Origin of the sequence: Tsukamurella sp. NPDC003166 (genome assembly GCF_040611135.1) — a bacterium.
GTDB lineage: Bacteria > Actinomycetota > Actinomycetes > Mycobacteriales > Mycobacteriaceae > Tsukamurella.
Map to the genome: position 1 here is coordinate 58,496 of NZ_JBEXNL010000003.1, position 228,087 is coordinate 286,582.

209 protein-coding genes, 4 tRNA genes and 2 pseudogenes (1 of these 215 running past the window's edge) are annotated in these 228,087 nt (G+C 69.9%); 97 read left to right on the plus strand and 118 right to left on the minus strand.

What is annotated here, in order from left to right; translation table 11 throughout:
• The 7 genes from ABZX10_RS04505 to pknB all read left to right on the plus strand — a co-directional run.
• The coding region (locus tag ABZX10_RS04505; protein ID WP_355534978.1) for an FHA domain-containing protein at positions 1–702 on the plus strand (702 nt) is incomplete at its 5' end.
• 95 nt (positions 703–797) lie between these two features.
• Positions 798–1,262, plus strand: coding sequence for an FHA domain-containing protein (locus ABZX10_RS04510; protein WP_355534980.1), 465 nt, complete (start codon positions 798–800; stop codon positions 1,260–1,262).
• Positions 1,259–2,716, plus strand: a complete 1,458-nt coding sequence (locus tag ABZX10_RS04515; protein ID WP_355534982.1) for a protein phosphatase 2C domain-containing protein — start codon at positions 1,259–1,261, stop codon at positions 2,714–2,716. Before ABZX10_RS04510 ends, ABZX10_RS04515 begins: the two co-directional genes overlap by 4 nt.
• 68 nt (positions 2,717–2,784) lie before the next feature.
• Positions 2,785–4,134 carry an FtsW/RodA/SpoVE family cell cycle protein gene (locus ABZX10_RS04520; RefSeq protein WP_355535672.1) on the plus strand — a complete coding sequence of 450 codons (1,350 nt, stop codon included), beginning with the start codon at positions 2,785–2,787 and terminating at the stop codon, positions 4,132–4,134.
• Positions 4,131–5,645 carry a penicillin-binding protein 2 gene (locus ABZX10_RS04525; RefSeq protein ID WP_355534984.1) on the plus strand — a complete coding sequence of 505 codons (1,515 nt, stop codon included), beginning with the start codon at positions 4,131–4,133 and terminating at the stop codon, positions 5,643–5,645. The genes ABZX10_RS04520 and ABZX10_RS04525 overlap by 4 nt, the downstream gene beginning before the upstream one ends.
• Positions 5,645–7,096, plus strand: a complete 1,452-nt coding sequence (locus ABZX10_RS04530; RefSeq protein ID WP_355534986.1) for a serine/threonine-protein kinase — start codon at positions 5,645–5,647, stop codon at positions 7,094–7,096. Before ABZX10_RS04525 ends, ABZX10_RS04530 begins: the two co-directional genes overlap by 1 nt.
• The gene (gene pknB / locus ABZX10_RS04535; RefSeq protein ID WP_355534988.1) at positions 7,093–9,084 is read left to right on the plus strand and encodes a Stk1 family PASTA domain-containing Ser/Thr kinase; all 1,992 of its coding nucleotides are present in this window, start codon (positions 7,093–7,095) and stop codon (positions 9,082–9,084) included. The genes ABZX10_RS04530 and pknB overlap by 4 nt, the downstream gene beginning before the upstream one ends.
• 63 nt (positions 9,085–9,147) lie before the next feature.
• On the opposite strand, the gene ABZX10_RS04540 is transcribed toward pknB, so the two are convergent.
• Positions 9,148–9,789 carry an aminodeoxychorismate/anthranilate synthase component II gene (locus ABZX10_RS04540; protein WP_355534990.1) on the minus strand — a complete coding sequence of 214 codons (642 nt, stop codon included), beginning with the start codon at positions 9,787–9,789 and terminating at the stop codon, positions 9,148–9,150.
• A gap of 81 nt (positions 9,790–9,870) precedes the next feature.
• Between ABZX10_RS04540 and crgA the strand changes: the two genes are divergently transcribed.
• Positions 9,871–10,164, plus strand: coding sequence for a cell division protein CrgA (gene crgA / locus ABZX10_RS04545; protein WP_355534992.1), 294 nt, complete (start codon positions 9,871–9,873; stop codon positions 10,162–10,164).
• Between the two features lie 54 nt (positions 10,165–10,218).
• Positions 10,219–10,623 carry a PH domain-containing protein gene (locus ABZX10_RS04550; protein ID WP_355534995.1) on the plus strand — a complete coding sequence of 135 codons (405 nt, stop codon included), beginning with the start codon at positions 10,219–10,221 and terminating at the stop codon, positions 10,621–10,623.
• A gap of 4 nt (positions 10,624–10,627) precedes the next feature.
• On the opposite strand, the gene ABZX10_RS04555 is transcribed toward ABZX10_RS04550, so the two are convergent.
• Both ABZX10_RS04555 and ABZX10_RS04560 read right to left on the minus strand, forming a co-directional pair.
• Positions 10,628–11,179 carry a C40 family peptidase gene (locus ABZX10_RS04555; protein ID WP_355534997.1) on the minus strand — a complete coding sequence of 184 codons (552 nt, stop codon included), beginning with the start codon at positions 11,177–11,179 and terminating at the stop codon, positions 10,628–10,630.
• 364 nt (positions 11,180–11,543) lie between these two features.
• Complete coding sequence (locus tag ABZX10_RS04560) at positions 11,544–12,077, minus strand: peptidylprolyl isomerase (RefSeq protein ID WP_355534999.1); 534 nt, start codon at positions 12,075–12,077, stop codon at positions 11,544–11,546.
• 101 nt (positions 12,078–12,178) lie between these two features.
• Here ABZX10_RS04560 and ABZX10_RS04565 point away from each other — a divergent pair, with 101 nt between their 5' ends.
• Positions 12,179–12,694, plus strand: coding sequence for a hypothetical protein (locus tag ABZX10_RS04565; RefSeq protein WP_355535001.1), 516 nt, complete (start codon positions 12,179–12,181; stop codon positions 12,692–12,694).
• Between the two features lie 54 nt (positions 12,695–12,748).
• Here the strand turns inward: ABZX10_RS04565 and ABZX10_RS04570 are convergent, their stop codons facing one another.
• From ABZX10_RS04570 to ABZX10_RS04580, 3 genes are read right to left on the minus strand one after another with little or no spacing between them, the layout of a single operon-like run.
• The gene (locus ABZX10_RS04570) at positions 12,749–12,922 is read right to left on the minus strand and encodes a hypothetical protein (RefSeq protein WP_355535003.1); all 174 of its coding nucleotides are present in this window, start codon (positions 12,920–12,922) and stop codon (positions 12,749–12,751) included.
• A 43-nt stretch (positions 12,923–12,965) separates the two neighbouring features.
• Positions 12,966–13,724 (minus strand): CbtA family protein, encoded by a 759-nt coding sequence (locus ABZX10_RS04575; protein ID WP_355535005.1) that lies wholly within the window; start codon positions 13,722–13,724, stop codon positions 12,966–12,968.
• Positions 13,725–13,737: 13 nt separating this feature from the next.
• On the minus strand, positions 13,738–13,950 hold the full coding sequence (locus tag ABZX10_RS04580; RefSeq protein WP_355535007.1) for a CbtB-domain containing protein: 213 nt from the start codon (positions 13,948–13,950) through the stop codon (positions 13,738–13,740).
• A gap of 479 nt (positions 13,951–14,429) precedes the next feature.
• On the opposite strand from ABZX10_RS04580, the gene ABZX10_RS04585 reads away from it, so the two are divergent.
• On the plus strand, positions 14,430–14,747 hold the full coding sequence (locus tag ABZX10_RS04585) for a hypothetical protein (RefSeq protein ID WP_355535009.1): 318 nt from the start codon (positions 14,430–14,432) through the stop codon (positions 14,745–14,747).
• Positions 14,748–15,009: 262 nt separating this feature from the next.
• Here ABZX10_RS04585 and ABZX10_RS04590 read toward each other — a convergent pair.
• A tRNA-Ala gene (locus ABZX10_RS04590) sits at positions 15,010–15,095 on the minus strand.
• Positions 15,096–15,186: 91 nt separating this feature from the next.
• Here ABZX10_RS04590 and ABZX10_RS04595 point away from each other — a divergent pair.
• Positions 15,187–15,432 carry a hypothetical protein gene (locus tag ABZX10_RS04595; protein ID WP_355535011.1) on the plus strand — a complete coding sequence of 82 codons (246 nt, stop codon included), beginning with the start codon at positions 15,187–15,189 and terminating at the stop codon, positions 15,430–15,432.
• A 36-nt stretch (positions 15,433–15,468) separates the two neighbouring features.
• Here ABZX10_RS04595 and ABZX10_RS04600 read toward each other — a convergent pair whose 3' ends face one another.
• From ABZX10_RS04600 to ABZX10_RS04645, 10 genes are all read right to left on the minus strand, one after another.
• Entirely contained in the window at positions 15,469–15,696 is a 228-nt protein-coding gene (locus tag ABZX10_RS04600) for a hypothetical protein (RefSeq protein WP_355535013.1), read from the minus strand.
• Positions 15,697–15,980: 284 nt separating this feature from the next.
• A complete protein-coding gene (locus ABZX10_RS04605) occupies positions 15,981–16,829 on the minus strand; it encodes a phage major capsid protein (RefSeq protein ID WP_355535015.1) in 849 nt (282 codons plus the stop codon).
• Positions 16,830–16,988: 159 nt separating this feature from the next.
• Positions 16,989–17,471, minus strand: a complete 483-nt coding sequence (locus ABZX10_RS04610) for a hypothetical protein (protein ID WP_355535017.1) — start codon at positions 17,469–17,471, stop codon at positions 16,989–16,991.
• On the minus strand, positions 17,468–17,788 hold the full coding sequence (locus ABZX10_RS04615) for a hypothetical protein (protein WP_355535019.1): 321 nt from the start codon (positions 17,786–17,788) through the stop codon (positions 17,468–17,470). The genes ABZX10_RS04610 and ABZX10_RS04615 overlap by 4 nt, the downstream gene beginning before the upstream one ends.
• A complete protein-coding gene (locus tag ABZX10_RS04620) occupies positions 17,785–19,788 on the minus strand; it encodes an AAA family ATPase (RefSeq protein ID WP_355535021.1) in 2,004 nt (667 codons plus the stop codon). Before ABZX10_RS04620 ends, ABZX10_RS04615 begins: the two co-directional genes overlap by 4 nt.
• Positions 19,785–20,132, minus strand: a complete 348-nt coding sequence (locus ABZX10_RS04625) for a DUF6011 domain-containing protein (protein WP_355535023.1) — start codon at positions 20,130–20,132, stop codon at positions 19,785–19,787. The genes ABZX10_RS04620 and ABZX10_RS04625 overlap by 4 nt, the downstream gene beginning before the upstream one ends.
• Complete coding sequence (locus tag ABZX10_RS04630; RefSeq protein ID WP_355535025.1) at positions 20,024–20,551, minus strand: hypothetical protein; 528 nt, start codon at positions 20,549–20,551, stop codon at positions 20,024–20,026. Before ABZX10_RS04630 ends, ABZX10_RS04625 begins: the two co-directional genes overlap by 109 nt.
• Positions 20,548–20,850, minus strand: coding sequence for a hypothetical protein (locus ABZX10_RS04635; RefSeq protein ID WP_355535027.1), 303 nt, complete (start codon positions 20,848–20,850; stop codon positions 20,548–20,550). Before ABZX10_RS04635 ends, ABZX10_RS04630 begins: the two co-directional genes overlap by 4 nt.
• A gap of 9 nt (positions 20,851–20,859) precedes the next feature.
• Entirely contained in the window at positions 20,860–21,129 is a 270-nt protein-coding gene (locus tag ABZX10_RS04640) for a hypothetical protein (protein ID WP_355535029.1), read from the minus strand.
• 19 nt (positions 21,130–21,148) lie between these two features.
• On the minus strand, positions 21,149–21,295 hold the full coding sequence (locus ABZX10_RS04645; protein WP_355535031.1) for a DNA-binding protein: 147 nt from the start codon (positions 21,293–21,295) through the stop codon (positions 21,149–21,151).
• 157 nt (positions 21,296–21,452) lie between these two features.
• Between ABZX10_RS04645 and ABZX10_RS04650 the strand changes: the two genes are divergently transcribed.
• Positions 21,453–22,136, plus strand: a complete 684-nt coding sequence (locus ABZX10_RS04650; protein WP_355535033.1) for a helix-turn-helix transcriptional regulator — start codon at positions 21,453–21,455, stop codon at positions 22,134–22,136.
• Positions 22,123–23,298, plus strand: a complete 1,176-nt coding sequence (locus tag ABZX10_RS04655; RefSeq protein ID WP_355535035.1) for a tyrosine-type recombinase/integrase — start codon at positions 22,123–22,125, stop codon at positions 23,296–23,298. The genes ABZX10_RS04650 and ABZX10_RS04655 overlap by 14 nt, the downstream gene beginning before the upstream one ends.
• Positions 23,299–23,331: 33 nt before the next feature.
• Here the strand turns inward: ABZX10_RS04655 and ABZX10_RS04660 are convergent.
• The 11 genes from ABZX10_RS04660 to dnaN all read right to left on the minus strand — a co-directional run bounded on the left by ABZX10_RS04660 (position 23,332) and on the right by dnaN (position 34,192).
• Positions 23,332–23,404: transfer RNA gene (locus tag ABZX10_RS04660), tRNA-Ala, on the minus strand.
• An 11-nt stretch (positions 23,405–23,415) separates the two neighbouring features.
• Positions 23,416–23,492: transfer RNA gene (locus ABZX10_RS04665), tRNA-Ile, on the minus strand.
• Between the two features lie 53 nt (positions 23,493–23,545).
• Positions 23,546–24,250, minus strand: coding sequence for a DUF3566 domain-containing protein (locus tag ABZX10_RS04670; protein WP_355535037.1), 705 nt, complete (start codon positions 24,248–24,250; stop codon positions 23,546–23,548).
• 25 nt (positions 24,251–24,275) lie between these two features.
• Positions 24,276–26,777: a DNA gyrase subunit A gene (gyrA, locus tag ABZX10_RS04675; RefSeq protein WP_355535039.1), complete on the minus strand. Its 2,502-nt coding sequence runs from the start codon at positions 26,775–26,777 to the stop codon at positions 24,276–24,278.
• Positions 26,778–26,843: 66 nt separating this feature from the next.
• Positions 26,844–28,907 (minus strand): DNA topoisomerase (ATP-hydrolyzing) subunit B, encoded by a 2,064-nt coding sequence (gyrB, locus tag ABZX10_RS04680; protein WP_355535041.1) that lies wholly within the window; start codon positions 28,905–28,907, stop codon positions 26,844–26,846.
• A 266-nt stretch (positions 28,908–29,173) separates the two neighbouring features.
• On the minus strand, positions 29,174–29,716 hold the full coding sequence (locus tag ABZX10_RS04685) for a DUF721 family protein (protein WP_068570129.1): 543 nt from the start codon (positions 29,714–29,716) through the stop codon (positions 29,174–29,176).
• 243 nt (positions 29,717–29,959) lie between these two features.
• Positions 29,960–30,445, minus strand: coding sequence for a hypothetical protein (locus ABZX10_RS04690; RefSeq protein ID WP_355535044.1), 486 nt, complete (start codon positions 30,443–30,445; stop codon positions 29,960–29,962).
• On the minus strand, positions 30,445–30,822 hold the full coding sequence (locus tag ABZX10_RS04695) for a hypothetical protein (protein ID WP_355535046.1): 378 nt from the start codon (positions 30,820–30,822) through the stop codon (positions 30,445–30,447). Before ABZX10_RS04695 ends, ABZX10_RS04690 begins: the two co-directional genes overlap by 1 nt.
• 47 nt (positions 30,823–30,869) lie before the next feature.
• Positions 30,870–32,090: a DNA replication/repair protein RecF gene (gene recF, locus ABZX10_RS04700; RefSeq protein WP_355535048.1), complete on the minus strand. Its 1,221-nt coding sequence runs from the start codon at positions 32,088–32,090 to the stop codon at positions 30,870–30,872.
• 16 nt (positions 32,091–32,106) lie between these two features.
• Positions 32,107–32,991, minus strand: coding sequence for a phosphogluconate dehydrogenase (NAD(+)-dependent, decarboxylating) (gnd, locus tag ABZX10_RS04705; protein ID WP_355535675.1), 885 nt, complete (start codon positions 32,989–32,991; stop codon positions 32,107–32,109).
• Between the two features lie 37 nt (positions 32,992–33,028).
• Positions 33,029–34,192, minus strand: a complete 1,164-nt coding sequence (gene dnaN / locus ABZX10_RS04710) for a DNA polymerase III subunit beta (protein ID WP_355535050.1) — start codon at positions 34,190–34,192, stop codon at positions 33,029–33,031.
• 456 nt (positions 34,193–34,648) lie between these two features.
• On the opposite strand from dnaN, the gene ABZX10_RS04715 reads away from it, so the two are divergent.
• Positions 34,649–35,530 (plus strand): hypothetical protein, encoded by an 882-nt coding sequence (locus ABZX10_RS04715; RefSeq protein WP_355535052.1) that lies wholly within the window; start codon positions 34,649–34,651, stop codon positions 35,528–35,530.
• 71 nt (positions 35,531–35,601) lie between these two features.
• Here ABZX10_RS04715 and dnaA read toward each other — a convergent pair whose 3' ends face one another.
• Positions 35,602–37,095, minus strand: a complete 1,494-nt coding sequence (gene dnaA, locus ABZX10_RS04720; RefSeq protein ID WP_355535054.1) for a chromosomal replication initiator protein DnaA — start codon at positions 37,093–37,095, stop codon at positions 35,602–35,604.
• Positions 37,096–37,727: 632 nt separating this feature from the next.
• On the opposite strand from dnaA, the gene rpmH reads away from it, so the two are divergent.
• From rpmH to ABZX10_RS04765, 9 genes are all read left to right on the plus strand, one after another.
• On the plus strand, positions 37,728–37,871 hold the full coding sequence (rpmH, locus tag ABZX10_RS04725) for a 50S ribosomal protein L34 (RefSeq protein WP_068526256.1): 144 nt from the start codon (positions 37,728–37,730) through the stop codon (positions 37,869–37,871).
• A gap of 108 nt (positions 37,872–37,979) precedes the next feature.
• Positions 37,980–38,360 carry a ribonuclease P protein component gene (gene rnpA / locus ABZX10_RS04730; RefSeq protein WP_355535057.1) on the plus strand — a complete coding sequence of 127 codons (381 nt, stop codon included), beginning with the start codon at positions 37,980–37,982 and terminating at the stop codon, positions 38,358–38,360.
• A complete protein-coding gene (gene yidD, locus ABZX10_RS04735) occupies positions 38,357–38,617 on the plus strand; it encodes a membrane protein insertion efficiency factor YidD (RefSeq protein WP_355535059.1) in 261 nt (86 codons plus the stop codon). The genes rnpA and yidD overlap by 4 nt, the downstream gene beginning before the upstream one ends.
• Positions 38,618–38,707: 90 nt before the next feature.
• Positions 38,708–39,895 carry a membrane protein insertase YidC gene (yidC, locus tag ABZX10_RS04740; protein ID WP_355535061.1) on the plus strand — a complete coding sequence of 396 codons (1,188 nt, stop codon included), beginning with the start codon at positions 38,708–38,710 and terminating at the stop codon, positions 39,893–39,895.
• 53 nt (positions 39,896–39,948) lie between these two features.
• On the plus strand, positions 39,949–40,494 hold the full coding sequence (locus tag ABZX10_RS04745) for a R3H domain-containing nucleic acid-binding protein (protein WP_355535063.1): 546 nt from the start codon (positions 39,949–39,951) through the stop codon (positions 40,492–40,494).
• 190 nt (positions 40,495–40,684) lie between these two features.
• Positions 40,685–41,347, plus strand: coding sequence for a 16S rRNA (guanine(527)-N(7))-methyltransferase RsmG (gene rsmG, locus ABZX10_RS04750; RefSeq protein WP_355535065.1), 663 nt, complete (start codon positions 40,685–40,687; stop codon positions 41,345–41,347).
• 2,713 nt (positions 41,348–44,060) lie between these two features.
• Entirely contained in the window at positions 44,061–44,975 is a 915-nt protein-coding gene (locus ABZX10_RS04755; protein WP_355535067.1) for a ParA family protein, read from the plus strand.
• 2 nt (positions 44,976–44,977) lie between these two features.
• Positions 44,978–46,006 (plus strand): ParB/RepB/Spo0J family partition protein, encoded by a 1,029-nt coding sequence (locus ABZX10_RS04760; RefSeq protein WP_355535069.1) that lies wholly within the window; start codon positions 44,978–44,980, stop codon positions 46,004–46,006.
• Between the two features lie 6 nt (positions 46,007–46,012).
• Positions 46,013–46,735, plus strand: a complete 723-nt coding sequence (locus ABZX10_RS04765; RefSeq protein WP_355535071.1) for a GNAT family N-acetyltransferase — start codon at positions 46,013–46,015, stop codon at positions 46,733–46,735.
• Positions 46,736–46,832: 97 nt separating this feature from the next.
• Here ABZX10_RS04765 and ABZX10_RS04770 read toward each other — a convergent pair whose 3' ends face one another.
• The 5 genes from ABZX10_RS04770 to sigM all read right to left on the minus strand — a co-directional run bounded on the left by ABZX10_RS04770 (position 46,833) and on the right by sigM (position 50,924).
• Positions 46,833–48,026: an N-acetylmuramoyl-L-alanine amidase gene (locus tag ABZX10_RS04770; protein ID WP_355535073.1), complete on the minus strand. Its 1,194-nt coding sequence runs from the start codon at positions 48,024–48,026 to the stop codon at positions 46,833–46,835.
• Positions 48,027–48,127: 101 nt separating this feature from the next.
• Entirely contained in the window at positions 48,128–48,451 is a 324-nt protein-coding gene (trxA, locus tag ABZX10_RS04775; RefSeq protein ID WP_355535075.1) for a thioredoxin, read from the minus strand.
• 35 nt (positions 48,452–48,486) lie between these two features.
• Complete coding sequence (gene trxB / locus ABZX10_RS04780; RefSeq protein ID WP_355535077.1) at positions 48,487–49,443, minus strand: thioredoxin-disulfide reductase; 957 nt, start codon at positions 49,441–49,443, stop codon at positions 48,487–48,489.
• A 100-nt stretch (positions 49,444–49,543) separates the two neighbouring features.
• The gene (locus ABZX10_RS04785) at positions 49,544–50,155 is read right to left on the minus strand and encodes a hypothetical protein (RefSeq protein WP_355535079.1); all 612 of its coding nucleotides are present in this window, start codon (positions 50,153–50,155) and stop codon (positions 49,544–49,546) included.
• A 136-nt stretch (positions 50,156–50,291) separates the two neighbouring features.
• On the minus strand, positions 50,292–50,924 hold the full coding sequence (gene sigM / locus ABZX10_RS04790) for an RNA polymerase sigma factor SigM (protein ID WP_355535081.1): 633 nt from the start codon (positions 50,922–50,924) through the stop codon (positions 50,292–50,294).
• A gap of 266 nt (positions 50,925–51,190) precedes the next feature.
• Between sigM and ABZX10_RS04795 the strand changes: the two genes are divergently transcribed.
• Complete coding sequence (locus tag ABZX10_RS04795) at positions 51,191–54,619, plus strand: proline dehydrogenase family protein (protein ID WP_355535678.1); 3,429 nt, start codon at positions 51,191–51,193, stop codon at positions 54,617–54,619.
• Positions 54,620–54,666: 47 nt separating this feature from the next.
• Here the strand turns inward: ABZX10_RS04795 and ABZX10_RS04800 are convergent, their stop codons facing one another.
• Positions 54,667–55,299 carry a DNA-3-methyladenine glycosylase I gene (locus tag ABZX10_RS04800; RefSeq protein WP_355535083.1) on the minus strand — a complete coding sequence of 211 codons (633 nt, stop codon included), beginning with the start codon at positions 55,297–55,299 and terminating at the stop codon, positions 54,667–54,669.
• Positions 55,300–55,424: 125 nt separating this feature from the next.
• On the opposite strand from ABZX10_RS04800, the gene ABZX10_RS04805 reads away from it, so the two are divergent.
• The gene (locus ABZX10_RS04805) at positions 55,425–56,306 is read left to right on the plus strand and encodes a hypothetical protein (RefSeq protein WP_355535085.1); all 882 of its coding nucleotides are present in this window, start codon (positions 55,425–55,427) and stop codon (positions 56,304–56,306) included.
• On the opposite strand, the gene ABZX10_RS04810 is transcribed toward ABZX10_RS04805, so the two are convergent.
• Genes ABZX10_RS04810 through ABZX10_RS04820 form a run of 3 tightly spaced genes read right to left on the minus strand, consistent with a single transcriptional unit; the run spans position 56,278 to position 63,304 of the window.
• Complete coding sequence (locus ABZX10_RS04810) at positions 56,278–59,919, minus strand: murein biosynthesis integral membrane protein MurJ (protein WP_355535087.1); 3,642 nt, start codon at positions 59,917–59,919, stop codon at positions 56,278–56,280. The two genes, ABZX10_RS04805 and ABZX10_RS04810, sit on opposite strands and share 29 nt — an antisense overlap.
• The gene (locus tag ABZX10_RS04815) at positions 59,916–62,399 is read right to left on the minus strand and encodes a glycoprotein (RefSeq protein ID WP_355535089.1); all 2,484 of its coding nucleotides are present in this window, start codon (positions 62,397–62,399) and stop codon (positions 59,916–59,918) included. The genes ABZX10_RS04810 and ABZX10_RS04815 overlap by 4 nt, the downstream gene beginning before the upstream one ends.
• Positions 62,396–63,304: an NUDIX hydrolase gene (locus ABZX10_RS04820; RefSeq protein ID WP_355535091.1), complete on the minus strand. Its 909-nt coding sequence runs from the start codon at positions 63,302–63,304 to the stop codon at positions 62,396–62,398. The genes ABZX10_RS04815 and ABZX10_RS04820 overlap by 4 nt, the downstream gene beginning before the upstream one ends.
• A 75-nt stretch (positions 63,305–63,379) precedes the next feature.
• Between ABZX10_RS04820 and ABZX10_RS04825 the strand changes: the two genes are divergently transcribed.
• Positions 63,380–64,840 (plus strand): CCA tRNA nucleotidyltransferase, encoded by a 1,461-nt coding sequence (locus ABZX10_RS04825; RefSeq protein ID WP_355535093.1) that lies wholly within the window; start codon positions 63,380–63,382, stop codon positions 64,838–64,840.
• Positions 64,841–64,913: 73 nt separating this feature from the next.
• Here ABZX10_RS04825 and ABZX10_RS04830 read toward each other — a convergent pair whose 3' ends face one another.
• Positions 64,914–65,459: a hypothetical protein gene (locus ABZX10_RS04830; protein WP_355535095.1), complete on the minus strand. Its 546-nt coding sequence runs from the start codon at positions 65,457–65,459 to the stop codon at positions 64,914–64,916.
• 1 nt (position 65,460) lies between these two features.
• Positions 65,461–66,786, minus strand: a complete 1,326-nt coding sequence (locus ABZX10_RS04835; RefSeq protein ID WP_355535097.1) for an MFS transporter — start codon at positions 66,784–66,786, stop codon at positions 65,461–65,463.
• A 74-nt stretch (positions 66,787–66,860) separates the two neighbouring features.
• Between ABZX10_RS04835 and ABZX10_RS04840 the strand changes: the two genes are divergently transcribed.
• Genes ABZX10_RS04840 through ABZX10_RS04850 form a run of 3 tightly spaced genes read left to right on the plus strand, consistent with a single transcriptional unit; the run spans position 66,861 to position 69,505 of the window.
• Entirely contained in the window at positions 66,861–67,490 is a 630-nt protein-coding gene (locus ABZX10_RS04840) for a YqgE/AlgH family protein (RefSeq protein ID WP_355535099.1), read from the plus strand.
• A gap of 45 nt (positions 67,491–67,535) precedes the next feature.
• Entirely contained in the window at positions 67,536–68,534 is a 999-nt protein-coding gene (locus ABZX10_RS04845) for an ABC transporter substrate-binding protein (protein WP_355535101.1), read from the plus strand.
• The gene (locus ABZX10_RS04850; RefSeq protein ID WP_355535103.1) at positions 68,534–69,505 is read left to right on the plus strand and encodes an ABC transporter substrate-binding protein; all 972 of its coding nucleotides are present in this window, start codon (positions 68,534–68,536) and stop codon (positions 69,503–69,505) included. The genes ABZX10_RS04845 and ABZX10_RS04850 overlap by 1 nt, the downstream gene beginning before the upstream one ends.
• An 82-nt stretch (positions 69,506–69,587) precedes the next feature.
• Here ABZX10_RS04850 and ABZX10_RS04855 read toward each other — a convergent pair whose 3' ends face one another.
• Together ABZX10_RS04855 and ABZX10_RS04860 are read right to left on the minus strand one after the other, a co-directional pair.
• Positions 69,588–70,577: a bile acid:sodium symporter family protein gene (locus ABZX10_RS04855; protein WP_355535105.1), complete on the minus strand. Its 990-nt coding sequence runs from the start codon at positions 70,575–70,577 to the stop codon at positions 69,588–69,590.
• A gap of 3 nt (positions 70,578–70,580) precedes the next feature.
• Positions 70,581–71,051 carry an SdpI family protein gene (locus tag ABZX10_RS04860; RefSeq protein ID WP_068745862.1) on the minus strand — a complete coding sequence of 157 codons (471 nt, stop codon included), beginning with the start codon at positions 71,049–71,051 and terminating at the stop codon, positions 70,581–70,583.
• A gap of 125 nt (positions 71,052–71,176) precedes the next feature.
• On the opposite strand from ABZX10_RS04860, the gene leuS reads away from it, so the two are divergent.
• The gene (leuS, locus tag ABZX10_RS04865) at positions 71,177–74,026 is read left to right on the plus strand and encodes a leucine--tRNA ligase (protein WP_355535108.1); all 2,850 of its coding nucleotides are present in this window, start codon (positions 71,177–71,179) and stop codon (positions 74,024–74,026) included.
• A gap of 209 nt (positions 74,027–74,235) precedes the next feature.
• A complete protein-coding gene (locus ABZX10_RS04870) occupies positions 74,236–75,411 on the plus strand; it encodes a winged helix DNA-binding domain-containing protein (protein ID WP_355535110.1) in 1,176 nt (391 codons plus the stop codon).
• Here ABZX10_RS04870 and ABZX10_RS04875 read toward each other — a convergent pair whose 3' ends face one another.
• The 5 genes from ABZX10_RS04875 to ABZX10_RS04895 form a co-directional block, all read right to left on the minus strand.
• Positions 75,412–76,050, minus strand: a complete 639-nt coding sequence (locus tag ABZX10_RS04875) for an O-methyltransferase (RefSeq protein WP_355535112.1) — start codon at positions 76,048–76,050, stop codon at positions 75,412–75,414.
• Between the two features lie 38 nt (positions 76,051–76,088).
• Positions 76,089–76,772 (minus strand): SDR family oxidoreductase, encoded by a 684-nt coding sequence (locus ABZX10_RS04880; protein WP_355535114.1) that lies wholly within the window; start codon positions 76,770–76,772, stop codon positions 76,089–76,091.
• A gap of 82 nt (positions 76,773–76,854) precedes the next feature.
• Positions 76,855–78,126 (minus strand): MFS transporter, encoded by a 1,272-nt coding sequence (locus ABZX10_RS04885; protein WP_355535116.1) that lies wholly within the window; start codon positions 78,124–78,126, stop codon positions 76,855–76,857.
• A 97-nt stretch (positions 78,127–78,223) separates the two neighbouring features.
• Complete coding sequence (locus ABZX10_RS04890; RefSeq protein ID WP_355535118.1) at positions 78,224–78,709, minus strand: MarR family transcriptional regulator; 486 nt, start codon at positions 78,707–78,709, stop codon at positions 78,224–78,226.
• A gap of 105 nt (positions 78,710–78,814) precedes the next feature.
• Positions 78,815–79,693, minus strand: a complete 879-nt coding sequence (locus ABZX10_RS04895; protein WP_355535120.1) for an LLM class flavin-dependent oxidoreductase — start codon at positions 79,691–79,693, stop codon at positions 78,815–78,817.
• Positions 79,694–79,820: 127 nt separating this feature from the next.
• Here ABZX10_RS04895 and ABZX10_RS04900 point away from each other — a divergent pair, with 127 nt between their 5' ends.
• The gene (locus ABZX10_RS04900; RefSeq protein WP_355535122.1) at positions 79,821–81,818 is read left to right on the plus strand and encodes an oligopeptide transporter, OPT family; all 1,998 of its coding nucleotides are present in this window, start codon (positions 79,821–79,823) and stop codon (positions 81,816–81,818) included.
• Between the two features lie 57 nt (positions 81,819–81,875).
• Here ABZX10_RS04900 and ABZX10_RS04905 read toward each other — a convergent pair whose 3' ends face one another.
• The 9 genes from ABZX10_RS04905 to ABZX10_RS04945 all read right to left on the minus strand — a co-directional run bounded on the left by ABZX10_RS04905 (position 81,876) and on the right by ABZX10_RS04945 (position 91,337).
• Positions 81,876–83,273 (minus strand): TerD family protein, encoded by a 1,398-nt coding sequence (locus ABZX10_RS04905; RefSeq protein WP_355535125.1) that lies wholly within the window; start codon positions 83,271–83,273, stop codon positions 81,876–81,878.
• Complete coding sequence (locus ABZX10_RS04910; protein ID WP_355535128.1) at positions 83,270–84,127, minus strand: HAD family hydrolase; 858 nt, start codon at positions 84,125–84,127, stop codon at positions 83,270–83,272. Before ABZX10_RS04910 ends, ABZX10_RS04905 begins: the two co-directional genes overlap by 4 nt.
• Positions 84,124–85,239 carry a cysteine protease StiP family protein gene (locus tag ABZX10_RS04915; protein WP_355535681.1) on the minus strand — a complete coding sequence of 372 codons (1,116 nt, stop codon included), beginning with the start codon at positions 85,237–85,239 and terminating at the stop codon, positions 84,124–84,126. The genes ABZX10_RS04910 and ABZX10_RS04915 overlap by 4 nt, the downstream gene beginning before the upstream one ends.
• A 5-nt stretch (positions 85,240–85,244) precedes the next feature.
• Positions 85,245–86,486, minus strand: coding sequence for a phosphoribosyltransferase family protein (locus ABZX10_RS04920; protein ID WP_355535131.1), 1,242 nt, complete (start codon positions 86,484–86,486; stop codon positions 85,245–85,247).
• Positions 86,487–87,647, minus strand: coding sequence for an HpcH/HpaI aldolase/citrate lyase family protein (locus ABZX10_RS04925; RefSeq protein WP_355535134.1), 1,161 nt, complete (start codon positions 87,645–87,647; stop codon positions 86,487–86,489). It lies immediately after the preceding gene.
• Positions 87,644–88,846, minus strand: coding sequence for a hypothetical protein (locus ABZX10_RS04930; RefSeq protein ID WP_355535137.1), 1,203 nt, complete (start codon positions 88,844–88,846; stop codon positions 87,644–87,646). Before ABZX10_RS04930 ends, ABZX10_RS04925 begins: the two co-directional genes overlap by 4 nt.
• 12 nt (positions 88,847–88,858) lie before the next feature.
• Positions 88,859–89,989, minus strand: coding sequence for a DUF475 domain-containing protein (locus tag ABZX10_RS04935; protein WP_355535140.1), 1,131 nt, complete (start codon positions 89,987–89,989; stop codon positions 88,859–88,861).
• Between the two features lie 90 nt (positions 89,990–90,079).
• Positions 90,080–90,655, minus strand: coding sequence for a TerD family protein (locus tag ABZX10_RS04940; protein WP_355535143.1), 576 nt, complete (start codon positions 90,653–90,655; stop codon positions 90,080–90,082).
• A 106-nt stretch (positions 90,656–90,761) separates the two neighbouring features.
• Positions 90,762–91,337, minus strand: a complete 576-nt coding sequence (locus ABZX10_RS04945) for a TerD family protein (RefSeq protein ID WP_355535146.1) — start codon at positions 91,335–91,337, stop codon at positions 90,762–90,764.
• 185 nt (positions 91,338–91,522) lie between these two features.
• Here ABZX10_RS04945 and ABZX10_RS04950 point away from each other — a divergent pair, with 185 nt between their 5' ends.
• The 5 genes from ABZX10_RS04950 (at position 91,523) to ABZX10_RS04970 (ending at position 99,512) form a co-directional block, all read left to right on the plus strand.
• Positions 91,523–92,848: a TerD family protein gene (locus tag ABZX10_RS04950; protein ID WP_355535149.1), complete on the plus strand. Its 1,326-nt coding sequence runs from the start codon at positions 91,523–91,525 to the stop codon at positions 92,846–92,848.
• Between the two features lie 1,666 nt (positions 92,849–94,514).
• Complete coding sequence (locus tag ABZX10_RS04955; protein ID WP_355535152.1) at positions 94,515–97,607, plus strand: FtsK/SpoIIIE domain-containing protein; 3,093 nt, start codon at positions 94,515–94,517, stop codon at positions 97,605–97,607.
• A 232-nt stretch (positions 97,608–97,839) separates the two neighbouring features.
• The gene (locus ABZX10_RS04960) at positions 97,840–98,604 is read left to right on the plus strand and encodes a hypothetical protein (protein ID WP_355535155.1); all 765 of its coding nucleotides are present in this window, start codon (positions 97,840–97,842) and stop codon (positions 98,602–98,604) included.
• Between the two features lie 235 nt (positions 98,605–98,839).
• Positions 98,840–99,103 carry a hypothetical protein gene (locus ABZX10_RS04965; protein WP_355535158.1) on the plus strand — a complete coding sequence of 88 codons (264 nt, stop codon included), beginning with the start codon at positions 98,840–98,842 and terminating at the stop codon, positions 99,101–99,103.
• A 7-nt stretch (positions 99,104–99,110) separates the two neighbouring features.
• A complete protein-coding gene (locus ABZX10_RS04970; RefSeq protein ID WP_355535161.1) occupies positions 99,111–99,512 on the plus strand; it encodes a hypothetical protein in 402 nt (133 codons plus the stop codon).
• Between the two features lie 18 nt (positions 99,513–99,530).
• Here the strand turns inward: ABZX10_RS04970 and ABZX10_RS04975 are convergent, their stop codons facing one another.
• The 3 genes from ABZX10_RS04975 to ABZX10_RS04985 form a co-directional block, all read right to left on the minus strand.
• Positions 99,531–100,280, minus strand: a complete 750-nt coding sequence (locus tag ABZX10_RS04975) for a DUF1542 domain-containing protein (protein WP_355535164.1) — start codon at positions 100,278–100,280, stop codon at positions 99,531–99,533.
• Between the two features lie 149 nt (positions 100,281–100,429).
• A complete protein-coding gene (locus tag ABZX10_RS04980; protein ID WP_355535167.1) occupies positions 100,430–101,527 on the minus strand; it encodes an inositol-3-phosphate synthase in 1,098 nt (365 codons plus the stop codon).
• Positions 101,520–102,074, minus strand: coding sequence for a PadR family transcriptional regulator (locus ABZX10_RS04985; protein ID WP_355535170.1), 555 nt, complete (start codon positions 102,072–102,074; stop codon positions 101,520–101,522). The genes ABZX10_RS04980 and ABZX10_RS04985 overlap by 8 nt, the downstream gene beginning before the upstream one ends.
• A gap of 237 nt (positions 102,075–102,311) precedes the next feature.
• On the opposite strand from ABZX10_RS04985, the gene ABZX10_RS04990 reads away from it, so the two are divergent.
• The 3 genes from ABZX10_RS04990 to ABZX10_RS05000 all read left to right on the plus strand — a co-directional run bounded on the left by ABZX10_RS04990 (position 102,312) and on the right by ABZX10_RS05000 (position 107,233).
• Complete coding sequence (locus tag ABZX10_RS04990) at positions 102,312–102,710, plus strand: DUF5318 domain-containing protein (RefSeq protein ID WP_355535173.1); 399 nt, start codon at positions 102,312–102,314, stop codon at positions 102,708–102,710.
• An 81-nt stretch (positions 102,711–102,791) separates the two neighbouring features.
• The gene (locus tag ABZX10_RS04995; RefSeq protein WP_355535176.1) at positions 102,792–105,539 is read left to right on the plus strand and encodes a transglycosylase domain-containing protein; all 2,748 of its coding nucleotides are present in this window, start codon (positions 102,792–102,794) and stop codon (positions 105,537–105,539) included.
• A gap of 95 nt (positions 105,540–105,634) precedes the next feature.
• Positions 105,635–107,233: a glycosyltransferase 87 family protein gene (locus tag ABZX10_RS05000; protein WP_355535684.1), complete on the plus strand. Its 1,599-nt coding sequence runs from the start codon at positions 105,635–105,637 to the stop codon at positions 107,231–107,233.
• Between the two features lie 101 nt (positions 107,234–107,334).
• Here ABZX10_RS05000 and ABZX10_RS05005 read toward each other — a convergent pair.
• A pseudogene (locus ABZX10_RS05005) lies at positions 107,335–108,468 on the minus strand (hypothetical protein); the annotation flags it as partial.
• A gap of 210 nt (positions 108,469–108,678) precedes the next feature.
• Here ABZX10_RS05005 and ABZX10_RS05010 point away from each other — a divergent pair.
• The 8 genes from ABZX10_RS05010 to ABZX10_RS05045 all read left to right on the plus strand — a co-directional run bounded on the left by ABZX10_RS05010 (position 108,679) and on the right by ABZX10_RS05045 (position 122,002).
• Positions 108,679–109,221: a hypothetical protein gene (locus ABZX10_RS05010; RefSeq protein WP_355535179.1), complete on the plus strand. Its 543-nt coding sequence runs from the start codon at positions 108,679–108,681 to the stop codon at positions 109,219–109,221.
• A gap of 232 nt (positions 109,222–109,453) precedes the next feature.
• A complete protein-coding gene (locus ABZX10_RS05015; protein WP_355535182.1) occupies positions 109,454–111,376 on the plus strand; it encodes a hydantoinase/oxoprolinase family protein in 1,923 nt (640 codons plus the stop codon).
• 51 nt (positions 111,377–111,427) lie between these two features.
• The gene (locus tag ABZX10_RS05020) at positions 111,428–111,811 is read left to right on the plus strand and encodes an acetone carboxylase subunit gamma (protein WP_355535185.1); all 384 of its coding nucleotides are present in this window, start codon (positions 111,428–111,430) and stop codon (positions 111,809–111,811) included.
• Between the two features lies 1 nt (position 111,812).
• Positions 111,813–113,945 (plus strand): hydantoinase/oxoprolinase family protein, encoded by a 2,133-nt coding sequence (locus ABZX10_RS05025; protein ID WP_355535188.1) that lies wholly within the window; start codon positions 111,813–111,815, stop codon positions 113,943–113,945.
• A 36-nt stretch (positions 113,946–113,981) separates the two neighbouring features.
• Positions 113,982–116,240 carry a hydantoinase B/oxoprolinase family protein gene (locus ABZX10_RS05030; protein WP_355535191.1) on the plus strand — a complete coding sequence of 753 codons (2,259 nt, stop codon included), beginning with the start codon at positions 113,982–113,984 and terminating at the stop codon, positions 116,238–116,240.
• Between the two features lie 4 nt (positions 116,241–116,244).
• Complete coding sequence (locus tag ABZX10_RS05035; protein WP_355535194.1) at positions 116,245–117,081, plus strand: hypothetical protein; 837 nt, start codon at positions 116,245–116,247, stop codon at positions 117,079–117,081.
• A gap of 153 nt (positions 117,082–117,234) precedes the next feature.
• Positions 117,235–119,919, plus strand: a complete 2,685-nt coding sequence (locus ABZX10_RS05040) for a LuxR C-terminal-related transcriptional regulator (protein WP_355535197.1) — start codon at positions 117,235–117,237, stop codon at positions 119,917–119,919.
• An 88-nt stretch (positions 119,920–120,007) separates the two neighbouring features.
• Positions 120,008–122,002, plus strand: coding sequence for an acetoacetate--CoA ligase (locus ABZX10_RS05045; protein WP_355535200.1), 1,995 nt, complete (start codon positions 120,008–120,010; stop codon positions 122,000–122,002).
• A gap of 69 nt (positions 122,003–122,071) precedes the next feature.
• On the opposite strand, the gene ABZX10_RS05050 is transcribed toward ABZX10_RS05045, so the two are convergent.
• Positions 122,072–123,562, minus strand: coding sequence for an aldehyde dehydrogenase family protein (locus ABZX10_RS05050; RefSeq protein ID WP_355535203.1), 1,491 nt, complete (start codon positions 123,560–123,562; stop codon positions 122,072–122,074).
• Between the two features lie 75 nt (positions 123,563–123,637).
• Here ABZX10_RS05050 and ABZX10_RS05055 point away from each other — a divergent pair, with 75 nt between their 5' ends.
• Both ABZX10_RS05055 and ABZX10_RS05060 read left to right on the plus strand, forming a co-directional pair.
• The gene (locus ABZX10_RS05055) at positions 123,638–124,627 is read left to right on the plus strand and encodes a nitronate monooxygenase (RefSeq protein WP_355535206.1); all 990 of its coding nucleotides are present in this window, start codon (positions 123,638–123,640) and stop codon (positions 124,625–124,627) included.
• The gene (locus ABZX10_RS05060) at positions 124,624–125,385 is read left to right on the plus strand and encodes an enoyl-CoA hydratase-related protein (RefSeq protein ID WP_355535209.1); all 762 of its coding nucleotides are present in this window, start codon (positions 124,624–124,626) and stop codon (positions 125,383–125,385) included. Before ABZX10_RS05055 ends, ABZX10_RS05060 begins: the two co-directional genes overlap by 4 nt.
• 50 nt (positions 125,386–125,435) lie before the next feature.
• Here ABZX10_RS05060 and ABZX10_RS05065 read toward each other — a convergent pair whose 3' ends face one another.
• From ABZX10_RS05065 to ABZX10_RS05075, 3 genes are all read right to left on the minus strand, one after another.
• Complete coding sequence (locus tag ABZX10_RS05065) at positions 125,436–126,596, minus strand: hypothetical protein (protein ID WP_355535212.1); 1,161 nt, start codon at positions 126,594–126,596, stop codon at positions 125,436–125,438.
• Between the two features lie 153 nt (positions 126,597–126,749).
• Positions 126,750–128,921: a 3-hydroxyacyl-CoA dehydrogenase NAD-binding domain-containing protein gene (locus tag ABZX10_RS05070; RefSeq protein ID WP_355535215.1), complete on the minus strand. Its 2,172-nt coding sequence runs from the start codon at positions 128,919–128,921 to the stop codon at positions 126,750–126,752.
• Between the two features lie 33 nt (positions 128,922–128,954).
• On the minus strand, positions 128,955–130,166 hold the full coding sequence (locus ABZX10_RS05075) for an acetyl-CoA C-acetyltransferase (protein WP_355535218.1): 1,212 nt from the start codon (positions 130,164–130,166) through the stop codon (positions 128,955–128,957).
• 112 nt (positions 130,167–130,278) lie between these two features.
• Between ABZX10_RS05075 and ABZX10_RS05080 the strand changes: the two genes are divergently transcribed.
• Positions 130,279–131,862 carry a long-chain-fatty-acid--CoA ligase gene (locus ABZX10_RS05080; protein ID WP_355535221.1) on the plus strand — a complete coding sequence of 528 codons (1,584 nt, stop codon included), beginning with the start codon at positions 130,279–130,281 and terminating at the stop codon, positions 131,860–131,862.
• A gap of 84 nt (positions 131,863–131,946) precedes the next feature.
• Here the strand turns inward: ABZX10_RS05080 and ABZX10_RS05085 are convergent, their stop codons facing one another.
• Positions 131,947–132,870, minus strand: a complete 924-nt coding sequence (locus tag ABZX10_RS05085) for an oxygenase MpaB family protein (RefSeq protein WP_355535224.1) — start codon at positions 132,868–132,870, stop codon at positions 131,947–131,949.
• A 131-nt stretch (positions 132,871–133,001) separates the two neighbouring features.
• Between ABZX10_RS05085 and ABZX10_RS05090 the strand changes: the two genes are divergently transcribed.
• Positions 133,002–134,186: a TetR/AcrR family transcriptional regulator gene (locus ABZX10_RS05090; RefSeq protein WP_355535227.1), complete on the plus strand. Its 1,185-nt coding sequence runs from the start codon at positions 133,002–133,004 to the stop codon at positions 134,184–134,186.
• Positions 134,187–134,225: 39 nt separating this feature from the next.
• Here ABZX10_RS05090 and ABZX10_RS05095 read toward each other — a convergent pair whose 3' ends face one another.
• The 12 genes from ABZX10_RS05095 to ABZX10_RS05150 all read right to left on the minus strand — a co-directional run bounded on the left by ABZX10_RS05095 (position 134,226) and on the right by ABZX10_RS05150 (position 144,436).
• Positions 134,226–135,095 (minus strand): oxygenase MpaB family protein, encoded by an 870-nt coding sequence (locus tag ABZX10_RS05095; protein ID WP_355535230.1) that lies wholly within the window; start codon positions 135,093–135,095, stop codon positions 134,226–134,228.
• Between the two features lie 9 nt (positions 135,096–135,104).
• The gene (locus tag ABZX10_RS05100) at positions 135,105–135,299 is read right to left on the minus strand and encodes a hypothetical protein (RefSeq protein WP_355535233.1); all 195 of its coding nucleotides are present in this window, start codon (positions 135,297–135,299) and stop codon (positions 135,105–135,107) included.
• The gene (locus ABZX10_RS05105; protein ID WP_355535236.1) at positions 135,299–135,514 is read right to left on the minus strand and encodes a hypothetical protein; all 216 of its coding nucleotides are present in this window, start codon (positions 135,512–135,514) and stop codon (positions 135,299–135,301) included. The genes ABZX10_RS05100 and ABZX10_RS05105 overlap by 1 nt, the downstream gene beginning before the upstream one ends.
• Before the next feature lie 15 nt (positions 135,515–135,529).
• Positions 135,530–136,294 carry a hypothetical protein gene (locus tag ABZX10_RS05110; protein WP_355535239.1) on the minus strand — a complete coding sequence of 255 codons (765 nt, stop codon included), beginning with the start codon at positions 136,292–136,294 and terminating at the stop codon, positions 135,530–135,532.
• 22 nt (positions 136,295–136,316) lie between these two features.
• Positions 136,317–137,276, minus strand: a complete 960-nt coding sequence (locus ABZX10_RS05115; RefSeq protein ID WP_355535242.1) for an MlaD family protein — start codon at positions 137,274–137,276, stop codon at positions 136,317–136,319.
• The gene (locus ABZX10_RS05120) at positions 137,273–138,313 is read right to left on the minus strand and encodes an MlaD family protein (RefSeq protein ID WP_355535245.1); all 1,041 of its coding nucleotides are present in this window, start codon (positions 138,311–138,313) and stop codon (positions 137,273–137,275) included. The genes ABZX10_RS05115 and ABZX10_RS05120 overlap by 4 nt, the downstream gene beginning before the upstream one ends.
• Positions 138,310–139,419 (minus strand): MlaD family protein, encoded by a 1,110-nt coding sequence (locus ABZX10_RS05125; RefSeq protein WP_355535248.1) that lies wholly within the window; start codon positions 139,417–139,419, stop codon positions 138,310–138,312. The genes ABZX10_RS05120 and ABZX10_RS05125 overlap by 4 nt, the downstream gene beginning before the upstream one ends.
• A complete protein-coding gene (locus ABZX10_RS05130) occupies positions 139,419–140,483 on the minus strand; it encodes an MlaD family protein (RefSeq protein ID WP_355535251.1) in 1,065 nt (354 codons plus the stop codon). Before ABZX10_RS05130 ends, ABZX10_RS05125 begins: the two co-directional genes overlap by 1 nt.
• The gene (locus tag ABZX10_RS05135; protein ID WP_355535254.1) at positions 140,471–141,490 is read right to left on the minus strand and encodes an MlaD family protein; all 1,020 of its coding nucleotides are present in this window, start codon (positions 141,488–141,490) and stop codon (positions 140,471–140,473) included. The genes ABZX10_RS05130 and ABZX10_RS05135 overlap by 13 nt, the downstream gene beginning before the upstream one ends.
• Position 141,491: 1 nt before the next feature.
• A complete protein-coding gene (locus tag ABZX10_RS05140) occupies positions 141,492–142,658 on the minus strand; it encodes an MlaD family protein (protein ID WP_355535257.1) in 1,167 nt (388 codons plus the stop codon).
• Positions 142,659–142,662: 4 nt separating this feature from the next.
• Positions 142,663–143,520, minus strand: a complete 858-nt coding sequence (locus ABZX10_RS05145) for an ABC transporter permease (RefSeq protein WP_355535260.1) — start codon at positions 143,518–143,520, stop codon at positions 142,663–142,665.
• Between the two features lie 61 nt (positions 143,521–143,581).
• A complete protein-coding gene (locus ABZX10_RS05150; RefSeq protein ID WP_355535263.1) occupies positions 143,582–144,436 on the minus strand; it encodes an ABC transporter permease in 855 nt (284 codons plus the stop codon).
• A 202-nt stretch (positions 144,437–144,638) separates the two neighbouring features.
• On the opposite strand from ABZX10_RS05150, the gene rpsF reads away from it, so the two are divergent.
• The 4 genes from rpsF (at position 144,639) to rplI (ending at position 146,289) form a co-directional block, all read left to right on the plus strand.
• Positions 144,639–144,923, plus strand: coding sequence for a 30S ribosomal protein S6 (rpsF, locus tag ABZX10_RS05155; RefSeq protein WP_068570214.1), 285 nt, complete (start codon positions 144,639–144,641; stop codon positions 144,921–144,923).
• A gap of 26 nt (positions 144,924–144,949) precedes the next feature.
• On the plus strand, positions 144,950–145,486 hold the full coding sequence (locus tag ABZX10_RS05160; RefSeq protein ID WP_355535267.1) for a single-stranded DNA-binding protein: 537 nt from the start codon (positions 144,950–144,952) through the stop codon (positions 145,484–145,486).
• Positions 145,487–145,564: 78 nt separating this feature from the next.
• On the plus strand, positions 145,565–145,822 hold the full coding sequence (rpsR, locus tag ABZX10_RS05165) for a 30S ribosomal protein S18 (RefSeq protein WP_068526176.1): 258 nt from the start codon (positions 145,565–145,567) through the stop codon (positions 145,820–145,822).
• A gap of 14 nt (positions 145,823–145,836) precedes the next feature.
• Entirely contained in the window at positions 145,837–146,289 is a 453-nt protein-coding gene (rplI, locus tag ABZX10_RS05170) for a 50S ribosomal protein L9 (protein WP_355535271.1), read from the plus strand.
• Between the two features lie 63 nt (positions 146,290–146,352).
• Here the strand turns inward: rplI and ABZX10_RS05175 are convergent, their stop codons facing one another.
• Positions 146,353–146,847: a hypothetical protein gene (locus tag ABZX10_RS05175; protein WP_355535274.1), complete on the minus strand. Its 495-nt coding sequence runs from the start codon at positions 146,845–146,847 to the stop codon at positions 146,353–146,355.
• A gap of 541 nt (positions 146,848–147,388) precedes the next feature.
• Between ABZX10_RS05175 and dnaB the strand changes: the two genes are divergently transcribed.
• Positions 147,389–148,795 carry a replicative DNA helicase gene (gene dnaB, locus ABZX10_RS05180; protein ID WP_355535277.1) on the plus strand — a complete coding sequence of 469 codons (1,407 nt, stop codon included), beginning with the start codon at positions 147,389–147,391 and terminating at the stop codon, positions 148,793–148,795.
• A gap of 216 nt (positions 148,796–149,011) precedes the next feature.
• Here the strand turns inward: dnaB and ABZX10_RS05185 are convergent, their stop codons facing one another.
• Entirely contained in the window at positions 149,012–149,929 is a 918-nt protein-coding gene (locus tag ABZX10_RS05185; RefSeq protein ID WP_355535687.1) for a zinc-binding dehydrogenase, read from the minus strand.
• Between the two features lie 138 nt (positions 149,930–150,067).
• On the opposite strand from ABZX10_RS05185, the gene ABZX10_RS05190 reads away from it, so the two are divergent.
• On the plus strand, positions 150,068–150,664 hold the full coding sequence (locus tag ABZX10_RS05190) for a TetR/AcrR family transcriptional regulator (protein ID WP_355535280.1): 597 nt from the start codon (positions 150,068–150,070) through the stop codon (positions 150,662–150,664).
• 82 nt (positions 150,665–150,746) lie between these two features.
• Here ABZX10_RS05190 and ABZX10_RS05195 read toward each other — a convergent pair whose 3' ends face one another.
• The 6 genes from ABZX10_RS05195 to ABZX10_RS05220 form a co-directional block, all read right to left on the minus strand.
• The gene (locus ABZX10_RS05195) at positions 150,747–151,265 is read right to left on the minus strand and encodes a VOC family protein (RefSeq protein ID WP_355535283.1); all 519 of its coding nucleotides are present in this window, start codon (positions 151,263–151,265) and stop codon (positions 150,747–150,749) included.
• A 46-nt stretch (positions 151,266–151,311) separates the two neighbouring features.
• Positions 151,312–151,674, minus strand: coding sequence for an antibiotic biosynthesis monooxygenase (locus ABZX10_RS05200; protein ID WP_355535286.1), 363 nt, complete (start codon positions 151,672–151,674; stop codon positions 151,312–151,314).
• On the minus strand, positions 151,671–152,318 hold the full coding sequence (locus ABZX10_RS05205) for a flavin reductase family protein (protein WP_355535289.1): 648 nt from the start codon (positions 152,316–152,318) through the stop codon (positions 151,671–151,673). The genes ABZX10_RS05200 and ABZX10_RS05205 overlap by 4 nt, the downstream gene beginning before the upstream one ends.
• 190 nt (positions 152,319–152,508) lie before the next feature.
• Positions 152,509–153,987, minus strand: a complete 1,479-nt coding sequence (locus ABZX10_RS05210; RefSeq protein ID WP_355535292.1) for an AMP-binding protein — start codon at positions 153,985–153,987, stop codon at positions 152,509–152,511.
• On the minus strand, positions 153,984–155,114 hold the full coding sequence (locus ABZX10_RS05215) for a DUF5938 domain-containing protein (protein WP_355535690.1): 1,131 nt from the start codon (positions 155,112–155,114) through the stop codon (positions 153,984–153,986). The genes ABZX10_RS05210 and ABZX10_RS05215 overlap by 4 nt, the downstream gene beginning before the upstream one ends.
• A 37-nt stretch (positions 155,115–155,151) precedes the next feature.
• On the minus strand, positions 155,152–155,946 hold the full coding sequence (locus tag ABZX10_RS05220; protein ID WP_355535295.1) for an SDR family oxidoreductase: 795 nt from the start codon (positions 155,944–155,946) through the stop codon (positions 155,152–155,154).
• A 194-nt stretch (positions 155,947–156,140) separates the two neighbouring features.
• On the opposite strand from ABZX10_RS05220, the gene ABZX10_RS05225 reads away from it, so the two are divergent.
• Positions 156,141–156,809: a TetR/AcrR family transcriptional regulator gene (locus tag ABZX10_RS05225; RefSeq protein WP_355535298.1), complete on the plus strand. Its 669-nt coding sequence runs from the start codon at positions 156,141–156,143 to the stop codon at positions 156,807–156,809.
• A gap of 281 nt (positions 156,810–157,090) precedes the next feature.
• Here the strand turns inward: ABZX10_RS05225 and ABZX10_RS05230 are convergent, their stop codons facing one another.
• The gene (locus ABZX10_RS05230; protein ID WP_355535301.1) at positions 157,091–157,666 is read right to left on the minus strand and encodes a TetR/AcrR family transcriptional regulator; all 576 of its coding nucleotides are present in this window, start codon (positions 157,664–157,666) and stop codon (positions 157,091–157,093) included.
• Positions 157,667–157,774: 108 nt separating this feature from the next.
• Between ABZX10_RS05230 and ABZX10_RS05235 the strand changes: the two genes are divergently transcribed.
• Both ABZX10_RS05235 and ABZX10_RS05240 read left to right on the plus strand, forming a co-directional pair.
• Positions 157,775–158,692, plus strand: a complete 918-nt coding sequence (locus ABZX10_RS05235; protein ID WP_355535304.1) for an oxygenase MpaB family protein — start codon at positions 157,775–157,777, stop codon at positions 158,690–158,692.
• 67 nt (positions 158,693–158,759) lie between these two features.
• Entirely contained in the window at positions 158,760–159,377 is a 618-nt protein-coding gene (locus ABZX10_RS05240; protein ID WP_355535307.1) for a DUF1345 domain-containing protein, read from the plus strand.
• Between the two features lie 16 nt (positions 159,378–159,393).
• On the opposite strand, the gene helR is transcribed toward ABZX10_RS05240, so the two are convergent.
• The gene (gene helR, locus ABZX10_RS05245) at positions 159,394–161,583 is read right to left on the minus strand and encodes an RNA polymerase recycling motor ATPase HelR (RefSeq protein WP_355535310.1); all 2,190 of its coding nucleotides are present in this window, start codon (positions 161,581–161,583) and stop codon (positions 159,394–159,396) included.
• A gap of 206 nt (positions 161,584–161,789) precedes the next feature.
• Between helR and ABZX10_RS05250 the strand changes: the two genes are divergently transcribed.
• From ABZX10_RS05250 to ABZX10_RS05275, 6 genes and pseudogenes are all read left to right on the plus strand, one after another.
• Positions 161,790–162,434, plus strand: a complete 645-nt coding sequence (locus ABZX10_RS05250) for an ABC transporter permease (protein WP_355535313.1) — start codon at positions 161,790–161,792, stop codon at positions 162,432–162,434.
• A complete protein-coding gene (locus ABZX10_RS05255) occupies positions 162,431–163,603 on the plus strand; it encodes an ATP-binding cassette domain-containing protein (protein ID WP_355535316.1) in 1,173 nt (390 codons plus the stop codon). Before ABZX10_RS05250 ends, ABZX10_RS05255 begins: the two co-directional genes overlap by 4 nt.
• Complete coding sequence (locus tag ABZX10_RS05260; protein ID WP_355535319.1) at positions 163,600–164,433, plus strand: ABC transporter permease; 834 nt, start codon at positions 163,600–163,602, stop codon at positions 164,431–164,433. The genes ABZX10_RS05255 and ABZX10_RS05260 overlap by 4 nt, the downstream gene beginning before the upstream one ends.
• Positions 164,430–165,428, plus strand: a complete 999-nt coding sequence (locus ABZX10_RS05265; RefSeq protein ID WP_355535322.1) for a glycine betaine ABC transporter substrate-binding protein — start codon at positions 164,430–164,432, stop codon at positions 165,426–165,428. Before ABZX10_RS05260 ends, ABZX10_RS05265 begins: the two co-directional genes overlap by 4 nt.
• 66 nt (positions 165,429–165,494) lie before the next feature.
• Positions 165,495–165,992, plus strand: a pseudogene (locus ABZX10_RS05270) (cysteine dioxygenase); the annotation flags it as partial.
• Positions 165,993–166,067: 75 nt separating this feature from the next.
• A complete protein-coding gene (locus ABZX10_RS05275; RefSeq protein ID WP_355535693.1) occupies positions 166,068–166,370 on the plus strand; it encodes a rhodanese-like domain-containing protein in 303 nt (100 codons plus the stop codon).
• A 7-nt stretch (positions 166,371–166,377) separates the two neighbouring features.
• On the opposite strand, the gene ABZX10_RS05280 is transcribed toward ABZX10_RS05275, so the two are convergent.
• On the minus strand, positions 166,378–167,544 hold the full coding sequence (locus ABZX10_RS05280) for a GAF domain-containing protein (RefSeq protein ID WP_355535325.1): 1,167 nt from the start codon (positions 167,542–167,544) through the stop codon (positions 166,378–166,380).
• Positions 167,545–167,606: 62 nt separating this feature from the next.
• On the opposite strand from ABZX10_RS05280, the gene ABZX10_RS05285 reads away from it, so the two are divergent.
• The gene (locus tag ABZX10_RS05285) at positions 167,607–167,876 is read left to right on the plus strand and encodes a hypothetical protein (RefSeq protein WP_355535328.1); all 270 of its coding nucleotides are present in this window, start codon (positions 167,607–167,609) and stop codon (positions 167,874–167,876) included.
• Between the two features lie 5 nt (positions 167,877–167,881).
• Here ABZX10_RS05285 and ABZX10_RS05290 read toward each other — a convergent pair whose 3' ends face one another.
• The gene (locus ABZX10_RS05290; RefSeq protein ID WP_355535331.1) at positions 167,882–168,532 is read right to left on the minus strand and encodes a response regulator transcription factor; all 651 of its coding nucleotides are present in this window, start codon (positions 168,530–168,532) and stop codon (positions 167,882–167,884) included.
• A 195-nt stretch (positions 168,533–168,727) separates the two neighbouring features.
• Here ABZX10_RS05290 and ABZX10_RS05295 point away from each other — a divergent pair, with 195 nt between their 5' ends.
• The 4 genes from ABZX10_RS05295 to ABZX10_RS05310 all read left to right on the plus strand — a co-directional run bounded on the left by ABZX10_RS05295 (position 168,728) and on the right by ABZX10_RS05310 (position 173,771).
• Positions 168,728–169,672: an acyl-ACP desaturase gene (locus ABZX10_RS05295; protein WP_355535334.1), complete on the plus strand. Its 945-nt coding sequence runs from the start codon at positions 168,728–168,730 to the stop codon at positions 169,670–169,672.
• A 23-nt stretch (positions 169,673–169,695) separates the two neighbouring features.
• Positions 169,696–170,376 carry a TIGR00266 family protein gene (locus ABZX10_RS05300; protein WP_355535337.1) on the plus strand — a complete coding sequence of 227 codons (681 nt, stop codon included), beginning with the start codon at positions 169,696–169,698 and terminating at the stop codon, positions 170,374–170,376.
• Positions 170,377–170,483: 107 nt separating this feature from the next.
• Entirely contained in the window at positions 170,484–172,271 is a 1,788-nt protein-coding gene (locus ABZX10_RS05305) for a BCCT family transporter (protein ID WP_355535340.1), read from the plus strand.
• Between the two features lie 9 nt (positions 172,272–172,280).
• Positions 172,281–173,771 carry a carboxylesterase family protein gene (locus ABZX10_RS05310; protein ID WP_355535343.1) on the plus strand — a complete coding sequence of 497 codons (1,491 nt, stop codon included), beginning with the start codon at positions 172,281–172,283 and terminating at the stop codon, positions 173,769–173,771.
• Between the two features lie 18 nt (positions 173,772–173,789).
• Here the strand turns inward: ABZX10_RS05310 and ABZX10_RS05315 are convergent, their stop codons facing one another.
• From ABZX10_RS05315 to ABZX10_RS05330, 4 genes are all read right to left on the minus strand, one after another.
• Positions 173,790–174,374: a GNAT family N-acetyltransferase gene (locus ABZX10_RS05315; protein ID WP_355535346.1), complete on the minus strand. Its 585-nt coding sequence runs from the start codon at positions 174,372–174,374 to the stop codon at positions 173,790–173,792.
• A 28-nt stretch (positions 174,375–174,402) separates the two neighbouring features.
• Positions 174,403–177,627: an arabinosyltransferase domain-containing protein gene (locus tag ABZX10_RS05320; protein WP_355535349.1), complete on the minus strand. Its 3,225-nt coding sequence runs from the start codon at positions 177,625–177,627 to the stop codon at positions 174,403–174,405.
• A gap of 9 nt (positions 177,628–177,636) precedes the next feature.
• Complete coding sequence (locus ABZX10_RS05325; RefSeq protein WP_355535352.1) at positions 177,637–181,038, minus strand: arabinosyltransferase domain-containing protein; 3,402 nt, start codon at positions 181,036–181,038, stop codon at positions 177,637–177,639.
• A 110-nt stretch (positions 181,039–181,148) separates the two neighbouring features.
• Complete coding sequence (locus tag ABZX10_RS05330) at positions 181,149–184,400, minus strand: arabinosyltransferase domain-containing protein (protein WP_355535355.1); 3,252 nt, start codon at positions 184,398–184,400, stop codon at positions 181,149–181,151.
• Positions 184,401–184,502: 102 nt separating this feature from the next.
• Here ABZX10_RS05330 and ABZX10_RS05335 point away from each other — a divergent pair, with 102 nt between their 5' ends.
• Both ABZX10_RS05335 and ABZX10_RS05340 read left to right on the plus strand, forming a co-directional pair.
• Positions 184,503–184,928, plus strand: coding sequence for an ImmA/IrrE family metallo-endopeptidase (locus tag ABZX10_RS05335; RefSeq protein ID WP_355535358.1), 426 nt, complete (start codon positions 184,503–184,505; stop codon positions 184,926–184,928).
• Positions 184,925–185,977, plus strand: coding sequence for a hypothetical protein (locus tag ABZX10_RS05340; RefSeq protein WP_355535361.1), 1,053 nt, complete (start codon positions 184,925–184,927; stop codon positions 185,975–185,977). Before ABZX10_RS05335 ends, ABZX10_RS05340 begins: the two co-directional genes overlap by 4 nt.
• 21 nt (positions 185,978–185,998) lie before the next feature.
• Here the strand turns inward: ABZX10_RS05340 and ABZX10_RS05345 are convergent, their stop codons facing one another.
• Positions 185,999–186,313 (minus strand): hypothetical protein, encoded by a 315-nt coding sequence (locus tag ABZX10_RS05345; RefSeq protein ID WP_355535364.1) that lies wholly within the window; start codon positions 186,311–186,313, stop codon positions 185,999–186,001.
• Between the two features lie 210 nt (positions 186,314–186,523).
• Here ABZX10_RS05345 and aroQ point away from each other — a divergent pair, with 210 nt between their 5' ends.
• Positions 186,524–186,967 (plus strand): type II 3-dehydroquinate dehydratase, encoded by a 444-nt coding sequence (gene aroQ / locus ABZX10_RS05350; RefSeq protein WP_355535367.1) that lies wholly within the window; start codon positions 186,524–186,526, stop codon positions 186,965–186,967.
• 43 nt (positions 186,968–187,010) lie between these two features.
• On the opposite strand, the gene ABZX10_RS05355 is transcribed toward aroQ, so the two are convergent.
• Positions 187,011–187,592 (minus strand): TetR/AcrR family transcriptional regulator C-terminal domain-containing protein, encoded by a 582-nt coding sequence (locus tag ABZX10_RS05355; RefSeq protein ID WP_355535370.1) that lies wholly within the window; start codon positions 187,590–187,592, stop codon positions 187,011–187,013.
• A 40-nt stretch (positions 187,593–187,632) separates the two neighbouring features.
• Between ABZX10_RS05355 and ABZX10_RS05360 the strand changes: the two genes are divergently transcribed.
• Genes ABZX10_RS05360 through ABZX10_RS05370 form a run of 3 tightly spaced genes read left to right on the plus strand, consistent with a single transcriptional unit; the run spans position 187,633 to position 189,475 of the window.
• The gene (locus ABZX10_RS05360; RefSeq protein ID WP_355535373.1) at positions 187,633–188,208 is read left to right on the plus strand and encodes a biotin transporter BioY; all 576 of its coding nucleotides are present in this window, start codon (positions 187,633–187,635) and stop codon (positions 188,206–188,208) included.
• Entirely contained in the window at positions 188,205–188,900 is a 696-nt protein-coding gene (locus tag ABZX10_RS05365; protein ID WP_355535376.1) for an ABC transporter ATP-binding protein, read from the plus strand. The genes ABZX10_RS05360 and ABZX10_RS05365 overlap by 4 nt, the downstream gene beginning before the upstream one ends.
• The gene (locus tag ABZX10_RS05370) at positions 188,900–189,475 is read left to right on the plus strand and encodes an energy-coupling factor transporter transmembrane protein EcfT (RefSeq protein ID WP_355535379.1); all 576 of its coding nucleotides are present in this window, start codon (positions 188,900–188,902) and stop codon (positions 189,473–189,475) included. The genes ABZX10_RS05365 and ABZX10_RS05370 overlap by 1 nt, the downstream gene beginning before the upstream one ends.
• Here the strand turns inward: ABZX10_RS05370 and ABZX10_RS05375 are convergent.
• The 8 genes from ABZX10_RS05375 to ABZX10_RS05410 all read right to left on the minus strand — a co-directional run bounded on the left by ABZX10_RS05375 (position 189,472) and on the right by ABZX10_RS05410 (position 198,594).
• Entirely contained in the window at positions 189,472–189,831 is a 360-nt protein-coding gene (locus ABZX10_RS05375) for a hypothetical protein (protein WP_355535382.1), read from the minus strand. The two genes, ABZX10_RS05370 and ABZX10_RS05375, sit on opposite strands and share 4 nt — an antisense overlap.
• A gap of 98 nt (positions 189,832–189,929) precedes the next feature.
• Positions 189,930–191,594: a TIGR03767 family metallophosphoesterase gene (locus ABZX10_RS05380; protein WP_355535385.1), complete on the minus strand. Its 1,665-nt coding sequence runs from the start codon at positions 191,592–191,594 to the stop codon at positions 189,930–189,932.
• Between the two features lie 98 nt (positions 191,595–191,692).
• Entirely contained in the window at positions 191,693–192,715 is a 1,023-nt protein-coding gene (locus tag ABZX10_RS05385) for an iron-siderophore ABC transporter substrate-binding protein (protein WP_355535696.1), read from the minus strand.
• A 75-nt stretch (positions 192,716–192,790) separates the two neighbouring features.
• Positions 192,791–193,612, minus strand: a complete 822-nt coding sequence (locus ABZX10_RS05390) for an SDR family NAD(P)-dependent oxidoreductase (RefSeq protein ID WP_355535388.1) — start codon at positions 193,610–193,612, stop codon at positions 192,791–192,793.
• Between the two features lie 3 nt (positions 193,613–193,615).
• Entirely contained in the window at positions 193,616–195,499 is a 1,884-nt protein-coding gene (locus ABZX10_RS05395) for an arabinofuranosyltransferase (protein WP_355535391.1), read from the minus strand.
• 44 nt (positions 195,500–195,543) lie between these two features.
• Positions 195,544–196,305, minus strand: a complete 762-nt coding sequence (locus ABZX10_RS05400) for a decaprenylphospho-beta-D-erythro-pentofuranosid-2-ulose 2-reductase (RefSeq protein ID WP_355535394.1) — start codon at positions 196,303–196,305, stop codon at positions 195,544–195,546.
• 28 nt (positions 196,306–196,333) lie between these two features.
• On the minus strand, positions 196,334–197,758 hold the full coding sequence (locus ABZX10_RS05405) for an FAD-binding oxidoreductase (RefSeq protein WP_355535397.1): 1,425 nt from the start codon (positions 197,756–197,758) through the stop codon (positions 196,334–196,336).
• A 224-nt stretch (positions 197,759–197,982) separates the two neighbouring features.
• Entirely contained in the window at positions 197,983–198,594 is a 612-nt protein-coding gene (locus ABZX10_RS05410) for a helix-turn-helix domain-containing protein (protein WP_355535400.1), read from the minus strand.
• Between the two features lie 97 nt (positions 198,595–198,691).
• On the opposite strand from ABZX10_RS05410, the gene ABZX10_RS05415 reads away from it, so the two are divergent.
• Positions 198,692–199,852, plus strand: a complete 1,161-nt coding sequence (locus tag ABZX10_RS05415; protein ID WP_355535403.1) for an acyl-CoA dehydrogenase family protein — start codon at positions 198,692–198,694, stop codon at positions 199,850–199,852.
• On the opposite strand, the gene ABZX10_RS05420 is transcribed toward ABZX10_RS05415, so the two are convergent.
• Positions 199,821–200,183, minus strand: coding sequence for a sigma factor-like helix-turn-helix DNA-binding protein (locus tag ABZX10_RS05420; protein ID WP_355535406.1), 363 nt, complete (start codon positions 200,181–200,183; stop codon positions 199,821–199,823). The genes ABZX10_RS05415 and ABZX10_RS05420 overlap by 32 nt on opposite strands.
• A gap of 13 nt (positions 200,184–200,196) precedes the next feature.
• Here ABZX10_RS05420 and doeB2 point away from each other — a divergent pair, with 13 nt between their 5' ends.
• The 4 genes from doeB2 to ABZX10_RS05440 are packed head-to-tail and all read left to right on the plus strand — an operon-like array spanning position 200,197 to position 205,253.
• Complete coding sequence (doeB2, locus tag ABZX10_RS05425; protein ID WP_355535410.1) at positions 200,197–201,345, plus strand: N(2)-acetyl-L-2,4-diaminobutanoate deacetylase DoeB2; 1,149 nt, start codon at positions 200,197–200,199, stop codon at positions 201,343–201,345.
• 34 nt (positions 201,346–201,379) lie between these two features.
• Positions 201,380–202,633, plus strand: a complete 1,254-nt coding sequence (locus tag ABZX10_RS05430) for an aspartate aminotransferase family protein (protein ID WP_355535413.1) — start codon at positions 201,380–201,382, stop codon at positions 202,631–202,633.
• Positions 202,630–203,877 (plus strand): ectoine hydrolase, encoded by a 1,248-nt coding sequence (gene doeA, locus ABZX10_RS05435; protein WP_355535416.1) that lies wholly within the window; start codon positions 202,630–202,632, stop codon positions 203,875–203,877. Before ABZX10_RS05430 ends, doeA begins: the two co-directional genes overlap by 4 nt.
• Positions 203,874–205,253 (plus strand): aldehyde dehydrogenase family protein, encoded by a 1,380-nt coding sequence (locus ABZX10_RS05440; protein ID WP_355535419.1) that lies wholly within the window; start codon positions 203,874–203,876, stop codon positions 205,251–205,253. Before doeA ends, ABZX10_RS05440 begins: the two co-directional genes overlap by 4 nt.
• 12 nt (positions 205,254–205,265) lie before the next feature.
• On the opposite strand, the gene glmS is transcribed toward ABZX10_RS05440, so the two are convergent.
• Both glmS and ABZX10_RS05450 read right to left on the minus strand, forming a co-directional pair.
• On the minus strand, positions 205,266–207,086 hold the full coding sequence (gene glmS / locus ABZX10_RS05445) for a glutamine--fructose-6-phosphate transaminase (isomerizing) (protein ID WP_355535422.1): 1,821 nt from the start codon (positions 207,084–207,086) through the stop codon (positions 205,266–205,268).
• A 15-nt stretch (positions 207,087–207,101) separates the two neighbouring features.
• Positions 207,102–207,362, minus strand: coding sequence for a hypothetical protein (locus tag ABZX10_RS05450; protein WP_168544760.1), 261 nt, complete (start codon positions 207,360–207,362; stop codon positions 207,102–207,104).
• A 148-nt stretch (positions 207,363–207,510) separates the two neighbouring features.
• On the opposite strand from ABZX10_RS05450, the gene ABZX10_RS05455 reads away from it, so the two are divergent.
• The 4 genes from ABZX10_RS05455 to ABZX10_RS05470 are packed head-to-tail and all read left to right on the plus strand — an operon-like array spanning position 207,511 to position 210,343.
• Positions 207,511–207,735, plus strand: coding sequence for a helix-turn-helix transcriptional regulator (locus ABZX10_RS05455; RefSeq protein ID WP_355535426.1), 225 nt, complete (start codon positions 207,511–207,513; stop codon positions 207,733–207,735).
• Positions 207,722–208,234, plus strand: coding sequence for a hypothetical protein (locus ABZX10_RS05460; RefSeq protein WP_355535429.1), 513 nt, complete (start codon positions 207,722–207,724; stop codon positions 208,232–208,234). The genes ABZX10_RS05455 and ABZX10_RS05460 overlap by 14 nt, the downstream gene beginning before the upstream one ends.
• Before the next feature lie 19 nt (positions 208,235–208,253).
• The gene (locus ABZX10_RS05465) at positions 208,254–208,703 is read left to right on the plus strand and encodes a GtrA family protein (RefSeq protein ID WP_355535432.1); all 450 of its coding nucleotides are present in this window, start codon (positions 208,254–208,256) and stop codon (positions 208,701–208,703) included.
• On the plus strand, positions 208,700–210,343 hold the full coding sequence (locus ABZX10_RS05470) for a hypothetical protein (protein ID WP_355535435.1): 1,644 nt from the start codon (positions 208,700–208,702) through the stop codon (positions 210,341–210,343). Before ABZX10_RS05465 ends, ABZX10_RS05470 begins: the two co-directional genes overlap by 4 nt.
• A 109-nt stretch (positions 210,344–210,452) precedes the next feature.
• Here ABZX10_RS05470 and ABZX10_RS05475 read toward each other — a convergent pair whose 3' ends face one another.
• The 6 genes from ABZX10_RS05475 to ABZX10_RS05500 all read right to left on the minus strand — a co-directional run bounded on the left by ABZX10_RS05475 (position 210,453) and on the right by ABZX10_RS05500 (position 216,411).
• Positions 210,453–211,310 carry a DUF559 domain-containing protein gene (locus tag ABZX10_RS05475; RefSeq protein ID WP_355535438.1) on the minus strand — a complete coding sequence of 286 codons (858 nt, stop codon included), beginning with the start codon at positions 211,308–211,310 and terminating at the stop codon, positions 210,453–210,455.
• 125 nt (positions 211,311–211,435) lie between these two features.
• The gene (locus ABZX10_RS05480) at positions 211,436–213,079 is read right to left on the minus strand and encodes an acyl-CoA synthetase (RefSeq protein WP_355535441.1); all 1,644 of its coding nucleotides are present in this window, start codon (positions 213,077–213,079) and stop codon (positions 211,436–211,438) included.
• Positions 213,080–213,169: 90 nt separating this feature from the next.
• Complete coding sequence (locus tag ABZX10_RS05485) at positions 213,170–214,174, minus strand: glycosyltransferase family 2 protein (RefSeq protein WP_355535444.1); 1,005 nt, start codon at positions 214,172–214,174, stop codon at positions 213,170–213,172.
• Positions 214,167–214,961: an ABC transporter ATP-binding protein gene (locus ABZX10_RS05490; RefSeq protein ID WP_355535447.1), complete on the minus strand. Its 795-nt coding sequence runs from the start codon at positions 214,959–214,961 to the stop codon at positions 214,167–214,169. Before ABZX10_RS05490 ends, ABZX10_RS05485 begins: the two co-directional genes overlap by 8 nt.
• 1 nt (position 214,962) lies before the next feature.
• Complete coding sequence (locus ABZX10_RS05495) at positions 214,963–215,820, minus strand: ABC transporter permease (protein ID WP_355535450.1); 858 nt, start codon at positions 215,818–215,820, stop codon at positions 214,963–214,965.
• Between the two features lie 81 nt (positions 215,821–215,901).
• Positions 215,902–216,411 (minus strand): bacterial proteasome activator family protein, encoded by a 510-nt coding sequence (locus tag ABZX10_RS05500; RefSeq protein WP_355535453.1) that lies wholly within the window; start codon positions 216,409–216,411, stop codon positions 215,902–215,904.
• Between the two features lie 70 nt (positions 216,412–216,481).
• Here ABZX10_RS05500 and ABZX10_RS05505 point away from each other — a divergent pair, with 70 nt between their 5' ends.
• A complete protein-coding gene (locus tag ABZX10_RS05505) occupies positions 216,482–217,738 on the plus strand; it encodes a cysteine desulfurase-like protein (RefSeq protein ID WP_355535456.1) in 1,257 nt (418 codons plus the stop codon).
• A gap of 3 nt (positions 217,739–217,741) precedes the next feature.
• Positions 217,742–218,383: a LysE family transporter gene (locus tag ABZX10_RS05510; protein ID WP_355535459.1), complete on the plus strand. Its 642-nt coding sequence runs from the start codon at positions 217,742–217,744 to the stop codon at positions 218,381–218,383.
• A gap of 3 nt (positions 218,384–218,386) precedes the next feature.
• Here the strand turns inward: ABZX10_RS05510 and ABZX10_RS05515 are convergent, their stop codons facing one another.
• Positions 218,387–219,373: a hypothetical protein gene (locus ABZX10_RS05515; RefSeq protein WP_355535462.1), complete on the minus strand. Its 987-nt coding sequence runs from the start codon at positions 219,371–219,373 to the stop codon at positions 218,387–218,389.
• Positions 219,370–220,335, minus strand: a complete 966-nt coding sequence (locus ABZX10_RS05520; protein WP_355535465.1) for an NAD(P)H-quinone oxidoreductase — start codon at positions 220,333–220,335, stop codon at positions 219,370–219,372. Before ABZX10_RS05520 ends, ABZX10_RS05515 begins: the two co-directional genes overlap by 4 nt.
• Positions 220,336–220,486: 151 nt before the next feature.
• On the opposite strand from ABZX10_RS05520, the gene ABZX10_RS05525 reads away from it, so the two are divergent.
• The 3 genes from ABZX10_RS05525 to ABZX10_RS05535 all read left to right on the plus strand — a co-directional run bounded on the left by ABZX10_RS05525 (position 220,487) and on the right by ABZX10_RS05535 (position 222,575).
• Complete coding sequence (locus tag ABZX10_RS05525) at positions 220,487–221,245, plus strand: 3-hydroxyacyl-CoA dehydrogenase (RefSeq protein WP_355535468.1); 759 nt, start codon at positions 220,487–220,489, stop codon at positions 221,243–221,245.
• Positions 221,246–221,275: 30 nt separating this feature from the next.
• On the plus strand, positions 221,276–222,451 hold the full coding sequence (locus tag ABZX10_RS05530) for a thiolase family protein (RefSeq protein WP_355535471.1): 1,176 nt from the start codon (positions 221,276–221,278) through the stop codon (positions 222,449–222,451).
• Positions 222,452–222,490: 39 nt separating this feature from the next.
• A tRNA-Ser gene (locus tag ABZX10_RS05535) sits at positions 222,491–222,575 on the plus strand.
• 323 nt (positions 222,576–222,898) lie between these two features.
• Here ABZX10_RS05535 and ABZX10_RS05540 read toward each other — a convergent pair.
• Positions 222,899–223,756 (minus strand): sensor domain-containing protein, encoded by an 858-nt coding sequence (locus ABZX10_RS05540; RefSeq protein WP_355535474.1) that lies wholly within the window; start codon positions 223,754–223,756, stop codon positions 222,899–222,901.
• 203 nt (positions 223,757–223,959) lie between these two features.
• Here ABZX10_RS05540 and ABZX10_RS05545 point away from each other — a divergent pair, with 203 nt between their 5' ends.
• Both ABZX10_RS05545 and ABZX10_RS05550 read left to right on the plus strand, forming a co-directional pair.
• The gene (locus ABZX10_RS05545; protein WP_355535477.1) at positions 223,960–224,280 is read left to right on the plus strand and encodes a TetR-like C-terminal domain-containing protein; all 321 of its coding nucleotides are present in this window, start codon (positions 223,960–223,962) and stop codon (positions 224,278–224,280) included.
• On the plus strand, positions 224,253–224,447 hold the full coding sequence (locus ABZX10_RS05550; protein WP_355535480.1) for a hypothetical protein: 195 nt from the start codon (positions 224,253–224,255) through the stop codon (positions 224,445–224,447). The genes ABZX10_RS05545 and ABZX10_RS05550 overlap by 28 nt, the downstream gene beginning before the upstream one ends.
• Positions 224,448–224,481: 34 nt before the next feature.
• Here ABZX10_RS05550 and ABZX10_RS05555 read toward each other — a convergent pair whose 3' ends face one another.
• A complete protein-coding gene (locus ABZX10_RS05555) occupies positions 224,482–225,126 on the minus strand; it encodes a dihydrofolate reductase family protein (RefSeq protein WP_355535483.1) in 645 nt (214 codons plus the stop codon).
• 128 nt (positions 225,127–225,254) lie between these two features.
• On the opposite strand from ABZX10_RS05555, the gene ABZX10_RS05560 reads away from it, so the two are divergent.
• Positions 225,255–226,229: a bile acid:sodium symporter family protein gene (locus tag ABZX10_RS05560; RefSeq protein ID WP_355535486.1), complete on the plus strand. Its 975-nt coding sequence runs from the start codon at positions 225,255–225,257 to the stop codon at positions 226,227–226,229.
• Positions 226,230–226,260: 31 nt separating this feature from the next.
• On the opposite strand, the gene ABZX10_RS05565 is transcribed toward ABZX10_RS05560, so the two are convergent.
• Both ABZX10_RS05565 and ABZX10_RS05570 read right to left on the minus strand, forming a co-directional pair.
• Positions 226,261–226,812, minus strand: coding sequence for a MaoC family dehydratase N-terminal domain-containing protein (locus ABZX10_RS05565; RefSeq protein ID WP_355535489.1), 552 nt, complete (start codon positions 226,810–226,812; stop codon positions 226,261–226,263).
• An 80-nt stretch (positions 226,813–226,892) separates the two neighbouring features.
• Positions 226,893–227,402, minus strand: a complete 510-nt coding sequence (locus ABZX10_RS05570; RefSeq protein ID WP_355535492.1) for a CGNR zinc finger domain-containing protein — start codon at positions 227,400–227,402, stop codon at positions 226,893–226,895.
• Between the two features lie 25 nt (positions 227,403–227,427).
• Here ABZX10_RS05570 and ABZX10_RS05575 point away from each other — a divergent pair, with 25 nt between their 5' ends.
• Positions 227,428–228,087 carry the 5' portion of a TSUP family transporter gene (locus ABZX10_RS05575; RefSeq protein WP_355535495.1) on the plus strand. The gene runs 129 nt beyond the window's last position, so only the first 660 of its 789 coding nucleotides appear in the window; its start codon is at positions 227,428–227,430; its stop codon lies off the right edge, out of view.

Below are 228,087 nucleotides of genomic sequence, written 5' to 3' on the forward strand. Positions count from 1 at the left end.
TACGGTCAGCAGAACTACCAGCAGCCCGCCTACGACCAGGGCTACCAGCAGCACGGCCAGCAGGGCTACGACCAGGGCGGCTACCAGCAGCAGGGCGGCTACGACCAGAACTACGGTCAGCAGAACTACCAGCAGCCCGCCTACGACCAGGGCTACCAGCAGCACGGCCAGCAGGGCTACGACCAGGGCGGCTACCAGCAGCAGGGCGGTTACGACCAGAACTACGCCCAGCAGCCCGGGTACGACCAGAACTACGGTCAGCAGAACTACCAGCAGCCCGCCTACGACCAGGGCTACCAGCAGCAGGGCTACGACCAGGGATACGCCCAGCCGGCCCAGCAGGGGTACGACCAGGGCTACGGCCAGCAGCCCGCCTACGACCAGGGCTACGCTCAGCCCCAGGGCGGCTACCAGGCGCAGGCCGTGACGTTGTACCTCGAGGACGGCTCCAACCGCACCTTCGCGCTCCGCGAGGGCACGAACGTCATCGGCCGCGGCCAGGACGCCCAGTTCCGTCTCCCCGACACGGGCGTCTCGCGGCGGCACGTCGAGATCCGCTGGGACGGCTACGCCGCCGTCCTCAACGACCTCGGCTCCACCAACGGGACCTCGGTCAACGACGTGCCCGTCTCCAACTGGGAGCTCGCCGACGGTGACCGCATCCGCGTCGGCCACTCCGACATCGTGGTCCGCTTCCAGTAGATTTCACGTGGGGGCGGCGCAAGCACGCCCGTGACAAGCGCCCGGCCGCCGGGCGCCGAGCGCGTGTGCGTCGACAGGACCAGGAGGGAGACACCGTGCAGGGACTCGTGCTGCAGCTGACCCGGGCGGGTTTCCTCCTGCTGCTCTGGCTCTGTGTCTGGCTGGTCATCAGCGCGCTCCGCACGGACGCCCGCCTCGCCTCGGGCCTGCGCCCGCGGCAGAAGGAGGCCAAGGCGCCCCGTCGGGCCCTGTTCTCCCGCACCAGCAAGGTCGCGAAGTACCTCGTGGTCACCCACGGCCCTCTCGCGAACACGCGGATCACCCTCGGCCAACAGCCCGTGCTCATCGGCCGCGCCGACGACTCCACCCTCGTCCTCAACGACGACTACGCCTCGACCAGGCACGCACGCCTCTCCCGCGACGGTGACGACTGGTACGTCGAGGACCTCGGGTCCACGAACGGCACCTATCTGGCCCGCAACAAGGTCACCACTCCCACCCGCGTCCCATTGGGCACCCCGGTGCGCGTGGGCAAGACAGTGATCGAGTTGCGCCCGTGAGCCTCGTCCTTCGATATGCAGCGCGCTCCGACCGGGGCCTCGTCCGTAGCAACAACGAGGACTCCGTGTACGCCGGCGCACGGCTGCTCGCCCTGGCCGACGGCATGGGCGGCCACGCCGCCGGCGAGGTCGCCTCGCAGCTGATGATCGCCGCGCTCGAACCGCTCGACGACGACGAGCCCGGCGGCGACCTCCTCGGCACGCTCGAGGACGCCATGATCGCCGGCAACGAGACCATCGCCGACCAGGTCGCCGAGGACCCCGAACTCGACGGCATGGGCACCACGTTGACCGCGATCCTGTTCGCCGGGTCCAAGCTGGGCCTGATCCACGTCGGCGATTCCCGCGGCTACCTGCGACGCGACGGCCAGCTCACCCGCATCACCAAGGACGACACCTTCGTCCAGACCCTCGTCGACGAGGGCCGGATCACCGCCGAGCAGGCACACACCCACCCGCAGCGCTCACTGATCATGAAGGCCCTCACCGGCCACGAGGTCGAGCCCACCCTCACGCTGCGCGAGGCCAAGGACGGCGACGTCTACATGCTGTGCTCCGACGGCCTCTCGGACGTCGTCAGTGACGAGACCATCGGCGAGACCCTCGCCCTGGCCAGCGAAGACGTCGGGGCCGCCGCGGACCGTCTGATCGAGCTCGCGCTCCGCTCCGGCGGCCCGGACAACGTCACCGTCGTCGTGGCGCGGGTCGAGGACAGCAGCTTCGGCCAGAGCCGCCCCATCGTCGGCGGCGCCGCGAACGACGACGACGAGGACTACGTCCCCCCGGCCAACACCGCAGCCGGCCGTGCCGCCGCGCTCCGGCCCCCGCGCAAGGCGCCCCGTCGGGTCGTGGCGACGGAGGTCGACGAGGCGGACGAGCCCGCCCGCCGCTCCCGCCGCAAGTGGATCGCGCTCGCCGCGGTCCTCGTGCTGCTCGTCGCCGGCGGTATCGGGCTGCTCGTGACCCGGTCCGTCGTGAACTCGAGCTACTTCGTGGCCTCGACCGACAAGGGCACCATCGCGATCTCGCACGGCGTGAAGGTCTCCCTGTTCGGTCGTGCGCTGAACACCCAGCAGGAGGTCGTCTGCATCGCCGACGCCCCCGCCGACGGGCGCGCGCCGCAGGGCTGCACACCGCTCACCGTCGACGATCTGACCCCGCGCGGACGGGCCAGCCTGGCCGGCCTGCCCTACGCGAGCTCGCTCGACGATGCCCGCGAGCAGGCCAAGAACCTCATCGAACGGGTCAACCTCGTCGAACGCTGCGCGATCACCACCGAGGTGGACCCCTCACCCGCCCCGCACCCGACGGACCCGAGCGCCCCGTCGCCGACGGTGACCCCGACGGTCGCACCCCCCGCGGGCGAGACCCTCGCGCCGCCGCCCGCACCCGTCACCCGGGTCGTCACCCAGACCTCGACGCCCGAGCGGCCGTGCCGCGGAGGGCCCTCGTGACGTCCGGCGTCAGCACCCCCGGCACGGGCATCGCGCTCGACCCGAACCGCCGTTCCCGGACCCAGGAGCTGGTCCTGCTCGGCGCCGCCACGGTGGTGACGGGCACCTCGCTCGCGCTCGTCGAATGGGCGCAGGAACAGCGCCTCACGCTCGACCTCGCGAAGTACGTCGTCGCGTTCGTCGTGCTCTACGGCGCGGCGCACTACGCGGTGCGCCGGTTCGCGCCCCACGCAGACCCGGTCATCCTGCCGGTCGTGGCCATGCTCAACGGCCTGGGCCTCGTGCTGATCCACCGCCTCGACCTGGGCAACGCCCACGCCGAGAACGGGCGCGTCAGCCAGACGCAGGAGGCCAACCAGCAGGTCCTGTGGACCCTGCTGGGCCTCGCGGTCATGGTCGGTGTGCTCGCGCTGTTGCGCGATCACCGGACGCTGTCGAAGTACGCGTACACGATCGGCCTGGGCGGGGTCGTGTTCCTCGCGCTGCCGGCCCTGCTGCCGGCGAGCCTGTCGGAGATCAACGGCTCCAAGAACTGGATCAAGACGCCGCTGTTCAACATCCAGCCCAACGAGGTCAGCAAGATCCTGCTGATCATCTTCACCGCGGCGTTCCTGGTGTCCAAGCGCGACCTGTTCACCTCGGCGGGCCGGCGCGTGCTGGGCGTCGACCTCCCGCGCGCGCGGGACCTCGCGCCGCTGCTGCTCGTCTGGCTGCTCGCGATCGCCGTCCTCGGCATCGAGAACGACCTCGGCACGCCGATGCTCATCTTCTTCACCGTCCTGGCCATGGTCTACATCGCCACCGAGCGCATCGGCTGGATCGTGGTGGGCCTGAGCCTCGCGGTCGTCGGCGCCGTCGCGGCGTACCAACTCTTCCCGCACCTGCGGGTGCGGGTCGAGGTGTGGCAGGACCCGTTCGCCACGTACGAGACCATCGGCTATCAGCCCGCGCAGGCGCTGTTCTCCCTGGCCACGGGCGGTCTCGCCGGGACCGGCCTCGGCTCCGGCCGGCCCACGATGGTGCCCTTCGCGTCCACCGACTTCATCATCGCCGCGATCGGTGAGGAACTGGGCCTCATCGGCCTGGCCGCCGTGCTGATGCTGTTCCTGGTGCTGATCTTCCGCGGCTTCCGCGCGAGCCTGACGGTGCGCGACAGCTTCGGCAAGCTGCTCGCCGCGGGCCTGGCCTCGACGATGGCGATCCAGCTGTTCGTCGTCGTCGGCGGCGTCACCAAGCTGATCCCGCTGACCGGCCTCACCACGCCCTTCATGAGCTACGGCGGGTCGTCGCTGCTCACCAACTACGCGCTCATCGCGATCCTGCTCCGCATCTCCAACGCGGCGCGGGAGCCCAAGGTCGCGCGCAAGCCCGGCGCGCCGGTCCCCGACCGGCCGACCGAGATCGTGAAGCGCGTATGAACGCACCGATCCGCCGCATCTCCTTCGTCGTGATCCTGCTGGTGGCGGCGCTCCTCGCGAACGCCACCTGGGTGCAGGTCTTCCGCGCGTCCGAACTGCGGTCCGACACCCGCAACGAGCGCGTCCTCCTCGACGAGTACGCGCGGCAGCGCGGCTCGATCCTCGCGGGCGGCCAGGTGATGGCCCAGTCGGTCAAGACCGACGACCGGTACAAGTACCTGCGCACCTACCCCGAGCAGATGGCGCGCGCGTACGCGCCGCTGACCGGCTACTACTCGATGATCTTCAGTTCGAGCGGACTGGAGCACGCCGAGGAGTCGATACTCAACGGCAGCGACGACCGGCTCTTCGGTCGGCGCGTCGTCGACCTGCTCTCCGGTCGCGACCCGAGCGGCGGCAACGTGATCACCACGATCAACCCGACGATGCAGCGGATCGCCTACGAGAAGCTGTCGACGGCCTGCGGATCGAACGGCCCGTGCCACGGCGCGGCCGTCGCGATCGAACCGTCCACCGGCAAGATCCTGGCGATGGTCTCGACCCCCAGCTACGACCCGAACCCCCTGTCCTCGCACGACACGGACGCGGTGAACAAGACCTGGAACGAACTCAAGGACGATCCCGATAAGCCCATGGACAACCGGGCCACCGGCTGGACCTACCCCCCGGGATCGACGTTCAAGGTGATCACCACCGCGGCGGCGCTCTCGGAGAACAAGGGAATCGATCTGAACACCCGGCTCACCGCCGACAAGCAGATCACCCTGCCGGGCGGCGGCGGGACGACGCTGCAGAACTATGCGGGGATGACGTGTCCGGAATCGTCGGGCGGTACCGTCAGCCTGTTGCAGGCGTTCCAGTACTCGTGCAACACCGCGTTCGTGGACCTGGCCACGGCGAAGATGCAGGACGGAGGAGAGGCGATCAAGGCGATGGCGAACAACTTCGGCGTCAATTCGACGCCCGACCCCATCCCGCTGCGCGTCGCGCAGTCCGTCACCGGCCCCCTGTCCGACGGTGCCCAGACGGGCCAGTCGGCGATCGGGCAGCTCGACGTCGCGTTGACGCCGCTGCAGAACGCGGTGATCGCGGCGACGCTCGCCAACGGCGGCGTCCGCATGCAGCCCTATCTGGTCGACTCCTTCCAGGCACCCGACCTCACGACCTTCGGCAGCACCTCGCCCAAGCGCGTGGGCCAGGCGATCTCCCCGCAGGTCGCGGCGCAGCTGCGCGAACTGATGGTCGCGTCGGAACAGCACACGAAGGGTGCCGGCGGCAGGGTGGCGATCGCCTCCAAGACCGGCACGGCGGAACACTCACAGGGCCAGCGCGGCGGCGAAGCGCCGCACGCCTGGTACATCGGGTACGGCCCGGTGAACGACCCGAAGGTAGCGGTGGCGGTCATCATTGAAAACGGTGGAAACCAGGGCGAGGCGGCGACCGGTGGGTCGCTCGCAGCGCCGATCGGACGAGCGGTGATAGGCGCCGCGGTGAACGGGCAGGGGAACTGATGAGTCTGCAGACCGGCTCGGTGATCGCCGACCGCTACGAACTCCTCCGGCTGATCGCCACCGGCGGCATGGGCCAGGTGTGGGAGGCGATGGACACCCGCCTCGACCGGCGCGTGGCCGTCAAGGTGCTCAAGGCCGAGTTCTCGGAGGACCAGGAGTTCCTGGCCCGCTTCCGCAACGAGGCGCGGACCACCGCGGCGCTGAACCACCCGGGCATCGCCGGCGTGTACGACTACGGCGAGACCGAGGACCAGGCCGGCGGCGCGCCCCTCGCGTACCTGGTGATGGAGCTCGTCAACGGCGAGCCGCTCAACGCCGTCCTGAGCCGCCTCGGCCACCTCAGCCAGGCGCAGGCGCTGGACCTGTTGGAACAGACCGGCCGCGCCCTGCAGGTCGCGCACACCGCGGGTCTGGTGCACCGCGATGTCAAGCCCGGCAACATCCTCATCACGCCCACCGGCCAGGTGAAGATCACCGACTTCGGCATCGCCAAGGCCGTCGACGCGGCGCCCGTCACCAAGACCGGCATGGTGATGGGCACGGCGCAGTACATCTCACCGGAGCAGGCCTCGGGCGAGGACGCGACGGCCGCCTCGGACGTGTACTCCCTCGGCGTGGTCGGGTACGAATGCCTCGCCGGCAAACGGCCCTTCTCCGGCGACGGTGCCATCACCGTCGCGATGAAGCACATCCGGGACCAGCCCGAGCCGCTGCCCACCGACCTGCCGGCGCCCGTCCGCGAGCTGATCACGCTGACCCTCGGCAAGGATCCCCGGCAGCGGTACGCCAACGGCGGCGAGTTCGCCGACGCCGTCGCCGCGGTGAAGGCGGGGCAGCGCCCGCCGATGCCGCGGGGGTGGACCGGTGGCTCCGCCGGGGCCTCGCGCGCGCCGGAGACCGCCGCCACGACGATCGTGCCGCCGCCCGCACGCCCGGGCCCGCAGCCCGTGGTCCGCAACTCGACCCCCACGCCGCGGGCCGCGGCATCGTCGACCTACCCCGACGAGGGCGGCTGGACCAGGACCCAGAAGACGATCCTCGGCGCCTCCGTCGCCCTACTGCTGCTTGCAGCGGCGATCGTCGGCGGCTACCTGCTCTTGGGCGACACCGGGAACGGCACCACCACGACGCCGAGCACGACGACCGACGCGGGCACCGTCGCGCCCCCGCCGACCGGTGCCGGCACCACCGCCCGGACCGTGCCCACGACGCCCCCGCCGGCGACCCGGACGGTGACGGAGACCTCGACGGCGCAGCTGACGACCACGCCGCCCCCGCCGCCGCCGAAGCCGACCACCACGACCCCGGCACCCACGACGACCACGCCGCCGGTCACGACCACCACGGAGGCGCCGCCCACCGGACCTGAGCCGACGACGACGCCGCCCCCGCGCGGCATCTTCGGCCTGCCCATTCCCGGTGCGATCCTGCACGGAAGCGACGATCGATGACGACCCCGCCACGGCGCATCAACGACCGCTACGACCTGGGCGAGACGCTCGGGTTCGGTGGCATGTCCGAGGTGCATCTGGCCCGGGACACCCGGCTCTCCCGGGACGTCGCGATCAAGATCCTGCGCGCCGACCTGGCGCGGGATCCGAGCTTCTACGAACGTTTCCGCCGCGAGGCGCAGAACGCGGCGTCACTGAACCACCCGACGATCGTGCAGGTGTACGACACGGGTGAGGCCCAGACCTCGTCCGGGCCGCTGCCCTACATCGTCATGGAGTACGTCGACGGGGAGACCCTGCGCGACGTGCTGCGCCGCGACGGGACGATCGCCCCGCAGGCCGCGATGACCTGGATGGCCGATGTCTGTGCGGCGCTGGACTTCAGCCACCGCAACGGCATCGTGCACCGCGACATGAAGCCCGCCAACGTGATGCTCACCCGCGCGGGCGAGATCAAGGTGATGGACTTCGGCATCGCGCGCGCGATGAGCGACCCGTCGGCCGGCATGACCCAGACGGCCGCCGTGATCGGCACCGCGCAGTACCTCTCGCCGGAACAGGCCCGCGGCGACTCCGTTGACGCCCGCTCCGATGTCTACGCCGCCGGCTGCGTGATCTTCGAGCTGCTCACCGGACAGCCGCCGTTCACGGGTGATTCGCCCGTGTCCGTGGCCTATCAGCACGTCCGCGAGGACCCGCCGACGCCGTCGGCCATCCTCGACACCATCCCGCCGGAGCTGGACTCGATCACGCTCAAGGCGCTGTCGAAGAACCCGGCCAATCGCTATCAGACCGCCGGTGAGATGCGGCAGGACCTCATCCGGGTGCTCGCGGGACGCAAGCCCGAGGCACCCATGGTGCTCTCCGACGAGGAACGCGACGCGCTGCTCACCGAGCCCGCGAAGCCCCGGCGCCGGGACGCCGCCAAGACCGCACCCGTGGCGGCCGCGGCGGCCGCCGGGGCCACCACCGGGGAGGCGGACGCACCGTCGGACGACGATCCGCCGACCGAGGTCGTCAGCGCGACGCCGGCCGCGCCGCGGCGCAGGCACACCGCCCCGGCACCGTCGGGCAGCCGCTCCCGCCTCGTCATGCTGCTCTCGGCGGCGGTCATCGCGCTGGTGCTCATCGGCGGCACCACCTGGTACCTCCTCAGCAGCAGCGGCGGCGACCAGACGGCGACGGTCACCTCGCAGATCGGCGAGCCCGCGGCCGACGCCCAGGTCGCGCTGCAGAAGCTGGGCTTCACCGTCGAGGTGCAGCGCATCCCGGACAACGCCGTGCCCGCGGAGCACGTCATCTCGACCCTGCCGGGGCCCAACGCGAGCGTCGCGAAGGGCTCGACGGTGGTCATGCAGGTCTCGACGGGGCCGAAGATCGCTGCGGTCCCGGACGTCGCGAACAAGCCCGAGAAGGACGCCCGCGACATCCTGACCAAGGCCGGTTTCACCGTGGCCAAGGACGTCAAGAACGACCCGTCGCCGACCGTGGCCAAGGGCAATGTCATCTCGACGAACCCGGCGATCGGCACGAACACGCAGCAGAGCACGCCCATCCAGCTCACGATCAGCTCCGGCAAGGAGCAGGTCCGGGTGCCGGACGTCACGAACACCCAGATCGCGCAGGCGACGGCCAACCTCAAGGGCCTCGGCTTCGATGTCGACGTCCAGCAGGTGGACGACTCCGCCGCGGCCGGCACCGTCGTCGGGCAGAGCCCGAACGGCGGCCAGAACGCCGACAAGGGCAGCAAGGTCACCGTGCAGGTGTCGAAGGCCAAGCCGATCGTCATGCCGAACGTGATCAACCAGGATCAGAACGCCGCGCGCGCGGCCCTCATCCAGGCGGGCTTCTCGTCGAGCAACATCACGGTCACGGTGGACGCCGCGTCGGGCCTGTTCGACCGCGGGCAGGTCTGGAACACCGACCCCAAGCCGGGCACGCCGGTGGACTCGTCGGCCACCATCACGCTGCACGTGCGGCGCGGGTAGACCGCGCCGCACGGGCGGCGGTCCCTCCGCCCGGCGGTGCCGCCAGTGCGGTCGGCGCGGCGCTCAGGCGAGCGCCGCGGCGACCTCCTGCTCGAGCTCGGCGACGCGCGCCTCGGCGACCTGAAAGCCGCACACGGCCAGCCAGTTCGCGAGCATGCGGTGACCGCCCTGCGTGAGCACGGATTCGGGGTGGAACTGCACGCCGTGGATGGGCAGCTCGCGGTGCTGGAAGCCCATGACCACGCCGGAGTCGGTGCGCCCGGTGATCTCCAGCTCGTCGGGGATCGTGGGCTCGAGCACGGTCAGCGAGTGGTAGCGGGTCGCGGTGAAGGGGTCGGGCAGGCCGGCGAGCACGCCGTGACCGTTGTGATGCACCAGCGAGGTCTTGCCGTGCAGCAGCTCGGGCGCGCGGTCCACCGTCGCGCCGAAGACCGCGCCGATCGCCTGGTGCCCCAGGCACACGCCGAGCAGGGGGGAGGCGGCGGCGCGCGCGGCCTCGACCATGGGCATCGTCTGTCCCGCGCGCTGCGGCGTGCCGGGCCCGGGGCTCAGCAGCACACCGTCGTACTGCGCGGCCGCCGCGGCCGGATCGTCCAGTCGCGGATCGTCGTTGCGCCACACGTCCGCTTCCACGCCCAGCTGGCCGAGGTACTGGACCAGGTTGAACACGAAGCTGTCATAGTTGTCGACGACGAGGATCCGCACGTGCTCCAGCCTAGCCGGGTGGGGTCGCGGTGGTACATCCGATAACCTGGCAGGTGAAAAGCACCCAGGTAGAAGGAAGCCATGCCGAAGTCGAAGGTCCGGAAGAAGACCGATTACACGATCAACACCGCCACCGACACGCGGACGCCGGTCAAGGTGGGCGCCCCCTCGGGCCGCTGGTTCGTGGTGCTGTTCCTCGGCCTCATGCTGGCGGGTCTGGCCTGGCTGCTCGTCTACTACGTCGGCGCCGACCCGCAGGGCCTGGGCGCGCCGGGCAAGCCGCTGGAGTGGATGGCCAAGCTCGAGGCGTGGAACTTCGCCATCGGTTTCGGCCTGATGATCACCGGCCTGTTGATGACCATGTGGTGGAAGTAGCTCTGACCAGCGAAATCACATTGATGTCATTCATCCCCAGCTGTGGATAAACCTGTGGATAACTGGAGCCCGCCGCGCAGTGTCGGCGTGGTGATGCTGGTGGCGGCCGTCGCCCTGATCATCATCGCGACGCTGACGGACGCCATCGCCGACCCCGTCGGGCTCGTGCTCATCGGCGCCGGAGCCCTCGCGCTCGTGTTCCTCGGGGTGTCGGTCCTGGTGCTCCGCCCCCGCCTGCAGGCCGACGGTGCGGGCGTCACCTACCGCGGCGTGTTCGGCCGTAGGACGTTTCCGTGGGACGGCCTCGAGGTCGAGCGCACGACCACACGGCACTGGGGCCGCGAGTCGGTCCTGCTCGAGCTCACCCGTGGCGACGACCTGCTGTTCCTGGGCCGCTGGGAGCTGGGCGAAGCGCCCACACTCGTGATCCAGCAGCTCGAGGCCCTGCGCCCCGCGTGAGGCCTCAGTAGCGGCGCGCGGTGACGAAGCCGCGGATGCCCGCCACCCGTACCGGCACGCCGGACGTGACGGCCTCCACGACCTGGCCGTTGCCCACGTAGAGCGCGGCGTGGCCGCCGCCGTTGGTGATCACGACATCGCCGGGGCGCAGTTCGGCCTGCGAGACCGGGGTGCCGGCGCTCATCAGTGAGTAGCTGCTGCGGGGCACGCTCACGCCCGCCTGGTTCATCGCCCAGGTGACGAGGCCGGAACAGTCGAACGAGCTGGGGCCCGCGGCGCCGTAGGAGTAGGGCATACCGAGGCGCGTGAGCGCAGCTTGGACGACCGCGGACCGGTCGGGGCCGGCGGACTGGACCTGCGCAGCGCGGGCGGCCGGAGCCTGCGGAGCCGGGGCCTGCGGCGCGGGCACGCGGGCCGCGGGGGCCTGGGGTGCGGGCACCTGGGGCGCCGGGAGGGGTGCGGCCTGGGCCACGGCGGGTGCTGCGACGATTCCGATCACTGCGGCTGCCGCCCCGAGGGCTGCGCGCATCGTGCCGCCGGTGGTGCGGCCGGTCATGGTCTTCGTACTGTCGCTGGACACTTTCGTCGAACTCCCGACTCCGGTGGAGCGGCGTGTCGATCACGCCTCGGTCTCCACAAGATCACGGCAACGTTACGAAGCACGGACATCGGGTGTCCATCTCAGACCGCCCGTTGTGGGGTGAACATGCTCACCGAGCTGCGCCGATCGAGACCGGAGTCACATGATTCGTTGCCCGTCCGTCAATTTCTTACCGAAGAGACTCCGACATCATGAATATCCTGCGCTAAGTAATGAATCCGATGAGCTCTCCACCGGCCGCCCGACACCGTCGACCTGAGGGCATGAGAAACGCCCGGCCTCCCTGTGGGAGGCCGGGCGTTCCGGACGGTGGAGCGGACTACTGCTCGACGGTGATCGAGTTGATCGTGATGTCCTTGAGCGGACGATCGGCGCGATCGGTCTGCGCGCTGCCGATGGCGTCCACGACCTTCCGGCTGGCCTCGTCCTCGACCTCGCCGAAGATGGTGTGCCGGTTGTTGAGGTGCGGGGTCTTGCCGACGGTGATGAAGAACTGCGAGCCGTTCGTCGCCGGGCGGCCGATGTTGGCCATCGCCAGGATGTACGGGTGATCGAAGCGCAGCTCCGGGTGGAATTCGTCCACGAAGTCGTAACCCGGGCCGCCCGTGCCGGTACCGGTGGGATCACCGCCCTGGATCATGAAGCCGTCGATGATGCGGTGGAAGATCGACCCGTCGTAGAACGGACCCGTGGCCTCACCGGCCGCGTTCGTCGTGGTGTATTCCTTGGTGCCCTGCGCGAGTCCGAGGAAGTTCGCCACGGTCACGGGAGCGTGATTGCCGAACAGCGCGATACGGATGTCGCCTTCAGAGGTGTGCAGGGTCGCGTGGGCGGTAGCGTTGGAGTTGGTCACACCGCCATTCTGCCATTCTCCGCAGGTGCGAACCGGTAGAGATCGTAAGAATCCGGCGGTGGATGCACACACTCCCGTCCGCTGAAAGGATCACGCCTCCGATGGTCTCCACCCCCGTGCTCGACGATGCACCCATCGCCGCCGCCCCGTCGGCCGCTGCGAACCGCCCCACGAACACCCAACGCCTGGTCTCCGGTCTGGGCCAGAGTATCGTCGGCCCGGCGAACATCGCGCGCGCCCTGACCGGCCTCGGGCTCTCGCTCACCGGGCGCACTCTGACCGCGCTCTACCGCCTGGTGCGCTCCTGGCTCGCCCCGGCGGAGGTCGATCCCGAGCAGGCGATCACGTTGTCCGACGGTGCGCCGGACCGCCCGGCCCTGCGCAAGCCACTGGTCATCGCCGCGGCCGTCGCCCTCGTGCTCGCCCTCGGCGGCGTCGCGTTCAAGGTCCTGCGCACCCCGAAGGTCCCGCCCATCGCGCCGGAGCCGCCCCGCGTGCGGCCCGCCACCGGCGCCACCGCGGACAGCGCACCCGCACCGGTCGAGGAACTCGAGGAGGAGGTCGCAGTCGCGGTCGAGTCGGCGTCCGACGAGGACCCGCGCAAGAAGGGCGAGTAGGTCCCGGGCTCGGCGGTCGGCGCACCGTCGGGCCGCCGGACGGGCGGGCGCAGCCTAGCCGCGCCAGCCGGCGGGCTGATGCGCCTGAATGGCGACCAGCGCCCAGGCCAGCGCGATGACGAAGAAGAGGCCGTCGAGACCGCCCCAGCCCCCGCGGTAGTGGGCGGTGGCGGCCACGATGACCGAGATCAGCGCGGCCACCCAGCACAGAGCGCAGCGGCGGTTCATACCCCCAGGGTATGCCGCCGCTGCGTCGTTCGTGCGACCGACCTCAGGCCGGGACGGCGACGCGCGTCGCGTCACCCTTGCGCACGGTGAGCCGGTGCAGGAGCTCCCCGCCGACCAGCCCGATCGCGGACCACAGGATGGCCTGCGCCAGGAACGAGTAGGTCCGGAACCAGTACAGGTCGTCGGGGTCGAAACCCTTCGTCGTCGGGGCGTTCGCCGGTAGGAGCAGGCAGGCCAGGATCAGCCCCACGATCACGACGGCCCCGCCGGCCAGCGCCGCGCCGGAGGTTCCGAGGCGCGGCACCGCGGCCAGGCCGATCACCCAGGCGGCGGCGACGAGCGCGACGCAGATGGCGACCATCAGCAGGTACGCGCCGGTCCGCTCGCGGATCGTGTCCGGATCGCCCACGACCGGCGGGTTCGGCGGGTACTTCAGGTAGGGCAGGGCGTAGACCCCGGCGAACAGCGAACCGGCCACCGCCAGCGCCACCGACCGCGGCGTCCACTGCGCGAGCTTCGGCGCCGCGACGCAGTAGGCGACGGCGAAGAGGGCACCCATCGCGAGGCCGAACAGGATCAGACCCGCTCCCAGCCCCACGTTCTGCTGCATCGCGCGGGTGAACAGCTCCGGCTCGTCCATCGCCATGCCCGGGTGGGCCGCATGCTCAGCGGCGTTGCGGGCGTCTTCGAAATCGATGGCCCGGCCGATGATCGGCTCCACCATGATCCGCCCGAAGACGAACGCGAGCAGGCCTCCGATCGCCCCGGCGAGTGCGCCGCGGGCGATGACGTGCTTCTCCACGTGTGCTCCCCGATCAGTGGCAGGGGAAGCCCAGGAAATGCCGGGCGTCGTGGAAGAACTCGTGCAAGTGCATGTCGCTCCCGAACACCGAGACGGCGCCCTGGTCGATGCCGATGAAGTAGTACGCGAGCACGGCCAGGATGAGCGTGGCGCTCAGCCAGATCGCGCGACGCGAGATGTGCAGCGAGAGGTCGCCGGCGTGCGCCGTGGTGGATACGTTCGCCATGGAGGGCGCTCCTTCGTCCGGGGCTTCGCGCCCGGTCAAGCGGTTCGACGGTGCCCGGTGATCCGGGTCCGTCACCGGCGCGGGTCTGGCTTCACAGTGGCGCGACCGCTCCCGACGGGGATTCCGCATCCGGCTTCGGAAGTGTAACCCCTCGAAGGACGTCGAAACACGAAGGCGGCTCCCGGATGGACCGGAAACCGCCTGCGAGCCGAGGAACGTGATGTGTGGAGCCTAGGAGATTCGATATCTCTCGGAGTCTCCTGACTGTCCACGACGTGACTGACGGGGGTCATCGTGGCTGTTGTGGCCCTGTGGCGGTCGGTCTATCTGCAGGTTCTCCTCGACGGATTTCTTGCGCGGCCGGTGGCCGCGTTCCCAGCTCGAGGAGTCGGCAGCGGAGCGCCTCGTTCTCGGTGCGTAGTTGCTCGCCCGTATTCGCCCGTCGCGCATCCGCGACGCTGGCGTGCCACGATCAAGCTGTGGGATCAGCCATCGAAGTGACGGTGAGCGCACACTGGATCAACTCGTGGTTCCTCCGCGCCCTCACAATCCCGATTCTCACCGTGGACGGCACCGAACGCGCTTTGTCCTGGCGACAGCCTTTCCGTCTCTCGGTGGAGCCTGGTCAACACCGCGTCGCCGTCGGCGTTCGCTACCGAGGTTTCGCCGCCGTCCTCGGGCAGGAGCCGATCACGGCGCAAGTTGCCGCCGAAACGACAGTGCGCCTCCGCGCGAAGAACGGTCCGCTGAACAGCGACCCGTTCCGCATCACCGCTGTGGGGATCGACACGGAGTAGAGCCCGCCCTCTATACGGCTGCGCCGCACGCTCATTCGGTGGGTGCCGTACACGGGCGGGGCACCCACGCGGGCGGTGCTCAGGGGAGGTCAGAACCGCCGCCGCTCTGAGACCAGGGGGAAATTCATCTAGCGGAACCGCTCAGCGTTGGGGTGTTCCCAAACGTTCCAGCGAGGTGGCGATGTTCCCACCGTGTGCCCATCACAGAGCAGATAGATTGTTCTCGTGTGCAGCTCAGGTCTCTGACCTGGTGTTTCTCTTGTGGAGCCTAGGAGATTCGAACTCCTGACATCCGCCTTGCAAAGGCGAAAATGCCCGCAGGCTCGAGGCTCAAATTGCCTCTGAGCTGCAGAATAACGTCACTATAAGTCGCTCCAGATCTACCCGATTGGACACAATTGTGGGCACGATGTGGGCACACAGCGACGTAGAATCGGGCATGGCGATCAAGAGCGGGCCGATCGGGGTCGGGAAGTACGGTGACCAGCACTGCTGGTCCTGCGACGGCATGAAGTTCGCGCCCTACACCGACAACGGAGCGGATGACCTCATCTGCTTGAAGTGCCACGCGGTGAACACCACAGCGGCACCGACTTCGTGGCCGGCGCCGGTAGAGCTGCCGCTGCCGCCTCGGCGCCGCGGGATCCTCGGGGCGATCGGCAACCTGGGCGGGCTGATTCCGTAGACGGAACGCCCCCTGCTCCTCCCCCCCTGGCGGGGTCTACGCGGACCCCATCTTCTGGAAGCGGGCACCGTCGAACGGGACCACCTTCCCGTCGCCCGTGGTGCTGGGGACCGGTTTCGCGGCCGCACGCAGGCGCAGGATCTCCGCCTTCGTTCGTTCCAACGCCGGGGCGAGATTCGCCCGCAACTGCGGACTGTCCGTGAACACCTCTGCGAGCATCTGGTACCGGATCTCGGCCTCAGCGAGGTCGTCACCGGCTTCCATCGCTTCGTTCAACGTGCGGTAGATCACCTGGGGGTCTCCCTTCGATCCAGGGGGGGTGGGTGGGGGGTAGGGGGTGCCACACACACGGAGGCCTATGCCCCGAGGAGCAGGCCCAGGGGGTGGATGGGGTGCCTCCCCCTGGGGCTCAGGTGTGGCTGGTGTTGGGGTGCGCGGTCCTGGGCGCAGGTGCATCCTTGGGGCTGAAGCTGCCCTGTCGTGGGGTGTCCTTGCACGTTCCCATCGGGCGTGTTTGACGCCCAGGCCGCGCTGCTGGTGGCCGCTGGTTAGGCGGCGGGCGGGGTGACGGTGAACTTGGCGATGCGGTTGGGCTTGACGACCGCGGCTCCGAAGCGCCAGGTGCAGCGGACGGCGACCGAGTCGCTGCCGAAGTACACCTGGTCCGAGGTTGCCACCATGACGTTGCCGACGGCGCTGACGATCGCGGTTTGGTCGACGATGACGCCTGCGTTGGCCGGTACTGCCGAGCTGACGACTACGGGCACGTCGAGGAGGTAGGGCACAGCGTCGGTGGCGCCGGTGCCGAGCAGGGTGGAGTTGAAGTCCGTGCCGATCTTGAACTTGCGGAGGCTGGCCCATGCGGTCGGTGAGAGAAGAATGTGGCTGGGGCTGCCGCCGTTGCTTGCCACTGTTGCGAGGGTGTCGACGAGGACATCGAGGTCGCCGGCTACTGCGCCGCCGTTGACGATGCCGGTGGTGTTGAGCAGGCCGGCGGGCGGGGTCACGGCGGGGCTGGTCGGCTTGGCCTGCTGGAGGTAGGCGAGGTCCCCGGCCTTCGTTACGGCTCGGGCGACGGAGGTGGCGAGGAGCTCGGAGGCGTTGGGCTGGTTGAACTGTTCGCGGGAGAGTCGGAGCAGTTGGGCGATCTTCCCGGTGAACACGACGGCCTCGGATAGGGAGGGCGCGGCCTCGTCGATGGCTGCGCCTTCTGCGACGAATCCGGCGGTGGCGTCGTCGACGTACTGGCAGTGGACGGCTACAGCGTCGCCTTCGACCGCTCCGGCGACGGTGCTGGTTCGGAGGACGAGGCTGTCGGGGATCGCGTCCTGGGGTGCGACGGAGTTGACGACGGGCGACCAGGCGCCGGCGCTGTTGAGGGTGGTGATTGCGACCATGTCGGTTTTCCTTTGCGGGGTGGTCGGATACGCGTGAGCCGCGCACCGGAAGATTGGTGATTCGGTGCGCGGCTCGCGCTGTTGCCGTTGCCCGCTCGGGCGATCTTGCTGTGCCGGTTCCGGGGGTGACTCACTCTCGGTTCGGCTCTGGTGTGGATTCTACTCCTGTTTGAAGGCGTCCTTCCAGGGGTCGGCGCGGTGGGTGTGGGTGGTGCCGGTGCCTTCGCGGGGGACGATGGGGCCGCGCTTCTTACGTTCGTCGGCGCCGAGCTCGAGTCCGAGTTCCTCGCGTGCGGTGTGGGCGGCGGTGTTCACCTTGTCGGGGTCGACGAGGCCGTCCTCGCCGAGAAGGTCCGCCAGGTTCACCCCTGACGCCCATAGGGATTCGGGTTTGGCGATGACAGCGCCGGCGAGGCGTTCAACCTCGGTGCGTTGCATCGCCTCGACGGTGGCGGCGAGCTTGTCTCGTTCGGCTTCGGTGTCGCGGAGCTGAGTACGGTAGCGGGCCTCACGCTTGGACTGCGGCTCCGGGCCGTCGTCGGCGGCATCGGGTTCGATGACAGTCTGCTCGGGCGACTGCTCGGTATCGGTTGTTTCGCTGATGGTTTCGTTCTCCATGGGGGTGTCTTCCTGGTCGGTCATGCGGCGGTGTTCTCCTTCTTCTTCGGGCGGCCGGGGCCGCGGGTTCGTGGTGCGCGGCGGCCAGCGATCGTGCCGGCGGGCCGTCGGGCGGCGGGGAGGCTGTCGACCCACTGGGCGCAGTCGACGAGGGCGGGGCAGGTGCGGCACAGCCGGGCGGCTGCGGTGGTGCGGTACTCGGCGTCGTCCGGGGCCTCGTCGGGCTCGATCGGGTCGAACAGATCCCCGCGGCCGGCGCACGCCGCACCGTCGAGGCGGGGTGTGTCGGCGAGGACCCGCGCGAGCAGCTGGAAGGTGCCGTCGGCGTCGAGGCGGCTCACGATGCCGCCTTCTCGGGTGCGAGACGCCACTCGGTGAGGATCGACTCGCCGCGCTTCTCGATGCTCTCGCGTTGGGCGGCGGACTTGACTGCGGTGCGGCCGTAACCGGCAGCTTCACCCGCGGTGTAGGCGTCGCCCGCGGGTACCCATCCTCCGCGCTCGGACAGATATCCGGTGAGCCACTGCTCGCACGAGACGACGGTGTCGACGACGCCCTCGCCGATGTGCCAGAGGTAGCCGTCGGTGCGCCGTTCGGCGATCGCGACGAGATCGGACCTGCTGGCCGCCTTGCGGAGATTCGAGATCGACCAACCTGCGCGCTCGCCCGCGGCGTACACGGTGGCGCTGTGCGCGGTCCGGGCGCCAGCGTCGAGGAGCTCGCACACGTGAGCGTCGAACCACTGCCGGCACGTCTGCGGCGCCTGCGGCGCATCGGCGTCGGGGACGGCGTGCAGGGTGATTGGCACTTGCTTGCAGGGAGATTCTGCCACGCTGCCATCCATGCCATCCACCACCTGATTGGCATCAGATATCTGCAGGTCAGAGGCTGGATGGCAGGATGGCAAGCTCTCAGCGTGTGACGAGTCCTGCGCGGCGTCGTTGCCATCCACTTCGGGCGAGTCATCCGGTACCGCGGCGAGGTGGTCACGCTCCCCGACAAAGGGCAGCAGTTGCCAGTAGTACGGGCCCAGCTTCTCTTTACGGAACGGCGCCTTGATCCGGCCGGCGCGCGCGAGCTCCTCACGGGCGCGACGCGTCATGTCCGGCGACAGACCTGCCGCTCCCATCTCCTTGACAACGTCCTCCTTGGTCAGCTGCAGCCGCTCCCCCTGCGGGCCGGTGAGGATCCGCTCGAGCGTGGCCGCCTTGTCCGACGCGGACTTCACCTTCGGGCCACCGGTGCCGCCGCTGGAGGCCTCGCGCATGGCGTCGGAGACCGTGCGATCGGTCTCCTCCCCCAGGACGAACCTCGTCATCTGGGCGGTCTTCCCGGCGTCGGTGGTGACCTCCACGGGCTCGAGCGTGTAGGTGAACGACAAGCCTTCGGGGCCCAGGCTGTTCTTCGCGTGGGACATGAGCCGCGCATCGTCCTCGGCACCTTCGTCCTTGGAGAATCCCCAGATCGACCGGGCGACCTCACCGAACGCGGAGCTGCCGTTGATCGCTGCCGTCACGTCACCGGAGAAGCTCTTAGTCAGGTGCGCGACGCCGAGCACGACACCCTCGATCTCCTCGGCGACCTTGATCCACGGCTCGAGGCGAGCACGTACCTCGTTGCTGCGGTTCACGTCCGCCTTGGCGCCGATGACGCTCATGATCGGATCCAGGACCAACACCTTGACGCCGGCCCGGCGCAGTTCCGCCGCGAGGGCGGCGTGATCGGCGTGCCTGAGGAACGGGACGGTGACGATGCCGTCGGTGTCGTGCTCGATCGCGACCTCGGGGATGACGACCTTCTCGATGTCCGCGCCCGCGGCGCGCAGGCCAGGCTTGATGACGTACTGCTCGGACTCCTCCCCGCCGATCCACCCCGCGGCCACCGGGGCGCCGTACCAGGATCCCGGGAGCATGCCGCGGGTGGCCTGGGCGACGAAATGTCGGGCGAAGGTGGTCTTGCCCGCGGCGGGGCGTCCCGCGAGGAGCGCGACGGTGCCGACAGCGATCGCGTTGTAGTCGGGCTTGGGCTGCCACACCCAGTCGGGAACGTCGTCCTTGACGTCCGTCATAGGGCGGAGGCGGACCTGCGGGCCGCCCGTGGGTTTGTTCAGCGGATCCGCCCGGCCGAGGATGTCCAGGAACGCGCGCCGGGTCGCCGCGGCACGCATCGCTGGCGAAGCGTCCGCAGGAAGCTCTTCGTCGGCCTTGATCTCCGCGGCGGTCCAAGTGGCATCGAGGATGTCGTCGTCGTACGTAGCGGCGTGCGCGGCGTCGAGGCGGGCCCTCTCTGCGTGCTCCTCCCGGATCTGCTTCTTCCGCCGCGCGTCCCTCGATGCGGTCACGCTGGCCTCCTCTCGCCCATCACGGTCTTCTGTGCCTTGGTGGCGCAAGCCGGGCCCATGCCTCGGGCCCGGGACGCGCGAGCGGTCAGCGGCGCGCCACAGATGCTGCAGCGAGGGCACAGGACCCACCCGTGGCCAAGAGCCTCGAAGATCTGCGCATCGGTCGCGGCGATCTGGCCGGCGGGCAGGTCCTCGTCGTCGGAACGTTCCACCCTCGCGGTGCGCGCGCCGCCGCTCACAGCTCGACGTCCGGGTCGCTCGGGTGCCACGCTCGATACCGGCCGTTGACGAACCAGGACAGCCACCGCTTCGGGTAGTACTGGTGAGAATCGGGCCGCACCCACCAGCGTGACTTCTCCGCGAAGGCGATGTAGTCCTGCGCCTGGGCCATCGCCTCCAAGATCTGATGCGGATCGAGTCGGCTGTCGATCTGGATCTTCCACTGGCCCGTATCGAGGCGCTGCGCGACGCATCCGTCGCGCTCCACCTCGAAGCGGACGCGCTCGACCTTGATTCCCGCGGACTCCGCAGCGACCATCGACTTGATCGCGGCGTAGCGCGCCTGGAAGTACGCGCTGCTGGAATGGTCGCGGACGACGGCATGCCGGCGGATCCCACCGCACCCGTCGCACTTCAGGTTCCCCGACTGCGTCTCGTAGTTCCACCCGGGCGGGAAGTAGTTGCGGGGGCCGCCCATCTTGACGGTGCGCTCGCTCCCGCACGTCGCGCAGAGCGCCCGCTCGACCGTGGTCGCTGTGCTCACCGTGCTACCTCCTGCGCCTCGAGCTCGGCGAGCGCGTCCGCGAGGGCCCGCAGGTCGTCCACGTCGAACAAGGCGTGCGTCGGCCGCTCCGGGTTGGCGCCGGCGATCGTCGCGGTGACCGTCTTCCACGTGTGGTTCACCGCGACCGCGTACACGCTGCCGTCGAGGCAGTCGAGCGGCGAGGCCGGCGTGAACAGGGCGACGACTTCGGCGCGGATCGCCGGGTCGGTGACGCCGAAGTCGTCGAGGACCGTGTCGAGCTCACGCCCGGCGGGCGCGGGGTGTTCGGTAGAATTCATGGTGATCTCCTAGTGCTGCTGGCTGGCGGTATTGCGGATCCGGGCCTCGCTGGGTGCAACCGGCGGGGCCTTCCGCGTTGTGGGGGTGCGGCGCGGCCGGTCGTAGTCGTAGACCGGCTCGCCGAAGTTCTCGCCGAGGTCCGCGTGGGATTCCTGCGGCCGGTGCTGGTCGCGGAGCTTCGCGTCGATGTCGGCGGCGACCGCCACGATGAACATCACGCCGAGCAGTGCCGCGAGGCCGAAGAAGCCCGCGGACAGAGACGTGGCGGGCGCGATCACGGTGCTGTTGAAGTCCGTCTTAGGCGACCCCCGGAGTGACGACGCTGCCCTCGATGTAGGCGTGCACGTCCTCCCATCGGTAGGTGACACGACGGCCGCCCGGGTCCTTGATGTACGCGGGCCCGCGTCCGAGGTAGCGCTCCTGGGCGAGCTGGGCCGGGGTCATGCGCCGGTACTCGGCGACTTCGATGCTGGTAGCGATTCCAGTACGAGGGGGCATGGACATTTGAGTGGAACCTCCCGTGATCATGTGTGCAGTGCGTGAGTGCACTGCATGCAGTACACGCTAGACGATCACAGCATGCAGTGCAACACTGCACATCATGGGAGAGTCGAAATCGCTTGCTGAATCGCTTGGTCGAGGGATCGCCTACGCGCGGGAGCGCAGTGGGGTCAGCCAGGCAGTACTTGCTGAACGTTCTGGCGTGCACCGAAATCAGGTGTCGCAGCTCGAGAGAGGAAAGTCCGGCGGTCGGAACGGTGCTGCCGCGGACCCTCACCTATCTACGGTGCTTAAACTGGCTGCGGCACTACATGTTCCACCGGCATCACTGCTTTTCTCGCCCGACGATCCGCTGGCAGTGATCGAGGTCATGCCGGGTGTGGAAGTGGAGGCGTACAAGGCGTTCGGGTGGTTCATCGGAGCCGGCAGTCCCGTGGGGATGACCCACGATCGGGCGTACGTACCTGACGGTCTCGAAACGGATAGCTCGATGCGGGGGATGCTGCAGCTGCTAGACCTTGATCGGCAGATTGCGGATGCCGAGCATTCTCTACTACAGGTCGAGGGCGGCGCGAAGATGGTTGACGCGGGGCTGATGAGTTCGGACGTGGCCGACATGCTGGAGCAGTCTGCGCCGAGCGCTGAAGATCTTCGTACCCGAATAGGCGCGCTCCATCGTGCGCGCGCGAATGTGATCGAGGGGCACCGCAGGAAAGCGTCACTGCGCGCGACGGTTGCCCGAGGTCTGGGCGTACACCCGGAGACCGACCGTGGCGACGATTGAGCCGTACACATTGGCGTCCGGTGCTATCCGGTACCGAGTCCGCTACCGCAAGCCGGACCACAAGCCCACGGACAAGCGCGGGTTCACGACGAAGCGGGACGCGAAGGCCTTCGCTGCCACCGTCGAGGTCGACAAGATGCGCGGCGCGTACGTCTCGCCGGCCGCCGGTAAGCACCTCGTCGCGGACGCCGCGGCGACGTGGATCGCAGACCAACACCACCTGAGCCCGTCGACAGCCAGCCGGTACCGCGGCATCGTCGACGGCGCGATCGCCGCGAAGTTCGGGCACCTCACCCTCGGCAAGATCACCCGCCCGCTGGTGCGGAGCTGGATCGCCGAACAGGTCGACGCGGACACGCCCGCCGAGACGGTGCACAAGCAGGTCGGCGTCCTGCGGCGGATCCTCGCCCAGGCCGTCGAGGACGGGCGTCTCGCGGTGAACCCGGCCGACAAGGTGAGGCTGCCCGCGATCGTGCCGGCCGAGATGAAGTTTCTGACGCTCGAGCAGCTGCACGCCCTCGCTGCGGCGGCCGGCGACGCGGCGCCCGCGATCTGGACGCTGGGCGCCTGCGGGCTGCGCCTCGGCGAGCTGGTAGGGCTGCGGCACGCGGATGTCGACCTCGAGGCGGGCGTCCTGCACATCGTCCGCTCGGTGACGCTCGTCGACGGGAAGCACGTGGACGGGCCGCCCAAGGGTGGGAAGCGCCGGACGGTCCCGCTCCCCCAGTTCGTCGCCGAGCAGCTCCCACAGGGTCGGGACGAGGCTCTGGTGTTTCCCGCGCCCGGCGGCGGATACCTGCGGCACGGCAACTGGCGCACCCGCGTGTTCGATCCGGCCGTGACGAAGGCCGGCCTGTTCCCCACCGAGGTCGAGAAGGTCGTCGACGGGAAGAAGACCACCGTCGTGGAGTACGACCTGCACCCGCACGAGCTCCGACACACTGCGGCCTCGCTCGCCATCAGCTCCGGCGCGAACATCAAGGCGGTACAGGCGATGCTGGGGCACGCCCGCGCGTCGATCAGCTTGGATCGGTACGGGCACCTGTACCCGGCGGATGTCGAGGGGATCACGGGCGCCCTACAGGCGATGCTCACCCGCCCGACTGCGGCAGATTGTGGGCACGCGGTGGGCACGGAACGGAAAGAGCCGGTATCCGAGTGAACGGATACCGGCTCTGACCTGGTGCTTTGTTTGTGGAGCCTAGGAGATTCGAACTCCTGACATCCGCCTTGCAAAGGCGGCGCTCTACCAACTGAGCTAAGGCCCCGGGACGGGGTGTGGTGGGCCTAGGAGGACTTGAACCTCCGACCTCTTCGTTATCAGCGAAGCGCTCTAACCGCCTGAGCTATAGGCCCCTGAACCGAGGTGGAACATTACCAGTGCACCTCGAGTTCTACAAAACCGCTGGTCAATCCCTATCTGCGAGGGTCACCTCGATGCCGCCCACGAGGTCGGCGCAGAGGTTGTAGATGAACGCGCCCACGGTGGCGAGCGCGGTCAGCAGGATCACGTTCGCGAGGCCGACGAGGCCCGCGTAGGTGAACACGTCACCGGCGGTCAGGAGGCTCGCGCCGGCCTGCTCGTTGGTCAGCGTCTGGAAGCTGTCGTTGATCTTGCTCCACACGCCCATGCCGCTGAGCACGATGTACAGCGCGCCGACCGCGATCATCCACACGAAGAACATGACCACCGAGATGACGCCGGTGACCTTGAAGGTGGTCCACGGATCGATGCTGCGCAGCTGCATCCCGGCCCGTACGGGGCCGTTCGCGGCCTGCGTCTTCACGCCCGCGGCGCGGGCCGGCGCGCTGCCCACGGTGTGCAGGTTCGACGGTGCCTCCTCCGCCGCCGGGGCAGCTGGGGCGTCCGACGAGGCCGCGGGGGCCGCGTCCGCGGCGGCAGCCTTCGCCAGGGGCGCCGTCGGCGCGACCTGGTGGATCTTGTCGAGATCCGGCAGATCCTTGGGCAGCTCTTCACGTTCGACGCCCTCGGTGGGCGCGTCGATGACCCGCCCGACGTCGGTGTCGCGTCGCGGGATTCGGACGGGCTGACGACCCGCCTCCGGCCCTGTCTCCGGCGGTCGGCCGCCGGGACCGGTTCCAGGGGTACTCACATGCGCTCCTTCGAAGTCGCGGCGACTACGCGTCGCCGTCCGCCTGCTCGGGCTCGTCGCTCTCGTCGGCATTGCGGGCGATGGCCAAAAGACTAGTGCCTTCGGCCAGGTTCATCAGCCGGACACCCTTCGTCTGACGGCCCGCCTTCCGGACCTGCCGCGCGGCGGTGCGGATCACACCGCCGCCCGTCGTGATGGCGTACAGCTCGGTCTCGTCATCGACGATGAGCGCACCCACCAGGTCGCCGCGCTTCGGGTCGAACTGGATCGTCAGCACGCCCTTGCCGCCACGCCCCTGGACAGGGTAGTCGTCCATGGCCGTGCGCTTGGCGTAACCGCCCGAGGTCGCGACCAGGAGGTAGGTGTCCTCCTGAACCACGTTGAGCGCCAGGAGCTGGTCGTCGCCGTTGAACCGCATCCCCTGCACACCGGAGGTTGCCCGGCCCATGGGTCGCAACGCCTCGTCGGTGGCCTTGAACCGGATCGACTGCGCGTTCTTGCTCACCAGCAGCAGGTCGTCCTCCTGCGAGGTCAGCACCGCACCCACCAGCTCGTCCTCGTCACGCAGGTTGATGGCGACGATGCCGCCGCTGCGGTTCGAATCGAAGTCCTCGAGCTTGGACTTCTTGACCAGGCCGTTCTTGGTGGCGAGCACCAGGTACGGCGCGTCCTGGTAGCCCTTGATCTGGATGACCTGGGCGATCCGCTCCTCCGGCTGGAAGGCCAGCAGGTTCGCGACGTGCTGGCCGCGCGCGGTGCGGCTCTGCTCGGGCAGCTCGTAGGCCTTCGCGCGGTACACGCGACCCTTGGTGGTGAAGAACAGAATCCAGTCGTGGGTGGAGCACACGAAGAAGTGCGCCACGATGTCGTCCTGCTTGAGGTCGGCGCCCTTGACGCCCTTGCCGCCGCGCTTCTGGCTGCGGTAGAGGTCGGTCTTGGTGCGCTTGGCGTAGCCGGTCTCCGTGATGGTGACGACCACGTCCTCGCGGGCGATGAGGTCCTCGTCGGTGACGTCACCGTCGGCCGCGATGATCTTGGTGCGCCGGTCGTCGCCGAACTTCTCGACGATCTCGGCGAGCTCGTCGCGGACGATGGCGCGCTGCCGCTCCGGCTTGTCGAGGATGTCCTTGAGGTCGGCGATCTCGAGCTCGATCTCGGCCAACTGGTCGATGATCTTCTGCCGCTCCAGGGCCGCCAGACGCCGCAGCTGCATGTCGAGGATGGCGTTGGCCTGGAGCTCGTCGACGTCGAGGAGCTGGATCAGGCCGGCGCGGGCGATCTCGGTGGTCTCGGACCGCCGGATGAGCGCGATGACCTCGTCGAGCGCGTCGAGCGCCTTGACCAGGCCGCGCAGGATGTGGGCCCGCTCCTCCGCCTTGCGCAGCCGGAACCGGGTGCGCCGCACGATGACGTCCAACTGGTGCGCCACGTAGTAGCGGATCATCTGGTCCAGGCGCAGGGTGCGCGGCACCCCGTCGACGATGGACAGCATGTTCGCGCCGAAGCTGGTCTGCAGCTGGCTGTGCTTGTAGAGATTGTTGAGCACCACCTTGGCGACGGCATCACGCTTGAGCCGCACCACGATCCGCATACCCACACGATCGGAGGACTGGTCCTCGATCTTGCTGATGCCGGCGATCTTGCCGTCACGCACCTGCTCGGCGATCGACAGCACGAGGTTGTCGGGGTTCACCTGGTAGGGCAACTCGGTGATGACGAGTTCCGTTGCGCCCTTGGAGTCCTCCTCCACGGAGACCACGCCGCGCATGCGGATGGAACCGCGCCCCGTGGAGTAGGCGTCCTTGATGCCCTGACTGCCCACGATGAGGCCGTACGTGGGGAAGTCCGGACCCTTGATGCGGTCCATGCACGCCTCGAGCGTGGCCTCGGAGTCCGCCTCGAAATTGTCCAGGCACCAGAAGATCGCGTCGGCGAGCTCGCGCAGGTTGTGCGGCGGGATGTTGGTCGCCATGCCCACGGCGATGCCGCCCGCGCCGTTCATCAGCAGGCTGGGCACACGCGCGGGGAGCACGGTGGGCTCCTGCGTCTTACCGTCGTAGTTCGGCGTGAAATCGACTGTCTCCTCGTCGATGTCACGCAGCATCTCCATGGCGAGCGGCGTCAGCCGGGCCTCGGTGTAACGCATCGCGGCCGCGGGATCGTTGCCCGGCGAGCCGAAGTTGCCCTGCCCGTCGATGAGCGGGTAGCGCAGCGACCACGGCTGTGCGAGGCGTACGAGCGCGTCGTAGATCGCGCTGTCGCCGTGCGGGTGGTAGTTGCCCATGGTCTCGGCGACCGGCTTCGCCGACTTCACGTATCCGCGGTCGGGGCGGTAGCCGGCGTCGTAGGACGCGTACAGGATTCGACGCTGCACGGGCTTCATGCCGTCGCGCACCTCGGGCAGCGCGCGGCCCACGATCACGCTCATGGCGTAATCGATGTAGCTGCGCTGCATCTCCTGCTGGATGTCGACCGGTTCGATCCGGTCGTGCCCGCCGGTCTCGGTGGGCGGAGTGGTGTCAGTCATGTCAAGTCCTTGTCGGTCAAGCGGTTCGACGGTGCGCGGTGGTCGCCCCGGAGGGGCACCTTCCGGCTACACGTCGAGGAACCGCACGTCCTTGGCGTTGCGTGCGATGAACGAGCGGCGGGCCACCACGTCCTCACCCATCAGGATCGAGAACAGCTCGTCGGCAGCGGCGGCATCGTCGAGCGTGACCTGCTTGAGCACGCGCACCGTCGGATCCATCGTGGTCTCCCACAGCTCCTTGGCGTTCATCTCGCCGAGGCCCTTGTAGCGCTGGATGCCGTCGTCCTTGTTGATCTTCTTGCCGTGCTGCAGGCCGTCGGCCAGCATCACGTCGCGCTCGGCGTCGCTGTACGCGAACTCGGCATCGGCGCCCTTCTGCCACTTGAGCTTGTAGAGCGGCGGCTGCGCCAGGTACACGTGGCCGTGCTCGACCAGCGGGCGCATGAAGCGGAACAGCAGGGTCAGGAGCAGCGTCGAGATGTGCTGGCCGTCCACGTCGGCGTCGGCCATGAGGACGATCTTCTTGTACCGCAGTTTGGCGATGTCGAACTCGTCATGGATGCCCGTGCCGAAGGCGGTGATGATCGACTGGACCTCGGTGTTCTTGAGCACCTTGTCGATCCGGGCCTTCTCGACGTTGATGATCTTGCCGCGGATCGGGAGGATCGCCTGGTACATCGAGTCGCGGCCGCTCTTCGCGGAGCCGCCGGCGGAGTCGCCCTCCACGATGTAGACCTCGCACTTGTCGGGGTCGTTGCTGCGGCAGTCGGCGAGCTTGCCGGGGAGGCCGCCGATGTCGGTGGCGCTCTTGCGGCGCACCAGTTCTCGCGCCTTGCGGGCGGCGAGGCGGGCCTGTGCGGAGGCGGCCGCCTTCTGCACGATGGTCTTGGCGTCGGCCGGGTTCGAGTCGAACCAGAACTGCAGCTGCTCGCGGCACACCTTCTGCACGAAGCCCTTGACCTCGGAGTTGCCGAGCTTGGTCTTGGTCTGGCCCTCGAACTGCGGCTCGGCCACCTTCACCGAGATGACGGCCGCGAGGCCCTCACGGATGTCGTCGCCCGAGAGCTCGCCGTCCTTCTCCTTGACCAGCTTCTTGTCCTTGGCGTAGGCCTTGACGACGCCGGTCAGCGCGGTGCGGAAGCCCTCCTCGTGGGTGCCGCCCTCGTGCGTGTTGATGGTGTTGGCGAAGGTGTGCACGGACTCGGAGTAGCCGGAGTTCCACTGCATCGCGATCTCGATCTCGTGGCCCTTCTCCTTGCCCTCGAAGGAGATGATCGAGCCGTGGATCGGCGACTTCGACGTACGCGCGTTGATGTGCTTGACGTAGTCGACCAGGCCGTCGGGGTAGTGGAAGATGCGCTCGCGCTTCTTCGGCGCGACCTCGGCCAGCGCGGCCGCGACGTCGTCCTCGTGCGCGGACGGCGCGGCCTCAGTGGTGTCCTCATCGGGGACCTCCACGGCGACCGGGCGCTCGTCGGTGAGCGTGATGGTCAGGCCCTTGTTGAGGAAGGCCATCTCCTGTAGGCGGCGCGAGACCGTCTCGAAGTCGTAGTGGGTGGTCTCGGTGAACACCTTCGGGTCGGCCCAGAAACGCACCGTGGTGCCGGTGCGGGTGGTGGGCTCGCCCTTGATCAGGTCCTCGGCGACGGAATCGCGCTTCTTCTCGTCCCAGTGGAAGTTGTTCTGCCAGTGGTAGCCGTCCACATCGATCTCGACCTCCACGCGGCTCGAGAGCGCGTTGACCACCGAGATGCCGACACCGTGCAGACCGCCGGAGACGGCGTAGGCGTCCGAGTCGAACTTGCCGCCGGCGTGCAGCGAGGTGAGCACCAGCTGCACGGTCGGCATGCCCTTGGCGTGCATCGCGACGGGGATGCCGCGGCCGTCGTCGATGACCTCGACGCCGCCGTCGGCGAGCAGCTTCACGTCGACCCGGGTCGCGTGACCCGCCATCGCCTCGTCGACCGAGTTGTCGACGACCTCCCAGATCATGTGGTGCAGGCCGCGGGGTCCCGTGGTGCCGATGTACATGCCGGGGCGCTTGCGCACCGCCTCGAGGCCCTCGAGCTGCTTGATGGAATCTGCGCCGTACGAGCCCGCGGGCTTCCCAGCGTTGTTGTCAGCCGCCACGATGTGTTGGCGCTCCTTCGTCGGAACCACCGGGGCGAACGGCCCTGAACTTCCTCGGCCGCGGGCACCGCGATGGTGATCGGACAGCGACCCGAGGAGACGGGGCGCTCTTGCCCTTCCAGTCTACTCCTCTTCACGACGATGAACGCGCGTGGCGCGCCCTAATCGCCTCCCAGACGAATCCGACCTCGTTTCGGCGCGATCACCCCGGATTGCAATCGGATGCGTTCACGGCGACGCTGGGCCGTGAACCCGCAACCGCCCGCCTACCCGTACGTGTCGCGTGGACCACGCCCGGGGACGTGCAGCGGGCCCTTGCGCCAACTCGGCGCACTGGGGCCCGTGATGTTCAGCGAGGTCACCACACCCTGACCGACTGCGGCGTTGATCTTGGCCAGCAGCTGGGACTGCATGAGCCGCAGCTGTGTCGCCCATGCGGTCGACTCCGCCCGGACGTAGAGAACCTTGTCCCGGAGGTTCACGGGCTGTGCGTGCGCGGCCACGTCGGCACCCACGACGGCGTCCCAGCAACCGAGAACCGTTCCCTCGCTAACCTTCTTGTCCCAACCCCGCGCCTTGGCGATACCCCCGATGAGGGCACCGAACGCCTGCGGGTCACGGTTGTCCGGCGACGGCCCGCTCCACCGCTTGGATCCCCGGCGCAGCCGGCGCACCCCGCCGGTCATCGGCTCGGAACGGCCCTGGCCGACGGACTTGCCGGCCGCCTTCGCGGCCGCGCGCGCCTCCTCGAGCGCGCGCCGAGCGATGTCGGAGCCGTGCAGCTCCGCGTCACCGTTCGACCCGGTCATGCCGCCTCCCCGCGCTCGCGAATTCGTGCCCCTCAGGTTACTCGCCGCCACTGACGGATCCGGCGACGACGACGTCCGGGGCATCGACTTCGTCCAGCAGTCCCCGACAGCGCGCCTCGTCCCACTCCCCCGGATCCGACGGTGCCGCGGCCCCGTCGATGACGAGGGTGTGGGCCCGTCCGGAACACTCCTGGGACGGGCCCGTGTGCGCGCAGATGACGCCGGGGGCGCCCGGGAAGGACGTCAGTGGCGCTGCCGGAGCGCGGCATCCACCGCGGGATCGCCCAGTCCGGACAGGAACTGCAGTGTGTGCGGGGGCGTCGACGGGTTCGCCGCGACGGCGACGCGCAGGGCCGGCAGGTTGTGCGCGATCTCGTCCAGGTGCTGCTGCGGCGTCGCGGGATTCGAGGCCGCCACCTCCGCCGGTGGTAGGGCTCCGCCGGCGGAGGGCGGGAACGGCGCCGGTCCCGGACCCATCGCGGGCGCAGGCCCGGTGCCCGCCGACACCCTCGCCATGACGTCGTGGAACAGGCCCGACACGTACGCGCCGCCGATGAGCACCACGACCGCGCACAGCAGGATCAGCAGCCCCGGCAGCACGGTGTACGCACTGTTGAACGCGATGACGGCCAGCACCAGCAGCACCGCCGCCACCGCTGGACCCGCGACCTTGTTCACGAACACCCGTCCCGCACCGACGGCGAGGCCTCCGAGCAACCGTTCCAGCATCAGTACGCCCCCGAACATTCCGACGCGATCGGCGCCGCGTTCCGGTAGTAGGTGGAGACCGAGAACGTGCCGGACATCTTGTCCAGCGCCTTTCCCGCGTCCTGCACAGCGCTCTTCGGGTAGTGCGAGGCCGCGGAGACGAGCCCGTCGAGATCGACGACGTAGGTCCGGTCGTCGCTCACCTTCGCCGAGGCCTTCGTGTAGGCCGAGCACAGATCGGACTTGGAGGTCTCCGCCCAGAAGGTCAGGGAGCCGATGAACACGACCAACGCCACGAGCGCGGCCCCGCCCACGATCGGTGCCACGACCTCGCGGTTCGGGCCCGACGGTGCCGGGCCGGGCCCGGGCGGCACGCCCGGTCCAGGATTCATCGCCATCCCCGGCCTCCCCTTCGAAAGATCATTGCTACGAAGGAGAACGGTAGTCAGAGCGGACCGTCGCCGTCCATCGTCCGATCGGATGACACGGCCCGCGCGACGGCGCCCGCCAGACGGGAGACGCGGGCGTCCGCCGGTCCCTCGACGGACACCTCGAAGGTGCGGGCCCGCAGCTCCGCGGGGAGATCCTCGGGAACGGCCGCGGTGACGATCACCTGCTCGGTGTCCGCGGCCACCGCGGCGAGCGCGGTCCGGCGCTTGGCATCGAGTTCGGCGAAGACGTCGTCGAGCAGCAGCACCGGCTCGCTACCGCCGGCGCGCAGCAGCTCCAGGGATGCGAGCCGCAGAGCCAGTGCGTACGACCAGGATTCGCCGTGCGAGGCGAAGCCCTTCGCCGGCTCGTTCCCCAGACGGAGGTCGAGGTCGTCCCGGTGCGGGCCGATCAGGCACACGCCCCGGTCGATCTCCCGCTGGCGTGCGGCGGCCAGGCCGTCGAGCATCGCCCGCTCCAGCTCGGCGACGGACGCGGATGCCGGGTCACCGTCGAACGCCTCGAACAGCGAGCTCGTGTACGTGACGGTCGCAGCGCGGGAGTGCGGGGCGAGGGCCGCGTAGGCGACGGTCAGGTGCGGCGCCAGGGAGGCCACCACCTCGAGCCGGGCTGCCAGCACCTCCGCGCCGAACCGCGCGAGCTGCGCGTCCCAGACGTCGAGTGTGGAGAGCATGGACTCCGCCTCCGCTCCCCCACGGCGGGCGGCGGCGTAGGCCGTCTTCAGCAGGGCGTTGCGCTGCTTGAGAACCCGCTCGTAGTCCGCCTTCTCCGCGGCGATCCGGGGCGTGCGCAGGATCGCGAGGTCGTCGAGGAAGCGGCGCCGACCGCCCGGCTCGCCGCGCACGAGGGCCAGGTCCTCGGGGGCGAACAGCACCGACTGCAGGATGCCCAGGAGGTCGCGAGGCCGGCGGCACGGCGCGGTGTTGATGCGCGCCTTGTTCGCCCGACCGGCCACGATGTCGATCTCCGCGGTGAGCTCCCGGCCCGCGTTGTGCACCGTCGCCGACACGGACGCGCTCTCCGCACCGACCCGGATGAGGGGCTGATCGGTGGCGACGCGGTGCGAGCCGAGCGTCGCGAGGTAGTTCAACGCCTCGACGAGGTTCGTCTTCCCGAATCCGTTGCGGCCCACGAACACGCTGACGCCCGGTGCCAGGTCGACGGAGACGTCGTCCCAGGACCGGTAGTCGTGCAGGGCGAGCCGGCGGACGTACAACGAGCGATCGGCCCCGCTAGTCCGCGCGGCGCACGGCGTGCCCGCCGAACTGGTTGCGCAGCGCGGAAACCGCCTTCATCGTGTCCGAATCGTCCTCCCGGGACTGGAACCGGGCGAACAGCGCGGCCGCGATCACCGGAGCCGGCACCGAGTGCCGGATGGCCTCCTCGACCGTCCACCGCCCCTCGCCGGAATCCTCGGTGTAGCCCGTGATCTCGTTCAGGCCGGGATCCTCCTCGAGCGCCTTCACGAGCAGGTCCAGCAGCCAGGACCGCACGACGGTGCCCTTGCTCCACGCACGCAGCGTGCCGGCCACGTTCTCGATGAGCGGCTCCGCCTGGAGCAGGTCGTAGCCCTCGCCGTAGGCCTGCATCAGGCCGTACTCGATGCCGTTGTGGATCATCTTGGCGTAGTGCCCGGCGCCGACGGGGCCGCTGTGCGCGAACCCGTCCTCGCGATCGCCCTCCGGGCGCAGGGCGTCGAAGATCGGCATGGCGCGCTCGACGTCGGCGTCCGAGCCGCCGACCATCAGGCCGTACCCGTTCTCCAGGCCCCACACGCCTCCGGACACGCCGCAGTCGAGATAGCCGATCTCCTTGGTCGCGAGCAGCTCCGCGTTGATCTGGTCGTCGGTGTACCGCGAGTTGCCGCCGTCGATCACCACGTCACCCGGCTCGAGGATCTCGGCGAGCTTGCGCACCGTGTCGCGCGTCGGCTCGCCGGCCGGGACCATGACCCAGACGGTGCGGGGCGCCGTGAGCGCCTCCGCCAGGGCTTCGAGCGAGGGCACGTCGGTGACCTCCGGCCGCGGGTCGTACCCGACGACCTCGTGGCCCGCGTTACGGATCCGCTGGCGCATGTTCGCGCCCATCTTGCCCAGACCGATCAGACCCAACTGCATGCTCACAGCACCTCTCCTCGCTGACGGACGACGTGACTCAGCCGGGCAGGCGTACCGGCATCAGCAGGTACGTGTACGCGCTCTGCGGCGCCGGGAAGGCACCCGAGTCGTCCGGCTCGTAGCCATTGTCCACCGCGGGCCGCAGCACCGCAGGCCGACTGGGAGTCGTGAAGCCGAAGGTCACCGATTCGGTATGGATCGCCGCCAGGCCGTCCTGCAGGTACCCGGGGTTGAACGCGATCGTCAGGGCCTCGCCCTGGAAGTCGGCGGGCAGCTCCTCCTCGGCCCGGCCGGCGTCGTCGCCGCCGGCGGAGAGGCGCAGCGCACCGTCGGAGAACTCCATCCGCACCTGCGCACCACGGTCCGCGACCAGGGCGACGCGCTTGATCGCCTCGAGCAGCGGCGCGATCTCCATCGTCGCGAGCGCGGTGTGCGAGGCCGGCAGCAGCTGCCGGAACTTCGGGAAGTCCGCATCGAGCAGGCGGGTGGTGGTCCGACGGTCCGCGCCGACGACGCCGAGCAGGCCGTCGGCGCCCACGGCAGAGCCCGCGCCGAGCGCGATACCGACCTCGGGATCGACGGCGAAGGTCTTGGCGGCCTCCGACAGCGTCTTCGCGGGGACCAGGACCGCGGCCTTGACATCGCTCGATCCCGGCTGCCAATCGAACTCACGCACGGCGAGACGGAATCGGTCGGTCGCGGCGAGAACGACCTTCTCGCCCTCGATCTCCACGCGGATGCCGGTGAGCATCGGCAGCGTGTCGTCCTTGCCTGCGGCGATGGCGACCTGCGCGATGGCCTCGGCGAAGGTTCCCCGCTCGATCGCGCCGGTCTGCTGCGGCAGTTCCGGCAGCTGCGGATAGTCCTCGACGGGCATCGTCGGCAGCGAGAACTTCGCGCTGCCGCAGGTGATCGCCACGCGCGTGGTATCGAGCTGCACGTCGACCGGCTTGTTCGGCAGGGCCTTGGTGATATCGGCGAGCAGCCGGCCGGAGACCAGCGCCTGGCCCTCATCGGCGACCTCGGCGGCGACGCGGACCTGTGCCGAGACCTCGTAGTCGAATCCCGAGACCGTCAGACCGTCGTCACCCGCAGTGAGCAGCACGCCGCCGAGCACCGGCACCGGAGGGCGCGACGGCAGGCTGCGCGCCACCCACGCGACGGATTCGGCGAACTCCTCGTGCGGGACGCGAAACTTCATGCCGACGGGGCCTTTCGGTGGGGAGCGTTCGGGTACGGCGTGGCGGGCACGACCGTGAGGTCTTCGATGCTATAGGAGCGGGCGCGTTCCCGTGACCATCAGGTCACGGCTCGATCGAACTCCACGTCCAGACGCGTGAAGCGTGCCGGACGTTCACACACCCTCTTTTCAAAAGAAGTATCTAGACAAGAAATATGTCATCGTCATAGGCCCTGTGGAGGATGTGGAAACTCCGGGTCGGCCCAGTTCTCCGGGCGTGTCGGGGTGTTGACGACGCGCCGCACCGATTGTGGAACTACATCGGTGTGATTGTTGACGGAGGCTGCCTGTGGAAACCTGTGGATGAACTCTCCCCAGGTCACTCCTGCGATTTCGCCGATTCATCCACAGGCTGTGGGAAATACTCATCGGTAACTCACAGGCCGTCGGGCGGCATCGTGCGCGTACGGTGTGACCATGGGATATCCGGATCCACAGCACCCGGGACAGCACCCCGGCGACCAGAACTACCCCGCGACGCCCTCGGCACCGCGCCCGACCCGTCAGTACGAGCGGAGCGAATACGGCGCGGACCTCGCCGGCGAGCCGCAGGGGCCGCCGCCGCTCCCGCAGGGCCCCGCGCTACAGCCCGGTCCCGGCCCCGTGGGGCCGCAGGGTCCCGGACACGGTGCGGGCTACGGCGCGCAGCAGGAGCCGCCGACGCAGGCCTACGACGGTGGCTATCAGCTCGGTTACGCACCCGGCGGCCCCGGTGTGCAGTACGGCGGCGGCGTGCCGCCGACGGGCCCGCCCCAGGGGCCCGGTGGCCCCGGTGGCGGCTCGGGCGGCGGTGACGGTTCGGGCGGCGGCAACAAGAAGCTGCTGTGGATCGCCGTTGCGGCGGTGGTCCTCGTCCTCGTGCTCGCGGTCATCGTCGTGCTCGTCGCGACCGGCGGGACCAAGAGCACCTCGGCGTCGTCGACCGGCACGACGCAGACCACGACCGTGCCCACCACGACCCGCAGTGGGATCGCGCTGCCGACGGGCCTGCCGTCGGGCATCTCGATCCCGCCGATCTACGGCGGCTCGACGACCGGCGCCAACGCGAAGAAGTGGGTCGTGGAGGTCACGGGGAGCGGATCGGCGCAAGTGATCGCCGTGGGTATCCCGGACACGAACACCCTGGGCTCGCAGACGCTGCCGTGGACGAAGTCGTTCACGGCCGACACCTTCCTGGTGACGGTCACGGTGTTCAGCCCGAAGCCCGACATGGCGTGCAGGATCACCCGCGACGGTGCGGTGGTCGCGGAGGAGAAGGCCTCGTCCGGGCCGCTCATCTGCACCGCGACCGGCTCGTAGGAGCTCGACGACAGAACCCGCCCGGGCGCTGGGGTGCATCTCCTACGCCCGGGCGGTCCTGGGCGACAGTGCTATTGGCTGCGTCGTTTGATCCGGGTGGTGAGCTCCTGCACCTGGTCGTACACGCGGCGCCGCTCGGGCATCTCCTTGCGGATCTTCCGTTCCGCGTACATCACCGTGGTGTGGTCGCGGTCGAAGATCTGCCCGATCTTCGGCAGGGACAGTTCCGTCAGCTCTCGGCACAGGTACATCGCGATCTGGCGCGCGTGGGTCACGGCTCGGGCCCGCTCAGTGCCCTTGAGGTCGGCCACCGAGATCTCGAAGTACTCCGCGACCACCGAAAGGATGGTGCTGGAGGAGATCTCGAGCGTCGTCGTGTCCGGCACCAGGTCGCGCAGGACCATCTCGGCCAACTCGTAGGTCACATCGGTCTGCGTCAGCGAGGCGAAGGCCGTCACGCGGATCAGTGCACCCTCGAGCTCGCGAATGTTGCGGTCGATACGAGTAGCGATGAGCTCCAACACATCCGGCGGCACGTGGATCCGTTCCATCTGCGCCTTCTTGAGCAGGATGGCCATGCGGATCTCGAGTTCTGGCGGTTGCACATCGGTGATCAGGCCCCACTCGAATCGCGTACGCAGCCGATCCTCCAGTGTCGCCAGCTGTTTCGGCGGACGATCGGAGGAGATCACGATCTGCTTGTTCGCGTTGTGCAGCGTGTTGAACGTGTGGAAGAACTCCTCTTGGATACCCAGCTTCCCCTCGAGGAACTGGATGTCGTCCACGAGCAGGATGTCCACGTCACGGTAGCGCTGCTTGAACTGGACCTGGCGGTCGTCCTTGAGCGAGTTGATGAAGTCGTTCGTGAACTCCTCCGTGGACACGTACTTGACGCGCATCCCGGGGAACAGCCGGCGCGCGTAATGCCCGGCGGCGTGCAGCAGGTGGGTCTTACCGAGGCCGGATTCGCCCCAGATGAAGAGCGGGTTGTAGGCGCGGGCCGGCGCCTCCGCCACGGCGAAGGCCGCGGCATGTGCGAATCGGTTCGACGCTCCGATGACGAAGGTCTCGAAGGTGTACTTCTGGTTGAGGCTCGAGCCCGATGAGCCCGACGGTCCCGTTCCGTTGCCGTTGGAGGCCGGTCCGGTCATGGGCGGCGGCAGCTGGACGGACGGCGACGGCGCACCGGGCATGCCGGGCGAGATCTCGGTCACGCGTACGGCCAGATCCGCGGTGCTCGGTCCCGACGGTGCGTCCGCTGGCGCGATGACCGATGGCGCGACGACCGGGGGTGTGGCGTCGGGAGAGATGCGTACGCCGAGCTCGACGTCCTGCCCCAGCCGGGTGGTGAGCGCCGCGACGAGCGGCTCGCGCAGGCTGCGCTCGATCGCGTCCTTCATGAGCTGTGAGGGCACCGCTACGAGCGCGAAACCCTCGGTCAGCGTCAGCGGCTGCACCAGCTTGAGCCAGGCCTTCTCCTGCTTGGTCAGGGTGCGATCGGTGTTGTCTCCGCAGAGCTCGTCGACCACGGCGGTCCACGTCTCGATCAGCGGATCAACGGTCATCTGGTCCTCCACACCGGTTCGAAAGCTTTCGTCTTCCGGCTTCCGACCGGCGTTCTCGTCACGTCCAATATCGAGCTGTGCATATCCGAACCCCCAGCCGACCTGCGCAAGAGACTGTACTCCACAGGTTCATCCACAGGTGTGGACAACTGTGAGTACAGGTGTTGCCGGCCGCCTACTTCGGCCGTGGAGAGATGTCGCAGACTGCAGATTCAGCGGTCGGGACGGACCGGTTAGGGCGCAGCCCCGAGCCCGCTACACGCCCGATGCCTGTCGGCCCGGAGCTGCCGTGCTCGGACGCCACGGGGTGCCGTGGCCGTGCTCAGCAATCGCATTCGGCAAAGTTAACAGAGTGGAGCGCGGTCCTCAACACCGAGCACATTCCCGCAGGACGATGTGGGATGTCGGCGCGCGTCGGCGTGTCGGCAGAGACGTCCTGTGAGCTGCGTCACGGAGGTGAACGTGTTCCGGTTTGACCTTGTCAGTGGGGATAAGTAGGCTTGACCGGTCTGTGCGCACAACCGATCCGTCGGGCGGGTTCGACCTCAGGTCGAGCTTCATGTGCCGCCGAAGAGTTTCCGTCCACCACAGGCGGCGCATGAGCGCCGTCTACTTATGCAAGGAGTGTCACCGTGGCCAAGGGCAAGCGGACGTTCCAGCCGAACAACCGTCGCCGCGCGCGGGTGCACGGCTTCCGTCTTCGTATGCGCACCCGTGCCGGGCGCGCCATCGTCTCTGCGCGTCGGACCAAGGGCCGCGCGAAGCTGACGGCCTGATTCCGACTTTCGCGTAGCGCCACCGTGTCCGGGTCACCGGGTGCGGTGGCGTTCGTGCAGAGGCGAGAAGAGAAGGCAGACCGACACGTGTTACCCGCCCGCCACCGGATGAGCTCGTCGCGCGATTTCGCCGCGGCGGTCAAGGGGGGTAGGCGCGTCGGTCGCCGATCGATCGTGGTGCACGTGGCGAATGCGACGAACCCGAGCCCGGTCCCCGCTTCCGAGGGGGGACCGGGCCTCGTCGTGTCCGCAGCGGACGTCGTGCTGCCGGCGCCGCGCGTGGGCCTGGTGGTGTCGAAAGCCGTGGGCGACGCGGTGACCAGGCATGCCGTGGCCCGGAAGTTGCGCGCTGCTGCGGCTTCCGTCACGGGCGAATTGGACGACGGTGCCCTGGTCGTGGTCCGGGCGTTGCGCGCGTCGGTGGACGATGACGCGAATGAGCTGGCGGCGCAACTGCGGTCGGGCCTGACGAAGCTGGGTGCGTTGTGAGCGGCGCACATCCGGGCACCGTCGGCGTTCGGCTGCGGGCCGTGCCGCGTCGAGCCCTGATCTCTCTGGTGCAGCTGTACCGGACCTGGATCTCCCCCGTCCGCCCGCCGACCTGCCGATTCGTGCCCACCTGCAGCGAGTATGCGGTGGAGGCGCTTTCGGCGCACGGCGCCGTCAAGGGCGGGTACCTCAGTACCATTCGGCTGCTCAAATGCGGCCCGTGGCATCGCGGCGGATGGGACCCCGTCCCGGAGTAGCCACTCCCCCATCGGCGCCCGGCGCCGTCCGCGCGGATCACCGCGCCCGAGAACCTCTTCCGCAAAGAACAGCTAGGAGCTCAGAGAACCGTGGCTTTCAATCCAGTCTCGCTGGACTACGTGTACTACCCGGTATCGGGGATCATGTGGGTCTGGCACAAGGTGTTCTCCTTCGTGCCCGGTCTCGGCCCGGACAGCGGCATCACGTGGGCCCTGTCGGTGGTCTTCCTCGTGCTCACGCTGCGCGCGATCCTGTACAAGCCCTTCGTCCGGCAGATCAAGACGACCAGGCAGATGCAGGAGTTCCAACCGCAGATGCAGGCGCTGCGGAAGAAGTACGGCAAGGACCGGCAGAAGCTGGCCCTGGAGATGCAGAAGTTGCAGAAGGAGCACGGGTTCAACCCGCTGCTAGGCTGCCTGCCCGCTCTGCTCCAGGTGCCCGTGTTCATCGGCCTGTTCCATGTCCTGCGCTCGTTCAACCGGATGCACGAGGGCGGGAGCCCCACGTCCTTCCTCGGCGGCCCGCAGATGTCGGCCGAGCAGACCCGGAACACGGCCAACTACTTCTTCTCCGCACACGACGTCTCGAGCTTCCTCGACGCCCGCCTGTTCGGCGTGCCGCTGTCGTCCTACGTGCAGCAGAACCCGAAGGAGTGGGTGGCGTTCATGAACCCGCCCGTTCCGTACCACGAGGGCATGGACTTCGGCTTCACCAAGTGGAACATCCTGATCTTCGCGCTGCCGCTCATGATCATCGCCGCGTTGGCCACGCACTTCAACGCCCGCGCCTCGATCTCGCGCCAGCCGGTCGCCTCGCTGGAGAACCCGCAGACGGCCATCATGAACCGCCTGATGCTGTGGATCTTCCCGCTGGGCGTGCTGGTCGGTGGCTTCTTCCTGCCCGTCGCGATCCTCCTGTACTGGGTCACGCAGAACATCTGGACCTACTTCCAGCAGCACATCGTGTTCGGCCGCCTCGATAAGGAGGACGAGGAGAAGAAGCGGCTCGCCCAGGAGAAGCGTGCCGAAAACGCGCCGAAGCCCGGCGCGAAGCCCAAGCGCGGCGGCGCCGTCGCCCTGACCAAGTCCGCCGCGGAGGCGGACGCCGAGGACGCCGGCGACGATGCCGGCGAGAGTGCGGCACCGTCGAAGCCCTCCCCCGGAGCGAAGCCCGCCGCGGGTGCGAAGCCCAAGGTTCAGCACCCTTCCGCGAACGCGCGGCAGCAGCAGCGCAACCAGCAGCAGCGCACGAACAACCGTAAGAAGCGCAGGCGCTGATCGCACTGTCCGTGCCCCGAAACCCCCTGATGAATGATTCCCAAGGAGTACCCATGGCTGACGACGTGACCGTCGAGGAGGAGCAGACCGCCGACACCGCTCCGGCTGCCGCCGAGAGCGCTGCGGAGGACGACGACGACGAGCTGGTCGAAGAGGGCGAGATCGCCGCCGACTACCTCGAGTCCCTGCTCGACATCCTCGATTTCGACGGCGACATCGACCTCGACGTCGAGGGCGGCCGCGCGATCGTCGCGATCGACGGCGGCGAGGATCTGGCGAAGCTGGTCGGCCAGCGCGGCGAGGTGCTCGACGCCCTGCAGGAGCTGACGCGTCTCGCGGTGCAGCAGTCCACCGGTGACCGCAGCCGCCTCATGCTCGATGTGGCCGGCTGGCGCGCCGGTCGCCGGACGCGTCTCTCGAGCCTCGGCGCCGAGGTCGCGCAACGCGTCGTCGAGTCCGGCGAGAAGGAGTCGCTGAAGCCGATGACGCCGTTCGAGCGCAAGATCGTCCACGACGCCGTCGCCAAGATCGACGGTGTGCGCTCCGAGAGCGAGGGCGCGGAGCCGAACCGTCGCGTCGTGGTGCTCCCCACCGCATAGACTGCGGAGTAGGTGAACGATGGGTCCCGGGCCATGCGCCTGGGGCCCATCGTCGTTTCCAGGCGACGCCGGGCCTGGACTGTGGCGGCCGAGGTAGTCGACGAGTGGTGTGTGACAGGAGTGGTTTCACGTGGAACAGCGCGACGAGGTGACGGAGAGCTCTGTCGATGGTCAGGCGACCCTGGAGACGATGCCTCCGACTCCCCCGATCGCGGGTGAGGTGTTCGGCGAGCGCCTCGCGCTCGCGGAGGAGTACGCGCGCGTCCTCGCGACCGACGGCGTGGTGCGTGGCCTGATCGGTCCGCGCGAGGTGCCGCGGCTGTGGGAGCGGCACGTGTTGAACTGCGCCGTGCTCGGCGAGCTGCTCGAGTCCGGCGAGACGCTCGTGGACATCGGGAGCGGCGCGGGCTTGCCGGGTGTGCCGGTCGCGATCGCGCGCCCGGATGTCGAGGTGATCCTCGTCGAGCCGCTGTTGCGTCGCGCGGTCTTTCTCGAGGAGTTCTGCGGTCCGCGCCTGACCAATGTCCGGGTGGTACGTGGACGGGCAGAGGAGCGTTCGGTGATCGATGCGGTCGGTGGTGCCGACGCCGTCACCTCCCGCGCCGTGTCCGGCTTCCCCAAGTTGGCGCCGTGGTCCGCTCCCCTGCTCCGGGACGGCGGTCGGTTGCTCGCCCTGAAGGGCTCGCGTGCCGCTGAAGAGATCGAGGAGCACGGTGCGATTCTTGTCAAGGCCGGCCTTCGCGAGCCCGAGGTGGTGCTGTGCGGTGTCGGTATCGTCGATCCCGCGACGACGGTGGTCCGTGCGATTCGCCGAGCGCCGGTGTCGAAGAAGCGCGCTCGGGCCCGGAAGTGATCCGAATCCGGGCATTTCCGGCGCGGATTTCGCCTAGCCGACTACTCACGGACTGTTTCGACACGTGACAATTGGCTCGGTTCGATGATGCCCCGCGCCGTCCGGATATGAGAATTTAGGTACCGGCGTCCCATTTTCGGGGGTGATTCTCGGACCCCCCACGACTCGGGGAGTCCGCCGGCACCCCCGTGCGGAGGCATGATCGACGACAGGAGCCCGCCGGCCGGGAGCTGGCTTCGCGGTGCGGGTGATCTCGATGCGGCGGAGTTCGACGCGCTGCCGTCCTGCGCACGGGACCGGGCAGTCCACCAGAGCGGTCGCATCCACTCCTCCGTGAGGCTTGCTCGGTCCTACTCTGCGCGGTCGGTCGATCTGGTGCCAGCGGAGGGGTCCGACGGTGTGGGCCACGGCGCAGGCGGGGGTGGCCCATCGAGGATGGCGTCGGACGTTGACCTGACACGTCGGCCTGTGCAGCCCGACGGATCCTGGTCGTGCTTCGGTGCGTAGTGGCGACGACGCGGAGCGTGCGGCATGTCGGGTATCGACTGGGTTGCGGGTCGGCGGTGACGTGCGGACGTGACGCCGCCGGGCGTGGCGCTGTCGGGGTGCGAGCGAGGTCGAGGGCGGATCACGGCACATGAGCATCAGGCATCGGATCCGGCGCTGTGCGGGGCGCGGACCGCGGAATGGCTCACGGTCCGTCGATCGCCACGCCGGGCTTCGTCAACGATGCGGAGTCCTGTTGCTCGGTGCGGTGGGTGCAGGTGGCCGTGATGCCGCGCGAGAGGTACCGGGGCGCCGGGTCGCGATGCCTCGAGGCGGGCCGGGCACAGTGATCGAAGCGTCCGCCCGCGCGCATGGCGAACGGCGTGCGACGGACCGATGATGTTCGGGCGGGCGTTCGCCGCCGCATCCGAGTGATGTCGCGATGGCCTTCCGACCGGGGCCCGCGGTGGTGGGGTGTGAGGCGCCCAACGAGTGCTGCTGGATCGGTTCGCTCCGCTCCCCGAGACGTGGGCGCGTTTCACGTGAAACTCGCGCCGGTGGTGCTTGCGTGGTGGGTGGAGACGATGGCGTTCGGTGGACCGCGACGGCCGCTCGGAGAGCGGTGCTGGAGACAGCCGCGTCGGTGCGCTGACGGCAGCATTGAGCGGACGCTCCGTGGGCGTGCACGAACCCGAGGTGCGTACGTGTCCCGGGAGTGTCCGCACCTTTCCCCGGGCTTGCGCGGTCCCGTGCCCGGGCGATCGGCCGCCGGGGTCCTCGCGGCGGATGCGCACGGTCGCCGCGGAGAGTGATCGTGCGGCGACGACGGTTCACGGCGGATCCAGCGGAGCGCAGCCTCGAGGCGTGCCGTCGAGCCGGTTCGTGGTGCCGCCCGCGGAGTGGTACCGAGCGCGACCGCTGCATCGAGCCGAACATCGGTCGCTGCGTCGATGCGGGTGCGCCCGCCCTGCTGCCCGCGGGCGATGATGCGCGACGCCCGTCGACATGATGCGCCGGCCCTTCGTGGCGCGGAGGCCTGTTCTGCGTTGCGTCGTGCGTTCTGGCTTTCGGGGTGGGCATGGAAGCTGTGGAGCACGGGGATGCTGGTAGCCGGCGGCGCCAACCGCGCGGACACCTCGTGGCCGCGTGTCAGATGTTTCACGGGAAACACCGCGCGGAAGTCGTCCACCGATCGAGATCCGGGAACCCGGATGACTGCGCGGTAGAACGGAACCCGGTGCATCGGAGCTCGCCCGCGCACGACACCGCGATGCCATCGCCTGACGGGGAACCCGCGATCACCGGAGGTGGGCATGCAGACATGCGTGGGTCCACGGGGCAGGCTGCTGCATCCGCGTAGACGCTCGGAGGAAGGGGCGGCGGGAGCCTCCTCGTCAACGGCTCGCTCCCCGCTGACGGCGGCGTCGACACGGCCGCGACGGGCCGGTGCACGATCATCCTTCCGTGACCGTGACCGTGACCGTGACCGTGACCGTGACCGTGACCGTGACCGTGACCGTGACCGTGACCGTGACCGTGACCGTGACCGTGTTTCACGGGAAACATCACACGAACCCTGTCGTCCTTCAGGAGGAGGAGGACTGCGTCGCGGCGGGGTGCGCGTGCACAGGTCATCAGCGAGACGGACACAGACGCGGTCGCCGGCCACCGTCGTGCCGCCTCGAGCCCCCTGTCCCCGTCGTCGCGCATCGCCCTCCGAGCTGGGAAGAACACGAGAGGCGGCGGCATGGCATCGGAGGTGGTGCGGACATGACGCGCAATAGGGTGCCGCCGTCCGGATCGCGCGCACGCGGTCCGCACTGTCATGCGCGACGCATCCTCCGACGGCTCGGACCGATCCGACGATGGATCGCCGGACGCGGACGGCACGGCTGCGGACGGCCGGTCTACAACGGGACGACTGAGTGCCGGTCGCTCGGCGGCGGTGATGAAGGTAGCGGCGCGCAGGCAACCACGGTCGTCGCGGACGGCCTATCGCGGCGAGTCGGCGACCGTGCCGGTGCCGACGGAGAGAACTGCGCACACGGCTCGCCGTCACGGAGCCGGACGAGCGGCACCGTCGGGACACGGGACACATGTCCGCACCACGAACGCGACCGCGGCCGGGGCAGCCGGCTGTGTCGCTGGATCGTCGAGAGGAGTCGGACGCCCGGCTGACGCAGTCGGAGGGAGAAACTAGGATGGGGGCAACAGCTGAGGAGAGTACGTGACTGATCACGAATCCGGCTTCAACGTTTCACGTGGAACCACTGAAGACGACACCCCTATCGCCGCCGCGGCACAGCGTGCCAGTCAGGTCCTGACACCGGGGGCGGCGGGCACGTTGCCCAAGCCCCGCGCACGGCGCGTCCTGACGATCGCCAACCAGAAGGGCGGCGTCGGCAAGACCACGACCGCGGTGAACCTCGCCGCGGCACTCGCGCTCCAGGGTCTCAAGGTGCTCGTCATCGACCTCGACCCGCAGGGGAACGCGAGCACGGCGCTCGGCGTCGACCACCGGTCGGGCGTCCCGTCGACGTACGAGCTCCTCCTCGGCGAGACGACGCTGGCGGAGGCGATGGCGCAGAGCCCGCACTCCCCCAATCTGTTCTGCGTGCCCGCGACGATCGACCTCGCCGGCGCGGAGATCGAACTCGTCAGCATGGTCGCCCGCGAGACCCGACTGAAGAACTCGCTCAACAGTCCCGCTGCCGCCGACATCGACTACGTCTTCATCGACTGCCCGCCGTCGCTGGGACTGCTCACGGTCAACGCGCTCGTCGCGGGCCGCGAGGTGCTCATCCCGATCCAGTGCGAGTACTACGCCCTCGAGGGCGTCGGGCAGTTGCTCCGCAATATCGAGCTGGTGCAGGCGCACCTCAACCCGGACCTCCACGTGTCCACGGTGCTCCTCACGATGTACGACGCGCGGACCAAGCTCGCGGACCAGGTGGCGGCCGAGGTGCGCAATCACTTCGGCGACCGCGTCCTCGGTGCGACGATTCCGCGCAGTGTCAAGGTCTCCGAGGCGCCGGGCTACGGCACGACGGTGCTCGATTACGACCCGGGCTCGCGGGGTGCGATGAGCTATCTCGACGCCGGCCGTGAGCTCGCCTTCCGCGGCGCCGAGCAGGTGGTGTGATCATGGCGGGCCAGAAGAAGGGCGGCCTCGGCCGGGGCCTCGCCGCGCTCATCCCCACCGGACCCGACGAGGGGCCACGCCTGGGCAACGCCGCGGCGGACGTCATCATCGGGGGGCGACCCGCGGCACCGACGACGCCGGAGGAGAGACCGGTCGGCGCGGCTCGGCCCGGCGCGCCCGGGCCCACGGAGAAGCCGGCACCAGCTGACCTCGCGGAGGCGGGCGCGGTCTACCGGGAGCTCGCGCCCACGTCGATCCAGCCGAACCCGCAGCAGCCGCGGTCGGTCTTCGACGAGGAGGCCCTCGCCGAGCTCGTCCACTCGATCCGCGAGTTCGGGCTCATGCAGCCGATCGTGGTGCGTCCTGTGTCCTCGCCGCGCGGGGAGATCCGGTACGAGCTCGTCATGGGCGAGCGCCGCTGGCGCGCGAGCCAGGAGGCAGGCCTCGCCGCGATTCCCGCGATCGTCCGCGAGACCGCCGACGGCGACATGCTCCGCGACGCCCTCCTGGAGAACATCCACCGCGTCCAGCTGAACCCCCTCGAAGAGGCCGCGGCGTACGCCCAGCTGCTCGAGGAGTTCGGCGTCACCCACGACGAACTCGCCTCTCGCCTGGGGCGCTCGCGACCCGTCGTGACCAACACGATCCGCCTGCTGCGGCTGCCCGTCGCGGTACAGCGCCGGGTCGCGGCGGGCGTGTTGTCCGCAGGACACGCGCGGGCTCTGCTCTCCCTTGAGGCCGGTTCCGAGGCGCAGGAGGCCCTGGCGGCCCGGATCGTTGCTGAGGGGATGTCGGTGCGTGCCACGGAGGAGGCCGTCACGCTGGCGAACCGCGGGGACGGCACCGTCGCCCCCGCGCCCAAGCGGCGGCAGCCGGCGGACACCGGCCTGCGTGATCTGGCGGACAGGATCGCCGACCGCCTCGACACCAAGGTCACCGTGTCGATGGGCAAGCGCAAGGGCAAGATCGTGGTCGAGGTCGGTTCCGCCGACGACCTCGAGCGCATCGTCGCCCTGCTCGCCCAGGGGTAGCGCGCCATGGCCCTGACGATCGTGCCGTTGACCCTGGGCGGATTCGACGACCTCCCCCGCCACGTCCGACGGTGCGTCTACTGGGAGGTGGCGCCAGACGGTGCCACCCTCACGGACACCGAGTTCGACAAGGAGGCGTGGCTGTCGATGCTCATGCTCGAGTGGGGCTCCTGCGGGCAGGTCGCGATCGACCACGCCGTGGACGGTTCGGCGCGGGTGGTGGGGGTCGCCTTCTACGCCCCGCCCAGTAGCGTGCCCCGCGCGAGCCACTTCCCCACCGCGCCGGTGAGCCCCGACGCGGTGCTCCTGACCTGGGTCGGAGCGGAGCCCGGCGTTGAAATCAGGGTTCAGGAGGAGCTGGTCACGGCCGTCTGCACCGATCTCGTGCGGCGCGGCGTGCGCGCCGTGGAGGCCTTCGCGCTGCTCACCCCCGTCGGCATGCTGACCGAAGATGTTGTGGCACAACTTGATTGTGGACCATGTGGGTGCAAGCAGGTGCCGCTGAGCGACGCCGATTTCCTTGAGGGCATGGGCTTCGAGACGGTCGCGCCGCACCACCGCTTCCCGCGGCTGCGCCTCGAACTCTCCGAGGGACTGGGGTGGAAGGCGGGTGTCGAGCACGCCCTGGAACAACTTCTGGCCGCCTCCGCCGCCGAGGCGGCGCTCAGGACCGCGCTGGAGGACACCGGGGACGCCGCGGCACCCGTGGGGAGGGCCGAGGCGCCCTAGGCCCGCACGGGCCGCGTCAGGCCCGATTCCGCGGGTGCCGCAGGCCCGACGGTGCGCTCACCCCCGCCGGCGTGCCGGGCCGGGCGACGGCGGACCGTCAGGCCCGGTTCTCGGCGTTCTCCTCGAGCTCGAGGAGCTCGGCGAAGGTGTAGGTGCCGGTGGGCCGGTCGTTCTCCCCCAGCAGGTACAGGCGCTTCACCGCGACCAGGATCGCCTCGGCGATGGTGTCGCGCATCTGCGGTGAGGCGAGGACGGCCGCGTCGCCCGCGTTGGTGGTGTAGCCGACGTCGATCTGCACGGTGGGCATCCGGGTCAGGCGCACGATGTCCCAGGTGCGGCCGTGATAGTGGCAGTCGCTGAGCGGCGTGCGGGCGACGATCTCGCGCTGGATGAACCCCGCCAGGTTGCGGCCGATGTTCGAGCTCGCACCGTGCGTGTTGCCGAAGTGGAACGATGCCACCCCGTGCGCACGGTCGTTGCGGTAGTGCGCGGTGCGCAGCGCGATCATCATGTCTGCGTCGAAGGTGTTGGCCGTATAGGCGCGGGTGCTGTCGTCGGCGTCCATGCCGCGCGGTCGCGAAAGGTAGGTCTCCATGCCGGCGGCGGCCATGCGGCCCTCCAGCCGGGAGGCGAGATCCCAGAGCATCTCCTCCTCGGTCACCGGTCGCCCGTCGGGGCCGATCACCGCGAGACCGCGGTCCGGCCCGCCCAGGCCCGGATCGATGACGATCCGTTTGCCCGACAGACGGGGCCCGGAGCTGCGCACGTGCTCCTCCTCCTTGATGGCGTGCGGCGAGCCGCCCGTCACCCGGGAGCCGAGGAAGGTCAGCGAGCGCAGCGTGGCCGGGCCGCAGATCCCGTCGGAGACGAGGCCGAACTCACGCTGGTACGCCGAGAGGCCCAGATGGGTCTGAGGACCGAACAGGCCGTCGATCATGCCCGCGTAGAAACCCAGATTCTGCAGGCGGGCCTGCAGAGCCGCCACGTCGTCGCCCGACGGCGGCGCCGACGCGATGTAGCTCAGCGTGCGCGCGCCGAGCTGGTACGTGGACTCGCGCAGCGCGCGGTAGGTGGCGGGACCGACGATACCGTCGACCAGGAGGCCGCGCTGCTGCTGGAACGCCCGCGTGGCACGGTCCAGTCGGCGGTCGAACACGGCCTCGGGCGCCGTCCATCCACCGACCACGAGCTCGGTGGGCGCCACGTAGTGCCGGAGGAAACCCTGATCGGCGAGGATGCCGCGGATCTCCGCCACGGCGCCACCGTGATCGCCGAGGCTGATGCGTGGCATGGAGGACCCTTCGGTAGCTTCCTGCTGGCGGGTGGCCGACAGGGCGGGAAATCGAGTACACGATACGGCCTCGGGGCCCGTCCACCCAACGCGACGGCGCGTCACACCAGACCGTCGAGCTCCTTGAGGATCGCCGACTTGCTCTTGGCGCCGATCAGTTTGCCGGTGGGTTCACCGTTCTGGAACAGGAGCAACGTGGGGATGCTCAGTACCTGGTAGTCGCGCGGGGCGCCGGGGTTCTGATCGACGTCGAGCTTGGCGAAGGTCACCTTGTCGCCGTGTTCGGCGGCGAGCTGCTCCAGCACCGGGGCGACGACCCGGCACGGCCCGCACCAGGTGGCCCAGAAGTCGACGAGGACGGGCTTGTCGGACTCGAGCACCTGCTGCTGGAAGGTGTCGTCGGTGACGGTGACGATCTCGGCCATGGTTTCTCCTGGGGGAAGGGGTGAGGTGGGGGTGATTACTGCGCGACCGCGGCCTCGCGGTGATGCGCGAGCCAACGCTCCGCGTCGATCGCCGCGGAACAGCCGCTGCCGGCCGCCGTGATGGCCTGGCGGTAGGTGTGGTCCACCAGGTCGCCGGCGGCGAACACGCCGGGCACGCCGGTCGCCGTGGTACGGCCCTCGACCTGCACGTAACCCTCGTCGTCGACGGTGACCTGGCCTGTCACCAGCTCGGACCGCGGATCGTGACCGATCGCGACGAACAGGCCGGTGACCTCGAGCGTGTCGACCGCGCCGGTCACGGTGTTCTCGACGAGCAGCGACTCGACCGACTTCTCGCCCTGCACCGCGTTGACCTTGGTGTCGGTGAGGAAGCGGATCTTCTCGTTGGCCCTGGCCCGGTCGAGCATGATCTTCGACGCGCGGAAGGTCTCGCTGCGGTGGATCAGCGTGACCGACTTGGCGAACTTGGTGAGGAAGATCGCCTCCTCCATCGCCGAATCCCCGCCGCCGACCACGGCGATGTCCTGCTCGCGGAAGAAGAAGCCGTCGCACGTGGCGCACGCGCTGACGCCGCGGCCCAGCAGGGCCTCCTCGCCGGGAATGCCGAGGTAGCGTGCCGCGGCACCCATCGCCAGGATCACGGCGCGGGCGCGGTAAGTGCCCTCGGAGGTGACGACCACCTTGATCTCACCGTCGAGCTGCGCGGACTCCACGTCCTCCATCCGCAGGTCGGCGCCGAACCGGATGGCCTGCTCGCGCATCTCGTCCATGAGCGTGGGGCCCATGATGCCGTTCTGGAAGCCGGGGTAATTCTCCACCTCGGTGGTGGTCATGAGAGCGCCGCCGAAGTTGGTGCCTTCGAACAGGATGGTCTTCAGCTCGGCGCGGCCGGCGTAGACGCCCGCCGTGTATCCGGCCGGACCCGATCCGATGATGATCACATCCGCGATATCGGTGCCTGCTGCAGTCATCTACCTACCCAACCTCGAAGAAAGCGCCCGGATCACCCGAGCGGACATGTCATCCCAACGGTGCCGGGCCCGGAGATGTTCCCGCTCACCTTCTCCCAGGTTACGGCGTGGTGGCCCGCCCGGCCGCGCCGGCGGGCAGCACGCGGTCCACCAGGACGGCCGCCGACTCCCCCCGCGCGCACGACGCCGTCACTGCCAGTACCCGTAGGTCTCCCCGGGTGCCGCCGGGGAGGAGGAGGATGGTGGCGTTCTCACCGCGCAGCTCCATCGGGCCTGCGCCGAGCAACGTGCGCCGCTCCGATGGCACCGCGGCCGCATCGAGGCACCGGGTGAGGGCCGCACCGTCGGTGAACGGGCCCCTGTCGCCCCCCGGCGACGCCGCCGTGAGGAGCACTCCGGGTTCGGGGATGGTGCCGTCGGGCTCTTCGACGGTTCCGAGAGCGACCCCGCCGGCCAGGATCCCGACGGCGGCCGCGGCGGCTCCGAGCGCGTACCGCAGCCGCCGCCGCGGCAGGACGGGGGCGGGAGCCGACAGGATCGCGGCTTCGATGGCGCGGTCCCCGAGTGGTGACTGACCGCTGTAGATCCCCGGGGCCGACCAGTGGGCGTAGGTGCGGTCGCGGTACTCGGCCAGGGCCGCGTCGACTCGAGCCTCTTCCGTGCGGCTCAGCCGACGGGCGTCCCCCGTCGGCTGCGATCCGGCCTTCTCCATGGAGCCTCCTCCCCTGAACGTCTCCCATGAATTAGACGCACCAGCCGGGCGATCGGTTCCATCGTCGCAATATCCGTTGTGCGGAACCGGAGCGATCGGGTCCGCGCGATCGGGTCGCGGGATCCGGTGGGCCCGGTCAGCGGAGCAGGCGCTCGAGACGCGCCCGCGCGCGTGCCCGCCGGCTCTTGACGGTGCCCGGTGCCACCCCGAGAAGTTCCGCCGCCTGGTTCACCGACAGGCCGTGCATGTCGACGGCGATGACGGCCGCCCGTTGGTCCTCGGGGAGCATCCGCAGCGCGGCCTCGACGGTCAGCCGACGATCCAGGTCCTCCGCGCACCGGCCCTCGTCCGAAGCGACCTCACTGAGGTCGTCGGGCATCGGCAGCGACGCGCGCAGTTGGTTGCGGCGGGCCCGGTCCAGGCAGGCGTTGACCACGATGCGATGGAGCCAGCTCGCGACCTTGCAGTCGCCGCGGAAGGTCGGCGAGAGCTGGTACGCCCGCAACATGGCTTCCTGCAGGCAGTCCTCGGCGTCCGTGTAGTCCCTGATGGTTCGTAGTGCCGTGGCGCGGAGTTGCCGGCTGTGCCGGTGGAAGAGCTCCGCGAAGGCCTCGCCGTCACCGTGCGCCGCATCGGACAGCAGACGCTCGTCCGACGGCCGGTCGCGACTGTAGCGCGGGCGCTGCCGGCGCCGCGCTGCATCGATCGCCTCGGTCGACGGATCCCCCGGTCCGGTCGAACGCGAGATGGTCTTCCCCCACTCGGTCATCTACGGGATCGTAGAGAGTCCCTACGGCGATTCGCATACCTTTCAGAAGTATTCGACCTCCGATAGAAATAGGAGCTGAATATTCGCGATAGCACACGGGATCGCGCTTCGGAGTGAGCGGCGTTACACTCATCCATAGGCCAGGTGGCGCACCCGTCGCTGTGGATTCTCCATTCACTGCGCGAGCTATCAGGAGGCCTCTCATGGTCGAACCGTCCCGTCTTCCGTCCGACGCCGGGTCCACGCCGCTCGTCGCCGCCCCGCCCATGACGAATCCCGAGCACGATCCCATCGTCGACGCGGCGGTGACCCGGGCGCAGCGCTGGTTGTCCGCGAGCCGCGGTCCCCGTCCGGCCGAGGTGAGCCGGCGCGAGGCAGCGGCGACCGCCAGTCTCGCTGCGTTGCTCCATGACCCGAGTGGCGTCGAGTTCACGATGGGCTTCGTCGATCGGGTAGCCCGCCCCGAGGACGACCGGGTCGCGGCGAAGGCGCTGCGCCGCCTCGTCTCCCCCGCCGCCGGCGGCGGTCCCGGCTCGACGTTCATGAGTCCCCTCGACGCGGCGATGCTCCGGGCGGGCACCGTCGCCGCCGGTGTCGCACCGTCGATCGCCATGCCCGTGGCGCGGCTGCGGCTGCGGCAGCTGGTGGGGCACTTGGTCTTCGACGCGGACGGTGAGAAGCTCCAGCGGCGGCTGCGCCGCGCCCGCGAGGTCGGCGTGCGGCTCAACCTGAACCTGCTCGGCGAAGCCGTCCTCGGCCAGGGCGAGGCCGACAACCGCCTCGCACGCACGCACGAGCTCCTCGCGAACCCGGCCGTCGACTACGTCTCGATCAAGGTCTCCTCCGTGGTGGCCCAGCTCGTCCCGTGGGACCTCGAGGGCAACCGCGACCGGGTCGTCGAGCGGCTGCGGCCCCTGTATCGGACCGCCCGCGACGGTGGGAAGTTCGTGAACCTGGACATGGAGGAGTACAAGGACCTGCACCTGACGATCGAGGTGTTCGTCGCCCTCCTCGACGAGCCCGAGTTCCGATCGCTCACCGCAGGAATCGTGCTGCAGGCCTACCTTCCCGATGCCCCGGCCGCCCTCGCCCGACTCACCGAGTTCGCCCGCCGCCGGGTCGCCTCGGGCGGTGCGCCGATCAAGGTCCGGCTGGTCAAGGGCGCGAACCTCGCGATGGAGCGTGTCGATGCCGACGTCCACGACTGGCCGCTCGCGACCTACGGCGACAAGGCCGACGTGGACGCCAACTACCTCCGGTTGGTCGACACCGCGCTGCGCTCCGAGAACGCCGACGCGATCCGCATCGGCGTCGCCTCGCAGAACCTGTTCTCCGTGGCGTACGCCGTCGAGCTCGCACAGCAGCGGGACTTGCAGCGCCAGTTGGACATCGAGATGCTGCAGGGAATGGCGCCGATGGAGGCAGCCGCCGTGCGCTCCGACGTGGGCTCGCTGATCCTGTACACGCCCGTGGTGCACTCCGGCGACTTCGACGTGGCCGTCTCGTACCTCGTCCGCCGGCTGGAGGAGAACTCCTCCAGCGACAACTTCCTGTACGCCATGTTCAGCCCCGACGCCGGCGCGATCGACGTGGAGGAGCAACGCTTCCGGACCGCGGTCGCCCGGCGCGACGTGGTGCAGGACGGGCCGAACCGGGTGCAGGACCGGGCGAACGACCCCGTGCGGCCGCACGACGGTGCCTTCGTCGGCGAGCCGGACACCGACCCGTCGACCTCCGGGAACCGGGCGTGGGCGCGCGCGGCCCTCGCGGCGCAGGTCGCCGTCGAAACCCCTGCGCGGGTAACGGATCCGACCGTGGTCGATCACGCGGTGGATCGGGCCCTGGGCGCGCAGCTGCGGTGGTCCCGGCTGCCCGCCGCCGAGCGAGCCGCACTGCTGCACCGGGTGGCCGACGAGCTGGCCCGGCGCCGCGGCGAGCTGCTCAGCGTGATGTCCTACGAGGCCGGCAAGACGGTCTCCGAGGCGGATCCGGAACTGTCCGAGGCGATCGACTTCGCGCGCTACTACGCGCGGAGCGCGCTGGAGCTCGACGCCACCACGGCCGGCGAAGCCGTCTTCACGCCACACCGTCTCGTCGTGGTGACGCCGCCGTGGAACTTTCCCGTCGCGATCCCCCTGGGCGGCGTGCTGGCGGCGCTCGCCGCGGGTGCCGCGGTGATCATCAAGCCGGCCCCGCAGGTGCTGCGGTGCGGCACTGCGGCGATCGCCGCCCTCCACGCCGCCGGCGTCCCCGACGACCTGGTGCAGTTGGTGAACGCCGACGAGGCCGACGCCGGGCACCGCCTGGTGACCCATCCCGACGCCGACGCGGTGGTGCTCACCGGCGCCAGCGAGACCGCGGCCCTGTTCCGTGGCTGGCGGCCGGACCTCGACCTGCTCGCCGAGACCTCCGGTAAGAACGCGATGATCATCACCCCCGCGGCCGATCCCGACCTCGCGGTGAACGACCTGGTGCGCAGCGCCTTCGGGCACGCCGGCCAGAAGTGCTCCGCCGCGTCGCTGGGCATCCTGGTGGGCAGCGTCGGCGGCTCGCAGCGCGTCCTGGGCCAGCTGCAGGACGCCGTGCGCACCCTGGTGGTGGGCGAGGGGCACGACCTCGGCACCACCGTCGGCCCGCTGATCGAGCCCGCCGCCGGCAAGCTCCTGCGCGGGCTCACCGAGCCGGGGCCCGGCGAGAGCTGGCTCGTCGAGCCGCGCAAGCTCGACGACGCGGGCCGGTTCTGGACGCCCGGCGTGCTCGACGGTGTCGCCGAGGGCAGCTGGTTCCACACCACGGAGCTGTTCGGGCCGGTCCTGGGCATCATGCGGGCCGCGACGCTCGACGACGCCCTGCGGTTGCAGAACTCCACCGGCTACGGGCTCACCGCGGGTCTGCACAGCCTGGACCCGGAGGAGATCGACCACTGGCGGGAGAAGGTGGAGGCCGGCAACCTCTACATCAACCGGCACATGACCGGCGCCATCGTCGCGCGGCAATCCTTCGGCGGGTGGAAACGCTCCTCCATCGGCCCCGGGGCGAAGGCGGGCGGCCCCAACTACGTCGCCCAGTTCGGACGCTGGGCCGACGCCGCGCCGGCGACGGGGCCCGACGGCACCGTCGACCTGCCGGCGGTCGCGCCCACCATGTTCAGCGAGCGGATCATCGCCGCGGCCCCGGACCTGTCCGACGCCGACGTGCAGTGGCTGCACGCCGCCGCGGCATCCGACCAACGGGCCTGGGACGCCGAGTTCGGGCTGGAGCACGACCCCACCGGGCTGGCGAGTGAGGCGAACGTGTTCCGCTACCGCCCGCTCCCCCACTTGGAGGTGCGGGTGGGGGTCGGCGCTCGGCCGCGGGACCTGGTGCGGCTGCAGCTGGCCGCCGCCCGCACCGGCACGCGGCTGGACGTGACAGTGAGCCCCGATGCGCCCGCGCTGCCCTTCGTGGCGCCCGAGCACACCGCGCAGGACTACGCCGACGGCCTGGCGGGGCGCGCCGAACCCGTGCGGATCCGACTGCTCGGCGAGGCCGAGCCCGCGGTGGCCGCCGCGGCCGCGCGGCACGGTCACAGCGTGCTGCGCGGGCCGGTGCTGCTCTCCGGCCGGCGGGAGCTGCTCACCGTGCTGCGCGAGCAGGCGGTGAGCACCACCCGGCACCGGTACGGCCACATCTCCGGCGGGGCAGCAGTCCACTGACCGGCCCGCGGCGGCCCGCCTCGCGCTGCCGCCCGGTCCGCTGCGCGCTACTCGGCGGGCCCGCCGGCCGTGTCCCAGACCCCGGAGCTGCCGCGCCGATGGCTGCCCACCAGATGATCGTCGACGATGCCCACCGCCTGCATCAGGGCGTACATCGTGGTGGGCCCCACGAACCGGAAACCCCGGCGGCGCAGCTCCTTCGACAGCGCCACGGACTCCGGCGAGGTGGCGGCGACCTCGGCCATCGTGCGCGGTGCCGGTGTCCGCTCCGGCTGGAAGGACCACACCAGCGGGACCAGGCCGCCGTCGTCCCGCAGGGCCACGGTGGCCCGGGCGTTGCCGATGGTGGCCTCGATCTTCTGCCGATTCCGGATGATCCCCGCGTCGCACAGCAGTCGCTCGACGTCCGTCTCGTCGAACGCCGCCACCGCGTCCGGATCGAAGTCCGCGAAGCCGGCCCGGAACGCCGGGCGTTTGCGCAGCACCGTCGCCCAGGACAGGCCCGCCTGGAAGCCCTCGAGCGCGATCCGCTCGAACAGGCCGCGCTCGTCCCGGACGGGCATGCCCCATTCCGTGTCGTAGTATTCGCGCAGCAGGCCGTCAGCCGCCCATGCCGGACGCGCCAGCCCGTCGTCACCGATGAGCACGCCGTCCTCCGGCAGACCCCGTGGTTCCGTCATCTCGTTCCCCCCGATCGAGTGCGCCCGGCGGGCGCCGTCATGAGGAACGGTAGAGCACCCCACTGACGAGTTCCGGATAAGCGCAGCCCAAGCCCCCGTTCAGCGTCGCGGACGAGAATGCGGTCATGTCCGATTCCGTCGATCCCCTCCGCGTCCTGCGCGCGCGGTGGTGCCTGCTCGCCGCGGCGCAGCCCGTCCTCGCCGCCGCGGGAGCGCCCCTCCCCTTCCGGGTCACGGTGAGCGCCGGAGACCGGGGGGTCGCCCGCTACGACGCGTCGTCGACCGCCGGCGCGACCCTGACCTGGTTCGGTCCCGACCGCGCGGTGCTCTCGTGCGGGGATCTCGGCTGGCGCGTCGCCGGTGCGCCGGGGCCCGAGGACCGGGTGACGGGCGCACCGTCGTGGCTGGAGCACGTGAGCGCGCTGGATCACCGGGTGAGCGCGCAGCACTACGGCTGGCTGGCCGTCTGGGACGGCGGGGTCTGGGCGGCGGAAGCGGCTCCCGAGCCGGGGGCGCCGCTGCCACCCGTCCAGGGCACGGCGGCGACGGCATTCGCCCTGGGCGCGCGCCTCGAGCGGGCGGGCGCGCTGTTCCACCTCGTCCGGATGTGCGAATACGAGTGGCTCGACGCCGCGGCGTGGTGGGCGGCGTGTGGCGGCCTCGCGTCCGAGCGTGTGATCGAGGAGTCCTGGACGCGGCTCGTCGACTACGGGGTCACTGCGCGGACGGGCGGCGGACCGGTGTTCGACGGGGTGCCGGGACGGACACCGTCGGAGGCGAAAGAGGTTGCGGCGGCCCACGCCCGGGAGCGCGGCCTGCAGATCCCCGACGATGTACGGGTGGAGGCCGCCATGCGGACGAGGGTCGGCTGGCAGGTGCGCTTCGTCGACTACCGGGACGCGGATTCCGCACGGCCACTGGTGATCTCGGTGCCGGACAGCGGCGCGGCGTGGATCGAGGGCGCGGCGACGGCGGGGCTCAGGAGCCCTGGAACTCGACCTGGTTGATCGTGGTGTACCAGTCGTTGCCGGACTCCTTGGTGAGCCCGGTGATCCACACGAGGACGTAGCGCGTGCGCGGCGCCACCGAGCTCACGTGGAAGTCGTTCGCGCCCTTGTGGAGTGAGCCGGACCAGACCACGGAGGTCTCGTCGAGGGTCTTCACCGAGTCCTTGGTGGCGGTGCGCACCTCAACCGTGCTGCCCTGACTGGGCGAGGTGATCGTGCCGCGGGTCAAGGACACGGCCTTGTCGAGCGTGACGATGAAGCCGACGCCCTTCTTGAGGTTCCCGAACGCGGGACCGGCCTTGTAGGTATCGGTCTTCCACGCCGGGGACTTCCCCGTGAGCACGTTGCTCAGATTCGCCGCGGAGTCCTTGGCGGAGGCGAAATCGACCAGTGAGACACCGGTGCCCTTCACCGGAGCACCCACCCCGGGCGCCGGCGCGGGCGCCGCCGCCGCGGACGAGGCGGTGTTGGACGGGTAGAGCGAGCCGACGCCGGACTGGGTGTCCTTGCCGCTCGTCAGATTGCTGATCAGCAGCGTCAGGCCGATGATCACCAGCAGCGCGACCGCGCACGCGGCGATCACCAACAGCGGCACGTTCTTCTTGCCGCCGCCGACCCGGCTCAGGAACGACTGCTTGGACTGGATCCGCTTGGCGGGCGTGGGGCGGTCCTCGAGGGAGGGGACCGCGCGGGGGGCCTCCCGCGGTGCCTCGCGCTGCACCTCTTCGCGCACCGGCGCGAGCAGGTCGGTCTTCACGTCGACCACGGACGCCTGGTCCAGCAGCTGTTGCACGGTGGCCGCGGTGCGGATGCCCTGGCCGCCCTCGAGCGTGCGGGTGGCGACCGCCGAGATCTCGAACGGGATATCGGCTTTGGCGTCGCGCGGCTCCACGGGGCTGCCGTTCGCGTCGGCGTCGGCCTGCCGGATCCCGGCGATGGTGCCGGTGCCGGTGGTCACGGTGCGGCCCGTGGCGTCGTCGAGCGGCCAGCGCTCGAGCAGCAGCGCGTAGAGCACCGCGCCCAGCCCACGGACGTCGGACTCCTTCGACGCATCGGCCAGCGTGCCGGGGAACGCGAGGAAGGCGTGCCCGTCCTGCGAGATGCGCACGCGGTCGGGATGGTCGATCGACAGGGCCGCGCCGGCGCGGTGCGCGCCCTCGGCGGCCCCGGCGAGCGCACGGACTGCTTTCGCCGCGCCGATCGCCGACGGGTGCGTGCCGGCCACGTCGGCCAGGGAGCTGCTGGGGATCCACTCGGCCACCACGATGCCGCCCGAGCTGCCGCGCACCACGTCGAGCACCCGGGCCAGGCCGTTCGAGTGGACGCGACCCAGGCGCAGCGTGCGCGAGAGGATCGACTGCGGGCCCTCGCCGCGCAGGCTGATCTGGGCGCCGCGCTCGGGCGCCGGTGCGCGCTGCTCCGAATCGACGAAGGTCAGTGCCACATCACGGTCGAGGTTGATGTCGCGCGCCTGCCAGAACTGCAGGCCGCGGATGCCGCCGTAGTGCTCGATGAGCCGGTAGCGGCCGCCCGCCACGACGGCGCCCGGGATGAGCTCCGGGCCGCGGGGGGTGTCGTCGGCCTCGTCGACCGGGGCCGGCACGCCGGGCTGCACGGACGGCAGTCGCATCTGACCGGTGCCCGGTGCATCGTGCCCGGAAGTACCTGGGGAGTCGTCCTCGGTCACTGCGAATGCTCCTCTTCTGCGGTACCTGAGGCCCGTGGTCGGTTGTTCGGCGCTCGCCCGCGAGCGTCGGGGAACATGGCTTTGACCAGCATACGGGAGGCCGATGTCGTCGGCGATCCGCGGCAGCTGGGCGGTGATCTCCTCGCGGCGCAGGCTCGCGTAGGCCTCGAGCTCGTCGAGTCGCATCTCCCGGGTATCGGGGGCGCGGGAGGCCTCGCGCGCCGGTTCCGACGGTGCGCTCGGCCGCAGGGCCGGGACGAACCTGCCCGCGATGCGCCGCAGGGGTGCCAGGATCGCCAGCACGTCCGGTACCCGCCACAGGGCGAGTAGCGCATAGATCAATGTCAGGCAGAGTACGCCTGCGATTGCAAGGTACACGAAAGCGCCCACCGGCCCGCTCCGGTCGATCGCCTTCAGCACACCGAGCTGCATGACGGCGTAGATCGTGACGACGACCAGCACGGAGACCGTGATGGTCTGGATCAGCGTGCGGGTGACGTTCGTCAGGTGCAACGGGCCCAGGGTCCGGCGCAGGAGGTACCAACCCATGATCGCGCCGGCCGTGTAGGCCAGGCCGCGGGCGGTACCGACGAACTCGACGATCCGATGCTCGTCGTCCACGACGTACGGCACCAGGTACGAGAGCCCGATCTGAGCGGCCACGATGACGATGACGATGCCGGTCGGGACCCAGGCGCGTTCCTGGGCGTAGAAGACCCGCAGGTGAATGAGCACCATCGCGTACGGGATCAGCACGAACGCCGAGAACGAGATCGCGGTGCCCAGGAAGTTCGCGTCGTCCTGGGAGAACTGCCCGAAGTTGAAGAGTGCGCGGCCGATGGACGGGCCGAACACCGTCAGGAAGGCCACGATCGGTACGAGCGCGACCATGGTGATCCGGGTGGCCACCGAAAGGTCGTCGAGGACGGCGTTGCGGTTGCCCTCGGCGGCGTTGCGGGACAGCCGCGGCATCACGGCGGTCAGCAGGGCCACGCCGATCACGCCGTACGGCAGCTGCAGAACCATCCACGCGTACTGGTAGATCGCGGGCCCACCGTCGGAGGCGTGCGAGAGGATGGGCGTGACCGCGTACCAGCCGGCCAGCGAGATGAAGACATAGGCGACGATCGCGACGCCCATCGACCCGAAGTGCTTGAGCCGGTCGTCGATGCCCCAGCGCAGGCGCAGCTTGATCCCGGAGCGGCGCATCGCCGGGATCTGGATCAGCGCCTGCAGCACCACGCCCAGGGTGCTGCCGATGCCCAGCACCAGCAGCTTCGGCTGGCCCATCGCGGTCGGGTTCAGCGTCAGCTCGCCCGGCATCAGGTAGAAGGCCACGAGCGTGGCGATCTGCACCGTGTTGCAGGCCACCGGCGCCCACGCGCCCGGCTTGAACTCGTCCCGCGTGTTGAGCATCGCGGTGAACAGGGCGGAGAGGCCGAAGAAGACCAGCTGCGGCAGGAACATGATCACGAGGGCGTGGGTGAGGCCCTCGTCGACCTTGGATCCGCCGACCAGCAGCCCGACCAGCACCGGGGACAGCGCCAACGACACGACGAGCGCGATGCCGAGGATGGTCAGGGAGAGCGTGAACAGGCGCTCGAAGAAGGCCTGGCCCCGATCCCTGTCCTCCATCTCCGCGCGCACCAGCACGGGGATCACCAGCGCGGTCAACACCTGGCCCAGCACCAGCTCGGAGACCTGCTGCGGCATCTGGTTGGCGATGCTGAACGCCGAGGCGACGGCCGGCCCCAGGATCGCCGCGAGGAGGACGGTGCGCAGGAAGCCGGTGACCCGCGAGGTCAGCGTTGCGACCGCGACCGACCCCGTGGACCGCAGCAGACTCGCTGTACCGCCGCCGTCGCTCTGCCCGCCCGCGGCGGGTCGGCTGCTCGGCGGGATGTGCCGGGGCTCGGCGCGGCTCATGTGTCCTTCGGTTCGGGGTGCTCGTGCGGATGCTGATTCGACGAGGTCGGTCGATGTGCAGCGTAGCTGTTCGCGATGAGCTTCTCGTGCTCGTCCACGGTGGGACGGTCCGCATCGGCGGGGTCCGGGCGGCCGCGGAACCGGCGCCACAGGCGCCGCCCGGCCAGCAGGACCAGCAGGATCCCGACGCCGCAGGTGATCCAGAACAGCGACTTGCCGTACGCATTGGAGTGCACCGAGATGGAGATCGGGCTGCCCAGCGGCATGTCGCTACTCGTGCGCAGGGTCATCTGCACGGAGATCTGTCGCGAGTAGTCGACGGTGGTCGGCAGTTCGATCTGCCGGGTCCCGCGGGCCGGCAGTTCCTGCACCTCCGACGCGTCGATGGTGACGCCCTCGGGCGCGGACCAGTGGATCACCGTCCGGATCGGCAGCGGCAGGTCGTTCCGCGCGACGATGAGCAGCGGGGATTTGTCGGAGGCCAGGGTGTACGCCCCGCCCGGGCTCACGAAGCGCACCGAGCTCAGCTGCGCGGCGATGGAGGCACGCGCGGCCGTCAACCGGAGGGAGGCGTCACCGTCGACCGCGGGACGCGACGGGGCCCACCGGAGCGCGCGCACGGCGTCCTCCCGCAGCGGCGAGGTGTAGACGAGGGGGGTGAGCGGCGTCTTGGGCAGCGGGAGGAGGGCCGCGCCGAGTTGATCGACCTGGCGCACGTGGGCGGCGGCCGCGCCGACGATCGAGTCCGGGACCCGGGACGCGGCGGTTCCGGCCGGCTGCCGCAGCTGCCACGGATCCGCGCTGCGGGCCGGGTCTCGTCCGGCGGACTGCGCGGAGGCGACCACGTCGCGGAAGGTCCGCGGCCCTGCGAGACCCGCCTCGAACTGCGCCGACAGCGCGTCGAGCACCGCGCGGGCGTCGGCGGGGCCCGCCGCCCAGACCTGGGGCGGCATGATCAGGGCGGAGCGGCCGGTGACCTGGGCGATCGGGTCCGGGGTGGTGGTTGCGGCCCACCCGTTCGGCGGGGCGTAGCGCTGCGTCGGGTCCAGTGCCGTGGCCGAGAGGGCGCCCACCGCGGCCTGCCGCCGCATCGTCGCCGACTCCTCGTCCAGGGCGAAGGTCGACGCGGTGGGCACGGTCCCCGTCGGGCCCGGTGCGACGCCGTGCTCGGCGCCGTCGGGAAGCCCGCCCATCGCCGCCAGCGCCGCGGAGACGTTCGGGTCGAACACGGCCGCGCCGATGCCCTGCCCCACCGCCACGATGCCCGACGGTGTGCCCCGGCTCCGGGCGGGAGCGCCCACCGCGGTCGCGGCGAGCACGGTGGCCGAGACGTCCGAGGCCCGGAGCTGCCGCGCACCGTCGGACAGGAGCAGGCCGGAGGTCGGGATCGCGACGCCCCGTACCGACTGCACTCCGAGGATGGAGTCGATGACGTCCGAGGGCGTGTCGAGTGCCGCGCGCTGCAGCGAGGGCTCGGCGGAGCGGCCCAGCGCCTCGAGGTCGATCTGGCCGAAGGGCAGCGCCACCACGCAGGTGTCGGCCGCGACGCGTCTGAGCTTGTCGAGCCACGCGCTCGCCCGGTCGCTACCGGTGCCGGCCGTGGTCGGCCCACGCGGGTCCGCGGGGTTGCGCGAGACGCGGTACGCGCCGGTCATGGCCTGCACTGTCACGAGGAGGTCGGGGTCGATCGCGAGGCACGCCGCGGCGCGCAGGGCGGTGTGTCGCGGGTCGGGTCCGCGGGTGGCCTCCTCGTACGCGGTGAGCAGGCCGTCGAGCCGGCCGCCGGGCGCGAGCGAACCGGCGAGAGCGTCGTCGACGAGGCGCACCGCGGAGTCGCCGCCGCCGGGGATGCCGCCCGCGAGCTTCGGATTGTCGGCCAGCGGCCACAGGAGCGTGACCTGCGACGGTGCGGTCGTCACGGGCCGCTCGACGGTGCCCGGCGTGTCGGTGCCGCCGTCGGGCAGGGCGTACACGGGCAGCAGCGTCCGGGAGTCGTCGAGCCGGGCGACGCCGCCGTACGCGGGCTTGCCGTTGAGATTGAGCAGGATCGGGTACACGCCCGGGCGGTCGATGCCGAGCGTCGGGCCGCGCGTCGTGGTGGTCGGGCGCACCGGGATGCTCACGCTGAACGTGGTCTTCTCCCCCGGCTTGAGCACCTTCGACACGGGTTCGAAGCGGCCCAGCGTGTCGTAGGCGTTGTTGTCGGCGACCAGGTCCGAGCGCACCTGCGCCGAGGTCGAGACCGCGGGCGCGCGCTGGATCCGCAGGTCGAGGTCGCTCACGTCCCGGTCGCCGAAGTTGGTGACGCTGCCGCGCACCACGACCTCGTTCGGGGAGCTCTCGGTGACCCGCGAGGTGATCTCGTCGACGGTGATCCGCACGAACTGCGCGTCCGGGAGACCGGCCCCGCTGAGGGCGGGCACACCGGTCAGGGCGACCAGGAGCGTCAGCACGCACAGGAGGCGGGCCGACCGGGTCACGTCTGACCGCTCCCGCCGCTCCCGCCACTGCGCCGGCCCCGCGAGCGCCGGCCGCCGCGCCGCCTGCGCGGCTTGGGCGGGTCGTTGCGGACCGCGTTGCGCTCGGCCGCCGCCTTCTCGTACGCCGACGGTTCGCTCCGGGGCTCGGCGGCCATGCGGGCCGCGAGCTCCGACGGATCCGCCGTGAGGTCCTCGATCACGGTGCGCGCCGTGGCGACGAGTTTGCGCTCGTCGGAGTAGGTGAGCCGGGTCGCGAGCTCCGCGAGCGGCACCCACGCCACCTCCGAGACCTCGTAGTCCTCGGCCGACAGGTCCCCGCTCTGCCAGGACAGCAGGAAGTGGTGCACGGTCTTGTGCACGCGGCGCCCCTCGACGGCGAACCAGTAGTCGATCTTGCCGATCGGTGCGAGGACCGAGCCCGTCAGGCCCGTCTCCTCCGCGATCTCCCGGATCGCGGTGAGCTCGGCGGTCTCCCCCGTCTCGATGTGGCCCTTGGGCAGCGACCACAGGGTGCGGCCGCGGCGGTCGACGCGGCCGATGAGCGCGGCCCGCAGCTCGTCGTCACCGTCGAGCCCCGCGACCACGAGCCCGCCCGCCGAGGTCTCGCGGACCGTCCGGATGCGCGGGTCGGGCCGCCCCCGCCCCGGTGCCGGGCGCTTCGACGTGGGCGTCGGGCCGCCCTGCTTGCGGGTGGGCTTGGCCGGCCGTACCTGGTCCGACGGTGCCGCCTCGGGCTCCGGCGCGACCTTCTGGTCGGTGACGGCCGACAGCTGCGCCCGGCCCCGCCCACGGCCGCCACGCCGCCGCCTGCGCCGGGGCCGGGAGGCCGCTCCTCCCGCGGAGTCGCCGGCGGAACCCTGGCGCTGGGGGCGCCCGGGGTTGTCGGCGGATTCGGCGGAGGTCACCCCCCCGATGCTACTGGCCGGTCGGTCCCGGATACGCCACCGTCGTGTTTTCGACCGCCGGTAGACTGGCGTGTCGTGACCGAGACCCCGGAGCAGGCGCGCGCGGAGCGGCGTACCCGACTATTGGCGGCCGCGCACATCTCGCTGCGCGAATTGGCCGACGTGCTGGTGCCACTCGGCGCCCGGTTCGCCGACGCGGGTCACGAGCTGTACCTGGTGGGCGGCTCCGTCCGCGACGCGTTACTCGGCCGGCTGACCAGCGACCTCGACTTCACCACGGACGCCCGGCCCGAGCAGGTCCAGGACCTGCTGCGTGGCTGGGCGGACGCGATGTGGGACACCGGGATCGAGTTCGGCACCGTCAGCGCCGCCTTCCACGACCAGCAGATCGAGATCACCACCTACCGCGCCGAGGCCTACGACCGGGTCACCCGTAACCCCGTGGTCCGGTTCGGCGAGAACCTGCACGATGACCTGGTGCGCCGGGACTTCACGATCAATGCGATGGCCGTGCGCATCGGCCGCGGTGGCGCCGAGGACTTCCACGACCCGCTGGACGGTCTGGACGACCTGCTCGCCGGCGTCATCGACACGCCGGCCACGCCGGAGGAGTCCTTCTCCGACGATCCCCTGCGCATGCTCCGCGCGGCGCGGTTCGTCTCCCAGCTGGGCTTCGCCGTGGCGCCGCGGGTGCAGGCGGCGATGGCCGGCATGGCGCCGGAGATCGACCGGATCACCGCCGAGCGGGTCCGGGCCGAGCTGGACAAGCTGATCCTGGGCCAGCACCCCGTCGACGGCATCGTGCTGCTGGTCGACACCGAGCTCGCGCAGCGCGTGATCCCCGAGATCCCCGGCATGAAGCTCGCGATCGACGAGCACCACCAGCACAAGGACGTCTTCTGGCACTCGATGACGGTGCTGCAGCAGGCCATCGACCTCGAGGAGTCGGATCCCGATCTGATTCTGCGCTGGGCCGCGCTGCTGCACGACATCGGCAAGCCCGACACCCGCCGGCACGAGCCGAACGGTGGCGTCTCCTTCCACCACCACGAGGTGGTCGGCGCCAAGATGGTGCGCAAGCGGATGCGGGCGCTGGCCTACCCGAAGGCCGTCACCGAGGACGTTGCGCACCTGGTGTTCCTGCACCTGCGGTTCCACGGCTACGGCGACGGGCAGTGGACCGATTCCGCCGTGCGGCGTTACGTGACCGATGCCGGCCCCCTGCTCCCCCGCCTGCACAAGCTGGTCCGCGCCGACTGCACCACCCGCAACAAGCGGCGTGCCGCGCGGCTGCAGGCCACCTATGACGGGCTCGAGCGCCGCATCGAGGATCTCGCCGCCCGGGAGGATCTCGCGCGGGTGCGGCCGGACCTCGACGGCAACGCGATCATGGAGCTGCTGGGCCTGCCGCCCGGCCCCGAGGTCGGCGCGGCGTGGAAGTTCCTCAAGGAACTGCGCCTCGACCGCGGTCCGCTCGACCGCGACGAGGCCGAGGCCGAGTTGACGAAGTGGTGGGCGGAGCGGCAGGGCTCCTAACGGGGCTCGGTACAGGGCGTGCGCGGTCCCGGGATCGCGGCGATCCGCGTTCCGCAGGAAACCAAGGATCTGATCAGCGTTGCCGTAGATCGGTCGCCCCGTCGACGGTGCCGTCCCCGTCGGTGTCGAACAACAGGACGTCCGGCGCACCGTCGGCGTCCGTGTCGACCACGGCCTGCCGGGGCGGTTGCCCGGGCTCGGCGGGGACGGGTGTGACCGGAGGGCTCGCTTCCGGTTTCGACGGCGGGGCCCCGACACCGGTGACTCCCGGGATCGGGCAGGTCGACGGTGCCCGTGGGGCGGTCCCGGCGGTGACGCCGGTTCCCGGGGACGAGGGCGGCGCGGCCGTGGCGGGCGTCGCCGACGTGTCGGCGGGAGCGGGCTGTGACCAGGTACCGGACCCGTCGTCGCCATAGCGGGTCTCACGGACGCCGTCGTCATCGAGGTCGAGCGCGGCGACATCGGCCCGGCCGTCCCCGTCGAGGTCGAGCATCGCGTCGTCCACGCGACCGTCACCGTCGAAATCGAGCAGGACCGCGCCCTGTGCGGCGGGCGAGATCCACCGGGTCACGTGCCCTTCGCCGTCGCCGAACCAGTACTCGATCGAAAAGTCCCCCATATCAATTGGACGCGCGAGCGGCCTCCGCGGTTCCCGTGCGGCGGTAGAGCAGCACCACGACGACCACGGCGACGGCGTAGAGGACCGCACCGGCGGCGGCGAGCGGCCGGGAGGCACCGTCGAGCGGGACGACGGCGGCGGCGACCGCGACCGCGCCCACGAAGGTCACGTTGAAGAGGGCGTCCTGGAAGGCGAAGACCTGCCCGCGGCGTTCGTCGGGAACGTCGAGCTGCATGGCCGCATCGCCGGACAGTTTGACCACCTGCCCCGCGAGCCCGAGCACGGCTGCGGCGAGCACCAGGACGACGAAGTTCAGCGACAGCACGGCGACCTGGGTGAGGCACGCGGCGATCAGCGCCCCGACCACGGTGTTCCGCCGGCCCCACCGCGCCACGGAGAACGGCGTCAGTACCGCGGCGACGAACATGCCCACCGCCGTGGCGCCGGCGACGGATCCGAAGCCCGCCAGTCCCAGCGTGCCGTCGGCGAAGCGGTGCCGGGTCAACAGGAGCAGCATCAGGGTGTTGAATCCGAACACCACACGGTGTGCGCCGATGCCGCTGAGGGCCGCCGTCACCGACGGTGCCCGCCACGCCGCCCGGGCGCCGTGGGCGAGGCCGGCGGCGACATCCCGGAGGGCGGTCGGCGACCGCTCGGCGGCGGGGATGTCGTGATCGGGTCCGAGGACGCCCCGCGGGAACCGGGTGGACAGTATCGCCCCGAGCACGGTGACCAGCGCCGCGCAGGCGAGCACCCCGCCGCTCCCGGCGTCGTCGGACCCGAACAGCGCGCGCAGCCCGACCGCCGTGCTCGCGCCGAGGGCGGTGGCGCCCGCGCCCAGGGTGGTGGTCACGGAGTTCATCGCGACGAGCTGCGGCCGGTCGACCACGTGCGGCAGCGCCGCCGAGAGGCCGGACGCCACGAACCGGCCGGCGCCGCCCACGGCGAGCGCGACGATGAAGATCGCGGTCTCCCCCGCTCCGGATGCGAGTACGGCCGCGCACGTGACGATGAGCAGCGCGCGGACCAGGTTGGCCACGATGAACACGCGCCGCCGGTCCCACCGGTCCAGCAGCGCGCCCGCGAAGGGGCCGATCGCCGAGTACGGCAGCAGCAGGACGGCGAGGCCGGTCGCGATCGCGGCGGGCGAGGCGTTGCGCTGCGGATTGAAGACGATGGCGGTACCGAGCGCGGCCTGGAACAGGCCCTCGGCGTACTGGCTCAGGAGGCGGACGCCCAGGAGTCGCAGCAGGTCGGGCAGGTCACGGAAGGTCCGCCACGCGGGTTTCGGCGCGGCCGCTGGGGCGTCCGGGCCGCTGGTGGTCACGGACTACAGCCTATCGAGGTGGGGCCTTCCCCGTCGGCGGACCCCATTGCTGTTCCGCGTGCCATGATGGGGGTGTGGGTCCCGATCGTTCGAATGAGTCCGCTCCCCGGGACGCGTCCTCCGGTGAACCGGCGGGCGCGGGTTTCGACGTGTCGTCCGGCACGCTCCTGGTGGCCTCGCCCGAGCTGATCGAGCCCACCTTCTCCCGCACGGTGGTGTATCTCATCGAGCACAACGAGTCGGGCAGCCTGGGGGTGGTCCTCAACCGCCCGAGCGAGTCCGCGGTGCACGGCGTCCTCCCCCAGTGGCACGACCTCGCGGCCAAGCCGAAGGCCGTGTTCGTCGGCGGTCCCGTCAATCAATCGGCGGCCCTGTGCCTGGGTGTCGTGAAGGCGGGCGTCGACGTCAGCGGTATTCGCGGATTGCAGCCGGTGTCCGGACGGGTCGTGCTGGTGGACCTGGACTCGGACGTCGAGATGATGGACGAGCTGCTCGACGGTGTGCGCGTGTTCGCCGGCTACAGCGGCTGGGGCATGGGCCAGCTCGACGACGAGCTCGACCGCGACGACTGGATCCCCTGCGGTTCGCTGCACACCGACGTTCTGGTGCCCGCGCGGGTGGATCTGTGGGGCAAGGTCCTGCGCCGCCAGGGCTTCCCCACGTCCCTGCTGGCGACCCATCCGGTGGACGTCTCCGTCAACTGATCGTAAATTAGGCTAGTCTTACCTTCCTGGCACTCAGGAGGGTTCATGAAGCGGAGCACGACGGCGTTAGTCGCAGCGGTTTCGGTGGTCGGGTTCGTCACGGCGGCGTGCGGTGGTTCGGGCTCCGACGGTGCCGCTCCCGCTGCCAAGACGGTGACGATCACGCAGGTCCAGGGCGTCACGGAGTTCCCCGTCGGGCCCACGCGCATCGTCGCCGCCGGCTACTCGATCGACAATCTGCTCGCGCTCGGCATCAAGCCAGCGGCCGTGATCGAGGGGCAGATCCCGCTCCCCGCGCCCTGGCACGGGAACAGGCTGGACGGTGTCCCGATCATCAAGATGCCCGACAAGCGGACCGTCCCCGTCGAGGAGGTGGCCAAGTACCGCCCGGATCTGTTCGTCGGCGACAACCAGGTCGTGTCCACCAACTACGACCGGCTCGCCCCCGTCTCGAAGGTGCTCGGTGGCATCGACAAGGATGGCTCCAAGGCGGCGTGGGATGTGCAGCTCGAGGCGCTCGGACAGATTCTCGGGAAGCAGGCGGAGGCGTCGAAGGTGATCGCCGACGACAAGGCGAACGTCGCGGCGGTGCGCACGCGCAATCCCGGCCTCGACGGCAAGACCGCCGTCGTCGCGCAGTACATCGCCGCGTCCAGCAACTTCAACCTCGTCGCCCAGGCGAACGACCCGACGAACCGGTTCTTCGCCGAGCTCGGCATGAACCTGCCGAAGGGCATCCGGGAAAACCCGGCGTTCTCGGCGAACACCACGATCCAGGGCGGCCGCGCCCCGGTGTCGCTGGAGCAGTTGCCGACGATCGGCGCGAACTTCATGGCGATCTACCCCAACGGTGCCGGCGAGGCCGACCTGCAGCGGCTCCCCGGGTACGCGGGCCTTCCCCAGGTGGTGAGCGGCACCACGCTGGTTTCCGACCTGCACACCATCGTGTCCATGAACCAGCCGACCCCACTGAGCCGCGCGTGGATCCTGACGAAGATCGAGCCGCTGCTCGCGAAGGTCGCGACGCAGCCGGCGGTGGCGTGATGAAGCGGATCGCCGGCGTCGTCGCCGCCCTCGCCGTGCTCGCGGGCTGCGGATCGAGCCCGACGGGGACCGCGGCACCGTCGGCCTCCACGGTCTCGATCGCGCAGGCCAACGGGACGGTGGAGTACCCGGTCGGCGCGAAACGGATCGTGGCGCAGGGGTATTCGATCGACAATGTGCTGGCTCTGGGAATCAAGCCGGTCGCGATCGTGCAGCTGACGCAGCCGCTGCCGGCGGCGTGGCAGCGGGAGCTGCTCAAGGACGTGCCGGTGATCACGGCGTCCGGCACGAGCCTTCCCGCCGAGGAGATCGCGAAGTACAAGCCGGACCTCGTCGTGGGGGACCACCGCGTGATGAAGGGCGCGAACGTCACCGCGGTGAGCGGTGTGACCAAGGTGCTGGGCGGTATCGCCGCGACGGGCAAGGATTCGGGCTGGGACGCCCAGCTCCTCGCCCTGGGGAGGATCCTCGGCAAGGAGGCCGAGGCGAAGCGGGTGATCGCCGCCGATCACGACGCCGTCGCGGCGTTCGCGAGCAAGCATCCGGGGCTGAAGGGCAAGACCGGATTCGTCGCGCAGTACGCCGCCGCGGCGTCGAGCTTCAACGTGATCGCCGGTCCTGAGGACCCGACGAACAGCTTCTTCGCGGAGTTGGGCCTGACGGTGCCGAAGGCCATCCGCGGGGAGCCGCGCTTCGTCAACCCCGCGACGCGCGGGATGGTCTCGCTGGAGCTCCTCCCCAAGGTGGCCGCCGATTTCATGGCGATATACCCCAACGGCGCGACGGGCGAGGACCTACTGCGGCTGCCGGGCTACTCGGCCCTGCCCCAGGTGCAGCGCGGCACCGCGGTGGTCGCGGACCTCGACCTCACGTACTCCGTCTACCAGCCCACGTCGCTGAGTCGCGCGTGGTTCTTGCGGACGATGGAGCCGACGCTCGCGAAGGTCGCGGAGCAGGCCCCGGTGGCCTGACTGGTTCACGATGTCGGGTTCTACGGCCTCGGAGGTGCGCACGAACACCTCTGACCCGTCAGGACCCAAAATTGTGAATGCATCAGGCGGGGACGGTCTCCGCTTCCAGCTCCCGCCCGTACCGGGCGGCCAGCCACGCGCACATCATCAGCTGGATCTGGTGGAAGATCATGAGCGGCAGCACCAGCAGGCCCACGGGTTGCCCGGCGAAGAGCACGGCGGCCATCGGCAGGCCGGTGGCCATCGACTTCTTGGTGCCGCAGAACTGGATCGCGATCATGTCTGCGCGGTCGAAGCCGAGCTTCTCCGCGGTCGCGCGCGTCATCCACAGCATGAGCAGCACCAGCGCCACCGACAGTACGATCAGCTGCACGACGCCCGCCCAGGAGACCTGGCTCCAGATGTGCTCGCGCATGCCCGCCGAGAACGCGGAGTAGACCACCAGCACGATCGACCCGCGATCCACGTACTTCAGCGCCGCCGCGTGCTTCTTCACGAATCCGCCCGCCCAGGGCCGCAGCAGCTGGCCGAGGAGGAAGGGCAGCAACAGTTGCAGGCACAGGTCCACGATCGAGCTGCTGTGGAAGGTCACCTCGCCGGTGGTGGCCATCAGGGCCAGCACGAGCAGCGGCGTGACGAACACGCCGAGCAGGTTCGAGACCGAGGCGCTGACGATCGCTCCGGGCACGTTGCCGCCCGCGATCGACGTGAACGCGATGGACGATTGCACCGTCGACGGCAGCAGCGTCAGGAACAGGAAGCCCGCGTACAGTTCCGGCCGCAGCAGTACCTCCGGCGCGAACCGCAGCAGCACACCGATGATCGGGAACACCACGAAGGTGAAGCTCAGGATCACCACGTGCAGGCGCCAGTGCCGCAGGCCGGCGATGGCCTCTCGCGGGTGGATCCGCGCGCCGTAGAGGAAGAACAGGATCGCGATGGCCACGGTCACCGCGTCGTCGACGACCGGCTCCGCGCGACCCGTCGCCGGGAACAGCGCCGCGACGCCCACTGCGGCGAAGATCGCCAGGATGAAGCCGTCGATCGACAGCTTGTCGAGGAGCTTGCGCATGGGCTACGCCGGGCGTGCCTCGTGGTCGCACATGCCCTTGAGGGCACACGCGCCGCAGCCGCCGGTCACGCCGCAATCGTCCGCGGGGTCGTCCGACGGTGCCTCATCGGCACTGCAGCAGGTGGCCTGGGGCATCTGCAGGCGCGCTTGGATGGACGCCGCGCGGGCGCCCTGCAGGGCGCCGAAGCCGGCGAGGAAGAGGCCTGCGACCACGGCCACCGCGACCGCGATGAACGACCAGGGGGCGTCCATCGCCACGCCGACCAGGGCGCCGGCGCCGAAGATGACACCCGCGGCCACGAGGCCCGGTCCGGCGACGCGGTTGGCGGTGCGCCACAGCAGCGGGTCGGAGAGGGTCTGCTCGGTGCGGACGCCGACGATGCCGTTCTCCGGGAGACGGCCGGCGAGCCCGGCGCCGCCCACGATGACGGCCGCCACCGCGGCCAGAGCGAGGATCACAACCAGCACGAACACCCGTCCAGTCTAGAGACCTGCGCAAATCCGTCCGGGATCGGTGCGCCCTCCCCGCTTCCGGGGTGGCCGCCGCCGCGCGCGGGCCCGCGCAGAGGTGACGGGCCCGGGCTGTTTACGCTGGTGGGGTGACGCAGAACGGTGAACAGACTCCCTCGGCCGGCCCCGCCCACCGGTACACGGCCGAGCTCGCGGGCGCGATCGAGCAGCGGTGGCGCGATGAGTGGCGCGAGGGCGGCGTGTTCAACGCCCCGAACCCCGTCGGGCCGCTGCGGGGCGACGACGCGCTCCCCGCCGAGAAGCTGTTCCTGCTCGACATGTTCCCGTACCCGTCGGGCGCGGGCCTGCACGTGGGTCACCCGCTGGGCTTCATCGCCACGGACGTCTACGGCCGGTACCACCGGATGAACGGCGCCAACGTGCTGCACACGATGGGCTTCGACGCATTCGGCCTGCCCGCCGAGCAGTACGCCGTGCAGACCGGCACGCACCCCCGGGTGACCACCGAGAAGAACATCGAGCGCTACCTGGAGCAGATCGCCACGCTCGGCCTGGCCCACGACGAGCGCCGCCGCGTCTCGACGACCGACCCGGAGTTCTACCACTGGACCCAGTGGATCTTCCTGCAGATCTACAACTCCTGGTACGACGCCGCCCAGGACCGCGCGCGGCCGATCGCGGAGCTGGAGGCGGAGTTCGCTTCGGGGACCCGCGCCGTGCCCGACGGCCGCGAGTGGTCGGGCCTGACGGTGCCCGAGCGCGCCGCCGTCCTCGACGATCATCGTCTGGTCTACGAAAGCAACTCGCTGGTGAACTGGTGCCCGGGCCTGGGCACTGTGCTCGCGAACGAGGAGGTCACGGCGGACGGCCGCAGCGAGCGCGGTAACTTCCCCGTCTACCGCAAGCAGCTGCGGCAGTGGATGATGCGGATCACCGCCTACTCGGATCGGCTGATCGACGACCTGGCCGTGCTGGACTGGCCCGAGAAGGTCAAGTCCATGCAGCGCAACTGGATCGGCCGCAGCCGCGGAGCGCGCGTCGCCTTCACCGCCGCCGGCGAGCGGATCGAGGTGTTCACCACCCGCCCGGACACGCTGTTCGGCGCCACCTACATGGTGCTCTCCCCCGAGCATCCGCTGGTCGACGTGCTGACCGCGACGGCATGGCCGTCGGAGGTCGATGAGCGGTGGACGGGCGGCGCCGGCTCCCCCGCTGAGGCCGTCGCCGCGTACCGCGCGTCGATCGCCGCGAAGTCCGACCTGGAGCGCCAGGAGGGCAAGGAGAAGACGGGCGTCTTCCTGGGCACCACGGCTGTCAATCCGGTGAACGGCGAGCAGGTTCCCGTGTTCATCGGCGACTACGTGCTCATGGGCTACGGCACCGGCGCGATCATGGCCGTCCCCGGCCACGACGTGCGCGATCACGAGTTCGCCACGAAGTTCGGCCTGCCCATCGTCGAGGTGGTCGGCAGCGAGGCCGGCGTCACCGACGAGGCGTACACGGGCGAGGGCCCCGCGGTGAACTCCGCCAACGCCGAGCTGGACATCAACGGCCTTCCCATCGCGGAGGCCAAGGCCGCCGTCATCGCCTTCCTCGAGAAGTCCGGCGCCGGCGAGGGCACGGTGCAGTACAAGCTGCGCGACTGGCTGTTCGCGCGCCAGCGGTACTGGGGCGAGCCCTTCCCCATCGTCTTCGATGCCGACGGTGCGCCCCACGCCCTTCCGGAATCCGAACTGGCGGTTCTGCTTCCGGAGGTGAAGGACTACGCTCCCGTGGCCTTCGATCCCGAGGACTCCGACTCGCAGCCCTCTCCCCCGCTGGCGAAGGCCACGGATTGGCTGCACGTCGAGCTGGACCTGGGCGACGGGCTCAAGGACTACACCCGCGACGCCAATGTCATGCCGCAGTGGGCCGGAAGTTCGTGGTACCAGCTGCGCTACGTGGATCCGACGAACACGGAGACCTTCTGCGCCAAGGAGAACGAGGCGTACTGGATGGGCCCGCGGCCCGAGGTGAACGGCCCGCAGGACCCGGGCGGCGTGGACCTGTACGTGGGCGGCGTCGAGCATGCGGTGCTGCACCTGCTGTACGCCCGGTTCTGGCACAAGGTGCTCTTCGACTTGGGTCACGTGACCTCGCGGGAGCCCTACCGGAAGCTGTTCAACCAGGGCATGATCCAGGCCTTCGCCTACACGGACTCCCGCGGCGTCTACGTTCAGGCCGACGAGGTGGTCGAGCGCGACGGCACGTTCTTCCTGGGCGATCAGGAGGTGAACCGCGAGTACGGCAAGATGGGCAAGTCCCTGAAGAACTCCGTGGCACCGGACGAGATCGCCCGGGACTACGGTGCCGACACCCTGCGGGTGTACGAGATGTCCATGGGGCCACTGGATCAGGATCGCGCGTGGGCCACGAAGGACGTCGTGGGTGCGCAACGCTTCCTGCAGCGTGCGTGGCGTGCCGTGATCGACGAGGAGACCGGCACGGTCCGCGTCACCGACGAGACCCCGTCCGACGAGTCGATGCGCGTGCTGCACAAGACGATCGCCGGGGTGCGCGAGGACTACGCGGAGATGCGCGACAACACCGCCATCGCCAAGCTGATCGAGCTGACGAACCACCTCACGAAGGCCTACCCGGGCGGTGCGCCTCGTGCCCTGGCCGAGCCGCTCGCCCTGATGCTGGCCCCGGTCGCCCCGCACATCGCGGAGGAATTGTGGAACCGCTTGGGCCACACCGAGTCACTCGCACACGGCCCGTTCCCGCGTGCCGAGGATCAGTGGCTGGTGCAGGACACCGTCGAGATCCCGGTGCAGGTGAAGGGCAAGGTCCGCGCCCGGATCACCGTCGGCGCCGACGCCTCCGACGCCGCCCTCGAGGCCGCCGCCCTGGCGGAGCCCAAGGTCGCCGAGTTGCTCGACGGTGCCCCGCGCAGGGTGATCGTGGTGTCCGGCAAACTCGTCAACATCGTTCCTTAGCAGCGGAGTCCGGCCATGAGTCCTCTCGCTGAGCAGCTCATGGCCGGGCCCCGTGGTAGGGCGCTGTGTCTGTTCACCGGTTCTCAGCGCGAGTACTGGAGCGCGCGAGCAGGGCACGCCACGACATTCGATCTAGTGCCATGCATGAGAACTGATGTTCCCGGTGCGGATCATGCTCTAGCCTGGGGGTCGGGAGAGGAGGCACCCGGATGCGCCTGATCGACGATGCGGAACGTCGTGCCCGGATGGCACGCAACCACGCGCTCGCCCGCTCCGCCGGGTCGATCGGGGAGGCGGTCCGGTCGGTGGTCGCGCTGCACGCCACCGAGCCCGCCACGCCCTACCTGTCGTTGCGGGCACGCCTGGGAGCCTTCGCGATCGGCGATCTCGAGCGCGAGCTGTACGCCGAGCGGAGCCTCGTCAAGCAACTCGCGATGCGGCGCACCATGTTCGTGTTCCCCCGGGCGGCGCTCCCCGCCGCGTTGGGCGGACCGTCGGCGCGGGTGGCTGCACAGGAGCATGCCAAGGTGCGCAAGGACGTCGAGGCCGGCGGGATCGCCGCCGAAGGTGCCGCCTGGCTCGCGGAGGCCCGTGCGGCGGTCCTCGACGCCCTACGCGGCCGCGAACTCAGTGCGCAGGAACTGCGCGAGACCGTGCCCGAACTGACCGGGCAGATCTCCCGGTTCGAGGGCAAGAAGTACGGCGGCGATCAGCATCTCGCGCCGCGCGTGCTCACCTGGCTCGGCGCGACGGGTGATCTCGCCCGCGCGCGCAATGCCAGCCACTGGCGGGTGAACCGGAATCTCTGGGCACGTGCCGAGGATTGGCTCGGTGCGCCGACGGAGCACGCGGACGCGGCTGAGGGCTATGCCGAACTGGTGCGGGAGTACCTGCGTGCCTTCGGACCCGCCACGGAGACCGATGTGGTGTGGTGGTTCGGCTCCACCAAGGCGGTGATCCGGCGGGCGATCGCCGACATCGGCGCGGTGCCAGTGCAACTCGAGCGTGGCGCCACGGGCTGGGTGCTGCCGGAGGACGAGGATCCGGTCGAGTCCGTCGAGCCCTGGGCGGCGCTGCTGCCGGCGCTCGACCCCACGTCGATGGGGTGGAAGGAGCGCGACTTCTATCTCGACCCGGGCTTCTACCCGGCGATCTACGACCGGGCGGGCAATGCGGGAACCACGGCGTGGTGGGACGGCCGGATCATCGGGGCGTACATCCAGGACGAGGAGGGCACCGTCGACCCGGTGCTCCCGGCGGGGACGCCCCGGGCCGCGCGCGAGGCCCTGAACAATGAGGCCGAACGCCTCACCGCATGGCTGGCCGGTGAGCGAGTGAACTCGCTGTACAAGTCCCCGATCACGGTGCCGGGCTTCGGCTCCTGATCAGCGCACGACGGCCATCGCGAGGCCGTCCCAGCCCTTGATGCCCACGGTCTGCAGCGCGGTGGCGTCGAGCCGCGGGTCGGAGCCGAGCCGCTCAAGGGCGCCGCGGATGCCGTCGGCGTCGGGGCCCTCGTCCTGCAGCCGCCGCACTACGTTGTCGAGCACGATGACGGTGCCGGGTGCGCTGAGCCGCAGCGCCCAGTCGAGGTAGGCGCGGTTGTTCGCCTTGTCGGCGTCGATGAACACCAGCCCGAACGGACCGTCGATGAAGGGCAGCGAGTCGAGGGCGGCGCCGACCCGGATGTCCACTCGCTCGCCGAGCCCGGCGGCGGCGAGGCTCGCACGCGCGACCGCTGCGTGCTCGGGCGAGTACTCCAGAGTGAGGACGGTGCCCTCGGGCCCGACGGCGCGGGCCAGCCACGCCGTGCTGTAGCCGCCCAGGGTGCCGATCTCGAGTACGCGCTCGGCGCGGGCGATGGACGCGAGCAGGTAGAGGAACTTGCCCTGCGTGGGGGACACTGCGATATCGGGCAGCCCGCCCGCGGCCTGCGCATCGCGGATCGGCGCGAAGGCGGCGGCATCCGGTGCCACCGACCGTTCGAGGTAGTCGTCCGTCTGGGCCCACAGCTCGGCGCTCACCCCTCCGACCCTACGCCCGAGGGCCCCGGCGGCGGGCCTCAGCGGGGACGGAGCACGATCTCCGTCGGGTGCGCGTCACCGGCGGTCGCTACGGCCTGGGCGACGGCGGCAGCCACCGTCTCGGGGCGTAGGAGCCCCTCGGCCGAGTACTCGCGGCCCTCGGCGGCGAAGATGTCCTGCTGCATCTCGGTGTCGATGCGGCCCGGGAACACACTGGTCACGCGGAGCTCCGGTTCCTCGGCGCGGAGCGCCTCCGCGAACGCGGTCAGCCCGAACTTGCTCGCTGCGTACGCGCCCCAGCCGGGGTTGGCCCGCTTGCCCGCGCCGGAGTTGATCAGCACGACGTGCCCGCCCGAAGCACGCAGCGCGGGCAGCAGGGCCTTGGTCAGCTCGACGACGGAGAGCAGATTGACCTCGAACATGTCGCGCCAGTCCGCGGCCGGCGTGTCCTCGATGCGCCCGATCCGGCCGAGCCCGGCGTTGTGCACCAGGACGTCCAGCCGGTCGACGGGCGCGGCCAGGGCCGCGACCGCGGCACCGTCGGTCAGGTCGGCGGGAAAAGCGCCGGCACCGTCGAACTCGGCGGCGGCGGCGTCGAGTGCGGCTGAGGGCCGGCCGCCCAGCAGGAGGCGGTGCGACGGGGCCAACTCCCGCGCGATCGCGAGGCCGAGGCCGCGGGAGGCGCCGGTGACGAGGGCGAGGGGACGGGCGTCGTCGGTCATCCCCTCACGGTACCCAACGTGCATACGCGCGAGAACCCCGGACGAATCCTGGTGATTCGCCGGGGTTCTCGCGGGGAGACGATCAGAACTCCGCGTCGCCCACCAGCGCGGCCTCGGCGGGGACGGTGCGCGAGTCGGCCTTCGACCCGCGGACCCGGGTGAGGATCACCGCTGCCACGACGCAGGCGCCGGCGCCGATGTAGAAGGGCGCGGCCGGGCTACCGAACCAGTTCGCGAAGTGCGCGACGAAGGTCGCGGCGAGAGCGCCGCCGGCCCAGCGGAGGAAGTTGTAGCCGGCGCTGGCGACGGGGCGGGGCGCATCGGCGATGGACATCGCGGTACCGGTGAACAGGGTGTTCAGCACGCCCGACGGGATGCCGGAGAGCACGACGACGGTGACCACGACGGGCACGCATCCGTGGCCCACGGCCGCGACCACGAGCAGCGCGCCGTAGACGAGCACCGCGACGATCGATCCCGCTCGCTCGCCGAGCGAGGCGGCCACCTTGGGGGCGAGCCACACGCCGCTCACGGCCACCAGCAGGCCCCAGCCGACGAACACGGCGCCCACGAAGTACGCGCTCTGATGCAGCACGAACGGCGACCAGGCGAGGATGGTGAAGAAGGCGGCGGTGTAGAACGCCGAGCCGAGGCCGGTGAGGAACAGGCCGCGCTGACGCAGGGCCTTGAGCGGTGCCAGGGGCGAGACGACGCCCTCGCGCTGCCGCTTCTCCTTGGCCTCGGCCGCGTCGGAGCGCAGCATGGTGGCGCACAGGACGGCGCCGATCAGCATGAGGATGGCGGTGCCGGCGAACGGTCCGCGCCACGAGACGCCGCCGAGGACGGCGCCCAGCAGAGGGCCGACGGCCAGGCCGACGCCCAGCGCGGCCTCGTAGAGCAGGATCGCACCCTGCTGGCCGCCGGTGGCGGCGGCGACGATCACGGCCAGCGCCGTGGCGATGAACAGCGCGTTGCCTAGGCCCCAGACTGCGCGCCAGGCCACCAGCACGCCGATCGAATTCGCGAGGGCGCAGGCCGCGGCGGCGACGACGATGAGCAGCAGGCCCGCGATCACGGTGCGCTTGGCGCCGAACATCGAGGTGAACCAGCCGATGAACAGCATCGCCACGACCTGCACGCCGAGGTAGGACGAGAACAGCAGCGTCGTCTGGCTGGGCGTGGCGTGCAGCGACTCCGCGATCGACACCAGGATCGGATCGACGAGCCCTATCCCCATGAACGCGATGACCGCGGCGAACGCCGTGACCCACACCGCCTTGGGCTGATGGGACAGGGTGTCACGCAGGCTCGGGTGCGCGTGCTCTGTCTGGTTACGTTCGGCGGTGATCGTCATCGCAGCTCCTCTCGGTTACTACGAAAGTCTAACTATTACCTCGGGTAATAGACAAGCCGGTGTGACCGATTGCTCAGGGGTCCTCAGTGCGGTCGCGTCAGGTCGCGTCCCGGTACAGCTCCATCAGTCGGTTCAGAGCGGGCACCGCCGCATCCAGGCTGCGGCGCTCGGCCTCGGTGAGCTCGGTCAGGTGCCCTGCGAGCATCGTGTTGCGCGCCGCGATCAACTCGGATGTCAACCGGGTGCCGTGCTCGGAGAGCTGGACCACCACCGCCCGGCCGTCATCGGGATCGGGGTTGCGCTCGGCGAGGCCCAGCCGTTCCAGCCCGTCGACGGCGCTCGTCGCCGAGGGCAGACGGATCCGCAGGTAACGGGCGAGTTCGCCCATCCGGACGGGGCCGAGCCGCAGCAGGCTCTGCAGCGCGGCCTGCTGCGCGGGCGTCAGGTCCGGCCCCGGCGTGTTGCGCCGGACCAGGAAGTGCAGCTGCAGGAGGGGCGGACGCAGCCGCGCGGCGAGGTCGTCGAGCGCGGCCTCGGAGGCCGGCGTCGACGGTGCGTCGGGGGCTTCGGGCGCGGGAGTCATGATGTCGATATTAGGCACATATGCGACGGTGCCGGTCCCGTCGCGTGAGTGACCGGCACCACTGGATGGAGAACCGTTGGCGCACGGCGGAACCCGGAGCCGCAGTCAGCGTTGCAGGTGCCGGGCGGCGAAGGCGTCGAGGGCGGCCTCCGTGCCCTCGTAGGGCTCGTCGGCACGCGGCCAGTGCAGGATCACGTCGGTGAAGCCGAGCTCGGCGGCGCGGCCCACGGCATCGTCGGCCGCATCGGTGGAGCTCAGCGAGTAGGTCCCGCCGGAGTCGATCGACAGGTAGCGGTCGATGCTCCCGGGAGCACGTCCGGCACCGTCGAGTGCGTCGTCGAGGCGCTTGCCGAGCTCCGCGACGCGGGACCACCAGGCGTTACCACCGTCACCGTCGGGCCCGGTGGTGACCCAGCCCTGCCCCTGCTCGGCCACGAGCCGTAGGCCCTTCGGGCCGTTGGCCGCGAGTACGAAGGGCATGCGCGGGGACTGCGCCGGAGTCCCGACCATGCGCGCGTCCACGGCGCGGTAGCGCGGACCGTCGAAGGAGAGGGGCCCGTCCTGCTCGAACCGGAGCAGGACGTCGAGGTCGCGCGTGAACTCGACGAACCGCTCGTGTCGTTCGCGCGGGGTGAGCTCGGGTTGTCCGAGCACGAAGGCGTCGAATCCCGTACCGCCGGAGCCGATCCCCAGGAGGAGGCGACCGCCCGAGATCTCGTCGACGCTCGCGAGATCCTTCGCGAAGGGCACGGGGTGCCGGAAGTTCGGGGAGGTCACGAAGGTGCCCAGCCGGATCCGTTCGGTGGCGGTGGCCGCGGCGGTGAGCAGCGGGATCGTCGCTCCCCACGGCTGGTCGGCGAGGGTGCGCCACGACAGATGGTCGTAGGTCCAGGCGTGGTCGAAGCCCAGCTCCTCCGACTTCCGCCAGCGGCGACGGGCCTCGGGCCAGGGGTACTGGGGCAGGATCACGACTCCGAATCGCACCCGTCCACCTTACGACTCGTGACCACGCCGCACGACCTGGCGCGTTCCCGTCGTACGATCGCGTGCTTGGACCTAGGGTTTTCACGTTCGGCCGAACAGGCCACCGTCCTTTTGAAGGGATAGCACCATGTCCACTCCGCTCACCGCCGAGCCGCGATCCGGCATGCGGGAGTTCACGGCCCGCGCCGTCGTCCTCGGCGGCCTCATCACGCTCGTGTTCACCGCGGCGAACGCCTACCTGGGTTTGAAGGTCGGCCTGACCTTCGCCACGTCGATCCCCGCCGCCGTCATCTCGATGGCGCTGCTGCGCTACTTCGCGAACCACTCCATCGTGGAGAACAACATCGTCCAGACGATCGCGTCGGCGGCGGGCACGCTGTCGGCGATCGTCTTCATCCTCCCCGGTCTCGTCATGATCGGGTGGTGGCAGGGCTTCCCCTACTGGATCACCATGCTCGTGTGTTTCGTGGGCGGCGTGCTCGGCGTCATGTACTCCATCCCGTTGCGTCGCGCGCTGGTCACCGGTTCGGACCTGCCGTTCCCCGAGGGTGTCGCGGCCGCCGAGGTGCTCAAGGTCGGCGACACGGCGGAGGGGGCCACCGAGAACAAGCGCGGCCTGCGGCTGATCCTGCTCGGCTCCGTGGCGTCGGCCGGATATGTACTGCTCGCGAAGATGAAGATCGTGGCCGAAGGGCTGTCGGCCACCCTGCGGGTCGGCAGTGGTGGCACGGTGTTCGTGCCGGGTCTCTCCTTCGCGCTCATCGGCGTCGGTCACCTCGTGGGCATCACCGTGGGTATCGCGATGATCGTCGGCCTCGTCATCTCCTACTTCGTGCTCCTACCGATCTGGACCGCGGGCGACCTCGATGGCGTGGCGGACATCAGCAAGGTGATCAACGCGACCTTCAAGCACGACATCCGGCTCATCGGCGCCGGCGCGATCGCCATCGCCGCGGTCTGGACGTTGATCAAGATCCTCGGCCCCGTCCTCAAGGGCATCGCCGATTCGATCGCGAGCTCGCGCAAGCGGCGCGAGGGCGAACTGGTGGACATCACTGAGCGCGACATGCCCTTCCCCTACGTCGCGGGCGTCGTACTGCTGTCGATGATCCCGATCGGGCTGCTCCTGTGGCGTTTCACCGCCGACCCGAAGGCGGGTTCCGACAGCAACCCACTGAGCGGGGGCTCGGGTGGGATCATCCTCACCAGCATCCTGTTCATCCTGGTGCTCGGCCTGGTCGTGGCGTCGGTGTGCGGCTACATGGCCGGCCTGATCGGCGCGTCGAACAGTCCGGTCTCCGGCGTCGGCATCCTGGTGGTGCTCGCCGCCGCGCTGCTGATCCGCGTGGTGTACGGCCCGGCGGAGGGGACCACGGCCGACGGGCTGGTGGCGTTCACACTGTTCACCGCGGCGATCGTCTTCAGCATCGCCACGATCTCCAATGACAATCTGCAGGACCTCAAGACGGGTCAGCTCGTCGGCGCGACACCGTGGAAGCAGCAGGTCGCGCTCGTGATCGGGGTCGGGTTCGGCGCTGCGATCATCCCGCCGGTGCTCGGACTCCTGCAGAGCGGCTTCGGATTCGCGGGAGCCCCCGGCGCGGACGAGAAGACCGCGCTCTCGGCGCCCCAGGCATCGCTCCTGGCGGACCTGTCCAAGGGCGTCTTCGGCGGAGACCTCGACTGGGGTCTCATCGGTCTCGGCGCGCTCATCGGCGCGGTGGTGATCGTGCTCGACGAGGTGATGGGCCGATTCTCGAAGTTCCGGCTCCCTCCGCTGGCCGTGGGCATGGGCATGTACCTGCCGATGAGCGTGACCCTGATGATCCCCGTGGGCGCCCTGCTCGGCTTCTTCTACAACCGCTGGGCCGACCGATCCGGCGACGGTGCCGAGGCCCGCAAGCGGCTCGGCACGCTGCTCGCGACCGGCCTGATCGTCGGCGAGTCGCTGTTCGGCGTGGTCTACGCCGGCATCGTGGTGGCGACCAACAAGGACGAGCCGCTGGCGCTGCCCTTCATCGGGGAGGGATGGCTGCACGGGGGCGAGGTGCTGGGCGTCGTCGTCTTCGCCGCGATCTGCGCGGTGCTGTACCTGCGCACCAAGAAGCTCGCCGCGAGCACCTAGCCCGGCCGTGTCCCGGGGAGGATCGACCTCGCCCAGCGGGGTCGATCCTCCCGGGCGTCACGCCAGGAAGCGCGTCAGCTGCGGGACCGCGTCGCGCGGGGTCTTGGCGTTGATGCACTCGCCGATCGCCTGCAGCTTCCACTCGCCGCCCTGACGCCCGATGGTGCACATGACGATCCCGGTGTAAGGCATGCCGCCCGCGAGGGCGAACCGCGCCAACTCGACGCCGGTCGTGGAGTCAACGAGCCGGCAGTACGCGTTGTCCACCTGATCGAACTTCTGTCCCTGGTACGAGGTCACGATGAACACCAGGGACGTGACCGCCGCATTCACCGCGGGCAGGTCGACATTGATCACCTCGTCGTCGCCGTCGCCCGCGCCGGTCAGGTTGTCGCCCTGGTGCTGGATCGAGCCGTCCTTGGAGCGCAGGTCGCCGAAGTAGACGGTGTCGACCTTCTGCTGTCCGGAGAACATCACCACGGAGGCGTCGAGGTCGATGTCCTTGCTCTTCGCCCCGAACAGGCCTTGCTTGCGCACCGGGTCCCACCCGAGTCCCATGGCGATCCGGGTGAGCTGCACGCCGCCGTCCTTGCGCAGCACCACCTTCTGGCCCTTCGTGAGGTCCACGCGCCGGTTCTTCGTGAGGCTGATCTCCCCGCTGCCGGGCGGCGGCTGCTGTCCGGCCAACTGCGCGGTGGGGGTGAAGGGCTGCTGCGGGGGTGCCTGCGGGGCAGGGCCGTTGAAGTAGTCGACCGGCGCGCTGCCCGCCGGCGCCGACGGTGCCGTACCGCTCGCGAAGTAGTCGATCGGCGTGCTCGACGGGGCCGGAGGTGTGTTCTGCGTCGGGGTGGGCGGTACGGGGCTCGACGGTGCCGCGGCCTGCGGTGGCGTGGGCTGCGGTGGCGTGGGCTGCGGCGCGCGCTGCTCGGGTACGGGCGGCGGTGTCGCTGCGGGGGCCGGCGCGGCGGGTGCGTCGTCGACGCTGACGCCGTGGTCGCGCACCATGTCCGCGAAGCCGCCCGCGTAGCCCTGTCCCACGGCGCGGACCTTCCAGTCCGCGCCGCGCCGGTACACCTCGACCGCGATCACCACCGACTCGCTGCGCAGGCCGTCGACGGCGTAATCGTAGAGGGGGGTTCCGGCACCGTCGGCGACCCGCGCGACGGGAGCGCCGAACCGCCCGAACGAGGACGACGCATCGTCGAGTGTGATCGCGACGCGGACCTGCGCGATGTCGGCGGGCAGCTGGGAGCCGTCGATCCGCAGTGCGCCGTTCTGCAGGCTCACGCCGGGGCCGGTGGGCTGGTTGAAGAACACGAAATCGGCGTCGGAGCGCACCTTCCCACTCTCGGTGACCAGCAGGGCGGAGACATCCGCGGGGGCCGGCAGTTCGACGGTGACGGTGACCGGCCCGGCGGGCAGCGGCCCGTTCTGGCCCTTGGACAGTGCGGTCATCGGATCTCCTTGATCGGATCGGGGACGGGTACAGCGGTTGCGGTGGCGCATGCGGCGGTGAGCCAGGCGACGATCTCGGCGCCGGCGCCGATGCCGGCTGATGCGGTGAGCGCGAGGTGGGGCAGGGAGAGGCCCAGTTCCTCCAGCTCGCCGTGCCGGGGCCGGATCGAGCCATCGGCGGCCTCGAGCAGATCCGCGTCCAGGGCCCCGTCGCCCGCGGCCAGCCAGCGCGCTCCGGGTTCGAGAGCGCCGGACTCGACCAGGCGTCGTCGGACCTCCTGGGCGGCACGGGACTTCGTGACCGATGCGGGGATCGTGTAGAACTTGCGGCCCTGCTGCGAGACCGTCCACCCGCGGGGCGTGCAGTACGCTCGCCACGCGGCCACGGCCTCGGCCGGGATCCGCACGTCGGAGACCACGTAGGCGAACAGGCCCGGAACGAGTCGCAGCCGCGCGCCCCACGCGGGTTCCAGCCGGAGCTCGAGTTCGGCGGCGATCGCATCGAGATCCGCCGGGAGTGCAGCGAGCAGGCCTCGGACGTGGTCCTGCCACAGCGGGTCCGGAGCGCCGTCGACCAGGATCTCGCCACCGTTGGAGCAGACGGCGTATCGGGCCTGCCCGCCCGGCAGCCGTACCCGGAGGTACTGCTCGGGCGTGCGGGTGGTCGTGGGCACCACGGGAGTCGCGGCGGCGAGCGCGGCCAGGCCGGCGTGCGACGCCGCGGACATGTACGACAGGGGCGCATCGCGGTACATCTCCACGCACACCGGGTCGTGGATGTCGAATCCCGGGCCGGCGGCGGCCCTGGAGTAGATCAGGGTGCGGTCGAGATCGCTGGTGACGAAGGCGATCACGAGTCCTCCTTGATCAGGCCGATGCACGCGTACGCCAGATCCGGCACGATCTCCACCGGTACGCCGCGCTCGGCGGCGAGGCGGCGGATGTGCCGGTGGTCGGGATCGTCCGGGTCGCGCAACAGCACGCGCCACGGCACCCGCCGCAGCAACACCCGCGTGGTCTCGCCGATCCCGGGCTTGACCAGATTCGCGGTCGAGACGCCGTACGCCTCGCGGACGCGTTCGACCGTTGCCCACCCGGACCAATCGGGTTCGCGTGAGGCAGGATCGGCGACGAGCCGCGCGGCCGCGACGCGCGCGGCGGGAGCCGCACCGTCGAAGGCGGCGGCGACGGCGTCGAGGAGGACTCCGGAGACGTCGTAGGGCGCGAGCTCGGCGTAGAACTTGGCCCCGTGGAACTCGTCCGGCCCGATCAGGTCGGCGTTCAGGACCGTCCGCGATACCAGGCCGGACACCGTCGAATTCAGGCACGCCGACGCGATGAGGAAGTCGTCGCGGGTGCCGAAGGTGCGCACGCAGTGGCCCGGGTCGGCGAGCACCGCGAGATCCGGGTTCAGCCGGATCCCGGTGGCGGCGGCGTACTCGTCGAGGGCCTCCGCGAGCTCACGTGTGATCGCGCCCTTGCCGGTCCAGCCGTCCACGAACACGATCGAGGCCGGGTCGTGGTGTGCCACCAGGTGATCCAGCGCCGCGTGGTCGATGCCCCGCCCGCGCACGATGGACACGGCGTAGTGCGGGAGGCCGAGTCCGTGGAAGCGCCGGGCCCAGCGGCGCACGAGGATCCCGACCGGCGTGCCCGCCCGCGCGAGCGAGACCAGGACGAGATCGTGCCCGCGCTCGGCGAGAAGCAGCTCCGTCACCGTGCCGACGGCCTCCGCGAGCCGGGGTGCGGAGCCGGCGAGCGCCGCGTCGAACAGGGCCCGGTACTCCGCGCTCGGCTGGTACTCGACGGGCAGCGACTCGGCGTAGTGTGCCTCGCCCGACTGGATGCGGCGCTCGCGCTCGGCGATGTCGGCCTCCAGTGCCACGTGGGAGAGGTCCTTGAGCAGCCAGGTCACCTCGTCCGGTGCGTACGAGCCGAACCCGGGCCCGCGCAGCGGCGGGGTGATCGCGGTCATTGTTGCGCCGCTTCGGCGCGGGCGGCGGCGAGCTCGGACTGGTCGGACGCGGGGACGATGGCGACCAGCACGTCGTGCCCGGCCGCGGCCAGCACGTCGAGGAGGCCACCCGGTGCGCGCAGCCGATCGGTGTCGGCGGGTGAGTCGACGATGAGCACGATCCGCGCCTCCTCGCCGGCCCACTGGGCGTTGTACAGGTACCGGCGTGGCGCCTCGGGATCCGGCTCGGGGGAGAGGAATTCGAATCCCCTCCGCAGCGGGTACCCGTCCTCGTCGCGCACGAGTGCCGGTGAGCGCGTGGTGGTCTGGAACCGCACCCGGTGACCGTCGGCGGCCAATGACTCGGCGACGCACAGCGGCAGGTACATCAGCTCCTCGTGGCCGATCACGATCACGGGCCGCCCGTCGAGGTGGGGTGCGAGCTCCGCGGCGACCTCCGCCGCGGCGTCCCGCAGCCGCGACTGGTCGGCCGCGAGCACGCCGTGCCGGCCACCGTCGGGCACGTCCGAGGGCCACGGGGCGGACAGCACCTCGACGGTGCCCCGCCGCCCCGCGACGGGGTTGAAGGGCGTCGCGGGGAGCCCGGCCACGCGCTCGGGCAGGCCGTCCGGCAGGTCGACGGTGCCGTGCGCAAGCGCGACGAAGACGATGTCGAGTCCGGAATCGGCTGCCGCCCGCGTGTTCTCGGCGGCGCGGGCGGGCGAGCGGACGTCCACCAGCGAGGCCACCACGTACCGGCGGTGCGGCGCGAGCGCGTGCAGCGCGCGGATCGAGTCCAGCGCCGTTGCGCCGGTGGAGATCTCGTCGTCGACGAGGACCAGCACGTCGGCGGCGGAGAGCAGGTCCGGCGAACTGGGCTGCAACAGGTGCGAAGTGGCGTGCGAGTGGCCCTCGGTGAACTCGCCGTACACCGTGGCCCCCGTGCGCCGGGTGGACTGCAGGTACACGGCGGCGTCCAGGCGCGCGGCCACGCAATGCCCCAGACCGGTCGCGGTCTCCGCGAACCCGAAGACCACGCACGGCTCTCCGTGCAGCTCCAGCGCCACGAGGTCGGTGAGATGATCCGCCGCTGACCGGACCGCCGCGGGCTCCGCGGGGATGTGCTTGCCGAGCACCGTCGAGACGAGCAGGTGCGCGCGGCGCGGATTGCGCCGCAGTGCGGGTGCGATGAGACGACCGAGTGCGACGTCCCCGTGCACGTGCATGCCGAGATCGCGGCACAGGTTCGGCGGCTGCATCTACTGCTCCTCGACCAGCGCGGTGAGCAGGTCGACGAATCCGACCTCGGGACGGGTCACGCCGAACATGTCCGCCCGGATCAGCGTTTGCCGAGCCCAATTCCGGTGCGGCTTCATCTCGTTCATCTTGTTCCGGTAGCGCGACGCGCCGACGCCGCCGGATGCGCCGGCCATGACGTCGAGCGCGTCCTGGTGCTCCTCGTGCGTCACGGCCGAGAGCGCGTGCACGGCCGCGACGTGGGACGGGTGGATGACCGTCTTGCCGTGCAGGCCGTTCGCGCGATCGAGGGCCGTCTCCCGGAGCAGCCCGTCGAGGTCGCGCCCGACGAGCTTCTCGCGGAAGCGGGCGGCGTGATTGCGCTCGAAGGGCGTGGCGCGCAGCAACGGACGGAACATGCGCTCGTGATCGGCGAAGTACTCCCACACCGGACCCGTGACCACGAAGCCGGTGCCGTCGGAACGCGCGAGCCGGTTGACGATCGCCGAGATGGTCTCGGCGACCACGTGCACGTCGTAGATCGTCAGGTCGCGGTCGCGCCGGATGCCGAACAGGGCCGACATGTCGGTGGCCCCGATCCGCACGGCCAGGATCCGCTCGCGCTCCTCGGCGAGCAGTTCGCTGATGCTGCCCAGATGCTCGTCGCGGCTCTCGCGGTAGACGATCGACGGGGTCTCCAGGACCGGCATGGCGTACAGGTGCGCGTCGCGGGTCGCGAGGGCGGAGAGGGCGTCGCGTCCCGCGGCCGCGGTGAACTTGGGGAGGACCACCCCGGTGAGGGCCCGCGCACCGTCGCCCACCGCGTCCAGCAGGGAGGGGGTCTCGGCGGTCGTGCGCGGGCGGAGGAACAGCAGCGGCAGCGGCCCCGGGCCGTCGGCGAGCTCGGACAGCGCCTCTGCGGCGGCCCGGACCGCGTGCTGGACCTCGTCGTCGGCGACGGCGTCCTCGAGATCGATCACCATGGACAGCACCCCGTCGGACCAGCGGCGACGGATGGTGCCGGCGAGGTCCGGCCGGGTCGCGGGTACGTACAGCGTGGCGCCGAGCCCGACCGCGAGCTCGTCCCGGGAAGTGGCGCGGTCGAAGGGCTGCGGCGACAGGTGGAACAGGCGCCGCCGAACCTCGTCCGGCAGCTGGTGGAAATGGCGCAGCTGGGTGCTCACGTCCGCCCCCGCATGCGGTTCACCGCGTCCGCGATCACGCGGTCGATGTCGGCGAGGGTCTGCAGGTACTGCCAGTAGTCGGGGTGCACGCGCTCCAGATCGGCGATCGCGCGCTCGATGCGGGCGTTCTGCGCGTCGAGCACGCTGCCCCAGCGGTAGACCTGCTGCTTCTGGACGGTGAGCAACTGGGCGTCGCGGAGCGCGAAGCGCGTGCGATCGGCGCGCGCCGCGGGATCGGCCTTCACCCCGCGCAGCGTGCGGAGTCTCTCGCCGACCGCGTTCACCGCCGCGTCGGCGGTGTCGAGGTGATCGCGGGCGACGGCGACGTCCTCGAGCGCCAGGTCCGGGGTGCCGGCGCGGAGGCTGTTCGAGGCCGAGGCCAGGGCGGTCTCCGCGGCTGCGGACTCCCGTTCCGCGACCTTGTCGTTGTCGACGAGGTCGGCCGAGCAGGCCGAGCTGAACTCGCGCAGCAGTGCGGAGCGGGTGTCGGCGATGTCCGCGGCCCGGTTGCGGACGGCCTGCAGGCGCGTGCCCGCCGCCGCCAGTGCGTGCTGCGCATCGTCGCCGATCCGCGGGGCGGCGCCGACGGCGGCGGTGAGCTCCGCGGCCTTCTCCAGCACGCTCTGCGCGGCGGCGTCGCGGGCGGGGAGGTCCGGCGCACCGTCGAGCGCCTGGACGGCGAGCACAAGGGCGTCGGTGGCCCGGATGACCGGCCGCAGGCCCAGGTACGGCGCGGTGGCGGGGGCGGCGAGGAGGTCGGTGGCGCGCTCCGCCGCGACCCGCGCCGCCTGCTCCTGGGCCGCGGAGCTGGCCCGGGCCCCGCGCGCGGAGGCGAGGGTGCGCTCGTGGTCGCTGTGGAAGCGGTCGAGGACGGCGACGAGGTCGGACAGCTCCCGGGCGGTGGCGGCCTGATCCTGCGGCGTGGGCGGGCGCGTGCCGGACTGGCTGCCGCTGGCCCACAGGTACCGCTCGGTGGCCCCGCCGAAGCGGTCGCGGATGGCGGGCCACTGCTGCACGGCCGAGGCGCCGGGATTCTGTGCGGAGAGGGTGCGCACGTCCTCGTCGAGCGAACTGAACCGACGGTCCGCGTCGAGGTAGGCGCTGGTCAGGCCCGTGTCGACGGCGCCGGCGCCCGCGGCGTTCGATGGAGAGCGATCGGGCTCTCCACCGAACAGCCGACGGAACGCACTACCTGCCATGGTGAACCCGGCTCAGGCGTCGATCCGCTGCGCAGCCGACACCGGGGCGTCGCCCTCGGCACCGTCGCCCTCGCGACGGTTGCGGACGATGCTCGAGGCGAGCGCGGCCAGGATGAGCACCACGCCGATGAGGCCGGTGACCACCTCCGGCACCTCGGTGTGGATCGAGTACAACAGGATGCCGGCGAGCGCGCCGATGGCCCAGTGCGCGCCGTGCTCGAGGTACACGTACTCCGAGAGCGTGCCCTTCTCCACCAGGTACACCGTGAGCGAGCGGACGAACATCGCGCCGATGAAACCGAGGCCCAGGGCGATGATGATCGGATCCGCGGTGATCGCGAACGCGCCGATGACGCCGTCGAACGAGAACGACGCGTCGAGCACCTCGAGGTAGAGGAACAGGAAGAAGGCGGCCTTGCCGGTGACCTTCGCCAGTTCCGAGGGGCCGGACCGGGCGCGTTCCGCCTCCTCCTCCATCTCCTCGACGTGGAAGAACTCGCCGAGGCCGTTGACCACGAGATAGGTCACCGTGCCGAGGATGCCCGCGATGAACACGGTCTTCGACTCGTCGACGGTGTGCGCGGCGAGCGTGCCCGTGAGGACCAGAGCGACGAGGGCGACGACGATCGGGAAGCGGTCCAGCTCGCCGATCTTCTGCAGCGGCCGCTCGATCCAGCTGAGCCAGGTGAGCTCACGCTCACCGTCGAAGATGAAGTCCAGGAACAGCATCAGCAGGAACATCCCGCCGAAGGCCGCGATCTGCGGGTGTGCCGCGGTGATCAGGGTCTCGTAGCTCGCACTGCCGTCCGGGAAGTACTTGGCACCGCCGGCGGGCGGGTTGAGCGCGAGGTCCATGGCCTTGACCGGGTCGAGACCGGCGGTGATCCAGACGATCGCGAGGGGGAACACCAGGCGCATGCCGACCACGGCGATGAGGACGCCGACCGTGAGGAACATGCGCTGCCAGAACTGGCTCATGCGCTGCAGCACGGTGGCGTTGATCACCGCGTTGTCGAACGAGAGGCTGACCTCGAGGATGCCCAGGATGGCGGTCAGCAGGAGGGCCTGGGGCCCGCCGTAGAGGAAGGCGACCACCAGCGCGGCAATGGTGACGAGGAAGGAGAGTCCGAAGATGCGGAACACATCGGCCTTTCGAAGGAGGATTGCGGGAGCGCGAGACCCGGCGGGCGGTGGTCCGCTCGCCGGGTCTGCGCGCTCCGCGTGAGGTCGGAGTTAGACGTTGACGCCGTAGTCGCGCGCGATACCCGCGAGACCGGAGGCGTAGCCCTGCCCGACGGCGCGGAACTTCCACTCCGCGCCGTTGCGGTAGAGCTCGCCGAAGACCATCGCGGTCTCCGTCGACGCGTCCTCGGAGAGGTCGTAGCGGGCGATCTCCTGGCCGTTGGCCTGGTTCACGACGCGGATGAAGGCGTTGCGGACCTGGCCGAACGACTGGCCACGGTTGTCGGCGTCGTAGATCGACACGGGGAAGACCACGCCCTCGACGTTCGGCGGGATCGCGGCGAGGTTCACCTTGATGACCTCGTCGTCACCGTCGCCCTCGCCGGTGAGGTTGTCACCCGTGTGCTCGATGGAACCGTCCGGCGTGCGCAGGTTGTTGAAGAAGACGAAGTTCTCGGGCGAGGCGACCTTCCGGTTCGCGTCGATGCCGATGGCGCTGGCATCGAGATCGAAGTCGGCACCGGTGGTGGTGCGCAGGTCCCAGCCGAGGCCGACCGAGACGGCGGTGAGGCCGGGGGCCTCCTTGGTGAGCGAGACATTGCCGCCCTTGACGAGACTGACGCCCATGGATCGTGGTCCTCCCAGTTGCACGACGGCGCCGGTCCGCCCCCGCGTGTGATTCGAACTATACCGACGAAACGGATATCGGCCGGTGGTGAATCCGGGCCTGATGTCAGATGTTCACGCCGAAGTCGCGCGCGATGCCCGCGAGGCCCGAGGCGTAGCCCTGGCCGATGGCACGGAACTTCCACTCGGTGCCGTGGCGGTACAGCTCGCCGAAGACCATCGCGGTCTCGGTGGACGCGTCCTCGGAGAGGTCGTAGCGGGCGACCTCCTGACCGTTGGCCTGGTTGATCACACGGATGTAGGCGTTGCGGACCTGGCCGAAGGACTGGCCGCGGTTGTCCGCCTCGTGGATCGAGACGGGGAAGACGATCGCATCGATCTGCGGCGGCACGGCCGCCAGATTGACGTTGATGGTCTCGTCGTCACCGTCGCCGTCGCCGGTGAGGTTGTCACCCGTGTGCTCGATCGAGCCGTCCGGCGAGCGCAGGTTGTTGTAGAAGACGAAGTGCTGATCGTTGAGCACGCGCTTCGCGGTGTCGACCGCCAGGGCGCTCGCGTCGAGGTCGAAGTCGGCGCCGGTCGTGCTCCGCGCGTCCCAGCCCAGCCCGACGGCGACCGCCGTCAGTCCGGGGGCCTCCTTGCTGAGCGAGACGTTTCCACCCTTGCTGAGGCTGACTCCCATGTGATTCCTCCCGAGAAACTCTTCGGCGCCGGCGCACCGCCGCCTGATGACGTGGTCGCGAATTCACAGTACGCGGTTTCGGCCGGCGAACGCTGGGTTCGCGCGGCAGTCATCCGGACGAACGACATGTCAGTCTGATCCCTGCGTTCCGTGCCGATTCGCCGGATTCTTGCAACAATCGATGTGTGACATCACTCGCACGCGGCCAGAACACGGCCCTGTCCCAGACCACTCTCGCGGTCGCCATCGCCGGCGTCGCGCCCGGGTCGGTGGACCTGTTCGCCATCCAGGTAGGCGACGACGGTCGAGTCCGCAGCGACGCCGACCTGGTGTTCTTCAACAGCCCGACCTCGCCCGAGGGAGCCGTGCGCCTGACCGGTCCGGACGCGCTGACGCTGGATCTCACCGCGATCCCGCCCGCCATCAGCACCGTGCGATTCGCGGTGGCTCTCGACGACAAGGTCCCCGGGTCGCTCGCGTCCGTGCCGGGCCTCAGTGCGCGCGTCGGCGCCGACGACTGCCCGGCGGGCGGCCTGACGACGGAGCGGGCCGCGGTGCTCGCCGAGGTCTACCGCCGGAACGGCGCGTGGAAGCTGCGCAATGTCAGCGCGGGGTGGGACCGGGGCCTGGTCTCCCTGCTCACCGAGCACGGGGTCACCGTCGACGGTCCGCCGCCCGCCGCCGCGCCGCCGGCACCCGCGTATCCCCCGGCGCAGCCGGCCTACCAGCCCCCGCCCGCGGCACCGTCGTACCCGCCCGCGCAACCGGCGTACCCACCGGCTCAGCCCGCCTACCAGCAGCCGCCGGCGTACCAGCCGCCGCCCGCGGCGCCGTCGTATCCGCCCGCGCAACCGGCGTACCCACCGGCTCAGCCCGCCTACCAGCAGCCGCCGGCCCCGGTGGGCCCGCCGGTCAACCTGTCCAAGATCACGCTCACCAAGTCCGCGCCGACGGTGTCTCTGGCCAAGTCCTCCGAGCGGCCCACCGGCCACATGCGGGTCAACCTGAACTGGACGCAGGGGAAGAAGGGGCTGTTCGGCGGCGGCAACGCCATCGACCTGGACCTCGCGTGCTTCTACGAGCTGCGCAACGGGGACCGGGGCGGCGTGCAGGCGCTCGGCAATGCCTTCGGCAGCCTCGACCGCGCGCCGTACATCCAGCTCGACAGCGACGACCGGTCGGGTCAGTCGCAGGGCGGCGAGAACCTGTACATCAACCTGGCGCACCTCGACGACTTCGTGCGGATCCTGATCTTCGCGTACATCTACGAGGGCACGCCGAACTGGGCGTCGGCCAATGGCGTCGTCACGCTCTTCCCGCCGGGTGGCCCCGAAGTGGAAGTGCGACTGGATAACCCGGACCGGCGTGCGATCTCCTGCGCGATCGCGCAGCTGCACGTGGTGAACGGCGAGCTCAGCGTCACGCGCGAGGTGCAGTACATCCACGGCTCGCAGCGCGCCGTCGCCGAGGCGTACCACTGGGGCCTCAACTTCACGCCCGGCAGGAAGTGACTGCGGCCGGGCCGCCGGCGCCTTCCGCAACTTCTCGAATTCGGCTGTGGTGTCCTGCGTTCGGAGGATACTGCGGACCGTCACCCGCAGTGAGCGTTGTCGTAGCCGGTCGCCGCATCGAATTGGCGACCTCGACGGAATGCGGTGTCGCCATGGCCAACTCACAAGTGCGAGAAACAACGATCGACATCCGGACCTCGATCCCTGCCGAGGAGCTCGCGGCGTTGTCGGTGCAGACCGCGGAATCGACAAAGTTCCTCGGCGGGGGAGTGCGTTTCGAGGGAGCAGAGTCGGGACGGACGAACTGATCGGCGCGGGTACCGCTGGCTTCGCCGAATTGTTGAAATTCCACTTTGCGATCGGTCGCGATGGTGTGGCGACCGAGGCGCGCAGCGAGACCGAGACGTACAGGACCTCACAGCAGACGCCGATGTTCAATCCCGTCTCCCCGAAGTCGATGGAGGGCTACGGCTCCTACCGCAAGTACAAGCGCAATAGGGAGACGCCCACAGTGGACGGATTCAGCGTGCGGACGGAGCGGGGAGCCGGGCTCGGGCCCCGGTGCCGACGAACCCGGTAAGCGGACCGGGGCCTCAAAAGTCGCCGCCCCCGAAGTCGCTACCGGAGGTCCCACCCGCCCCGTGACCGATGTCCCCGGGTTGAGGGTATCGTCGGCCGCGATGCTGCGGCGGGTAGTAGCTCGGGGGGACGATCCGGTGGGCTGAGGATGCCCGGACGGTGTGGCCGGCGACATCCATGGAGCGGTCCTCGTGGACAGAGCCGGCGGAGCGCTCACAATAGGATGAGGCATCCGCGGTGCGCGTCGAACGCGAGGGTTCTCGACGAAGTGCGCGTAGTAGGGGAGCATCACCAAAGCTCCAAGGCACTCTCTGAGGGACCCTGCGCGCACAACCCGGCCATCTAGCAGGAGCATCCAGCTGCAGTTGAGGGCAAACAGGAGCAGTGCTGCGGCCAGCCGTCATCCGAACGGATGAATTTCGCCGATCTGTCCTGGGGGAAGACCGAACGAACGGTGTGCGAGATGGGTCGGCGCAATATGCTCCAACCGCCACCTGAAGGACGGGTGGGAACGGGAGGGCGGGGCGCGATGGCGATCGACATGACGAGGCCGCCGAAGCGCAGCCCATCGGGCGGGACGCCCCCGCCGGATTCGGCCGCGCCGAGTTCCCTGCCGGGCCAGCGGATCGATATGACACGGCCCCCTAAGCGCAATGGATCGGGTGCGGCTCCGGGACCGGATTCGGTCGCGCCGAGTTCGCTGCCGGGCCAGCGGATCGATATGACACGGCCCCCGAAACGTCAGGGCTCGACTGCGACGCACGCGCCGGAAACGACGGCCTCGGCTGCGCAGACGGGGCAGCGGATCGATATGACGAGGCCCGGACCAGAGGGCAGGCCGAGCCGGGCGGAGGCACAGCTTTCGCAGAGCGCGCCGGTCGATACCTTAGGGGCGAGTTCCGTGCCCATCTCTTTCGATCGTCCGGGTCGCAAGGGGGCCGGGGATTCGGTGAGGACACAGGCGGCAGCGTCGGGGGCTCTACGTCGGCCCAGTGTCGAACCGCTGACTTCGAGTCTTGTGCTCGGGAGCAATGAGCTTCGCGGACTGATCCAAACGTGGCAGCAGGACGCAGCGGACGTGGCGACGATGGCGAAGGCCATCGTCGACGAATACGCCGCCGCACACCTGGACATCGGAGCGTCGGTCTCGGCATTGGAGTCTGCGCGGTCCGACCTGTGCGCTGCCTACGACCATCGCTTCGGAGAGGGCACCAGCCGCTACATGTCGGGGCATGCCGGCGCGGTCCCGTTCGGGCAGTGGATCGAGGCAGCAGGTCGGATCACGTCGCGATTGCTAACGGCATCTGTTCCGTGGACCGATAAGGGACGAAAGCAGCTGGCGACCGAGATGCGGGAGCTGACGTCGGGACACTTGAGCTCGTATGATGCGACGCGCCGGAAGCTCTGCGTCGACGCGTGGCACCAGATGGCGAAGGATGGCGGTCAGCGGGCGCTTCGGCATCAACCACAGATGCGGACGGGACGTGCGGGAGCGGTTCCGAAACCGCCGATCGGGCCACCGGACACTGGTTTCGCGGAAACGGTTGTGCCAGGCGCGGGCCCGCTCAACGTCTATCTGGGCATGATTCGTCCCGCAGGCTTGACGTTTAGTTCGTCGAGCGTGAGCGACTACGAATCCACCACACATACGGCGGCGCTTGCGCCGGCTGAGATCCCGGTAGTGATTGATCTCGATTCTGCGGGTGGCGTGATCGTCAGCGATCCCTTGTGTATTGAGACGGCGGTGCTGAACCTGCTCGCCGCGTTGCCGGCCAATCAGCTGGCGATCCGGGTGTTCGACCAGAAACGAAGTGGTGACTCCGCCAAGTTCCTCTACGGGCTCGGCGATGCCACTGAGAAGGTTCTCGGTGGCCTTCCAGCGACCAGCGAGAGACAGCTCGAAGAGCTTTTGCAGAACACCGAGGAGCACATCACCTTCGTGACCCAGCGGTTTCTCCAGGGGGAGCACCACAGCCTCACTGAGTACAACCGTGCCGCGGGCGAGGTGGCCGAGGCCTACCGTCTGCTGATTCTGTACGACTTTCCGGCGGGATTCTCCCGTTCCGGACACGAGGACGTCGATCAATTGGCGCGGCTCGCCAGAGTCATCCAGAACGGGCCCCGGTGCGGAGTATTCACCGTCCTGGTGGCGCCGAACATGGGGGTCCACGGCCAATTCCTCGACATGCTGCCGAGGTTTTTCTCGGGGCAACTCGTGCCGGATTCAGTCCTCAGCAAAATGAGGTCGTGGAGCGGCCTGGACCTTCCACGTGTGGTGTCCGCACCGGCAACGCGGGGCACCGTCGCGAAGCTCAGCTCGGGCGCGGTCTCGTGGAAGTTCGACGGTGCGCGCGCACCGAAACCGGACGTGGCCAGTGCACTACTCGACTCGGTGAAGCGCAGTCTGGCGACCGCAGACGATGTCAAGGTGACACCCGAGCGGGTCCTTGAGCTTGCAGCCCAGGAAGAGCGAAATGCGGCCGCAACGCTGCGCGTTCTAAGTATGGATCGTACGCCCGACATCTACCGTCCCGAGACCTGGTGGAGGGGTACAAGTACGGATCGAGTCGCCGCGCACTTCGGTCGTGTCGGAGCGCGGCAGGTCGCTGATCTCGTGATCGATTCGGAAGTGAACAGCTACGCAGCGCTGATCGGTGGCAGGCCCGGTTCGGGTAAGTCGGTGCTGATCCACGCGATGATCATGAGCCTGGCGCTCGAGTACTCGCCCTCCGAACTGGAGCTGTTCCTCATCGACTTCAAGGAAGGCGTTGAGTTCAAGCAGTACGCGGACGTCGGTCTTCCGCAGGCTCGTCTGATCGCCATCGAGGCGGAGCGGGACTTCGGGCTGTCAGTGCTGGAGAGAGCACAGGACGAGTACAAGACTCGGGGAGAGAAGTTCAAGGCCGTGGGAGCGGTCAAGGTGAGCGAGTATCGCGAGCGCACTGGTCGAGTTCTTTCACGCTACGTCGTGATCATCGACGAGTTCCAACAGCTGTTCTCTCAAGACGATCGCTTGGCGCAGGACGCGGCCCTAGTGCTCGAAGACCTGCTTCGTAAGGGGCGTGCGTTCGGGATCCACGTCGTACTGGCATCGCAGTCCCTCGCTGGCATGGCGGCGCTGGGCAAGCATGTGATCGGTCTGATACCCACCCGGATTGCGTTGCAGAGCAACGAAGCCGACTCGCGCCTCATCTTGGGTGAGGAGAACCCCGATGCGCAGACGTTGAGCCGGGCGGGTGAGGGCATCCTCAACCTCGACAGTGGCCGTCGGGACCTGAACAAGCGCTTCCAAGCCGCCTTGTGGGAGCCTGAACTGCGGGCTGCCGTGTTGGCGCAAGTGGTCGAACGAGCCATGGCGGAAGGCTTTGACGAGCCGACCGCGATCTTCGAGGGCCATCGGGCCGCACCTGTGGGAGGTCTCGATCCGGGCAGGCTGGCGGTGGTCGACGAGGGCATCAAGAAGCTCGGTCTGCCGTTGGGGCTTCCACTGTTGCTCGACCCGGACCCGCATCGTGAGCACTTCCAGCGGGTCGCGGGTAGTAACCTGTTGATGATCGACGAGCAGGGCGCGGGCACGCTCGCGGTGTTGCTCGCGAGTCTGGCACTGCGCGGGGTCGCGGTCGACCTAGTGGACTACGCCGCCGACGATGAAAACTGGACTCCTGTTGTCGAGGAGCTCGAGTACTTCCCGGGTATCACTGTCGAGCGGCGGCGCGGTATGCGCGCGTTGTTGAATGGACTCGCCGACACGGTGAACGATCGTCACGAGACGAACTGCCTTCGCGAGCCAGCCCGCGTGCTGGTGATCGCGGGGATGGGGCGGGCCCGGGATTTCGACCCAGGCAACTACGACGACGATTCGGCGACGCGGGTACTGGGGCGAATCCTCCAGGACGGTCCTGAGGCGGGGGTACACACCATTCTGTGGTTCGAGAGCGCTGGTGCAGTGCGCAAGCGAATGGGTGGAGATCAGATCAACGAATGCGGACTCCGCATGATCGGGCCGATGGGGCGCGATGAGTCCTCCGAGCTTGCGGATACCCCGGACGGTGCCTCTCTGAAGTCGGGGCAAGCGATCATTGCGGATGTCGACCGGTCACGGAGCACGAAGGTTCGGCGTTTCGCGCCACCACCGCCAGGTTGGCTTCAGTCACTGAACAGAAGCGGGGCACGTGTCTAGCGGCGGTGCGCGGGTCGAAACCGCGGTCTTCGACTTCCTGAGGCCGCGGCTTAAAGAATACCGCGAACAGACCGCGGACCTTAAGACGGCGGTTGCAGGATCGGTGGCGAAAGCCGTGTCCGCCGCAGACGACGTTGTTTCCGAACGGCGGCGGCTCCTGCAGGTTGCGACTGTGGAGTACGAGAGTTGTTGTCGAGACCCCGAAGCCGACTGCAGTGGATATTGGCGCAGAATGAAGCTCGCGCAGGACAAGCTCGATGAGGCGCGCCGTGGTCGCGAGATCATCGAGCGTGCTCGGGAAGTGTTCCGGCATGCGCAGATCAAGCACGACACCGTCGTCGACCGTGAGCTCCTGCGGGGGGAGAAAATGGTGCGCGAAGCCGACGAGCGGACCGTCGGCTATCAGAAGTCGATGGGCAGCTCCCCGTCGGTGACGTTTCTTTCAGGCGCTACCCTGGGTAGTGGCGGAGGACTTGGTGGATCAGTGGTGTCCTCGAACACGGCGATACCGATCAGTGCCGGCTCGGACGTCGGTTCCGGTTCGGGTAGCAGTGGGCCCTTGTCGTGGCGCGATGCGCCCGGGGTAGTGGTACCTGTGGCGTTCCCTGCCGGTTTCGCGCTCGTTCCCGTGGGCTCGATTGCGGATACCGACCCTGTGGCGGGGTCTCAGGATTTCGATTCGGGGCAGGATTTGCCCACGCTGAAGTGGTCCGCGAACGCCCTACTGGACGTGGTTCTGCCCGCCCTCATCGGCGCGGGTGCGGACTTGGACTCGGTTCGTGTGGCCCTGTCGGAGAAGGATTTACGACAGGGGCTCAGTGGGGAGCGTACGTACTCTCGAACACTCGACGGATTCTTCGGGGACATCTCGGCGATGAAAGTCGGATATACTCCCGCGGCGGGTTTCGACCTGCAAAACGGTAGGCACCGATTGTGGCTGCTCAAGCGCCTCGGCGCCGAGCAGGTCCCGGTGCGGGTCAGTGGAGCGGGATCGTGAGTCGAGTCTCCGGTGATATCGGTCGACACGAGTCGGACCGCGCTGGGCGCTATCGCTCACGCTTGCGCGCGGAGTCGTTGTGGTCTGACGCGGCTGCCCGCCAGTTTCTCAACGTCCTCGACCTTCTTGAACAGGAGGACAAAGCATACGGCGCCGCCCTCAAGCAGTTGGATGCGGAGTTCAACAAAGCACAGAGATTTCTTGGACCGGTTGTCTAGTCGAAGGATTTGGTGAAATGTCGAGAATCGATACGGACCCGGACGCGCTTGTCGCGATGGGGCGTGAGTTGAAAGCGGCGAGCGCCGCGATCGACGGGTCGGTGCGCAAGGTTCGGAGCGCACTGAACTCGAGTCAGTGGAACGACTCGATCAGGCGCGACTTCGAGCGGAATCTCGAGGCAATTGCCCGGATGGCGAAGCAGATCGACACCGTCAGTGACGAGAGTCAGAAGATGCTGAACCGCAAAGCGGCTCAGCTCAAGGCATACCTGGGGAAGTAGGGAGATCATGACGGGAACCACGGAAACTTCGATACAACTCCGACAGCGCGGGCTCGTACTCGTCGGAGTAGGGACCACAGCAGAGGTCATCGGACTACTACTCTGCCCATTGGCGATATTTCTCCGCGGCAAGGACGACCCGTCGTACGGCGACTGGGGCCTGATCGCCGGTGCGTTCGGATTCATCGGAACGGTGGCGGTGGTAGTCAGCGTCTGTTCCATTGCACTCACGGTGATACGCCACAAACGGCCTACCGGAACCGCGGACCTAGCGGGAGCTGTGGCGACGGGCGCGAGTCTCCTCGCAGCGCTGATGTCCACCGGCATGATAGGGGTGATCTTCCTCGCCATCGGCGCTGCCGTGAACTACGTCGGTGGCAAACAGCTAGAGGCCGCTTCGCAGCGCTGAGCCAACGAGCGTGAATCACTAGAAGTCGAAGCCGCCGAAGTCCCCGCCGTCGAAATCGCCACCGCCGACATCGCCGCCGGAGTCCCAGCCGTCCCCCGCGTCTGCGCCGAAGTCCCCCGCGTCGGCGGCACCGTCGACCCCGGGATCGGCGAGGACGGCCGGGCCGATCCCGGCCATTCCGGCGAACATGGAACTGAACAGCAGGTAGCTGCCCACGCCCCAGGCGCCGGCCACGAGGGCGGGCTTCCACCAGGGCTCGCTGTACCAGCCCGCGGGTACGGGCCGACCTGCGACGACGCCACCGGGGTAGTAGTTCGGGGTGCGGTCCGACGGTGCGGGGGACGCCTCGAGCGTGCGGCCCTCGACGTCCACCGAACGGTCCTCGGAGACCGAACCGGCGGAGCGCTGACCGTCGAGCTCGGGGATCGGCGGGCCGGGATCCATGTCCATGGCCACCCGCGCGGCCCGCGCGTAGTAGAGGCCCTCGAGCGCGGTCTGCTTGGCGAGCCGGGCCTGCGCGGGCGTGTTCGCGCCGCCGACCTGGGCGCCGGCGGCGGTGTACCGCTCGCCGGCATCCGCGAGGGCCTGACGTGCCGCGTCGTTCGACCCGACGAGGTTGTTCACCTGCCCGGCGAGCCGGTCGATGGCGGCCCGGGCGTCGGCCTGTGCGTCCGACAGGGCGGTGGTCCGGGCACCGCGATTGCGTACGACGTTCGCGATGACGAGTGCGATCGCCACGATCACGACGATGATGAGCAGGGTCTTCATGCCGTCGACGGTACCGAGACCGGACGTCGCGCGGCTTACAGTGATCTGAAGATCCGGACTTTTCGCCGACGGTGAACGACGGAGGACCCGCCACCCCACGCGGGTGACGGGTCCTCCGGTCCGGGTTGTGCACCCGCCGATCGCGCGGACTACTCCGCGCCGATGATGAACTCCTCGAGCTGCTTGCGCGCCACGTCGTCGGCGATCTGCTCCGGCGGGGACTTCATCAGGTACGCCGAGGCGGGGATCACGGGGCCGCCGATGCCGCGGTCCTTGGCGATCTTCGCGGCGCGCACGGCGTCGATGATGATGCCGGCCGAGTTGGGCGAGTCCCAGACCTCGAGCTTGTACTCCAGGTTCAGCGGCACGTCGCCGAAGGCGCGACCCTCGAGGCGGACGTACGCCCACTTGCGGTCGTCGAGCCACTCGACGTAGTCCGACGGGCCGATGTGCACGTTCTTGTCGTGCACCTTGCCGGCCAGCGGGCCGTTGAGGTTGCTGGTGACGGCCTGGGTCTTGGAGACCTTCTTCGACTCGAGGCGGTCGCGCTCGAGCATGTTCTTGAAGTCCATGTTGCCGCCGACGTTCAGCTGGTACGTACGGTCCAGCGTGACGCCCCGGTCCTCGAACAGCTTCGCCATCACGCGGTGCGTGATGGTCGCGCCGACCTGCGACTTGATGTCGTCGCCGACGATCGGGACGCCCGCGTCGCGGAACTTCGCGGCCCACTCGGGGTCGGAGGCGATGAAGACGGGCAGCGCGTTGACGAAGGCCACGCCCGCGTCGATGGCGCACTGCGCGTAGAACTTGTCGGCCTCCTCGGAGCCCACGGGCAGGTACGAGACCAGCACGTCGACCTCGTTGTCCTTGAGCGCCTGCACCACGTCGACGCCCTCGCCCGGTGCCTCCTCGATGGTCAGGCGGTAGTACTTGCCCAGGCCGTCGAGGGTGTGGCCGCGCTGCACGGTGACGCCGGTGGGCGGCACGTCGGCGATCTTGATGGTGTTGTTCTCCGAGGCGTTGATCGCCTCCGAGAGGTCGAATCCGACCTTCTTGCCGTCCACGTCGAACGCGGCGACGAACTCGACGTCGCGAACGTGGTACGGGCCGAACTTCACGTGCATGAGGCCCGGGACGGTGGCGTCGTCGGCCACGTCCTTGTAGTAGTGGACGCCCTGCACGAGCGAACTGGCGCAGTTGCCCACGCCGACGATCGCAACGCGGACCTTGGTGGAGTTGTCAGTCACCGTTCTTCCCTTCAGTCGGTGTCAGTCGGTCGTCGGAGCGGGATTCGGCGGCGATCAACTCGTTGAGCCACCGCACCTCACGCTCCGACGTTTCCAGTCCCAGCTCGTGCAACTGCCGCGTGTACGTCTCGCTCGAGCCCCCGGCCGCGAGGGCCCGACGGAGCTCCTCCCGTCGCTCCTCGACCTGCCGGCGGCGACCCTCGAGGATGCGCAGCCGGGCCTGGGCGGGAGTGGCGGTGAAGAAGGCGAGATGCACGCCGAACCCGTCGTCCGTGAAATTCTGCGGTCCGGTGTCGGCGACCAGGGCGGAGAACCGCTCCTTGCCCGCCGGGGTCAGACCGTAGACACGGCGCGCTCGGCGCTTCGACGGGCCCGGCCCGTCCTCCTCGGCGATGTAGCCGGCATCCTGCGCGCGGCGCAGGGCGGGGTACAGCGAACCGTAGGAGAACGCGCGGAACGGACCCAGCAGTTCCGTCAGCCGCTTGCGGATCTCGTAGCCGTGCATGGGGGATTCGTGCAGCAGACCGAGTACTGCGAGTTCGAGCACTGCCGCCTCCTCTCCGGGCACGGCGCCGAGCCCGTGCGGCCGACGCGAGTGGATCTATCTCATCAATCGATCGGCAGTTGTATCGCGCCGATATATACGACGATACCCCAGCGATGAACGTGCGATGAACGGCAGGCGGCCTCGCGGCCGGTGCGAGCGCTCGGACCGGGGGAGGATCGGCGTGGGCGGAATGCCCTTGTCGCGGCAGTGCGCACCTGAGCCACGTACATTGGATCCGTGCGGACGCAGAGGCAAACGGTGGACTACGCGCTGCAGCGGCGATCGCTGCTCGCGTCGGTCAATGCCGGGCGCACCGCGGTGAAGTCCGTGTGCGATGCCGATACCTACCTGCTGCGCGCAGCCAAGTTCCACGGCCGCACGTCCGAGGTGCTGTGCCCGATCTGCCGCAAGGAGCAGCTGACCCTCGTGTCGTGGGTGTTCGGTGATTCGCTCGGCCCGGCGTCGGGTTCGGCACGGACGGATGCGGAGCTCAGCGACCTCGAATCCACGTCAGCGGAGTTCTCCGTGCATGTCGTGGAGGTCTGTAGGTCGTGCAACTGGAATCATCTGGTGCAGTCGTACGTCGCGGGGCTGCCCCCGCGGCCGAAGCGGAAACGTCGCGCGGCGCCCGGCTAACGGGATCCGGCGGCCGGTCGGCACGACGGGGGTGGCGCGGGGGCGCACGAGAAGAACGAAGAGACGAGCGGAGAACCAGCGGTGACGAACCCGGGTGGCAACGACGAGCGGAACGGGGCGGCCGGAGGGCCGTCGCGACCCGGAGGGGCGGTCCCTCCGCGGCCCGCGCCGAAGCCGCCGGTCCCGCCGCAGGCGGCGCCGACCACGCAGTTCCCGCTGGTGCAGCCCAGCGGCCAGGGCCAGGCGCAGGGCGCCGGGGCGAATCCCGGCCGTCCGGCTCCGGGCGCGAACGCGGCCCCGGCACCGTCGGGCCCCGGCGCGAGCCAGGCACCGTCGGGCGCGACCGTGCCGCCGGCGGGCACCGCGCGCGCCGCCTACCAGCCCCTCTCCGGTCGTTCGGTCGACGAATCCGAGTTGGCCGCCGAGGCCGATCGCGGCGGGCAGCCGCGCCCGGAGCAGCCGGAGCAGCCGGTCGTGATCCGCAAGGCCGCCCCGGTCCCGCCCCCGCCGGCCGACGGTGGCGGTGACGGCCCGGGGGGCGACGGTCCGGGGAACGACGGGCCCGGTGGGGGCGACGGGGACGGGCCGGACGAGCCCGAGGACGGCGATCATGACGACTCCGACAAGAAGGGCCTGCGAGCACTCGTGAGCGGATCACTCTTCCGACGCGTCGTGACCGGCGGCGTGGCCGCGGTCGCGCTGATCCTCGTGGTGGCGCTGCTGGCGTTCCTCATCGGCTACTGGCGCACCGACGTGCCACAGCCCGGTGAGATCCAGACCGAGCAGGTCGCGACGGTCACGATGAAGGACGGCACCACTCCGCTCGCGCGAATCGTCCCGGCCGGCGGCAACCGCGAGATCCTGCCCGCGCAGGACATCCCGGACGTGATGAAGAACGCCATCATGGCGGCGGAGGACCGGGACTTCGCGACGAATCCGGGCTTCTCGCTCAAGGGCTTCGCGCGCGCCGTCTGGTTGCGCGTACCGGGCGTCGCGGGCGACGGTCAGGACGCGGGCGGTGGTTCCACGATCACGCAGCAGTACGTGAAGAACGCGCTGGTCGGCGACGAGTCCTCGCTGACGCGCAAGTGGAAAGAGCTCATCATCTCGACCAAGATGTCCAACTCCTGGTCGAAGGACGACATCATGGCCGCCTACCTGAACACGATCTACTTCGGGCGCGGCGCGTACGGCATCCAGGCCGCGGCGAAGGCCTACTTCAACATCAACGCGAAGGACCTCAAGGCCGAGCAGGCGGCGCTCCTGGCGGGCGTGGTCCGCGGGCCGTCGCTGTACGAGCCCACCACGCACCTCGCCGACGCCACCGGGCGGTGGAACTACGTGCTCGACGGCATGGTCGACATGAAGACGCTCGATCCGACGCAGCGGGCGAAGATGCAGTTCCCGAAGGTGACGGCGCTGAGCAAGAGCAGCGGTGACGACCTGTCCGCCGGTCCGAACGGCCTGATCAAGACGCAGGTGCTGCGCGAGCTCAAGGACGCGGGCATCGACGAGTCGACGCTGAACACGCAGGGCCTGAAGATCACCACCACGATCGACCCGCAGGCGCAGTCGGCGGCGGTGAAGGCCGCCAAGAACATGGCCGAGAACCAGCCGAAGGACCTGCGCACCGCGATCGTCTCCGTCGACCCGAAGACGGGCGGCGTCCTCGCCTACTACGGCGGCGACGACGGCAACGGCTACGACCGCGTGCAGGCCGGCCTGCAGACCGGATCGTCGTTCAAGGTGTTCGCGCTGGTCGCCGGGCTCGAGCAGGGCATCGGCCTGTCGAAGGTCTACTCCTCGTCGCCGTTCAAGGCCCAGGGCGTCACGGTCACCAACTCGGACGGCGAGTCCTGCGGCAGCTGCAACCTGGCCACGGCGATGAAGATGTCGCTCAACACCGTGTTCTATCGGCTCATGATGGATCTCAACGGCCAGGCCCAGGCGGTCGCGGATGCGGCGCACAAGGCCGGCGTCGCCGAGAGCTTCGGCGATATCAAGAAGACGCTGCAGCAGTCGGACGGCAGCGGCGTCGAGGGCGGCGTCGTGCTGGGCCAGTACCAGAGCCGGCCGATCGACATGGCCTCCGCGTACGCCACCCTGGCCGCCGAGGGCGTCTACCGCAAGCCGCATCTCATCTCGAAGGTCGTGACCGCCGACGGCCGGACGCTGCTCGACCGCCAGAGCGATCCCGGCGAGCGCCGCTTCAGCAAGGACGTCGCGAACAACGTGACCGCGGCGCTCCAGCCCATCGCCTCCTACTCCAACGGCCACGGGCTGGCCGGCGGTCGCGCCTCGGCCGCCAAGACCGGCACCGCGCAGTACCAGGACACGGGGCAGAACAAGGACGCCTGGATGGTCGGCTACACCCCGTCGATCTCGACGGCGGTCTGGGTCGGCAACGACAAGGGCGGCCCGATCACCAATTCGTACGGCGGCATCATCTACGGTTCGGGCGTCCCGTCGGACGTCTGGAAGCAGACGATGGACGGCGCGCTCGCCGACTCGGATTATGAATCCTTCCCGACCCCGGGCTACATCGGCGGTTCGGCGGGCGTGCCGGTGGAGACCCGGGTGCGCACCAGCTCCGTCGGCACCGCGTCGGCGTCGGCGTCGGCCGATCCGAGTGCGAGCCGCACGGTGCCGGGCCTGCCCGGCGTCCCGATGCCCACGTTCCCGTGGGATCCGACGACCACGCAGCCGGGCAACGGTTACCCGACCTACCCGGGGCAGCAGCCCACCACGCGCCCGCGCCCCGGTGGCGGCACGGGTAACGGGAACGGCGGCCAGACGGTGCCGCCGCGGGTGACGAACCCGGTGCCGTGACGGGAGTCCCGGGCGACGTGGGCACGGGTGGGGGCTCCGACGTGGACGACGACCGTCTCCACGTCAGCCCCGGCCGCTACGAGCCGGCCACGGCGATCGAGCCGGACCGGGACGTCCCGAGCCGCACCGATGCAGTGGCGCGGGACTTCTCGACGGCGGTCGGCGGCCCGGTCGGTGCGCACGCGCAGCTGGGCTTCCAGCGGTTCTTCACGCCGCTGCGCCTGATCCTCCTGGTCGCGGTGCTGTTCCTGGCCCTCGGCTGGACCACGAAGGCGGGTTGCCTGCAGCAGAAGAACGACGGCGGGCAGCTGGTGCTCGACTGGTCGGGCAATCGTCCGTACGCCGCGATGTGCTATTCGGACACGGTGCCGCTGTACGGGGCGGAGCGCCTGAACGAGGGCCTCATGCCCTACAAGACGCAGTTCTTCGACACCGATCCCACGGGCGCCCGGCAGGAGCGCTACATGGAGTACCCGGTGCTCACCGGCATGTACCAGTACGCCTCGATGCGGATCGCCAAGACCTGGGCGGCGCTGCACGACGAGTGGGGCGTGCCCGCGGCCATTGAGGTCGTGCTGTTCTTCACGGTCGCCGCCGTCGGGCTCGCGATGTTCTGGCTGATCGCGGTGTGGGCGACGACCCGATCAGCCGGTGGCTCGGCAGGCCCCGGGCACGGAGCGGCCCGCAGGCCGTGGGACGCGATGCTGATGGCTGCGTCGCCGCTGGTCGCGGTGCACATCTTCACCAACTTCGACGCGATCGCCGTCGCCGCGATGGCCGTCGGAATGCTGCTCTGGTCCAGGCGGATGCCCGCGTGGGCGGGCGTCGTGATCGGGCTCGGCACCGCGGCGAAGCTGTACCCGGCGTTCCTGTTGATCGTGCTGTTCTTCCTGTGTCTGCGTGCGGGCCGGCTGCGGCCGTGGCTCACCGCGTCGCTCACCGCGGCCGCCGCGTGGCTCGTCGTCAACCTGCCGGTGCTGGCCCTGTGGCCGCAGGGCTGGTGGGAGTTCTTCCACCGGAACTCGATCCGTGCGGTCGACATGGACTCGATCTACGCCGTCATCAGCTCGTTCACCGGCGGCTGGGTGTTCGGCGGCGCGGGCCCGCGGGGCGGCGCCTCCGCGCTCGCCAATGCGATCACCCTCGTGCTCTTCCTCGCGGTGATCGCCGGGGTGGGCTACCTGGCGCTGAAGGCGCCCCGCCGGCCCCGGGTCGCGCAGCTCGCGTTCCTCCTGGTCGCGGGCTTCCTCCTGGTCAACAAGGTGTGGAGCCCGCAGTACTCGCTGTGGCTGGTACCGCTGGCCGTGCTCGCGATCCCGCACACCCGGATCCTGCTGGCGTGGATGACGATCGACGCGCTGGTCTGGGTGCCGCGCATGATGTACTTCCTCGGCATCCAGAACAAGGGACTGCCGGAGCAGGCCTTCACGGCCACCGTCCTCCTGCGCGACCTGGCCGTGATCGGCCTCTGCGTGCTCGTGGTGCGGCAGATCTACCGGCCCGATGAGGACCTGGTCCGGTCGACCTTCCCGGGGCCGTACTCGCCCCCGTTGGACGACCCCGCGGGCGGCGTGCTCGACGGTGCGCCGGACGCGTCGTGGCTGCGCAGCCGCAGCGATGCGCGGGGGAGGTACCAGAGGAAGACCACCAGCAGTGCTGCCCGGCCCCAGACGCCGATCCACACACCCCACTGAACCCACCACGTGATGGGCGTGTTCGCGGCGTGCTCGGAGAAGTAGTTCCACACCGTGAGCTCGAGGCTCAGATCGAACAGCAGGTACGCTGCGACCAGCCGCCAGTCGACCTTGAGCAGGATGAAGAAGGGCAGCAGCCACAGCACGTACTGGGGTGAGTGCACCTTGTGGAACAGCATGAACGCGGCGAGGAGCGCACCGCTGACGCCGACCCACGGGTAGACGCCGGTGCGGCGGTAGCGCAGCCACCCGACGACCAGCAGCGCGACGATCGAGACCGCGATCAGTAGCGGTGAGAGCGCGCCGACGAGATCGTCGTAGGCCTTCGGATCGTCGTAGGCCTTGAGCACGCCCCAGTACCAGATGGAGTTGGTCGACAGGTCCGCCGTCCGCAGCTCCTGGAACTTCAGCGAGGCGCGCCAGCCGTCGAAGCCGAACACCATGAAGGGCACGTTGATCGCTACGGCGACCACCACGGCCGTCGCCGCGGTGGCAGCGGCGCCGACCCAGTCGAGCAGTCGCCAGTCGATCCGGGCGCGCCGCCCGGGACCGTCGGGCAGTGCGACGGTGCCGCCCCGCCCGTGGGTGAGCACGTACAGCACGAGCGGCGCTACGAACAGGCCCGGATAGATCTTGAGGTCGAAGCCGACGGCGAGCACCGCGGCGGTGGCGATCGCCGGGACCCGGATCGAGCCCTCGGTCCGGTCGGCCCACGCCATGATCCCGAAACCGAGGGTCGCGGCCGCCACGACGGGGAGCTCCATGTTGTGGAAGGCGTACAGCGCCAGCGGCGGGGCCACCGCCCACAGCGCGGCGGTGCGGCCCGAGACCTTCGCGAGCACCCAGGCGGTGAGCAGTCCGAAGGGCGCGAGCAGCAGGGCCATGTGCAGCAGGAACTCGGCGTCGTTGTGCGCGCCGATCGCGCCCACCCAGAAGAGCAGCCCGCTGAGCACGGGGTACTCGATCGCGCCGCCCTGCAGTTTGCCGTCGGCGTCGATCCACCCGTTCAGGTACGGGAAGACGTGGTTGTTGACCTCGCGACCGCTCCAGAGGAACTGCAGGTCGGAGTAGCAGATCCGGCCCGGCGTGTTGGCGAAGCCCTCGGAGCGGCCGAACTGGTCGAAGGGTGCGCCGGTGCACTGCGCCTTGATCTGGTAGCCGATGACGAGCGCTGCAACGGTGAGACCGAGCACGGTCCACGCCACCCGGTCGGGGCGGAATCTGGGCCGGGACATGCGCTCCACCCTATCGGTCGAGGTCGACGGTGCCCTTCCCGCTCGGCCGAGAGTCGATTCCGGCGCGGATGAGATGCCCCTGCTGCAGTGCTGAGCTGGGGGAATGAAGTGCCCGGACGGGCGGTCCGGCTCTTCGTTAACGGTCGCATCGATATCGGCGATGACAGTGGGAGGACCCGCACGCGCGGGATCGCACGGGGAGGGATCGGCATGAGGACCACCACGAAGGTCGCCGGCGTGGTGCTGTTCGCCACGCTGGCGATGGCGGGTTGTACGGACCGGTCACCGTCCCCGGGGCCGACGGTGATCGTCACCGCGGTGCCGAGCGCGAACCCGGGCGGGCGGAGCGCGGGTCCGTCCGCCGTCGAACCGCGGACGCCCACGGTGACCGGGCCCGGGCGGACGGCAGCCCCGGCGCTGTTGCCGCTGCGTGACGGGGTGGTTCGAGTGACTACCGAGTCCGGCACGACGAGCTGCAACGTTCGAGCGCAGTTCGTCGAGTGCCAGTCGGCGGAGTTCGCCGCGCACCGGAGGACCGCAGACGGGCGGCCGGCATCCGGATTCCGTTACACCGCTGGGGCGCTCGAGTGGTACTACGGCAACATGTCGGTCGCGACCCCGCCCGTCACGATCGCCTACGGCCGTACGTACACGGCGGCGGGGTGGACGATCACCGCGGCATGTGACGCGACGGTCTTTCGCCGCGGTGGCCACGGTGTACGGGTGGATGTCGCGAACACCACCGTGTTCTGAGGCTCGCCGCCCCGCGCGTGCTGCGCAGGCCCTCATGACGCCCGCGTCCGGGCGGCGATGTCCATCCACGGCCCCGTGGGGCCCGAAATCCTCGCCGCCGGTACCGCTGTCCGGAGGTCGCCACTCCGACGGGTGGTGTGGGCCGCACCACATCGATAGCACTCTGTGAGTCGTATCACGATGCGGTCGAGTCCTCGCCGCATCCACCGGACGATTCGACGAGGAGGCCCTCATGGGGCGACTGATCAACATCGATAACGGGGGAACGCTCACGGACATCTGTGTGATCGACGGCGACGCCATTCGGCGCACCAAGACGCTCACCACGCCCCACGATCTTTCGCGCTGCTTCGTCGAGGGGCTCCGCGAGGCGTCGAAGCTGGTGTACGGCGAGGTGGACCTCCAGTCGCTGTTGGCGACGACCGACAGCATTCGGTACTCGACCACACAGGGCACCAACGCGATCGTCGAGAAGAAGGGGCCCAGGATCGGTGTGGTGCTGTCCGGTGAGGTGACGGCCGAGGATCTCGCGGAGGGGCCGGCTCGTGACTTCTGGGACGTCCTCGTCGGTGAGCGGGTCGTACGGATCGACCTGGCGGGCGATCTGCAGGCGGAGGTCGTCGCGGCGATCAACCACCTGACCTCGCGCGGTGCCAGTCGCGTCGTCGTCATCCACGGCGGGGAGGACCGCGCGGCGGTGGAGTCCGGCATCCGCGCCGTCGCGTCGGTCAAGTTCCCCAAGCACCTCCTGGGAGCGGTGCCGGTTCTGTACTCGCACGAGGTCGCGGACGATTCCAACGATGCGCGCCGCGCCTGGACCGCGGTGTTCAACGCGTTCCTGCACCCCGCCATGGAGAAGTTCCTCTACAACGCCGAGCACCACCTCCGCGCGAACAAGAACCAGAGGCCGCTGCGCATCTTCCGGAACGACGGATTGTCCGCGCGCGTCGCGAAGACGACGGCGATCAAGACCTACAGCTCCGGCCCGCGTGGCGGCATCGAGGGGATCAAGGCCGTCGCCGCGCACTACGGATTCGATCACGTGGTCTCGATGGACGTCGGGGGAACTACCACGGACCTCGCGGAACTCAAGAACGGCGCGGCGCGCACGGACCACTACGGGCTCATCCACGGCATCGCGACCAGCTTTCCGCTCAGCGAAGGCGAAAGCCTCGGCGTCGGCGGCAGTTCGGTGATCCGGGCGGTGGACGGCGCCATCGCGGTCGGCCCGGAGTCGGTCGGCAGTGCACCGGGGCCGGCCTGCTTCGGACTCGGCGGTGACCGGGCCACGATCACCGATGCCGCGGTGGCGAGTGGCCTGATCGATCCGGCGACCTTCTTCAGCGGCAATCTGGCGCTCGATCGGGACCGCGCGGTGGCGGCGATCATGGAGCACGTCGGAACGCCTCTCGGGCTCACGCTGGAGCAGGCGATCGCCGCCATGCAGGAGGCGTGGGTGGCGAAGATCGCCGACGGACTCAACGACTTCGCGCACCTCAGTGAGTCGACGACCCTCGCGGCATTCGGCGGCGGAGGGCCCCTTCTCGCGTGCCAGGTGGCCGACGCAGTGGGGCTGAACGAGGTCTTCATCCCCGGTCTGGCGCCGGTGTTCTCGGCGTTCGGACTCGGGTTCTCCGACATCGGCCACCGGTACGAGACCCTGGTGGACGACGCTGCCGCGGTCCCCGCCGCGCTCGCAGAGATCCTCGAGGCGGCCAAGCGCGACATGTTCGCCGAGGGCGCCGATCTGGCCGACTGCACCGTCTCCGTGACGCTGCGGATCGAGAACGACGGTGCGGTCACCGAGCACGATCTCGGCGATGGCTCCGGAACTGCCGACTACCCGGCGGCCCCCGGCGACGAGGCCACCCTGGCGGTCTCCGTCGTATCCGTGGCGCCCCACCCCGTCCTGAGCGGTCGACTCGGCGTGGAGATCCCGGCGGGCACGCCGCGCGCGGTCGCGGCGGGTACCCGGAAGGTGCTTCGCGACGGTCAGGAGATCGATGCGCCGCTGTACCGCGTCGAGGACCAGGTCGGTGCGGTGTACGCCGCTGGTCCGGCGGTGTTGGAGGACGAGTTCTTCACGTGCCGGATCGACCCGCTGTGGCAGTTCCAGATCAATGAGAACGGCGACATTCTGCTCTCCCGTCAGTAAGCGGATTGCTCCTTCTCCTATCAACGATTGAACCGAAACACGAGGATCACCATGAAGAAAGTCCTAGTCACCGAGAACCTCCGCATCGACCTCGACGCGGAGTCCTGGGAATGTCGGGGTTGCGACGCTGAGCTGATCTCCGCGCGGGAGAACTACAAGCGTGGCCTGCTCGTCTACGACCGTGACCCGCGGGAGATCCACCAACCTCTGCTCGATCCGGAGATGTACGAGTTCACCTTCGCTCCGGATCCGACGTGGTGCCGCATCCTCGAGTACTACTGCCCGACGTGCGGGCTACTGGTGGAGGCGGAGTACTTGCCGCCGGGCCACCCGCCCACGCACGACATCGAGTTCGACATCGACGCGCTCAAGGCCCGGTGGCGCGACGTCGAGGTCACCGAGCACCCCCACGCCCGCCCCGGAGAGGAATTCTGACATGCGTCGAGTATCGGTAGACATCGGCGGAACCTTCACCGATTGTTTCGTCGTCTGGGACGAGCACACTCTTCTCCAGAAGTCGCTGACCACCCACCAGAACCTCGCACTCGGCTTCAACGACGCGCTCGCGACGGCGTGCAAGGAGCTCGACCTCACGACCCGCGAGCTCCTTTCGGGCGTTGATTCGGTCCGCTACGCGACCACTCTCGGCACCAATGCGCTGATCGAGCGCAAGGGGCCGCGCGTCGGCCTGCTGACCACCGCGGGGTTCCGCGCGTCGGTGCCGCTGGCCCGGGCGAAGGGCTACGGCGTCGGCCTCGACTGGAAGTCGCTGCTCGACATCCCGAACGCTGAACGGCCCGACGCGATCGTGCCGATCCCCCTCATCCGTGAGGTCAACGAGCGGGTGGATTTCGAGGGTGATGTCCTGCTCACGCTGAACGAGAATCGAGTCCGGGATGCGCTGCGCGAGCTGATCGACCGGGGCGCGGAGACCATCGTCGTCTGCCTGGCGAACAGCGTCGTCAACCCCGCCCATGAGCTCCGCGTCCGGGAGATCTTCCTCGAGGAGTACCCGGGCCACCTGCTGGGTGCCGTCCCGATGCTGCTGTCCCACCAGGTCAGCGGGCGCAAGGGAGAGTACACCCGGGCGACGTCGACCATCATGGACGGCTTCCTGCACAGCCCGATGTACCACGGCCTGGGCAGCCTCGAGCTGCACCTGCGGGAGGAGGGCTACGAGAAGCCGATGCTGGTGATCCACAACTCCGGCGGCATGGCGCAGCTCAACTCCACCGACGCACTCCAGACCGTGCACTCGGGGCCGGTCGCCGGCATCGGCGCCTCCGAGGCGCTGGCGAAGAAGACCGGCATCGGCAACGTGGTGGCCACGGACATGGGTGGTACCAGCTTCGACATCGGCATCGTCGTCGAGGGCGGCGTCAAGCACTACGACTTCGAGCCGGTCATCGAGCGCTGGATGGTGAGCATTCCGATGGTTCACCTGGTGACCCTCGGAGCGGGCGGCGGGTCGATCTGCAGCTACGACCCGGTCTTCAAGACGGTGGCGGTCGGTCCCGAGAGCGCGGGCTCCGACCCCGGCCCGGCGTGCTACGACCGCGGCGGCCTGCGGCCGACCGTCACCGACTCGGATCTGCTCCTCGGCTACCTCGATCCGGAGAACTACGCCGGCGGCAAGATCGCTCTCAACCGCCGTCGGAGCAAGCGGGCGGTGGAGGACGAGTTGTGCGACGACCTCGATCTCGACGTGACCGAGGCCGCCAAGCTGATCAAGCGGACGGTCGACGCCAACATGGCCAACGGCATCGCCACCGAGCTGCGGGTCCGCGGGCACGAACCCGCCGATTTCACCGTCCTCGCCTACGGCGGCAACGGCCCGCTCCACGGATGCGGGATCGCCACGGCTCTGGGTACCGACCGGGTGCTGTGCCCGCCGCACGCGCCGATCTTCTCGGCGGTCGGTGCGGGCGACATGAACCAGATGCACATTCACGAGGCCAACGCGTGGATCGTGCTGTTCGACCCGACGAGCGCGTACTTCATGAGTGAGTACACCGATTTCAACAGTCAGGTCGAAGAGCTGGAGGCCCGCGGGCGCGCGGATCTCGAGCGGCAGGGGATCGACGGCTCGCTGGTCAAGCACCGGCTGGAACTGGACATGCGATACGGGAACCAGCGCGTGCAGACATCGGTCCAGGCCGAGAGCAACCGGATCAACTCGCAGAAGGACGTGCTCGACCTCATAAGTACCTTCGATCGGCGGTACGCGGAGCGGTTCGGCGAGGGAAGCCAGGCCACCGCGACCGGCGTGCGCATCAACACCGTGCGCGTGCTGTCCTGGGTCGAGACGCCGGGTGTCCAGTTCGAGGATCTGACCCCGCTCGAGAACGGGACCACCCCCGAGCCGGTCGGCACTCGTGAGTGCCATTTCGTGGGTGTCGACGGTCCCGTCGAGACCACCATCTACGACGAGGCGGCCCTCACCCCCGGCACCGACATCACCGGGCCCGCAGTGGTCGAGACGGAGGCGACGACGTACCTCGTGGAGCCCGGTTGGCGGTACCAGGCCGTGGCCGGTCGTGCGGCGTGGATGACCCGGATCTCGAACTGATCTTCGGCACTCGAACCAGACTTGAAAGAAGGAAACATGTGCGAGAACACCACACTGAGCGCTGAGGACCAGGCGCTTCGGGACGAATTCCTTGCCGGCAACGTCCTCTTCCACGGTCCCGACCCGGAGATCTTCCGCAATCATCGGATCGAAGGACGGTCCGAGCGGGAGACCCGGGTCCTCGGCGAGGACGGGATCGACCCGCACCTCGTCAACCAGATCCGTGGCCGGATCATGGCCGCACTCGACGAGTCGAACACCATGATCGAGCAGATGGGAGCGGCCCCCGGCGCCAAGTGGGGCGACCTCGTCGCGGCGATCTTCACCGCGTCCGGTGACCTGTCGATGATCGCACCGAAGGGCGTCGTCGGATTCGCCGGTTGCTGCCACTATCCGATCAAGTACATCCTGCGCACCTGGGCGGACGAGCCGACCGTCGGCATCAACGACGGTGACGGCTTCATCCACAACGACGCGCGATTCGGCGGAATCCACAACACCGATCAGTCGACCATCATGCCGCTGTACCACAAGGGCGAGCTGGTCGCGTGGCTCTCTGCGACGATCCACGAGGGCGAGAACGGCTCGATCGAGCCCGGTGGCATGCCGGCGGCCGCGGAGAGCAAGTTCGACGAGGGGCTCAAGATGCCCCCGTTCAAGGTGATCGAGAACTTCAAGATCCGCCGCGATCTCCAGACCTTCCTGCAGAACTCGGTGCGCGACCCGAAGTTGCAGTACGAGGACATGTCGGTCAAGCTGCACTCGCTGCTGCGGCTGCGCAAGCGCATCGAATCGGTGCTGGACGAGTTCGGTCCCGACGCGTTGATCGGCACCATGCGTCAGCACATCGAAGGGGTGGAGACCGAGGTCCGCCGGCGCATCGGCGAGCTCCCCGACGGCACGACGCGAGTCACCGGATTCTGCGACTCGACGCTCCGCGAGAACGTTCTGATCCGGATCAACTGCGCGATCACGGTCGAGGGCGATGAGATGACGATGGACTTCCGGGGCACCTCGCCGGAGTTCCTGAACCGGTCGATCAACACGAGTCAGGGCTCGATGAAGACGATGCTGATGTCGGGCTTCCTGCAGAACATCTGGCCCGACCTGCCGCAGACGCAGGCGGTGTTCACGCCCCTGAACTTCGTCTGGGACGAGAACTCCCTCGTCAACGCGTCGTTCGTCACCCCGCAGGCGATGAGCCTCATCCCGCTGTTCAAGGCGATGACCTTCCCCGTGATCCCCATGGCGAAGTTCATCTACCAGCTCCCGAAGCAGTACACGTCGATCCTGGCCTCGCAGTACGACCAGCCCGCCACGATGATCTACGGCGGCCTCACCCAGCACGGGCAGGAGGTCGGCAACTTCTGCGCCGACATCAACGGCGCCGGCCAGGGCGGACGCTACAACCGGGACGGCGAGCACTCGGTGTCCCCGCCGTTCGCGGCGTACTGCGACATCGGTGAGATGGAACTGGCGGAGGAGGAACTGCCGATCGTGCGCCTGGGCGCGTTCACCCTCGCCAAGGACCGGATCGGGTTCGGCAAGTACCGCGGCGGCCTCGGATACGAACAGATCGCGACCTCGCAGAAGACGGACTTCTGGGGATTCATGTTCGGCTGCACCGGTTCGAAGTTCTCTGCGCTGCAGGGGCTGTTCGGGGGATACGGCACGCCCGCGTACCCGCTGTGCCGCGTCGAGGGCATCGACGTCCTGGACCAGCTGGCGCAGAATCCGGACAACGCGAACTTCGACATCGTCGACATCATGAACCGCCGGCCCTTCGAGGGTGGCAAGTACTCCACGGCGCCGATGGCGCAGACCTTCAAGCTGGTGCAGCGCGGAGAGCTGAACATGATGTGCCAGGGCGGCGGAGCCGGCTACGGGGATGTCCTGGAGCGGGATCCGGAGCTGGTGATCAAGGACATCGAGGAGGATCTCCTTTCGGTCGGGGTCGCGCAGACCGTCTACCAGGTCGTCGTCGATCCCGCGACGGGGATCCTCGACGAGGCCGCGACCGACGAGGCACGTGCTGCGGAGCGCCGGGCGCGCATCGCGCGCGGGGTGCCGTACGACGAGTTCGTGGAGCAGTGGGTCACTGCGGAACCGCCCGAGCACCTGCCCTACTTCGGCGCGTGGGGGGCCTCGTCGGTCGTGTACGGCAGTTCCATGGGGCAGCGCGTGGCGATGCCGGGTGACGCGTTGCAGAGCATGATGATGCCGAACCCGAAGGACGTCGAGATCGCGCGGCTCGAGGGTGAGCTCGCGGCGCTGCGCGCGCAGGACAGGGGCTGAGACGATGACCTTGGCGGCGGCCCTCGCCGGCGAGCGGGCGGACGCGGTCTGGTTCGCCTACACCGATTACGTCACCGAGCTGCTCGGAGAACCGGTGCCGTGGCTCGACGTCGACGGCGTGGTCGCCTGGCACCGCCGGGCGACGGGTCTCATCGACTCCGCCGTCGTCGAGGTCGACGGTGCCGCGGTCCTCGCGACCTGGATCGGGGCGCACCCGGACCTGGTCAGCGAGATGGCGGAACGCACACGGCCGACGGCGCCGCTCCGGACGCTGTTCGCCGACGAGGGGCTGCGCGTCCTGCTCGCCGATCTCGTCGGGTCGCTGAAATCGGCGCTCGGCGGCAGGAGCGTTGCGCTGGTCCTCGGAGCGCCGGAATCGATGGCCGCCCTGGCGTATCGCAGCGCGTTCGACGGCGTGGAGCCGGAGTGGGATGAGGACGACGTCGACTCGGCGGCGGTGTACACGGCGGATCTGCTTCGGACGCTGTCCGAGAGCGGACTCGACGCGCTGGTGATCGGCGAGTCCGATTCGGGTGAGCCGCTCACCGCGGACCGGGTCGAGTTGTACGGGCCGATCCACAATGTCGCCGCGCACTACCGCTGGGCGTTCGGACTGGTCGCGCGTTCGGTTCCCGCGGATCTTCCGGCCTCCCGGGCACCCCGCTTCTGGGTGACGGGCCGGGAGGTCGACGGCGTGGCGACGGCGGTGCTGATCGACGAGGGGTTCTGGGACGGGGACCCGCCCGCGGAGCGGCCGGCCAGGGGTGTGCTTCTGGCGCGTGTGCCGGCTCGCGCGCAACCCGAGCGCGTCCTGGAGCGGGTGCGCGTGCTGACGGCCTGATCGCCGGAGGCTGCCCTGAGAGCGTGGGGGAGTGCGACCTAACCTTGTCCCGTGTCCGATGCCGTCGATGTGAATGAGTGGTGAATGATCAGCCCGCGGCCCGCTATCGATCCGAGCGGAACTCCTCCGGCCTCGACGAAGTTCGAGTCCCGGATGGTCCGTCGTGCCCTGGTGCGGCGCCAGCGGCTGCTCGACGTGCTCGCCGCCGGGGGCGACAGCGCGCTCACGGTCATCCACGGTCCGGCGGGATACGGCAAGAGCACCCTCGCGGCGCAGTGGCAGGAGCTCCTGCGCGGCGAGGGTGTCGCCGTGGGGTGGCTCAGCATCGATCGCGACGACAACAACCCCGTCTGGTTCCTCCGGGATCTGATCGCCGCGATCACTCGCGCGGACGCAACGCTGGGTTCGGGGCTGATCGCCATCGCCGAGCAGAACGCCCAGGACGGTGTGCGCGCGGTGGTCGCCGGCCTGATCGATCAGATCAGGGAGTACGGTGCCCCGGTCGCCGTGGTCATCGACGACTGGCACCTGGTCGATGATGAATCGGTGCTCGATGTCTTCGCCTACCTGCTCGGCTACTGCCCCGAGAACCTTCGGTTGATCGTCACCAGCAGGATGCGGGTCCATGCCGTCGCCGAGCTGCGGGTCCGCAACCGGCTCAACGAGATCGACGCCCGGCAATTGCGGTTCGACGAGGAGGAGTCCGCGGTCTTCCTCCGCGAGATGAACGCGCTGCGCCTCGGCGACGAGGACGTTCACCGGCTCTGGGCGACCACCGACGGCTGGGTCGCGGCACTGCAGTTGGCGACCCTGTCGCTGCGCGAGAGCGCGGATCCCGCGGCGGCGATAGCGGCCTTCGGCGGCCGGCACCATTCGATCGGGGAGTATCTCGCGGAGGCGGTACTCGACGCCCTGTCGTCCGATCTCCTCGACTTCCTGCTGGCCACGTCGATCTGTGACCGGCTGTGCGCCGACCTCGCGGCGGTCGTCAGCGGTGTGGCGGACGGCCATGCGGCGCTGGACGAGTTGCAGCGCCGGAACCTGTTCCTCATTCCGCTCGACGACGAAGGGACCTGGTTCCGATACCACCACCTCTTCGCGGGCTATCTGCGACGGCGACTCGAACGAGACGCTCCCACCCGGATACCCGGCCTGCACCGGGCCGCGTCCGTCTGGCTCGGGAAGGCCGGACACCTGTCCGAGGCCGTCGACCACGCGCTTCTGGCCGGTGAACCGGAGCGGGCTGCGGATCTGGTGGAGGCGGCCGCGATGATGCTGGTCGAGGAGAGTCGGATGGCGACGATGCTCGGCACCGTCGACAAGCTGCCGGCCCGTATCGTCGCGACGCGGCCCCGGCTGCAGATCGCAATAGCCTGGGCGTACTGCCTGCTGCACCGACTGGACGAGGCGGACCTCGCGCTCGCCCGCGTCCGCACCGCGATGTCGGCGGATCTGCCCGACGCGCTGCGCAGCGAGGCCGACATGCTCGCCGCGTGCATCGAGGTGTACAGCGACCGGATCGACCGCGTCCCAGCGCTCCTGGCGCCGATCGTCGGCGACCCGCGGAGCTTCCGCCCGTTCATGGTGTCGGGTACGGCGAACCTGGTGTCCTTCGTGGAGCTGCACAGCTTCCGGTACGACGAGGCGCTGGCGACCCAGCGCTCGGCGAGCGCCTATCACGAGCTGAATCCCGGTTCCTTCGCGCCGGTGTACGGCCAGTGTTTCGCGGGTCTCGCCGAGGCCGCGCGACTCGATCTCGACGCCGCGGAACGGCACTACCGTGCCGCGATCGGGGTCGCGGTCTCCCGCGGGGATGCAGGCACGTACGCCGAGCGGCTCGCGTCCGGCCAGCTCGGTGTCCTGCTGTACGAGCGGGACATGGTCGACGATGCCGAGCGGCTGCTCGAGAAGTGTCTTCTGCTGGGCATCGAGGGCGGCGTCGCGGACCTGATGATCTCGTCCTATACGACGATGGCCAGGATTCGCCGGCTGCGCGGCGACGAGGACGGCGCGCGGGCGCTGCTCATCGACGCTCGGCGGGCGGGCGCGAAGCTGCGACTGCCCCGACTCGCGGCCGCGGCCGACCAGGAGTTGACGGCGTTGCTGATCGCGAGCGGAGACATCGCCGGTGCGCGCGACCTCGTCGCGCGGAACGGGGCCGGTGCCGATGTCCTCGGGCCTCGCGTGCATACGGGCATCTCGTTGAGCATCCATCGGAGTCGGCTTGCGATGCAGACCAAACTGGCTCTGGCACAGGGAGACCTCGGCGGGGCCGCGACCGCTGCACGGGAGCGGGTCGACGCCGCCGTCGCGGCGAAGTGGCCGTACGAGGAGGTGGCCGCGCGGGTGGCGCTCGCCGAGGTACTGAGCTCCGGCGACCGGGACGAGGCGTTGCACGAGCTCCTCCCGGCCCTGGTGGCGGGAAGTCGCGCGGGGTTGGTGCGGACCGTCGTCGACGGCGGCCCGGCGGTCGTGCGCGTCCTCGCCGATCTCAGCGATCAGCTCCGGGTCGGTCGCCGGACGACCGAGGTCTCGGAGATCCCGTCGGACTACCTGCGCACGCTGCTCACCGCGGCGTCGCCCCCGAGTGACAGGGCCCTGAGATCGGGCGTCGCGTCCGGCGAACGGGGGGCCCTGCCCGAGGAGGCACTGAACGGTCGGGAGGTGGAGATCGTGCGACTGCTCGAGCGGGGCATGCCCAACAGTGGAATAGCCCGCACGTTCGGTATCAAGCTGAACACGGTCAAGTGGTACCTGAAGAACATCTACACCAAGCTCGGCGTGGTCAGTCGCGGCGAGGCGGTCGCGGAGGCCCGGCGCCGGGGACTCGTCGACTGAACGTGCGGCCACTCCGACGGGTGGTGCGACTGGGCGGCCCCGAGGCCAGAGTGGAGTGATCCCGATCACGGTGTAGGAGGCCAGGCCGATGGTGAACGACGGTGAACTGTTGTGGACGCCGAGCGAGGAGTTCGTGCGGAACTCCAATGTGACCCGGTACCTGGACTGGCTGCGGGCCGAGCGCGGAGTGGACCTCGAGGACTATCAGCGGCTGTGGCAATGGTCGGTGGACGACATCGCGGTCTTCTGGGAGTCGCTCTGGGACTATTTCGGATTCGATTCCGCCACACCGTATTCGACGGTGCTCACCGGAACCGCGATGCCCGGGGCGCGCTGGTTCGTCGGCGCGCAGCTCAACTACGCGGAAGAGGTCCTGCGCCGGGCGCGGCCGGGTGAGGTCGCGATTCATCACCTGTCGGAGGCCGGTGGGGCGGGCGCTCTCACCTGGGATGAGCTGGCGCGTTCCGTGCGCAACGTTGCTACCTGGTTGCGCAGTGTGGGCGTCGTCCCCGGGGACCGCGTCGTGTCGTACCTTCCGAACAGCCCGCAGGCGGTCGTCGCGCTCCTGGCCACCGCCGCGGTCGGCGCCGTGTGGTCGAGCTGCTCACCGGATTTCGGGCAGAACAGTGTGCTCGACCGATTCCGGCAGATCGCCCCGAAGGTGATGTTCGCTCCCGACGGGTACCGGTACGGGGGGCGTGACTTCGCTCGGACCGCCGAGTCGGCGGCGATCGCCGAAGCGCTGCCGGATCTGCAATGGCTCGTCCATGTCCCGTATCTCGATGCCGATTCGCGTCCGCGCGCCCGCCGGGCGAAGGTCGCTCATTGGGACGAGGTCGCACCCGCGGACGGAGACGCCCGGGACTTCGTGTTCGCCCCCACCGGGTTCGAGGACCCGTTGTGGGTCGTCTACTCGTCGGGGACCACGGGGCTGCCCAAGCCGATCGTGCACGGTCACGGCGGGATCACGCTGGAGATGACGAAGCTGCTCCACTTCCACTTCGACCTCCGCCCCGGCAAGTCGATGTTCTTCTTCACCACGACGGGATGGGTCATGTGGAACATCACCGTCTCCGCCCTTCTCACGGGGGCTGCCGCCGTCATCTACGACGGCAGCCCCACGTACCCCGGCCACGACGTCCTGTGGCGCATGGCGGCGGAGACCGGCACGACCTTCTTCGGCACGAGCCCCGGGTACATCGCGCTGATGGAGAAGGAGGGCGTCCGCCCGCGGGAGCGATTCGACCTGTCGAAGATCTCCGGCATCATGCTCGGGGGATCACCGGCGAGCCCCGAGGTGATGGAGTGGTGTTACGAGAACATCCACGACGACGTCTGGCTCACCTCGCAGAGCGGCGGGACGGATGTGGCGACGGGGTTCGTCGGCGCTGCTCCGACGCTCCCGGTCCATGCCGGCTGGATCCAGTGCCGCACCCTCGGAGCCGATGTCCAGGCGTACTCGGAGGACGGCCGTCCGGTGATCGGGGAGGTCGGCGAGCTCGTCGTCCGCCAGCCGATGCCGTCCATGCCGCTATTCTTCTGGAACGATCCGGATGGGGAGCGGTACAGGTCGTCGTACTTCGAGTCCTTTCCCGGGGTGTGGACGCACGGAGACCATCTGACCATCAACGAGGCGGGTGAGTGCCAGATCCACGGGCGGTCCGATTCGACGCTGAACAGGTTCGGTGTCCGGATCGGAACGGCCGAGGTCTATCGCACCGTCGAGGCGATGGACGAGGTCGATGACAGCCTCGTGGTGTGCTTGGCCCTGCCCGGCGGAACCTTCTTCATGCCCTTGTTCGTGCGGGTCGCCGACGGTGTGGATCTCGACGAGGAGCTCGTGACGCGGATCCGGCGGCGGCTCAGCGTGGAGAACTCTCCGCGCCACGTTCCGGACCGGATCTACCGCGTGGACCGGATCCCCTACACACTGACCGGCAAGAAGATGGAGATCCCGGTCAGGAATCTGTTGCAGGGCATGCCCGTCGAGAGGGCCGCGAACCGTGATTCCATGGCGGATCCATCGGCGCTCGACTTCTACGTCGAGTTCGGGGCGGCGCAGCGCGACTACCCGTCTAGCTGATCGGCCTACCCGGACCGGGCCGGGTAGCGGCACTGGAACGGGCGTTGCCGTCGACACCGAAGCCGCAGTTCAGTGCCCGTAGACGTGGCGCAGCATCAGGCGCACCGCCTTCATGTCGCGGGGCTTGCGGTCGAAGGTGAGCAGGTTCATCGGTGACGTGAACTTCTGCACCGCAACGGCTTGCGGGTGACTGAACTCGCGGAGCCCGTCCGCGCCGTGGATCCGGCCGAAGCCGGAGTCGCCCAGCCCGCCGAAGGGCAGGGCGGGCACGGAGGCGAAGGACAGGAACGAGTTGACGGCCACCGAACCGGCGCGGAGCAGGCGCGCCAGCTCCCGGCCGCGGGAGACGTTGCGCGTCATGATCGCCGCGGACAGCCCGTAGGTGCTGTTGTTGGCCCGCTCGATGCCCTCCTCGACGGTCGCGACCCGGTTGACCACCACGGTGGGGCCGAAGGTCTCGTCGGTGACCGCGGTCGAGTCCTCGGGGACGTCCACGAGCACGACGGGCTGAACCGTGGTCTCGCCCACGGACTCCCGGCCCCCGACCAGTGCCCGCCCACCGTGGGCGAGCGCGTCGTCGATGTGACCGGCGATGATCGGCAGCTGCCGGGCCATCGTCGCCGGACCGTAGTCGGCGCCGTCGTCGTCCCCGCCGCGCACGGTGCGGGTCCGCGCGACGAGCTTGTCGACGAACTCGTCGTACCGGTCGGACACCACGTACACCCGCTCGACGCCGGCGCAGGTCTGCCCGGCGTTGCCGAAGGCGCCGAACGCGGCGGCGTCCACCGCGGCGCCGATGTCCGCGTCCGAGTCGACGAGGAAGGCGTCCTTGCCGCCGCCCTCGATGGTGACGGGCGTGAGCGATTCGGCGCAGGTGGCCATGACGGTGCGGGCGGTGCGGGCGGAGCCGGTGAAGGCCAGCTTGTCGACACCCGAGCGGCACAGCGCGGCACCGGTCTCCCCGCCGCCGTGGATCACCTGCAGCACCGGCTGTCCCGGGCAGGCGGCGTTCCAGGTGTCGGCGAGGAACTGGCCCACGGCGGGCGTGAGCTCGCTGGGCTTGAAGACGACGGCGTTGCCCGCGGCCAGCGCGTAGGAGACCGAGCCCATCGGTGTGAAGACGGGGTAGTTCCACGGGCCGATGCAGCCGACGACGCCGAAGGGCCGGTACTCGACGGTGGCGGCCAGGTTCGCGCCCAGCAGGCCCGACGGGACCTTGCGCCGGGCGAGAACCTTCTCGGCGTTCTTGGCGGCCCAGTCGATGTGCACGACGGCGAGCATGACCTCGAGCAGCGCGTCGTCGGTCGGCTTGCCGGTCTCGGCGGAGATCACCGCGGCGAGCTCCTCCGCCCGCCGCGACAGCTCCGCGCGGAAGCGCAGCAGCCAACTCCGCCGGGCCTTCGGCGCGAGGTCGCCCCACCAGGCCGCCGCCTCGCGGGCGGCGTCGACGGTCTCGATCACGGTCGCGGCGTCGGCCACGGGGAAGCGGGCCACCTCGGCCCCGGTGCGGGGGTCGGTGGAGATCAGGTCACCGGTCTGCAGGTTCGACGGTGCGGTCATGCGGTCCTCCGGAAGTTCTCGGGCATCTGAACCATATGTTAGAGACTGTTCTCTCATCTGTGCTAGCTTTCGGGCATGTTCTCAACGCGCTTCACCGAGCAGTTCGGCGTCCGGTACCCGATCGTCCAGGGCGGCATGATGTGGGTGGGGCGCGCCGGCCTCGCCGCCGCGGTGTCCGAGGCCGGCGGGCTCGGCATCATCACCGCCCTCACGCAACCCACGCCGCAGGCGCTCCGCGAGGAGATCGCGCGGGCGCGTGACCTGACGTCGAACCCGTTCGGCGTGAACCTCACCGTGCTCCCGACGATCGACCCGCCGCCCTACGAGGAGTATCTGCGGGCAGCAGTGGAATCGGGAGTGCGGATCATCGAGACCGCGGGGTCGAACCCTGCGAAGTTCCTGCCGTACCTGAAGGACCACGGCGTCAAGGTGATCCACAAGTGCACCAGCGTCCGGCACGCGCTCAAGGCGCAGGCCATCGGCGTGGACGCGGTGTCGATCGACGGCTTCGAGTGCGCCGGCCACCCGGGCGAGGACGACATCCCCGGCCTCGTGCTGATCCCCGCCGCCGCGGACGCGCTCGACATCCCGATCCTGGCGTCGGGCGGTATCGCGGACGCCCGCGGGCTCGTCGCCGCGATCGCGCTGGGCGCGGACGGCATCAACATGGGCAGCCGCTTCCTCTGCACGGTCGAGTCCCCGATCGCGCCCGAGGTGAAGCAGCAGATCGTCGAGAACTCCGAGCTGGACACGAAACTCATTTTCCGCACCCTGGGCAACACCGCGCGTGTGGCGAAGAACTCGGTGTCCATCGAGGTGGTCGAGACCGAGGCGGCGGGCTGCGAGTTCGAGGACATCCGGCACCTCGTCGCGGGCGCCCGGGGCCGCACGGTCTTCGAGGCCGGCGACGTCGAGGCCGGCATCTGGAGCGTCGGCCTGTGCCAGGGCCTGATCCGCGACGTCCCGACGGTGGCTGCGCTCATCGAGCGGATGATCACCGAGGGCGCGTCCATCGTCGAACGGCGCCTCGCGCCGCTGGTACGGGTGGAAGAGTCGGTGGCATGAGCGAGGACTTCCTGCGCACCGTCGAATCCGGCGTCCTGACGATCACCATCGCCCGCCCGCAGCGGATGAACGCCTTCGGCGTTCGCGCGGCGTGGGACCTCGCCCGCTTCATCTCCGAAGCGGACGCGGACCCCGGGATCCGCGTCGTGATCATCACCGGCGAGGGCAAGGCCTTCTGTACGGGCGCCGACCTGGCGGGGGAGGCGGCGGAGCCACAGGAGGCGCTCGACGCGGTGAACGCGTACGTCCGCGCGATCGTCGCGGCGTCGATCCCGGTGATCGCCAAGGTGAACGGTCCGTGCGCGGGAATGGCGGTCGGCTTGGCGCTGGCCGCCGACCTTACCTTCGTCGCCGACACCGCCTACTTCCTGTTGCCCTTCGTCGGCATCGGCCTGGTGCCCGACGCGGGCACCACCGCCCTCGTCCCGGCCGCCATCGGCCGTACCCGGGCTATGGGCATGGCCCTGCTCGGCGAACGCGTCTACGGGCCAGAGGCCCTCGCCGCCGGCATGGTCACGGCGGTCCGCCCGGCGGAGGAGCTCGACGGTGCCGTCGCCGCCGCGGCCGCGAAGCTCGCGTCCGGACCGCGGGAGGCGATCGCCGCCACCAAGCGCGCCATGAACGCCTCCACCCTCGCGGGCCTCGACGACGCCCTCCGTCGCGAGACCGACGACCAGGTCGTCCTCCTGCAGACCGACGACCACAAGGAGGGCGTCGCCGCCATGCTCGGCAAGCGCGCGGCCCGCTTCGCCGACTGAGGGAGTGGGCACGACGAACCTGGTACCGCCGCACCTGCGTTGACGAGGCGTCAGGTGAGCGACACCACGGCCACGCTCTTGTCGGTCGATCTCGTCACGTAGAGCGTCCGGCCGTCCGGCGAGACTTGCAAGCCCGACGGTGCGCCGTCCACCGCGAGCGTGCCGGCGATCCGGCGCGCCGCGATATCGATCGAGATGAGCGCGTCCCCCTGGGTTGAGACGTACGCGGTCCCGCCGTCGGGTGAGACAGCTATATGGATGGGTCCCTTGGGGACCGGGATCGGTGTGATCATACGTCCGTCGTCGGGATCGATAATGGAGACCGTGTTCTGGTAGACGTTCGCGACGAGGAGCTCGTCGCCACGCGGCGTGATCGCGATCGCGGATGCGTTGGGACCGGCCGGGAGGGAGCGCGTCACGCGCCGCGTGGGGACGTCGATGATCGCGATCGTGCTGGCGCTCTCCCAGGTCTGGACGTACAGGGTCCGTCCGTCGGGTGATTGCGCAAGGGTGTCCGGGCTGCCACTGATGGCGATCCGGTCCAGAATCCGGCGGGTGGAGAGGTCGATGATCGCGACCCGATCATCGACGGTCTCCAGAACGAACAGCAGTTTCCCATCCGCGGAGAGGGCGAGCGCTCCGGGCTTGGCGCCCACGGAGATCCGGTCGACCACGGCTCCGCGGCGTGGATCGACCACGGATACGTGGCTGCCCCCGTAACTGGGCAGATACGCGAGACCCGATGAATCGTCGAATACCACGTCGGACTGGTAGTCGCCGGGAACCGCCACCGTGCGTAGGGACTGCAACCGTGCCGGGTCGATCACCGAGAGCGTGGCGGCGGTGTTGTTCGCGACGAGCAGGAGCGATCCGTCTCGGGACAGTGCCAGTGACGTCGGATTCAGCTCAACGGGAACGGTTCCGGTGAGTGTCATGGTGCCGCGCACCGCTGGATGGTCGCCGGTGTCGGGTGACGTGGCGCGTACCGCGAACCAGGCCACCGCGGCGGCCATCACCACAACGACCACCGCGACGATCGAGACCGCTCGGAGACGGCTCCGGGGTGACGAGGCCGGATGGGAAAGGTGGTCGTCGATCCACAGCGGCCAGTCCTGCGGGACCGGCGGCCATTCCGGGTCGGGCTGCCACCCGGGAGCCGGTTCCCATCCTGCGGGGACGGGCGGCCAGTTCGGCGGCGGGTTGAAGCGCATGCGCGGAGCGTATTCGGCGAACGGGGTGATGGCCATCATCCGTTCGGACGATTTCCCGGAGACCCGCGGCGCACCGTCGAACCGGGAAACAAGAGGTCCGGTACCACCAGTGGCGGTACCGGACCTCTCAATAGCGTTGCGGCTCAGTGAGTCCTACTCGTAGGTCTCGCCGGCCTCGGCCTTGGCGACCAGGGAGGCGGGCGGGGTGAACTGCTCGCCGTACTTGGTCAGCTCCCGCGCGCGAGCGACGAAGGCCTTGGGGCCCACGGTTCCGTCAGCGCCCTCGTAGCCGTTGATGAACTGCAGCACGCCGCCGGTCCAGGCCGGGAAGCCGATACCGAAGATCGAGCCGATGTTGGCATCGGCGACGGAGTCCATGACGCCCTCGTCGAAGCAGCGCACGGTCTCGAGCGACTCGGCGAACAGCATCCGGTCGATCATGTCCTGCAACGGGATGTCCTGGCCCGCGGGCAGGAGATTCTTCAGGCCCGGCCACAGGCCGGTGCGCTTGCCGTCCACGTAGTCGTAGAAGCCGGCGCCGTCCTTGCGACCGGTGCGGCCCGCGTCGACCATCGCGTCGACCACGGCGTCGCTGCCGTGCACGGGCAGCGGCTTGCCGGCGGCCTCGGCGGCCGCACGGGTCTCCTTGCGGATCTTCTGCGGCAGCGTGAGCGTCAGCTCGTCCATCAGCTGCAGCGGCGCGGCCGGGTAGCCGGCCTGCTGGCCCGCCTGCTCGATGAGCACCGGGTTCACGCCCTCGCCGACGGCCGCGATGGCCTCGTTGACGAACGTGCCGATGACCCGCGAGGTGAAGAAGCCGCGCGAGTCGTTGACCACGATCGGGGTCTTCTTGATCTGCAGGGTGTAGTCGATCACCTTCGCCAGCACCGCGTCCGAGGTCTTGGCGCCGCGGATGATCTCGACCAGCGGCATCTTGTCGACGGGGGAGAAGAAGTGGATGCCGATGAAGTCCTCGGACCGCTTGACGCCCTCGGCGAGGATGGTGATCGGCAGGGTCGAGGTGTTGGAGCCCAGGATTGCGTCCGGCTCCACGATGTCCTCGATCTCCTGGAACACCTTGTGCTTGACCTCGACCGACTCGAAGGCGGCCTCGATCACCAGGTCCACGCCGGCGAAATCGGCGGCGTCGACGGTGGGCGTGATCCGCGCGAGCAGCTCCGCCGACTTCTCGGCGGTGGTGCGGCCCTTGGCGAGTGCCTTCTCCTCGAGCTTCTCGGAGTAGGCCTTGCCGCGCTTGGCGGCGTCCAGGTCGATGTCCTTGAGCACGACCTCGATGCCGGCCTTGGCGGAGACGTACGCGATGGCCGCACCCATCATGCCGGCGCCGATGACGCCGACCTTCTTGGCCTGGTACTTGTCGTAGCCCTCCGGTCGCGAGCCGCCGCCGTTGATGTGCTGCAGGTCGAAGAAGAACGCCTTGATCATGTTCTTCGAGACCTGGCCGGTGGCCAGCGAGACGAAGTAGCGGCCCTCGATCACCGAAGCGGTGTCGAAGTCGACCATCGCGCCCTCGACCGCGGCGGCCATGATGGCGCGCGGCGCGGGCATCGGGGCGCCCTTGAGCTGCTTGCGCAGGTTCGCGGGGAACGCCGGGATGTTCGCCGCGATCGCGGGCGAGGACGGTGACCCGCCGGGGATCTTGTAGCCCTTGACGTCCCAGGGCTGCACGCCGCCCTCGGGATTGGCCTTGATCCACGCCTTCGCGGCGGGGATGAGCTCCTCGACGGTGCCCACGACCTCGTGCACGAGGCCGACCTGCTGGGCCTTGGCCGGCTTCATCCGCGGGCCCTGCAGCAGCACGCCCATCAGGGCACCCTGCAGGCCGAGCAGCCGTACGGTACGGACGATGCCGCCGCCGCCCGGGAGCAGGCCGAGGGTGACCTCGGGCAGGCCGATCTGCGAGCCGCGCGCGTCGGCGGCGATGCGGTGGTGCGTGGCCAGCGCGATCTCCAGGCCGCCGCCGAGGGCGGCGCCGTTGATCGCGGCGACCACCGGCTTGCCGAGGGTCTCGAGGCGGCGCAGCTGCGCCTTCATCGACTCGACGTTGTCGGTGAGTTGCTGCGCGTCGGCCTTGGTGGCCTGGCGGATCAGGCCCAGGTTGCCGCCGGCGAAGAAGGTCTTCTTCGCGGAGGTCAGCACGACGCCGGTGATGGAGTCCTTCTCGGCCTCCAGGCGGTCGATGGTGGCGCCCATCGACTCGCGGTACAGGTCGTTCATGGTGTTCGCGGAGCTGGTGGGGTCGTCCATCGTCAGGGTGACGATGCCGTCGGCGTCCTGCTCCCAGCGGATCATGTTCTCAGCCATGTCTATTGTTGTCTCCGTAGTCTTTCCGGCCGGTCAGAGGCGCTCGATGATGGTGGCGATGCCCATGCCGCCGCCGACGCACAGGGTCATCAGGCCGTAGCGGCCGCCGGTGCGCTCGAGGTTGTCGAGCACCGTCGAGACCAGCATCGCGCCGGTCGCGCCGAGGGGGTGGCCCAGCGCGATGGCGCCGCCGAGCGGGTTCACCTGCTCGCGCTCGAGCTTCATGTCCTTCATCCACCGCAGCACGACGGACGCGAAGGCCTCGTTGAGCTCCCAGTGGTCGATCTGCTCCTTCGACAGGCCAGCCTTCGCGAGGACCTTCTCGGTGGCCGGCGTGGGGCCGGTGAGCATGATGGTGGGCTCCGAACCGGTCACGGCCGTGGCCACGATGCGGCCCCGCGGGGTCAGGCCGGCCTTCGTGCCGCCCGCCTCGTTGCCGATCAGCAGCAGGGCGGCACCGTCGACGATGCCCGAGCTGTTGCCGCCCGTGTGGACGTGATTGATCTTCGGGACGGTGTAGTACTTCTGCAGCGCGACGGCATCGAAGCCGCCCATCTCGCCGATGCCGTCGAAGGCGGGGCGGAGCTTGCCGAGGCCCTCGACGGTGGTGCCGGGGCGACGGTGCTCGTCGTTGTCGAGCACCGTCAGGCCGTTCATGTCCTTGACGGGAACGACCGACTTGGCGAACCAGCCGTTGTCCCACGCGGCTGCGGCGTTGGCCTGCGACTGCGCGGCGTAGGTGTCCACGTCCTCGCGGGTGTAGCCGTCGATCGACGCGATCAGGTCGGCCCCGATGCCCTGCGGCACGAAGTAGGTGTCGTAGTTGGTCGTCACGTCCTGGTGCATCGCGCCGCCGTCGGAGCCCAGCGGCACGCGCGACATCGACTCGACGCCGCCCGCGAGCACCAGGTCGTCGCCCAGCCCGGCGGCGACCTTCTGCGCCGCCATGTTGGTGGCCTCCAGGCCCGAGGCGCAGAACCGGTTGATCTGCACGCCCGCCACGGTCTCGGGCAGGCCCGCGACGGTGGCGGCGGTGCGGGCGATGTCGCCGCCCTGCTCGCCCACGGGGGAGACCACGCCGAGCACGATGTCGTCGATCGCGGACGGATCCATCGTGGGGTAGCGGTCCTTGAGCTCGTCGATCAGGCCGACGACCAGGTCCAGGGGCTTGGTGGCGTGCAGCGCGCCGCCGCGCTGCTTACCGCGCGGAGTGCGGATGGCCTCGTAGATGAATGCTTCGGGCACGGTGTTCCTTCCATGGGTGACTGTCGTCGGGTAGGTCACAAGTGAATCACTATTCTTTAACTTTGTGCGATTCGGCTCCCCGTCGAACATGTTCTAGAACACAATCCCATACATGACCGCTCTTGAGAACATCGCCTGGTTCCCGCGCACGGAGGAGCCCCGCAGCTCACAGCGCAACACCTGGAACAACCAGGTCCGCAATCACGCCGTCATGCGCGGCGATCAACCGGCCCTGAAGTACCTGGACAACACGCTCACGTGGGGGCGGCTCGCGGACCGGGTGAGCGCCGTCGCCGGCGCGCTCGCCGAGCGCGGCGTCTCGTTCGGCGACCGGGTGCTCGTGCTCGGCCTCAACCGGCTCGAGTACGTCGAGGCCGTCCTCGCCGTGACGGCCCTGGGTGGCATCGCCGTGCCCGTCAACTTCCGGATGGCCCCGCCCGAGGTGGCGTACCTGGCGCAGGACACGGGCTGCAGCGCCATCGTCTACGAGGCCCCGTTCGACCCGCTGGTGGCGGCCGCGTCCGCCGCGGGCGCGGAGTTCGGCCTGCGCATCCGATTCGACGGTGCCGACGAGGCCGCCGGCGCCCTGGCCTACGAGGACCTCGTCGCGGAGGGGCGCCCGGCTCCCGTCGTCGACGTGCCGGAGGATTCCCCCGCCCTCATCATGTACACCTCGGGTACCACGGGCCGCCCGAAGGGCGCGGTGCTCACCCACGTGAACATGACGGCGCAGGGCTTCAACAATCTCATCGCGCCCGGATCGGTGGACAGCGAGGCCGTCGGGGCCGTCGCGGTGCCGCTGTTCCACATCGCGGGCTTCGGCGTGCTGGCGACCGCGTTCATCGCCGGGACCACGTCGGTGATCTTCCCGCTGGGCGCGTTCGATCCCGCGCACACGCTGGACGTCCTCGAGCGCGAGGGGATCACGACGATGTTCATGGTGCCGGTGCAGTGGCAGCTCGCGGTGGCGGAGCAGCAGGCCCGCCCGCGCGACCTGAAGCTCAAGTACGTCTGGTGGGGCGCCGCGCCCGCCAGCGAGACGCTGCTGCGCGCCCTGGTCGAGACGTTCCCGGACGCCACCATCTGTGCCGTCTTCGGCCAGACCGAGATGTCGCCCGTCACCTGCGCCCTCGCGGGAGAGGACACGCTCCGCAAGCTCGGCTCCGTCGGAAAGGTGGTGCGTACCGTGGCCGCCCGCGTCGTCGATCCCGAGGGCGAGGACGTGCCGCGCGGCGAGGTCGGCGAGATCGTCTACCGCGGACCCAACATGATGGCCGGGTACTGGAACAACGTCGAGGCCACGCGGGCGGCCTTCGACGGTGGCTGGTTCCACTCGGGCGACCTGGTGCGGATGGACGACGAGGGCTTCGTCTACATCACCGATCGTGCGAAGGACATGATCATCTCGGGCGGCGAGAACATCTACTCGGTGGAGGTCGAGAACGCCGTCGCGGCTCACCCGGCCGTCGTCGAGGTGGCCGTCATCGGCAGGCCGGATGAGAAGTGGGGTGAGGCCGTGGTCGCCGTCGTGAGTGTGCGCGACGGCGAGGAGCTGTCCGTGGAGTCGCTCTCGGAGTTCCTGAACGACCACATCGCCCGCTACAAGCACCCGCGTGATCTGGTGGTGGTGCCCGAGCTGCCCCGCAACCCCGCCGGCAAGATCACCAAGCCGGTCCTGCGCCGGCAGTTCGGCTGACGCGTCCGCGTCCTGTGTGGGATCGACCCCGCTCAGCGGGTCGATCCCACACAGGCCGGCGCCCGGACCGGCCGGCGCGGGTGGTCAGATGAGGGGGCGGCGGAGCTTCGCGCGCAGTCGCATGTCCGCGAGGAGCAGGCGGTAGGGCAGGCGCCGCAGCGCGAGCGGGACGAGCCGGTTCACGCCGGCGAGCACGCGCCAGAACAGGTCGAAGCGACGCTGATCGGCGGCGGTCCACTCGATCTGCATCGCCTCGCGGAACCGCGGCGCGAGGAAGCCCGCCGTCTGGAACCGGGAGAAGCCCTTGAGCGGGCCGGGCACCGCGCCGACGAAGGTGAGGTCGACGAGCTGGCGCAGGTAATCGCGCGTCTCGGTGGTGGGCCGGATCTTCTGCTCGCACAGCTCGATCCACAGCGCATCGAAGTCCTCGGGGGTGGCGGGCCACATGTCCGGGTGCACCTGCAGTGTGGTGCCGAGCGGCGCGGAGTCGCGGTAGAACAGGGCGCGCTGCTCGCGGCTCATCCGCCCGCGCAGCAGCTGGTGCGTGTCCTCGAACCCCACGTACAGGCACATCGCCACCCACAGCTGCAGGTTGCGGTCCATGCCGTTGTACTTGACCGGGCTGTCGGCGGTGGGCTGCACCTGACGGTGGGCACCGTCGACCGCCGTGCGATACCGGACCCGGTCGCTCGCGTTCCCGAGGATCGCGACGGCGAGGTAGGTGAAGGTGGTGCGGCTGCGTTTGATCGGATGCTTGTACAGCGCACCGGATTCCACTCGCGACTCCATCACGCCGTAGGCCACGGGAGGGTTGAGCAGCTGCATCACGACGTTCGCGGGCCCCGCGGCGGCCGAGGGCGCGTCCATGGAGTCGGCCAGGACGGTGAGCACGTCCGCGCGTCGCTCGGGGACCGCGAGGGCGATCCGGTGTCCGGTCGCGACGGGGTCGACGGTGCGTCCGACCTCCGCCGGGACGGACGCCGGGGCGAGGGGTGCAGTGGTGGTCATGCCGGGTTCCTCCGGGAGGTTCCATACCGAAACGGTGTGTGAATGTTCATTTACTTAGTAGGCTCGACGGTACACCGCGAGCGGGCGTTCGTCACCGAGTACGCTCGAAGCGGAGCAAGGAGGAGTGGCAGGTGACGCAGGCGAAACGGAAGCGCCCCAAGGATCGGCGCGAACAGATCGCGCGGGTCGCTGCGGAGGACTTCTCGCGGCGGGGCTATCACGGCGTCGGCATCGAGCAGATCGCCGCGTCGCTCGACATCAGCGGCCCCGCGGTCTACCGCCACTTCCCCAACAAGTACGCCCTGCTCGAGCACGCGATCACCTCCGCGTCGGACGCGTTGACCACGGCCGTCGCGGATGCGGCGGAGAAGACGGCGGGCGAGCCGCCCGAGGTACGGGTCCAGGCGATCCTCGACGCTGCGCTGGGCGTGTCCTTCGAGCGGCGCAACACGGGCGGCCTGTTCCGCTGGGAGCAGCGGCTTCTCGAGGGCGGTGATCGGGCGCGGATCCGGCACCAGTTGACCGGCATGATCGGGACCTTCGCGGATGCGGCGGAGGCGGGTCTCCCCGGCACGCCGCGCCGCGACGTCGAGCTGCGGTGCGTGGGCGCGATCAGCGTGACGGGCAGCGTGACCGCGCACCGCACGGTCCTCGCGCAGAAGCGCGCGGAGGCGGTGCTCGCCGCCGCCGGGCGAGCCGTCGTCGCCCTGCCGGACCCGCCCGTGCCGTACGTGCTCGCGCCCGAACCCGAACCGCAACCCGATTCCGGTCGGCAGGGGCAGGTGCTCGACGTGGCGATCGAGCAGATCTTCGAGCACGGTTTCCACAACGTCAGCATGGGCCAGATCGGTGCCGCGGCCGGCATCGTCCCGTCCGGTATGTACCGGTACTTCCCCAATAAGGCGGGCATTCTCGTGAGCGCGCTGGAGCGCGCGGGTGAGGCCACCGTCAGGGTCATCGACGAGGTGGTCGCCCGGGTCGACGAGCCGCGCGCGCGGCTGGCGGCGCTCGCCGAGGCGTACGTGCAGCTGTCCTTCGGCACCTCGAAGGTCATGACCGTCTACTTCCGTGAGATCGGCAACGTCCCCGATGCCGACCGGAGTCGTCTCGCGAGCGTGCAGCGCGCCAACATCGCGGCCTTCGCCGATGCGGTGGTGGCCGTCCGGCCGGATCTCAGCGCGGCCGAGGCCACCTTCCTCGTACACGCGGCCTTCGCCGTGGTCTTCGACGTGGGGCGCACCCGCCGCTTCGACCAGGATCCGGCCTTCCAGGCCGAGGTGTACGCGATGGTCTGCGCGGTGCTGTTCGCCCACTGAGATGCCCGTCGATCCCCGCCGATGGTGGGGATCGACGGATCAGATGATCGGCTTGCCGGCGCTGATCCGGTGCCGCAGGTCCATCATCAGGGAGTAGCTGCCGCCGAACCGCAGGAACCGCGGGATGAACCGGTTGACGAAACCCACGAAGACGAAGAGGTTCTCGAACCGACGCTGCTCGGCCGCGGTCCAGTTCACGCCCATCTGCTCGCGGAAATGAGGCGCGAGGAAGCCGATGGTCAGGAACCGCAGCAAGGAGCCGAACACCAGCCGCATCGGGAGGTTGATCATGCGCAGGTGCAGCAGGTCGTCGACATAGGCGGCGACGGGCTCGTCGAGCCGGGTCTCGGCGCAGGCGCGCACCCAGTAGTCATCGAAGTCGCCTCGGGTGGCCGGCCACATGTCGCGCGGCACTTGCAGCGAGGTCGCGAGGACGGCGGCCGACTGGTAGAAGCTCTCGGCGTGCTCGTCGGACAGCCTGCCGTGCAGCAACTGGTAGGAGTCCTCGAAGCCGATGAACAGGCACGCGGCCACCCACAGCTGCAGGTTCCGGTCGAAGGCGTTGTACTTGACGGCCGCGCCCGGCGCCGAATGCACCTGGCGGTGCGCGACGTTCACCGCCTCCCGGAACGCGTCGATCTCCTTCTCGTTCCCCAGGATCGCGACGGCCAGGTACTGCGTGGTGGTGCGTGCTCGCTTCCAGGGACGCTTCATCAGCGCGCCGCTGTCCACCTTCGACTCCACGACCCCGTGTCCCACACCGGGGTTCATCATCTGCATGGCGACATTGGCGGCGGCTCCGGCGAACGACCAGAAGTCGAGCGCGTCCGTCACGGCGAGGGGGCGCTTGGTGTACCGGCGGTGGACGCCCGTGACGGGGATGCGGGTCTGTTCGACGGTGAGGACCATCGCGGGCTCCTAGCGGGTCGGGGGGAGGGTGGCGAGGTAGTCGTCGAGAAGCACGAGCCCCGTTGCCACGAGTGCGATTCCGGCGATCACCAGGGAGATGAGGAACAGCCACGCGGCCAGCCGGACCACGGCGGGCACCGGTTGGCGACCGCCGAGGATCTTCACGTACTGGACCACCACGTCGATGATCCACACGAGCGCCATCACCGCATCGTCACATTCGCGAACAGCAGAACGGGCCAGCAGACGATCGCCCCGAGGAAGGAGACGATCCGGTCCAGGCCACTGAGGTTCCCCAGATGGTCCATGTGCGTGAGCGACCACACCAGGCCGATCAACCCGTACGGGATGCCGATCAGGATGAGGAAGCCGATGAACTCGGAGACCTTCATCTCGTAGTCGAGGAAGCGTTGCAACATCTCTCGTCCTTCGGGTCAGTTGGGGGTGCCCGACGGTGCCGGCGCCGCGGGAACGGACGGGGCGGCCGACGGTGCCGCCGAGCTCGACGGCGAGGTGCCGCCGATCCCGCTGAGCACGGCCGACGGGTTGGCGGGGTCGCCGGCTTCGGTGATCACCCAGGACCGGTTCCGGTCGAGCGTGACCGAGTAGGTGCTCGTGGTGACCGTTCCCTGCGGAGCCTGCACGTTCTGCGAGGACACGTCGACGGCGACCTTGACCTGGTAGATGCCGTTCACCTCGGACGTGGTCTTCGCGAACGAGGCCTTGCCGGTGGAGGTCAGGCGCAGGGGCGTGAGCACCTCGCGCATGAGGTCGACGATCGCGTCGAACTTCTTCGACAGCTCGGGCGTCGTCCCCTCCTTCACACCGTTGAGCCACGGCGTGAGGTCGCGGTAGTCCATGGTCGCCGCCTTGACCGCGTAGTCCGAGGCGATCTGCTCGGCGCGGGCGCGGTCGGCGGCGGCGTCCCGCTCGGAGCCCAGGGTGCGGGTCTGCAGGACCAGCAGGACCGACACGACGATCAGCGCGATGACCACCACCGTCGTGAGCACGGTCCTGACGGTGCCGGCCGGACCCCGTCGAGCGCGGGCGTCCGGCGCGCCCGTGCGGGACGAGGCCCCGGTGCTCTTCCCGTCCGCCGCTGCGGTGCGGGGCGCGCGGCGGTTCTCGGTGAGGACGGTCCGCTTCTCGTCGGCCTCGGTCTCCGGTTCGTCGTGAATGTCGTCGTGCTCCTGCGGCATGGCTACCTCTCGGTGGGGCCCGTCACGGGCGGGGGATGGTCAGGGTGACGCGCGCGGCGCCGTCCGTACCGGCGACCCGCAGTGCGTTCGACAGCATGGTGCTGAGGTCGATCTGGGGGACGGTGCGGTTGAGGGCGGAGAAGATGGAGATGAACGGCCCACCGGTCGTGGCCAGTGCCGGTAGGAGCTCGTCGAGGTACGGTTTCAGGCGTTTGAAGAACGGATCGATGGTGTTCAGGAAGGGGTCCGGGGCGTCGAGCGTCATCACCATCTTCTGCACGGCTTCGACCGCGCTGCGCACCACGCCCGTGGTGTTGTCGAATTCGACGCCGAGGCGGCGTATCGCATCGGGCGTCCAGCCGAGGTCTGCGGAGTAGATCTGGGTGTCGGAGAACATCGTGCGGATGGCGGGCATGCGGGTCAGCACCGTCGAGCTGAGCAACTGACCCGCCCTGCTCAGCGTCGCCAACTGGTCGTCGCGCCCCGAGGTGGCCTGCCAGGCGGTCTGCACGATCGTGCCGAGGGCGCCCGTGTCCGCGGTGCGGTTCAGCGCGGCGAGAGCCTGGAAGACCTCGCTCACCGATCGGGACTGCGAGACCGCGGTCGCGGGAACGACGCTCCCCGAGGAGAACACGGCACCGCCCGAGGAACGGGGCGCGATCTCGACGTAGGGCTCGCTCAACGCACTGAGCTGCTCGATCGACAGCGCGGAGTCCACGGGGATCCGGTACTCCGACGGGTAGCGCAGGCCGATCCGGACGCCCTCCGTCGACGGCTCGACGGAGGTGACGTCGCCGATCCGTACGCCGCGCAGGAGGATCGGCGAGCCGGTGGTCAGCTGCCCGGTGTGCGCGAGCTTGAGCGACAGCGTCGTGTAGTGCGCGCCGGGCCGGATCCCCATGTAGCCGTACAGCAGGATGAAGAGCCCGACCACGAGCACAGCCGTGAACGTGATCGCGTTCGCCACCAGTTCCTTCCTCATCGGACCGCTCCGATCATCCGCATGGCCCGGACGGCCTGCTCGGCCTTCTCCGCGGTGGGGACGGCGGGCCCGTCCGACACCCTCGCCACGTTGATCTTGGGACCGTGCTCGACCCACGGGATGATCGTGTCGCGGAAGAGGTTCCGCAGGTTGATCAGGTTGTCGGGCCGAGTCCCGCCGACGGGTCGATCCAGTAGGAGCAGTGGCCCGACCACCTGGGTGAACAGCGCGGCCAGGTCGCGGACGCCGGGTACCAGCGGGGCGGTGTTCCGCAGGAGGGGCGCGAGCGACGCGAACACCTCGGTGACGCGGGCGGTCTCGGCGATCGTGGCCCACCGGGTGAGCCCGGTCGGGGACAGGTAGTCGCTCAGCCTCTGGTGCTCGGCGGCGACGGTGCCCGTGACGCCCACCACGGACCGCAGCGCGGCGTCGAGGGAGCGGGTGTCGTCGGCCCACGCCCGCACCGTCGTGGCGAGATTGTCGGTGATCTTGCGGGTGCGCGCCGGATCGTCCGGGAAGGCACCGTCGATCCGCTGGACGGTGTTGCCGAGCTGAGCGACTCCGCCGCTCCCGAGGAAGCCGGACAGGCTCGTCATGAGGTCCTCGATGTGGTCCGGGGGCCGGCTCTGTGCGAGCGGGATGAGCCCGCCCGCGCGCAGTGCGTGCGCCTTGGAGGAGGGGGACGATGCGAGGGCGATGTACACGTCGCCGAGCAGCGTGTCCTGGCGGAGTTCGGCGGTGCTGTCGGCGGGGATCGTGGCGGGCTGCGTGATCGTCAGGGTCGCGACGGCGCGGTCGCCGACGAGGCGGACGGACTTCATCGTCCCGATGGATCGGCCATTGAATCGCACCTGCGCCTGGTCGGGGAGGTTGAGGGCGTTCGAGAACTCCACCCGCAGGGGCCATCCCGACGACCAGGTGGACGGGGTGGGCAGGGTCGCGGGACTCGCGCGAAGCACGCCGACGGTGCCGAGGCCGAGCACGACGAGGAGCAGCAGGACGCGGATGATCCTGCGGCGCAGGGTCGGTCGGTTCATCGTGCGGCTCCCGTCCCTCGGAGGATGGCGGAGATGAGGTCGACCTCGATGTGCCCGGGATCGGTGACCCGGCACTGTCCCGGCGCCAGCCGGTTGATGTTCGCGCACGTCAGTTCGGGATTGCGGGCGACCATCTTCGTCGACGGCGGCGCGTACACCACCTTCAGGCCGAGGGTGCGCTGATCGAAGGACACGTTGAAGGCGTCGATCAGCGGCGGAAGGAAGCCCAGTAGGTCGCCCCAGTTCTTCACGCCGGCGCTCACCAGGCGCGATGCGGGGATCACCGTGTCGAGGATCGGCCACAAGTTGTGGCCGTAGTGGGAGATCAGGTCGCGCAGCATCTTCCCGAGCGGGATCAGGGCGACGGCCAGCGTCTCGGTGGTGCGGGCCGTCGGCACGATGACATCGGCGAGGCCGTTGGGCGTCGTCAGCAGGAGTTGCTTGAGCGGGGTCCAGTTGGAGGTCATGCCTCGCGTGAGGGAGGAGAGGGCGTCGACCGTCTGCCCCACGTCGCCGATGCCGGGACCCGGGTCGTCGAGCAGCGCCGCGAGGCTGCCGATGACACCGTTGATGTCCGGACCGGTGCCGTCCGTGGCGGCGGCGAGGGATTTGATCGAATCCTCCACCTGCTTGGCCTGTTCGGGTCCGCCGCCCGTGGTGAGCCGCGTCGCCGCGTCGCCGAGTGAGCTCAGACTGCGGCTCAGGGACTGCGGTGTCTTCGTCTTCGTCAGGCACGAGCCGGAGCGCAGCGCAGGGGCCTTGCCGGCACCGTCGACCAGCGCGAGCTGGCGTGAGGCGATGAGGGAGGCGGACACGGTGACCGCGCCGTCGTCGGCGGTGACGGCCTGATCGTCGTCGATGTCGAACTCGACGCGCGCGGCGGCGTTCTCGGGTCGGATCGCGGTGACCTTGCCGATCGGCACGCCGAGCCGGGTGACGGGGTTGCCGACGTAGAGCCCGATCGCGTCCGGCATGAGGGCGCAGTAGCGGGCCTGCGGCTTGCCCGGCGTGCTCGCGACGTACAGCGCACCGGCGATCAGCGCGCCGATCGTGGCGATCGCGATCGCGGTGACGAGCCATGTCGAACCCAGGATCCTGGCGAGCATCAGCAGGGAGCTCCTTCCAGTGGGATGCAGTACTGGGACGAGATCGTGGGCACGGAACCGTCGAGGACGATCGTCCCGTCGGGCTTGACCGACGACTGGAGGCGCCGCAACAGGTTCATCGCGTCGTCGATCATCGTCTGGTACTTGGCGAGCAGCCCACCGATCTGGCCGGACATGAGGTTGAACTGGGACTCCATCGACGCGAGGTCGTTCTGGTAGAAGTTCGCCGCCGGGATGATCCGCTGGAGGACCGAGTCGAAGGCGCTCATGAAGCGCTTGTACCCGGCCACGTTGAGGCGCGCGGTTGAGAAGTAGATGTTCATGTCGCGCATCACCTGGGTGAGCGCGTCACCGTTGCGGTTGATGGCGGTGCTGTACTCGGAGAGGGTCTGGACGAAGCCGCCGACCTCCTCCTTCTGCGTCGAGATGCTCTTCACGACGCCGTCGAGCGTCGACAGCAGTTCTTTCAGCTGCCCGGGCCGCCCGCTCGTCGCGCGCTGGATCTGTGCGAGGGACTCGCGCAGCGGTGCCGGGTCGATCGCCCGGATCTTCGGTTCGGCCTGCTGGAAGGTCTCGACGAGGCTGTACGGGATCGTGACCCGCCCGGCCGGAATCACCGACGAACCCAGGGATTTCGCACCGATCGAATCGATGTCGACGAAGTAGCCGCCGACGCCCGTGAGCATCTTCACGGCGATCCGGGACTGGTCGCCGATGTGCACCTTGTTCTTGATCCGCAGTCCGACGGAGACGTGATCGCCCGCCAGCTCGACGCGGGCGACGGAGCCGACCGAGATTCCGGCGACGCGGACGTCGTCGCCCGCGCGGACCATCCCCGCCTCGGGGAAGTCCGCGGAGTAGGTGGTGGTGCCGACGGGGCGGACCGCCAGGACCGAGCTGGCGATCATCACCACCAGCGTGAGCCCGACCCCGAGCGCACCGAAGAAGAGCTGGCGCGCCCGCGAACTGGGTAGCGCCCACGCCTCCTCGAGGCCGGACGCGAGGTTCAGGGCCACGCGGTAGCCGTCGCGGAGCAGGGTCATGGGGAGGGTCAGCGCCGACACAGGGTCACCTTCGATCCGCGGAGGAACACCTGGACGCCCGCCGGCAGTTGCGCTTCGCCGCGGCTGCAGCCGGTGTCGCCGCCGGCGGCGGGAATCCGCTGCTGGGTCAGGTTCGCGAACAGGCCGGGCAGGAGCGCCGCGAGGTCCACGAGGCTCTGCAGGCGCGGCAACTCGGGCCGCGCCAGCTCGATGAGGGAGGTGCCGGCGGGCTGCAGGCCGGCGCCGCGCAGCAGCGCGTCCGCGGCGGTCATCAGCTCCGCCCCCTGATCGGAGAGGATCGTGGTCGACGATGCGGCGCCTCGCATCACCTCCCCCACGCCCTGGAGGTACCCGATCACCGTCGGCAGGGCGGTGGACTTGCCGCCGAGGCTGTCGTTGATCGTCTTGAGGTTGCGCACCAGCGTCTGCAGCAGCGCTGAACGGTCGTCGGTGAATCGGCTGAGCGTCTGCAGCGCGTCGAGCAGCGGGCCGAGGCCGGAGCCGTCGCCCTCGACGACGGCGGCGATCGACTGGGCGAGATGGTTGATCTGTTCCGGCTGCATCGCGGCGAGCACGGGTTGGAGCCCGTTGAAGATCGTCGTCACATCGAAGGACGGCACCGTCCGACCCGTGCCGATCGTGGACCGCGGGGCGATCGCCGCGGCGGCCGCATCGCTCGGCGAGAGGTCGAGATACCGCAGCCCCGTGAGGTTCTGGAACCGGATGGAGAGCGTCGTGGCCGTCGTGAGGCGCTGGGCCCGGTCGACCGTGAACGCGACCCGCGCGAGCGTGCCGCGCGCCGTGTCGTCCTGGTCGAGCGCGACCTCCTCGACCTTGCCCACCTGCACGCCGAGCAGCCGGACGTCGTCGCCGGGGCGCAGGCCCGACGCGTTGGTGAACAGTGCGGTGTACGGCGATTGGGCTGCCTGCGCGGGCCGGGTGAGCGCGCGCACGGTGAACGCCGCGCCGACGGCCACGAGGACGACGAAGATCAGCAGCAGAGTTCCGGGGTTCTTGGCGGTACGCATGTCAGCGGCCCCTCGTCGTGGTCGGCGCGGCGGCGGTGGGCGACGGTGCCGGGGTCCCGCCCGCGGGCCGGGCCGGGGTCGGCACCGTCGACGGGGTCGTGGCCGGCGCGGGCGCGCCCGGCGGGGTCACCGAGAACGACGGTGCCGGTGGCAGCAGCGAGGAGATGGCCGGGAACCGCTGGAAGGTGACATCCAGGTTGAGGACGGGGCCGGATCCGTTGTCCGGCATCGACCTCCGGATCCGCTCGATGAGCTCCTCGATCTGCCGGCCGTTGCGCGCCGCTTCGGGGAAGCTCGTGGTGGCCCGGGTGGCGAGCTCTCGGACCGGCACGAGGACCTCGGTGAGGGCCGCGACATTCGGCGCGCTGAGCAGCGCGGCGAGAGCGGGGGCGAAGTCGTAGGCGAAGGCCTGGATCGTGTCGTGCTGCCGCTTCGGGTAGCCGGGGGTGTCCGGCCCGGTCCATTCCCACAGGGTGCGCAGGCCCGGGAGCATGCGCTTCATCGACGTGTCGAGGGAGCCGAGGGTCGCGGCGATCGTCGGCAGCGTCTGCGCGGTGGGGATCCGTTGGGTGTCGGCGTTGGCCTCGGCGATGGCGCCGATCGCGCCGAGGAAGGGCAGGAACTGCCTGGTTGTGGTGTCCGCCTGGGCGATCAGCTGCGCCATGTGCGGGCGGAAGCTCTCGCGCTCCATCGTGCTCAGGGAGCGGAGCAGGGAGGCCATCGTCCCGTCGTCGGGGGTGCCGAGGGGCGCCCACGACGCGCCCCGCGCCAGGACCCGGCCGCCGCGGCCCGGTGTGAGCGCGACGACGGTGATGCCGAACGTGTTCCCGGGCGCGAACGCGACCTTCACGGCGTCCGTCACCAGGTCGTCGGCCGCGCCGTTGAGCCGCAGGGCCACGCCCAGCCGGCCCGACCCGTGGTCGGTGACGTCGGTGACCTCGCCGATCCGCAGCCCGTCCATCTCGACGGCGGTACCCGGCCCGACCCCGGGCGCCACATCGCGGACCACGAGCGTGAGGGTCTTCGGCGGCGTGGAGACGATCGACCGGACCAGCCAGAAGCCGGTCCCGAGGAGCACCGTCGCCAGGATCGCCGCGATGCCGCGGCGCAGCAGCACCGGCCCGGGCGTCATCATCCCCGTGACCGGGGCGACCAGGTTCGTCGTCATGCCCTCACCCCTTGAACACCAGGTCGCTGTTGATGCCCCAGATGGCGAGGGTCATCAGCATGTCGAGGACGACGATGGCGACCATCGACGCCCGTACCGCGCGGCCGGACGCCACGCCCACTCCCTCCGGGCCGCCCGCGGCGAAGAAGCCCTGGTAGCAGTGGATGAGGATGACGGCGCAGATGAACACCACCACCTTGGCGATCGACGCGATGAGGTCCGCGGGCGAGAGGAACTCCTCGAAGTAGTGCTCGTAGGTCCCGGCGGCGTCGCCCTGCGCGAGCGTCACGATGGTGCTGGAGGCGAAGAAACTCACGATGATCGCGATGAGGAACACGGGCACGATCGCGACGATCCCCGCGATCATGCGGGTGCTCACCACGAAGGAGATCGAGCGTAGGCCGAGGGCCTCGAGGGCGTCGATCTCCTCGGTGATCCGCATGGCGCCGATCTCCGCCGTCATCCGGCAGCCCGCCTGGACGGCGAAGCCCGCGGCGGCGAGGATCGGGGCGAACTCGCGGGTGTTGGCCAGAGCGGCGATGACGCCGGTGAGCGGGCCCATGCCGAGCAGGTCGAGGGTCGAGAAGGCCTGCACGGCGACGGTGCCGCCGACCGCCAGCCCCAGGACCACCATCATCAGCGAGGTGCCGCCGCCGACGATGACCGCGCCGCGACCCCAGGTGAGGTCGGTGACGGTGCGGATCGTCTGCTTCGGGTAGCTGCGGATCGCGTGCGGGATCAGCGCTATCGACGACACCGTGAACGAGAGCATGTGGCCCAGGCGTGCGATCAGGACGCGCAGGGTGTCGTAGACCGTGCCGAGGGTCCGGAAGCCCTTCGGGCGGTAGCGGGCGATGGTCATGATCAGCCCACTCTCGTGCGGGACGTAGTGGGTCGTGCGGGTCGTGCGTGGAGGGTCATGCTCAGCCCACCCGCATGGGGAAATAGGACGTGTAGACCTGCGTCAGCGCGAAGTTGAGGACGATGATGCCGACGGTGGACACGACCACCGTGGTGTTCACCGAGTCGGCGACGCCGCGGGCGCCGCCCTTCGCCTCGAGACCGTGCTGGCAGCCGAGCACCGCGATGATCAACCCGAAGATCGCGGCCTTGAGCAGGGAGAAGCCGAAGTCGCGGGTGGTGGCGTAGGCGCCGAAGCTGAGCCAGTAGCTTCCGGACGTGACGTTCTGCCCGAACACCGCGAGGTAGTACGCGGCGCCGATGCCGACGACGGTGATGAACACGCAGAGCAGGGGCGCGACGAGCGCGGCCGCGACCATCCGCGGGACGACCAGCCGGCGGACCGGGTCGATGCCCATGACCCGCATCGCGTCGACCTCCTCACGGATGGTGCGCGATCCCAGGTCGGCGGCGATCGCGGAGGCGCCGGCGCCGCCGAGGAGCAGACCGGCGGCGAGCGGCGCGGCCTGCTGGATCACCGTCAGGCCGCTCGCGGCGCCCATCAGGGAGCCCGCACCGATCTGGTTGACGATGCTGCCGACCTGGATCGTCACGATGACGCCGAAGGGGACGGCCATGAGGAAGGCGGGTACCGCGGTGACGCTGACCAGGAACCAGGCCTGGACCACGACCTCCCGGACCGGCACCTTGGCCCGGAGCACGTCGGCCACCATCGACACCGTCGCGTTGAGCACGAGCTCGACGGTCCGCCCGAGGGTGCGGACCGGCCCGAGCGCATTGGCGTCGAGGTTCGCGCGCAGGGCCGCGACGGCTCCGGGTCGGGCGACCGGAACGTCCTGGGGTGCCTGTTTCGGCATCGGCGCCTCCTTCCGCGTCATATGTTAAGGAACATTCTCTATCTGCGGGCGGTTTCGCGAACATATCCACGAACGCCGTGTCAGGACACTGATTTCGCAGGTGGCGACGGGTTGGGGTAGCCTGGTGCGGTTGCCGTCACGGCAACACTCCTGCCGTGGAGAGTCCACGGCCGCATAGTCCATAGGAGGAGGCGAAAAGCCCATGCGTAATTACGAACTGATGGTGATCCTGGATCCGAGCCTGGATGAGCGCACCGTCGCGCCCTCGCTGGAGACCTTCCTGAACGTGGTCCGCAAGGACGGCGGATCGATCGGGAACGTCGACATCTGGGGCAAGCGCCGTCTTGCTTACGAGATCTCGAAGAACGCCGAGGGCATCTACGCGGTGATCGATCTGACCGCCGAGCCCGCCACCGTGAACGAGCTCGATCGTCAGCTCAAGCTGAACGAGTCGGTGCTTCGCACTAAGGTGCTGCGGCAGAACTAGCCGTACTACAAGCAGGGAGAAACACCATGGCAGGCGAGACGGTCATCACGGTCATCGGAAACCTGACGGCGGACCCGGAGCTGCGCTTCACCCCGTCGGGTGCAGCGGTGGCCAACTTCACCGTCGCGTCCACGCCCAGGACCTTCGACCGGAATTCCAATGAGTGGAAGGACGGCGAGGCTCTGTTCCTGCGCTGCAACATCTGGCGCGAGGCGGCGGAGAACGTCGCCGAGTCGCTCACGAAGGGCACTCGCGTCATCGTCTCCGGCCGGCTCAAGCAGCGGTCCTACGACGATCGTGAGGGGCAGCGGCGCACAGTGGTGGAACTCGAGGTCGACGAGATCGGCCCCTCCCTGCGGTACGCGACGGCGAAGCCGACGCGCACCCAGCGCGGCGGTGGCGGCGGCGGTTTCGGTGGCGGCGGCCAGGGTGGCGGTGGCGGTTACAGCCAGCAGCCGGCCCAGCAGGCTCCGCGCCAGAACCAGCCCGCAGACGATCCGTGGGGCAGTGCCCCCGCGGCCGGGAGCAGCTTCGGCGGCGGCAACGACGATCCGCCGTTCTGATCCCGGGATCGAACACTGTGAAGGGCGCATCCGGCTCGCCGGACGCCCAAGTAGACCTCATCAAGGAGTACCAACACCATGGCCGGTAAGGGCAATGGCCGGAAGGTGCGCGTCGAGAAGGCCGTCAAGGCCAAGGCGTGCACGTTCTGCAAGGAGAAGAACACCAAGATCGACTACAAGGACACCACGCTGCTGCGTCGGTTCCTGTCGGAGCGGGGCAAGATCCGCAGCCGTCGCGTGACGGGCAACTGCGTCCAGCACCAGCGCGACATCGCGATCGCCGTCAAGAACGCGCGTGAGGTGGCTCTGCTGCCGTTCACGTCGACGACCCGCTAAGGAGGGGTGAAGAAATGAAGCTCATCCTCACCGCCGACGTCGACAACCTGGGCGCCCCGGGCGACACCGTCGAGGTCAAGGACGGCTACGGCCGTAACTACCTGCTGCCCCGCGGCCTGGCCATCGTCGCCACCCGTGGTGCTGAGAAGCAGGTCGAGGGCATCCGCCGCAGCCAGGAGGCCAAGCGCGTGCGCGGCCTCGATCACGCCAACGAGCTCAAGCAGGCCATCGAGGGCCTCGCCGCCGTCTCGCTGACCGTGAAGACCGCGGAGTCGGGCAAGCTGTTCGGCTCGGTCACCGTCGCCGACGTCGCCGCCGCGCTCAAGGCCGCCGGCGGCCCCGTCGTCGACAAGCGCAGCATCGAGCTGCCCGAGGGCCACATCAAGTCCACGGGCTCGTTCCCCGTGGTCGTCGTCCTGCATCCCGACGTCCGCGCGAAGTTCGCGCTCACTGTCGCGGCGCAGTAGCTTCCGACAGCGAAGAACCCCCACCGCCCGCGGCGGTGGGGGTTCTTCGCGTCTACGGGGCGATCAGACGGTGATGGTTCCCACGCAGGGCGTGCTGGTCTGGGTGCCGATCCACTCCGAGCCGGCGCCCGCCTTGATCACCAGGTTGAACGTGACCGAGCCCTTACCGGTCGTTACGGGCGTCTTGTTGAGCGTGGGGGACGCGCCGACGCCGGCCACCTTGGCTGTGCCGAACTTACCGGTCGAGGTGTTGTTCCAGGACAGCGAGCCGTTCGAGGCGAACTGGCTGAGCACGAAGTCGCGATAGCCCGCGCTGCCCGTCGCGGAGACCAGGATCTGCCCGGGACCGCCGACGGTCACCGTCACCTTCCAGGTGAGCTGATCGCCCCCGAGGGTGAACATCGGGTTCGCGCTCGAGCAGGTGGCCGTCACCGAGGCCGGCTTGGGCTTGGGTGCAGGCGCAGGCGCGGCCGCAGCGGGTCCGATGGCGAACGTGGCGGCAGCCGCGAGCGCGACCGCGACGCCGGCTGTGCGCGTCGAGATCGTGGAGGTGTTCATCGGTGCGTCCTTCCGCAGTCGTCAATGCTCGGACAAGAGTACGCGCTGCGGGTGACCCGGAGAAGGCACGTGCGGGGCCGGTGACGGGTTCGTGCAGGTAGGGAGCGCAGCGGGTGACCGGTGGGTAACAACGAGGGGTGGTTTTGCCTGCCTGTCGATGACGGGTGTACTGACGACACGCCCGAATGTGAGTTCAGTGCGACACGCGGAGGAATTTCGATCCACAGGGTGGGGAGGCGGATGCACCCCACCTGACCTGTGGCGACTCGATCCGGTGCCACAGGTTTCCACAGGTTTTCCCCATCGGTCCACACCGACGTCCCCACCCTGACCGCGCGCCGTGCACAGGAAGTACACAGGTCCGTCCACAGGTGGAGTTTGCGACGACGAGCGGAGGGCTTAGCGTTCACGTGCGTCGGTCGCGCGCCCGTGCGGGAGTCCTTCCGGAACCTGTCAGTGGTCCGCGCTAGACCTGTCGTGAGCATTGGTGAGTCTCCGTGCCGCCCTCGGGTGGTGCGGGTGCGAGGAGAGGTGGGTCCCGGTGTCGGTCACGGACGAGCAGGAGTTCACTCCTGGGCCCGCGAGGCGCTCGGAGCCCACGTCCGACGGTCCGCCGCCCGAGGACTTCGGCCGCCAGCCTCCGCAGGACATCGCCGCCGAGCAGTCGGTGCTCGGTGCCATGATGCTGTCCAAGGACGCCATCGCGGACGTGCTCGAGGTGCTCAGCCCGGGTGACTTCTACCGGCCCGCGCACCAGTCGGTGTACGACGCGATTCTCGACCTCTACGGCGCCGGTGAGCCCGCTGACGCGGTCACCGTCTCCGCCACGCTCGACCGCAAGGGCGAACTCAAGCGCGTCGGCGGGGCCCCGTACCTGCACACTCTGATCTCCACGGTGCCGACCGCTGCCAACGCGGGGTACTACGCCGAGATCGTCGCCGAGAAGGCCATCCTGCGGCGGCTCGTCGAGGCCGGGACCAGGATCGTCCAGTACGGCTACTCGGGGTCCGACGGTGCCGATGTCGCCGAGGTGGTTGACCGTGCGCAGGCCGCCGTCTACGACGTGACGGAGCGCAAGGCCTCCGAGGACTACGTGATCCTCGAGGAGTTGCTGCAGCCCACGATGGACGAGATCGACGCGATCGCCTCGCGCGGCGGCGTCAGCATGGGTGTGCCCACGGGCTTCACCGACTTCGATGCGCTGACCAACGGCCTGCACGCGGGGCAGATGATCATCGTCGCGGGCCGCCCTGGCGCCGGCAAATCGACCATGGCGCTGGATGTGCTGCGCTCCTGCACGGTCGAGCATCACATGCCCGGGGTGCTGTTCAGCCTCGAGATGAGCAAGACCGAGGTCGTCATGCGCCTGCTCTCCGCGGAGGCGCGGATCAAGCTCGCCGATATGCGCTCGGGCAAGATGTCCGACGACGACTGGACACGCCTGGCGCGCCGCATGTCGGAGATCTCCGAGGCGCCGCTGTTCGTGGACGATTCGCCGAACCTCACGATGATGGAGATCCGGGCCAAGGCCCGCCGCCTCAAGCAGCGGCACGGCCTCAAGCTCATCGTCATCGACTACCTGCAGCTGATGACCTCGGGCAAGAAGGTCGAGTCCCGCCAGCAGGAGGTCTCCGAGTTCTCCCGGCAGCTCAAGCTGCTCGCGAAGGAGCTCGAGGTCCCGCTCATCGCCGTCGCACAGCTCAACCGTGGTCCCGAGCAGCGCACCGACAAGAAGCCCCAGGTGGCCGACCTCCGCGAGTCCGGCTCGCTCGAGCAGGACGCCGACATGGTCGTCCTCGTGCACCGGCCCGACGCCTACGAGCGCGACGACCCCCGGGCCGGCGAGGCCGACTTCATCCTTGGCAAGCACCGCGCCGGCCCCACCGCCACCATCACCGTCGCCCACCAGCTGCACTACTCCCGCTTCGTGGACATGGCCAAGGGCTGACGTCGTGGTCGTCATCTTGCAGGGGCCCGGATTTCGCGGTGTCGACTCTACCGACCTGCGCTGACGCGACGCCTGCGTCACGTCCGCGAGCCGGCCGCCCCGACCGAGAGCGACCGCCCACTGCGGTGACTGATCGAGGACCTCGTGCCCCTGCTCTTCCGTCGAAGCGGTCCAGATCGGATACCGCCGCGGGGCACGAGGGCAGAGCATCTTTCGTCATTCACTCGCACGGATCAGGACTTTGGCACCGTTCCCGGTGCGCAGCGCCTCGATCGCTTCGACGGTGGCCTCCAGTCCGGTCTCCTGGACCCAGCCGGTCAGGTCGTACAGGCCGGAGGCCATCGCGGCGATCACCTCGTCGAACTCCTCATGCGTGTAGCCGACGGCACCGACGACTTCGGTCTCCGCCAGCATGAGCTGCGTCGGCTGGAACTCGATCGCTTGCTCGTAGAACGCGAGGACGACCACGCGTCCGCCGGCGGACAGGCATGACAGGGCCGCGGGCAGTGCGGACCCCGCGCCGGCAGCGTCTATCGCGACGTCCACTCCGGCACCGCCGGTCAGCGCGGCGGCTGCGGCGGGCAGGTCACTGGGATCGACGACGGTGGCGCCCAGGCGCTCGATGATCGCTCGGCGCTCGGGGTTCGGCTCGGACACCAGGATCTTCTCGACTCCGCGGGCCCTGAGGGCGAAGTACGTGCCGATCCCGATCGGCCCGGCACCGGCGATGAGCGCGCTGCCGCCGGCCTGGACACCGGACCGGGCGACACCGTGCCAGGCGACCGCCATCGGCTCGACCAGGGCGCCCATCCTCAGGTCGACGTCGTCGGGGAGGACGTGCACGGAGGAGGCTTCGACAGTGGTGTACTCGGCGAGGTCACCGCCCGGGGCGGTGGCGCCGACGGAAGCCATCTGTGGACAACAGAACGGGAGCCCTCGGCTGCAGGCCGAGCATTCGCCACAGGAGTGGGCGAGCGGGTACACGGCGACGGTGTCGCCCACCGCCACCGCCGTGACGCCCTCACCCACCTCGACCACTGTTCCCGAGAACTCGTGGCCGAGAACCCGCGGCATCCCGAGGTCCATCGGGACGGCCTCGGGATAGTAGTACACGTGCAGGTCCGAGCCGCAGATCCCGGCGAAGCCGTTGCGTCATGGTCACCTTTGTTCCTTGAATAGAGCGATCTATCAAGCATTCGCCGTGCGCGATCTGCTGAGTGTGTGGCGCCGGCCCTGTTCTGATTGATTGATCTATCGGGTAGCATCGAGTGCATGACCGAAACCATGACCACCGGTCCCCGCGTGGAGACGAGGGAACGTCTGGTGAACGCTGCGGCGCAGCTGTTCAGTCAGCAGGGCTACGCCGCCACGGGAATCAAGGCCGTGCTGGCCGAGGCCAAGGCGCCGTACGGGTCGTTGTACCACTACTTCCCCGGGGGCAAGCAGGAGCTGGGCAGCGTCGCGATCGCGCACGGGGGCGCTCGCTACCGGGAGGTCATCGAGTCGATCTACACCGTGGGTGGTGACGTCGTCGAGGCCACGGCGGAGTCGTTCCGGGAGGCCGCCCGCCGACTGGAGACGACCGACTACGTCGAGGCGTGCCCGGTCGCGTCGATCGCGCTGGAGATCGCGAGTAGTGACCAGGTGATCCGCGCGGTCGCGGCAGAGGCGTTCGAATCGTGGCTGCACGTGCTGGAGGATCGATTCGCTGCGGCCGGTATGTCGGCGGACAAGGCACGCGAGGTGGCCGTCGAGGTCTTCTGTCTCATGGAGGGATCGGCGCTACTGGCACGAACAACCCGCTCCACCACGTCGGTGGAGATCGCGGGCCGCACCGCGACGAAGGTCGTCGCGAACGCGCTCGGCTGATCCGGACCCAACGATGTCGGGCTCCACGGCGGACGCCGTGGAGCCCGAATCGTCGGGGTACCGGGGTGAGGCCGGCCCGGTCTCAGTCCGCGGCGGCGCCGGCCGGAGCCATCTCCTGCTGGGCCTCGACGATCGAGTCCATGAGTGACGGCTTGTCGGTGGCGAAGTCCAGCTTCTCCATGCCGCCGTAGGGGTTGTCGAACGTCGCGACTTCGGCCGGGGAGTTGTCGCAGTACACCTCGAGCTCGTTGCCGTCGGGGTCGATGAAGTAGACGCTCTTGGCAACGCCGTGATTCACGGTGTAGGCGATCTCCACGTTCTCGTCGAGCAGCGTCTGGTAGGCCTCGCGCAGGTCCTCCTCGTTCTCGAGGCGGAAGGCGAAGTGTTCCATCCCGACCCGGTAGAAGGAGTTGCCGGGTGCCTCGTCGCCGAGCTGCGCGATGCCCAGCTCGTGGTGATCGCGCCCGGTGGACAGGAACGCCACACCCGGTTCGATCCTGCCCATCACCTTGAGGCCGAGGATCCGGGTGTAGAAGTCGAGCGACTGCTCGAGGTTGCGCACTTTGATCACCACGTGGGCGATGCGGTCGATCTTGATCATGGGTCTGGCCTTTCGTTGTGGATGTTCGTGGTCACTGGGCGTGGGACTAGGTGCCCGGTTGGTGAGGCATGTACGCGGAACGAAGGTGCCCTTCGAGCGCGGTGGACAGTTGAGGAGACGGGTACCCGAAGAGGTCGACGACCAGGCCGCCGCCGAGCCGGGCGAGCTGTCCGACGATCGTGCCGACGGTGCCGAGGTGGGTGAGCACGGCGTCCGAGTCCGCGTACTCCTCGTGCACCACACAAGCGGTCCGCTCTGCGTTGAAGAACCAGTCGTAGCGGGTGTTTCCCGACTCCGCGCGGACGGCCTCTGCGGCCTCGGTGACCGTGTTCTCGAACGCTTCTCGGTTCGCGTCCGTGATGGCCGGGATCGTCGCGATCATGCCGATGCGGCTGGTGTTCGCTGTCATGCGGTGGCCAATCGGCGGAATCGGCTGGCGTGGAAGATCAACGGAGCCGCTTCGGGATCCGCGTGGAGGGCGTAGATCTCGAAGAGGGCCACCGAGTGGTCACCGGCCGACATCTCCGTGTAGAGGGAGCATTCGAGCCACGCCGGTGCGTCCTCGACGAAGACGGCGCCACTCTCGGCGCTGTCCCACGCGACCTCCACGAACCGATCGTCCGAACGGCGCGACAGGCTCAGGCAGACGTCGTTGTGCGACTCGGCGAGCGCGCTGATCCCCACCCGATCGAGCTCGCGCAGCCGGGGCCACGTGGTCGAACTGGTCTGGAAGCACACCGACACCAGCGGGGGCGAGATCGACACGGACGTGAAGGAACTAGCGGCGATGCCCACCGGGGCACCGCCGGCGATCCCGCACAGGGCGGTGACTCCGGACGGGAAGCACCCGAACGCCGATGGATCGGGTCGTGTCGTCGGGTCGGGCGCCGGCCGGTCGCGCGGTTGACGTGCGGATGTGGGACGCCCGAGTGGCAATCCGGATCGGCTCAGATCGCTTGACGTGCTGCCGGTCCGCACTGAGCGGACGGTGAGAAACCGGTTCCCACTCGATCTGAGGGGAAGCGAAGAATGGTCATCACGCAACGACGTCATTGCGGACGTCGTCTCCGACCTGGCGTCTCCGCAGGGGCGACGGGCCGCTGCCGACGGCGTGTCGAGCAGGTGTGAAGGTCCGCTCGACGAGAGTCCGACCGTCCAGATATCCCGTATCCCGCCTGTGGACCGTGTCGCTCGCCCGGGGCGATCCCGCCCCGCCGTGCGGTGCGTGCTTCCGAGGACGCCGCTACTCGGCGGCGTCGCGCCGCCGTAGCGTCGGCTTGTCGATCTTCCCGACGGGGTTCTTGGGGATCTCGTCGAGCAGGATCAGGTCGACGGGGACCTTGACCTTCGCCAGTTCACCGCGCAGGCCGTCGATCAGCTCCTCGGCGGTCACCGTCGCGCCAGCACGGAGCGAGACGTACGCGACCGGCACTTCGCCGAGGACCTCGTGCGGCCGGCCGATCACGGCTGCCTCGAAGACCTGCGGATCGCGGTACAGTTGCGCCTCGATCTCCTTGGGGTAGATGTTCTCGCCGCCGCGGATCACCATGTCCTTCACCCGGTCCACGAGGCGAAGGTAGCCGTCCTCGTCGAGCAGGCCCACGTCGCCGGTGCGCAGCCATCCGTCCACGATCGTCTCCGCCGTCGCGTCGGGGCGATTCAGATAGCCGGCCATCACCACGTCGCCCGCGATGAGCACCTCCCCGGTCTCCCCGGGCGGGACGTCGCGGAGGGCACCGTCGACGATGCGGATGCGCTGGCCCGGCAGCGCGGGACCGACGGTGCCGGACTTGCGCGGACCGTCGAGCGGGTTGATCGCGGAGGCGGTGGTGGTCTCCGACAGCCCGTACCCCTCGACGATCGGCACCCCGAACCGGGACTCGAACCGCTCGATGAGGTCGACGGGCATCGGTGCGGCGCCGCAGATCCCGAACCGCAGCGAGGACGCGTCCGGCACGATCTCCGGCGGCAGGGCGGTGAGCATCGCGTAGATCGCGGGGACCGCGGAGAAGTAGGTGGGACGGTGCCGCTCGACCGCGGGGAAGAACTCGTCCGGCCGGAAGCGGCCGACGATCGTGGTGCGGCCGCCCGCCCGGAGCGGGGTGAGCGTTCCGAGTACCACGCCGTTGGCGTGGAACAGGGGCAGCACCAGCAGGCTGTGATCGCGCTCGGTGAAGGAGAAGTGCTCGATGAACGAGGCCGTCATCGCCGCGATGTTGCCATGGGTGATCATGACCCCCTTGGGCTTTCCCGTGGTACCCGCGGTGTAGATGAGAAGCGCGAGATCGGTCGGCCGGGCCTGCACCGGCAGTGCATCGTCGCCGTCGGTCTCGGCCAGCAGCTCGCCGCACGGGAGCGTGGCGATACCGTCGGGCGTGGGGGATCCGTCCTCGGTCACGAGCACCCGGGCGCCCGCATCCGCTGCCTGGTAGGCGATCTCGGGTGGCGCGAGCGCCGGGTTGATCGGCGTGACCGCCGCGCCGAGCCGCCACGCGGCGAACACGGCGACGACGAGCTCGACCCGGTTCGGGAGCAACAGGCCGACCACGTCACCGGCCTCGACGCCGTACTCCTCGAGCCGGGTGGCCGCCGTCCGGACGGCGGCCGCGAACTCGCTGTTGGACAGGTCGAGGCGGTCGTCGGCGAGCGCGGGATCCGACGGTGCCCGCGCCGCCCGGATCTCCGGGAGGGCGGGTACCTCGGGGAGGTCGCGCACCGTCATCGGTGCACCGTGACGATGGGCTCCGAGATCAGCCCGAAGGTGCGCAGGACACCCTCGAGCTCGCGGTGCCCGAAGGCTTGACAGCCGGACGCGAGGCCGACCCGGCGCGGGGGCTGCTGCAGCAGCGAGTACGCGGCGTAGGCCTGCAGCAGGCCCGTCTGCTTGTAGTTGCTGTTCCCGTGGATCACCACGTGCGCCCGGCCGAGGGGCCCGGATGCGTGCACCGAGTCGAGCGACTTGTTCACACGCGGATTCTCGCGCGGCGGCATCGAATTCATGACCTGTGCCGCAACGGCGTCGAGGGCGTCGGCGCGCTCCTCCGGTGACATGTCCTTCGTGGCCTCCAGCGCCTGGGCCACGATCACCGGGACGTTGTTCATCAGCGCCGTGTTGAAGACGCCGCCCTGCGCCTTGCAGTTCGCGACCCGCGGATCCCGCTTGAACCACACCGGGTGCGAGGTGCCGCCCCAGGGCAGGGACTGCGCCAGCTCGTGCTGTCCGGGGACGACCAGCGGGACGAGGCCCTGCGTGGGGTCGAACGGGACGTACTGGTTCTGCTCGAGGAAGAAGGCGTCGCCGCCCGCGGCGTTGACCAGGATCGTGCGGGTGGAGGCGATAGTGGGGCTGCCGCCCCAGAAGACGGCGATGTCGAGAGTGTCGAGGCCGGGTGTCTCCAGGGCGATCTGGGCGGCGATCTCGCCGGTGGTGTACATCTGGGCGATGCCCGGCGCCAACAGGAGCCCGGCCTCGGCGAAGCGCTCGTGGAAGGTCCCGTCCAGGTGGATCATCCAGTCCTGCTCGCCGTTGGTGTCGCTGTAGTGCGCACCGGCGTTCAGCGCCGCCTCGACGACCGGGTCGCCGAACTTGATGAACGGCCCCACGGTGTTGAGAACGACCTTGCTGCCACGGAAGAGCTCGGTCAGGGCGGCGACGTCGTGCTCGACCTGGACCACCTCGTAGTCCGCGGTCTCGATACCGGCGACGTTCTTGTCCATCGACTCGGTCAGTTTGCCCTCGTCGCGGCCCGCCGCGGTGAAGGGCACGTTGTACTCGCGCAGGTACTCGCAGATCAGGCGGCCCGTGTAGCCCGAGGCCCCGTACACCACTACCGGCTTGTTGCTCATGATTCTCCTAGTCAGGGTCGGTTTCGAGGGATTGGACGGGTCACATGCCCATGCCGCCGTCGACGGGGAGGCCGGCGCCGTTGACGAAGCGGGCCGCGTCGGAGGCGAGGAAGACGACGCCGTCGGCCATGTCCCGGACCTCGCCGAGCCGGCCGCTGGGCGTGAGGCCGACGACGGCTTCGACCGCCTGCTCGGGCGATTCGAAGAGCCCGATCTTCGCCATGTCGACGGCCAGCCCGGTGCCCATCTCGGTGGGGACGAGGCCGGGGTAGATGCAGTTGACCCGCACCCCGTAGCCGAGCTTTCCGGACTCCATCGCGGCCACCCGGGTCATCCTGTCGATCGCGGATTTGGTGGCGGAGTAGATGGCGATGCCGGGGAAGGCGATCGTCGCGGCGACGGAGGCGACGTTGACGATGGCGCCGCCCGAACCCGCGGCGCCGCCCGGGCGCATCGCTCGCAGGCCGTGCTTGAGGCCGAGCGCCGTGCCCAGCACGTTCACGTCGAGCTGGCGACGCACATCGTCGACCGAGATCTCCGTGAGCAGGCCCGTGATCTCGACGCCGGCGTTGTTGACCAGGACGTCGAGGCCGCCGAGCCGCGTGATGGTCGCGTCGACGGCGGCGGACCAGCTGTCCTCGGACGTGACATCGAGGTGGACCGAGCCGTGGCCGGCTCCGAGTTCGGCGGCGACGGCGGCGGCCCGCTCCGCCTGCAGGTCGCCGATCACCACAGACGCCCCGGCTTCGGCCAGAGCCCGCGCCATGCCCTCGCCGAGCCCCTGGGCCCCGCCGGTGACCAGCACCCGCCGGCCGGTCAGATCGAATGCGCTCACGACTACTCCCTTGTTCGAGGTGGAACCGCGTGCGGGTTGTTCTGTGATGCCCGTCACCCAATCGAATCTAGACGACTGTCAAGAAAATTGTTGGACAATCGTCAAGAGAATGAATCGGGGGACCTGCTGTGATCCGCATCACGGGGGTTATCCTGGGGTGATGCCGGCACCGGGTCGGCGGCGAGAGGGGCGAGGTGACCGATCTGATCGCGAATCCGAGCGCCGCTGCCGGTGGTCCTGCGCCCGCGGCGGTGGGCGCCACCAAGCACGCCACCAAGGTCGCCGCCAAGCGGGACGAGCTGGCTCGCGCGGCGCTCAAGACCCTGTCGGAGCTCGGCTACGCACGGACGAGCCTGCGCGAGATCGCGGCGAACTCCGAGTACAGCCACGGCGTGCTGCACTACTACTTCGCCGATCGGCTCGAGCTCATCGCGCACTGCGTGCACCTCTACAAGAGCGAGTGCATCGCCTCCTACGACGACGTGCTCCGACCCGACGACGACGCGCCCGCGCTCCGGGCGCGATTCGCCGAGCGGCTGGCCGCCACGATGGAGCACGATCTTCCCACGCACAAGCTCTGGTACGACCTGCGGTCGCAGGCGATGTTCGAGGCGGCCCTCGTCGACGATGTGCGCGAGATCGACGGCGATCTCGAGGCCATGATCTGGCGGGTCGTTCGACGGTACGCGGAGCTGTCCGACGGTGCGCCCCTACTGGATTCGGCCGGCACCTACGCCGCGCTCGACGGGCCCTTCGAGCGGGCGGTGCGTCGCCGGGTCGGCGGCGACGAGGCGGCCGGTGCCGACCTCGCGGCGCAGGTCTTCGCCCTGCTCGACGCGCTCGTCCTCCGCCCGTCGCCCTGATCGACCACGATCCCCCTCGGCGATATCACCACCGACGACCGCTGGACATCGTGCTCGTCGTCCCCCGCGCCACGCCGGCTCGGCTCACCCGATGCTCGGTGGTCTCTGCCGCCGTCCACCGACGAGACTCCTGCGAGCCATGCGCGAACAACATGGCTCACGCCCTAGATATGGCGCTTGGCCTCGAACGATGCAGCCATGCGTCGGACGCATGGGTTTCCCGATCATCAACACGCCCGGAACGGCCGAGCCTCGCCCACACCGACACCCCGTCGGGCGGATCAGCGTGGGGCGTCGTCCTCGCTGACGCCGAGGGCCAGCTCGACGAATACGCGGAAGCTGAAGGCGAGTGTGTCGAGGGACTGCAGCGTTCCGCTCTCGTAGCCCACGAGCAGGTACATCGCGATCGTCGCGTAGTGCCGCGCGAGCTCCTCGTCGCCGAGCAACTCCACGTAGGTCTCCGCGATCACGTCGCGGCGCTCGGCGTCCACCTCGCGCTGGTGCCGCGCGACCTCGGGGTCGTGCGCGGCCCAGACCCGGATCGCGGCCTCGGTCGCGTGGGGCAGCGTCATGCCGGTCTCGATCAGTGACACCAGTCGATCGGAGGCGTCCGGGACCTGGCGGGCGGCCTCGATGATCCGGTTGCTCTTCACCTCGCGCCAGTACCGGATCAGCTCCGAGGTGAACTCGGGCCAGCTGGGGAACGCGTGGTAGAAGCTGCCGGTCGATGCGCAGGCGGCCTCGCACACGGCCGCGAGCTTCAGTGCGGCGTGCCCGCGGTCGGCGAGCACCGTCATCCCCGCGTCCAGGAATCGCAGCTGGGCGTAGCGGGACGGCGTCGAGCGGGCGGGCTTCATGCAGGCGATGGTAGTGCCGGACGTCGGCAGCCGGGACCTCGCCGTGTGACCTCTTGCACACTACTAGAAGTCGACTTATAGTGACGTCAGCCCACGGAGGAGACCGACATGCAGTCACCATCAGCCCGCTCGCTGCGCTGGAAGATCGACCGCAATCGCGGACTGGACCCCGAGACCGACTTCGAGCTGATCGCCCGGAATCTCGCGACCTACGACTTCCCCTGGGACATCACCCAGGCACTGAGCTTCGCGCTGTTCCGTACCTACGCCGTGCCCAGCATCGGCAACCTCCTGGACCGCACCGGCGAGTTCACGCAGCGCGTCCAGAAGCGGTACGACGACACGGCGCTCCTTCTCGACGAGCCGCTCATGCACGGATTCGGCAGCGCCGAGGGCAGATCAGCGATCCGCCGGATCAACCAGATGCACAAGATGTACGACATCACCGACGACGACATGCGGTACGTCCTGGCCACGTTCGTCGTGGTCCCGGTGCGGTGGATCGCGGACTACGGCTGGCGCGATCTCACGCCCGACGAGATCCGCGCGACGGTCCGCTACTACCAGGCCCTCGGCAAGCACATGGCGATCCCCGGTATCCCCGCGACGTACGACGCGTTCGCCGACCTCCTCGACGGATACGAGGCAGAGCACTTCGCGTTCGACCCCGGAGCGCGTCGCGTCGCGGACTCCACCCTCGAGCTGATGACCACCTTCTACCCGAAGCCCGCGCGCCGCGCGGTCGAGGTGTTCAGCCGTGGCCTCATGGACGAACCCCTGCTGCGCGCCTTCCGCTACCGCGTCCCGAGCCCGCTCGTCCGGCGGCTGTCCGTCGGTGCGATGAAGGCCCGCGCCCGCATGCTCGCCGTCCTGCCCTCCCGCCGGAAGCCGGCCCTCGTCCGCGACAATCGTCGGATCCGCAGCTACCCCCGCGGTTTCCGGACCGAGACGATGGGAACCTTCGCGCCCGGCTGCCCCGTGCACCGCGCCGCCACCGACGCCACGCGCCCCACTCCCGCCGCGTAACCCTCGCGCGCCCGCCCGTCCGCGCGGCACGGGGTTGTGTGCGACCGCCGCGTGACATGCTGATCACATGCGCCGTTCGGTCCTGGTTCCGCTGCTCGAGGTGGTGCTCACCCTGCTGGGCATCGTGTGGCTGGTCGTGGTGGTGTTCTTCGGACGGTCCGCGGTGTGGCTGCTCCTGGTCTGGGACGCGGCGGCGGTCGCGTACATCGTGGCGGGTTCGCTGCTACTGCGTCGCCGTATCCCCGACGACGAGACGGTGCCGGCTGAGTTGCTCGCGCCGCGCTGGCAGACCACGTTGTTCGCGTTGGTCGTCAGTGGCTCGGGGCTCGCCGGCGGCCTCCTCATGATCGCCACCCGCGGCGAGGATCCGAACTCCTTGCTGCAGCCGGTCGCGGCAGCCACCGTCCTTCTGTCATGGATGCTGCTGCACACCGCGTTCGCGCAGATCTACGCCCGCGACTACTTCGGGGGCGACCCGGGCCTGGTGTTCCCCGACTGCGAGCACCCGCAGATCACCGAGTTCGTGTACTTCTCGATCACGATCGGAACCTCCTTCGCGGTCTCCGATGTCACGGTCACCAAGCGATCCACTCGCCGGCTCGTGATCGCGCACAGCGTGCTCAGCTTCTTCTTCAACGCTGCGGTCGTCGCCATCGCGCTGGACTGGATCAAGGGCGGCGGCTGAGTACGCCGCGCACGGATCACACGCCTGCCGTGCGCGGCTCGAGCCCGGACAGGCACGCCGGCAGGGGGGCGCGGTGCAGCACGCCGAGCCGCTGCGTCGCCCTGGTCAGTGCCACATACAGCTCCGCCGCGCCGCGCTCACCGTCGGCGAGGATCCGCTCGGGATCGACCACCAGCACCGCGTCGAACTCGAGCCCCTTCGTCCGCGCCGGCGGGACGGCGCCCGGCGTACCGTCGGGCCCGATGACCACGGCCGTGCCCTCGCGGCCCGCCTCCTCCCGGACGAAGTCCGCGATGGCGCCGGGGACCTCCTGCTCGCCCACGTACCGGACCCACGGACGTACTCCCGAGGCGCGCACCGATTCCGGCGGCACGACATCGGGCGCGAACTCGGCGAGGACGCCCGCCGCGACGGCCATGATCTCCGCCGGGGTGCGGTAGTTCACGGTGAGCGCGGTGTAGGCCCAGCGTTCGGCGACGAACGGGTCGAGCATCTCGCCCCACGACCGCGCCCCCGCCGGCGCGCTGCGCTGCGTGAGGTCGCCGACCACCGTGAACGAATGGGACGGGCAGCGTCGCATCAGCGCCCGCCAGTCCATCGCCGAGAGCTCCTGCGCCTCGTCGACCACCACGTGCCGGTACACCCAGGTGCGGTCCGCCGCGGCGCGTTCGACGAGGTCCCGCGTGTCCCGCTCCTCGAACCGGTCCGCGAGGTCGTCCGCGTACAGCAGGTCGGTGGCGAAGAGGTGGTCCTCGTCGTCCATCGAATCCGACCGGGAGACCAGCGAATCCAGCACGCCCTCCGCGAACTCCGCCTGCTCCCTGCGTCGTTCGGCCGCCGCCGCGTCGTCCGTCGCCTCGTGCGGTCCGAGCAGCTCGGCGAGCTCGTCCAGCAGGGGCACGTCCGAGACGGTCCAGGCGGCACCGTCGGACCGGAGCAACGACCGGTCCGCGCCCGCCGCGGCCAGGCGATCCGCTGAGCTCAGCAGGTCCGCGAGCAGGGCCTCGGGGGAGAGCACGGGCCACAGCGCATCGACGGTGCGCCGGAACGTCCCGTCCACCGCGAGGTCCGCGAGCATGCTGCCGCGCATCTCCTCCCACGCCCGCGTGTCCTCGCGGCGCAGCCACTGCTTCCCGATCCGGCCCAGCGCCCGCTCGGTGATCGCCCAGGTCAGCACGTCGAGGAAGACTGCACGTGCCTGGTTGTGCGGCTGCCCGCTGTCGGTGGCCTCGTCGCGGGCCCAGCCGACCACGTCGGCCTCGATTCGCACGGTCGCGTCGCCGAGCCCGATGGACACGGGAGACGCCGGTAGGGTCCGACGGTCCGCCACCGCCGCGGCCAGCACGTCGGCCATCGCCGCGGAGCCCTTGATCCGGGCGACGGCGGGCGCGTCCTCGCCCCGTGCCGCGACCCCCGGGTACAGCGTGCCGGGCGTCGCGAACACGACGTCGGACTCGCCGAGCGAGGGCAGCACCCGCCCGATGTGCTGCAGGAAGGACGTGTTCGGTCCCACCACCAGTACGCCGTGCCGCTCGAACCGCGCCCGCTGCGTGTACAGCAGGTACGCCACCCGGTGCAGCGCCACCACCGTCTTGCCGGTGCCGGGGCCGCCCTCGATCACCGTCACGCCCGGATCGTCGGAGCGGATGATCCGGTCCTGATCGGCCTGGATGGTCGCGACGATGTCCCGCATCCCCTCGCCGCGCGGGGCGTTCACGGCGGCCAGGAGCGCCGCGTCGCCGCGCGCGTCCGCGCCCGGCCGCCCCAGCATCTCGTCGGTGAACTCCACCAGTTCGCGCCCGCGGCTGAGGAACTGCCGTCGCCGGTGCACGCCCTCGGGGTGCGCGCCGGTGGCGGTGTAGAAGGCCCGCGACGCCGGGGCCCGCCAGTCGAGCAGCAGCTCCCGCTCGGCGTCGTCGGGGTCGGACAGGCCGAGCCGTCCCACGTACCGCTTCTCGACGGAGCCGTCGGACCGCGGTTCCCCGTCGAGCCGCCCGAAGGCGAGACCCTCCTCGGCGACGCCCAGGCGTCGCATCTCGCGCGCCGAGGTCATCACGTCGCCCTCCCGGTCGACCGCCCGGCCCTCGTGATCGCGCAAGGCGTCGGCGTACCGTCGACCCGCCCGGGCGCGTTCCGCGTCCAATCTCCGGTACAACCCCGCCACGTACTCGCGCTCCGATGCCAGCTCGCTCTCGTATTCGGACATGCACCCACCTCGCTGAAATTCGGATCCGGCCAGCGAGTATGCGCCAGCACGGGGGCCTTGCGGCAAGCCCCTGGGTGCGTTATACGTTGAAGTGGGAAATGATCCGCGGCGTCGTGGTGCCCTGTGCCGACTGAGCACGCTCTCCGCCTTCCGCGCACTCTGACGCGAACCGCGCGCAAATTCCGCAAGGACTGTAGGTTCGATCCGTGGACCTCCGAAGATTCCTCGACGGACGTGGGGGTCAGCTGGCCTTCCTCACGTACCAACACGCCTCGCTGGTGATCCAGTGCGTGCTGGTGGGCGTCGTCATCGCGCTGGTGGCCGCGGCTCTGGTGTACCGGTCGCGGGCGGGGGCGGCGTTCGCGACCGCCATTGCGTCCGTCGGGATGACGGTGCCCTCGCTGGCCCTCCTCGCGCTGCTGCTCATCGTGTTCGGGCTGGGCGTCACGCCGTCCGTGACGATGCTCGTCTTCTACGCCACGCTGCCCATCCTGACTAGCGCCATCGTCGGCCTGCAAGCGGTTCCGGCGGCGCTCGTGGAAGCGGCGCGCGGACTGGGGATGTCGCGCTGGCGGGTGCTGGCCACCGTCGAGCTGCCGAACGCGTGGCCGGTCATCCTCACCGGGATCCGGGTGAGTACGCAGCTCGTCGTCGGCGTCGCGACCGTGGTCGCGTACGTCCTGGGGCCGGGCCTCGGTTCCCTGATCTTCTCCGGCCTCGCCCGCCTCGGCGGCGCGGGCGCCCTCGAATCCGCGCTGGTGGGCACCGTTCTCGTGGTGGCCGTCGCGCTCGTACTCGACGGCCTGCTGGTCCTGTTGGGCCGCTTCACCGTCTCGAAGGGACTGCGATGAGTCAGACGACGGGCGTATCGATCGAGCTGGAGAAGGTGATCAAGCGCTACCGCGGGCAGGACAGGCCGGCGGTGAAGGAGCTGTCCATCGCCATCGGGGCGGGCGAGACGGTGGCCATCGTCGGGCCCTCGGGCTGTGGGAAGACCACCACGCTCAAGATGATCAACCGGCTGATCGAGCCCACGTCGGGGCGGGTGCTCATCGGCGGCACGGACGTCACCCAGGCCGACGCCGACGGGCTGCGCCAGGGCATCGGCTACGTCGTCCAGGCCGGCGGGTTGTTCCCGCACTGGACGGTGGAGAAGAACGTGGCCGCGGTGCCCGGCCTGCTGGGCTGGGACAAGGCCCGCACCCGGGCCCGCGTCGCCGAGCTGCTCGAGCTCGTCGGTCTTGATCCGGGGGAGTTCCGCGGACGGTTCCCCAAGGAGATGTCCGGCGGGCAGCAGCAGCGCGTCGGCGTGGCGCGCGCGCTCGCGGCCGACCCGCCGGTCCTGCTCATGGACGAGCCCTTCGGCGCCGTCGACCCCATCACCCGCGTGCGCCTGCAGGACCAGCTGCTCGCGATCCAGGAGGAGCTGCACAAGACGGTCGTGATCGTGACCCACGACGTCGATGAGGCGATCAAACTGGGCGATCGGGTGTTGATCCTCTCGGAGGGCGGCCAGGTCGAGCAGTTCGGCACACCCGAGGAGATCCTCACCGCGCCCGCGAACGACTTCGTCCAGGAGTTCGTCGGTTCGGGCGCGACCCTCAAGCACCTCTCGCTGACCTCGGTCAGCGAGATCCCCAGCGCCCCCGTGGTGCTCGCGCGCCCCGGCGACCGGTCCGAGGAGGTCGCGGCCCGGGCCCGGGAGGCCGGCCTGAGCTGGGTGGTGGTGGTCGATGCCGACGACCGGCCGCGCGCATGGCCCTCCGTGTCCGAGGTGCTGAGCAAGCCGGAGGTCTCGACCTATGTCGACCAGCGTCTGCCGGTCGCGGAGCGCACCGCGACGCTTGCGGACGCACTCGATGTGATGCTGGCCGCGAGCCAGGGCGGAGTCCTGGTGACCCAACGCGGCAAGGTGATCGGTGCCCTGACCATCGAGCAGGTCGCGCAGCGGATCCGGGAGCGCCAGGCGATCGCCAACCCGGAGCAGGCCGCCGACACGTACCGGGCGGCGCCGTCATGACCGCCGCGGCCGGGCGGACGGATCTGTCGAAGCCGGCGAAGCCCCCGAAGAGCCCGCGGCCCGCACGCGTGGGACCCACGCCGCGGTTCGCCGGGGGCGTGCCCATCGACCTGATCCTCGAGCCACTGCTCGTGGTCGTCGGCGTCGTCGGTTACCTGATCTGGCACGCCGCACAGGACTTCACGGAGACCGAGGCCGTGCAGCTGCAGTGGTCGAAGCTCGGCACGTCCGTGTGGGAGCACATCCAGCTCACCGTCGTCTCCGCCGTGCTGGTGGTGCTGATCGCGATCCCGCTGGGGATCCTGGTGACCCGCAAGCGGTTCGCCCGGGTCTCGCCGGTCATCGTCGGCCTGGCGAATGTGGGGCAGGCCGCCCCCGTGCTCGGCATGGTGGTGCTGTTCGCGATGTGGTTCGGCACCGGATTCCGCACCGCCGTCGCGGCGCTGGTGGTCTACGCCGTCCTGCCGATCCTGCAGAACACCGTCACCGGGCTGCGTCAGGTGGACGAGCGGATCATCGAAGCCGCGCGCGGGCAGGGCTTCTCCGCGTTCGCGACGTTGCTGCGGGTGGAACTGCCGCTCTCCGTGCCGGTGATCCTGCACGGAGTCCGCACCGCGCTGGTCATCCTCGTCGGCACCGCCACCTTGGGCACCTTCATCGGGGCGGGCGGCCTCGGCGTGCTCATCACCACCGGCGTCACGCTGTACCTACCGCCGCTGCTGTTCACCGGCGCGCTGCTCGTGGCACTGCTCGCGCTCGCGATCGACTGGCTGGCCCGGCTCGCCGAGTACCTGCTCGCGCCACGCGGCCTGCGCGGGGTGAGCGCATGACTGCGCGGGCGGGACGCATGACCGCGCGGGCGGGGCGGTTGTGCCGAGCGGTGATCCCGCTGGCGGCCACCCTCGCCCTGGTGCTCAGCGGATGCGGGCTCGAGAGCTCGTCCGGACACTTCGTGCACGCGGAGTCCGCCGACGGACAGCGCCCCCTGGTCGGCGCCAAGATCTCCGTGACGTCGAAGTCCTTCAGCGAGGGAATCCTCCTCGGGAAGATCAGCGCGACGATCCTGCAGGCCGCCGGCGCGGACATCACCGACCTGACGAACGCGCCGGGTTCGATGTCCTCGCGACAGGCGATGGTCAGCGGTGCCGCGGACGTCTCGTGGGAGTACACGGGCACGATCTGGGTGAGCTACCTCAAGAAGACCGAGACGATCAGCGACTCGAAGGAGCTCTGGACCAAGGTCAGGGACGCCGAGCGGGCCAACGGCATCGACGTGCTCACACCCGCACCCTTCAACAACACCTACGCCTTCGCGGTCACCCCCGAGCAGAAGCAGCAGCGGAATCTGCGCACCCTGAGCGATCTGTTCCGGTTGCCGCCCGCGCAGCGCAGCCTGTGCGTCGATCCCGAGTTCCAGTCGCGCCCCGACGGCCTCGGCAGGCTCCTGGAGAAGTACGAGGTGCCGCTGGGTTCCGGGACCCCGCCGAACACGGTGACCACCATGGACGCCGGCGTGATCTACTCGGCGGTCTCGGGGAGCACGTGCCTCGCCGGCGATGTGTACGCGACCGATGGCCGGATTCGGAAGCTCGGCCTGCAGCTGCTCGACGACGATCGGAAGTTCTTCCTGCCGTACGAGGGTGTGCCGGAGGTCCGTTCGGATGCGCTGGCGAAGTACCCCGCGATCGCCGATGTGCTCGCGAAGGTCGGCAAGCTGCTCACGAACGAGACCATGCAGGAGCTCAACGGGCAGATCGACATCGAGGGCAAGGATCCGTCCGACGTGGCGGTGACCTGGCTGCGGAAGGTGGGCCTCGTTCGCTGAGCGGATCTTCCGGTCGCGCTGAGCGGAAGGGTTCTCCGCGAGGACGTGGCGTCCGACACTGAGCGCATGACCGAGAACCCGCCGGACCTGTTGGCGCTCACCGCGGCCGAGGCCGCGAAGGTGCGCGCCGGCGACTACGACCGGGTGATCCCGGCGCAGTGGCCCTCCGACGAGCGGTGGGCCACGCGCCTGCGCGGCGACGACCAGGTGGACGTCTGGCTGATCAGCTGGGTGCCGGAACGCTCCACGGAGCTGCACGACCACGCCGGATCGCTCGGTGCGCTCACCGTCGTCGACGGTGCGCTCCGCGAGTGGAGCTGGGACGGTGAGGCTCTGCGGGAGAGGCGGATCGGGCCGGGCGAACATGCCTCGTTCGACCGTGGCTGGGTGCACGACGTGACCCGGCATCCCGAGGCGCACGACGCCGCGTCGGGCGAGGCGGCCGCGCCGACCCTGTCGGTGCACGCCTACTCACCGCCGCTCACCGCGATGTCGTACTACGAGGTCACGCCCGGCGGTAGGCTCCGCAGGGTGCGCAGCGAACTGACCGACGAACCCGAGGGGCCCACCGGAGGGCGCGGCATCGACGTCCTCCTGGCGAACGCGCGGGACCGCATCGACCGCGTCGAGGCGGCGGACCTGCGCGCGGAACTGGACGCGGGCGCGATCCTCGTCGACACCCGCCCCGCGGCTCAGCGCGCCGTCGAGGGCGAGGTCGAAAGGGCGCTGGTGATCGAGCGGAACGTGCTCGAGTGGCGCCTCGACCCGACCTCCGACGCCCGGATTCCCGAGGCGACCGGCTGGGACGTGCGGTGGCTCGTGATGTGCCAGGAGGGCTACTCCAGCTCGCTCGCCGCTGCCGCCCTGCGCGACATCGGGTTGCATCGCGCCGCCGATGTCGCGGGCGGGTACGCCGCCCTGGCGGCCGCGTCGGTCGTCTGAGCGTGCGCTAGGGCTCGCGCGGTACCGACCACCGCACGACGGTTCCGGGCCGCTCGGCGTTCGCATCCGCGGGCAGCAGTTCGACGGTGCCGCCGCGCAGTTCGGCCCTCGTCGCGAGGTTCCGCAGGCCGCTGCGCCGGCCACCGTCGGGAATGCCGGAGCCGTCGTCGGCCACCTCGACCGTGACCGCGTCGCCGCCGGCGATGACCGTGACCGACACTCGCGTGCCGCCGGAGTGGCGCATCGCGTTGGAGACGCTCTCCGTCACCACGGCCTCGATGTCGCGGGCCAGGGCGTCGTCGGACACCGCGCTCTCCACCGGTCCGGAGAAGCCGACGTCGACGGACAGGCCGCCGCCGTGGGCGACGGCCCGCACCGCCCGGACCAACCGCGTGCGCAATCCGCTCTGACCGGTGGACAACTCGAAGATCGTCGAGCGGATGTCGGCGATCGTGCGGTCCAGCTCACCGATCACGGAATCGAGCCGTGCGCGGACGGGCTCTTCCGCCGCGGTGGAGCGGGCTACCTGCAACCCCAGGCCGGCGGCGAAGATGCGCTGGATCACGTGATCGTGCAGGTCCCGCCCGATGCGTTCGCGCTCCTCGATGACCTGCAGCTCGCCGAGGCGCTCCTGCTGCCGCATGGCCGCCGAGTGCATCTGCGCGTTGTCGATCGCCACTGCGGTCGCCGCGGCGAAGATCTCGATGGCCTTCGCGTCGCTTCCCGTGAACGCCAGCCCGTTCGCCTTCTCCGACAGGTAGATGCAGCCGAACAGCTCTCCGCTCACGATGATCGGTGCACCCAGGAAACTGTGCATCGGAGGGTGATTCGGCGGGAAGCCCACCGAGGAGGGATGCTCGGACAGCTCGGCGATCCGCACCGGCTGCTGCACCTCGAGCAGATGCCCGAGCAGTCCGCGGCCGCACGGTGGGTCGCCGATCCGCGCCGCGGTCTCCGCATCGATGCCCACGTAGATGAACTCCTCGAGCGAGCCGTCGTCACTGCTCACGCCCACCGCGCCGTAACGCGCGTCCACGAGGGTCATCGCCGAGGTGACGATGCGGCGCACCGTCGCGGGAAGATCCAGGCCCTGGGCGACGACCATGACCGCACTGAGGATGTCCTGCAGGTCGGTGTCGGGCCGCTGCGTGCCGGTCCGCCGGTCGTCGGTCACAGCTCCACGCCCCGACGAAGGGGGAGTGCCGTCGGGACGGAAGTCCCTGGCGCGCGGCCACGATGGTCGCGAAGCTGGGCACCGTGAACGCCATCGACATCGATCCGCTGGACTGCTCCGACGTGCGCGCACTCGTCGTCGACCTCGCTGAGGCCGCCTACACCGGCCGGCTGACCCGCTGGAACGAGGTGCGGACGACCGCGACGGTCGACGAGCTCGACTGGGAGTACCTCGTGTGCCGGCTCCTGGGCCGATTGCTCGCGGAACGTGCGCTGCAGCGGGGCACTCCCGCCGTCGACGCCTGGCAGCAGGCGCGCGCCGCCCTGGCGTGAGCCGCTCATCCGCGGGGCCTGCCGGAGTCGCGCCACTGTGCGGCCCGCAGCGCGGCCTGCACGCGGTTCTCGACCCCGAGCTTCGCCAGGATGCCGGTCACGTGGTTCCGGATGGTCTTCTCCGCCAGGAACATCCGCTCGCCGATCTGCCTGTTGGTCAAGCCCTCGGCGAGGAGCGCCAGTACCGCCTCCTCCTGCCCGGTCAACCCGGCGGGGATCGCGGACGACGGCTCGCCTGCCCGGCGGATCCGCTGCAGCACACGGGCGGTGCTCGCCGAGTCCAGGAGCGAGCCGCCGCTCGCGACCGTGCGGATGGCGGACACCAACTCCGTGCCGCGGATCTGCTTGAGCACGTAGCCCTGTGCGCCCGCGGTGATCGCGTCCAGGAGAGCGTCGTCGTCCGAGTAGGAGGTGAGCACGAGGCAGGGGAGGCCGGGCAGGTGGTCGCGCACCGTCCGGATGAGGTCGATACCGGACCCGTCGGGCAGCCGCACGTCGACCACCGCGACATCGGGCCGCACGGCGGGGATGCGGGCGAGGGCCTCGCGGACCGTCGACGCCTCGCCGACCACGGTGTGCGTGCCGTCCGTGGCGAGAAGATCGGCCAGCCCGCGCCGGACGATCTCGTGGTCGTCGACGAGGAATACCGAGGGCATGCACCCAGCGTAGGCCCGCCCGGCGGCCGGGCCGCCGGCGCGGGACGGTCGGGGACGGATCTCGGGACATCTGTCCCGGCCCGTCCGGTACGCACGTCCCCACCTGCGAAGACGCACCGTCGGGGCGAGTGAAGGGACGTCCTCGGGGACGATCGCCACTGCCCCGCCGGTCTCCGCCCGAGCAGGGTGGAGGCCATGACCGACCTGACCGATCTGGAACTGCTGTACGAGCTGTCCGACACCGCCGAACGGGAGGTCGACCGGCACCTGCGGCAGGCGGTCGACTGGCACCCGCACGACTACGTCCCGTGGAGCCGCGGCCGCGACTTCGCGGCGCTCGGCGGTGCGGACTTCCGCGAGGACGACTCCGCTCTGTCGCCCGTGGCGCGCGCCGCACTGGTGATGAACCTGCTCACCGAGGACAACCTCCCGAGCTACCACCGCGAGATCGCCGCGAACTTCACGCTCGACGGGGCCTGGGGTTACTGGGTGCACCGCTGGACGGCGGAGGAGGCGCGGCACTCGATCGTGCTGCGGGACTACCTCACCGTGACGCGCGGCGTGGACCCCGTCGAGCTCGAGGACCTCCGGATGGCGCAGATGCAGCACGGATTCGCGCCGGGGATGAGCTCCATGCTGCTATCGGTGAGCTACGTGACCTTCCAGGAACTCGCGACCCGGATCAGCCATCGCAACACCGCCGCCGCGTGCGCCGACCCCGTCGCCGACCGGATGCTCGCCCGCGTCGCCGCTGATGAGAACCTGCACATGCTCTTCTACCGGAACATCCTCGGAGCCGCGATCGAGGTGTCGCCGGCACAGGCGCTGACCGCCATCCACGCCGTGCTCACCAACTTCCAGATGCCCGGCGCCGCGCTGCCGCACTTCCGGCGCGACGCGGTGCTCATGGCCAAGAACGGCATCTACGACCTGCGGCAGCATCGCGACGCGGTGGTGGTGCCGGTGCTGCGGCACTGGCACTTGCTCGAGCGGACGGACCTCACCGGCGAGGCCGCGCGGATGCGGGATCTGATCGGCGCGTTCGTGGACGAGCTGGAGGTCGGGGCCCGGAGGTTCGAGGCGGCCCGCGATCGCGCCCTCGAGCGGGACGCGCGCCGCCTCGAGCGGGCGGCCTGCTGACCGGTTTCGGCTAGATTGGAGGCATGCAGGTACAGCTCCGTCACAACCCCTCGTTCTCGATGGCCCGGTGCCAGCTGGCACCGGGCGAGCCCATGACCGTGGAGTCCGGCGCGATGGTCGCGCACTCGGCGGGCATGAACCTCCAATCGCAGGCGCAGGGCGGCATCATGCAGGGTCTCAAGCGCAGCCTCCTCTCCGGCGAGTCCTTCTTCGTCTCCACCTTCACCGCGCCGCCGTCCGGCGGTTGGGTGGACATCGCGGGCACGCTCCCCGGCGATATCGCCGTGCTGCAGATCCAGCCCGACCGGCCCTACTACGTGACCCGCGGCGGCTGGCTCGCCAGCTCCTACGGGGTGCAGACCACCACCCAGTTCGGCGGCGCCAAGACCTTCTTCGGCGGCGAGGGCGCGTTCGGCCTGCAGGCCGCCGGCCAGGGCGAGGTGCTGGTCGCCTGCTACGGCGCGATCGACGTGATCGACCTGCAGCCCGGCGAGCAGGTGGTCATCGACACCGGCCACGTGGTCGCCTACGACCTGAACATGCAGTTCACCATGCGCCGCGCCGTGCAGGGCAAGTGGATCCAGTCCATGAAGTCCGGCGAGGGCATGGTCTTCGAGTTCACGGGGCCCGGCCGGGTGCTGCTGCAGACGCGCAACCCGCGCGGTCTGGAGAGCTGGGTGCGGTCGGTCGTTCCGTCGGCGTGACCCCGGCGCGAACCACCAGGTCGCGCAGTGTAGTTCGCTGCGCTGCGCGCCGGGGAGGTTCGCCCGAGATTTGACCGGTGCCATGGCCACTGTGATCTAGTGGGATCATGGCTACTGTAACTAATAAGACAGGAGACCATCGCCGGACGACCGACTGGGTCGTGTTCGGCGTGACGGCCGCTGCTGTTCTGGCGTTCGTCCTCTGGGGTTTCCTGGATTCGGATGGGTTGAAGACGACGACCTCCGATGTCCTCAATTGGATCATCACGGACCTGGGCTGGCTGTTCCTCATCGCCGCCAGCTTCTTCGTCCTCTTCGCCGCCTTCCTCGCCCTCTCCCGATTCGGCCGCATTCCATTGGGCCGGGACGGCGAGAAGCCCGAGTACAAGACCGTTTCGTGGATCGCGATGATGTTCAGCGCCGGCATGGGCATCGGCCTGATGTTCTTCGGGGCAGCGGAACCGATCGCCCACTTCGTCGGGGCCCCGCCCGGCATGAACAGCCACGACGTGGCCGTCGCGATGGCGACCACCATGTTCCACTGGGGTTTCCACCCGTGGGCCATCTACGCCGTGGTCGGCCTCGCGATCGCGTACAGCACCTACCGGTGCGGGCGCAGCCAGCTGATCAGCTCGGTGTTCGCGCCGATCTTCAATCGCACCGGCGGGCACGGCGTCGGCGGCCGGATCATCGACATCCTGGCCATCTTCGCCACGCTGTTCGGCACCACCGCGTCGCTCGGCCTCGGCGCTGCGCAGGTGGGCGCCGGACTCGAGCGCCTGGGCTGGGCCGACGACGGGTCGAGCAAACTGCTGCTCGTCGGCATCATCGCGATCCTCACCCTCGCGTTCGTGGCGTCCGCCGTCTCGGGCATCGCCAAAGGCATTCAGTGGCTGTCGAACACCAACATGGTGCTCGCCCTGATCCTCGCGGTGTTCGTCTTCGTGGTGGGTCCCACCGTGTTCATCCTGAACCTGCTGCCCACCTCGATCGGCGCGTACTTCGCCGACTTCATGGACATGTCCGCGCGCTCCGCCGCCAACGAGCCCGACGCCGGCAAGTGGCTCGCCACCTGGAGCATCTTCTACTGGGCGTGGTGGGTCAGTTGGACCCCCTTCGTCGGGTTGTTCCTCGCCAAGATCTCGCGTGGGCGCACCATCCGTGAGTTCGTCATCGGCGTCATGTGCGTGCCGACCCTGGTCTCGCTGGTGTGGTTCGCCATCTTCGGCGGCACCGCGATCCACCAGGAACAGGCGGGCCTCGCGGTCAGCAAGGCGGAGAACGAGGAGGTGCTGCTCTTCGACTCGCTCGGCCACCTCCCGTGGCCGACGATCACGGCGTTCCTCGTGGTCCTGCTGGTCGGGATCTTCTTCGTCTCGGGAGCCGACTCCGCGTCCATCGTCATGGGCACCCTGTCCCAGCGCGGCGCGGAGGAGCCGAATCGGTTGATCACCATCTTCTGGGGGATGCTCACCGGAACCGTTGCGGCCCTGTTGCTCTGGGTCAGCGGCGACGACGCCCTCACCGGTATCAAACAGATGGCGATCATCGCGGCGGCACCCTTCCTGGTGGTGATGATCGGCATGTGCGTGGCGCTGATGATGGACCTCTGGCACGACCCGCTGATCGTCGCGGAGCGCACACACCGCGAGGAGCTCGGTGAGCGCATGCGCTGGCACGCCAACACCCTCGCCGTCACCGACGACAGCACCGATGTGCTGCCCTCGGACGACCTGCCCGTCTACTCCGACGGCGAGGTCCCCGAGGACCTGTACCACCCGCCGCACACCGGGGAACTGGTCACCGTCGAGGCCTACGACGCCGACCATTCCGGTCCGATCGACATCGATCCGAAGGCGATCGAAACCGATCCGAAGGAGGAACTCGCCCGGTAGACAGGAGGCATGACCGCCTTCGTCACCGCAGAGACCCGTTCCGGCCGCGTGCGCGGCACCGTCGAGCGGGGTGTGGCCCGGTTCCTGGGCGTGCCCTACGCCGCCCCGCTCGACGGTGCCGGCTGGTTCCTGCCCGCCACGCCGCCGGAGCCGTGGGACGGGGAGCGCGACGCCACGGAGTTCGGGCCGACGGTGCCCAAGGCCGCCTACGACCCCCCGATCAACGAGGTCCTCGCGGACGAGCCGGACTTCCCGGGCGCGGAGTGCCTGAATCTCAATGTCTGGAGCCCGGACATCGCCGGGAGCGCGCCGGTCGTGGTGTGGATCCACGGCGGCGCGTTCCGGGCCGGCACCGCGCGGATCCCCACCTACGACGGTGCCGCCTTCGCCCGGGACGGCCTGGTGTTCGTCTCGATCAACTACCGCCTCGGCGCCCTCGGCTTCCTCGACCTCGGTGACGATCACACCAATGTCGGCCTGCGGGACCAGATCCAGGCGCTGCACTGGGTGCAGGACAACGTCGCCGCGTTCGGCGGAGATCCGTCGCGAGTGACGATCATGGGTGAGTCCGCGGGTGCGATGAGCGTGGCGTCGTTGCTGAGTTCGCCTCTGGCGCACGGGTTGTTCACCCAGGTGATCCTGGAGAGCGGTGCCGGGCACCACGGCCTGCGCCGCAGTACCGCGCAGACGGTCGCTCGCGCGCTCGCCGCGAAGCTCGGCGTCGAACCCACCCGGGAGGCGCTCGGCGCCGTGCCGATCCTCGACGTGGTGGCCGCCTCCAAGGCTCTCTCCGCGGAGATCGCCGCTCAGCCCGATCCCGGCCGCTGGGGCGAGGTCGTCGCCGACACCATGGCGTGGGAGCCCACCGTGGGGGACGATGTGCTGCCGGTGCTCCCGATCGAGTCCCTCCGCGGCGGAACCGGTTCCGGTGTCCGGATGCTGATCGGGCGGAACCTCGAGGAGGGGCGTCTGTTCATCGTCCCCGGTGGCGTGATCGATCACGTTCCCGAACCCGCGGCGCTCGGCGCTGCCGCGCTCTACGGCTTCCCCGATCCCCGGGCGGCCGTCGAGGCCTACCGGGCCCGCGGGGCGCGGACGCCCGGCGAGCTGTTCATGCTGCTGCTCGAGGACCGCACCTTCACCGTGCCGGCCAACCGCCTTGCAGAGGCGCGGGACGGCGCACCGTCGGACACCTTCGTGTACCGCTTCGACTTCCGGTCCACGGCGCTGCAGGGGAGGCTCGGCGCGACGCACGCCGTCGAACTGCCCTTCGTGTTCGACACGCTGCAGCGGGCCTCGGCGACGGCTCTCACGGGACCGAATCCGCCGCAGGCGCTCGCCGACGAGATGCACGGCGCCTGGGTGCGCTTCGCGCGCGGCGAGGATCCGGGATGGGCGCCGTACGCGGACGGTCGCCAGGTGCGGGTGTTCGGCGGCGATGGGCCGCTCGAGGTCGACCCGGATGCGGCGATCATGGCGGTGTGGGAGGGCGTGCGCTGACCTGTACCGGCTCGAGCGCTACTGCGTGGGCCGGAACATCGGGATGAGATCCGGGCCGCCGGGCAACCGGATCGGCGCGAGGGGCTCGAACCCGAAGCGCCGGTACAGCGGCACGTTGCGCGGATTGCTCGACTCCAGGTAGGCCGGCCCCGAGACCTTGTCGAGGCCGTGGCGCAACAGTGCGGAACCGATCCCGTGGCCCGGGGTCACCGCGCCCAGCGAGGCGAGGTACCAGTGCGGTTCCGTCGGTCTGCGCTCCTCGAGCGCGTGCACCAGCCGCGCCCCGCGGCGCAGCCCGGTGGTGATCCCGCCGATCAGGACGGGCAGCGACGCGACCTGGCGCGCCATGGGCGGCTCGTAGCCGGGCGGGTCCCAGTACGCCGCGCCGACGGGGACGGCACCGTCGAACAGGAGATGGCCGGTGCCGGGTGCCCCGTGGGCGGCGATGTAGATCCCGGCGAAGACCGCCGCGTCGCGACCACGGCGCGGCTGGACCCACCGCAGTACCGGATCGTCGGCGAACGCGCGGGCGAGCACCCCGAACGACGCCCGCAGCGTGCGCCGGGTGACGTCCTCGATACGGTGTCCGGTGAGTGGATCCATACCTCCGACGGTACGCCCGCCGGGCGGATCAGTACGGGGCCGAGCGCATCGGTCCGGGCGTGTACCAGCCGCTGCGCGTCGTCGAGCCGATCTCCAGCTGCGCGGGCTCCGCGGGCGTCCATGGCGTGAACTTCGTCAACGTGCCCCAGTCCATGGCCCACTTGCCCCGTAGATAGGTCGGAACGACCTGCTCGTGGTACACCGCATCGGTGACGCCGAGCGGGCCGCCCGTCTTCCATCCCTGCCACGTGTTCGACGTGTTGATGGTCGCGAGGTAGTCGGGTGAGATGCGGTACTCGGGGCGCTCGAAGACGCCGTTGATCGCCCGCACCTGGTGCTGGCACGGGAACGCGAAGGCCACCATGAAGTCCAGCGAGACCACCGTGTCCCGGCCCAGGAACTCCTGCGCCGTCTTCATGGCCGGCAGGCGCGGCGGAGTCAGCACGACGGGGTCCGGCGACGGCACCCGGTCGTCGATCACCACGCGCACGGTATCGGTGCCCCGGGGCAGATCGGCGGTGGGGAATCGCAGGTTCCGCCAGTTGTTGTTGGTCCACGCGTCGATCGGATCCATCCGCCCCAGCGGCTGCACCGTTCCGTTCGCCGAGCGGTGCCCGGCCTCCAGGTAGAGGGTGCGGCCGTCCCGCTTGATCCCGTTCAACCCGGTCGCGGAGACGGGACCCGCGACGGACAGCGTGATCAGCGGTGTGCGATCGGTGACGGTGCCGAGCGTGTACCAGTCGGTGGTGAGGTTCGCCAGGCCCGTGGCGCCGCCGGACCCGAGGACCGGCGTGGTCGCGGGGTTCAGGCCGAACGGGAGCGGCACGCCATCGGTCCGGTAATCCGGATCGCGCTTGCCGCCCACCGTCTCCGGCACGTCCTGGTTGGTGGCATCGGTGTTGTGGCCGGGGTTCGACAGCACTGGTGACACCCAACTCGGGACGCCCGTGGGGGTGAACCCCGACGACCGGCCGGCGAGCGCCTGCGCGGCGGTGGGCACGGAACCGTCGGGTCGCGGAGCGGGCCTGAGCTGGCCGGCGTTCGGGTCGCCCTCGACGAGGACGTAGTCCGCCATCGAGCACGTATCACCCTGTAGCGCACGGGTGTTGGATGCCGTCCAGGAGAAGCTCCCGCGCTGGGTGTAGGCGCCCTTCGCCATCGTGCCGATGTCGAGCAGCACCATGAGCATGGTGAGGATCGCCAGCGTGGGGATAGCGCGGCCGCCGGGCCTCGTCGGCTCCGGTGCGTAGTCGCGGCGGTAGTGCAGCCACAGCCCGTACAGCGCGGTGAGGATCGCCGCGGCGAAGAACACCCAGGAGAGCTGCAGCCCGAACAGCTGCGGCGGCATGGTGTTCCACGGAATGCCGTAGGTGCCCACCCAGTAGTAGCCGATGCGGGCGGCGAACGAGATCCCGACGATGAACAGCGCCGCGGCGGCGAAGAACACGCGATTGCGCTTGGAGCGCATCATCGGCGTCATCGTGAGCGTGGCCGCGACGGCCGCGATGCCGGCCGCGTAGCCGGCGAACAGGCCGAGGTGGTGCGTCCACTTGGTGGGGGTGAAGGCGAGCAGCACGATCGTCGCGAAGAAGACGGCCATGAGCCGCCACACCGGGCCCGACGCGATGCCCGCAGGGCGCTTGCGGCGCAGCATGAACACGAGAACGGTGAGCAGGCACAGGAAGGCCGTCAGCACGCCGATGCGGCGCACCAGCGAGCCGTCCTCGGTCTCGAGCATCAGGTAGTAGTAGCGGACGCCCTCCTCGTACCACTGCAGTGTCGGGCCGGTGACCCCCTTGACCGAGATCGCCTCGCGCAGAGAGGCGTAGGTGGGGCTGAAGAAGGCGTAGAACAGGTACGCCGTGCCCGAGGCGAGGATCGGCGCGACCAGCGGAAGCAGCCCGTCCCGCTTGCGGCGCTTGACGATGCGCGTGACGATCTGCCGGGACGCGGCGAGCAGCGCCGCCACGGCGATCAGGCCGCCCGGCGCCGCGCCCAGGCTCAGCGCGGCGCAGGGCACCGCGATGGCCACCGGGAGCAGTCGACCGGTGGCGATGGTGCGCTCCACCGAGACCCAGGTGAGCAGCGAGAAGAACACCACCGCGGGCTCGGGCCGCAGGCCGTTGTTGAGCGGCAGCCAGATCAGCAGGAAGCCGCCCGCGCCCGCCCACATCGCGGCGGGGTTGTTGCGCACGGCGCGGCCGAGCCGCGGAATCATCTCGCGGGAGATGACCAGCCAGGTCAGCAGGCCCATCACGAGGCCGGGGAGCCGCATGGCCGGTGCCGCGGTGGTGACATGCGAGATCAGCGTGAACAGGTAGTCGTTCCAGCCGAACGGGTTCTCCGGCACGCCGAAGCTCCGGAAGTAGTTGATCATGTAGCCGCTGTGACCGGCCTGCGTTGCCATCGTCAGCTGGTAGCCGTCGTCGGACGTGTTCGGCCCGATCAACCACCAGATGCCGAGCGCCGCGATCACGGTGAAGTCCACCGGACGGGGGCGCAGCCAACCCGGTGGCATGATCCGGACGTGACCGCGGCCGTCGCGCAGATCGAGGAAGCCCAGCGCCACGAGCGACAGGATCGTCGACGCGATGCCCACGAAGATCGCGATCAGCTTCAGTGTGGACGGCGACGTGTTGAACCGCGTGTCCACCTGGGTCGTGACATCGATGCCGGCGACCGGGGTGGACGCCGGCAGATCGGTGTAGAAGCCGGTGATCTGCGGCCGCAGATTCGGGTCGGCGACGGTGTTGGACAGCTGGTTCGAGGTCTGCGCGCCCGCGGGCATATCGGTGAACCGCGCGATCGTCGATTCGGGCGTCGAGACGAATCCGATGGCGCAGCCCGCGCCGGCGCGGGCGACATCCGCCCGGCTCGCGGTCGCGAGGGCCACGTCGCGGTCGGCGACGATGACGTCCTTCGCGTCCGCGCGGATCACCAGCCCCTGCCGGCCGGACCGCGGACCGTCTTCCGGCAGTGTGCGCAGGAGCGTCCCGCCCTGCGCGGGTAGTTCGTTCACCAGAGAGCACGGCAGTGACACGTCGAGCCGGACCGGTGTGTACGAGACCAGCGGCGCGTCGATATCGCTCACGCGGCCGTTCTGCGGCCAGTGCACCGCGGTGGTCGTCTCCTTCACCGGCAGGAAGGGGATCAGGATCGCCAGGACGAATCCCAGTACGCCCGCGACCGCGGCGACGATGCGCCAGGTCCCGTAGCGGCGCTCCGGCGGGACGGTCGAGTTCTCGCTTGTCATGAGACGTTCCTAGTTCTTCACGGTCTGGTTCGTCAGCGCCCGGATCGGGCCCTGGCGCCACCAACCGGATCGCGTCCGACTGCCGATCGTCAGGGCGGCCGCGGGGGCGTCGTCGGCGATGGGCGTGTACTTCTGCAGGTCACCCCAGTCGCGGGCGAGGTCGCCGGCCATGTACGTGGGCAGGGTCGTCGTGCTCAGGAGCGTGTCGGGCACCGTCAGTGGGCCTCCGGCCTCGCGCGCCTGCCACGTTGACGACGTCGACAGAGCGTCCTTGCGCGTCGGCAGGATGCGCCACTTCGGGAGCTCATACACACCGTGTCGGATCGCCATCGGGCGCTGGCACGGGAACTGTTGGCCCACGAGCAGATCCAGCAGCACCGGGTCCGAACTGCCGACGACCTCCTGGAGCGTGCGCAGCCGCGGCACGCGCGGCGGCGTCACGGCCACCCAGTCCTGCGCGCCGAGGTTCGGGTCGCGCACGTGGATGCGGACGACGTTCGCGGCAGCCGGGATGTCCGCCATCGGGAATCGCAGATTGCGCCAGGGCTTGTTCGGCCCGGGATCGATCGGATCCAGCGATCCGCGGGCGCCGAGCGAGCCGTCCGCGCGGCGCTCCGCCCACTCCAGATTCACCGGCTGGCCGTACTCCTTCTTGCCCGTCGGGCCGACCGACGCGATCGAGCCCGACGCCGCGAACGAGACCAGCGGCCGGTCCGCGGAGCGCGACGGGAGCGTGTACCAGTCGCTGAACAGCTCGGCGGGCACGGTGTTCTGCCCGTAGGAGCCGACCACCGGGGTGCGCGCGGGGTCCAGGCCGTAGGGGAGTGCGGCCGTGCTGCCGTTGATGGTCTTCGGGCCCTGGCCGCCGCCGGTCCCGGCGGTCGCCGCGGTGGAGGTGAAGGGCTGCGTGATCGGCGATGCCATGTTGATCTGGCCCGGCGCGGAGCTGATCGGGAGCGGCTTGAGCTCGTTCGCGACACCGTCGGGCGTGAATCCGTGCGATCCCGCCCCGACGAGCGCCTGTGCGGCGGGGCGGCCGTCGGCGGAGGTCAGCATGTCGGCGTTGGGCTCGGTCTCCACGAGGACCTTGTTCGCCATGCCGCAGCTGTCGCCGCGCAGCGCGTCGAGATCGCCCTTCGCGACGGTGTACGTCGACGGATTGGAGACCATCGCCTTGGCGAAGATCGCACCCTCGCCGAGGACGAGCATGCCGAGCACGACGACCAGCGGCAGCGAGGCCAGCTGCAGGCGCCGGCGGCTGCGCACCGCCTGGTCGTGATCTGCGCGGGTGTGGGTGGCGAGATCGGCATCCTCGAGCGCGGCATCGTCGACGGTGCCGTCCTCGACCAGGCCGCCCTCGCCACGCCGGCGGAAGTCCATCCGGAAGTGCTGCCACGCCGCCAGTGCCCCGGTCAGGCCCGCCAGGATCAGCAGCGCCCCGCTGAAGGTGATGCCGGCGAGCTCCGGCTGGCGGTCGAACCAGGGCACGCCCCACAGGTACGGCCACGCCCACAGGTTGTACCCGGCGAAGGCCGCGGCCAGCGCGAAGATCATGCCGCAGAGGAAGAAGGTGAAGTTCCGGACGGAGGTGCGCGCGGCCTCGACCACGGCCACCGTCGTCACCGCGGCGAGGGCGGCGGCGAGCCCGGCGTACACCCCGAAGTGAACCGTCCACTTGGTGGGCGTGAGAGACAGCAGCGCCGCGCCGATGAACACCGCGCCGACGAGGCGCCACACGGGGCCCGGCGCGATGCGCGGGATGCGCCTGCCGCGCAGCATCATGAACAGTGCCACGAACAGGCACATGACGAAGAGGTAGACCGGCACGCGGCGGACCAGCGAGCCGTCGTTGGTGTTCACCGTGAGGAAGAAGAAGCGCAGGTACTCCTGCGTCCACGGCGCGGCCGGGCCCACCTCGAGGCGGATGCGGATGGCCTCTGCTACCGAAGCGAGCGACTGGTCGCGGAAAGCGATCGGCACGATCACCGCGCCTGCCGCGACGATCGGCAGGACGAGCGCCGTGAGGCCGGCCTCGCGCCGCCGGGCGATCAGGACCCGTAGCACCGCGGCCGACGAGGCCAGCAGCAACGCTGCGGCGATGACGCCCTGCGGCGCGAGGCCCAGCGTGAGGCCCGTCGCCAGGGTCGCGATCGCGGCCGGCAGCGCGCGGTGTGTTGCGACGGCCCGCTCCACGGCGGCCCAGGTGACGATCGTGCCGAGCACGATGATCGGCTCCGAGCGCAGGCCCGACGCGAGCGGGAACCAGAACGCCAGCAGCATCGCGGCGGCCGCCCACACGGCCAGCGGGTAGCGCCGGACCGCCGGGCCGAGGCGGGGCAGCAGCACGCGGCTGAGCAGCAGCCAGACGACGGCGCCCGCGGCGAGCATCGGCAGCCGCATCCAGAGGGCGTTCGACGAGACCGATCCCCAGTGCGAGAGGAACGAGTAGTACCAGTCGAAGGGCGCTTCCGGGGCGCCGAAGAAGCGGTAGTAGTTCGCGGTGTAACCGGCCTCGGGGGCCACCTTGCCCATCGACAGGATGTAGCCGTCGTCGGAGCTCCCGGCGCCCAAGAAAGTCCACAGAAGGAGGCCGCCGATCACGGCCACGTCGACCGGGCGGGGCCGGACGAGCTGCCACAGCGAGCGGCGCGGGGTCCGGCGGTGGTAGCCGAAGCTCCGGTCCAGGAGCCACAGCGCGACCAGAGAGGCGATCACGCACAGCAGGCCGACCGTCATCGCAACGGCCTTGAGGGGCGCGGGATGCAGCTCGAACCGGGTGTCGACCTCGGCGTGCAGGCGCAGGCCGGGGCCGGCCGCGGCGACGTCCGCCGGGCTCAGCGAGGTGAACACACCGCCCATCACGGGCCGGTGCTCGGTCGGAACGGTGCCGGCGATGTCGGTGCCGTCGAACCGCGCCCCCACCTCGGTGGGGTTCGACCAGACCCGGAGCTGCGAGCACGCGCGCGCCCGGTCGATCAGGGCGGCGGTGATCACGGTGTTGCGGGAGGCCACCGTCACCGATTGTCCGGGACCGGGGGCCCCGACGGTGACCGTCAGCCCCAGGTCACGGGCCGGGCCGGTGCCGACGGGCAGCGTCGAGAGCACAGTGCCGCCGGACTGTGCGGCGCGCGCGATCACCGAGCACGGCACCGTCGCCGTGAGGTCCGCGGGGGACTGCGAGACGAGGGAGGCGGTCGTGTTCGCGCTCTGCGCGGCGGGCTGCAGCTGCGGCCAGTCCAGCGAGGCGGTGGTCTGCTGGACGGGCAGGAGGGGGGTCAGCAGGCACAGCAGCAGGCCGACAGCGCCGGCGACGACCGCGGCGATGCGGGCGACGGCGATGCCGCGAGGGCCATCGCCGACGGTGGGCCGCTGCGCGGGCTCCGACTCGGAGCGGGACGTAGGCACGGGCACGGGTGCTCATGGTATTCGAGTCGGCCGTGAGAACCGATTCGCCCGCCGGTGTTCGGCCCGTCGCTTACCGGATTCTCAGTCGGTGCGATGCCGCAGGTCAGGAAACGCGGTCAGGAATCCGTCTTGTCCTTGCGGATCGGCGCCTCGACGTGCGTCCCCCAGACGGTGCGAGTCCCCAGTGTGAGATCCGCCGCACGAGCCTGCGAGTACGGCACGAGCCGCATCACGTCGCCGAAGTCCTGTCCCAGGTCCCCCCGGAGGTAGGCGGGGACCTTCTCCTGCTGGAGCAGCATCTGGGTCCACCCGAGCGGGCCGCCGCCGAGGGTGCCCTCCCACTCCGTGGTCACCGGCGACAGGTTCTGGTCCGGCGTGATCCGCCACTGCGGCACCTCGGCGACCCCGTTGCGGTGGGTGAACGGGCGCTGGCACGGGAACGCCAGCCCCGATGTCCAGTCCAGCAGCACCGGCTCGGTGGAGCCGATCAGTTGCTGCGCGGTGACGAGCTTGGACACCCGCGGCGGCGTCACCGCCAGCCAGTGGTCGATGGCCAGGTCGTCGTCGACGGCGACCACCCGGATCGCCGTGACATCGGCGGGGAGGTCGGTGCGCGGGAGCCGCAGGTTCCGCCAGGCGGGCTTGGGACCGATGTCGATGAGGGCCTTCTTCCCGGTGACCTTCGGTTGCGCGCCCGGCCCGGTGGGATCGGTCGTGTACTCGAGGTACAGCTCGTCGTCGGTGAAGCGGCCGGCCGCGGACAGGGTGATCAGCGACTGATCCGCAGCGGCGGACGGCAGCGGGTACCACTTCGAGACGATCTTCGCCATCGACTGCGACTCCTGTGAGTACGAGCCCAGAACCGGGGTCCGCGCAGGGTCCAGGCCGTAGGGCAGCCGCATGTGCGAGCCGTTGATCCCGGCGGTCGCCGTGCGACCCGAGGTCGTGTCCTGGGGGAGTCGCGCCATCGCGTCGAGCGAGGTGCTGGAGTCGTCGGTGTTCGAGCTGGTGGTGGCGTTGATGATGGTGGGCACCCCGTCGGGCGAGACACCGGTGGTGCCGGGCCCGGCAAGCCCGTCCCGCGTGTTCCCGTCCAGCGGGAGCAGCAGGCCGGACGTGGGGTCCGGCTCGGTGAGCACGAAGTCGGCGAGGTTGCACTCCTTGCCAGCGAGGGCCTGCAGGTTCGCCTTGCCGTTGGAGAAGGACGAGAACTGCGTGAGCGTCGTCGTCGCCACCATCGAGCCGATGCACAACACGACGACCGCACCCGCGGCCCAGGTGAGCGGCGACTGCCGGCCGGCGACGCCGATGGCGCGTCGCACGAGACCCGGCACCGGCGCGGGCTGGGGCTCGTGGAAGTGGATCCAGCCCGCGGCCAGCACGGACACACCGCACCCCGCGAAGAAGATCCCGCCGAGCGCGAGCACCGTCGACTCCCCCCAGGGCACGCCGTAGTTGCTGGCGTACCACCAGCCGTTCGGGCCGCTGAAGGACAGCCCCAGGACGAGGAAGACCGCGGCCGCGGTGAGTGCGCGGTTGCGGGGGCTCCGCATCGCCGCCGGCGCGATGGCGATCGCCGTCACGGCCGCGAGCGCGCCCGCGAGCCCGGCGAACGCGCCGAACTGGTGCGTCCACTTGGTCGGGGTGAACATCAGCAGCAGCAGGCCGCCGAAGGTGACCGCGAGGAGGCGTCGGCCGGGGCCGAGGCTCGCGCCCGGAATGCGGCCCTTGCGCAGCAGCACCGCGCCCGCGAGCAGCAGGCAGAGGACGGTGACGAGGACCGCGAACCGTCGGGCGACGCCGCCGTCGGCCGTGAACGTGAACAGGGCCGAGTACCGGTCGATCTCGTTGTACCACTTCTTGGTGTCGACGACGGTGCCCACGGCGGACTGCATGAAGGTCTTGGCCACGAAGGCCGAAGCGGTGAGTTTGGAGAAGATGATGGGCACCAGGAGGACGCCGCCCGCCAGCACGGGCGCCACGTACGCCGTGACCACGAGGCGGCGGTCGAGCCGGCCGCTGCGGGCCTGCGCGAGGATGCGCCGACCCACCGGGCGTACCCCGGCGAGCAGCGCCGCGACCGTCATGACGCCCGTCGGACCGGCGGCGACGGTCCAGCCCGCGATGCCGGCGGCGGCGGCGAAGGGCAGCACCCGGCCGGTGGCGATCGCCCGCTCGACCGAGCACCACGTCAGTAGCGCGCCCAGCGCGATGACGGGTTCCGGACGCAGGCCGTTGTTGAAGGCGAACCAGTACACCAGGAACACGCCGCCGGCGGCCCACAGCGCGAACCGCGACCGCGCCGCGCGGCCGAGGCGCGGGACGACCTCTCGGCTGACGATGAGCCAGGTCGCGATGCCGCAGATCAGGGCGGGCAGCCGGACCCAGGGACTCGCCGTCGAGAAGTGCGCGAGCCACGCGAAGGCCTGGTAGTACCAGCCGAACGGGGTCTCCGGCGCGCCGTACCAGCGGTAGTAGTTGGCCGTGTAGCCCGCCTCGCTCGCCGTCCTCGCCATCGTCAGGATGTAGCCGTCGTCGGAGGTGTTCGCGCCGATCACGTGCCAGGTCACGAGCAGGGCGATGACGGTGCTGTCGATCCTGGTGGGCCGCCACCAGCCGTCCGGCAGGACCCGACGGTGCCGTCGGCCGTCCGCGGCGACGTCCAGCCGGTGCAGCGCGACCAGGCTCGCCAGGATCAGCGCGACGGCGAGCACGATCACCACCCACCGGGCGGGGGTGGGCACCGTCGAGTAGCGGGTGTCGATGTCCGCGTGAAATTGAATTCTCGTGGCGTCGGCGACCGCGCCGTGCAGGCTCGTGAACACGCCGACGATCTGCGGGCGGTAGTCGAAGCCGTTGTCCTTGCTGCCGCGGATCGGTTGTCCGTCCGGTCCCTTGATCCCCGCGACCTCGGCCTTCACCGTCTTCGAATCACCCATGAAGACGACAGCGCCGCAGTTCGGCGCGGCGAGCGCCGCCACGTCGACGGTCAGCAGGGGGGTGTTGCGGACCACCACCTCCAGTAGGCGACGCTGGTCCGGCAGTGTGTTGACCGCGATGGAGAGGCCCCGTCGAAGAGTGTCCGGCGAGTCGACGGGGCCGGTCGCGACCAGGGTGCCGGTCCCGCCGGGCAGCTCGGCCGCCGCGGCGCAGGGCACCGAGACGGTGACCCGATCAGGGACGTAGGAGACGAGTGGCGCGGCCACCGAGTCCAGGGAGCCGCTCTGCGGCCAATCGAGGGCCGCGGTGGTCTGCTGCACCGGCATGAACGGCGTGAGCAGCGCGAACAGCACGCCGAGGACGCCGGTGATCGCGGCGGTCCGGGCTGTCGTACGGGCCGCGCGGGCCGGGGCGGACGGTTCGGGCACTCCGCGAGTCTAGACGCCCGCGACCTCGTGGATTCTCAGTGACGGATCACTACCGACCGCTTGGTGTACAACGAACCGGCGAACCGACGTATCGTTTCGTGCATGAGGGGATCCGACCGACCGACGAGGGCCGTGCGCTCCGTCGTGCGTGCGGTCACCCCGTCGTCCGGTTCGGGCCCCGTCACCATCGCCGAGGTGGTCGCCGCCTACGCCGACCACCTGGGTCGACGGATCGACGTGCAGCGGATGACGATGCCGGTCGGGGTGTTCGGCATGTGGTTGCGGTCGGACGAGCGCGACCTGCTGGTCGTATCGACGGGCGTCGCGACGTTCGAGCAGACCCTGGCCCACGAGCTCGGGCACCTCGTACTGGGCCACGACGCGGGCTGCTCCGCCGATCCGGACAGTGGCCGGGCCGCCAAGCGCGAGGAGGAGGCGGAGTCCTTCGCGACGCTGCTGGTACGCCGCGTCAAGGCGGGACACACGCTCACCCGCGTCGACTCCGTGGTCGACGAGCTGCTCGGATGATCGCCTCGCTCGTCGCGCCGATCCTCTGGCTCGGCGCGCTGGAGAGGTTCAGCAGGTGGCGGACCAACCGGAATTCCCCCGCCGGCGGGGCCCTTCTGACCGCGATCGCGCTGGCGGTGATGGTCACCATCGACACGCCCGTCGTCCGGGGCTGGATGATCGGCGGGGGGATCGACGAGCTGGAAATGGTCACGATTCAGCGGATGCTGCTGCTCGTGGCCTGCTTGGGCGCGCTCGTGTTCGCGTTCGCGCTCGACGGGGTGCTCACCCGCGCCAGGATCACGGCGTGGGCGCTGCCGCTCGTCGTCGTCGGAGTGGTGATCGGTACGGGGAGCGTGCTGGGCCGCCTCGGGGATCCGACGGGGCTCGGCTTCGGCCGGGAGTTCGGTCTCGCGGTCGAGACCGCGCTCGTCTACACGTGCCTGGGGGTGACCTCGTTGATCGTGGCGGTCGCCGCGTGGCGGGTGTCCAAGCGCACCCGTGTCCATCGCCTCCAGCTGCGGATCCTGGCATTGGGCGGCGTGATCCTGGCGGTGGTGGCGGTCGCGAACGTGATCGCGGGCGGATTCCTGCTGCAACGGGTGCAGGTGGGCGTGTGGGTGCTCCGGCTCAACCGGTTCATGCTCGACGCCGGCTTCGCGAGTTGGACGCTGGTGCTGATGGCCTCGTGGCTGGCGTCCATGCTCATCGCCGCCCGGGAGTGGTTACGGTTCCGTTCGGCCTACGAGCAGGTCACCGACCTGTTCCCGGACCTCGAGGCGGTGGTGCGTCCCGGCGGTGGATGGATCGAGACGGCCGAGGCGCGGGCGGTCGTCGTGCTCGACGGCTGGGCGATGCTCGCGAGCCCCGGCGCCGGCATGCTCGCGGACGCGGCCCCGTCCGAGCGGGCCGCCGCGGTGGCCCGCTGGCTGGACCGGACTGCGCCCTACGGTTCGGTGCACGCGGTCGATCTCGAGCCACCGTCGGGCTGGCGGACGGCACGCTGGACCGCCGCAGTGACGAAAAGGACCCAGCACACCCCATCGCCCCTGTTGGAGCGGGTGCGCTGAGCCCTCGATGCCGGGAACGACCTAGCCGGCCGTGCCCTCCGTTCCGTCTTCCGCCTCGAGCTCTGCGAGCAGGCCGGTGAGCGCAGCACGACGGTCCGCCGACAGCTTGGTCGAGCGACGCGCCATCTCGAGCATCCCCGACTCGCGGAGCTCCCGCGTCAGTTCGAGGTCGGCGAGGATCTCGCGCTCGTACAGCGGGTCGGAGAAGTACTCCGCGCGCACGCCGAAGGTCTGCGCGATCGACGCGACCATGTCGTACGCGGGGCGCGAGCTCCGGCCCGAGCGCAGCTGCGACAGGTACGGCACCGACAGCTTGCCGCCGCCCTCCTCGACCATCCTGCAGAACTCCGAGGAGGTGTAGGGCCCTCGGTCTGCGGGGTGTACGACTTCGAAAAGTCGGTTCAATTTGGCCGCGAATGTAGTCATCAGGCCCTCCCTTCCAGATTGCGAATACGTCGAACATTACATGATCCACGGGTCGGATGCGCACACCGTGGGACAACGATCTCAATTCCGAAGTGCTCGGGACGACTAGGCTCTCAGCTCATGGGACCTCGCATTCTGGTGCTCAACGGACCGAACCTGAACATGCTGGGAGTGCGCCAGCCGGAGGTGTACGGGAAGAATTCGTACGCCGATGTCGTGGATCTTTGCACGCGCACGGCCACGGCCCGTGGCGCCGAGGTCGATGTCCGGCAGACCAACGACGAGGCGGAGCTGATCGGCTGGATCCACGACGTCGCGCGGAACCGCGACTTCGCTGCGATCGTGATCAATCCCGCGGCGTGGACGCACACCTCCGTCGCGGTCGCCGATGCGCTGGTGATTCCCGAGGTCCCCGTCGTCGAGGTGCACATCTCCAACGTCCACGCCCGCGAGTCCTTCCGGCACCACTCCTATGTCTCGCCGATCGCGTCCGGCGTGATCGCGGGGTTCGGACTGGCCGGCTACGGCTACGCCGTGGACCGCGCGGTCGACCTGTCCGCGTAGCGGAGCTCGTTCACGGGGCGGTCCCGGGCCGACGGTGCCCGGTTCAGTCCGGTGCGGCGACGCGGGCGCGCAGGCCGTCGACGATGAGGTCGACACCGCCCGCGAAGGCGCGGTCGGTCGCGGTCCGGTCCAGCTCGCCCGCGGCGGCGCCCGCGAGGGCCATTGCCTCGCGGGTCTGCTCCTCGAAGGTGAAGCCGACGACGAAGTGGGTGAGGGCCAGCGCGACGGCGTTCGCGTCCGCCGCGCCGGCGCCCGCGGAGACCGCGATCTCGGCGATCTGCGACTGCAGGTTGCTGGCGCCCAGTTGCGAGGCCAGCGATGCGGACACGACCTCGGCGCCGTCGCGGTGCTTGCGCAGGACGGACCGCAGGGCGTGTGCGTAGCCGGTCAGCTGACGGTCCCACCGCATCCGCGACTTGGAGGCGGCGGCCGCCAGCGACGGGTCGGCGAGGATGGTGTCGGCGATGCCGGCGAGGAGCGACTGCTTGTTGGGGATGTGCCAGTAGAGTGCGCCCGGCGCGACGCCCAGATCGGCCGCCACCCGACGCATCGTCAGGTCCGGCAGTCCCGACCGGTCGAGGACGCCGATCGCGGAGGTCAGCACGTCCGATCGGTTGATGGCCACGGACTTGACTCTAGCCGAGCGCCCCGATACTTCTTGAACCGTGTTCAACGCCGCCACCTATCGCGCCACGCCGCGCGACCTCGCCCTGATCGCCGTTTTCACCGCCCTCACCGCGGTCCTGGCGATGCCCACCGTGACGATCAGCGGCATCGCGCCCATCACCCTGCAGACGCTGGGGTTCATGCTCGCGGCCTCGCTCCTCGGATTTCCCTGGGGCGGCGCATCGGTGGCGCTGTACGTGCTGCTCATCGTGGTCGGCCTGCCCATCGGCGCCGGCGGCCGGGGCGGGCTCGCCGTGCTCACCGGACCGACCGGCGGCTTCCTGATCGGCGGCATCGTCGGGGCCCTGGTGACGGGGTGGCTCGTCGACACGTGGGGCCGCACCAACCCGATCCTGATCGGTATCGCGAACGTCATCGGACTCATGGTGATCGTCTACGCCGTCGGCCTGCCCTGGCTCGGGTGGCGCACCGGCTCGGGCCTGTTCGCCAAGCTCACGCTGGGGTTCCAGTTCGTGCCCGGCGACCTGATCAAGGTCGTCATCACCGCGCTGGTCGTGGTCACCGTGGTGCGGGCCTACCCGGCCATCGCGAGGCGGGCGCCCGGCCGACGATGATCCGCCTCGACGACGTCCACCACGCCTTCGACGACCGCCCGGTGCTCAGGGGCATCACCGCGGTGCTGTCGGAGCGGCGGATCGGCATCATCGGCGCCAACGGCTCCGGCAAGTCGACGCTGGCCCGCACCTTCAACGGCCTCGTCGTCCCCGATCGCGGCACCGTCGAGACCCTGGGCCTGGACGTCCGCGCGAAGCGGTCCGAGGTGCGCCGGAAGGTGGGCTTCATGTTCGCCGACGCGTCCGCGCAGATCGTCATGCCCACGCCCGCCGAGGACGTCGCCCTGTCCCTGCGCCCGCCGGGTCGCTCCCGGCGCCGTGGCCCCGACGGTGCCGAGGTCTCGCGTCGCGCTGCGGAGATCCTCGGCGAGTTCGGCCTGGCCGACCATCTCGACGCGCCGGCGCAACTGCTCAGCTCCGGACAGAAGCAGATGCTCGCCTTCGCCTCGGTGCTGGTCACCGAGCCGGAGATCCTCGTGTGCGACGAGCCCACGACGTTGCTCGACCTGCGCAACGTACTCAAGGTCCGGGACCGGCTCGCCGCGCTGGAACAGCAGGTGATCCTCCTGACGCATCACCTGGGCATGCTCGAGGACTTCGACCGTGTGCTCGTCATGGACGACGGTGCCGTGGTCCACGACGCGGCCCCCGCCGACGCGATCGCCTTCTATCGCGAGCTGGCCGCGCGCTGATGCTGGGCCGCTACGTTCCGCGCGACTCCCCGCTGCACCGCACCCCCGCGGCGGCGAAGCTGCTGGCGATGCTGGCGCTCGTCACGTTCCTGGCCATCGTGCCGCGCCCAGTGCCGCTCGCGGTGTCGGCGGTGGTCGTGGCCGCCCTCTTCCCGCTCGCGCGGCTGCGGCCCGTGCACCTGTGGCGGGCCCTGCGCCCGGCGCTGCTGTTCGCCGTGGTGCTCACCGTCTTCTACCTGGTCAGCCAGGGCGTCGCCGACGGTGCCCGGGCCGCGGTCGGCCCCGTCGGGCAGCTCGTGGTGGGCGTCCTGGCGGGCAACCTGCTCGTCTTCACCACCCGCGCGAGCGACCTCGCGGCGCTCGCGGGGCGGGTCCTCGGCTGGCGCGTGGAACTCCTCGTGGCGCTCACGATCCGTTCCATCCCGACCGTGATCGCCGTCGTCCGGCAGACCCGCGAGGCGGCCTGGGCGCGCGGGCAGCGCGCCTCCCTTGTCCGCGTCCTCCCGACGGTGCTGGTCCGCCTGATCCGCGACGCGGACCTGCTCGGCGAGGCCCTCGCCGCTCGCGGCCTCTAGCCCGTCTCGCCGTCCCAGTCGCCCGGCGAGATCCCCGCATGGACGAGCGTGAGCCGGGACGCGGGAATCGCCGAGGGCACGTAGTAGTGGTTCTGGGGCGAGAGCACGAGGGTCGAGCGATCGACGCCGTGGACGGCCCAGACGTCGACGGGCCCACCGGTGTTGTTCATGCGGACGAACCATCGCACCTCGTGTTCGTCGAGAGCGAGGAAGCAGCCGTCTTGCTCGGGGCGTCGGCTCCCCGCGATGCCGCGCGCGGCACCCATGCGGCGCACGTCGAGGCCGTGGGCCGCGATCGACGCGCGGTTCGTCGTGGAACTGACGTGATGGAGGACGGCGGACTCAGACCCCTGCATGCGTTCAGCATCGCACGCGCCGCGGATCCTTCGCCCGGTCGAAACGCGGCGTGGGCGACGTCGACGCGGCGTGGGGGACGTCACCGGCGGCGCCCGCGTCAGCGCAGCGGGTGGGTGAGGAGCAGCTCGCAGTTGCGGTCGGCGGCGGCGCCGAGGAGCGCGTCGTCGCGGTGGACGTCGTTGTAGGCCAGCTCGCGGTAGAGGCTGGCCAGGCCCTTCGCGCTGAGGTCCGACGGGTTCGCCGTGGCCGGGCTCGCGGCTTCGATCAGCGGGGTGAACAGGCTCAGCGTGCCGTCGCGGTTGTCGGCGACCTCGATGATCCGGGCCAACTGCGGGAAGTCGACGTGGCTGGCGGTGTTGATCTCCCAGAAGCTCTGCTTCGGCGTGGGGCCGGTGTGCGCGATCATCTCGTTCTTGTGGGTGTGGCCGTTGACCCACGCGATCACGTTCGGATGGTCCGTCAGCGTCTTCACGACCACGCCGCCGTCGTACTGCTTCTCGCCGGGCTCCTCGGGGTCGGCCAGCTTCGCGCCCATGGTCTTCGAGGTGTGGTGGCTGAACACGATCACGAGCTGGTCCGGGTGCGCCGTGAGCTGTGCGACCAGCCACGCGAGCTGCCGCTCGCCGATCGACCCGTCGGCCAACCCTAGGTTGTTCGTCGTGTCGAGCGAGATCCCCAGCACGCCCGGCGCGAGTTGGAAGGTGTACCAGGTCGGCCCGTCGGGACTGGCGAAGCCGTGTCCCACGGGGCCGGGCCCGGTGACGGCGGGGTCGAAGTGGCGGCGCACGAACTCGCGGGGGCTGAACGGAGAGCGCTTGAGGTCGACGGTGGCCGGGATGACCGGTCCGGACAGCTTGAGCTGCGCGAGCATCGGGCCGAGCTGCGACGGGTCGGTGGTGATCGCGCGGGCTATCGCGAGGGCCGCGGGGTCGGTGTGCGGGATATCGAACTTGACCGGCGACAGGTAGAGCCAGTCGGCGATGCCGTTGGGCAGCGTGCCGAGCAGGCCGTCGTCGTGGTTGCCGACGACGGCGTACCAGGGCATCGTCAGGCCCGGACTGGTGTGGACACCGATGGCTGCCCGGAGGAAACCGGGGATCTGCTGGAAGCCCTTGTCCTTGTACGTGTCCCAGTACGGCGACTCGGACTGCCAGTAGAGAGCCGCGCCGTGCGCCTGGAGCCCCTCGAAGCGGTCGGGGGCGCCGGTGTTCGGCACGATCGTGCCGCCCGAGAGCACCGTCTGGAACCAGTTGAGCTCGGCGAGCTCACGGTTGTCGGTGTTGTCGCCGGTGGTGATCACGCAGTCGAACGGGCGCCCCGTGAAGGGGCCGGACCGCAGCGCGTTGATCCGTTCGACGAGCGACACCGCGCCCTGCGTGGTGAGCGTCTCCTGCGGGCGGAAGGCCGGCCCCTGGAACGGGTGGATGAACTCGAACCGCGCGGGGCTCTGCGCATCGACGATGTGCATGTCGGTCAGCTGCACGAAGGCGGCGAGCGGAGCGCGCGTGGCCTCGCGCGCACCGCCCGCGGTCGCGAGTTCCTGCCGGACGTACAGGGGCCAGCCGGCACCGTCGACCAGCGGGCGGTACCCGCCGGACCGGGCCGCACCGGGCACGCTCACCCGCTCGAGGGTGGTGCCGGAGATGTTCGCGGAGACGGTGGTGCCCGGCAGTGCGTGCGCGATCCGGCCGGTGGCGGCCGCGGCGGCGGTGGCGAGCGCGGCGGCGGCGCCCGCGCGCAGGAATCCCCGGCGTGTGGTCATGAGTAGAGACCCTAACCCCACGTCTCATGAGACACATGAACAACACGCGTAACATTGGTGATCGCTCGGCGGCGGCTGCGTGCCGGGCGCAGTGCCGCCTACTTCGCCAGGTACTCGCCCAGTTGCTTGACGATGAGATTGGCGCCGGTCGGACCGAGGCCGAGGTACCAGACGTCGTCGTCCACGCGGAAGGCCTTGCCCTTCTGCACGCCGCTCAGCTGCGACCAGCCGGGATTCGCCAGCGCCGCGGTCTCGCCGGTGTTCTCCGGCTTGCCGTAGCTGGAGTAGAAGATGTAGTCGCCGTCGGCCTGGGAGATGTTCTCCAGCGAGATCTCGGTGGCGAGCTCGTCGATGCCCTGCTTGCCCGCGCGTGGCAGCGCCGCGTCCTGCAGGATCACGCCGATCAGCGACTTGTTGCCGTACAGGCGCAGCCGGTTCGGCATGAATCGCACGAGGGAGATGGTCGGCTTGGCGCCGGTGAAGCGCGCGCTGAGCGCCTTGGCGTTGTCGGCGTAGGAGTTCAGCGCGTCCTTCGCCTTCTGCTCCTCGCCGACCGCGGCGCCGATGAGGCGGAAGTTCTCCTTCCATGGGAAGCCGGGGCGGATGGAGAAGACGGTCGGCGCGATCGCCGAGAGCTGCTCGTACTGCTTGTCGACCCGCAGCTGGCTGCCGAGGATCAGGTCGGGCTTGAGCTTGGCGATGGCCTCGAGGTTGAGCGTGGTGTTCTTGCCCACGGTCTCGACGCCCTGCACCTTGTCGGCGAGGTAGGTCGGGATGGGGCTGGCGCCGTCGGTGACGACCATGCCGACCGGCTTGATGCCGAGCGTGATCACGGAGTCGAGCTCGCCGCTGTCGAGCACGACGATGCGCTCCGGCTTCTTCGGGATTTCGGTGACGCCGCGCGCGTGCTTGATGGTGCGGGGGAACACGCCGGGCGCGGCGTCGGTGCCCAGTTTGGCGGTCTCCGCGTCGGCCGTGCCGAACCGTTCGCCGCCGGTCGCGACCTCGGTGTTGCCCGAGTTCTTGGCGTCGTCGTTCGAGTTCGAGCAGGAGCTGATGCCGACGGTGGCGGCCAGCAGGACGACTGCGGGCGCGAGTCGCCGGGCGAGGGATCGTGTCATCACCTGCGGAATCCTAGCGGACCATTTAGGTGAGGCATATCAAAGTTGCTCCGGGTGACCGCCAAGAGCCCGATGTCAGGTCAGCGACGCGATGGTGCGGTCCGTCGTCGCGGGCGAGAACAGGTCGACGACAGGGAGCAGCGCGCGCAGCGCGGCGGGCGAGACCTCGACCGGCTGGTGCGTCACCGCCCGGACGAGCCACCGCCCGGCCTCGTCCGGCTCGAGGGCCGAAGCGCCGGAGTACTCGGCCGTCGGGGCGATCATCTCGGTGCGGACCAGCGGGAAGTACACGTTGGTCGCGTGCACGCCGGGGTGCGGTCGTTCCGCGTTCAGGCTCCGCCCGAAGATCGACAGCGCGTTCTTGGACGCCGCGTAGGCGGAGAACTTGGGAAAGGTGTTGGCGAGCAGGCCCCAGGTGCACACGTTGACGATCTGACCGCGGCCCCGCTCGATCATCCCCGGCAGCACACCGATCGAGAGCTGCACGGCCGCAAAATAATTCAGGTTCATCGTGCGCTGATAGTCGTGGAACCGGTCGGTGGAATCGGCGATGGTCCGCCGGATCGAGTGACCGGCGTTGTTGATCAGCACGTCCACCTCGCCCAGATTGGTGAGCAGCCCGTCGATCGAGTCGGAGTCCGTCAGGTCGCACACGCGGTACTCGCCGCCGGTCAGCGCGCAGAGCTCCTCGAGCTCGTGCTCGCGCCGCGCCACCGCGATCACGTGGGCGCCGCGCCCGGCGAGCTGGAGTGCCGCCTCGCGGCCGATGCCCGACGATGCCCCGGTCACCACGATCCGCAGGCCGCGGACCGTCCGGCCCGGGCCGGACAGGACGTTGTCGAGCGACTCGGGCAGCAGGCTCCGGCGCTGCATCAGGTCACGCAGAGAGATCGACATCGGTCACTTCCTCACGATCACGACGAACGGGCCCGTCTCGGTGACGGCGAATCTGGGGTCCTCGAACAGCTTCTCGGGGAACACGACGGTGTACCGGCGCACGTTCGGGTCGTTCGGGTACACGTCCTCGGCCAGGCGCAGCGACAGGCCGTCGGCGGACCGTCGGAACACGAACGCGGTGGGGGCGCGCCAGGGCGTGGTGTCGAGCGCGTGGATCAGCTCGTCGGGGGTATCGAGTTTCGCCCACGATTCGATCGCCGCGGACCGGGCGCTGAAGTGCGCCAGCGGGTTCGCGTAGTTCGACGTGAGGTTCTGGAAGCCCCAGTACGGGTAGATCGCGAGGAAGCCGTAGTCGGCGGTGAGCACCACGGTGTCGGTCCGGGGCTTCCCGGTCGCGGCCAGGATCGCCGCGTCCACGTCCTTGTACGACGATTCCGCGCCCGCGGGCCGGCGGTCGCCGCGGTGCCCGTCACCGTCGGTGTCCGAGTAGGCGACGGCGATCTCCCCGGCCAGCTGCGCGGGGATGGTCTGCGCGACGCCGACGGCGGCGAGCCCCGCGAGCACGATTCCGGCCTGCCGGTACCGGGGGTAGCCCTCGCCGAGCGAGCCGACCAGCGAGACCGCGCCGAGTGCGCCCGCGGCGGCGAGCAGGATGTGCAGCACGGGCTCGGTGCGGAAGCCGAGCAGCGTTGTCCCGGCGGGCGCGGCGACCATCGACAGCAGCGCCCACAGGTACACCCCGCCGACCGCGAGGCCCAGAGCCTGGGCGTGCAGGCAGGTCCGGGCGCGCACCAGGATCCAGACGACGCCGGTCAGCGCGAGAGCGCCGAGCAGCGAGAAGTGCAGCATGGGGAAGGGCAGGACCGAGCCCTGCTCGGGCAGGTAGTGGAAGGCCGACCCCTTGGGGTCGGTGCCGCCGCGGACGGCACGCAACAGGAACGGGCCGTAGGCGGGCGTGCCGATGACGATGGCGATCACGCCCATCGCGGCGACGCGCACCGGGTAACGCCACTCGAACCGGCGCTCGCGCACCCACGCGGCGATCAGCGCGACCACGCCCATCAGCACGACGGCGAACGCCGCGACCCCGAGGTAGAGCGTGTAGAACCAGACCGCGACGCCGAGGTACACGCCGACCAGCGCGATCGCGCCGCGATGGCCGCGCAGGATCGCGTACCAGGCGATGATCAGCACGGGCGGAAGCACGATAGCGACCGCCGCGCCGTAGGGCTCGGACGACCCGTAGAGCAGCATGGCGACCGTGGTTGCGAGCGTCGCGGCGACGGCGCGAGCGGGACTCCACACGGCCAGCCAGAGGGCGAGCGCGATCGCCGCGGCCACCGCGAGCGAGATGATCGCCCAGGGCTGGTACGCCTCCCAACCGTCCATCCCGAACGCCCTCGCGAACCGCCCGCCGAGCCAGAACCAGCCGGGCGAGTACAGCGGGGGCATGTCCGCGTAGGTCATGTCCGCGAGCCGCGGTGAGCTCGTGAGGCGCGTGAGGTACTCGGTGCGGAACTGCTGGTCGACGGAGATGCCGCCGAGGTACAGCTTGGTGCCGCCGAGTGGCAGCGCCAGGGTGAGCGTGACGAATCCAGCGACCGTCGCGAACGACACCAGCCGGGCGAGGCGCGCGGGCCACCGTCGGGCATGGGACAGGACGAGCGCGCAGGCGGTGAGCACCGCGATCGCGGCGACCTGCCCGACGGTGGCGAAGGCCCGCGTGACGTTCGAGCTGCTGTAGGCGGGCCAGTCGACCGAACGGATGGCCAGCCACCCGACGACGCCGACCGCCGCCGCGAGGATCACGGCGGCGGCGAGGTCGAGGGCCAGGTCCCGGGCCCGGACGGGGGCCTCGGGAGCGTCGACGGTGCGCGGTGCAGTCACGCGGTCAGACTAGATGGGCGGGTTCGTCAGCGGCCACGCCCGTGCTAGATCGGCAGCTTGCGGAAGATCGGCTGCGGGATGTTCTTGAGGCCGAAGTTGACGAAGGCCCACGGTGCGGGGGCGAAGACGATCCGCTTGCCGGCCATCGCGGCGTCGACGGCGAGGCGACCGATGACGTCCTTGTCGATCGTCAGCGGCGCCTCCTTGACGTGCGCGGAGAACTTGGTGCGCACCATGCCCGGCCGGACCACGGTGACGGAGCCGCCGAAGGGCTCGAGCGCCTGGCCCAGGTTGAGATAGAAGCCGTCGAAGCCGGCCTTGGAGGAGCCGTAGACGAAGTTGGTGCGGCGGGGCCGCAGGCCCGCCACCGAGCTCATCGCGATGATCTGGCCGTGGCCCTGCTCCTTGATCCTCTGGCCCAGGAGCACGCCCACGGACACGGCGCCGGTGTAGTTGACCTGCGCCAGCAGCACGGCCTTGCGCTGGTTCTGCCACAGCTCCTCGGCGTCGAAGTCGAGGGCGAAGGCCACGATCGCGACGTCGATGTCGCCGCCCGCGAAGGCGGCGTCGATGGTCTTCTCATGACCGTCGAAGTCGGTGGCGTCGAAGTCGACGACCTCGACCGAGGTGGCGCCCGCCGCCTCGACCTGGGCGACGGCCTGCTCGCGCAGCGGATCGTTCGGCAGCGCGGCGAGCACGACACGGATCGGGCCCTTCGCGAGGTACTCCTCGACGATGGAGAGGCCGATCTCGGAGGTGCCACCGAGCAGCAGGATGGACTGGGGGACGCCGACGGCGTTCTTCATGGGGTGTGATTCCTTGCGGTCGTGAGGCTCAGGCGAGTTCGAGGCGGCGGCCCATGTCGGACATGAACACGCCGGTGGGATCGATCGTGCGACGCGTGGCGATCCACTCGTCGACCCGCGGGTACATGGCGTGGAACATCGCCGCGGTGGTGCGGGAGTCCTTCGCGGTGTACAGGCGCCCGCCCATGGCGAAGACGCGCTTGTCGAGCTCGGTGACGAACTCGTGCAGGCCCTTCTTGATGGGGAAGTCCAGGCACACGTTCCAGCCGCGCATGGGGAAGCTCAGCGGCGCGTCGTTGCCGTCGCCGAACAGCTTGATCACGTTGAGGAAGCTCACGTGGCCCGAGGCCTGGATGTCGCGGATGATCGCCTTGAACTCGTCCTCGTTGCCCGGCGGCACCACGAACTGGTACTGGATGAAGCCCTTGGGGCCGTAGGCGCGGTTCCACTCGCCGAACAGATCGAGCGGGTGGTAGAACTGGGTCAGGTTGGCGATCTTGCCCTGGTAGGTGCTGCCCGTCGCGCGGTAGTACACCTCGCTGAGCAGGGCGAAGTCGAACTTGTTCGCCAGGCCGTGGGGGAAGACGTCCGGCAGGGTGACGAGCTGCGGCGCGTCGAACTTCAGCGGTTCCTTGGCCAGCTTGTCGGGCAGGTCCTCGAGCTTCGCGAGGCTGCCCTTGGAGAAGGTGCCGCGGCCGAGCTTCTTCTTCGAGATGGAGTCGAACCAGCCGGACGAGAAGTCGGCCCCGTCCTCCCAGCCGTTCAGGTGCAGGTCGACGGTCTCGTCGAGCGAGCCCGTCACGCAGCCGTCGGCCTTGAAGTAGGCCGTCTCGGTGCGCTGCATGTGCAGCTTGGCGCGCAGGATGATGCCGGTCAGGCCGATACCGCCGACGGTGGCCCAGAAGAGCTCTCCCGTCGGGTCGTCCGGCGTGCCCTTCGGCGCGAGCGTGAGGATGCGGCCGTCGGCCACGAGCAGCGTGATCTCGGCGACCTGATTGCCGAAGCTGCCGGTCGAGTGGTGGCTCTTGCCGTGGATGTCGTGCGCGATGGCGCCGCCGACGGTGACCTGCCGCGTGCCGGGGAGCACGGGAACCCACAGGCCGAAGGGCAGCGCAGCCTTCATCAGCGTGTCGAGGTCGACGCCTGCGTCCACGTCGGCGACGGCCTTCTCGGCATCGATGTCGTGGATGGCGCTGAGCGGCGTCATGTCGATGGTCAGGCCGCCGGAGTTCTGCGCCGATTCGTTGTACGAGCGGCCCAGGCCGCGCGCGATGACGCCGCGGCGCAGGTAGGCGGGCTTGTCGGCCTCGGCGTCGGCCACGACGGCCACGGCCTTGGCGATCTGGTCCACGTCGGGGGTGGACAGCACGTGCCCCTCGATCGGGGTGGTGCGCGACCACCCCATCAGCTTGCGCGTCGAGATGGGCAGATAGGGAAGAGTTGTCTCGGACATCGCAGGCCAGAATACCGCGCCCAACCTGAGCCGACACTGAGCTTGAGTCCGCTGTGACCCCTCCGGTGCATCGCGCCGGGGCGATCGCGTGGGCGGGGATCACGCCGATCGCGCGACACTCGGATTCGGTCCGTTCCGGACAGCGCGTCCATATCGGACAGGATCCGAGTGCGCCGGGATCGGTCTACCCCGAGAGTGTGACGCGGATTGCGGCCGGACCGGCGTCACACTCTCCCGGGCTCGGTGCTCACCGACAGTCGGGGCTTATCGTCCGACGGTGCGCCGGGCTCGCGCAGGTGCTCCCACATCGCGTCCACGAGGGGCTGGAGGAACAGGCTGCCGAGCTGCCGGACCATCATGGCGATGACCTGGTCGGACTCGGCGCGGTCGGTGGATGCGAGGTGGGCCGCGCGCAGCCGCACGACCTCGCTGCGGCCGAGGTCGGCGAGCCGGATCAAGAGGTTCGACCCGGCGGGGTCGAGAAAGGAACGGCGCAGGTAGTCCACGACGGCCGGATGCCGGGCCAGCATCTCGCGGACGGCCGCGTCGCGCGCGGCAGCGACCTCCGCGGGCGGGCCCTCGTCCGGCACGCTCGCGATCGCCCGGGCGTGGTACTCGACGATCTGCTCCTCGACCGCTCCCCGCAGCCCGTCCTTCGTCGTGAAGTGGTGCTGCACGAGGCCGACGGTGACCCCCGCGCGGGCCGCGACGGCGCGTAGGGGGACGGCGCTCGCGCCCTGCGCGGCGAACAGCTCCAGTGCGGCGTTGCGGATCCTCGCCTTGGCGGTGAGGTCGTCGCTCGTCGCAGGGAGATCGGTCCCGGATGTCCCTTCCACCCGCGTGATGGTACTGGCTCGGGGGTTGCGCTGTACAAACGCATCGTGGACTATACAAACATATTGTCTGCCCGACCGAGCTGGAGAAGAGACCACCGTGACCGCACTGTTCCCCGAGTACCGCCCCTCCTGGGAGACCCCCGAGCACGCCGAGTTGCGTCAGCACGCCGCGGAGTTCTTCCGCCGCGAGGCCGCCCCGAATCAGGAGCGGTGGGCCGAGCAGAATCAGGTGGACCGCGACTTCTGGAACAAGGCGGGCGCGGCCGGACTGCTGTGCACCGAGCTGCCGGAGTCCCTCGGCGGCGCCGGCGGGGACTTCGGCCACGATTCGGTGGTCGTGCAGGAACTCGCCCTGTCGGGGGACTCCGCTTTCGGATTCGGTGTGCATTCGACGATCTGCGCGCACTACATCGAGGACTGCGGCACCGAGGAGCAGCGGGCGCGCTGGCTGCCGGGTGCCGCATCCGGCGACGCGGTCCTCGCGATCGCGATGACCGAACCGGGTACCGGCTCCGACCTGCAGGCCGTACGCACGACCGCGGTCCGCGAGGGTGACGAGTACGTCATCAACGGCAGCAAGACCTTCATCTCCAACGGCAGCCATTGCGACCTGCTCATCATCGTCGCCAAGACCGATCCGTCCCAGGGTGCCAAGGGCATCTCGCTCATCGTCGCCGAGACCGCCGGACTCGCCGGCTTCGAGCGCGGGCGGGTGCTGAGGAAGATCGGCCAGCACGGCCAGGACACGCGCGAGCTCTCCTTCGTCGACATGCGCGTCCCGGTCGCGAACCTCCTCGGCGGTGTCGAGGGCCAGGGCTTCTATCAGTTGATGCGTCAGCTCCCGCGCGAGCGGCTGAGCATCGCGATCGGCGGTGTGGGGGCCGCGGAGGCCGCGCTCGCGGAGGCGGTCCGGTACACCAAGGAGCGCAAGGCCTTCGGCAGCGCGATCGCCGATTTCCAGAACACCAAGTTCGTGCTCGCCGAGTGCAAGGCCGATGTCCTCGCCGGTAAGACACTGGTGGACCACTGCATCGGGCTCGCGATCGCGGGCGGCCTGGACGCCGCCACGGCCTCGATGGCGAAGCTATGGGCGACGGAGATGCAGTGCCGCGTCATCGACAAGTGCCTGCAGCTGTTCGGCGGCTACGGCTACATGATGGAGTACCCGATCGCCCAGATGTACGCGGCGGCGCGCGTCCAGAAGATCTACGGTGGCACCAACGAGATCATGAAAGAACTGATCGCCCGGGGGATCTGAGGTCGGCTCGAAGAGTCTCGAGCGCGCGGTGCTGGTGGATCCGGACGGCGTGCGGTGAGAGCCGGAGGGCGGCGGCCGTCTGCTCGACGGTGCGCCGCTGCACCACGCGCAGGCGCAGCACGCGGTACAGCTCGGGCGGAAGCGCTGCCCGCAGGCGCGCATCGGCGCACGGAGATTCGGGTCCCATGATGTCGTCCACGGTAGGGAGCCGCGTGCCGTCACCGCATCCTCCGAACGGATGACCCGTCGTCGGCTGATCGGCCGATTCGCCGGTGCACCGGCGCGGCAGCCGATTCGGCGGTACGTTGTGGAGGACCGAGACGGACGCCATCCGAGGAGGTCCGATGAACGATTCTTGGGCCGAGACCGTTGCCCGGGCTACCGAACTCCGACGCGAACTTCATCGCCGCCCCGAACTCGCCTGGGGGGAGCACGCCACTGCCGCGGCCGTGCGCGCCGAACTCGACGCGATCGGCCTCGCGTGGCGGGCCTGTGCGGGCACGGGCACCGTCGTCCGCCTCGCGCCCCACGCGGCCGGGCGGCACACGGCGCTGCGCGCCGACCTCGACGCCATGCCGATCCGCGAGGCCACGAAACTGCCGTACGCCTCGGAGAACGACGGTGTCATGCACGCATGCGGTCACGACGGCCACACCGCCGCGCTGCTCGCCGCGGCCCGCTGGCTGCACCGCCACACGTCGAGCTTGCCCGGCCCGGTGACGCTGCTGTTCCAGCCGGCCGAGGAGGGCGGGCACGGCGCGCGCGGGATGATCGACGACGGTGCCCTCGACGGCGTGGATGTCGTTTTCGGCTGGCACAATTGGCCCGGCCTGCCCTTGGGCCGGGCGCTGTGCCCCGACGGTGCCGTGATGTCGGCGAACGGCACCTTCGAGGTCGAGCTGATCGGCCGGGGCGGCCACGCCGCACAGCCCGAGGCCACCCGCGACCCCGTGCTCGCCGCGGCCGCGGTCGTCGTCGCCCTGCAGCAGATCGTTGCGCGGCGCATGTCGCCGCAGCAGGCGGCCGTTGTCGCCGTCACGTCGTTGCGCGCCGCGAGCGCCGCCACCGTCACGCCCGGCTCGGCCTCGCTCGCCGGCAGCGTCCGCGCCGCCGACGACGGCGCCCGAACGCGCATCTTCGCGCTCATCGAGGAGATCGCCGGGGCCACCGCCGCCGCGCACGGCGTGGTCGCCGAGGTTCGGACCGTCGTGCGCTACGGCGCCACCGTCAACCATCCGGGGCCGGCGGCCGAACTGCGGGAACGCCTTTCGACGGTGTTCGGCCCGGGATGGCGCGATCCCGTCGTGCCGACACCCGTCCTCGCCTCCGAGGACTTCAGCTACTACCTGCAGGGGACGCCCGGCGCGTTCGCGCTCCTCGGCACCGGCACGGCGGCGCCGCTGCACAGCGCCGACTACGACTTCGACGATGCCCTGCTCGACCCCGCCGCGCGCCTGCTGGTGGGTCTCGCGGGGGCGCCGGAGCCGCCCTGACAGAAGAGAGTCGCACGGAACGAAAGGAATTCGCATGGACACTGCTGCGTTCGAGAACTGGGAATCGGAAGTCCGTGGGTACTGCAGGAACTTCCCGACCGTCTTCGCCTCCGCGTCCAACGCGCGGCAGGTGGACGAGGCCGGGACGAGCTACATCGACTTCTTCGCGGGCGCCGGCGTGCTCAACTTCGGGCACAACAACCCGAACATGAAGCGCGCCATGATCGATTTCCTCGAGGCCGACGGCGTGGCGCACAGCCTTGACACCTACACGACCACCAAGCGCGACTTCCTCACCCGCTTCCACGACGTGATCCTCGCGCCGCGCGGCATGGATCACCGCATGCAGTTCACGGGACCGACCGGCACGAACGCGGTGGAGGCGGCGCTCAAGCTGGCCCGCCTCGCGACGGGCCGGCGCGAGGTGGTGGCCTTCAGCCACGGCTTCCACGGCATGACGCTGGGGGCGCTCGCCGCGACGGCGAACGAGGCTTTCCGGCAGTGGGCCGGTGTGCCGCTGCGCGATGTGGTGCGGCTGCCCTTCGAGACCGCGCCCGGCGGGAAGACCGCGCTCGCCGACTACGCCGCCGCCCTGGCGGATCCGTCGAGCGGGTACACCCCGCCCGCCGCCTTCCTGGTGGAGGCGGTGCAGGCCGAGGGCGGCGTGAACGTCGCGAGCCCCGACTGGCTGCACGCGGTGCAGGACCTCGCGCGCACGACCGGCGCACTCTTCATCATCGACGACATCCAGGCCGGTTGCGGCCGCACCGGCAGCTACTTCAGCTTCGACGGCTACGGCCTCGACCCCGACGTGATCACCCTGGCCAAGGGCCTCGGCGGCTACGGCACGCCGATTGCCATGAACCTCAACAAGCCCGCCGTCGACGCGCACTGGTCGCCCGGCGCGCACACCGGCACCTTCCGCGGCCAGGGCCTGTCGATGGTGGCGGGCACCGTCGCCCTGGACTACTTCGCCGACGACGAGCTGATGGATGCGGTCCGGGCGAAGGGCGAGACGATGCGTGAGCGGCTCGCGACGATCGCGGCGGCGAACCCGGACCGGGACTGGGAGGTGCGGGGAAAGGGCATGATGCAGGCGCTGGACACGGGCGACGGCGGTTTCGCCAAGGCCGTGCAGAAGGCGTGCTTCGACGCCGGCCTGCTCATCGGCCCCTGCGGCAGCGGCGGTCGAGTACTCAAACTCATTCCACCGCTGACGATCCCCGACGAGGACCTCGCCGCAGGCATGGACATCCTGGAGGCGGCCGTGACGGAGGTGGCGCGATGAGGCGGCGCGACGACATGACCTTCCCGCCGGAGGAGTACGAGCGGCGGCTGACGGAGCTGCGCGAGCGGATGGACAAGCGCGGTCTCGACGCGGTGGTCATCACCGACCCCGAGAACCTGATGTACCTCACCGACTACCAGACCACCGGCTACTCCTTCTTCCAGGCGCTCGTGGTGCCGCTCGACGAGGAGCCGGTGATGATCACCCGCGCGATGGAGGAGTCCAACGTGATCGCGCGGACCTGGGTCGAGCGCACCCGACCCTACCCCGACACGGGCGACGCCATCCAGGAGCTGGTGCTCACGCTCAAGGAGGGCGGCCTCGGGACCAAGCGGGTGGGCTACGAGCGCAACAGCTACTTCTTCCCCGCGTACCAACAGGACCGGGTGCACACGTCCTTCCAGCAGGGCGTGCTCATGGACTGCTTCGGGATCGTCGAGGCGGGGCGGGCCACCAAGTCCGACGCCGAGATCGCGGTGATGCGCAAGGCCGCCCGCGCCGCGGAGGCCGGCATGGCCGCCGGGCTGGAGGCGGCGGTCCCCGGGAACACGGAGAACGACGTGGCGGCGGCGATCAGTGCCGCGATGTTCCGGGCCGGCGGCGAGTTCCCCGCCGTCATGCCCTACGTCGCCTCGGGCCCGAGGTCGATGATCGGCCACGCGACGTGGGAGGGCCGCACCATCGAGCCGGGCGAGCACGTCTTCCTCGAGGTGGGCGGCTGTTACCGCCGGTACCACGCCGCGCTCATGCGCACCGCGGTCAACGGCGAGCTCTCGCCCACCATGTACGAGGCGCAGGAGAAGATGAAGCTGGCCCTCTCCGAGCTGAAATCGCTGATGCGGCCGGGTATGACGGTGTCCGACGCCGACTCGCTGGTCCGGCGGATCATCTCCGACAACACCGTCGGCGCGCGGCTGATCACCCGGTCGGGCTACTCCATCGGGATCGCCTTCCCGCCGTCGTGGGACGAGGGCTACATCCTCAGCCTCAACCCGGGCGACTTCACCGCGCTGGAGCCGGGCATGACCTTCCACGTGATCCCGTGGATGTGGGGCGTCGACGGGGACAAGACCGTCGGCATCTCGGACACGATCCGGATCACCGACGACGGTTGCGAGTCCTTCTTCACGCTCGACGAGGACTTCGCCGTGCACGACGGCGCCGGTTCGGGTCCCGCGGTCAACGGCGCCGCGATCGATCCAGGGCCACAGCAGGAGACGACCGAGGCGGAGGTGCTGCCATGACCACGATGCTGACCGCGATCGACCCGTCGACCGGCGAACCGATCCGGGAGGTGCCGGCCGCGGGCCCCGTCGAGATCGAGACGACGCTCGAGCGCGCCGAGACGGCGTATCACGACTGGCGGCGGGCGGGCTTCGCCGAGCGGGCGCACCTCCTGCGTGCGGTGGGCGCCGAACTGCGCCGGGGCGTCGAGGACTACGCCTACGTGATGACCGAGGAGATGGGCAAGCCCATCACCGAGGCGCGGGGCGAGGTGCTCAAGGCGGCGTGGGCCGCCGAGCACTACGCCGAGCACGGCGAGCAGTACCTCGCGGCCGAGTCCGTCGAATCCGACGCCACCTCCAGCTATGTGCAGTACCTGCCGATCGGCCCGGTCCTCGGCGTGCTGCCGTGGAACGCCCCGTTCTGGTTGGCTTTCCGGTTCTGCGCGCCCGCGCTCATGGCGGGGAACACCGCCGTCATGAAGCACGACCCGCACGTCCCCGGCTGTGCCGCCGCCATCGCCGGCGCGTTCCGGGCCGTCGGTGCGCCGGACGGCGTCTTCGCCTCGCTCCCGGTGGCGACGCCCGACGTGGCCGGGGTGATCCGCGACCGCCGGATCCGCGCCGTCTCGTTCACCGGCTCGGACCGCGCGGGTGCCGCCGTGGCGTCGGTCGCGGCCTCGGAGATCAAGCCCGCGGTGCTGGAGCTGGGCGGCTCGGACCCGTCGATCGTGTTGGCGGACGCCGACATCGAGGCCGCAGCCGAGACTCTCGCGCTGTCCCGGATCATCAACGCCGGGCAGTCCTGCATCGCCGCCAAGCGGATCATCGTCGAGCGGCCGGTGCACGACGAGTTCGTCGAGGCGCTGCGCGCGCGGCTCGCCGCCCTGCGGATGGGCGATCCCCGGCACGACGACACCCAGGTGGGCCCGATCGCGCGGGCCGACCTGCGCGAGAACCTGCACCGCCAGGTCGTCGAGACCGTCACCGCCGGCGCGACCTGTCTGCTGGGCGGGACGGTGCCCGACAACCCGGGCTTCTACTACCCGCCCACCCTGCTGACCGGCGTGCGCCCGGGCATGGCCGCGTGCGCCGAGGAGACCTTCGGCCCCGTCGCCGCGGTGATGGCGGCGGTCGACGCCGAGCACGCCGTCGACCTCGCGAACGCCACCCCGTACGGTCTCGCCGCGAGTGTGTGGACCGACGCCGCGCGCGGCGAGGCCATGGCGCGTGAACTGGAGGCGGGACAGGTCAGCGTCAACGGCATCGTCAAGACCGACCCACGGCTGCCCAGCGGCGGGATCAAATGCTCCGGCTACGGCCGCGAGCTGGGCCGCGCCGGCATCCACGAGTTCGTCAACGCCCAGCAGGTGTGGGTGGGGCCGAAGCGGGACTGACCTGCCGGCCGCCTACTCGACGGTGACCGACTTCGCCAGATTCCTGGGGCGGTCGATGTTGAGCCCCAGGCTCAGTGCCGCGTAGTAGGCCAGCAGCTGGGTCGGGATCATCAGCAGGATCGGGTCCAGTTCGGGCTCGTTCTTGGGCACCGTCAGGGTCACCTTGGCCTCGGGCAGGTCGACGCCCGGGTTGGTGATCGCCACGATGTCGCCGCCGCGCGCCGCGATCTCGTGCAGCGCACCGATGTTGCGGTCGAGCAGCTCGTCGTCCGGCACGATCGCGACGGTCGGCATCTCCGGGCTGATCAGGGCCAGCGGGCCGTGCTTGAGCTCGGACGCCTGATAGGCCTCGGCGTGCCGGTAGCTGATCTCCTTGAACTTCTGCGCACCCTCGCGGGCCGTCGGGTAGCCCCGCACGCGGCCGATGAAGAACAGGCTGGGCGCCTCCGCGAGCAGTTTCGCGGCGTCCTCGACGTCGCCGGGGGTATCGATGATCTCGCCGATCTGCGCGGGGAGGGCCTTGAGGCCCTTGACGATCCGCGTACCGTCGGTGATCGAGAGGTCGCGGACGCGACCCAGGGCGAGCGCGAGCAGCGCGAAGCCGACGGCCATGTGGGTGTTCGCCTTGGTGGAGGCCACCGAGACCTCGGGCCCGGCGTGCAGGTAGATGCCGCCCGAGACCTCGCGCGCGATGGTCGATCCGACCACGTTGACCAGGCCGACGATGGTGCCGCCCTTGCGCTTGACCTCCTGCACCGCGAACGCGGTGTCCGCGGTCTCGCCCGACTGGCTCACCGCGACGTACAGGGTGTCCGGCTCGACGATCGGGTTGCGGTAGCGGAACTCGCTGGCGGGCTCGGCATCCGCGGGGATGCGCGCGAGCTCCTCGATGAGCGAGGCGCCCAGCTGGCCCATGTAGTAGGCGCTGCCGCAGCCGAGGATCTTGACGCGCTTGAACCGGCGCATCGCCTGCGCGTCCAGGTTCAGGCCGTCGAGCCGGGCGGTGGCGAACCGCTCGTCGAGCCGGCCGGAGAGCATCCGCTCCAGCGACGAGGGCTGCTCGGCGATCTCCTTGAGCATGAAGTGGCTGTGGTTGCCCAGCTCCAGGTCATCGGGCGAGATGTCCACGGTGGTGGCCGACTTCGCGACGGCACGATTGTCGCCGGCGTTGAACATGCGGAAGCCGGATGCGGTGACGGTGGCGCACTCGCCGTCGTCGAGGTGCACGACCTGGCTGGTGTGCCGCACGACGGCGGAGATGTCGGACGCGACGAACATCTCCTTGTCGCCCACGCCGAGGATCAGCGGCGAACCGTTGCGGGCCACGACGATCCGGTCGGGGTGGTCGGTGTCGATCACGGCCAGTGCGTAGGTGCCGCTGAGCCGGGCCAAGGTCTGCCGGACGGCGTCCTCGAGGTTGTCGGCGCCGCTCCGGGCGATGAGGTGCGCGACCGCCTCGGTGTCGGTGTCGGAGGTGAGCTCCACCCCGTCTGCCTCGAGCTCGAGGCGCAGGTCCCGGGCGTTGTCGATGATGCCGTTGTGCACCACGAAGATCCGCTCGGCGGTGTCGGCGTGCGGGTGGGCATTGGCCTCCGACGGGGCGCCGTGCGTGGCCCACCGGGTGTGGCCGATGCCGGTCTTCCCGGCGAGGCGCTTCGGCAGAGCCGCCTCGAGGTCGCGGACGCGACCCACGCTGCGCACCCGCTTGACGCCGGACGGCCCGAGGACGGCGATGCCGGCCGAATCGTATCCACGGTACTCGAGCTGAGTGAGCCCGTCGACGAGGATGTCCACGGCCGTCTGGCCACCGATGTATCCGACGATTCCGCACATGCTGGGGTGGGGCTCCTAGCTGTAGATGAGGCGGCGCAGCTGCCGCTCGGTGAGATCGGGCGCGGCGACGAGCCTGCTGCGCAGCTCGTCGGTCAGGGTCGCGAAGATCTCCGCGTTCTTCGCCCCACGGCCCTGCAGGGCGCTGTGGCGGCGGCGGACGAACTCCTCGACGGGTTCGCGGTAGTAGGCCGTGACATCGTCGATCACGCGCCCGGCCTCGGCGGCCGAGAGCCCCGTGGTCCGCGCGATGTGATCCACGAGGTCGCTGTCCGGCACGCCTCGATCTTGCGGGCTCGACGGTGCCATGTCAATTTCCTGCCCGAAATCGGGCAGGAATGTGGAACTCCGGTACCGCGAAACGATCATCGGCGCAAGATGTCAAGATTGCTTGACTCTGCGTGTCAAGGATGCTTGACTTTGAACCGTGGACGACGACGCGAACCCGGTGCGCGAGCACCGTCGGGCACGCCGGATCACGCAGGCCGAGCTGGCACAGGAGGTCGGCGTGAGCCGGCAGACCGTGGTGGCCGTGGAGAAGGGTGCCTACGCGCCCAGTGTGTACCTGGCCCTGCGGATCGCCCGCGCGCTGGAGACCACCGTCGAAGAGCTGTTCCCGATGCAGGAGGAGGAAGAACATGTCGGTCGATAGCCGGATCGAGGAATTCGCACTGGCCCCGTCGGACCCCGCCTGGGGCGACGAGCGCAACCGCGACGAGTTCTACCGGGCGAGCGCCCTGGCGAGCTTCTGGAGTGTCTACGTCTTCTTCGGCGTCGCGATGGTCGCGGCGGCGCAGGGGGCGATCCTGACGGCGCTGATCGCGCTGGTGGCACCCGGTGTCATCCAGATCGTGGTGGTGCGCTCGTACTGCCGCCGCCACGGGGTCGCGCTGAGCCGACTGACGGAGATGTTCAACCGGGGCCGCCGGCGGTGGGTCTCGCTGCTGACCACGCTGCCGATGATCGCGGTGACCTTCCTGCTGCTGGCGCTGCACCTGGGCGGGGCCGCGGACCGAACGAGCACGCTCCTGGGCGCGCTCGCCGGCGGCGCGGTGGGCGCGGCCCTCGCGGCGCTCGGGGCGCGCCTGCTCCTTCGCCGTGAGCGCCGGGACGAGCAGCTCGCGTCGCTCGAGGACGATGTTTTCGACTGATTCGGTATCCTCAACCTCTGTGACCACCTCAGACGCCCCGGCCCCGGGCGAGCAGCAGGACCATCAGGCCCTCAAGACGCAGCTCGTGCGGTTCGTCCTGACCGGTGGCCTGGCGGCGATCGTGGATTTCGGCCTCACGCTGCTCCTCGGCAAGTTCCTCGGCCTCGATGAGGCCCTCGCCAAGACAATCGGCTTCATCTGCGGAACCACCACCGCGTACCTGCTCAACCGCCGCTGGACCTTCAAGGCCGAGCCGTCGACCAAGCGGCTGATCGCGGTGTGGGTCCTGTACGTCGCGATGTACGGCGTGCAGCTGGGGCTGTACATGGCGTTCTTCACGCTCTTCCCGCCGCCAGAGGACGGGATAGGGAGCTATGTCAACCGTCTCGTCGCCTTCGTGATCGCTCAGGGCACCGCGACCGTGGTGAATTTCATCGTGCAGCGCACGGTGATCTTCCGGTTGATGTGAGGCGGTTCCATCCCTGGGCGTTCGCGCTCGGCGGCGTCCTGCTGTCGCTGTGGCACGGCGGGCGCCCCTCGGTGTGGTTCGACGAGCTCGCCACGGCGTCCGCGATCGACCGCTCACCGGGCGAGCTGTGGCACCTGCTGACGAACATCGACGCGGTGCACGGCCTCTACTACTGGTGCGTGCGCGCCTTCTCCCTGGTGTTCGGCATGGACGAGACAGCGTTGCGGGCCTTCTCCGCGCTCGGCGTCGGCGCGGCCACTGCGGCCTGCTACGTCCTCGCCCGCCGGCTCGGCGGCGACGTCTTCGCACTGGTCGCGGGGATCATCGCGCTGATCCTTCCCCGGATCACCTGGGCCGGCGTCGAGGCTCGCTCGTACTCCTGGGTGATCGCCTCCGCGGCACTCGTCCTGATCGCGGCGCACCGCGCGTCGTCGTCGGACGGTGCGCCCGGTGCCGCGTCGTCGGGCGCAGCCGGCACGCGGTGGGCCTGGTTCGGGTACGGCGCGGCGCTGCTCCTCGCGACGGTGCTGTTCCTCTACTCCGCGACCCTGGCCCTGGCGGTGCTCGCGGTGCTGGCGACGGACCCCCGGACGCGTACGCGCGCCGTCCTGCGGCCCGCCGCGATCGCCTCGGTCGGTGCGATCGCGGCGGCGAGCCCGGTGGCGATCCTCGCGGCCACCCAGCGCGATCAGGTGTCGTGGCTGCGCTGGCCGGGGTGGCGGATCTTCCAGAACGTGCTGGTCGATCAGTGGTTCGACCATTCCTACGCCTTCGCCGCGGCCGCGTGGCCGGTGATCGCCGTCGCTGCGGTCCTGTGGTGGCGTCGCGGCGTCGCCGGCCCCTCGCGGACCGCGGGGGCGGCACCGTCGGACCTGAGACCCGCGCTGCGCTACGGACTGGCGGGCGCGCTGGTGCCCCTCGCGGCGATCCTGCTGGTCTCGCCGGTCGTGCCCTCGTACGTGGGGCGGTACGTGAGCTTCACGGTGCCCGGCGTGGTGCTGGTGCTCGCCGCCGCGGTCACGACGGTGGCGCGCGCTCTGCCGCGCCCGCGGGCGGCGGGCGCTGTGGTGCTGGTCGCGCTCACGGCGGCCGCGATCCCGGGGTACCTGTGGCAGCACAGCCCGCTGTCGAAGCCGGGCGGCAGCGATTTCAGCTACGCGGCGCGGTACATCCGCGACAACGCGAGGCCGGGTGACTGCGTGTTCTTCCAGGTGCAGCCGAGCTGGGCGTGGCCCTCGCTGCGGATCGCGTACGACGGCCTGCCCGGGATGTTCGACGGTCTGCGGGACATGGGCGACGACGGGAACCGGCGCACCGAGGGCGCGCTCTGGGACAAGGAGAAGGGTGTCAACCAGTGGGCCTCGTGGGCCGCTGACAACTGCACGGCCGCATGGGTTCTCACTGATGCGGACCGGCCGGAGGCGGACTTCCGGCAGGAGAACGGGAACCTCTGGTGGACCTTCCGGCCCTTCCAGTTCATGGGGACCGACATGCAGGTCTCGCTGGACGACGGCGGCCTCGCGGTCGTTCATCAGGAGCAGTTCCACATCCTGCAGGTGGTTCATCTGGTGCAGCCGGAGGCGTCGTCGGGGCCGGTCCCGCCTCCTTTGCCGCGGCACACCCACCACTCCTACTGGTGAATCCGTGCTGACGGATCAGCAGGCTCACGTGATCGCGTCCGAATGTCCGGTCATTTCTTCTCATGATCATGAGTGGAAACGACCGAACAACTGGGATGGGCGGCGCTGTTCACGACACGATGCTGTGCGCGACGCGACCACTGATCGCTTCGGCGAGCAGGGTGACCACGCCCTCGGGATCGTCGGTCAGGTGGTGCCACGAGAAATGGAGAACCGCCCAGCCGGCGGTGCTCAGGGCGTTGGCCTTGTCCTGGTCGCTCATCCAACGGGCGCGCGACCGGTGAAAGGCCCACCCGTTGATCTCCACCGCGAGCCGGATCTCGGGGAACGCGAAGTCGATCCGCCACCCGCGGAAGGTGAGCTGTGTGGTCCACCCGGTGATCTCGTGCAGACGCAGTAGGGCCGCGAAGATCCGCTCGGCCTCGGACTCCGTGTCGCCCGACGCGATCTCGTAGACCGCCCGCGCGGCGGCGATCCCCTTGGCGTTTGCGTTCCGGTCCAGGGCATCCCCGAGATCCTCGAGCGTCACATCGCTCTGCTGCAGGGCGCGGTCCATCACCTTCGCGTCGGCCATCTCGAGCACGCTGAGCGCCTTCGAGGTGACGGACACTCCATCGACCTCCGTGATATCGGACGCGGGGAGAGCGCGGCGACGCGTCCTGATGACGTAACCGTAGGTCGCGCGCAGCCGCCGCTCGATCGGCACCGTCACGCCGATCTCCGCGGGTGGTTCCGTGATCATGCCGTGCCAGAACAGAGCGGTCGCACGATCGGCGACACCCCCGGACAGCAGGCCGGCGACCCGGATCGCCGTTCGATCGGTGTGTGGGTGGTGCTTGGTGCGGAAGACGCCGCGCCCGATCAGGGTCACCTCATCCAGATCGACGCGGCTGGCGATCATCGAATCGCTCACCCCCGCGGCGTTCAACTGCTGCCGCGTGGCCACGCCGTCCTGTGCCGCGAACACCAGCGCAGCATTCCTCCACATACCTATTGGACGCACCAACTCGGCGTGCGGTTCCAGGCGCGCGGAGTCCGGTCATTCCTTCTCATGATCATGAGTGGAAACGACCGAACATCTTCCGGACGTCGTCAGTCCTTGGGCAGCTCGCGCTTGACCATCTTGCCGGTGGGGTTGCGCGGCAGGCGATTGAGGTAGACGACATCGCGCGGGACCTTGAAGCGCGCCAGGTTCGCGCGGACGAAGTCCTTGAGCTCCTTGGTGAGTTCCTCGACGGCGTCGTCGTCGCTCGGCGTGCCGCCCTCGATCACCACGAAAGCGCGCAGGCGCTGGCCGAACTCGGGATCGGGCACGCCGATCACCGCGGCCTCGACCACGTCACTGCGGGTGACCAGCAGGTTCTCGACCTCGAGCGGGTAGACGTTCTCGCCGCCCGAGACGATCATGTCGTCGTCCCGGCCGTCGATGTGCAGCAGGCCGTGCTCGTCCCAGTGGCCCATGTCGCCCGACGAGAGGTGGCCGTCGATGATCTGCTTCGTGCGCCCGTCGCTGTAACCCTCGAACGGCGCGCCGGCGCGGACGAACACGCGGCCGCGCTTGCCGATGCCCTCGACCAAGCGATCGTTCTCGTCGTAGAGGCGCACCGTCGTCAGCACCGGGGGCTTGCCGACGGTGCCGGGCGCCGCGCGCAGGTTCCGCGGCGTGGCGACGGTGGCGACGGCGACCTCGGTCGAGCCGTACACGTTGTAGAGCACGTCACCGAAGACGTCCTGGAACTTCTCCGACAGCTCGGGGGAGACGGCGGACCCGGCCACGACGACCGCCTTCAGGCAGCTGGTGTCGTACTTGGCGATGGTCTCGGCCGGCAGGCTCAGCATGCGGGTGAGCATGGTGGGTACGGCGACCAGCATGTCGGCGCGGTTGTCGGCGACCAGCTTGAGCGTGTTCTCCGGGTCGAAGCGGCGCATCGTCACGGTCGTGCAGCCGACGGACATTCCGGCGGACCACATGGCGAAGCCCGTCGAGTGGAAGATCGGCGACGCGATGACGATCGTGCCGCGCCGCCGGAACGGGATGCGGTCCACGAGCATCGCGGTGGCGAGCGAGGGCACCTTGCTGCGGGTGGCGCCCTTCGGCAGGCCGGTCGTGCCGGAGGTCAGGATGATGAAGCCGCCCTGCTTCTCGGGCGGCGGGACGCGCTTGGCGTCGCGGCCGGCGGCGAGCTGGTCGATCGTCTGCGCGCCCTCGGGGACCGCGTCAGCCTCGTCGACCCAGGTCAGGTAGCGGGGCATGTCCTCGGGCAGTGCGTCGAGCAGGCCCGTGAACTCGCTGTCGTGGAACACCGCCTGTACCTTCTCGCGCGCGCAGACCTCCGCGAACTGAGGCTTGGCGAAGCCGGTGTTCATCATGGCCAGGCGCATGCCGGCGCGGGCCGCGGCGCTGATGATCAGCAGCAGGCCGCGGTGGTCGCGGGCGAGAACGGCGATCACGTCGCCGGACGTGAGGCCGCTCGCGCGCAGGCCCCGGGCGAGCGCGTTCGACTGGGCCTCGTACTGCGCATAGGTCAGCGCGCCGCGCTCGTCGACGATGGCGGTGCGATCGGGACTCTCCGCCGCCCCCTTGATAACCAGCGCGGCCTGCGGGCCGTACTGCCGGTTGTAGCCGAGGGCGCGCAGCGCGACATCGGGCCGGGCGGGATCGACGACCCGCCGCTGCAGCATGCGCGTGAGGGCACGGCCCTGTGCGAACAGATCGGAGACCAGGCTCGTTTCCATGTCGACGATGATAGGCGCACCGCTCGCGGTCTGTTGAGGGGGCTTCAATAGTGGCTCGGACGACCGTGCGCGCCCCGGTTCAGGACCTGGTCAGGGGCGGGTGAACCGCTCGGCGCGCCCCAGCTTGCGCAGCCGCAGCCACTCCCGGAATCCCGCGACATCGCGCTGTTGCACCAGGAAGAACCAGCCGAACCGCGCCCACTCCTGCGGGATGAGCTTGCGCATGCCCGGCTGCGACTGCAGGTAGCCGCGGTTGCGATAGGTGAAGAAGCGTTTGGTCTCGTTGTCGGGGTACTGGGTGTGCATGCGTCCGCCGAGGATCGGCCGGAACTCGTCGGAGCCGTTGGGGTGCAGGTAGGCGGTGGTCAGGCAGGTGCCGAAGGGCAGGCCCGAGCGCACCAGCCGCCGGTGGATCTCCACCTCGTCGCCGCGGATGAACAGCCGCAGGTCCGGCACGCCGACCGCCGCGACGGTGTCCTTGCGGAACAGCGCGCCGTTGAACAGGGACGCGATCCCCATCAGGACGTCGTCCGACGGTGCGCCGGGGTCGATCAGCTCGGACCGCTCGCGTCGCCAGACCAGGCCGCGGCGCAGGGGGAAGGCCAGGGTCTCCGGGTCGTCGATGGTGGCGACCACGGGGGAGACCTCCGCCAGCCCGTGCCGCTCGGCGGCCTCGAGCAGCGTCGCGAGGACTCGCGGGCCCTCGGGGCGGCCGTCGTCGTCGGCGAGCCAGATCCAGTCCGCGCCCATCGCGAGCGCGTGCAGCATGCCGAGGGCGAAGCCGCCGGCGCCGCCGAGATTGAACTCGGAGGGGAGGTACACGCCGTTCGGCAGCGCCGTCACCAATGCCTCGACCGCGGCCTGGTTCGCGTTGTCCACGACGACGATCGCGTCCACCGGACGCGTCTGCGCGGCCAGGACCTCGAGAGATTTCGCCAGTAGCTCCGCACGGTCGTGCGTGACGACGACCGCGACCACCGCCTCGTGGTCGGCGCCGAACTGCAGGATCCCGGTCGCCCGCGCCGCCGGGCCGATGGCCCGGTCACCGTCTGGCCCGGGGACGGGCGCGGGCGTGCCGGGCGAGGTGTCAGTCATCTTCGGCCTCGAGCATGTCGAGCACCTTGCGGACCTGGGCTCCGGCATCGGGGCCCTCGTACGCGGTCACGACCTCCTCGATCCCGCCCTCCTGGCGGATCTGCCCGTGATCGATCCACATGGCCCGGTCGCAGAGCTGCGCCAGGAACTCGTTCGAGTGCGAGGCGAAGACGAGGATGCCGGACCGCTCGACCAGCGCCTGCAGGCGCTTGCGGGCCTTGCGCATGAAATCCGCGTCGACGGCGCCGATGCCCTCGTCGAGCAGCAGGATCTCGGGGTCGATCGAGGTGACCACGCCCAGCGCGATCCGTACGCGCATGCCCGTCGAGTAGGTGCGCAGGGGCATGGAGAGGTAGTCGCCGAGCTCGGTGAACTCGGCGATCTCGTCGGCCTTGCGCATCATCGACTTGCGGGTCTGGCCCAGGAACAGGCCGCGGATGATGATGTTCTCCATCCCGGAGATCTCGGGGTCCATGCCCACGCCCAGGTCGAAGACGGGCGCGACGCGGCCCTTGACCACCGCGGTGCCGCGGGTCGGCTCGTAGATGCCGGACAGCAGGCGCAGCAGCGTCGACTTGCCGGCGCCGTTGTGGCCGACGAGGCCGACCCGGTCGCCCTCGTCGAGGCTCATCGTGATGTCGCGCAGGGCTTCGACGACGACCACCTTGTCGTCGGCCATCACCTTGCCGCCCGCGGAGCCCATGACGGCGCGCTTGAGCGAGCGCGATTTCGCATCGAACACCGGGAAGTCGACGCAGGCTCCCTGCGTCCGGATCGAAACGGTCATCTCACACCCAATACGCGACTCGGGAACGGAACTGCTTCATCAACAGCAGGGTCAGCGCCATGCCGACCACGGTGCAGCCCAGCACGACGTACCAGTGCTGCGGGTCGAAGGGCTTGCCGAGCAGCGGCCCGCGCACCAACTCGAGGTAGTGGTAGAGCGGGTTCAGCTTCACCAGCTGGGCGCGCTCGCTGTTGCCGCCGGGCACGGTGTCGAGCGTCCACACGACCGGGGTCACGTAGAACAGCAGCTGGGTGAGCGCGGTGAGCAGCGGCGAGATGTCGCGGAACCGGGTCGCCAGGATTCCGAAGAACATCGCCACCCACACGGCGGTGATCGCGAGCATCGCGATCGCCGGGATGATGCTGAGCTGGCTCCACGACCAGTGCTTCGGCGGGAAGATCGCCAGCACGATGACCATGATGATCGCGTTGTGGGCCAGGAACAGCAGCTGCCGCCACACCAGTCGGTACACGTGCACCGACAGCGGTGCCGGCAGCTGTTTGATCAGCCCCTCGTTGGCGATGAACACCTCGGAGCCGTCGATGATCGAGTTCTGGATGAAGCTCCAGAGGATGAATCCGACGGTCAGCTGGGGCAGCAGGACCGCGACGTCCGCCTTGAGCAGCACCGACCAGAGCAGCGCCAGCGCGCCGGCGGTGACGCCGGTGGCGATGGTGATCCAGAACGGGCCGATGACGGAGCGGCGGTAACGCTGCTTGATGTCCTGCCAGCCCAGTTCGAGCCACAGCTCGCGGTGCACGACGGCACCGTCGACGAGGTCCCGGATCGCGCGTTTGAAGGTGCGCGAGTCCGAGACGAGGGGCGCCGACTGGGAGGCGGCGGGGCTATCGACGGGCACGATTCTGAAGGGTACCCGTCGTCCGCCGCGGACCCCGGCAGGTCGACGGTGCCCGCCCGCCCGGGCCCGGCACCGGCGACGTCACAGGTATTGGCCGTGGCCCGTCTGCGACTCCGGTCCCGGCGTCATCCCGGGCGGCAACGCGCCCTGGCGCATCTGCTCGAGCTGCGCCCGCGCCGCCATCTGCTGCGCGAACAGCGCGGTCTGGATGCCGTGGAAGAGGCCCTCCAGCCAGCCGACGAGCTGGGCCTGCGCGATCCGCAGCTCGGCGTCCGACGGGGTCGACTCGTCGGTGAAGGGCAGCGCGAGCCGCTCGAGCTCGGCCTGCAGGTCGGGGGAGAGCCCGTCCTCGAGTTCCTTGATCGACGTGCGGTGGATGTCCTTGAGCCGGGCGCGGCTGGCGTCGTCGAGCGGCGCGGCGCGCACCTCCTCGAGGAGCTGCTTGATCATGGTGCCGATCCGCATCACCTTCGCCGGCTGCTCGACCATGCCGTGCAGTTCCTCGGCCGCGCTGTCGGCACCGTCCGTCGCGGCGGACGCACCGTCGTCGGTCCCGGCAGGGATGATCTCCACCTCGTTGCGATCACTCATAGCACCATTCTGGCAGCTCGACGCGGGCGGCCCACGGAGTCGTCGGTGGGGCGGTGTAACCTGCGTGCCAGTGAACACGTTCTCAGAGAGCCAGGGTGCACCCGGCCGGGCTTCGACTGCGGTTGCGGTATCCGCATTCGACGTTGCCCGCGTCCGGGGGCTCTATCCTGCGCTGGGAGACGGCTGGATCCACTTCGATCCGCAGGCAGGTGCCCAGATCCCCGGCGCGGTGTCGTCGGCGGTGGCCAATGCCTTCCGCGGGTTCGTGAGCAACCCGCACGGTGTGTACGCCGGGGCGGCCCACACGCGGGGGATCGTTCAGGCGGCCCGCACCGCGGTGGCCGATCTCGTGAACGGCAAGCCCGAGGGTGTGGTCCTGGGCCCCTCGCGGGAGCAGTTGCTCGTCTCGTTGGCGGAATCGCTGAGCGCCCGGCTCGGGCTCGGCGCGGAGATCGTGCTGTGCCGCCTCGACGACGATGCGAATCAGGCCCCCTGGCTCCGTGTCGCAGACCGGGGCGGCGGCCGGGTGAAGTGGGTCGAGGCCGATATCGAGACCGGTGAGGTCCCGGAGTGGCAGTTCGAGGAGCTCGTGAGCCCGGCCACCTCGGTGGTCGCGGTCCCGCTCGCTTCGTCCACCATCGGCACCGTCATCGACGTGGCCGCGGCGGCGAAGGCCGCGCACCGGGTGGGCGCCCTCCTCGTTGTCGACGCGACGAGCGCGGCGCCCTACGAGCTGCTCGACATCGAGCGCCTCGGGGCCGATGTGCTGCTGGTCAGTGCCAATCGTTGGGGCGGCCCGCAGGTCGCGGCGATGGCCTTCCGTGATCCATCCATCTTCAGCCGCCTGCGTGCGGTCAACCCGGACCGCAGTGCGATGGGCCCCGAACGGTTCGAGCTGGGCGAGCACCAGTACGCGATGCTCGCCGGCCTGATCGCGTCGATCGATCACCTCGCTGGGCTGGACGAGTCTTCGGTGGGCACCCGGCGGGATCGCCTCGAGCATTCCATGTTCGGCCTGCGCCAGTACCAGCAGCGGCTCCTGTTCTACTTGCTCAACTCGCTGGCCTCCGCACCGCAGGTGGCCATCATCGGCCGCGCGGAGCGCCGGGTGCCGACGGTGTCGTTCACGCTGCCGGGGGTGCCGGCGGCGAAGGCGGCCAAGCGCCTCGCCGACAACGGCGTGTGTGCGCTGTCGAACGTGCCCAGCCGGTACTTCGCCGGGCTGGGCGTGCCCGAGTACGGGGGCGCGGTCACCGTCGGCCTGGGCCCGTACTCCACCCCGTACGACGTGGATCAACTGGTCCGCGCGCTCGCCTCCCTGGGCTGACGGGTGGCCCCGTCGGCACTCGCCGCCGCATTCGGGGCGGGAATCGTCGCCGGCCTGGGTGTCGTTCTGCCGCTCGGGGCGATCGGCATCATGCTCCTGCACGAGGGGGCCTCGAAGGGGCGTCGCCGCGCGGTGCCGGCCGCGGCCGGTGTCGGTACGGCGGACCTGTTGTTCGCGGTGCTCGCCCTCGCCGCGGGCACCGCGCTGGCGCCGATCGTCGAGCGGTGGGGCCGGTGGCCCGCCGCGGTCGGCGGCCTCCTCCTGCTCGCCGTCGCGGTTCTCATGGTGCGCAAGGCCCTTCGTCCCGCGGTCCCCGGGGCCGACGGTGCCGAGACCGCCGGCGGGGCGACGGGCTGGGCCCGGTACGCGATGTTCTTCGGGCTGACCGTGGTCAACCCGTTCCCGCTCGTCTACTTCGGCGCGATCGCCGTCGGGCTGGGGGAGGGGCTGCATCGCCCGCCGGTCGCGGCGGCCTTCGCCGTCGGCGTGGGCATCGCCTCGCTCGGCTGGAACCTGGTGCTGATCTCGCTCGGTGCGGTCCTCCGCGCGCGCTCGACCGCGCGGATCCAGCGCGTGGTCACCGGGATCGGTGGCGGGGTCATCGCGGTGTGCGGGGTGGTCGTGCTCGTGACCACGTTCGCCTGACGGTCAGCCGATCGCGGCGCGGTACTCGTCGGACTCGAAGAACGGAGTGAGGCGGCGGCGCAACAGATCCTCGACGACGCCGCGCTCTTCGAGGGTGGCGAGTACGGGCGGGCCGAAGCGCAGCGCCTCCTCGATCATGTCCTCGCGACCCACGCCGAGCTCGGCGAGGAGCTCGTACAGCGAGGCATCGCCGTACTTGTCGAAGACGTGGTCGATGCCCTCGTCCAGGAGCGCGCGGAAGTAGTCGGTGTCGCGGAAGGTGCGCCAGAACTCGAAGATCAGCACCACCACGTCCTCGACGTCGCCGTCGGTGAGCACCCCGCGGTACTCCGCGACGGCGCTGTCGCGGTGCCGGCGCCAGAAGTCCCGGACCGCCTCGGCGAGGGTCTCGTCGCCGTCGGTGGCGACCCGGCGCAGGGCGAAGCGCACGCCGTGCCGAGCGGCGGCGTCCGCGCGCTGGCCGAGCGCCGGGAGGGCGGGACGCAGGGCCCGTGCGGCGGCCCCGGCGACGGTGCGCGTCACCGCGTTCCGGGCGAGCGCGCGGCTCGCATCGTCGGCGGCGGACGATGCCGCGGCGTGCAGGACCGAGGTCACGGCGTCCTCGGTGACCGGACTCTCGGACAACGCCTGCAGCACTCGCCGGGTCAGGTCCATCTCGGTGACGGTGCTCAGCAGTTCCTCGAAGCTGCGAGCGTCGATCACCTGGTCCAGGCGGGTGGTGTCGTTGACGGCGTGCCGGTACAGGCGGCCGGCGATCTCGCCGACGAGCTCGGGGATCGCGCCCTCGACCGGCACCTGCACGGCGTACTTCGCGGCGACCGCCTTGATCATGGCGGGCGTGACGGCCTCCGCGAGCGTGAGCTCGGACGCCACGGCCAACGCGTGATCGACCTCGTCGATGACCAGCGCGTGGTACGCGGTGTCGCGGAGTTGCTTGCGCGCGAAGGCGATCTGCGCCTCGAGGAGGCGGGCGGCGAGGTCGTCGGTCATGGGGTCAGGAGCACCTTTCCGACGGACTCGGGCGAATCGAGGAGCTCGTGCGCGGCGGCCGAGTCGGCGAGGGGCAGGCGCGCGGAGACGACGGGGCGCACGGCACCGTCGGCGACGAGGGGCCAGACCTGTTCCCGGACCGCGGCCACCACGTCGGCCTTGCTGTGCGGGCCGGTGGCGGGGCGGCCACGGAGGTTGGTGGCGCTGACCCGGCCCCGTTTGCTCAGCAGCGCACCGATGTTCAGCTCGCCCTTGACGCCGCCCTGGAGGCCGATGATCACCAGACGGCCCTGCGGGGCGAGAGCCCGGACGTTGCGGGGGAGGTACTTCGCGCCCATGATGTCGAGGATCACGTCGGCGCGATCGCGCAGGATCTCCGCGAAATCCTCGTCGTGGTAGTCGATCACGATGTCGGCGCCCAGCTCGCGGCAGCGCTGCGCCTTGTACTCCGAGCCGACGGTGACGGCCACCGTGGCGCCGAGCGCCTTGCCCAGCTGAATCGCGTGCGTGCCGATGCCGCTGCCGCCGCCGTGGATCAGGAGCGTCTCTCCGGCGCGGAGCCCGGCCTCGGTGACGATGTTGGAGTGGACGGTGCAGGCGACTTCGGGGAGCGCCGCCGCGTCGATGAGAGAGACTCCGGCGGGGACCGGCAGGCACTGCGCGGCCGGCGCGAGCGCGTACTCGGCGTAGCCGCCGCCGGCGAGGAGTGCGCAGACCTCGTCGCCGACGGCCGGGCCCTCGACCTCCGGGCCGACGGCGTCGACGGTTCCTGAGACCTCGAGGCCGAGGATCGGGCTCGCGCCGGGCGGGGGCGGGTAGAGCCCGCGGCGCTGCATCAGGTCGGCTCGGTTCACCGCGGTCGCGGCCACCGCGATCCGCACCTCACCGGGTCCGGGCTCGGGGACCGGGAGGTCGATGATCCGCAGGTCCTGTGTGGTTTCGTCGACGCCGATCGCCCTCATGGTTCATGGGTAGCACATCGGGCGCGACCCTCGCGCGGGCTGTGGTGTGCGTCCCGGCCTCGCGAGAATGCGGTCCTTCGCGCTGCCGTGTGTTACAAGTGAATGAACATTCTGTCACTTGATGCGGTGGCGAGACGGTGAGGAGAGCATGATGAACATGAAGAACAAGACCGCGTTGGTCACGGGCGGCGCCTCGGGCCTCGGCCTGGCGACGGTGACTCGTCTCGTCGCGGGCGGTGCCCGTGTCGTCGCGCTCGACCTGCCGAGCGCCGACACCTCGGCCCTCGCCGCGCTCGGCGACGCCGTGCGCTTCGCCCCCGCGGACGTGACCGACGAGGCCGCAGTGCAGGCGGCCGTCGGCCTCGCCAACGACGAGGACACACTCGCGATCGTCGTGAACTGCGCGGGCATCGGCAACGCGATCAAGACCACCGGCAAGAAGGGGCCGTTCCCGCTGGATGCCTTCTCGAAGGTCATTGCGGTCAACCTGATCGGCACGTTCAACGTGATCCGCCTCGCCGCCACTGCCATCGCCGGCAACGATCTCGACGGCGAGGAACGGGGCGTCATCGTCAACACCGCGTCGGTCGCGGCCTTCGACGGCCAGATCGGGCAGGCGGCGTACTCGGCGTCCAAGGGCGGTGTTGTGGGCATGACCCTGCCGATCGCCCGCGACCTGGCGTCCGTCGCGATCCGGGTCGTCACCATCGCGCCGGGCCTGTTCCTCACGCCGTTGCTGGGCACTCTGCCGGAGGAGGCCCGCGCATCGCTCGGCGCGCAGGTGCCGCACCCTGCGCGGCTCGGCGACCCGTCGGAGTACGCCGATCTCGTCGCCGCCATCGTGGGCAACCCGATGCTCAACGGCGAGACCATCCGCCTCGACGGCGCCATCCGCATGGCCCCGCGCTGACCGAACACCTCGAATCGAAGGAACACAGCCATGACCGACGCCGTCATCGTCGATATCGTCCGTACCCCGTCCGGGAAGGGGAAGCCCGGCGGGGCACTGCATCCCGTGCACCCCGTCGATCTGTTCGCGGGCGTCATCGCCGCCCTCGTCGAGCGTAACGCCCTCGATCCAGCCCTCGTGGAGGACGTGATCGGCGGGTGCGTGCAGCAGGTCGGGGACCAGGCCCTGAACATCGCCCGCGTCTCCGCGCTCGCCGCGGGCCTGCCGATCGAGGTGCCCGGTACCACCATCGACCGTCAATGCGGATCCTCACAGCAGGCGGCGCATTTCGCGGCGCAGGGCGTGATCGCCGGCGCCTACGACGTGGTGATCGCCGGCGGTGTCGAGTCGATGAGCCGCGTGCCGATGGGGACCAGTCCCGTCGGCGGCGCGCCGTTCGCGCCGCTCGCGGCGCGGTTCCCGAGCCTGCCGCACCAGGGCATCGGTGCCGAACTGCTCGCCGCGCGTGGCAAGTTCGACCGCGAGGCGCTCGACGCCTTCGCGGCCGAGTCGCACCGCCGAGCGGCGCGCACGCAGGCCGACGGTGGCTTCGACACCGAGATCGTCCCCGTCGTGCTGCCCGACGGTGCCGTGCACGCCGTCGACGAGACCGTGCGGGCGTCGACCACGGCTGAGAGCCTGGGCGGGCTGAAGCCGGCGTTCGCCGATCCCCGGTTCGCGGAGCGGTACCCGGAGATCGACTGGTCCATCACGCCCGGCAACTCGTCGCCGCTCACCGACGGTGCCTCCGCCGCGCTGATCATGAGCGCGGACAAGGCCGCGGCCCTGGGGCTGCGTCCGCGGGCCCGGTTCCACGCCTTCTCCGTGGTCGGATCCGACCCCGAGGTCATGCTCAGCGGCCCGATCCCCGCGACGCACAAGGTGCTCGCCCGGGCCGGGCTCCGGATCGACGACATCGACGCCTTCGAGGTCAACGAGGCCTTCGCCTCCGTGCCGATGGCCTGGGCCGCCGAGTTCGACGTCGACCCCGCGCGCCTGAACCCGCGCGGCGGCGCCATCGCCCTGGGCCACCCGCTCGGCGCCTCCGGCACGCGCTTGCTGACGACGCTGGTCAACCACCTGGAGGCCACCGGCGGCCGCTACGGCCTGCAGACGATGTGCGAGGGCAACGGCATGGCGAACGGAACGATCGTCGAGCGTCTCTGAGCGATCGTGCGCCGGCGGGTCCGGTATCGTACGGCGCAGGGAAGCGTGGCAGAGCGGCCGAATGCACTCGCCTTGAAAGCGAGCGTGGGTGAAACCACCGGGGGTTCAAATCCCTCCGCTTCCGCAGGTCAGAGGGGGTTTCGGCGCCGGAGACGGCGTCGGGACCCCGAAACCTGCCACAGTTTGCCACTTTCGCCCGGGAATGAGTTCTGGGCCTGTGTCGGCGTGTCGTCCCAGCTGACTGGTGATCACAGAAATCACCGATGGGATGGCCTTATGGCTCGACTCCCTAGCTACATCACGCGCGTCGAAGGCGTGCGTGGACCACGCTACGAGGCGCGGATCAATCATTACGCGAGAAGTCCCACCACAGGTACCGAACGTGAAGGCGACGATCACCCCTCGGGCACCACAGATCAGTTGTCACCTATTGGTGCAGCAGTGTGGTTAACGCCGCGCCTTGCCGACTGCCCGTGTCAGCAACTGAACAGTTCGGGTCGTCCCACTCGTCGTGTCCAGAAGCGGGCCTGGGTAGTACGAGACCTCGACGATTGCGTTGCCTACGAGGGAGACGCCCCAGTATTGGCGTCCCCCTGATGGAACGCGGTCTTCTACGTCGGAGGTTTCGACGATGCGGCCGAAGCTCTTTTGCCCGAGCTGAACAGGGAATGTTCGCTGCTGCTCACGGAAGCTTCCGCTAGTCACCCAGGAGGTACAGGCACGTACCCGTGATTCGTACGAAGTGAACGCGGCGGACGCTGCTTCCTTGCTGCGGAAGACGTAGGAAGCATTGTGGATGGTGTCGGGCGCAGTGCTGCTGGACCAGCGCCAACCTGCGGCTGCAGAGTCGGTCAGGTCGGGTGTCTTGAGAGTCTCGGACTGACGTAGGCACTCTGGCGCTGTTGACTCTTGCCCTGTCGTTGCATCGGGGCTTGCGTCGTCAGTTGGCTTCCAACGTCCGTCGAGCAGGTCTTCTTCGCCCAGCTGTAGGTCGTTTGCCCGCACTGCAGGGCTTCGACGCGCCGACGACGGCGCGGAGCTAGGTGCACTCGGGGATGCGGTCCTGACGTCACTGGGGCCAGGGGATGTCGTCGTGATCGCTTGCTGAGGTTCCGTCACATCTGTCGCGCAGCCAGATAACGAGAGAATCCCCAGAACTAGTACGCCAACTACGGGTGATTTTTTTCCAGTTCTCCCCACCGCTGATAGCCCCTCCAAAGTAGGTTCGCTGAGGCTACATGAGGCCATACCTGAGGCGAACTCATTCACCTGGATAGCCCGCCAAGTCGAGGAGCGCGAGAGCATGGCGCAAATCGGCGCGCACGGAGCTGCGCACGTCCGAGGCGGTCGGGTCGCCGTGCTCGATCTGATCGGGACTCACGACCACGGCCACCGACTTCCGTTGCGCGTTATCGTCACCGGAGAGTGCGCCCTCGATGCGACTCGCGAGCTCCTGGTGGAGCGCGATCTGGAATCGGTGACGATCCCCGAGGTGGCCGCGCGCGGGCGTGCACTACAGCTCCATCTACCGCAACTGGACCGACCGCGGTGTTCTGCTGCGCGATGCGCTGCTAGACCTCGTCGCAGGCGTCGTGCCGGTTCCGGACACGGGCGACCTCGAGGCGGACCTTCTCGAGCTGACCGACGGTGTACTGGACCTCTACCAGACACCGGTGGGGCGGATCCTGCTCTCGACCACGCGGTCCGCGGAGGAAGCGCTGGTGGACTTCCACAGCGCCTACTGGGATCTGCGCCTAGAGGCGCTGTCGGCGATCATCGACCGCGCGGTGGAATGCGTGAGGTGCCGCCGACCAGCGACCGTAGGCTGATCTTCGAGATGATCCTCGGGCCGATCCTCAGCCGGCAGCTGCTCCTCGGCAGCGAGCTGACCGACCTCTCGAACCGCACCATCGTCGGCCTGGTCCTCCCGGTGCTCCGGGCGCAGGGACACGACGCCGGCGCGAGCGGTGCGCGCACGGATCGTCGCGCGCGGTGACGACGGTGCGCGACCGCTGACGGATGCGAACCCGTCAGCGTCGATTCCAGAATTGATGGACCACACCGTTCGGTGTGGCCATCGACTCGATGTCGAACCGGTCGTGCACGCCGGACAGGCCCTCCCACAACGACACCCCACCACCGAGGACGATCGGCTGGATCGCGAGGTGCACGAAGTCGACGAGATCGTCCCGGAGGAAGTCGCGCACCGTCGAGGGCCCTCCACCGATGCGGACGTCCCCACCCCGGGCGAGCTCCTTCGCCTCGGCGAGGGCGTCGGCGGGGGAGGCGTCGCGGAAGTGGAAGACGGTCCCGTTCGCGAACTCGATCGGCGGGTGCGGGTGGTGACTGAGCACGATCACCGGAGTCCGGAACGGGGGTTCGTCGCCCCACCAGCCGCGCCAGGCGTCGTCGTCCCAGGGGCCCTGCTGCGGCCCGAACTTGCCGCGCCCCATGATCTCCGCGCCGACGCCCTGGCCCCAGACGCTGGTGAACACGCGGTCGGCGGTGATCGGAGCGTCGGCCCGGTCGACACCGGCGATCACTCGTCCGTCGAAGCGGGCGAACAGCTCGCCCGCGCCGCCGATCGGCTCGTCGACGGTGATCGTCCCACCGGCGGCGTAGCCGTCGATCGACACGTTCATCAGGTCGACCCGTACTCGTGCTTCTCGTGTCATGGCGCTCTCGTCTCGTCTCGTGCCGCGCCGCCGTCGGGCCCGGTCCACTCCTTCGTCGAACGGGGCGCCCCGGATTCGACACGCGGGTTCGGATTCTCCGGCGGCCTACGAAGTGAGAGTATCGAACAATGCCTGAGCAGCGTCCTGCGGAAACGCCGTCGAACCCAGCACTGGCCGCGGAGGCGCGGATCGCGCGGACGGCGGTCACGGTGTTCCCGCTTCTGGTGCTGGTGGCGGGCGTGGTCGGCTATCTCGCGCCCGGGACGTTCAAGCCGCTCGCGCCGTCGGTGCCGTACCTGCTGGGCGTGATCATGTTCTGCATGGGCCTCACGCTGACCCCGCCGGACCTGGCGTCGGTGGCGAAGCGACCGTGGGCGGTGGTGCTCGGCATCGTCGCGCACTACGTGATCATGCCGGGCGCGGGCTGGGTGATCGCGCACGCGCTGGGGCTCGAGCCGGAGCTGGCGGTGGGTGTGATCCTGGTCGGGTGCGCCCCGTCGGGGACGGCGTCGAACGTGATGGCCTTCCTGGCCAAGGGCGACGTGGCGCTGTCGGTCGCGGTCGCGAGCGTCTCCACCCTCATCGCGCCGATCGTGACGCCTCTTCTGGTGCTCTTCCTCGCCGGCTCGTACCTCCCGATCGACGCCGGCGGGATGGTGCTCGACATCGTCAAAACGGTTCTGCTGCCGGTGATCCTCGGTGTCCTGGCGCGGAAGTTCGCGAAGAGTCTTGTCGCGAAGGCGCTTCCGGTGCTCCCGTGGGCGTCCGCGATCGTCATCGCGCTGATCGTCGCGATCGTGGTGGCGGGCAGCGCGAGCAAGCTCGCCGCCGCGGGTGGCATCGTCTTCCTCGCTGTGGTGCTGCACAACGGCTTCGGGCTCGGGCTCGGCTACCTCGCCGGGAAGGTGGGACGGCTCGACGACCGGGCGCGCCGCGCGCTCGCGTTCGAGGTCGGTATGCAGAACTCCGGGCTCGCCGCGACCCTGGCCACTGCGCACTTCTCGCCGCTCGCCGCGCTGCCGTCGGCGGTGTTCTCGCTGTGGCACAACGTGTCCGGAGCGATCGTCGCCGCGTGGCTCGCACGCAGGCCGATCCGGGACTGATCGCGCCGCGGCGGGCGCGGCGCCCGCGCCGTCAGGACGCCATGACGCCGTGCATGACCACGTTCGCCGCGACCTCGCCGATGTCGACGGTGTCGTCGGGCGTGCCGCCGATCAGCGTGGTCGAGAACGTGACCAGGTGTTCGTCGTCCTGCGAGTAGATCTCGTTGCGGATGGTGACCATGTCGAACCCGCCCACCTGGCGGTACTTGTCCACGTGCACGTGGACGGTGAGCTCGTGGCCCGCCACGACGGGCTGGTGGTAGGTCATCGACTCGTCGGCCTGGATCAGCTGGCTCGCGCCGTAGCCGACCACACCGTCGTCGAACAGGTGGCGGTTCGCCACCACGCCCGCGACACTGACCAGCATGGGCGGCGCCACCAGGTCGGCGTAGCCGGCCGCGCGCGCCGCCTCGAGGTCGAAGAAGCGCGGGTCGGTGAACTGCGAGGCGATGGCGTACTCCCGCACCTTCTCGCGCCCCACCAGGTAGGTATCCGGGTGCACCCGGTGGTATCCGACGGCCTCGGCGGCGCGTCGGCTCTTCTCGTCGGCGGTCAGGTCCGTCACGCTCGCATCGATAGGCACGGGATTCCAATCTACGGGGTCGACTGTCCGCCCTGGGCTGTCCAGGTGTCCAACGCTCGGGCTGCTGCGTTGTAGGGCGGTCACCCCGCGCGATGGCGCCGGACCGCCTCGCGGCTGCCGCACCGCGGCGAGCAGTAGCGCTGTCGACCGTTGCGGGAGACGTCCGCGAACACGCGATCGCAGTCCGCCGAGGCGCACCGACCGAGCCGGTTCATGCCCCGTGTGGTCAGGTGCAGGGCCGTCCCGGTGAGGATCAGCACGGCGAGCTGCCCGGTCAGCGTCGCGCCGGATTCGCGGTAGTGCAGGTGCCAGCCCGTCCCGGCGTGGTCGGTGACCCGCGGATGCGAGGCGTGGGCCGCGAGCAGCGCGTTGAGCCGCTCCACCCGGACCGCGACCTCGTCCGCGTCGACGACGGTCAGCCACGCCGCGATCAGTTCCCGGCACCCCGCGTAGTCCTCCGGGCCGACGGATTCGACGAGCATGTCGTGGGCGGCGCACCGTCGGACCAGGTCACGGAGGTCGACGGGCGGATCGTTCGCCAGGTCCTCGGCCAGCAGGACCGGACCCTCGCCGTAAGGGTTGATGTGCACAAGGCCATTACAGCACGATCGAGCGGTGCCCGACATCACCACCACGACGCTGCTCCTCCTGCTGATCGCGGCGTTCGCCGCGGGCTGGGTGGACTCCGTGGTGGGCGGGGGCGGGCTCATCCAACTCCCCGCGCTGCTCATCGCCTTTCCGGCGGCCGCGCCCATCCACCTGCTCGCGACCAACAAGATGGCCTCGATCGCGGGCACGACCACCAGCAGCATCACCTACTGGCGTCGCGTGCGCCCGGACCCGCGGACCGCCGTGGCTCTGGCCGTCCCGGCGTTCGTGGGCGCGATCGGCGGCTCCATCATCGCCTCGCACATCCCACGGTCCGCGTTCAACCCGATCATCCTGGCCGCGCTGATCGCCGTCTTCGTCTACACGCTGCGCCAGCCGGACCTCGGCGACGAGACGAACCTGCGGTACCGCGGACACCGGCATCTCCTGACGGCCGGGTTCGCCGGGTTCGCGATCGGCGGGTACGACGGTGCGCTCGGCCCCGGGACGGGTTCCTTCCTCGTGTTCGCGATGGTCGGGCTCATGGGCTATGCCTTCCTCGAGGCCTCGGCGAAGGCCAAGGTCGCGAACCTCGCGACCAATCTCGCCTCGCTCGTGGTGTTCCTCCCGCAGGGCGCGGGCTACTGGAAGCTCGGCGTCGCGATGGCCTGCGCCAACGTCGCGGGC

Excerpts from the sequence above, each read along its gene's own strand:
- ABZX10_RS05085 (WP_355535224.1), bottom strand. The coding sequence starts at position 132,870 with ATGACCACCACTGCACCCCTCGCCCCGGCGTCCGTCCCGGCGGAGGTC.
- ABZX10_RS05340 (WP_355535361.1), top strand. The coding sequence starts at position 184,925 with ATGATCGCCTCGCTCGTCGCGCCGATCCTCTGGCTCGGCGCGCTGGAG.
- ABZX10_RS04685 (WP_068570129.1), bottom strand. The coding sequence starts at position 29,716 with ATGACCGGGTCGAACGGTGACGCGGAGCTGCACGGCTCCGACATCGCT.
- dnaN (WP_355535050.1), bottom strand. The coding sequence starts at position 34,192 with ATGAAGTTTCGCGTCCCGCACGAGGAGTTCGCCGAATCCGTCGCGTGG.
- ABZX10_RS05100 (WP_355535233.1), bottom strand. The coding sequence starts at position 135,299 with ATGGCGCTCGTGTGGATCATCGACGTGGTGGTCCAGTACGTGAAGATC.
- ABZX10_RS04650 (WP_355535033.1), top strand. The coding sequence starts at position 21,453 with ATGGGAGAGTCGAAATCGCTTGCTGAATCGCTTGGTCGAGGGATCGCC.
- ABZX10_RS04690 (WP_355535044.1), bottom strand. The coding sequence starts at position 30,445 with ATGCTGGAACGGTTGCTCGGAGGCCTCGCCGTCGGTGCGGGACGGGTG.
- rplI (WP_355535271.1), top strand. The coding sequence starts at position 145,837 with ATGAAGCTCATCCTCACCGCCGACGTCGACAACCTGGGCGCCCCGGGC.
- ABZX10_RS05405 (WP_355535397.1), bottom strand. The coding sequence starts at position 197,758 with ATGTCCGAGACAACTCTTCCCTATCTGCCCATCTCGACGCGCAAGCTG.
- ABZX10_RS05030 (WP_355535191.1), top strand. The coding sequence starts at position 113,982 with ATGTGCGAGAACACCACACTGAGCGCTGAGGACCAGGCGCTTCGGGAC.
- sigM (WP_355535081.1), bottom strand. The coding sequence starts at position 50,924 with ATGACCGAGTGGGGGAAGACCATCTCGCGTTCGACCGGACCGGGGGAT.
- ABZX10_RS04695 (WP_355535046.1), bottom strand. The coding sequence starts at position 30,822 with ATGGCGATGAATCCTGGACCGGGCGTGCCGCCCGGGCCCGGCCCGGCA.
- glmS (WP_355535422.1), bottom strand. The coding sequence starts at position 207,086 with ATGTGCGGAATCGTCGGATACATCGGTGGCCAGACGGCCGTGGACATC.
- crgA (WP_355534992.1), top strand. The coding sequence starts at position 9,871 with ATGCCGAAGTCGAAGGTCCGGAAGAAGACCGATTACACGATCAACACC.
- ABZX10_RS04555 (WP_355534997.1), bottom strand. The coding sequence starts at position 11,179 with ATGACCGGCCGCACCACCGGCGGCACGATGCGCGCAGCCCTCGGGGCG.
- ABZX10_RS05070 (WP_355535215.1), bottom strand. The coding sequence starts at position 128,921 with ATGGCTGAGAACATGATCCGCTGGGAGCAGGACGCCGACGGCATCGTC.
- ABZX10_RS04845 (WP_355535101.1), top strand. The coding sequence starts at position 67,536 with ATGAAGCGGAGCACGACGGCGTTAGTCGCAGCGGTTTCGGTGGTCGGG.
- doeA (WP_355535416.1), top strand. The coding sequence starts at position 202,630 with ATGAGGCGGCGCGACGACATGACCTTCCCGCCGGAGGAGTACGAGCGG.
- ABZX10_RS05050 (WP_355535203.1), bottom strand. The coding sequence starts at position 123,562 with ATGACCGCACCGTCGAACCTGCAGACCGGTGACCTGATCTCCACCGAC.
- ABZX10_RS04945 (WP_355535146.1), bottom strand. The coding sequence starts at position 91,337 with ATGGGAGTCAGCCTCAGCAAGGGTGGAAACGTCTCGCTCAGCAAGGAG.
- ABZX10_RS04770 (WP_355535073.1), bottom strand. The coding sequence starts at position 48,026 with ATGCCACGCATCAGCCTCGGCGATCACGGTGGCGCCGTGGCGGAGATC.
- ABZX10_RS04565 (WP_355535001.1), top strand. The coding sequence starts at position 12,179 with ATGGTCTCCACCCCCGTGCTCGACGATGCACCCATCGCCGCCGCCCCG.
- ABZX10_RS05020 (WP_355535185.1), top strand. The coding sequence starts at position 111,428 with ATGAAGAAAGTCCTAGTCACCGAGAACCTCCGCATCGACCTCGACGCG.
- aroQ (WP_355535367.1), top strand. The coding sequence starts at position 186,524 with ATGGGACCTCGCATTCTGGTGCTCAACGGACCGAACCTGAACATGCTG.
- ABZX10_RS04885 (WP_355535116.1), bottom strand. The coding sequence starts at position 78,126 with ATGACGATCACCGCCGAACGTAACCAGACAGAGCACGCGCACCCGAGC.
- ABZX10_RS05315 (WP_355535346.1), bottom strand. The coding sequence starts at position 174,374 with ATGGATCCACTCACCGGACACCGTATCGAGGACGTCACCCGGCGCACG.
- ABZX10_RS04955 (WP_355535152.1), top strand. The coding sequence starts at position 94,515 with ATGGCGAAGGCCATCGTCGACGAATACGCCGCCGCACACCTGGACATC.
- ABZX10_RS05530 (WP_355535471.1), top strand. The coding sequence starts at position 221,276 with ATGACCGACGCCGTCATCGTCGATATCGTCCGTACCCCGTCCGGGAAG.
- ABZX10_RS05370 (WP_355535379.1), top strand. The coding sequence starts at position 188,900 with ATGCTGGGCCGCTACGTTCCGCGCGACTCCCCGCTGCACCGCACCCCC.
- ABZX10_RS05440 (WP_355535419.1), top strand. The coding sequence starts at position 203,874 with ATGACCACGATGCTGACCGCGATCGACCCGTCGACCGGCGAACCGATC.
- trxB (WP_355535077.1), bottom strand. The coding sequence starts at position 49,443 with ATGACTGCAGCAGGCACCGATATCGCGGATGTGATCATCATCGGATCG.
- ABZX10_RS05040 (WP_355535197.1), top strand. The coding sequence starts at position 117,235 with ATGGTCCGTCGTGCCCTGGTGCGGCGCCAGCGGCTGCTCGACGTGCTC.
- ABZX10_RS04785 (WP_355535079.1), bottom strand. The coding sequence starts at position 50,155 with ATGGAGAAGGCCGGATCGCAGCCGACGGGGGACGCCCGTCGGCTGAGC.
- rpsF (WP_068570214.1), top strand. The coding sequence starts at position 144,639 with ATGCGTAATTACGAACTGATGGTGATCCTGGATCCGAGCCTGGATGAG.
- rpsR (WP_068526176.1), top strand. The coding sequence starts at position 145,565 with ATGGCCGGTAAGGGCAATGGCCGGAAGGTGCGCGTCGAGAAGGCCGTC.
- trxA (WP_355535075.1), bottom strand. The coding sequence starts at position 48,451 with ATGGCCGAGATCGTCACCGTCACCGACGACACCTTCCAGCAGCAGGTG.
- ABZX10_RS04970 (WP_355535161.1), top strand. The coding sequence starts at position 99,111 with ATGACGGGAACCACGGAAACTTCGATACAACTCCGACAGCGCGGGCTC.
- ABZX10_RS04830 (WP_355535095.1), bottom strand. The coding sequence starts at position 65,459 with ATGGGGGACTTTTCGATCGAGTACTGGTTCGGCGACGGCGAAGGGCAC.
- ABZX10_RS04605 (WP_355535015.1), bottom strand. The coding sequence starts at position 16,829 with ATGGTCGCAATCACCACCCTCAACAGCGCCGGCGCCTGGTCGCCCGTC.
- ABZX10_RS04940 (WP_355535143.1), bottom strand. The coding sequence starts at position 90,655 with ATGGGCGTCAGTCTCGTCAAGGGCGGCAATGTCTCGCTCACCAAGGAG.
- ABZX10_RS05105 (WP_355535236.1), bottom strand. The coding sequence starts at position 135,514 with ATGTTGCAACGCTTCCTCGACTACGAGATGAAGGTCTCCGAGTTCATC.
- ABZX10_RS04880 (WP_355535114.1), bottom strand. The coding sequence starts at position 76,772 with ATGACCGACGACGCCCGTCCCCTCGCCCTCGTCACCGGCGCCTCCCGC.
- ABZX10_RS05300 (WP_355535337.1), top strand. The coding sequence starts at position 169,696 with ATGCAGGTACAGCTCCGTCACAACCCCTCGTTCTCGATGGCCCGGTGC.
- ABZX10_RS05115 (WP_355535242.1), bottom strand. The coding sequence starts at position 137,276 with ATGAGGAAGGAACTGGTGGCGAACGCGATCACGTTCACGGCTGTGCTC.
- ABZX10_RS05200 (WP_355535286.1), bottom strand. The coding sequence starts at position 151,674 with ATGACAGCGAACACCAGCCGCATCGGCATGATCGCGACGATCCCGGCC.
- ABZX10_RS04890 (WP_355535118.1), bottom strand. The coding sequence starts at position 78,709 with ATGACTCCCGCGCCCGAAGCCCCCGACGCACCGTCGACGCCGGCCTCC.
- ABZX10_RS05265 (WP_355535322.1), top strand. The coding sequence starts at position 164,430 with ATGACTGCGCGGGCGGGACGCATGACCGCGCGGGCGGGGCGGTTGTGC.
- doeB2 (WP_355535410.1), top strand. The coding sequence starts at position 200,197 with ATGAACGATTCTTGGGCCGAGACCGTTGCCCGGGCTACCGAACTCCGA.
- ABZX10_RS05310 (WP_355535343.1), top strand. The coding sequence starts at position 172,281 with ATGACCGCCTTCGTCACCGCAGAGACCCGTTCCGGCCGCGTGCGCGGC.
- ABZX10_RS05420 (WP_355535406.1), bottom strand. The coding sequence starts at position 200,183 with ATGGCGTCCGTCTCGGTCCTCCACAACGTACCGCCGAATCGGCTGCCG.
- ABZX10_RS05260 (WP_355535319.1), top strand. The coding sequence starts at position 163,600 with ATGACCGCCGCGGCCGGGCGGACGGATCTGTCGAAGCCGGCGAAGCCC.
- ABZX10_RS05010 (WP_355535179.1), top strand. The coding sequence starts at position 108,679 with ATGAGGACCACCACGAAGGTCGCCGGCGTGGTGCTGTTCGCCACGCTG.
- ABZX10_RS04525 (WP_355534984.1), top strand. The coding sequence starts at position 4,131 with ATGAACGCACCGATCCGCCGCATCTCCTTCGTCGTGATCCTGCTGGTG.
- ABZX10_RS04595 (WP_355535011.1), top strand. The coding sequence starts at position 15,187 with ATGGCGATCAAGAGCGGGCCGATCGGGGTCGGGAAGTACGGTGACCAG.
- ABZX10_RS05240 (WP_355535307.1), top strand. The coding sequence starts at position 158,760 with ATGCGCCGTTCGGTCCTGGTTCCGCTGCTCGAGGTGGTGCTCACCCTG.
- ABZX10_RS04745 (WP_355535063.1), top strand. The coding sequence starts at position 39,949 with ATGGCTGACGACGTGACCGTCGAGGAGGAGCAGACCGCCGACACCGCT.
- ABZX10_RS05555 (WP_355535483.1), bottom strand. The coding sequence starts at position 225,126 with ATGACACGAGAAGCACGAGTACGGGTCGACCTGATGAACGTGTCGATC.
- ABZX10_RS04765 (WP_355535071.1), top strand. The coding sequence starts at position 46,013 with ATGGCCCTGACGATCGTGCCGTTGACCCTGGGCGGATTCGACGACCTC.
- ABZX10_RS05400 (WP_355535394.1), bottom strand. The coding sequence starts at position 196,305 with ATGAAGAACGCCGTCGGCGTCCCCCAGTCCATCCTGCTGCTCGGTGGC.
- ABZX10_RS05135 (WP_355535254.1), bottom strand. The coding sequence starts at position 141,490 with ATGCGTACCGCCAAGAACCCCGGAACTCTGCTGCTGATCTTCGTCGTC.
- ABZX10_RS04795 (WP_355535678.1), top strand. The coding sequence starts at position 51,191 with ATGACGAATCCCGAGCACGATCCCATCGTCGACGCGGCGGTGACCCGG.
- pknB (WP_355534988.1), top strand. The coding sequence starts at position 7,093 with ATGACGACCCCGCCACGGCGCATCAACGACCGCTACGACCTGGGCGAG.
- ABZX10_RS05055 (WP_355535206.1), top strand. The coding sequence starts at position 123,638 with ATGTTCTCAACGCGCTTCACCGAGCAGTTCGGCGTCCGGTACCCGATC.
- ABZX10_RS04920 (WP_355535131.1), bottom strand. The coding sequence starts at position 86,486 with ATGCAGCCGCCGAACCTGTGCCGCGATCTCGGCATGCACGTGCACGGG.
- ABZX10_RS05205 (WP_355535289.1), bottom strand. The coding sequence starts at position 152,318 with ATGACGTCGTTGCGTGATGACCATTCTTCGCTTCCCCTCAGATCGAGT.
- ABZX10_RS04760 (WP_355535069.1), top strand. The coding sequence starts at position 44,978 with ATGGCGGGCCAGAAGAAGGGCGGCCTCGGCCGGGGCCTCGCCGCGCTC.
- ABZX10_RS05175 (WP_355535274.1), bottom strand. The coding sequence starts at position 146,847 with ATGAACACCTCCACGATCTCGACGCGCACAGCCGGCGTCGCGGTCGCG.
- ABZX10_RS05230 (WP_355535301.1), bottom strand. The coding sequence starts at position 157,666 with ATGAAGCCCGCCCGCTCGACGCCGTCCCGCTACGCCCAGCTGCGATTC.
- ABZX10_RS05290 (WP_355535331.1), bottom strand. The coding sequence starts at position 168,532 with ATGCCCTCGGTATTCCTCGTCGACGACCACGAGATCGTCCGGCGCGGG.
- gyrA (WP_355535039.1), bottom strand. The coding sequence starts at position 26,777 with ATGACTGACACCACTCCGCCCACCGAGACCGGCGGGCACGACCGGATC.
- ABZX10_RS05490 (WP_355535447.1), bottom strand. The coding sequence starts at position 214,961 with ATGACCGTTTCGATCCGGACGCAGGGAGCCTGCGTCGACTTCCCGGTG.
- ABZX10_RS05140 (WP_355535257.1), bottom strand. The coding sequence starts at position 142,658 with ATGACGACGAACCTGGTCGCCCCGGTCACGGGGATGATGACGCCCGGG.
- ABZX10_RS04635 (WP_355535027.1), bottom strand. The coding sequence starts at position 20,850 with ATGAATTCTACCGAACACCCCGCGCCCGCCGGGCGTGAGCTCGACACG.
- ABZX10_RS05460 (WP_355535429.1), top strand. The coding sequence starts at position 207,722 with ATGTCGGTCGATAGCCGGATCGAGGAATTCGCACTGGCCCCGTCGGAC.
- ABZX10_RS05045 (WP_355535200.1), top strand. The coding sequence starts at position 120,008 with ATGGTGAACGACGGTGAACTGTTGTGGACGCCGAGCGAGGAGTTCGTG.
- ABZX10_RS05485 (WP_355535444.1), bottom strand. The coding sequence starts at position 214,174 with ATGACTGACACCTCGCCCGGCACGCCCGCGCCCGTCCCCGGGCCAGAC.
- ABZX10_RS05380 (WP_355535385.1), bottom strand. The coding sequence starts at position 191,594 with ATGACCACACGCCGGGGATTCCTGCGCGCGGGCGCCGCCGCCGCGCTC.
- gnd (WP_355535675.1), bottom strand. The coding sequence starts at position 32,991 with ATGCAGTTGGGTCTGATCGGTCTGGGCAAGATGGGCGCGAACATGCGC.
- ABZX10_RS04645 (WP_355535031.1), bottom strand. The coding sequence starts at position 21,295 with ATGACCCCGGCCCAGCTCGCCCAGGAGCGCTACCTCGGACGCGGGCCC.
- ABZX10_RS05125 (WP_355535248.1), bottom strand. The coding sequence starts at position 139,419 with ATGCTCGCCAGGATCCTGGGTTCGACATGGCTCGTCACCGCGATCGCG.
- ABZX10_RS05540 (WP_355535474.1), bottom strand. The coding sequence starts at position 223,756 with ATGCTCTCGCGCTCCTCGACTTGGCGGGCTATCCAGGTGAATGAGTTC.
- ABZX10_RS05095 (WP_355535230.1), bottom strand. The coding sequence starts at position 135,095 with ATGGTCCTCACCGTCGAACAGACCCGCATCCCCGTCACGGGCGTCCAC.
- ABZX10_RS04600 (WP_355535013.1), bottom strand. The coding sequence starts at position 15,696 with ATGGAAGCCGGTGACGACCTCGCTGAGGCCGAGATCCGGTACCAGATG.
- ABZX10_RS05285 (WP_355535328.1), top strand. The coding sequence starts at position 167,607 with ATGGTCGCGAAGCTGGGCACCGTGAACGCCATCGACATCGATCCGCTG.
- ABZX10_RS04900 (WP_355535122.1), top strand. The coding sequence starts at position 79,821 with ATGTCCACTCCGCTCACCGCCGAGCCGCGATCCGGCATGCGGGAGTTC.
- ABZX10_RS04715 (WP_355535052.1), top strand. The coding sequence starts at position 34,649 with ATGGGATATCCGGATCCACAGCACCCGGGACAGCACCCCGGCGACCAG.
- ABZX10_RS05320 (WP_355535349.1), bottom strand. The coding sequence starts at position 177,627 with ATGACAAGCGAGAACTCGACCGTCCCGCCGGAGCGCCGCTACGGGACC.
- ABZX10_RS05195 (WP_355535283.1), bottom strand. The coding sequence starts at position 151,265 with ATGATCAAGATCGACCGCATCGCCCACGTGGTGATCAAAGTGCGCAAC.
- ABZX10_RS04965 (WP_355535158.1), top strand. The coding sequence starts at position 98,840 with ATGTCGAGAATCGATACGGACCCGGACGCGCTTGTCGCGATGGGGCGT.
- ABZX10_RS04850 (WP_355535103.1), top strand. The coding sequence starts at position 68,534 with ATGAAGCGGATCGCCGGCGTCGTCGCCGCCCTCGCCGTGCTCGCGGGC.
- ABZX10_RS05210 (WP_355535292.1), bottom strand. The coding sequence starts at position 153,987 with ATGACGGTGCGCGACCTCCCCGAGGTACCCGCCCTCCCGGAGATCCGG.
- ABZX10_RS04870 (WP_355535110.1), top strand. The coding sequence starts at position 74,236 with ATGCGCCTGATCGACGATGCGGAACGTCGTGCCCGGATGGCACGCAAC.
- ABZX10_RS05305 (WP_355535340.1), top strand. The coding sequence starts at position 170,484 with ATGGCTACTGTAACTAATAAGACAGGAGACCATCGCCGGACGACCGAC.
- ABZX10_RS04975 (WP_355535164.1), bottom strand. The coding sequence starts at position 100,280 with ATGAAGACCCTGCTCATCATCGTCGTGATCGTGGCGATCGCACTCGTC.
- ABZX10_RS04570 (WP_355535003.1), bottom strand. The coding sequence starts at position 12,922 with ATGAACCGCCGCTGCGCTCTGTGCTGGGTGGCCGCGCTGATCTCGGTC.
- ABZX10_RS05150 (WP_355535263.1), bottom strand. The coding sequence starts at position 144,436 with ATGCCGAAACAGGCACCCCAGGACGTTCCGGTCGCCCGACCCGGAGCC.
- ABZX10_RS05430 (WP_355535413.1), top strand. The coding sequence starts at position 201,380 with ATGGACACTGCTGCGTTCGAGAACTGGGAATCGGAAGTCCGTGGGTAC.
- ABZX10_RS04855 (WP_355535105.1), bottom strand. The coding sequence starts at position 70,577 with ATGCGCAAGCTCCTCGACAAGCTGTCGATCGACGGCTTCATCCTGGCG.
- ABZX10_RS05480 (WP_355535441.1), bottom strand. The coding sequence starts at position 213,079 with ATGGAAACGAGCCTGGTCTCCGATCTGTTCGCACAGGGCCGTGCCCTC.
- rnpA (WP_355535057.1), top strand. The coding sequence starts at position 37,980 with ATGAGCTCGTCGCGCGATTTCGCCGCGGCGGTCAAGGGGGGTAGGCGC.
- ABZX10_RS05080 (WP_355535221.1), top strand. The coding sequence starts at position 130,279 with ATGACCGCTCTTGAGAACATCGCCTGGTTCCCGCGCACGGAGGAGCCC.
- ABZX10_RS04610 (WP_355535017.1), bottom strand. The coding sequence starts at position 17,471 with ATGACCGACCAGGAAGACACCCCCATGGAGAACGAAACCATCAGCGAA.
- ABZX10_RS05015 (WP_355535182.1), top strand. The coding sequence starts at position 109,454 with ATGGGGCGACTGATCAACATCGATAACGGGGGAACGCTCACGGACATC.
- ABZX10_RS05145 (WP_355535260.1), bottom strand. The coding sequence starts at position 143,520 with ATGACCATCGCCCGCTACCGCCCGAAGGGCTTCCGGACCCTCGGCACG.
- dnaA (WP_355535054.1), bottom strand. The coding sequence starts at position 37,095 with ATGACCGTTGATCCGCTGATCGAGACGTGGACCGCCGTGGTCGACGAG.
- ABZX10_RS05255 (WP_355535316.1), top strand. The coding sequence starts at position 162,431 with ATGAGTCAGACGACGGGCGTATCGATCGAGCTGGAGAAGGTGATCAAG.
- ABZX10_RS05235 (WP_355535304.1), top strand. The coding sequence starts at position 157,775 with ATGCAGTCACCATCAGCCCGCTCGCTGCGCTGGAAGATCGACCGCAAT.
- ABZX10_RS05365 (WP_355535376.1), top strand. The coding sequence starts at position 188,205 with ATGATCCGCCTCGACGACGTCCACCACGCCTTCGACGACCGCCCGGTG.
- ABZX10_RS05560 (WP_355535486.1), top strand. The coding sequence starts at position 225,255 with ATGCCTGAGCAGCGTCCTGCGGAAACGCCGTCGAACCCAGCACTGGCC.
- ABZX10_RS04580 (WP_355535007.1), bottom strand. The coding sequence starts at position 13,950 with ATGGCGAACGTATCCACCACGGCGCACGCCGGCGACCTCTCGCTGCAC.
- ABZX10_RS04960 (WP_355535155.1), top strand. The coding sequence starts at position 97,840 with ATGAAGCTCGCGCAGGACAAGCTCGATGAGGCGCGCCGTGGTCGCGAG.
- ABZX10_RS04905 (WP_355535125.1), bottom strand. The coding sequence starts at position 83,273 with ATGACCGCACTGTCCAAGGGCCAGAACGGGCCGCTGCCCGCCGGGCCG.
- ABZX10_RS05385 (WP_355535696.1), bottom strand. The coding sequence starts at position 192,715 with ATGACACGATCCCTCGCCCGGCGACTCGCGCCCGCAGTCGTCCTGCTG.
- ABZX10_RS05160 (WP_355535267.1), top strand. The coding sequence starts at position 144,950 with ATGGCAGGCGAGACGGTCATCACGGTCATCGGAAACCTGACGGCGGAC.
- ABZX10_RS05035 (WP_355535194.1), top strand. The coding sequence starts at position 116,245 with ATGACCTTGGCGGCGGCCCTCGCCGGCGAGCGGGCGGACGCGGTCTGG.
- ABZX10_RS04810 (WP_355535087.1), bottom strand. The coding sequence starts at position 59,919 with ATGAGCCGCGCCGAGCCCCGGCACATCCCGCCGAGCAGCCGACCCGCC.
- ABZX10_RS05525 (WP_355535468.1), top strand. The coding sequence starts at position 220,487 with ATGAACATGAAGAACAAGACCGCGTTGGTCACGGGCGGCGCCTCGGGC.
- ABZX10_RS05515 (WP_355535462.1), bottom strand. The coding sequence starts at position 219,373 with ATGACCGACGACCTCGCCGCCCGCCTCCTCGAGGCGCAGATCGCCTTC.
- ABZX10_RS04805 (WP_355535085.1), top strand. The coding sequence starts at position 55,425 with ATGTCCGATTCCGTCGATCCCCTCCGCGTCCTGCGCGCGCGGTGGTGC.
- ABZX10_RS05390 (WP_355535388.1), bottom strand. The coding sequence starts at position 193,612 with ATGTCGATCTCTCTGCGTGACCTGATGCAGCGCCGGAGCCTGCTGCCC.
- ABZX10_RS05060 (WP_355535209.1), top strand. The coding sequence starts at position 124,624 with ATGAGCGAGGACTTCCTGCGCACCGTCGAATCCGGCGTCCTGACGATC.
- ABZX10_RS05345 (WP_355535364.1), bottom strand. The coding sequence starts at position 186,313 with ATGGTCGAGGAGGGCGGCGGCAAGCTGTCGGTGCCGTACCTGTCGCAG.
- ABZX10_RS05110 (WP_355535239.1), bottom strand. The coding sequence starts at position 136,294 with ATGCCGCAGGAGCACGACGACATTCACGACGAACCGGAGACCGAGGCC.
- ABZX10_RS05190 (WP_355535280.1), top strand. The coding sequence starts at position 150,068 with ATGACCGAAACCATGACCACCGGTCCCCGCGTGGAGACGAGGGAACGT.
- ABZX10_RS04800 (WP_355535083.1), bottom strand. The coding sequence starts at position 55,299 with ATGACGGAACCACGGGGTCTGCCGGAGGACGGCGTGCTCATCGGTGAC.
- ABZX10_RS05520 (WP_355535465.1), bottom strand. The coding sequence starts at position 220,335 with ATGAGGGCGATCGGCGTCGACGAAACCACACAGGACCTGCGGATCATC.
- ABZX10_RS05500 (WP_355535453.1), bottom strand. The coding sequence starts at position 216,411 with ATGAGTGATCGCAACGAGGTGGAGATCATCCCTGCCGGGACCGACGAC.
- ABZX10_RS05375 (WP_355535382.1), bottom strand. The coding sequence starts at position 189,831 with ATGCAGGGGTCTGAGTCCGCCGTCCTCCATCACGTCAGTTCCACGACG.
- ABZX10_RS05025 (WP_355535188.1), top strand. The coding sequence starts at position 111,813 with ATGCGTCGAGTATCGGTAGACATCGGCGGAACCTTCACCGATTGTTTC.
- ABZX10_RS05335 (WP_355535358.1), top strand. The coding sequence starts at position 184,503 with ATGAGGGGATCCGACCGACCGACGAGGGCCGTGCGCTCCGTCGTGCGT.
- ABZX10_RS04930 (WP_355535137.1), bottom strand. The coding sequence starts at position 88,846 with ATGGCAGGTAGTGCGTTCCGTCGGCTGTTCGGTGGAGAGCCCGATCGC.
- rsmG (WP_355535065.1), top strand. The coding sequence starts at position 40,685 with ATGCCTCCGACTCCCCCGATCGCGGGTGAGGTGTTCGGCGAGCGCCTC.
- ABZX10_RS05065 (WP_355535212.1), bottom strand. The coding sequence starts at position 126,596 with ATGCGCTTCAACCCGCCGCCGAACTGGCCGCCCGTCCCCGCAGGATGG.
- ABZX10_RS04530 (WP_355534986.1), top strand. The coding sequence starts at position 5,645 with ATGAGTCTGCAGACCGGCTCGGTGATCGCCGACCGCTACGAACTCCTC.
- ABZX10_RS05120 (WP_355535245.1), bottom strand. The coding sequence starts at position 138,313 with ATGAACCGACCGACCCTGCGCCGCAGGATCATCCGCGTCCTGCTGCTC.
- helR (WP_355535310.1), bottom strand. The coding sequence starts at position 161,583 with ATGTCCGAATACGAGAGCGAGCTGGCATCGGAGCGCGAGTACGTGGCG.
- ABZX10_RS05295 (WP_355535334.1), top strand. The coding sequence starts at position 168,728 with ATGACCGACCTGACCGATCTGGAACTGCTGTACGAGCTGTCCGACACC.